Source organism: Streptomyces sp. NPDC091282, from assembly GCF_044757385.1.
In the GTDB taxonomy this organism is placed as follows: domain Bacteria; phylum Actinomycetota; class Actinomycetes; order Streptomycetales; family Streptomycetaceae; genus Streptomyces; species Streptomyces gramineus.
The window spans coordinates 607,403-833,268 of the sequence record NZ_JBIVUX010000002.1; the positions used below are offsets into that span (position 1 = coordinate 607,403).

199 protein-coding genes, 1 pseudogene and 1 riboswitch (2 of these 201 running past the window's edge) are annotated in these 225,866 nt (G+C 72.6%); of the genes and pseudogenes, 83 read left to right on the forward strand and 117 right to left on the reverse strand.

Annotated elements, in window-relative coordinates; all coding sequences use genetic code 11:
• Positions 1-180, forward strand: partial view of a YbfB/YjiJ family MFS transporter gene (locus ACIQOE_RS09850; protein ID WP_401410785.1) — the 3' portion only. The gene continues 1,047 nt to the left of window position 1, outside the view; 180 of the gene's 1,227 nt are visible here — the last part of the coding sequence; its start codon lies beyond the left edge, outside the window; it ends in the stop codon at positions 178-180.
• Here ACIQOE_RS09850 and ACIQOE_RS09855 read toward each other — a convergent pair.
• From ACIQOE_RS09855 to ACIQOE_RS09885, 7 genes are all read right to left on the reverse strand, one after another.
• Positions 177-785 carry a TetR/AcrR family transcriptional regulator gene (locus tag ACIQOE_RS09855; protein WP_401410787.1) on the reverse strand — a complete coding sequence of 203 codons (609 nt, stop codon included), beginning with the start codon at positions 783-785 and terminating at the stop codon, positions 177-179. The two genes, ACIQOE_RS09850 and ACIQOE_RS09855, sit on opposite strands and share 4 nt — an antisense overlap.
• A 57-nt stretch (positions 786-842) precedes the next feature.
• The gene (locus ACIQOE_RS09860; RefSeq protein WP_351314513.1) at positions 843-1,424 is read right to left on the reverse strand and encodes a GAF domain-containing protein; all 582 of its coding nucleotides are present in this window, start codon (positions 1,422-1,424) and stop codon (positions 843-845) included.
• A 57-nt stretch (positions 1,425-1,481) separates the two neighbouring features.
• Positions 1,482-2,081, reverse strand: a complete 600-nt coding sequence (locus tag ACIQOE_RS09865) for an ATP/GTP-binding protein (protein WP_351314516.1) — start codon at positions 2,079-2,081, stop codon at positions 1,482-1,484.
• Positions 2,059-2,430 carry a DUF742 domain-containing protein gene (locus ACIQOE_RS09870; protein WP_351314519.1) on the reverse strand — a complete coding sequence of 124 codons (372 nt, stop codon included), beginning with the start codon at positions 2,428-2,430 and terminating at the stop codon, positions 2,059-2,061. Before ACIQOE_RS09870 ends, ACIQOE_RS09865 begins: the two co-directional genes overlap by 23 nt.
• Before the next feature lie 2 nt (positions 2,431-2,432).
• The gene (locus tag ACIQOE_RS09875; protein WP_351935502.1) at positions 2,433-2,867 is read right to left on the reverse strand and encodes a roadblock/LC7 domain-containing protein; all 435 of its coding nucleotides are present in this window, start codon (positions 2,865-2,867) and stop codon (positions 2,433-2,435) included.
• A gap of 65 nt (positions 2,868-2,932) precedes the next feature.
• Positions 2,933-5,293 (reverse strand): ATP-binding protein, encoded by a 2,361-nt coding sequence (locus tag ACIQOE_RS09880; protein WP_401410790.1) that lies wholly within the window; start codon positions 5,291-5,293, stop codon positions 2,933-2,935.
• A 478-nt stretch (positions 5,294-5,771) separates the two neighbouring features.
• Positions 5,772-7,004: an MBL fold metallo-hydrolase gene (locus ACIQOE_RS09885; RefSeq protein WP_401410792.1), complete on the reverse strand. Its 1,233-nt coding sequence runs from the start codon at positions 7,002-7,004 to the stop codon at positions 5,772-5,774.
• 141 nt (positions 7,005-7,145) lie between these two features.
• On the opposite strand from ACIQOE_RS09885, the gene ACIQOE_RS09890 reads away from it, so the two are divergent.
• On the forward strand, positions 7,146-8,324 hold the full coding sequence (locus ACIQOE_RS09890) for a Glu/Leu/Phe/Val dehydrogenase dimerization domain-containing protein (protein ID WP_401410794.1): 1,179 nt from the start codon (positions 7,146-7,148) through the stop codon (positions 8,322-8,324).
• 187 nt (positions 8,325-8,511) lie between these two features.
• Here the strand turns inward: ACIQOE_RS09890 and ACIQOE_RS09895 are convergent, their stop codons facing one another.
• On the reverse strand, positions 8,512-9,114 hold the full coding sequence (locus tag ACIQOE_RS09895; protein WP_401410796.1) for a helix-turn-helix domain-containing protein: 603 nt from the start codon (positions 9,112-9,114) through the stop codon (positions 8,512-8,514).
• Between ACIQOE_RS09895 and ACIQOE_RS09900 the strand changes: the two genes are divergently transcribed.
• Complete coding sequence (locus tag ACIQOE_RS09900) at positions 9,113-9,664, forward strand: GNAT family N-acetyltransferase (protein ID WP_401410798.1); 552 nt, start codon at positions 9,113-9,115, stop codon at positions 9,662-9,664. The genes ACIQOE_RS09895 and ACIQOE_RS09900 overlap by 2 nt on opposite strands.
• A gap of 30 nt (positions 9,665-9,694) precedes the next feature.
• The gene (locus ACIQOE_RS09905; protein WP_401410800.1) at positions 9,695-10,276 is read left to right on the forward strand and encodes a TetR/AcrR family transcriptional regulator; all 582 of its coding nucleotides are present in this window, start codon (positions 9,695-9,697) and stop codon (positions 10,274-10,276) included.
• Positions 10,277-10,320: 44 nt separating this feature from the next.
• On the opposite strand, the gene ACIQOE_RS09910 is transcribed toward ACIQOE_RS09905, so the two are convergent.
• From ACIQOE_RS09910 to ACIQOE_RS09920, 3 genes are all read right to left on the reverse strand, one after another.
• Positions 10,321-11,106: an SGNH/GDSL hydrolase family protein gene (locus tag ACIQOE_RS09910; protein WP_401411561.1), complete on the reverse strand. Its 786-nt coding sequence runs from the start codon at positions 11,104-11,106 to the stop codon at positions 10,321-10,323.
• A 239-nt stretch (positions 11,107-11,345) separates the two neighbouring features.
• On the reverse strand, positions 11,346-12,275 hold the full coding sequence (locus ACIQOE_RS09915; RefSeq protein ID WP_401410803.1) for a peptidoglycan DD-metalloendopeptidase family protein: 930 nt from the start codon (positions 12,273-12,275) through the stop codon (positions 11,346-11,348).
• A 4-nt stretch (positions 12,276-12,279) separates the two neighbouring features.
• Positions 12,280-12,440: riboswitch (cyclic di-AMP (ydaO/yuaA leader) on the reverse strand.
• Positions 12,441-12,748: 308 nt separating this feature from the next.
• Positions 12,749-14,839, reverse strand: coding sequence for an alpha-galactosidase (locus ACIQOE_RS09920; protein ID WP_401411563.1), 2,091 nt, complete (start codon positions 14,837-14,839; stop codon positions 12,749-12,751).
• Positions 14,840-15,013: 174 nt separating this feature from the next.
• Here ACIQOE_RS09920 and ACIQOE_RS09925 point away from each other — a divergent pair, with 174 nt between their 5' ends.
• The gene (locus ACIQOE_RS09925) at positions 15,014-15,811 is read left to right on the forward strand and encodes a tyrosine-protein phosphatase (RefSeq protein WP_365557396.1); all 798 of its coding nucleotides are present in this window, start codon (positions 15,014-15,016) and stop codon (positions 15,809-15,811) included.
• 22 nt (positions 15,812-15,833) lie between these two features.
• Here the strand turns inward: ACIQOE_RS09925 and ACIQOE_RS09930 are convergent, their stop codons facing one another.
• The 20 genes from ACIQOE_RS09930 to ACIQOE_RS10025 form a co-directional block, all read right to left on the reverse strand.
• Complete coding sequence (locus ACIQOE_RS09930) at positions 15,834-15,956, reverse strand: DUF6126 family protein (RefSeq protein ID WP_123972047.1); 123 nt, start codon at positions 15,954-15,956, stop codon at positions 15,834-15,836.
• Entirely contained in the window at positions 15,953-16,576 is a 624-nt protein-coding gene (locus tag ACIQOE_RS09935) for an XRE family transcriptional regulator (RefSeq protein WP_351314549.1), read from the reverse strand. Before ACIQOE_RS09935 ends, ACIQOE_RS09930 begins: the two co-directional genes overlap by 4 nt.
• A 59-nt stretch (positions 16,577-16,635) precedes the next feature.
• On the reverse strand, positions 16,636-18,021 hold the full coding sequence (locus ACIQOE_RS09940; protein WP_365557399.1) for an aspartate aminotransferase family protein: 1,386 nt from the start codon (positions 18,019-18,021) through the stop codon (positions 16,636-16,638).
• Entirely contained in the window at positions 18,018-20,036 is a 2,019-nt protein-coding gene (gene dxs, locus ACIQOE_RS09945; protein WP_401410806.1) for a 1-deoxy-D-xylulose-5-phosphate synthase, read from the reverse strand. The genes ACIQOE_RS09940 and dxs overlap by 4 nt, the downstream gene beginning before the upstream one ends.
• Before the next feature lie 27 nt (positions 20,037-20,063).
• Positions 20,064-21,221, reverse strand: a complete 1,158-nt coding sequence (gene ispG / locus ACIQOE_RS09950) for a flavodoxin-dependent (E)-4-hydroxy-3-methylbut-2-enyl-diphosphate synthase (protein WP_365557405.1) — start codon at positions 21,219-21,221, stop codon at positions 20,064-20,066.
• A gap of 4 nt (positions 21,222-21,225) precedes the next feature.
• A complete protein-coding gene (gene hpnH, locus ACIQOE_RS09955) occupies positions 21,226-22,248 on the reverse strand; it encodes an adenosyl-hopene transferase HpnH (RefSeq protein ID WP_401410808.1) in 1,023 nt (340 codons plus the stop codon).
• Between the two features lie 5 nt (positions 22,249-22,253).
• Positions 22,254-22,895 (reverse strand): 1-hydroxy-2-methyl-2-butenyl 4-diphosphate reductase, encoded by a 642-nt coding sequence (locus ACIQOE_RS09960; protein WP_351935489.1) that lies wholly within the window; start codon positions 22,893-22,895, stop codon positions 22,254-22,256.
• Positions 22,896-24,887, reverse strand: a complete 1,992-nt coding sequence (shc, locus tag ACIQOE_RS09965; RefSeq protein WP_365557408.1) for a squalene--hopene cyclase — start codon at positions 24,885-24,887, stop codon at positions 22,896-22,898.
• A gap of 117 nt (positions 24,888-25,004) precedes the next feature.
• Positions 25,005-26,132 carry a polyprenyl synthetase family protein gene (locus ACIQOE_RS09970; protein ID WP_401410810.1) on the reverse strand — a complete coding sequence of 376 codons (1,128 nt, stop codon included), beginning with the start codon at positions 26,130-26,132 and terminating at the stop codon, positions 25,005-25,007.
• Entirely contained in the window at positions 26,132-27,553 is a 1,422-nt protein-coding gene (hpnE, locus tag ACIQOE_RS09975) for a hydroxysqualene dehydroxylase HpnE (protein WP_365557411.1), read from the reverse strand. The genes ACIQOE_RS09970 and hpnE overlap by 1 nt, the downstream gene beginning before the upstream one ends.
• Positions 27,550-27,690 (reverse strand): DUF6380 family protein, encoded by a 141-nt coding sequence (locus tag ACIQOE_RS09980; RefSeq protein WP_351314575.1) that lies wholly within the window; start codon positions 27,688-27,690, stop codon positions 27,550-27,552. Before ACIQOE_RS09980 ends, hpnE begins: the two co-directional genes overlap by 4 nt.
• Positions 27,690-28,643, reverse strand: coding sequence for a presqualene diphosphate synthase HpnD (gene hpnD / locus ACIQOE_RS09985; protein WP_351314578.1), 954 nt, complete (start codon positions 28,641-28,643; stop codon positions 27,690-27,692). The genes ACIQOE_RS09980 and hpnD overlap by 1 nt, the downstream gene beginning before the upstream one ends.
• Positions 28,640-29,542, reverse strand: a complete 903-nt coding sequence (gene hpnC, locus ACIQOE_RS09990; RefSeq protein ID WP_365568342.1) for a squalene synthase HpnC — start codon at positions 29,540-29,542, stop codon at positions 28,640-28,642. The genes hpnD and hpnC overlap by 4 nt, the downstream gene beginning before the upstream one ends.
• Positions 29,543-29,902: 360 nt before the next feature.
• On the reverse strand, positions 29,903-30,697 hold the full coding sequence (locus ACIQOE_RS09995; protein ID WP_362642818.1) for an ABC transporter ATP-binding protein: 795 nt from the start codon (positions 30,695-30,697) through the stop codon (positions 29,903-29,905).
• Complete coding sequence (locus tag ACIQOE_RS10000; protein WP_351314587.1) at positions 30,690-31,619, reverse strand: ABC transporter permease; 930 nt, start codon at positions 31,617-31,619, stop codon at positions 30,690-30,692. The genes ACIQOE_RS09995 and ACIQOE_RS10000 overlap by 8 nt, the downstream gene beginning before the upstream one ends.
• 149 nt (positions 31,620-31,768) lie before the next feature.
• A complete protein-coding gene (locus ACIQOE_RS10005; RefSeq protein WP_365557418.1) occupies positions 31,769-32,653 on the reverse strand; it encodes a glycosyltransferase in 885 nt (294 codons plus the stop codon).
• Positions 32,650-33,393, reverse strand: a complete 744-nt coding sequence (locus ACIQOE_RS10010; protein WP_351314593.1) for a CDP-alcohol phosphatidyltransferase family protein — start codon at positions 33,391-33,393, stop codon at positions 32,650-32,652. Before ACIQOE_RS10010 ends, ACIQOE_RS10005 begins: the two co-directional genes overlap by 4 nt.
• A 13-nt stretch (positions 33,394-33,406) precedes the next feature.
• A complete protein-coding gene (locus ACIQOE_RS10015; protein ID WP_351314596.1) occupies positions 33,407-34,468 on the reverse strand; it encodes an iron-containing alcohol dehydrogenase family protein in 1,062 nt (353 codons plus the stop codon).
• Positions 34,456-35,208: a phosphocholine cytidylyltransferase family protein gene (locus ACIQOE_RS10020; protein ID WP_351314599.1), complete on the reverse strand. Its 753-nt coding sequence runs from the start codon at positions 35,206-35,208 to the stop codon at positions 34,456-34,458. Before ACIQOE_RS10020 ends, ACIQOE_RS10015 begins: the two co-directional genes overlap by 13 nt.
• Positions 35,205-36,977, reverse strand: a complete 1,773-nt coding sequence (locus ACIQOE_RS10025) for a DUF5941 domain-containing protein (protein ID WP_365568346.1) — start codon at positions 36,975-36,977, stop codon at positions 35,205-35,207. The genes ACIQOE_RS10020 and ACIQOE_RS10025 overlap by 4 nt, the downstream gene beginning before the upstream one ends.
• 444 nt (positions 36,978-37,421) lie before the next feature.
• On the opposite strand from ACIQOE_RS10025, the gene ACIQOE_RS10030 reads away from it, so the two are divergent.
• Positions 37,422-38,363: a cation diffusion facilitator family transporter gene (locus tag ACIQOE_RS10030; protein WP_401410816.1), complete on the forward strand. Its 942-nt coding sequence runs from the start codon at positions 37,422-37,424 to the stop codon at positions 38,361-38,363.
• A 209-nt stretch (positions 38,364-38,572) separates the two neighbouring features.
• Complete coding sequence (idi, locus tag ACIQOE_RS10035; protein ID WP_351314608.1) at positions 38,573-39,166, forward strand: isopentenyl-diphosphate Delta-isomerase; 594 nt, start codon at positions 38,573-38,575, stop codon at positions 39,164-39,166.
• 6 nt (positions 39,167-39,172) lie between these two features.
• Here idi and ACIQOE_RS10040 read toward each other — a convergent pair whose 3' ends face one another.
• Positions 39,173-39,667, reverse strand: a complete 495-nt coding sequence (locus ACIQOE_RS10040) for an ATP-binding protein (RefSeq protein WP_351316015.1) — start codon at positions 39,665-39,667, stop codon at positions 39,173-39,175.
• Positions 39,668-39,918: 251 nt separating this feature from the next.
• On the opposite strand from ACIQOE_RS10040, the gene ACIQOE_RS10045 reads away from it, so the two are divergent.
• Positions 39,919-40,674 carry an enoyl-CoA hydratase/isomerase family protein gene (locus ACIQOE_RS10045; RefSeq protein ID WP_351314611.1) on the forward strand — a complete coding sequence of 252 codons (756 nt, stop codon included), beginning with the start codon at positions 39,919-39,921 and terminating at the stop codon, positions 40,672-40,674.
• Here the strand turns inward: ACIQOE_RS10045 and ACIQOE_RS10050 are convergent.
• Together ACIQOE_RS10050 and ACIQOE_RS10055 are read right to left on the reverse strand one after the other, a co-directional pair.
• Complete coding sequence (locus ACIQOE_RS10050) at positions 40,646-41,296, reverse strand: DJ-1/PfpI family protein (protein ID WP_351314614.1); 651 nt, start codon at positions 41,294-41,296, stop codon at positions 40,646-40,648. The two genes, ACIQOE_RS10045 and ACIQOE_RS10050, sit on opposite strands and share 29 nt — an antisense overlap.
• A gap of 7 nt (positions 41,297-41,303) precedes the next feature.
• Positions 41,304-42,305, reverse strand: a complete 1,002-nt coding sequence (locus ACIQOE_RS10055; protein WP_401410820.1) for a GlxA family transcriptional regulator — start codon at positions 42,303-42,305, stop codon at positions 41,304-41,306.
• Positions 42,306-42,443: 138 nt separating this feature from the next.
• Between ACIQOE_RS10055 and ACIQOE_RS10060 the strand changes: the two genes are divergently transcribed.
• Together ACIQOE_RS10060 and ACIQOE_RS10065 are read left to right on the forward strand one after the other, a co-directional pair.
• Positions 42,444-43,313, forward strand: coding sequence for an SCO6745 family protein (locus tag ACIQOE_RS10060; RefSeq protein WP_365557431.1), 870 nt, complete (start codon positions 42,444-42,446; stop codon positions 43,311-43,313).
• 122 nt (positions 43,314-43,435) lie between these two features.
• Positions 43,436-45,835, forward strand: a complete 2,400-nt coding sequence (locus ACIQOE_RS10065; protein ID WP_401410822.1) for a Tex family protein — start codon at positions 43,436-43,438, stop codon at positions 45,833-45,835.
• A gap of 130 nt (positions 45,836-45,965) precedes the next feature.
• Here ACIQOE_RS10065 and ACIQOE_RS10070 read toward each other — a convergent pair whose 3' ends face one another.
• Together ACIQOE_RS10070 and ACIQOE_RS10075 are read right to left on the reverse strand one after the other, a co-directional pair.
• Positions 45,966-47,606, reverse strand: coding sequence for an ABC-F family ATP-binding cassette domain-containing protein (locus ACIQOE_RS10070; protein ID WP_363017836.1), 1,641 nt, complete (start codon positions 47,604-47,606; stop codon positions 45,966-45,968).
• A 55-nt stretch (positions 47,607-47,661) separates the two neighbouring features.
• Positions 47,662-48,684 carry an oxidoreductase gene (locus ACIQOE_RS10075; RefSeq protein WP_401410824.1) on the reverse strand — a complete coding sequence of 341 codons (1,023 nt, stop codon included), beginning with the start codon at positions 48,682-48,684 and terminating at the stop codon, positions 47,662-47,664.
• Between the two features lie 65 nt (positions 48,685-48,749).
• On the opposite strand from ACIQOE_RS10075, the gene ACIQOE_RS10080 reads away from it, so the two are divergent.
• The gene (locus ACIQOE_RS10080; RefSeq protein ID WP_351314632.1) at positions 48,750-49,712 is read left to right on the forward strand and encodes an FAD-dependent oxidoreductase; all 963 of its coding nucleotides are present in this window, start codon (positions 48,750-48,752) and stop codon (positions 49,710-49,712) included.
• Between the two features lie 4 nt (positions 49,713-49,716).
• Here the strand turns inward: ACIQOE_RS10080 and ACIQOE_RS10085 are convergent, their stop codons facing one another.
• Entirely contained in the window at positions 49,717-51,672 is a 1,956-nt protein-coding gene (locus tag ACIQOE_RS10085; RefSeq protein WP_401410826.1) for a Xaa-Pro dipeptidyl-peptidase, read from the reverse strand.
• Between the two features lie 223 nt (positions 51,673-51,895).
• Between ACIQOE_RS10085 and ACIQOE_RS10090 the strand changes: the two genes are divergently transcribed.
• Positions 51,896-53,365, forward strand: coding sequence for a M1 family metallopeptidase (locus ACIQOE_RS10090; RefSeq protein ID WP_351314638.1), 1,470 nt, complete (start codon positions 51,896-51,898; stop codon positions 53,363-53,365).
• A gap of 99 nt (positions 53,366-53,464) precedes the next feature.
• Here the strand turns inward: ACIQOE_RS10090 and ACIQOE_RS10095 are convergent, their stop codons facing one another.
• A complete protein-coding gene (locus tag ACIQOE_RS10095) occupies positions 53,465-53,956 on the reverse strand; it encodes a macro domain-containing protein (RefSeq protein WP_351314641.1) in 492 nt (163 codons plus the stop codon).
• A 42-nt stretch (positions 53,957-53,998) separates the two neighbouring features.
• Positions 53,999-55,468 carry an amino acid permease gene (locus ACIQOE_RS10100; protein ID WP_401410829.1) on the reverse strand — a complete coding sequence of 490 codons (1,470 nt, stop codon included), beginning with the start codon at positions 55,466-55,468 and terminating at the stop codon, positions 53,999-54,001.
• A 264-nt stretch (positions 55,469-55,732) separates the two neighbouring features.
• On the opposite strand from ACIQOE_RS10100, the gene ACIQOE_RS10105 reads away from it, so the two are divergent.
• Positions 55,733-56,458: a MerR family transcriptional regulator gene (locus tag ACIQOE_RS10105; RefSeq protein WP_351316018.1), complete on the forward strand. Its 726-nt coding sequence runs from the start codon at positions 55,733-55,735 to the stop codon at positions 56,456-56,458.
• Positions 56,459-56,485: 27 nt separating this feature from the next.
• Here the strand turns inward: ACIQOE_RS10105 and ACIQOE_RS10110 are convergent, their stop codons facing one another.
• From ACIQOE_RS10110 to ACIQOE_RS10125, 4 genes are read right to left on the reverse strand one after another with little or no spacing between them, the layout of a single operon-like run.
• Entirely contained in the window at positions 56,486-58,681 is a 2,196-nt protein-coding gene (locus tag ACIQOE_RS10110; protein WP_401410831.1) for a 3-hydroxyacyl-CoA dehydrogenase NAD-binding domain-containing protein, read from the reverse strand.
• 40 nt (positions 58,682-58,721) lie between these two features.
• Entirely contained in the window at positions 58,722-59,936 is a 1,215-nt protein-coding gene (locus ACIQOE_RS10115; protein WP_401410833.1) for an acetyl-CoA C-acetyltransferase, read from the reverse strand.
• A gap of 37 nt (positions 59,937-59,973) precedes the next feature.
• The gene (locus tag ACIQOE_RS10120) at positions 59,974-60,987 is read right to left on the reverse strand and encodes an LLM class F420-dependent oxidoreductase (RefSeq protein ID WP_365557459.1); all 1,014 of its coding nucleotides are present in this window, start codon (positions 60,985-60,987) and stop codon (positions 59,974-59,976) included.
• Positions 60,987-62,135 (reverse strand): CaiB/BaiF CoA-transferase family protein, encoded by a 1,149-nt coding sequence (locus ACIQOE_RS10125; protein WP_362642840.1) that lies wholly within the window; start codon positions 62,133-62,135, stop codon positions 60,987-60,989. The genes ACIQOE_RS10120 and ACIQOE_RS10125 overlap by 1 nt, the downstream gene beginning before the upstream one ends.
• Before the next feature lie 178 nt (positions 62,136-62,313).
• Between ACIQOE_RS10125 and ACIQOE_RS10130 the strand changes: the two genes are divergently transcribed.
• Positions 62,314-63,492 (forward strand): saccharopine dehydrogenase family protein, encoded by a 1,179-nt coding sequence (locus ACIQOE_RS10130; protein WP_401410835.1) that lies wholly within the window; start codon positions 62,314-62,316, stop codon positions 63,490-63,492.
• Between the two features lie 93 nt (positions 63,493-63,585).
• Here the strand turns inward: ACIQOE_RS10130 and mmpA are convergent, their stop codons facing one another.
• From mmpA to ACIQOE_RS10150, 4 genes are all read right to left on the reverse strand, one after another.
• Positions 63,586-63,732 (reverse strand): morphogenic membrane protein MmpA, encoded by a 147-nt coding sequence (gene mmpA / locus ACIQOE_RS10135; RefSeq protein ID WP_401410837.1) that lies wholly within the window; start codon positions 63,730-63,732, stop codon positions 63,586-63,588.
• 75 nt (positions 63,733-63,807) lie between these two features.
• Positions 63,808-64,497 carry an endonuclease V gene (locus ACIQOE_RS10140; RefSeq protein WP_399013332.1) on the reverse strand — a complete coding sequence of 230 codons (690 nt, stop codon included), beginning with the start codon at positions 64,495-64,497 and terminating at the stop codon, positions 63,808-63,810.
• A 50-nt stretch (positions 64,498-64,547) separates the two neighbouring features.
• A complete protein-coding gene (locus tag ACIQOE_RS10145; RefSeq protein WP_351314669.1) occupies positions 64,548-64,880 on the reverse strand; it encodes a plasmid stabilization protein in 333 nt (110 codons plus the stop codon).
• 53 nt (positions 64,881-64,933) lie between these two features.
• Positions 64,934-66,037, reverse strand: coding sequence for a WD40/YVTN/BNR-like repeat-containing protein (locus ACIQOE_RS10150; protein ID WP_401410840.1), 1,104 nt, complete (start codon positions 66,035-66,037; stop codon positions 64,934-64,936).
• Between the two features lie 202 nt (positions 66,038-66,239).
• Between ACIQOE_RS10150 and ACIQOE_RS10155 the strand changes: the two genes are divergently transcribed.
• Complete coding sequence (locus ACIQOE_RS10155; protein WP_401410842.1) at positions 66,240-66,656, forward strand: SsgA family sporulation/cell division regulator; 417 nt, start codon at positions 66,240-66,242, stop codon at positions 66,654-66,656.
• 7 nt (positions 66,657-66,663) lie between these two features.
• Here the strand turns inward: ACIQOE_RS10155 and ACIQOE_RS10160 are convergent, their stop codons facing one another.
• On the reverse strand, positions 66,664-67,497 hold the full coding sequence (locus ACIQOE_RS10160) for an isocitrate lyase/phosphoenolpyruvate mutase family protein (protein ID WP_365568389.1): 834 nt from the start codon (positions 67,495-67,497) through the stop codon (positions 66,664-66,666).
• Positions 67,498-67,824: 327 nt separating this feature from the next.
• Between ACIQOE_RS10160 and ACIQOE_RS10165 the strand changes: the two genes are divergently transcribed.
• From ACIQOE_RS10165 to ACIQOE_RS10175, 3 genes are all read left to right on the forward strand, one after another.
• Positions 67,825-69,462, forward strand: coding sequence for an ABC-F family ATP-binding cassette domain-containing protein (locus ACIQOE_RS10165; protein ID WP_399013325.1), 1,638 nt, complete (start codon positions 67,825-67,827; stop codon positions 69,460-69,462).
• A 99-nt stretch (positions 69,463-69,561) separates the two neighbouring features.
• Positions 69,562-70,338, forward strand: a complete 777-nt coding sequence (ddaH, locus tag ACIQOE_RS10170) for a dimethylargininase (protein WP_351314683.1) — start codon at positions 69,562-69,564, stop codon at positions 70,336-70,338.
• Between the two features lie 228 nt (positions 70,339-70,566).
• Positions 70,567-71,541 carry an acyl-ACP desaturase gene (locus ACIQOE_RS10175; RefSeq protein WP_351314686.1) on the forward strand — a complete coding sequence of 325 codons (975 nt, stop codon included), beginning with the start codon at positions 70,567-70,569 and terminating at the stop codon, positions 71,539-71,541.
• 190 nt (positions 71,542-71,731) lie between these two features.
• On the opposite strand, the gene ACIQOE_RS10180 is transcribed toward ACIQOE_RS10175, so the two are convergent.
• A complete protein-coding gene (locus ACIQOE_RS10180) occupies positions 71,732-71,986 on the reverse strand; it encodes a WhiB family transcriptional regulator (RefSeq protein ID WP_351314689.1) in 255 nt (84 codons plus the stop codon).
• Positions 71,987-72,245: 259 nt separating this feature from the next.
• Here ACIQOE_RS10180 and ACIQOE_RS10185 point away from each other — a divergent pair, with 259 nt between their 5' ends.
• A complete protein-coding gene (locus ACIQOE_RS10185) occupies positions 72,246-73,034 on the forward strand; it encodes a VOC family protein (protein WP_401411565.1) in 789 nt (262 codons plus the stop codon).
• Between the two features lie 18 nt (positions 73,035-73,052).
• Here ACIQOE_RS10185 and ACIQOE_RS10190 read toward each other — a convergent pair whose 3' ends face one another.
• Together ACIQOE_RS10190 and ligD are read right to left on the reverse strand one after the other, a co-directional pair.
• Positions 73,053-74,090, reverse strand: coding sequence for a LacI family DNA-binding transcriptional regulator (locus ACIQOE_RS10190; RefSeq protein ID WP_351314692.1), 1,038 nt, complete (start codon positions 74,088-74,090; stop codon positions 73,053-73,055).
• 108 nt (positions 74,091-74,198) lie between these two features.
• Positions 74,199-75,218: a non-homologous end-joining DNA ligase gene (gene ligD, locus ACIQOE_RS10195; protein ID WP_351314695.1), complete on the reverse strand. Its 1,020-nt coding sequence runs from the start codon at positions 75,216-75,218 to the stop codon at positions 74,199-74,201.
• Positions 75,219-75,333: 115 nt separating this feature from the next.
• Between ligD and ACIQOE_RS10200 the strand changes: the two genes are divergently transcribed.
• Together ACIQOE_RS10200 and ACIQOE_RS10205 are read left to right on the forward strand one after the other, a co-directional pair.
• Positions 75,334-76,398: an ATP-dependent DNA ligase gene (locus ACIQOE_RS10200; protein ID WP_401410845.1), complete on the forward strand. Its 1,065-nt coding sequence runs from the start codon at positions 75,334-75,336 to the stop codon at positions 76,396-76,398.
• 179 nt (positions 76,399-76,577) lie between these two features.
• Positions 76,578-77,570, forward strand: coding sequence for a DUF3048 domain-containing protein (locus ACIQOE_RS10205; RefSeq protein WP_401410847.1), 993 nt, complete (start codon positions 76,578-76,580; stop codon positions 77,568-77,570).
• Here ACIQOE_RS10205 and ACIQOE_RS10210 read toward each other — a convergent pair.
• Positions 77,567-78,031 (reverse strand): MarR family winged helix-turn-helix transcriptional regulator, encoded by a 465-nt coding sequence (locus ACIQOE_RS10210; RefSeq protein WP_401410848.1) that lies wholly within the window; start codon positions 78,029-78,031, stop codon positions 77,567-77,569. The genes ACIQOE_RS10205 and ACIQOE_RS10210 overlap by 4 nt on opposite strands.
• 223 nt (positions 78,032-78,254) lie before the next feature.
• Between ACIQOE_RS10210 and pcaH the strand changes: the two genes are divergently transcribed.
• From pcaH to ACIQOE_RS10235, 5 genes are all read left to right on the forward strand, one after another.
• Positions 78,255-79,028: a protocatechuate 3,4-dioxygenase subunit beta gene (gene pcaH / locus ACIQOE_RS10215; protein WP_401410850.1), complete on the forward strand. Its 774-nt coding sequence runs from the start codon at positions 78,255-78,257 to the stop codon at positions 79,026-79,028.
• A 6-nt stretch (positions 79,029-79,034) separates the two neighbouring features.
• A complete protein-coding gene (gene pcaG / locus ACIQOE_RS10220) occupies positions 79,035-79,637 on the forward strand; it encodes a protocatechuate 3,4-dioxygenase subunit alpha (protein WP_401410852.1) in 603 nt (200 codons plus the stop codon).
• A 5-nt stretch (positions 79,638-79,642) separates the two neighbouring features.
• Positions 79,643-80,989: a 3-carboxy-cis,cis-muconate cycloisomerase gene (gene pcaB / locus ACIQOE_RS10225; RefSeq protein ID WP_401411567.1), complete on the forward strand. Its 1,347-nt coding sequence runs from the start codon at positions 79,643-79,645 to the stop codon at positions 80,987-80,989.
• Entirely contained in the window at positions 80,986-82,104 is a 1,119-nt protein-coding gene (pcaD, locus tag ACIQOE_RS10230; RefSeq protein WP_401410854.1) for a 3-oxoadipate enol-lactonase, read from the forward strand. The genes pcaB and pcaD overlap by 4 nt, the downstream gene beginning before the upstream one ends.
• A 64-nt stretch (positions 82,105-82,168) precedes the next feature.
• A complete protein-coding gene (locus ACIQOE_RS10235) occupies positions 82,169-82,960 on the forward strand; it encodes an SDR family NAD(P)-dependent oxidoreductase (protein WP_401410856.1) in 792 nt (263 codons plus the stop codon).
• A 43-nt stretch (positions 82,961-83,003) separates the two neighbouring features.
• Here the strand turns inward: ACIQOE_RS10235 and ACIQOE_RS10240 are convergent, their stop codons facing one another.
• The gene (locus ACIQOE_RS10240) at positions 83,004-85,685 is read right to left on the reverse strand and encodes an AAA family ATPase (protein ID WP_365557503.1); all 2,682 of its coding nucleotides are present in this window, start codon (positions 85,683-85,685) and stop codon (positions 83,004-83,006) included.
• A gap of 353 nt (positions 85,686-86,038) precedes the next feature.
• On the opposite strand from ACIQOE_RS10240, the gene ACIQOE_RS10245 reads away from it, so the two are divergent.
• From ACIQOE_RS10245 to ACIQOE_RS10255, 3 genes are all read left to right on the forward strand, one after another.
• Positions 86,039-86,272, forward strand: a complete 234-nt coding sequence (locus tag ACIQOE_RS10245; protein ID WP_351314722.1) for a hypothetical protein — start codon at positions 86,039-86,041, stop codon at positions 86,270-86,272.
• Positions 86,269-86,541 (forward strand): hypothetical protein, encoded by a 273-nt coding sequence (locus ACIQOE_RS10250; RefSeq protein WP_351314725.1) that lies wholly within the window; start codon positions 86,269-86,271, stop codon positions 86,539-86,541. Before ACIQOE_RS10245 ends, ACIQOE_RS10250 begins: the two co-directional genes overlap by 4 nt.
• Positions 86,542-86,675: 134 nt before the next feature.
• Positions 86,676-87,746 carry a DUF2510 domain-containing protein gene (locus tag ACIQOE_RS10255; RefSeq protein ID WP_401410860.1) on the forward strand — a complete coding sequence of 357 codons (1,071 nt, stop codon included), beginning with the start codon at positions 86,676-86,678 and terminating at the stop codon, positions 87,744-87,746.
• A 153-nt stretch (positions 87,747-87,899) separates the two neighbouring features.
• Here the strand turns inward: ACIQOE_RS10255 and ACIQOE_RS10260 are convergent, their stop codons facing one another.
• Positions 87,900-88,514: a TetR/AcrR family transcriptional regulator C-terminal ligand-binding domain-containing protein gene (locus tag ACIQOE_RS10260; protein WP_351314731.1), complete on the reverse strand. Its 615-nt coding sequence runs from the start codon at positions 88,512-88,514 to the stop codon at positions 87,900-87,902.
• Between the two features lie 230 nt (positions 88,515-88,744).
• Here ACIQOE_RS10260 and ACIQOE_RS10265 point away from each other — a divergent pair, with 230 nt between their 5' ends.
• Positions 88,745-89,575: a phosphatase PAP2 family protein gene (locus ACIQOE_RS10265; RefSeq protein ID WP_365557508.1), complete on the forward strand. Its 831-nt coding sequence runs from the start codon at positions 88,745-88,747 to the stop codon at positions 89,573-89,575.
• Positions 89,572-90,528, forward strand: a complete 957-nt coding sequence (locus ACIQOE_RS10270; RefSeq protein ID WP_351314737.1) for a hypothetical protein — start codon at positions 89,572-89,574, stop codon at positions 90,526-90,528. Before ACIQOE_RS10265 ends, ACIQOE_RS10270 begins: the two co-directional genes overlap by 4 nt.
• A 114-nt stretch (positions 90,529-90,642) precedes the next feature.
• Here the strand turns inward: ACIQOE_RS10270 and ACIQOE_RS10275 are convergent, their stop codons facing one another.
• The 4 genes from ACIQOE_RS10275 to ACIQOE_RS10290 form a co-directional block, all read right to left on the reverse strand.
• Positions 90,643-91,293: a phospholipid scramblase-related protein gene (locus ACIQOE_RS10275; RefSeq protein ID WP_362642948.1), complete on the reverse strand. Its 651-nt coding sequence runs from the start codon at positions 91,291-91,293 to the stop codon at positions 90,643-90,645.
• Between the two features lie 73 nt (positions 91,294-91,366).
• Complete coding sequence (locus ACIQOE_RS10280; protein WP_401410863.1) at positions 91,367-93,415, reverse strand: phosphocholine-specific phospholipase C; 2,049 nt, start codon at positions 93,413-93,415, stop codon at positions 91,367-91,369.
• Between the two features lie 211 nt (positions 93,416-93,626).
• Positions 93,627-94,085: a hypothetical protein gene (locus ACIQOE_RS10285; RefSeq protein ID WP_351314746.1), complete on the reverse strand. Its 459-nt coding sequence runs from the start codon at positions 94,083-94,085 to the stop codon at positions 93,627-93,629.
• A 150-nt stretch (positions 94,086-94,235) separates the two neighbouring features.
• Positions 94,236-95,171, reverse strand: coding sequence for a hypothetical protein (locus ACIQOE_RS10290; protein WP_401410865.1), 936 nt, complete (start codon positions 95,169-95,171; stop codon positions 94,236-94,238).
• A 397-nt stretch (positions 95,172-95,568) separates the two neighbouring features.
• On the opposite strand from ACIQOE_RS10290, the gene ACIQOE_RS10295 reads away from it, so the two are divergent.
• From ACIQOE_RS10295 to ACIQOE_RS10310, 4 genes are all read left to right on the forward strand, one after another.
• Positions 95,569-98,610: a BTAD domain-containing putative transcriptional regulator gene (locus ACIQOE_RS10295; RefSeq protein WP_365568422.1), complete on the forward strand. Its 3,042-nt coding sequence runs from the start codon at positions 95,569-95,571 to the stop codon at positions 98,608-98,610.
• Between the two features lie 140 nt (positions 98,611-98,750).
• Complete coding sequence (locus tag ACIQOE_RS10300; protein WP_362642888.1) at positions 98,751-99,416, forward strand: M15 family metallopeptidase; 666 nt, start codon at positions 98,751-98,753, stop codon at positions 99,414-99,416.
• 154 nt (positions 99,417-99,570) lie between these two features.
• Positions 99,571-100,053: an RNA polymerase sigma factor gene (locus tag ACIQOE_RS10305; protein WP_351314756.1), complete on the forward strand. Its 483-nt coding sequence runs from the start codon at positions 99,571-99,573 to the stop codon at positions 100,051-100,053.
• 98 nt (positions 100,054-100,151) lie between these two features.
• Positions 100,152-101,300 (forward strand): NlpC/P60 family protein, encoded by a 1,149-nt coding sequence (locus ACIQOE_RS10310; RefSeq protein ID WP_365557524.1) that lies wholly within the window; start codon positions 100,152-100,154, stop codon positions 101,298-101,300.
• A 54-nt stretch (positions 101,301-101,354) separates the two neighbouring features.
• Here the strand turns inward: ACIQOE_RS10310 and ACIQOE_RS10315 are convergent, their stop codons facing one another.
• Entirely contained in the window at positions 101,355-101,933 is a 579-nt protein-coding gene (locus ACIQOE_RS10315) for a PadR family transcriptional regulator (RefSeq protein ID WP_365557527.1), read from the reverse strand.
• A 54-nt stretch (positions 101,934-101,987) separates the two neighbouring features.
• Here ACIQOE_RS10315 and ACIQOE_RS10320 point away from each other — a divergent pair, with 54 nt between their 5' ends.
• Positions 101,988-102,383, forward strand: coding sequence for a nuclear transport factor 2 family protein (locus ACIQOE_RS10320; protein WP_365557529.1), 396 nt, complete (start codon positions 101,988-101,990; stop codon positions 102,381-102,383).
• Between the two features lie 37 nt (positions 102,384-102,420).
• Here the strand turns inward: ACIQOE_RS10320 and ACIQOE_RS10325 are convergent, their stop codons facing one another.
• The 11 genes from ACIQOE_RS10325 to ACIQOE_RS10375 form a co-directional block, all read right to left on the reverse strand.
• The gene (locus ACIQOE_RS10325; RefSeq protein ID WP_401410869.1) at positions 102,421-103,821 is read right to left on the reverse strand and encodes a DEAD/DEAH box helicase; all 1,401 of its coding nucleotides are present in this window, start codon (positions 103,819-103,821) and stop codon (positions 102,421-102,423) included.
• Between the two features lie 396 nt (positions 103,822-104,217).
• On the reverse strand, positions 104,218-106,362 hold the full coding sequence (locus ACIQOE_RS10330; RefSeq protein WP_401410871.1) for a discoidin domain-containing protein: 2,145 nt from the start codon (positions 106,360-106,362) through the stop codon (positions 104,218-104,220).
• Between the two features lie 92 nt (positions 106,363-106,454).
• A complete protein-coding gene (locus ACIQOE_RS10335; protein WP_351314773.1) occupies positions 106,455-108,062 on the reverse strand; it encodes an alpha-amylase family glycosyl hydrolase in 1,608 nt (535 codons plus the stop codon).
• A gap of 30 nt (positions 108,063-108,092) precedes the next feature.
• Complete coding sequence (locus ACIQOE_RS10340) at positions 108,093-108,974, reverse strand: carbohydrate ABC transporter permease (RefSeq protein WP_351314775.1); 882 nt, start codon at positions 108,972-108,974, stop codon at positions 108,093-108,095.
• Positions 108,971-109,927, reverse strand: a complete 957-nt coding sequence (locus ACIQOE_RS10345) for a sugar ABC transporter permease (protein WP_351314778.1) — start codon at positions 109,925-109,927, stop codon at positions 108,971-108,973. Before ACIQOE_RS10345 ends, ACIQOE_RS10340 begins: the two co-directional genes overlap by 4 nt.
• Before the next feature lie 5 nt (positions 109,928-109,932).
• The gene (locus ACIQOE_RS10350) at positions 109,933-111,285 is read right to left on the reverse strand and encodes an extracellular solute-binding protein (protein ID WP_351314781.1); all 1,353 of its coding nucleotides are present in this window, start codon (positions 111,283-111,285) and stop codon (positions 109,933-109,935) included.
• A gap of 151 nt (positions 111,286-111,436) precedes the next feature.
• On the reverse strand, positions 111,437-112,432 hold the full coding sequence (locus ACIQOE_RS10355) for a LacI family DNA-binding transcriptional regulator (protein WP_351314784.1): 996 nt from the start codon (positions 112,430-112,432) through the stop codon (positions 111,437-111,439).
• Positions 112,433-112,510: 78 nt separating this feature from the next.
• Positions 112,511-113,326, reverse strand: a complete 816-nt coding sequence (locus ACIQOE_RS10360) for an ABC transporter permease (RefSeq protein WP_401410875.1) — start codon at positions 113,324-113,326, stop codon at positions 112,511-112,513.
• Positions 113,327-113,337: 11 nt separating this feature from the next.
• Positions 113,338-114,201 (reverse strand): ABC transporter permease, encoded by an 864-nt coding sequence (locus tag ACIQOE_RS10365; protein ID WP_351314790.1) that lies wholly within the window; start codon positions 114,199-114,201, stop codon positions 113,338-113,340.
• Between the two features lie 3 nt (positions 114,202-114,204).
• Positions 114,205-115,395, reverse strand: a complete 1,191-nt coding sequence (locus ACIQOE_RS10370) for an ABC transporter substrate-binding protein (RefSeq protein WP_401410877.1) — start codon at positions 115,393-115,395, stop codon at positions 114,205-114,207.
• 68 nt (positions 115,396-115,463) lie between these two features.
• Entirely contained in the window at positions 115,464-116,495 is a 1,032-nt protein-coding gene (locus ACIQOE_RS10375; RefSeq protein ID WP_401410879.1) for an ABC transporter ATP-binding protein, read from the reverse strand.
• Positions 116,496-116,618: 123 nt separating this feature from the next.
• Here ACIQOE_RS10375 and ACIQOE_RS10380 point away from each other — a divergent pair, with 123 nt between their 5' ends.
• Together ACIQOE_RS10380 and ACIQOE_RS10385 are read left to right on the forward strand one after the other, a co-directional pair.
• Positions 116,619-117,359 carry a GntR family transcriptional regulator gene (locus ACIQOE_RS10380; protein ID WP_365557544.1) on the forward strand — a complete coding sequence of 247 codons (741 nt, stop codon included), beginning with the start codon at positions 116,619-116,621 and terminating at the stop codon, positions 117,357-117,359.
• Positions 117,360-117,397: 38 nt separating this feature from the next.
• Positions 117,398-118,177 (forward strand): cache domain-containing protein, encoded by a 780-nt coding sequence (locus tag ACIQOE_RS10385; RefSeq protein WP_401410882.1) that lies wholly within the window; start codon positions 117,398-117,400, stop codon positions 118,175-118,177.
• A gap of 105 nt (positions 118,178-118,282) precedes the next feature.
• On the opposite strand, the gene ACIQOE_RS10390 is transcribed toward ACIQOE_RS10385, so the two are convergent.
• Entirely contained in the window at positions 118,283-118,951 is a 669-nt protein-coding gene (locus ACIQOE_RS10390; protein WP_401410884.1) for a hypothetical protein, read from the reverse strand.
• 246 nt (positions 118,952-119,197) lie between these two features.
• On the opposite strand from ACIQOE_RS10390, the gene ACIQOE_RS10395 reads away from it, so the two are divergent.
• The 3 genes from ACIQOE_RS10395 (at position 119,198) to ACIQOE_RS10405 (ending at position 120,902) form a co-directional block, all read left to right on the forward strand.
• Positions 119,198-119,854, forward strand: coding sequence for a helix-turn-helix transcriptional regulator (locus tag ACIQOE_RS10395; protein ID WP_351314808.1), 657 nt, complete (start codon positions 119,198-119,200; stop codon positions 119,852-119,854).
• Between the two features lie 30 nt (positions 119,855-119,884).
• Positions 119,885-120,454 (forward strand): toxin-antitoxin system, toxin component, encoded by a 570-nt coding sequence (locus tag ACIQOE_RS10400; RefSeq protein ID WP_351314810.1) that lies wholly within the window; start codon positions 119,885-119,887, stop codon positions 120,452-120,454.
• Positions 120,455-120,671: 217 nt separating this feature from the next.
• On the forward strand, positions 120,672-120,902 hold the full coding sequence (locus tag ACIQOE_RS10405; RefSeq protein ID WP_351314813.1) for a hypothetical protein: 231 nt from the start codon (positions 120,672-120,674) through the stop codon (positions 120,900-120,902).
• Positions 120,903-120,926: 24 nt separating this feature from the next.
• On the opposite strand, the gene ACIQOE_RS10410 is transcribed toward ACIQOE_RS10405, so the two are convergent.
• A complete protein-coding gene (locus ACIQOE_RS10410) occupies positions 120,927-121,607 on the reverse strand; it encodes a 4'-phosphopantetheinyl transferase superfamily protein (RefSeq protein ID WP_362642909.1) in 681 nt (226 codons plus the stop codon).
• Positions 121,555-122,460 (reverse strand): metallophosphoesterase family protein, encoded by a 906-nt coding sequence (locus tag ACIQOE_RS10415; RefSeq protein WP_399013286.1) that lies wholly within the window; start codon positions 122,458-122,460, stop codon positions 121,555-121,557. Before ACIQOE_RS10415 ends, ACIQOE_RS10410 begins: the two co-directional genes overlap by 53 nt.
• 355 nt (positions 122,461-122,815) lie before the next feature.
• On the opposite strand from ACIQOE_RS10415, the gene ACIQOE_RS10420 reads away from it, so the two are divergent.
• Positions 122,816-123,937, forward strand: coding sequence for an ATP-grasp domain-containing protein (locus ACIQOE_RS10420; protein WP_401410887.1), 1,122 nt, complete (start codon positions 122,816-122,818; stop codon positions 123,935-123,937).
• Between the two features lie 151 nt (positions 123,938-124,088).
• On the forward strand, positions 124,089-125,771 hold the full coding sequence (locus tag ACIQOE_RS10425) for a carbohydrate binding domain-containing protein (RefSeq protein WP_363014319.1): 1,683 nt from the start codon (positions 124,089-124,091) through the stop codon (positions 125,769-125,771).
• Between the two features lie 31 nt (positions 125,772-125,802).
• Here the strand turns inward: ACIQOE_RS10425 and ACIQOE_RS10430 are convergent, their stop codons facing one another.
• From ACIQOE_RS10430 to ACIQOE_RS10450, 5 genes are all read right to left on the reverse strand, one after another.
• Positions 125,803-126,672: a sulfotransferase gene (locus ACIQOE_RS10430; RefSeq protein WP_362642913.1), complete on the reverse strand. Its 870-nt coding sequence runs from the start codon at positions 126,670-126,672 to the stop codon at positions 125,803-125,805.
• A 191-nt stretch (positions 126,673-126,863) separates the two neighbouring features.
• Positions 126,864-128,114 (reverse strand): alpha-L-fucosidase, encoded by a 1,251-nt coding sequence (locus ACIQOE_RS10435; RefSeq protein WP_365557562.1) that lies wholly within the window; start codon positions 128,112-128,114, stop codon positions 126,864-126,866.
• 4 nt (positions 128,115-128,118) lie between these two features.
• The gene (locus ACIQOE_RS10440; protein ID WP_401410890.1) at positions 128,119-131,163 is read right to left on the reverse strand and encodes an alpha-mannosidase; all 3,045 of its coding nucleotides are present in this window, start codon (positions 131,161-131,163) and stop codon (positions 128,119-128,121) included.
• A gap of 45 nt (positions 131,164-131,208) precedes the next feature.
• Complete coding sequence (locus ACIQOE_RS10445; RefSeq protein ID WP_362642917.1) at positions 131,209-132,549, reverse strand: 6-phospho-beta-glucosidase; 1,341 nt, start codon at positions 132,547-132,549, stop codon at positions 131,209-131,211.
• Positions 132,546-133,310 (reverse strand): DeoR/GlpR family DNA-binding transcription regulator, encoded by a 765-nt coding sequence (locus ACIQOE_RS10450; RefSeq protein WP_351314839.1) that lies wholly within the window; start codon positions 133,308-133,310, stop codon positions 132,546-132,548. The genes ACIQOE_RS10445 and ACIQOE_RS10450 overlap by 4 nt, the downstream gene beginning before the upstream one ends.
• Before the next feature lie 126 nt (positions 133,311-133,436).
• On the opposite strand from ACIQOE_RS10450, the gene ACIQOE_RS10455 reads away from it, so the two are divergent.
• The 7 genes from ACIQOE_RS10455 (at position 133,437) to ACIQOE_RS10485 (ending at position 144,003) form a co-directional block, all read left to right on the forward strand.
• Entirely contained in the window at positions 133,437-134,456 is a 1,020-nt protein-coding gene (locus tag ACIQOE_RS10455; protein WP_401410893.1) for a carbohydrate kinase family protein, read from the forward strand.
• A gap of 89 nt (positions 134,457-134,545) precedes the next feature.
• On the forward strand, positions 134,546-135,832 hold the full coding sequence (locus ACIQOE_RS10460; protein WP_401410895.1) for an ABC transporter substrate-binding protein: 1,287 nt from the start codon (positions 134,546-134,548) through the stop codon (positions 135,830-135,832).
• Entirely contained in the window at positions 135,832-136,788 is a 957-nt protein-coding gene (locus ACIQOE_RS10465) for a sugar ABC transporter permease (RefSeq protein WP_351314846.1), read from the forward strand. The genes ACIQOE_RS10460 and ACIQOE_RS10465 overlap by 1 nt, the downstream gene beginning before the upstream one ends.
• A 14-nt stretch (positions 136,789-136,802) precedes the next feature.
• Positions 136,803-137,663, forward strand: coding sequence for a carbohydrate ABC transporter permease (locus ACIQOE_RS10470; protein ID WP_362167576.1), 861 nt, complete (start codon positions 136,803-136,805; stop codon positions 137,661-137,663).
• On the forward strand, positions 137,660-140,584 hold the full coding sequence (locus ACIQOE_RS10475; protein WP_401410899.1) for a glycoside hydrolase family 2 TIM barrel-domain containing protein: 2,925 nt from the start codon (positions 137,660-137,662) through the stop codon (positions 140,582-140,584). Before ACIQOE_RS10470 ends, ACIQOE_RS10475 begins: the two co-directional genes overlap by 4 nt.
• Before the next feature lie 61 nt (positions 140,585-140,645).
• Complete coding sequence (locus ACIQOE_RS10480) at positions 140,646-142,313, forward strand: PHP domain-containing protein (protein ID WP_399013266.1); 1,668 nt, start codon at positions 140,646-140,648, stop codon at positions 142,311-142,313.
• A 349-nt stretch (positions 142,314-142,662) separates the two neighbouring features.
• Positions 142,663-144,003, forward strand: a complete 1,341-nt coding sequence (locus ACIQOE_RS10485) for a lanthionine synthetase LanC family protein (RefSeq protein ID WP_401410901.1) — start codon at positions 142,663-142,665, stop codon at positions 144,001-144,003.
• 124 nt (positions 144,004-144,127) lie between these two features.
• Here ACIQOE_RS10485 and ACIQOE_RS10490 read toward each other — a convergent pair whose 3' ends face one another.
• The 8 genes from ACIQOE_RS10490 to ACIQOE_RS10525 all read right to left on the reverse strand — a co-directional run bounded on the left by ACIQOE_RS10490 (position 144,128) and on the right by ACIQOE_RS10525 (position 150,369).
• On the reverse strand, positions 144,128-144,373 hold the full coding sequence (locus ACIQOE_RS10490; RefSeq protein WP_399013263.1) for a DUF6253 family protein: 246 nt from the start codon (positions 144,371-144,373) through the stop codon (positions 144,128-144,130).
• A complete protein-coding gene (locus ACIQOE_RS10495) occupies positions 144,370-145,191 on the reverse strand; it encodes a maleate cis-trans isomerase (protein WP_401410903.1) in 822 nt (273 codons plus the stop codon). The genes ACIQOE_RS10490 and ACIQOE_RS10495 overlap by 4 nt, the downstream gene beginning before the upstream one ends.
• Before the next feature lie 65 nt (positions 145,192-145,256).
• Positions 145,257-145,943: a transglutaminase family protein gene (locus ACIQOE_RS10500; RefSeq protein WP_401410906.1), complete on the reverse strand. Its 687-nt coding sequence runs from the start codon at positions 145,941-145,943 to the stop codon at positions 145,257-145,259.
• A 25-nt stretch (positions 145,944-145,968) separates the two neighbouring features.
• Positions 145,969-147,123, reverse strand: coding sequence for an acyl-CoA dehydrogenase family protein (locus tag ACIQOE_RS10505; RefSeq protein ID WP_365568467.1), 1,155 nt, complete (start codon positions 147,121-147,123; stop codon positions 145,969-145,971).
• 82 nt (positions 147,124-147,205) lie between these two features.
• Entirely contained in the window at positions 147,206-147,580 is a 375-nt protein-coding gene (locus ACIQOE_RS10510; protein ID WP_351314871.1) for an ectoine synthase, read from the reverse strand.
• Between the two features lie 89 nt (positions 147,581-147,669).
• A complete protein-coding gene (locus ACIQOE_RS10515) occupies positions 147,670-147,927 on the reverse strand; it encodes a phosphopantetheine-binding protein (RefSeq protein ID WP_351314874.1) in 258 nt (85 codons plus the stop codon).
• Positions 147,924-149,402, reverse strand: coding sequence for an AMP-binding protein (locus ACIQOE_RS10520; protein WP_401410909.1), 1,479 nt, complete (start codon positions 149,400-149,402; stop codon positions 147,924-147,926). The genes ACIQOE_RS10515 and ACIQOE_RS10520 overlap by 4 nt, the downstream gene beginning before the upstream one ends.
• A gap of 517 nt (positions 149,403-149,919) precedes the next feature.
• On the reverse strand, positions 149,920-150,369 hold the full coding sequence (locus ACIQOE_RS10525; RefSeq protein ID WP_351314880.1) for a MarR family transcriptional regulator: 450 nt from the start codon (positions 150,367-150,369) through the stop codon (positions 149,920-149,922).
• 228 nt (positions 150,370-150,597) lie between these two features.
• Between ACIQOE_RS10525 and ACIQOE_RS10530 the strand changes: the two genes are divergently transcribed.
• The 4 genes from ACIQOE_RS10530 to ACIQOE_RS10545 all read left to right on the forward strand — a co-directional run bounded on the left by ACIQOE_RS10530 (position 150,598) and on the right by ACIQOE_RS10545 (position 152,683).
• Positions 150,598-151,086 (forward strand): nucleoside deaminase, encoded by a 489-nt coding sequence (locus tag ACIQOE_RS10530; RefSeq protein WP_351314883.1) that lies wholly within the window; start codon positions 150,598-150,600, stop codon positions 151,084-151,086.
• Entirely contained in the window at positions 151,083-151,739 is a 657-nt protein-coding gene (locus ACIQOE_RS10535) for a DsbA family protein (protein WP_401410911.1), read from the forward strand. The genes ACIQOE_RS10530 and ACIQOE_RS10535 overlap by 4 nt, the downstream gene beginning before the upstream one ends.
• 157 nt (positions 151,740-151,896) lie before the next feature.
• Positions 151,897-152,217, forward strand: coding sequence for an SMR family transporter (locus ACIQOE_RS10540; protein WP_351314889.1), 321 nt, complete (start codon positions 151,897-151,899; stop codon positions 152,215-152,217).
• 46 nt (positions 152,218-152,263) lie between these two features.
• A complete protein-coding gene (locus ACIQOE_RS10545) occupies positions 152,264-152,683 on the forward strand; it encodes a multidrug efflux SMR transporter (RefSeq protein WP_351314892.1) in 420 nt (139 codons plus the stop codon).
• 69 nt (positions 152,684-152,752) lie between these two features.
• Here the strand turns inward: ACIQOE_RS10545 and ACIQOE_RS10550 are convergent, their stop codons facing one another.
• A complete protein-coding gene (locus ACIQOE_RS10550; RefSeq protein WP_401410914.1) occupies positions 152,753-155,419 on the reverse strand; it encodes an FAD/NAD(P)-binding protein in 2,667 nt (888 codons plus the stop codon).
• A 573-nt stretch (positions 155,420-155,992) separates the two neighbouring features.
• Here ACIQOE_RS10550 and ACIQOE_RS10555 point away from each other — a divergent pair.
• On the forward strand, positions 155,993-157,411 hold the full coding sequence (locus ACIQOE_RS10555) for a glycoside hydrolase family 16 protein (protein ID WP_365557606.1): 1,419 nt from the start codon (positions 155,993-155,995) through the stop codon (positions 157,409-157,411).
• A gap of 53 nt (positions 157,412-157,464) precedes the next feature.
• Here the strand turns inward: ACIQOE_RS10555 and ACIQOE_RS10560 are convergent, their stop codons facing one another.
• Entirely contained in the window at positions 157,465-158,361 is an 897-nt protein-coding gene (locus ACIQOE_RS10560; RefSeq protein ID WP_401410916.1) for a helix-turn-helix domain-containing protein, read from the reverse strand.
• Positions 158,362-158,506: 145 nt separating this feature from the next.
• On the opposite strand from ACIQOE_RS10560, the gene tkt reads away from it, so the two are divergent.
• The 7 genes from tkt to ACIQOE_RS10595 are packed head-to-tail and all read left to right on the forward strand — an operon-like array spanning position 158,507 to position 167,388.
• Positions 158,507-160,585: a transketolase gene (tkt, locus tag ACIQOE_RS10565; RefSeq protein WP_401410918.1), complete on the forward strand. Its 2,079-nt coding sequence runs from the start codon at positions 158,507-158,509 to the stop codon at positions 160,583-160,585.
• Positions 160,586-160,617: 32 nt separating this feature from the next.
• Complete coding sequence (gene tal / locus ACIQOE_RS10570; RefSeq protein ID WP_365568482.1) at positions 160,618-161,760, forward strand: transaldolase; 1,143 nt, start codon at positions 160,618-160,620, stop codon at positions 161,758-161,760.
• The gene (gene zwf / locus ACIQOE_RS10575; RefSeq protein ID WP_351314909.1) at positions 161,760-163,328 is read left to right on the forward strand and encodes a glucose-6-phosphate dehydrogenase; all 1,569 of its coding nucleotides are present in this window, start codon (positions 161,760-161,762) and stop codon (positions 163,326-163,328) included. The genes tal and zwf overlap by 1 nt, the downstream gene beginning before the upstream one ends.
• The gene (gene opcA / locus ACIQOE_RS10580) at positions 163,325-164,260 is read left to right on the forward strand and encodes a glucose-6-phosphate dehydrogenase assembly protein OpcA (protein ID WP_351314912.1); all 936 of its coding nucleotides are present in this window, start codon (positions 163,325-163,327) and stop codon (positions 164,258-164,260) included. The genes zwf and opcA overlap by 4 nt, the downstream gene beginning before the upstream one ends.
• Positions 164,253-165,893: a glucose-6-phosphate isomerase gene (pgi, locus tag ACIQOE_RS10585; protein WP_401410921.1), complete on the forward strand. Its 1,641-nt coding sequence runs from the start codon at positions 164,253-164,255 to the stop codon at positions 165,891-165,893. Before opcA ends, pgi begins: the two co-directional genes overlap by 8 nt.
• Positions 165,894-165,900: 7 nt before the next feature.
• Complete coding sequence (gene gnd / locus ACIQOE_RS10590; RefSeq protein ID WP_351314918.1) at positions 165,901-166,788, forward strand: phosphogluconate dehydrogenase (NAD(+)-dependent, decarboxylating); 888 nt, start codon at positions 165,901-165,903, stop codon at positions 166,786-166,788.
• Between the two features lie 6 nt (positions 166,789-166,794).
• Entirely contained in the window at positions 166,795-167,388 is a 594-nt protein-coding gene (locus ACIQOE_RS10595) for a histidine phosphatase family protein (protein ID WP_351314921.1), read from the forward strand.
• A gap of 70 nt (positions 167,389-167,458) precedes the next feature.
• On the opposite strand, the gene ACIQOE_RS10600 is transcribed toward ACIQOE_RS10595, so the two are convergent.
• Entirely contained in the window at positions 167,459-167,764 is a 306-nt protein-coding gene (locus ACIQOE_RS10600) for a hypothetical protein (RefSeq protein WP_351314924.1), read from the reverse strand.
• A 266-nt stretch (positions 167,765-168,030) separates the two neighbouring features.
• On the opposite strand from ACIQOE_RS10600, the gene ACIQOE_RS10605 reads away from it, so the two are divergent.
• Positions 168,031-169,035, forward strand: a complete 1,005-nt coding sequence (locus ACIQOE_RS10605; protein WP_401410924.1) for an acyl-CoA desaturase — start codon at positions 168,031-168,033, stop codon at positions 169,033-169,035.
• A 62-nt stretch (positions 169,036-169,097) separates the two neighbouring features.
• Here ACIQOE_RS10605 and ACIQOE_RS10610 read toward each other — a convergent pair whose 3' ends face one another.
• Genes ACIQOE_RS10610 through wecB form a run of 4 tightly spaced genes read right to left on the reverse strand, consistent with a single transcriptional unit; the run spans position 169,098 to position 174,841 of the window.
• A complete protein-coding gene (locus ACIQOE_RS10610; RefSeq protein WP_365557622.1) occupies positions 169,098-171,284 on the reverse strand; it encodes a glycosyltransferase family 1 protein in 2,187 nt (728 codons plus the stop codon).
• On the reverse strand, positions 171,281-173,089 hold the full coding sequence (locus ACIQOE_RS10615; protein WP_365557625.1) for a hypothetical protein: 1,809 nt from the start codon (positions 173,087-173,089) through the stop codon (positions 171,281-171,283). The genes ACIQOE_RS10610 and ACIQOE_RS10615 overlap by 4 nt, the downstream gene beginning before the upstream one ends.
• Complete coding sequence (locus ACIQOE_RS10620; RefSeq protein WP_365557628.1) at positions 173,089-173,760, reverse strand: methyltransferase domain-containing protein; 672 nt, start codon at positions 173,758-173,760, stop codon at positions 173,089-173,091. Before ACIQOE_RS10620 ends, ACIQOE_RS10615 begins: the two co-directional genes overlap by 1 nt.
• Positions 173,753-174,841: a non-hydrolyzing UDP-N-acetylglucosamine 2-epimerase gene (gene wecB / locus ACIQOE_RS10625; protein ID WP_351314936.1), complete on the reverse strand. Its 1,089-nt coding sequence runs from the start codon at positions 174,839-174,841 to the stop codon at positions 173,753-173,755. The genes ACIQOE_RS10620 and wecB overlap by 8 nt, the downstream gene beginning before the upstream one ends.
• 38 nt (positions 174,842-174,879) lie before the next feature.
• Here wecB and ACIQOE_RS10630 point away from each other — a divergent pair, with 38 nt between their 5' ends.
• The 3 genes from ACIQOE_RS10630 (at position 174,880) to ACIQOE_RS10640 (ending at position 179,056) form a co-directional block, all read left to right on the forward strand.
• A complete protein-coding gene (locus ACIQOE_RS10630) occupies positions 174,880-176,364 on the forward strand; it encodes a glycosyltransferase family 4 protein (protein WP_401410927.1) in 1,485 nt (494 codons plus the stop codon).
• 79 nt (positions 176,365-176,443) lie between these two features.
• The gene (locus tag ACIQOE_RS10635) at positions 176,444-177,766 is read left to right on the forward strand and encodes a nucleotide sugar dehydrogenase (protein ID WP_351314942.1); all 1,323 of its coding nucleotides are present in this window, start codon (positions 176,444-176,446) and stop codon (positions 177,764-177,766) included.
• A gap of 75 nt (positions 177,767-177,841) precedes the next feature.
• Complete coding sequence (locus ACIQOE_RS10640; RefSeq protein ID WP_401410929.1) at positions 177,842-179,056, forward strand: glycosyltransferase; 1,215 nt, start codon at positions 177,842-177,844, stop codon at positions 179,054-179,056.
• 48 nt (positions 179,057-179,104) lie between these two features.
• Here ACIQOE_RS10640 and ACIQOE_RS10645 read toward each other — a convergent pair whose 3' ends face one another.
• Positions 179,105-179,515, reverse strand: coding sequence for a VOC family protein (locus tag ACIQOE_RS10645; protein WP_351314948.1), 411 nt, complete (start codon positions 179,513-179,515; stop codon positions 179,105-179,107).
• 134 nt (positions 179,516-179,649) lie between these two features.
• Positions 179,650-180,075: a PPOX class F420-dependent oxidoreductase gene (locus ACIQOE_RS10650; protein ID WP_351314951.1), complete on the reverse strand. Its 426-nt coding sequence runs from the start codon at positions 180,073-180,075 to the stop codon at positions 179,650-179,652.
• A 303-nt stretch (positions 180,076-180,378) separates the two neighbouring features.
• On the opposite strand from ACIQOE_RS10650, the gene ACIQOE_RS10655 reads away from it, so the two are divergent.
• Positions 180,379-181,602 carry a serine hydrolase domain-containing protein gene (locus ACIQOE_RS10655; protein ID WP_362650363.1) on the forward strand — a complete coding sequence of 408 codons (1,224 nt, stop codon included), beginning with the start codon at positions 180,379-180,381 and terminating at the stop codon, positions 181,600-181,602.
• A gap of 7 nt (positions 181,603-181,609) precedes the next feature.
• On the opposite strand, the gene ACIQOE_RS10660 is transcribed toward ACIQOE_RS10655, so the two are convergent.
• A complete protein-coding gene (locus ACIQOE_RS10660) occupies positions 181,610-182,755 on the reverse strand; it encodes an NAD(P)/FAD-dependent oxidoreductase (RefSeq protein WP_401410932.1) in 1,146 nt (381 codons plus the stop codon).
• A gap of 54 nt (positions 182,756-182,809) precedes the next feature.
• Entirely contained in the window at positions 182,810-183,469 is a 660-nt protein-coding gene (gene ribA, locus ACIQOE_RS10665) for a GTP cyclohydrolase II (RefSeq protein ID WP_351314960.1), read from the reverse strand.
• A gap of 38 nt (positions 183,470-183,507) precedes the next feature.
• Between ribA and ACIQOE_RS10670 the strand changes: the two genes are divergently transcribed.
• A complete protein-coding gene (locus ACIQOE_RS10670) occupies positions 183,508-184,266 on the forward strand; it encodes a creatininase family protein (RefSeq protein WP_362167640.1) in 759 nt (252 codons plus the stop codon).
• A 98-nt stretch (positions 184,267-184,364) separates the two neighbouring features.
• Here ACIQOE_RS10670 and ACIQOE_RS10675 read toward each other — a convergent pair.
• From ACIQOE_RS10675 to ACIQOE_RS10695, 5 genes and pseudogenes are all read right to left on the reverse strand, one after another.
• A pseudogene (locus ACIQOE_RS10675) lies at positions 184,365-185,246 on the reverse strand (YbhN family protein); the annotation flags it as partial.
• Positions 185,246-186,283: a class I SAM-dependent methyltransferase gene (locus ACIQOE_RS10680; RefSeq protein WP_351314965.1), complete on the reverse strand. Its 1,038-nt coding sequence runs from the start codon at positions 186,281-186,283 to the stop codon at positions 185,246-185,248. The pseudogene ACIQOE_RS10675 and the gene ACIQOE_RS10680, both read right to left, overlap by 1 nt.
• Positions 186,280-187,491, reverse strand: a complete 1,212-nt coding sequence (locus ACIQOE_RS10685; protein ID WP_365576397.1) for a glycosyltransferase family 4 protein — start codon at positions 187,489-187,491, stop codon at positions 186,280-186,282. The genes ACIQOE_RS10680 and ACIQOE_RS10685 overlap by 4 nt, the downstream gene beginning before the upstream one ends.
• Positions 187,488-187,886, reverse strand: a complete 399-nt coding sequence (locus ACIQOE_RS10690; RefSeq protein WP_351314971.1) for a 6-carboxytetrahydropterin synthase — start codon at positions 187,884-187,886, stop codon at positions 187,488-187,490. The genes ACIQOE_RS10685 and ACIQOE_RS10690 overlap by 4 nt, the downstream gene beginning before the upstream one ends.
• A gap of 150 nt (positions 187,887-188,036) precedes the next feature.
• Positions 188,037-189,020 (reverse strand): dehydrogenase, encoded by a 984-nt coding sequence (locus ACIQOE_RS10695; RefSeq protein WP_365557652.1) that lies wholly within the window; start codon positions 189,018-189,020, stop codon positions 188,037-188,039.
• 122 nt (positions 189,021-189,142) lie between these two features.
• Here ACIQOE_RS10695 and ACIQOE_RS10700 point away from each other — a divergent pair, with 122 nt between their 5' ends.
• The gene (locus tag ACIQOE_RS10700; protein ID WP_365557654.1) at positions 189,143-190,015 is read left to right on the forward strand and encodes a CDP-alcohol phosphatidyltransferase family protein; all 873 of its coding nucleotides are present in this window, start codon (positions 189,143-189,145) and stop codon (positions 190,013-190,015) included.
• 82 nt (positions 190,016-190,097) lie between these two features.
• Here the strand turns inward: ACIQOE_RS10700 and ACIQOE_RS10705 are convergent, their stop codons facing one another.
• From ACIQOE_RS10705 to fusA, 8 genes are all read right to left on the reverse strand, one after another.
• Positions 190,098-190,811: a YcnI family protein gene (locus ACIQOE_RS10705; protein ID WP_401410936.1), complete on the reverse strand. Its 714-nt coding sequence runs from the start codon at positions 190,809-190,811 to the stop codon at positions 190,098-190,100.
• A gap of 61 nt (positions 190,812-190,872) precedes the next feature.
• Positions 190,873-191,547 (reverse strand): hypothetical protein, encoded by a 675-nt coding sequence (locus ACIQOE_RS10710; RefSeq protein ID WP_401410938.1) that lies wholly within the window; start codon positions 191,545-191,547, stop codon positions 190,873-190,875.
• A 76-nt stretch (positions 191,548-191,623) separates the two neighbouring features.
• A complete protein-coding gene (locus ACIQOE_RS10715) occupies positions 191,624-193,498 on the reverse strand; it encodes a discoidin domain-containing protein (protein WP_351314985.1) in 1,875 nt (624 codons plus the stop codon).
• 142 nt (positions 193,499-193,640) lie between these two features.
• Complete coding sequence (locus ACIQOE_RS10720; RefSeq protein ID WP_351314988.1) at positions 193,641-194,999, reverse strand: GH1 family beta-glucosidase; 1,359 nt, start codon at positions 194,997-194,999, stop codon at positions 193,641-193,643.
• Between the two features lie 37 nt (positions 195,000-195,036).
• Positions 195,037-195,897 (reverse strand): carbohydrate ABC transporter permease, encoded by an 861-nt coding sequence (locus ACIQOE_RS10725; protein WP_351314991.1) that lies wholly within the window; start codon positions 195,895-195,897, stop codon positions 195,037-195,039.
• Positions 195,890-196,882 carry a sugar ABC transporter permease gene (locus tag ACIQOE_RS10730; protein WP_351314994.1) on the reverse strand — a complete coding sequence of 331 codons (993 nt, stop codon included), beginning with the start codon at positions 196,880-196,882 and terminating at the stop codon, positions 195,890-195,892. The genes ACIQOE_RS10725 and ACIQOE_RS10730 overlap by 8 nt, the downstream gene beginning before the upstream one ends.
• A gap of 5 nt (positions 196,883-196,887) precedes the next feature.
• Positions 196,888-198,204, reverse strand: a complete 1,317-nt coding sequence (locus ACIQOE_RS10735) for a sugar ABC transporter substrate-binding protein (protein ID WP_351314997.1) — start codon at positions 198,202-198,204, stop codon at positions 196,888-196,890.
• Positions 198,205-198,799: 595 nt separating this feature from the next.
• Positions 198,800-200,857, reverse strand: coding sequence for an elongation factor G (fusA, locus tag ACIQOE_RS10740; RefSeq protein WP_365576407.1), 2,058 nt, complete (start codon positions 200,855-200,857; stop codon positions 198,800-198,802).
• A 980-nt stretch (positions 200,858-201,837) separates the two neighbouring features.
• Here fusA and ACIQOE_RS10745 point away from each other — a divergent pair.
• The 10 genes from ACIQOE_RS10745 (at position 201,838) to pssA (ending at position 215,403) form a co-directional block, all read left to right on the forward strand.
• Entirely contained in the window at positions 201,838-203,016 is a 1,179-nt protein-coding gene (locus tag ACIQOE_RS10745) for an MFS transporter (protein WP_365557668.1), read from the forward strand.
• A gap of 154 nt (positions 203,017-203,170) precedes the next feature.
• Entirely contained in the window at positions 203,171-205,120 is a 1,950-nt protein-coding gene (locus ACIQOE_RS10750) for a LamG-like jellyroll fold domain-containing protein (protein WP_362650330.1), read from the forward strand.
• Positions 205,121-205,305: 185 nt separating this feature from the next.
• Positions 205,306-207,015, forward strand: a complete 1,710-nt coding sequence (locus ACIQOE_RS10755) for a carbohydrate binding domain-containing protein (protein WP_401410943.1) — start codon at positions 205,306-205,308, stop codon at positions 207,013-207,015.
• A gap of 617 nt (positions 207,016-207,632) precedes the next feature.
• A complete protein-coding gene (gene ccrA / locus ACIQOE_RS10760; protein ID WP_351315250.1) occupies positions 207,633-208,976 on the forward strand; it encodes a crotonyl-CoA carboxylase/reductase in 1,344 nt (447 codons plus the stop codon).
• Between the two features lie 17 nt (positions 208,977-208,993).
• A complete protein-coding gene (locus ACIQOE_RS10765; protein WP_365557818.1) occupies positions 208,994-211,042 on the forward strand; it encodes a protein meaA in 2,049 nt (682 codons plus the stop codon).
• Positions 211,039-212,004: a CoA ester lyase gene (locus tag ACIQOE_RS10770; RefSeq protein WP_351315256.1), complete on the forward strand. Its 966-nt coding sequence runs from the start codon at positions 211,039-211,041 to the stop codon at positions 212,002-212,004. Before ACIQOE_RS10765 ends, ACIQOE_RS10770 begins: the two co-directional genes overlap by 4 nt.
• A 5-nt stretch (positions 212,005-212,009) precedes the next feature.
• The gene (locus ACIQOE_RS10775) at positions 212,010-212,522 is read left to right on the forward strand and encodes a MaoC family dehydratase (protein WP_351315258.1); all 513 of its coding nucleotides are present in this window, start codon (positions 212,010-212,012) and stop codon (positions 212,520-212,522) included.
• A 2-nt stretch (positions 212,523-212,524) separates the two neighbouring features.
• A complete protein-coding gene (locus tag ACIQOE_RS10780; RefSeq protein ID WP_351315261.1) occupies positions 212,525-213,730 on the forward strand; it encodes an acyl-CoA dehydrogenase family protein in 1,206 nt (401 codons plus the stop codon).
• 169 nt (positions 213,731-213,899) lie between these two features.
• Positions 213,900-214,556 carry a phosphatidylserine decarboxylase gene (locus ACIQOE_RS10785; RefSeq protein WP_351315264.1) on the forward strand — a complete coding sequence of 219 codons (657 nt, stop codon included), beginning with the start codon at positions 213,900-213,902 and terminating at the stop codon, positions 214,554-214,556.
• Positions 214,543-215,403, forward strand: coding sequence for a CDP-diacylglycerol--serine O-phosphatidyltransferase (gene pssA, locus ACIQOE_RS10790; protein ID WP_351939623.1), 861 nt, complete (start codon positions 214,543-214,545; stop codon positions 215,401-215,403). Before ACIQOE_RS10785 ends, pssA begins: the two co-directional genes overlap by 14 nt.
• 139 nt (positions 215,404-215,542) lie before the next feature.
• Here the strand turns inward: pssA and ACIQOE_RS10795 are convergent, their stop codons facing one another.
• On the reverse strand, positions 215,543-216,661 hold the full coding sequence (locus ACIQOE_RS10795; protein ID WP_401411570.1) for a glycerate kinase: 1,119 nt from the start codon (positions 216,659-216,661) through the stop codon (positions 215,543-215,545).
• A 159-nt stretch (positions 216,662-216,820) separates the two neighbouring features.
• On the opposite strand from ACIQOE_RS10795, the gene ACIQOE_RS10800 reads away from it, so the two are divergent.
• From ACIQOE_RS10800 to ACIQOE_RS10810, 3 genes are read left to right on the forward strand one after another with little or no spacing between them, the layout of a single operon-like run.
• Positions 216,821-217,924: an ADP-ribosylglycohydrolase family protein gene (locus ACIQOE_RS10800; RefSeq protein WP_401410947.1), complete on the forward strand. Its 1,104-nt coding sequence runs from the start codon at positions 216,821-216,823 to the stop codon at positions 217,922-217,924.
• Positions 217,921-218,415 (forward strand): NUDIX hydrolase, encoded by a 495-nt coding sequence (locus tag ACIQOE_RS10805; protein WP_365557829.1) that lies wholly within the window; start codon positions 217,921-217,923, stop codon positions 218,413-218,415. The genes ACIQOE_RS10800 and ACIQOE_RS10805 overlap by 4 nt, the downstream gene beginning before the upstream one ends.
• Positions 218,416-218,474: 59 nt before the next feature.
• Entirely contained in the window at positions 218,475-219,209 is a 735-nt protein-coding gene (locus ACIQOE_RS10810; RefSeq protein ID WP_351315276.1) for a Sir2 family NAD-dependent protein deacetylase, read from the forward strand.
• A 49-nt stretch (positions 219,210-219,258) separates the two neighbouring features.
• Here the strand turns inward: ACIQOE_RS10810 and ACIQOE_RS10815 are convergent, their stop codons facing one another.
• The 3 genes from ACIQOE_RS10815 to ACIQOE_RS10825 all read right to left on the reverse strand — a co-directional run bounded on the left by ACIQOE_RS10815 (position 219,259) and on the right by ACIQOE_RS10825 (position 222,214).
• Complete coding sequence (locus tag ACIQOE_RS10815) at positions 219,259-219,741, reverse strand: methylated-DNA--[protein]-cysteine S-methyltransferase (RefSeq protein WP_365557834.1); 483 nt, start codon at positions 219,739-219,741, stop codon at positions 219,259-219,261.
• Positions 219,742-219,751: 10 nt separating this feature from the next.
• Positions 219,752-221,236 (reverse strand): AlkA N-terminal domain-containing protein, encoded by a 1,485-nt coding sequence (locus ACIQOE_RS10820; protein WP_401410950.1) that lies wholly within the window; start codon positions 221,234-221,236, stop codon positions 219,752-219,754.
• Positions 221,237-221,317: 81 nt separating this feature from the next.
• A complete protein-coding gene (locus tag ACIQOE_RS10825; protein WP_365557837.1) occupies positions 221,318-222,214 on the reverse strand; it encodes an SDR family oxidoreductase in 897 nt (298 codons plus the stop codon).
• Positions 222,215-222,359: 145 nt separating this feature from the next.
• Between ACIQOE_RS10825 and ACIQOE_RS10830 the strand changes: the two genes are divergently transcribed.
• Entirely contained in the window at positions 222,360-223,286 is a 927-nt protein-coding gene (locus ACIQOE_RS10830; protein WP_401410952.1) for a LysR family transcriptional regulator, read from the forward strand.
• A gap of 41 nt (positions 223,287-223,327) precedes the next feature.
• On the opposite strand, the gene ACIQOE_RS10835 is transcribed toward ACIQOE_RS10830, so the two are convergent.
• From ACIQOE_RS10835 to ACIQOE_RS10845, 3 genes are all read right to left on the reverse strand, one after another.
• On the reverse strand, positions 223,328-223,837 hold the full coding sequence (locus ACIQOE_RS10835) for an O-acetyl-ADP-ribose deacetylase (protein WP_351315291.1): 510 nt from the start codon (positions 223,835-223,837) through the stop codon (positions 223,328-223,330).
• The gene (locus ACIQOE_RS10840; protein WP_401410954.1) at positions 223,834-225,243 is read right to left on the reverse strand and encodes a phytoene desaturase family protein; all 1,410 of its coding nucleotides are present in this window, start codon (positions 225,241-225,243) and stop codon (positions 223,834-223,836) included. Before ACIQOE_RS10840 ends, ACIQOE_RS10835 begins: the two co-directional genes overlap by 4 nt.
• Positions 225,244-225,329: 86 nt before the next feature.
• Positions 225,330-225,866: the 3' portion of an inositol monophosphatase family protein gene (locus ACIQOE_RS10845; RefSeq protein WP_351315298.1), read on the reverse strand. Its footprint extends 312 nt past the window's final position; the window shows 537 of its 849 coding nt (coding positions 313-849); the start codon falls outside the window, past its right edge; its stop codon occupies positions 225,330-225,332.

The window sequence follows — 225,866 nt, forward strand, 5'->3', positions numbered from 1 at the left end:
GGCTATCACCAGGCCCTGCTGCTGGCCGCCGCGGTGGTCGTCGCGGCGGCCGTGGCCGCGGCGGTGCTGCGGATCGGCTTCCCGCACCACCTGGATCCGGAGCACACGCAGCCGCCGCGACGGCCGCAGCCGGCCGGGGCCACGGGTCCTCGGGGCACCCGTGGCCAGGACGCCGCCTAGGCCAGGGTCGTCGCCGTCGCGCCGAGCAGTGCCCGGCAGTTCTGCCAGAGCGGGCCGAGTCGTCCGGTGTCGTTGTACAGCTTGGCGAACATCACCTGTCCCTCCAGCTGGGCCACCACCGCACGCGCCGCCTCCCGCGGGTCGGTGACGGCGGCCTCGCCGCGCTCCCGGGCCTCGGCGACGACGGACTCCACCATGCCGACCTGCGCGTCGAAGATCTCCTGGAGCCGCCCGCGGACCGCCTCGGTCTGGTTGCTGAGCTCCAGGGTGAGGTTCCCGAACAGGCAGCCCGACACCGTGCCGCAGCCCTCCTGGGCGGCGCGCTGACCGGCCTCCGTCTCCTCGAACAGCTGCCGCAGCCGCCCAAGCGGCTCCGCCTCGCCGGTCAGGACACGCGTCCACGCACGCTTCTGGGCCTCCCAGTGCTCGTCGACGACGGCGAGCGCGAGGGCCTCCTTGGACGCGAAGAAGTAGTAGAAGCTGCCCTTCGGCACCCCGGCCGCCGCACAGATCTCGGCCACTCCGAGCGCCGAGTAGCCGCGCTCCTCGATCAGCGAGCGGGCGGCGTCGAGGATCTTGCGCTTGGCCTCACTCGTCCGTCCCATACCACCAGCGTACGGAGGTACTAGACCGGTCGGCTAAGGTGCGGGCCGTTCCCGTGGTCACAGCAGCGGCAGCCCGTCCGCCTCGCGTCGCTCGATGCGGGCCACCAGCTCCGCCGCCGACGACTTGATGGTCTCCAGACCCGAGCGGCCCCAGGGCCGCGGCGCCACGTCGAGCACGCACACCGTGCCGAGCGCCGTCCCGGTGCTGTCGATGAGCGGGGCACCGAGGTAGGAACGGACGCCGAACTCGTCGACGACCGGGTTGCCCGCGAACCGCGGGTAGTCGCTGACGTCCTCCAGGACCAGCGCCTTGCGCCGGACCACCACATGGGGGCAGAACCCGTGGTCGCGGCCCAGTTCGCGGCCCAGCACCGGCGTCGTGCCGTCGGGCCTCACCACCGGCGGCGGCACGGCCGGCAGGTGCAGTCCCGCGAAGAACTGCCGGTTCTCGCCGACGAAGTTGACCATGGCGTACGGCGCCCCGGTGACCTCGGCGAGCCGGTCCGCGTAGGCGTCCAGGTCCGGGTCACGGCGGTCGCCGAGGCCCAGCTGGCCCAGGCGCCGGACGCGCACGGGCGCCTCCTTGTCCTCCGGCGTGAGCAGCAGCCGGCCGGCCGGGCGCGCGGGGTCGTACCTCATGGGCGGGCTCCGCCGCCGTGGACGTGGGTCATACAGGGGCTCCGAGGGGTGTGGGGTTCACATGTGGGCGCCGTGGCTCGGCGCGGAGACCGGGGCGTGGGCGATGAGATGGCGGACCAGGGTGAGCAGGGTCTGGACGCCCGAGCTGGAGATCCGGGCGTCGCAGCGCACGACCGGGACCTCGGGATCCAGGTCGATGGCGGCGCGCACCTCTTCGGGGTCGTAGCGGTAGGAGCCGTCGAACTCGTTGACGGCGACGATGAAGCCGAGGCCGCGTTCCTCGAAGAAGTCGACGGCCGCGAAGCAGTCCTCCAGGCGGCGGGTGTCGGCGAGGATGACCGCGCCGAGCGCGCCCGCGGACAGCTCGTCCCACATGAACCAGAACCGTTCCTGACCCGGCGTGCCGAACAGGTAGAGCACGTGTTCGGCGTCCAGGGTGATGCGGCCGAAGTCCATGGCCACGGTCGTCTCGACCTTGTTCTCGATGCCTTCGAGACTGTCGGTCGCGGCGCTCACCGTGGTGAGGAGTTCCTCCGTGGACAGCGGCGCGATCTCGCTGACCGCGCCCACGAAGGTGGTCTTGCCGGCCCCGAACCCACCGGCCACCAGGATCTTCAGCGCGGTGGGGAAGGGGTCACAGCTGTCGTCGTAGTCCATCGAGCACTGCCTCCAGAAGAGACCGGTCAGTGGGGTTGTGGTGGAAGGCGGGGGGCTTGGCGGTGAGCGCCCCGCAGTCGACGAGGTCGGAGAGCAGCACCTTGGTGACCACGGCGGGGAGCTTAAGGTGCGCGGCGATCTCGGCGACCGAGACGGGGGCGCGGCACAGGTCCAGGGCCTGTGCGTGCTCGGGGCCGAGGTAGCCGAGCGGGGTGGCTCCGGTGGCCATCACCTGCGACATCAGGTCGAAGGCGATGCTGGGCTCGGTGCGGCCGTTGCTGACCGTGAACGGGCGCACCAGGCGTCCGGCCGCGTCGTCCAGCCACGGCCCGTCGCCGGCTGCCGCCACCCTCAAGGCCTCATCGCCGTGGGTTCGACGGGATGCTGCCGGGGCGCGGTGACGAGGTAGGGGCGGACGCTCTTGACCAGCATCGCCATCTCGTAGCCGAGGACGGCGGCGTCGGCCTCGCGGCCGGCCAGCACGGCGAGGCAGGTGCCGGATCCGGCGGTGGTGACGAACAGCAGCGTCGAGTCGAGTTCCACGACGACCTGCCGGACGTCCCCGCCGTCGCCGAAGCGGACGCCCGCGCTGCGGCCGAGCGAGTACAGACCGGAGGCGAGCGCGGCCATGTGGTCGGCGCTGTCGGGGTCGAGACCGTGGACGGACTTCACCAGTCCGTCGCAGGACAGGAGCACCGCGCTGGTGGTGTGGGGTACGCGCTGGACGAGGCCGCTCATCAGCCAGTCGAGGTCGGATACCTGGGCGGTCGGCGCATCGCTCGCCATGGTGGATCGACTCCTTGGGGTACGAAGGTCTGAGGGAGCGGTGGGGGTCGTGGTGGGGGTGCTGGTCATCCGGCCGGTGCGCTCCCGTCGGGCCGGGCGTCCAGGTCGGAGGTGTGCAGCGGGCGCAGGATCGGGGCGTGCGCCGGGGCCGGGGACACGGCCGGAGGGTCGGCCGGGGCCGCTCCGTGCGCGGGACCGGTGTGTGCCGGGCCCGGCCGGACCGAGGCCAGGTGGCCCCGGGCCGAGTAACCGGACGCGGCGGCCTCCGTGTGCGGGACGTCGGTGTACGGGAGGTCCGTGTGCGGGAGGTCCGTGTGCGCGGCGCCCGTGTGCGAGAGGTCCATGTGCACGCCGTCCGCGTGGGTGGCGTGGGACGCGCTGCTCGCCACGTCCTCGGCGTGCGCACCGAATGCCGTGACGCCGGACACGGGGTCGAGACCCGTGCCGGGAACGCCCGTGCCGGGAACACCCCTGTCCGCGACGCCCGTGTCGGCGGCGCCCGTCGCGGTGACACCGTCGCCGGTCGCGCCCGTGCCGGGACCGCCCAGGCCGGGGACGCCCATGCCGTTCGGCCCGGTGGGGTGGGCCTCTCCGCGCGGTCCGTGCACGGGCCCCGCGGCGGCCGGCGGCTCCGGCTGGGCCGCCTCCAGGTGCTGCTGGGCCTCCGCTAGGCCGATGCCGCGCTGGAAGGCGGCCATCAGACCGGGGTCGTGGCCGACCGTCGCCTCGGTGTCCTGGCGGGGTGCCGGGCCGCCGCGGAGCTGGGGGACGATGTGCTCCTGGGCGCGGCGGCGCGGGAGTTGGGGCTTGCCCATCGTGCCGCGCACCGTTCCGACGCGCGGGACGGGCAGGGCACCGGCGTGCTCGGCGACCGCGGACCGGTCCTCGGGCCGGATGCCCGGCAGTGCCTCGGCGGGGTTGGACCGGGCCTGGCGGGTGCCGCGCACCGGCAGCGGCGCCGGGGCGCCCCCGGGCTGCGCGTGCCGGCGCCGCCCGCCGACGGCGGGTGCGGCCGGTCCCGGCTGCGGCGCGGGCCGGCGGTCCGAGGGCGGGCCGCCCGGTGCGGCCGCCGGGCGGCCACCGGGGCCGGTGGCCGCCGGGGCGGCCGGGCCCGTGCCCCCGTGCCCGGCGTCGGACGGCCCCGTGCCGCCGTCGGCTCCGGGCAGGGCGTCGACGGCTCCGGTGTCGCGTGGCTGCGGTACCGCTCCCGTGGCTCCCGGTGCCGTGCCCAGCAGGCTCTGCGGGACGACGAGGACGGCCTGGACACCGCCGTAGATGTTGCTCTGGAGCCGGACGTGGATGCCGTGGCGGCGGGCGAGCTGGGAGACCACGAAGAGGCCGATGCGGCCGTCGGCCAGCAGGCTGCCGACGTTGACCTGGTCGGGGTCGGCGAGCAGGGCGTTCATCGCGGACTGTTCGCCGACCGGCATGCCCAGGCCCCGGTCCTCGACCTCGACGGCGAGGCCGGAGGTGACGAGGTTGGCGCGGAGCAGCACCTGGGTGTGCGGGGCGGAGAACACCGTGGCGTTCTCGACGAGTTCGGCGAGCAGGTGGATCACGTCGGCGACGGCATGCCCGCGCAGTTCGCCGTCGATCGGCGGGACGAGTTTGACCCGGGAGTACTGCTCGACCTCGGCGATGGCGGAGCGCAGCACCTCGGTCATGGAGACGGGGTTGCTCCACTGCCGCCGGGACACGGCGCCGCCGAGCACGGCGAGGTTCTCGGCGTGCCGCCGGATGCGGGTGGCCAGATGGTCGACGTGGAAGAGGCCCTTGAGGAGGTCGGGGTCCTCGATCTCGTTCTCCAGCTCGTCGAGGATCGAGATCTCCCGGTGCACCAGGGACTGGAGCCGCCGGGCCAGGTTGACGAAGACCTCCAGTTTCTGTTCGCTGCCGGTCTGGCTGGAGAGCTGGGCCGCCTGCACGACGGCGGTGACGGCGCCGTCGTGCGCGCGGGACAGGTCGGCGGCGAGCAGTTCGAAGTCGTCGGCGTCCGCGGGCGGTCCGCCGCGCGTCCTGCGCGGGGCCGGGGTCTCACCGCGGCGCAGCGCCTCGACGAGGGCGAGCAGATCGGCCTCGCCGCGGGCGGTGCTGCGGCGCAGCGTCTCGACGCGGTCGCTGACCGAGCGGGCGGCGCGGCCCGCGGCCACGGCGGCGATCACGATGCCGGCGGCCGTCACCGAGACCGCTCCGGTCAGCACGGCCAGCAGGGTGAGGCTGGGCGGGGCCCCGGTGGAGCGCACGGTGAACAGGACGGCCGCACAGCCGCTGAGCGCCACCGCGACCGGCGGCAGCACGGCGAGGCGCATCAGCTGAGGCCGTATGCAGGTCTCGGGCAGCGCGGGAACGGGTCGGGCGACCGGACGTCCGTGCCGGCCGCCCTCACGGCGGTCGGCGCGGGCGGCCGGTGCGCGGAGGTGAGACATCTGCGTCCTCGTACTGGTCCGTCGGGCCTGGATCACTCGCGCAGGACACGCGAGCCGGGCATGCGCCATAGCGGTGCCGGCCGAGGGGACCGCAAAAGTATTCGGCCCCGCGTCGCCCGACGGACACTCACAGTAGTCGCCAACGCATCAGGTGCGGTGGGCAGTTGACAAAGTCCCCCGGCGACGGTCCCGCTCTGGTATGAGCCGTCGCACGAAGGACCGAAAAGGTTTCTCGAAACCTCACCCCTGAATGACCAACACCCGATCCGACCTGCTCAGAATCGGTCAGGTGCGGAGACCGCGGTACGGCGTGCCCACCCCGCCGCCTCTCCCCCGAGCCCGCGGCCCGCACCTCCCGGACGGGCCCGCCGGTATGGCCGGACGGCCCGCCACCGCCCCGCCGTCACCCCACCATCACCCCGCAGAACATCACCTACGGTGACCGCCTCCCGCGCGGTCACCGGCCCCGCCGACGGGCTCACTTCACGAGATCGTCCGCGTCCGGCGCCACCGCTTCGCCGGCCGCATCGTCGCCGGCCGCCGCGGAGTCCCGCTGCCCGGCCTCGCTCCGCGGCGGCACGGTGGTGCGCCAGGGCCGGGCGAGCGGCGCCGACACCTCACGCCACCACGGCTCCACGGGCACCGTGCCGGACGGTTCGAAGGGCTCGCCGGGCCGGGGCAGGGCCACCGCCTGCCCGGCGCCGTCGCCGGCGTCCTTGGTCCACTCCCCCGGTTCGGCCCAGGCGTGCGGGGCGAGGTTGAACGTGCCCCAGTGGATCGGCAGCAGCACGCCGTGCGGACCGCCGCCCTGGAGGTCGAGGTGGGCGCGCATGCCCTCCGCGGGCGTCATGTGTATGTCGGGCCAGAACTCGCTGTACGCGCCGATCTGGATCATCGTCACGTCGAAGGGCCCGTGGTCGGCGCCGATGTCCTTGAAACCGTCGAAGTAACCGGTGTCACCGCTGTGGTAGATCCGGTGCCGGTCGCCCGCGACGACCCAGGACGCCCACAGGGTGTGCTGGGTGTTGCGCAGCCCGCGGCCGCAGAAGTGACGGGCGGGGGTCGCCGTCAGGGTGAGGCCGCCGACCTCGGTCGCCTCGTGCCAGTCCAGCTCGCGCAGCCGGTCGGCCGGGACGCCCCAGTGTTCGAGGTGCGCACCGACCCCGAGCGGCACCGCGAAGAGGGTGTCCGTGCCGGCCAGCGCCTTGATCGTGGGCAGGTCGAGGTGGTCGTAGTGGTCGTGCGAGATCACCACGACGTCGACCGGGCCGAGCGCGGCCAGCGGCAGCGGCGCCGGGTGCAGCCGCTTGGGCCCGGCGAACGGGAACGGCGAGCAGCGCTCGCCCCACACGGGGTCGAAGAGGACGCGGTGCCCGTCGATCTCCGCGAGCACGCTGGAGTGCCCCATCCAGGTCACCCGCAGCCCGCTCGCGGCGGGCCTGGCCAGGTCGGCGAGAGTGGTGGCGTGCACCGGGACGGTGCCCCGGGGAGCGCGGCGGGCGCGCTGCTCCTTCTCGAAGTAGGTCTTGGCGAATTCGAGCATCGAGCCCGAGGGCCGGGTGCGCGCGGTACCGCCCGGGTTCTGGAAGACGCCGTCCTTGAAGTGCGGTGAGCCCTGGATGCGGGCCATGCGCTCACCACCGGGTTCCACGCCGAAGGCGGCGGGCCGCGGCACGCGGAGCCCGGGGCTCAGGGAACGCGGACGGGTCACGGTACCTCCAGTGGTGTGGCCGGGGTCCTCCATTATGGTCGGCGCCTCGGGTGGTCGGCGTTGACACCCTGCCACCCAGCTTCGGATACTGAACAACTGTTCAGTAACACCGTCTCCTTCGCGAACCTCCCGGGAGCCACTATGGCCGCTCCACTGATGTCTCTCGTCTGGACCGACCACGTCACCGGCCGGCAGGGCTTCCTGGTCGTCGACCGGCTGGTGCGGGGCGTGGCCAGCGGCGGCCTGCGGATGCGGCCGGGCTGCACCCTGGAGGAGGTCACCGGCCTGGCGCGCGGCATGACGATGAAGGAGGCCCTGCACTACGACCCCGCGGGCCGTTACGTCCCGCTGGGCGGCGCCAAGGGCGGCATCGACTGCGATCCGCAGGACCCCGGGGCGTACGCCCTGCTGGTCCGCTACCTGCGCGCCATGCGGCCGCACGTGGAGAACTTCTGGACCACCGGCGAGGACCTCGGCCTGACCCAGGACCTGGTGGACCGGGCGGCGGCCGAGGCGGGCCTGGTCTCCTCGATCCAGGCCGTGTATCCGCTGCTGGACGACGAGGCGGCGGCCCGGCGGCGGCTGGCGGACGCGTTCGCCATCGAGGTGGACGGGATCGGTCTGGACGAACTGGTCGGGGGCTGCGGGGTCGCCGAGTCGGCGCTGGCGGCCCTGGACCGGGCCGGGGTGCCGTACCCGGGGACGCGGGTCGCGGTGCAGGGGCTGGGCACGATGGGCGGGGCCACGGCGCGTTTCCTCTCGCGCGCGGGGCTGTCCGTGGTGGCCGTCGCGGACGTCAAGGGCACGATCGCGAACCCGTCGGGGCTGGACGTCGAGGCGCTGCTGCGCGCGCGGGACGCCTACGGCACCGTCGACCGTTCGGTGCTGCGGCCGGGCGATCTCGAACTGCCCGGTGACGCGTGGCTGTCCGCCGACGCGGAGGTGCTGGTGCCCGCGGCGGTGTCGTACGCCGTCGACACGGGCAACGAGCACCTGGTCACCGCCCGCTGGATCGTGGAGGCGGCCAACATGCCCGTCCTGCCGGAGGCGGAGGAGCGGCTCGCGGCGCGCGGGGTGACCGTGCTGCCGGACGTGGTGGTCAACTCGGGCACGAACGCGTGGTGGTGGTGGACCCTCTTCGGCGACATCGGCGCGGACGCGGACGCGGCGTTCGCGCACACCCGCCGCTCGATGCGGGCCCTGGTGGAGCTGATGCTGGACCGCGCGGAGTCCGACGGCACGACCCCGCGCGCCGCGGCCCACGCCCTGGTGGCCGACCGCCTGCCGGTGATCGCGCAGCGGTTCGGCTGGTACCGGTGAGCGGCCGCGGCTAGGGCGTGTTGCGAAAGTCCCGCCTGCCGCGCGACGCCATGCACGCACTCTCGCCGCACCGGGCGAAAGCCCGAGTACGCCCAGTACGAGGGCTTCCGCCCGGCACGCCGAGAGCACGCACCTGACGCCGCGCGGCCCGCCCTCCGGGCGAACGACGGGACTTTCGCAACACGCCCTAGGGCTGTGTGTCGCGGGTGAGGACGACGGCGTAGCGGCACTCCGTGTCGGTGGTGTTGGCGAAGACGCGTTCGGCGGGCGGTCCGAGTTCGACGGTGTCCCCGGCGCCGAGTTCATGGACCGTGTCGCCGTCGTGGAAGGTCAGCCGGCCGTCGAGGACCCAGACGAGCTGCCGTACGAAGGCGAAGGCGGCCGCCGGGTAGGGCACCCGGGCTCCGGCGGGCAGCCTGATCTCGGCGATCTCCGCGGGGAACCGCGGTCCGGTGATCTGGCGGCGCCGGTAGCCGGTGCCGGGGTCGCGCCACTCGGCCGCGTCGGTGCCGCGCCGCACCCCCGCGGTGCCGGGCTCGGTGTCCTGCGTGCCTTCGGCGAGGGCGAGCAGCGAGGCGACGCTCAGCTGGAACGCCGCGGACAGCTTGCCGAGGACGACGGCGGTGGGGCTGCTCTCGCCGCGTTCGACGCGGCTGATCATCGCCGGGGAGACGCCGGAGGCGTCCGCGAGCTGCGCCAGGGTCCAGCGGCGGCGTTCCCGCTCGGTGCGGACCCGGGCGGCGATCCGTGCCGCCAGGGAGTCCGCCGCTCGATCTACTATGTTGGACATGAATCCAATATACGAGAGAAGCGGGACGGTGACGGTCCGCCCGGCGCGGCCCGGTGACGCGGAGGCCGTGCGCGCGATCCGCAACGACGCGATCGAGCACTCGACGGCGCTGTGGACCTCGACCCCGCAGTCTCCCGCGGAGGCGACGGCCTGGCTGGCCGCGCATCTGGCGCGCGGCTCCGCGTTCGTGGCCGAAGCCGACGGCGAGGTGGCCGGATTCGCGGTGTACGGCCCGTGGCGCGAGCTGGACGGCTACCGTTTCACGGTGGAGGACTCGATCTACGTCCGTGCGGAGCGGCACGGGCTCGGCGTCGGCTCCGCGCTGCTGGCGGCCCTCGTCGCGGCGGCGCGCGAGGCCGGCCACCACGTCATGATCGCCGGCATCGAGGCGGAGAACACCGCGTCGGTCCGGCTGCACCGGCGGTTCGGCTTCGAGCACGCGGGGACGGTGCGGGAGGTGGGCGTCAAGTTCGGCCGGCGGCTGGATCTCACGCTCATGCGCCTGCCGCTGGACCGGGACGGCAACACGCCCGGGGGCAGGACCGATTAGGGTGACCGCGTGGCGAGAGTGCGGTTGAGCGTGGCCGAACGGCGTGAGGAACTGCTGCGTGCGGCCATCGAGCAGATCGAGGCGCGGGGTGTGGCGGCGGTACGGATCGCCGACGTCGCCTCGGCCCTCGGCGTGAGCAATGCGCTGGTGCTGTACCACTTCTCGACGAAGGAGAAACTGGTCGCCGCCGCCTTCGCCTATGCCGCCGAGGACGACCTGGCCCATCTGCGCAAGCTGCTGGGCCGCCGCACCTCAGCGTCGCGCCGGCTGCGGGCGGCGGTGCGCTGGTACGCGCCGACCGGGCAGGCCAAGGGCTGGCGGCTGTGGATCGAGGGCTGGGCGGTGGCGCTGCGCGAGCCCGCCCTGCGGGACGTGGCCAAGCAGCTGGACCAGCAGTGGAAGGCGGCCATCGCCGAGGTCGTCGCCGAGGGCGTGGCCGCCGGCGAGTTCCGGTGCCCCGACCCCGCGGCCGCGGCACTGCGGCTGACCGCCCTGCTCGACGGGCTCGCGGTGCAGCTCACCTCCTACCCGGGCGCCCTGTCGCGCGCGCGGGCGCAGGAGTGGGTCGACGAGGCGCTGGCGCGCGAGGTCGGGCTGGACCAGGACGGATGAGGGGCGGCCCGCGCGCGGGCCGCCCCTCATCCGCTTCCGTGACCTCAGGCCACGGAAGCGATCCGCATCCTGATGTCGTCCGGGGACAGCGCCCCCTTGGCGGTCACGTGGTCGCCCGAGGACTCGCCGCGCAGCCGCCGGCCGATCCACGGCACCAGGTACTCACGGGCCCAGTGCACGTCGTCGCGGCGGATCTCCAGGGTGCCGCGGGGCGGCAGCGGCGGCCACGGCTGGTCCGGGTCGGCCGGCACGTCGAGGCCGAGCACCTGGCCGGCCCGCAGCGCCACTCGCGTGTGCCCCTCGGGAGACAGGTGCAGCCGGTCGCCGTCCCAGGCCCGCCGGTCCTGCACGGTCTTCAGGGACCACAGGTCGAGCACCGGGCAGCCGTACCGGTCGGCGACGGCGCGGACATGGCCGTTGTAGGTGGCGATCTTGCCGCGCAGATGCTTGAGGACCGGCACCCCGCGGGTGTCGAAGCCGGTGGTCACCAGGACCGTCCCGACGGCCTCGGTGAGCCGGGCCACGGCCCGCTCGAACCGCTCGGCCACCTCGTCGGGGTCGGTGCCGGGGCGGATGATGTCGTTGCCGCCCGCGCTGAAGGAAACCAGGTCCGGGGCGAGTTCCACGGCCCTGGGCAACTGCTCCGCCACGATCTGGTCGAGCAGCCTCCCGCGCACCGCGAGGTTGGTGTAGTCGAAATCGCCCTCGGGCCGCCGGTCCGACAGCAGGACCGCGAACCGGTCCGCCCAGCCGACGAACGCCCCGTCGGGGCCGGGGTCGCCGACGCCTTCGGTGAAGCTGTCCCCCACCGCCACGTACGACCCGATCACTGATGCCTTGTCACTCTTCGAATCGTCTGCCACGTCGGGTCATGATTCACCTCGGACTGTGACCTACGCGACCGTAATAAAGGGTTGACGACCGGTGAGATAAGACACTTGTAAATAGTCGACCAAGCCAGGAATAAGCCTCTGAGCAGGGGCGTTGAAGCGTCGATCGCCCGAAGGCCGGACCCGGGGATCAGGGGTCCGGCCTTCGGAGTGCGTGGCGCCTCGCAGGTGTCGACGGGTCAGCCGACGGTGACGCCCTTCGAGCGGAGGTAGGCGACCGGGTCGAGGTCGGAACCGTAGTCGGGGGTGGTCCGGATCTCGAAGTGGAGGTGCGGGCCTGTGACGTTGCCGGTGGCGCCGGAGAGGCCTATCTGCTGACCCTCGGTCACGGTCTGGCCGACCGAGACGGAGAGCGCGGAGAGGTGGCCGTACTGCGCGTAGTGGCCGTCGGCGAGCCGGATGACGACCTGGTTGCCGTAGGCGCCGCCCCAGCCGGCCGTGACCACCGTGCCCTCGCCGACGGCCTTGACCGGGGTGCCGGTCGGGACGACGAAGTCGACCCCGGTGTGGTAGCCGCTGGACCACATGCTGCCGGCGACGTGGTAGCGGGTGCCGAGGGTGCCGCCGGTCACCGGGAGGGTGAAGCCGGAGACGGCCGTCGCGGAGTTGTCCGAGGAGGAGCCCGGGTCCGAGGACGGTGCGGCGGGGGTGTCGGACCGGGTGGGCGCCGGAGCGTCCGGCCGGGAGTCCCGGCTCGGGCGGTCGGGCGCGGCGTGGCGGCCGCCGAGCGTGAGTTCGAGACCGGGGTGGATCAGCGAGGGGTTGGCGCCGACCGCCTGCCGGTTGTCGGCGTAGAGCCGCTGCCAGCCGCCGGCCACGTCGTGCTCGTCGGCGATCTTCGCGAGGCAGTCGCCGGAGACCACGGTGTAGACGCGGTGCGTGGAATTCCCGGTGCCGGAATTCTGGGCGGCGGATTTCCGCGCGGCCGTCTTCGCGACGGTCGGAATCGACTGCGCGGCCTTTTCGGAAACGGTCTGCGTGGTGGCCGCGTGGGCGCCGGTGGCACCCATGAGCGGCAGGGCCAGCGCGGCGCCGCCGGTTCCGGCGACGGCCATCGAGCGCGTGAGGCGCGGGGACTTGGGACGGCGGTGCTTACCCTTCGCGGGCATGACGCATTCCTCTCCGGCGCCTGCGAGGTGAGCTGTCGGGTTCGGGCTGGAGCTGCCCGGCCACGCGGGAAGACGTGGCTACACCCCTAGCCGTCCCGGGAACCGGAACAGGCGGTCATACCTGGTGGGTCCCCCGCTCCTGCCGGGCACGGGTGAGTGTGTGTGGGGACTCCGGTCGGCGGCAGGATTCGGCGTTCCGTCCGGATGCGTGGTGAACGTAAGCGAGCAGGAGGGACGTGAACAAGAGCCCGGTTCCGTCCGTCCTGGTTTCACTTGATCCGTTATGGGAATTCCCGGTCACTCTCCGTGAATTCCCGGCTTTCGCGCACCCTCAATCCCCGGGAAAGCCACCGGAATTACGTGAGCATGACGCACGACGGACGGTCACGAATATGACGCTCCTCACGCACGTCCCGCCACGTCCGTCTATTCCATAACTAGTACGAACGAAGGCGCCACTTCGGACATAAGACTCAGATCCGGCGCAACCTGACAACCGTCGCATCCAGGTCGCCGCGCAGTTCCGTGCGCAACCCGTGGTGCAACAGCACGGCGCCGCGGAGTATTTCGCCCGTCTCCCGGTCCTCGTACGAGGCCGCCGGGTCGAGCCCCTGGAGCCGCAGGGCCGGCATCGGCTCGCCGTAGCTCTGGGCCTGGAGCCAGGCGAGCACCACGGTCTCGTCGCCCAGGGTGTACTGCACCGCGCTGAGCCCGCCGGCCGGCGGCCGCAGCCGGAACTGGTCGCCGCGCTGCACCAGGGGCCGGATGTCCTTGTAGAGCTCCACCCAGCGGGCGGCCTCCGCCAGCTCGTCCTCGGTCCACCGCGAGAGGTCGCCGCCGATGCCGAGGGCGCCCGCCATGGAGCTGACGAAGCGGAAGCGCAGGCTGCTGACCCGGCCGTTGAGCTGGTGGTTCGGGCTGTCGGTCACCCAGGCCGACATCACCCGGGCCGGATGGATCTGGCTGAAGCCGTGCTGGATGGCGAGCCGGTCCAGCGGGTCGGTGTTGTCGGAGGTCCACACCTCGTCGGTGCGGCTCATGATGCCGAGGTCGATCCGGCCGCCGCCGCCCGAGCAGGACTCGATGGCCACGTCCGGGTGGGCCGCCCGGATCCGGTCGATCAGGGCGTACAGCCCGCGGACGTGGTCGACCCACAGCCGCTGCGGGTACGGCTCGCCGGGCCAGCCCGCGTCCGTGAAGCAGCGGTTGAAGTCCCACTTCACGTAGTCGATCGGAGCGCTGGACAGCAGGGTGTCCAGCTGCTCCCACAGGTACTCCCGGACGTCCTCGCGGGCGAGGTTGAGGACGAGCTGATTGCGCAGTTCCGTGCGCCTGCGTCCCTGCTGGAACTGCACCCAGTCGGGGTGCGCGCGGTACAGGTCGCTGTCCGCGTTGACCATCTCGGGCTCGACCCAGATGCCGAACTGCATGCCGAGGGCGTGCACGTGGTCCGCGAGGGGCTTCAGGCCCTCGGGGAAGCGGTCCGGGTTGGGCGTCCAGTCACCGAGGCCCGCGCGGTCGCTGGTCCGGGCGCCGAACCAGCCGTCGTCGACCACGAACAGCTCGACGCCGATCGCGGCGGCCCGCCGGGCGAGGACGGCCTGCTGCTCCTCGGAGATGTCGAAGGTGGTGGCCTCCCAGGAGTTGAACAGCACCGGCCGGTCCCGCTCGGCGTCCGGGATGACGTACGCGCGCTGGTAGGCGTGCCAGGCACGGCTCGCGCCGCCGAAACCGCCCTCGCTCCACAGGCCCGCGAAGACCGGGCTGGTGTACGACTCGCCCTCGGCCAGCATGAGCAGGCCCGAGTCGTCGTAGCCGGCGCCGCCGGTGATCTGCACGCGCGCGTCGGGCAGTTGGGCGACGGCGATCCGCCAGGAGCCGGACCAGCCCAGCGCGCAGCCCCAGACCTCGCCGCGCTCCTCGGTGGCGTCGGTGTCGAGGGCGACCCAGGGCAGGTGCTGGTGGCCGGTGTGGCCGCGGCGGCTGCCGATCACCTTCTCGCCGTAGGTGAGCGGGGCGCGGGTGAGGCGGGACTCGGCGGCCCACCGGCCGTGCAGCTGGGACAGGCGCCAGCCCTCGCGGTCCGGGAGCGTCCAGGCGGCCGGGTCGGCCCGCAGCAGCTCCAGGGGCGCGTGAGCCCGGTTGTCGACGGTGACCCAGCGTTCGACGACGTCGCCGCGCATCCGGTAGTGCAGGGTGAGGAGGATCCCCGCGTCCTTGAACCGCAGCCGCAGTCCGTCACCGTCCGCGCCGGTGCCCTCGTCCGTCTCGTACGACTCGAAGGTCCACTCGGTGCCGCGGCGCTCCTCGGTGCGCACGGACAGCGCGGGGCGGACGAACCGCGGGCCGCCCTCGACGGGGTACTCCTCGCGGCCGTCCAGCGGGGACTCGAAGGGCCAGTAGCCGGGCAGCGCCCGGGTGCTGAGCTGCTCGGCGTCGGCGAGCCCGATCCTCGGGCCCCAGTGCAGGTGGAGCAGCTCGTCGTCCTCCGTGAGGTGCAGCGCGTAGCTGCTGCCCGGGCCCGACAGGAGCCAGGTACGACCGTTGTCCGCGATGTCCACCACGAGAAACCTCACACAGGTGCCAACAGATCCGCTCAAGCACCAACATCATCAAGGGCGCGGGGCCCCGGAGGCAACGGCTGTGGACAACTCATTGCCCGCGGAAACCGATGTCGTATGGTCGATCCAGTGCCCGTCGGCGAGCAGCGCCGACGGGACCGGCCGGGAGGAGCCCCCGTGACGCAGCAGGTCCCGTCGACCGAGCCCGAGCTGGCCGGGGTACGCAACTTCCGCGACGTGGGCGGCCTGCCGACCGTGGACGGGCGCCGGGTCCGGCACGGCGTGCTCTTCCGCAGCGGGCACCTGGCGCACGCGACGGAGCAGGACGCGCAGTTCCTGGCCTCCCTCGGCCTGCACACGATCTTCGACTTCCGCAACGCGGCCGACCAGAAGCTGGAGGGCCCGGACGTCGAGCTGCCCGGCGTCCGGAATCTGAACCTGCCGCTGACCGACCCGGCGCACGGCGCCGAGTTCTGGACGATGGTCCGCGAGGGCGACACCGAGCAGCTGCGCGGACTCCTCGGAGACGGCAAGGCCGCGCACCGGATGGTCACCTCGTACCGCACGATCGTCAGGGACCGCACCGAGGAGCACTCCCGCGTGCTGCACGACCTCGCCGAGGACAGCGTCCCGGCGCTGATGCACTGCGCGGCCGGCAAGGACCGGGCCGGCGTCTCGATAGCCGTGACCCTCCTCGCGCTCGGCGTGGAGCGGGACGCGATCCTCGCCGACTACCTGGAGTCCAACGCCAAGCACCGCCGCTACAAGGTGCGGCGCAGCGGCGGCGGGGACAGCGCCTACAGCCCCGAGGTGATGGAGCTGCTGAGCCCGCTCTTCGACGCCCGCGCGGAGTACCTGACGGCGGCCTTCGAGAGCATCGACGAGACGTGGGGCGACGTCGACACCTACCTGGAGCAGGGTCTCGAGCTCGCCCCGCCGACCCGCGAGCGGCTGCGCGCACGCCTCCTCGACTGAGGCCGGGCGGTCACCGGAGCGCTCAGCCCTTGCCGCCCACGGCGAACAGCAGGTAGAGGAAGGCGGCGAAGACGTGGCCGACGGCGATGTAGATGATGAGCCGGACCCACAGGGCCCGGGGGAACTTCTCCTCGATGTTGCTCACGGCAGCTCTCCGGTGATCGGCCCCAGGCACAGCGCGGCCAGGGGACTCTGCAGCAGGGTGTGGACGAACAGGAGCTCGACGCCGTCGTGGTCCTCGGCGGCGAGCCGGTGCGGGGTGAGCGAGTCGAAATGGGCGCTGTCCCCGGCGGCGAGGACATGGCTGGTGTCACCGAGGCGCAGCCGGAGCCGGCCGGTCAGGACGTACAGCCACTCCTCGCCGGGGTGCACCCGCACGATGTCGCCCTGGGAGCCGTAGGGCACCTTGACGCGCAGCGACTGCATGCCTCGGCCGGACGCCCCGGCCTGCCAGTACGTCCAGCCGCCGGCGCGGGTCGGTTCCATGTCGCCGGCGCGCACGATCGCGTCCCGGTCGGCGACGTTCTCTCCCAGCAGTTCCGAAACCGTCGTACCGTAGACACGAGCGAGTGCGAGCAGCATCGGCAGCGAGGGCTGGCGCTGCCCGGTCTCCAGCCGGGAGAGATGGGCGGCCGACAGTCCGGCGTCGCGAGCCGCGGCCTCCAGGGTGAGGCCGGCGCGGCGGCGCAGGGACCGCAGCTGCGGAGCGACGACGGGCAGGTCCTCGACCGGACCGCCCGCCCGCCCGTTCTCGGAGGCGTTCATGCCTCCATTCAGCCGCAGATTTGCCTGTGCGGCAATTTTCTTGCCTCAGAGACAAAAAGCTAGCGGTTGGCCACCGCCTGCTTGACGAGGGTCTTGCCGAAGTCCCACATCAGACCGCCGCCGCTGTGCGCGTCGTCCATGACGTCGGTGAAGGCGGCCACGAACCGGTCCGCGTCCGCCTCGTCGACGACGAGCGGCGGGATCAGCTTGATGACCTCCAGGTGGTCGCCGGAGACCTGGGTGAGGATGCGGTGGCGCTGCAGCAGCGGGACGACGACCATCTGCGCGAACAGGCCCTTGCGGGCGGCCTGGAGCATGGTCCAGCGGCTGCGGAGCTTCAGCGAGGTGGGCCTGCCGAACTCGATGCCGATCATCAGTCCCCGGCCGCGCACGTCGGCGAGCAGCTCGTAGGTGCCGATCAGGTCGGTGAGCCGGGACTTCAGCCGCTCCCCGACCGCCCGGGCGCCCGCGACGATCTGGTCGTTCTCCATGACCGAGAGGACGGCGAGACCCGCCGCCATCGCCTGGGCGTTGGCGCCGAAGCTCGCCGAGTGGACCAGCACCCGGTCCATGGACGAGTAGACCTTCTTGAAGATCCAGTCCTTGCCGAGCGTCGCACCGACGGGCACGTACCCGCCGGACAGGGCCTTCGCCACGCACACCAGGTCCGGCTCGACCCCGTCCTCGTGCTGGTAGGCGTAGAAGTCGCCGGTACGGCCGAGGCCGGTCTGCACCTCGTCGGCGATCAGCAGTGCCTTGTGTCTGTGCAGGAGTTCCTGGGCGCCGCGCAGGTAGCCGGGCGGTGCCTCGTGCACGCCCTTGCCCTGGATCGGCTCGACGATCAGAGCGGCGACGTCGCCCTTCTTCAGCTCGCGGGCCAGGGCGTCGAGATCGCCGAGGGGGACGGCCGTGTCGGGCAGCAGCGGGGCGAAGCCGTCCCGGAAGCCGTCCTCGCCGTTGACCGACAGCGAGCCGGTGGTCAGGCCGTGGAAGGCGTGGTCGCAGTAGAGGACGCGGGGCCTGCCGGTGGCGAAGCGGGCGAACTTCAGCGCGGTCTCGACCGCCTCGGTGCCGCTGTTGCCGAAGAACACCCGGTCCAGGTGCGGGCTGTGGGCGAGCAGCCGCTCGGCGAGCAGTCCCGGCAGCGGCTGGCAGTCGAAGCGGGTGAGGTCGGCCAATTGCGCGTCCAGGACGTCGTGCAGGGCCTTGCGGACGACGGGGTGGTGCCGGCCCAGGCCCATCACCCCGAACCCGGCGAGCATGTCCAGGTAGTCGTTGCCGTCCTCGTCCCAGAAGTGGGCGCCCTCGGCACGCTCGTAGACCTTGTCGAAGCCGATGGTGTGCAGCATGCGCGGCAGTTGGTGGTTGAGGTACTTGGCGTGCAGCTCGTACCGCTCACCGCCGCGCTCGGCCAGCAGTGCGCCGAGGTCGAACTCCGTGCTCATCGCTTCTCCTTGGCAGTGGCATCGGTGCCCCGAAGGGGCGCGGGGCCGCGTTCGATCCGCGGCCGCCGCGGCGCGGGCGCGACCAGCCCGGACGGACCCGGACCCGTCGAACGTTCCCCCGCGGCACCCTCGTGGGTGCCCTCGGGCCGCCGCCCCGCGAGGCTCGCTCCGACGCGCCCCGCGATCTCCACCGGCGTCAGCCCGATGTCGGCCAGCAGCTCTCCCCGCTTGGCGTGCGCGAGGAACTGCTCGGGGATCCCGAACCGCCGCACCGGTACGTCCACGTCGGCGTCGCCGAGCGCGAGCGCGACCGCCGAACCGACGCCGGCCGCACGGCTGTTGTCCTCGACGACGGCGACCAGCTCGTGCCGGGCCGCAAGCTCGGGCAGCGCGGGATCCACGGGCTTGACCCAGCGGGGGTCCACGACCGTGCAGCCGATGCCCCGGGCGGCCAGCAGTTCCGCGGCCTGGAGGCAGACCGGCGCCATCACGCCGACCGCGACCAGCAGCACCCGGGCGTCGGGGGCCCGGTGCAGCACGTCCAGGCCGCCGATGCGGTCGACCGCCGGGATGTCCGGGCCCACCGACTCCTTCGGGAAGCGCACGAGGGTGGGCGCGTCGTCCACGGCGACCGCCTCGCGCAGCTGGAGGCGCAGCTGCTCGGCGTCGCGCGGGGCGGCGATCCTGAGGCCCGGGACCACCTGGAGCACGGACATGTCCCACATGCCGTTGTGGGAGGCGCCGTCGACGCCCGTGACGCCCGCCCGGTCCAGGACGAAGGTGACCCCGCAGCGGTGCAGCGCCACGTCCATCAGCAACTGGTCGAAGGCGCGGTTCAGGAACGTGGCGTAGACGGCGACCACCGGGTGGAGGCCGCCGGTGGCGAGGCCGGCCGCCGAGACCGCCGCGTGCTGCTCGGCGATGCCGACGTCCCAGACCCGGCCGGGGAAGCGCGCGGCGAACGGGCCGAGGCCGACCGGGTGCAGCATGGCCGCGGTGATCGCCACGACGTCGTCGCGCTCCTCGCCGATCCGGACCATCTCGTCGCCGAACACCGAGGTCCAGGACGGACCGCCGGACGGCGCGAGCGGCTCGCAGGTGAGCGGGTCCATCACGCCGACGGTGTGGAAGTGGTCCTCCTCGTGGGCGAGGGCCGGCTCGTAGCCGCGGCCCTTCTCCGTGAGGCAGTGCACGAGCACCGGCCCGTGGAACCGTTTCGCCCGCCTGAGCGCGGACTCGACGGCTCTGATGTCGTGGCCGTCGATCGGGCCGACGTACTTGAGGCCCAGGTCCTCGAACATGCCCTGCGGGGCGAAGGCGTCCTTGAAGCCCTTCTTGGCGCCGTGCAGGGACTCGTAGAGGGTGCCGCCCACCAGCGGGGTGCGCAGGAGCACGTCCTTGCCCCAGGCCAGCGCCTTCTCGTAGCCGTCGGTGGTGCGCAGCGTGGCGAGGTGGTTGGCGAGCCCGCCGATGGTCGGGGCGTAGGACCGCTCGTTGTCGTTGACGACGATGATCAGCGGCCGGTCCTTGGCGGCCGCGATGTTGTTCAGCGCCTCCCACGCCATCCCGCCGGTCAGGGCGCCGTCGCCGATCACCGCGACGACATGGCCCTTCTCCCCCTGCACCTGGCGCGCCTTGGCCAGGCCGTCGGCCCAGCCGAGCGCCGTGGAGGCGTGGCTGTTCTCGATGACGTCGTGCTCGGACTCCTCACGGGACGGGTATCCGGACAGCCCGCCCTTGCCGCGCAGCTTGGAGAAGTCCTGGCGGCCCGTCAGCAGCTTGTGCACGTAGCTCTGGTGACCGGTGTCCCACAGGATGCGGTCCACCGGGGACTCGAAGACCCGGTGCAGTGCGACGGTCAGTTCCACGACTCCCAGGTTGGGGCCGAGGTGACCGCCGGTCCTGGCGACCGCGTGCACCAGGAACTCCCGTATTTCTTCGGACAGTTCGCGAAGTTCCGCCTCGGACAGCGCCTTCAGGTCGCGTGGTTGCCGGATGGTCTCCAGAATCGTCACGCTCGGCCCCCTCTCGGTCCGTGCTGTTCAGCTCACGGTGACGGCGGGCGTTCCGGACCCGGCGCCGTCCTGCTCCATCTGCTCTGCGATCTTCATCGCTTCCTCGATGAGGGTCTCCACGATCTTGGACTCGGGGACGGTCTTGATGACCTCGCCCTTGACGAAGATCTGGCCCTTGCCGTTGCCGGAGGCGACGCCGAGGTCGGCCTCGCGGGCCTCGCCCGGGCCGTTCACGACACAGCCCATGACGGCGACCCGCAGCGGGACCTCCATGCCCTCCAGACCGGCCGTGACCTCGTCGGCCAGCTTGTAGACGTCGACCTGGGCGCGCCCGCAGGACGGGCAGGAGACGATCTCCAGGCGCCGCTGCCGGAGGTTCAGGGACTCCAGGATCTGGATGCCGACCTTGACCTCCTCGGCGGGCGGCGCGGACAGCGACACCCGGATGGTGTCGCCGATGCCGCGGGAGAGCAGCGCGCCGAAGGCGACCGCCGACTTGACGGTGCCCTGAAAAGCGGGGCCCGCCTCGGTGACGCCGAGGTGCAGCGGGTAGTCGCACTGGGCGGCGAGCTGCCGGTACGCCTCGATCATCACGACCGGGTCGTTGTGCTTGACGGAGATCTTGATGTCCCGGAAGTCGTGCTCCTCGAAGAGGGACGCCTCCCACAGGGCGCTCTCCACGAGCGCCTCCGGGGTCGCCTTGCCGTACTTCTGGAGCAGCCGCCGGTCCAGCGAGCCCGCGTTGACCCCGATCCGGATCGGCGTGCCGTGGTCCTTCGCGGCCCGCGCGATCTCCTTGACCTGATCGTCGAACTGCTTGATGTTGCCCGGATTGACGCGGACGGCCGCGCAGCCGGCCTCGATGGCCGCGAACACGTACTTCGGCTGGAAGTGGATGTCCGCGATCACCGGGATCTGCGACTTGCGCGCGATGGTGGCGAGGGCGTCGGCGTCGTCCTGGGTGGGGCAGGCGACGCGGACGATCTGGCAGCCGGAGGCGGTCAGCTCGGCGATCTGCTGGAGGGTCGCGCCGATGTCCGACGTGCGGGTCGTGGTCATCGACTGCACGGACACCGGGGCGCCGCCGCCGACGGCCACCGGGCCGACGTCGATCCGGCGCGACACACGCCGCTCGGCGACCGGCCGGGCGGGGACCTCCGGGAGGCCGAGGGAGATGGCGGTCATGCGGTCACTCCCGGTTTCCGCTGACCGTCTCGCGCATGGCGCGCAGCGACTCCTTGAGGGACCCCATGGTGGCGAGGACGGCGGTCGGCTCGTAGCCGCAGTGCGCCATGCAGTTGGCGCAGCGCGGGTCCTTGCCGCGGCCGTACTTGTCCCAGTCGGTCTTCTCGATGAGTTCGCGGTACGTCGGCACGTACCCGTCGCTCATCAGGTAGCAGGGGCGCTGCCAGCCGAAGAGCGAGTAGTTCGGGATCGCCCAGGCCGTGCACGGGAAGTCGACCTTGCCCTCAAGGAAGTCCAGGAAGAGCGGGGAGTGGTTGAGCCGCCACTTGCGCCGGTTGCCGCCCGCGAAGGCCTTCTTGAACAGCTCGCGGGTCTGCGTCACGCCGAGGAAGTGCTCCTGGTCGGGAGCCTTCTCGTAGGCGTAGGCGGGCGAGATCATCATCTCGTCGACCTTGAGGTCGTCGTTGAGGAAGTTGAGCACCTCGATGATGGTCTGCGGGGTGTCGGTGTTGAAGAAGGTCGAGTTGGTGGTCACCCGGAAGCCGCGCCGCTTGGCCTCCTTTATGGCCGCCACCGCCTCGTCGAACACGCCCTCCTTCGCCACGGACTCGTCGTGCCGCTCCCGCAGCCCGTCGATGTGCACCGCGAAGGCGAAGTACGGGGAGGGCGTGAACTTGTCCATCTTCTTGCGCAGCAGCATGGCGTTGGTGCAGAGGAAGACGTACTTCTTCTTCGCCACCAACTGCCGGACGATCTCGTCGATCTGAGGGTGCATCAGGGGCTCGCCGCCCGCGATGGACACCATCGGCGCCCCGGACTCCAGCACCGCCCCGACGGCCTGGGCGACCGGCATGCGCTGCTTGAGCACGCCCGCCGGGTGCTGGATCTTGCCGCAGCCCTCGCACTTCAGGTTGCATGCGAAGAGGGGTTCCAGCTCCACGATGAGCGGGAACTTGTCCCGCTTGCGGAGCTTCTGTTCAGCCAAGTAAGTCGCGACCTTGATGGACTGGCGCAGCGGCATGGCCATCTGGCTCACCTCCGGGGGAGCAACAAAGAACGGTGCCATTCGAAAAAAGCGGGAAGAACGGATCGAAGAACGCGGAAAGCCGATATTCCACCGCGCACCGTGCCGATCCGGACGAGTTCATGTTCAGGAGCGTCCACGACCACCCTGACGGCCGCAACGGGGCGTTCGCCCGCGCGCACGGCGCTCAGGAGCGTGGCCGCCGATTCCATGTCGACCGCGATCGCGCCGGTCGCGAGCAGGTCGGACCGCTCGTTCCCGCGGACGACGTGGTCGGAGCCGGTGACCGGGCCGGTGTGGACGGTGCGGCCGGGCAGGGTCCGTACGAGTTCCTTCACGAGGAGTTCGGTGCCGACGCAGGGAACGCTGCCGCGCGGGTCCCGGGTCTCCTCGGCGACGACCAGGTCACCGGGGTGCATGCCGGGTGCGAGTCCCGCGCAGAAGCCGGTGGCCAGGACGGCGGCACCGGCGAGCGCGGGGTCGGTGAGGACCCGGGTGACGGACCGTTCCGCCGCCCTGGGGCCCATGCCGGTGCGCAGCACGGTGACCGGCCCGCCCGCACCGCCGCGTTCGCCGGCGCGCAGGGCCAGATGCTCGATGCCGAGCGCGCAGGCGATCAGCAGCGGAGCCGGAGCGGGCGTGGTGCTCATTCAGCTCCTCTCGGCCTCGGGCGTGGGCTCGCCGTGGACGTAACGGCCGAGCGCGGTGAGCGGGAAGACCTGCCGGTAGAGGTGGTAGTTGATGGAGAAGTCCCAGGGGAAGCCGGTGCCGGTGAAGTAGGGCTCGTCCCAGGAGCCGTCCTCGCGCTGGGTCTCGGCCAGCCACCGCACGCCCCGCTCGACGGCCTTGGCGTCCTTCTCACCGGCCGCGAGCAGCGCCATCAGCGCCCAGGCCGTCTGGGAGGGCGTGGAGGCGCCGCGCCCGCTCCATTCGCCGGCGTACTTGTAGGAGCGCAGGTCCTCGCCCCAGCCGCCGTCCTCGTTCTGGACCTGCTCCAGCCAGGTCACCGCGCGGCGGATCGCCGGGTGCGAGGCGGGCAGGCCGGCCGCGGTGAGCGCGGGCACCACGGAGCCGGTGCCGTAGACGTAGTTGACGCCCCAGCGCCCGAACCACGAGCCGTTCTGCTCCTGTTCGGCCAGCAGCCAGTCGATGCCGCGCCGGGTGCGCGGGTCGTGGGCCATCCCTTCGAAGGCGAGCATCTCCACGACGTGCGCGGTGACGTCGGCCGAGGGCGGGTCGATGACCTCGCCGAAGTCGCAGAACGGCAGCCGGTTCGGGAACGGGCTGGTGTTGTCGACGTCGAAGGCGCCCCACGCGCCGTTCTTGGACTGCATGCCGAGGTTCCAGCGCACCCCGCGCCCGATGGCCTTCTCCATCCGCTCCGGGTCGTGGTGCTTGACCCGGCGCAGTGCGAGGACGACCTCGGCGGTGTCGTCGATGTCGGGGTAGTTGTCGTTGTGGAACTCGAACGCCCAGCCGCCCGGCGGGAGATGAGGACGCTTCACGGCCCAGTCGCCGGGCCGCACGATCTGCTCGCCGAGCATCCAGTCGGCCGCCTTGACCAGTTGCGGGTGGTCGGCCGGCAGTCCGGCGTCGGCGAGGGCGATGGCGGCCAGGCAGGTGTCCCACACCGGGGACTGGCAGGCCTCGACCATCCGGGAGCCGTCCTCGCGCCACAGGGCGTAACGATCCAGCGACTCCAGGCCCGCGCGCATCACGGGGTGGTCGAGGTCGTAGCCGAGCAGGTGGAGGGCGATCACCGAGTACACGGCGGGCGGCTGGATGCCGCCCCAGGCGCCGTCGTTCTCCTGCCGCTCGACGATCCAGCGGCCGGCGGAGCGCAGCGCCGAGCCGCGCAGCCGGCGCAGGGCGACCTTGCGGTAGCCGCGGACAACCTTGTCGAGCCGCTGGAAGAGGCCTTCCCAGCTGACCGGGGAGGCCAGCGGGCGGGGCGGGTTGGGGTTCGCCGGGTCGGTGTGCAGCTCGTCCAGCGGGAAGGGTGCCGGGCGCACCGGGCGCTTGGCCGAGACGACGGTGAGCGGCACGATGGTCTGCCGGGCCCACTGGCCGAAGTTGTAGATGCTGAGCGGGAACCACCTGGGGAAGTACAGGAGTTCCGGCGGGAGTTCGGGCAGGTCCTCCCATTTCCACCAGCCGAACAGGGCCAGCCAGATCCGGGTGAAGACCCGGGCCGCGGCGATCCCGCCGCGCTCGCGGATCCAGGCCGACGCCCTCGCCATGTGGGGTGCGTCCGGGGCGTCCCCGGCCAGCCGCAGGGCCACGTACGCCTCGATGGTGGCGGAGAGTTCGCCGGGGCCGCCGTAGAAGGTCGCCCAGGTGCCGTCCTCGCGCTGCTCGCCGCGGATGAAGAGCGCGGCGGCCGTCGTCGTGGCCTCGTCGCGGATGCCGAGGAACTGACGGAGCAGCAGGTCCTCGGCGTCCATGGTGACGTTGGTCTCCAGGTCGCCTTTCCACCAGCCCTGCGCGTCCTGCCGGGCGAGCAGATGGTCGGTGGCGCGCCGCATGGCGCCTTCGGCGGCTTCCTTCACCCCGGTCGCCGCGGGGGTCGTGCGGTCCGTGCTGGCCGAGGCAGCGCGGGGCGGCACAGTGGCCCCGGTGCTTCCGTCGGTCGTCGCTGTCATGGCTTCCCCTTCGTGCAGTCGTGCGAAATCGTTCTGCTGTGGGTCCGCCGTCGGCCGGTGCTGCTTGCGCGCTCGCACCGGCCGGCGACTACGCGAGGGCTATTCGACCGATAGTGATCATCTCTTTCGTACGACGACGAAGTCGGCCAGCGCCGTGAACCGCGCCCGGACCGGGTCGGGCATGTCGACGGCGTGCAGGGCTTCGATGGCGATGGTGTGCTGGCGACGCGCTTCCTCGGCGGTCCACTCGCGGCCGCCGGCCTCCTCGATGAGGGCGGCGCGGGCGGCGAACTCCTCCTCGGAGAAGTTCTCGAAGTCGCTGCTCTTGGCGTCGGCGGCGAGGATCTCGCCGAGCCGCTCGGAGGCGTATCCGCCCGCGGCGAGCGCGGCGACGACCGGCAGGGACTTCTTGCGCTGGCGCAGGTCGCTCCAGGTCTGCTTGCCGGTGGACTCCGGGTCGCCCCAGATGCCGAGGAGGTCGTCGACGGCCTGGAAGGCCAGACCGAGGTGGTAGCCGTACTTCTCCAGGGTGTCGGCGGTGCGGTCGTCGGCGCCGCCGAGGACCGCGCCGATGGAGCTGGAGGCGGCGAGCAGCGCGCCGGTCTTGTTGCCTTCCATCTCCAGGCACTCCTCGACGCTGACCCGGTCGCGGTGCTCGTAGGAGATGTCCTGCGCCTGGCCGTCGATCAGCGCGCGGGTGGCGGTGGTGAGCCGGCGGGTGGCGCGGCCGGCCTCCACGGTGCCGAGTTCCAGCAGCACCTCGTTGGCGAGGGCGAACAGCGCGTCGCCGACCAGGATGGCCTGCGCGGGGCCGTGCACCTTCCAGACGGTGTCGCGGTGCCGGCGCTGCTCGTCGCCGTCCATCAGGTCGTCGTGCAGCAGCGAGAAGTTGTGGACGAGTTCGACGGCGACGGCGCCGGGGATGCCGACCTCGGGGCCGGCTCCGGTGACCTCGGCGGAGAGCACGGCGAGTGCGGGGCGCACGGCCTTGCCGCCGTCGCCGTCGGCGGGGTTGCCCTCGGCGTCGATCCAGCCGAAGTGGTAGGCGGCCACGGTGTCCATGGGGGGTGCCAGACGGTCCACGGCCGCCTTCAGTACCGGGGTGGCAAGGGTCCGGCCGCGCTCCAGGAGCGCGGTCACGTCCACCGCGTCGGCAGCCGTCTCGGCCGGGGGCACAGTGGGCACAGTTTCTCCTCTTGTTGCGGTACCGGGGGTGCGGGGGCCTGCCGCCTGCTGGTCGAGCATCACGCCGCCTCCTCGAACTCGAAGAGGTGGCGGGGGCGGGGCCGGCCCAGGGTGCGCAGTACGGCGTCGGCCGCGTTCACACCGCTGCGGACCGCACTCTCCATGGTCGCGGGCCACCCTGTGGCGGTCCACGCTCCGGCCAGGTAGAGGCCGGGTGCCTTGGTGCGGGTGCCGGGCCGCAGCCGCCCGACGCCGGGGGTGGGGGCGAAGGTCGCGGTGCGCTCCCGGGTCACGAAGAAGTCCTTCACGCCGGCGCCGCGCGCACCGGGCAACAGCCGTTCCAGTTCGGGCAGATAGCGCTCGCGCAGGACCGCCACGGGCGCGTCGATCTCGTCCTGGGCGGCGGACTGGGAGAGCGCGAGGTACTGGCCCTCGCCGAGTCCCGAGGCGTGGGTGCGGTCGAACACCCACTGGACGGGGCTGCCCAGGGCGGCGAAGAACGGCTTGGTGAGCACCGTGCGGTCGTAGACCACGTGGACGTTGAGGATCGGCGCGGTGCCGATCTCCAGCAGGTTCTCCGGCGCGTCCAGGGCGCCCTCGGGCAGCAGGTCGTACGCCTCGCGCTGGGCCACCGCGAGCACCACGGTGTCGGCGGTGTGCGTCTCGCCGGGAACCTGAACGCTCCACGTCCCGTTCTCGTTGTGGGAGACGGAGGTGACGCGTGTACGGACCTCGGTACGCACGCCCGCGGAGTCGAGCGCCTTGCGGGCCAGTTCGTCGTGCAGTTCGCCCAGCGGCACATGGGCCCAGCCGATGTCGGCCGCGCCCGGGTCGGACAGCAGACCGGTCTTGAACACCATCGCGGCGAGCGCCAGGGACGAGTCCTGGGCCACCGCGTTGAGGGTGGCGACCCCCACCAGGTCCCACAGTGCCTCGATGGCGCGCGCCGACTGGCCGTGAGCGGCCAGCCAGCCGCCGAAGTCCTGCGCGTCGAGCGCGGGGTCGCCGAGGTCCAGTGCTCGGAGGGCGAGGGCGGCTCTGCCCACTCTCGCGCGTTCGGCGAGCGAGAGATGCGGGTACGAGGCGAGGCTGCGTCCCAGATGCAGCGGTACCGGCAGCGGGTCCCGGCGGAGTCTGCCGAGCCGGCGCCCCTCGGGTTTCGCGAGGTCGAGGACGGGCACGTCGAGCCGGTCCTGCAGCGGTGCCAGCGCCGCGCCCTCGATGCGGTCCAGGAACCAGCGGTAGGCGGTGCAGCACCGCAGGTACACGTGCTGGCCGTTGTCGACGGTCAGGTCGCCGCGCCGGAAGGAGAAGGCGAGCCCGCCGAGGCGCGGCCTGCCTTCGAGCAGCGTCACCCGGATGCCGGCGTCGGCCAGTGCCAGCGCGGTCGTGACGCCGGCCAGGCCGCCGCCGATCACGACGGCGGTGCGCCCGGACGGGATGTCGTCGTGCGTCCGTTCGGATCGCGTGCCGTCGGTCATCGTGCAGCCTCCCCTGCCCGCCCGCCGTGCCGGTGGTACGGGGCAGGGCGGGCCGTCGCAGTCAGGGACGCCGCGCCGCACCGGAGGGTTGCCTGCCGTTTCTCCCCGGTGGCGTCGGCCGGGCCCACGGTGTCCATCAGGCGCGCCTCCTGACGGTTCTGCGGGCGGTGTGGCGCCGGGTGTCGAGTCCGGACAGGCCGCGCACGGCGACGTACGCCTTCTCGTGTCCTGGCAGCGAGACCCGGCCGCGCAGCACGGCCTCCGGCTCGCGCTCGATGCGGTCGAGCAGCCGCCGGTAGATGCCCGCCATGGCCGCGACACAGGCGCCGCTGCGCCGGTCGAGCATGGGCAGCAGCCGGTAGCCCTCGGCGAACAGGGCACGGGCGCGCCGCACTTCGAAGTGCACGAGACCCGCGAAGTCCGAGCCCTCGGGCGGGTTCGGTCCGTGGAACCCGGCCGCGCAGCCGAACTTGGCGAGGTCGTCGGCGGGCAGGTAGGTGCGCCCGTTCCCGGCGTCCTCGCGGATGTCCCGGAGGATGTTGGTGAGCTGGAGCGCGAGGCCGAGCGTGTCGGCATACTCCGGCGCGCGCTCGACACCGCGCGCCCCCGGTTCGGTGCCGAACACACCGAGCGAGAGCCGGCCGATCGCCCCGGCCACGCAGCGGCAGTAGACCTTGAGGTCGTCCCAGGTCTCGTAGGCCTCGCCGCGGACGTCCATCAGCACGCCGTCGATCAGCTCGTCCAGGCCGCCCAGCGGGATCGGGAAGACCTGGGCCGCGTGGGCGAGGGCGACCGCGACCGGGTCGGTGTCGTCCTCGTCGACCGCGCCGTCCTGGACCCGGGCGAGCAGCGCCCGGGTGTCCTCCAGGCGGGCCGCCTTCACATCGGCGGCGAGCACGCCGTCGCCGATGTCGTCGACGCGCCGGGAGAAGGCGTAGAGCGCCGACATGGCGCGCCGCTTGGGCGCGGGCAGCAGCCTGATGCCGTAGGCGAAGTTCCGTGCCTGCTGTCCGGTGACGGTCTCGCAGTAGCTGTAGGCGGCGAGTACCGGTGCGGACACAGGTGTGGGAGAGTCCACGGTCCGGATCACCCCTCTCCTCGCAGAGTCACGCCCACCTCACGCAGCAACCGGCCCTTGCCGGGCTTGGGCGGGCCGGGAAGTACGTCGTATTCGGCGGCGGCGATCGCCGCGATCGCCGCCCTTCCCCCCGCCACGAACCCCGCAAGCAGCAGCTTCAACCTGCCGTGGACGCTACCCACCAGGGGGGCGCCTTCATTCAGGAGATCGCGGGCGCGTTGCGCTTCGTATGCAACCAGTGCTCGCACCGATGCGCCCGTGATTTTCCCGGCGAGGTCCGCCTCCTGGACATGAAAGCGCTTCATGTCCGCGGCGGGCAGATAAATCCGGTCGCGGCCGAAGTCCTCGGCCACGTCCTGGAGGTGTTCGACGATCTGGAGTGCGGTACAGATCGAGTCCGAGAGGCGGATCCGCTCGGGGGTCGAGGTGCCGGTGACGTCGAGGACCAGACGGCCGACGGGGTTGGCCGACAGCTCGCAGTAGGCGAGCAGGTCGTCATAGGTCTCGTAACGCGTGACCAGCTGGTCCTGGCGGTTGGCGGCGATCAGCCCGAGGAAGGGCTCGGGGGTCATGCCGCGGCGGCGCACCGTGGGCTGCAGGCGGCGCAGCAGCGGGTGGCGCGGGGTGCCGTCGAAGACGCGGGCCAGGTCGGCCTCGAAGGCGTCGAGGAGCACCAGGCGGTCCTCGGCCTCGGCCGGGGAGACGCCGAGCAGCCGGGCGTCGGCGCCGCCGGGGGCCAGGTCGCCGTCGCCGATGTCGTCGACGAGGCGGGCGAAACCGTAGACCGCCGTCAGGTCGTCGCGCCAGGCCCTCGGCAGGAAGAACGGCGCCACCGGGAAGTTCTCGTCCGCGGCCTTGTCCAGAGTGCCCCGCTCGGCCTCTCCGGTGCGCGCCGGGGTGGCCGCCGTCACCGTTCGCTGCCCGCGGCCGGGACGGCGTGGCCTGCGTTGAGCTGGGGAGTTTCCGTAGCCATTGCCGTCACATCTCCCGTTCTACACTGCCGACCCAATACACACTATTTCGGACACGCCGCCCAGCAATCCACGGGGCGGCCCGGCCGAGGGTGTCGCGCATTATCGCCCCACTTGCCGCTTTCCGGGACCGGTACAGCTTACGTTGTACAACGCATCGAGGTTCGTCGGGGTGTCCCGCAGATCACAACAACACACCGATTGCCTTCAAGATTCCTTGGGCGAGCCGGAGTTGACGTTTCCTTTGCAGACGCCGGGCCCCGCCGGAGAGGTTCCGACGGGGCCCGGGGAGCCGCTGGGCTACTTGCCCGTGAACTTCTCGTACTCCTTGAGCACCTCTTCGGTGGGCCCGTCCATGCGCAGCTCACCGCGCTCCAGCCACAGGACCCGGTCACAGGTGTCCCGGATCGACTTGTTGTTGTGGCTGACCAGGAACACCGTGCCCGCGTGCCGCCGCAGTTCCCGGATCCGCTCCTCGGAGCGCTTGCGGAAGGCGGCGTCACCGGTGGCCAGCGCCTCGTCGATCATGAGGACGTCGTGGTCCTTGGCGGCGGCGATGGAGAAGCGCAGCCGGGCCGCCATGCCGGAGGAGTAGGTCCGCATCGGCAGGGTGATGAAGTCGCCCTTGTCGTTGATGCCGGAGAAGTCGACGATCTCCTGGTACCGGGCCCTGATGTCCTCACGGGACATGCCCATGGCGAGACCGCCGAGGATGACGTTCCGCTCGCCGGTGAGGTCGTTCATCAGGGCCGCGTTGACGCCGAGCAGCGAGGGCTGGCCGTTGGTGTAGACCCGGCCCTTCTCGGCGGGCAGCAGACCGGCGATGGCCCGCAGCAGGGTGGACTTGCCGGAGCCGTTGGAGCCGATCAGGCCGATCGCCTCGCCCCGGTAGGCGACGAAGGAGACGCCGCGCACCGCGTGCACCTTGCGGACGCCGCGCTCCTCGCCGCGCTTGATGATCCGGCTGAGGGCGGCCGTCGCGCTGCCCTTGCCGGACTTGGCGCCGTTGACGCGGTAGACGATGTGCACGTCCTCCGCGATGACGGTGGGGATCCGCGCCCCGTCGTTGCGCTCCGTGTCGTTCAGCTCAGCCACGGCCGTACCGCTCCTCCGCCTTCCAGAAGTACACGAACCCGCCGGCGAAGACGACCAGGGCCCAGGCCAGGGCCACGGCCCAGACGTGCGGCGGGAGGTTCTCGGAGCCGTAGCCGTCGATGAGCGCGAAGCGCATCAGGTCCATGAAGACGGCCGCGGGGTTCACCTGGAGGAGCAGGCGCGCCCACTCCGGCCGGTGCTCCATCATCTTGCTGATGGAGAACATGACACCGGACATGTACATCCAGGTGCGCAGCACGAACGGCATCAGCTGGGCCAGGTCGGGCGTCTTGGCGCCCAGCCGGGCCACGATCATCGCCAGACCGGTGTTGAACAGGAACAGCAGCACCAGGGTCGGCAGGACCAGCAGCCAGGACAGGCCCGGCGTGGTGCCGAAGCCGATCACCACGGCGATCATGACGATCATCGAGAACAGCAGCTGCTGGAGCTGCTGGAGCGCGAAGGAGACCGGCAGGGCCGCGCGCGGGAAGTGCAGCGCGCGCACCAGGCCGAGGTTGCCGGAGATCGCGCGCACGCCCGTCATGATCGAGCTCTGCGTGAACGTGAAGGTGAAGACGCCGGTGACCAGGAACGGGATGTAGATGTCCTGGGACATGCCCCGGCTGGCGTGCAGGATGACGCCGAAGATGAAGTAGTACACGGCCGCGTTCAGCAGCGGTGTGGCCACCTGCCAGAGCTGGCCCAGCTTGGCCTGGCTGTACTGGGCGGTGAGCTTCGCCTGCGAGAAGGCGAGGACGAAGTGCCGGCGTCCCCAGAGCTGGCGTACGTACCCGACGAGCGAGGGACGTGCGCCGCTCACCGTGAGCCCGTGCTTGGCGGCCAGCTGCGCCGCCGTGAGGCCCTCGTCTGGCGACGGCACCGCGCTCACCGCGATTCCGACGTCGTGCGTTGTCTCACTCAAGGGTCGAGCCTTCGTCCTCGGATTCGTCTTACGTGCGTCTTACGAAATTGTGCTACCGGAGGTGACACGTATCCGCCATGGGACACGTTCCCGGCGCCGTCCGCGCGCCGGGACATCCCGGGAAACGCGGACGCGCACCTTCGAGCTTCTCAGATCACCGGAGGCCGGCCCAGTCGCGTGAGCTTCCACACGGTGCGCCACCGCATGGGCCGGCGGGGGCCGCACGGGGTGGTCCAGCCCTCCCGGAAGCCGGCGAACCAGGCGTGCAGGGCCGGGCGCGAGGGGCGCCGGACCAGGGTCAGCAGCATCCACACCCCGAGGTAGACCGGGACCAGGGGCGCGGGCAGGTTGCGGCGCGCCAGCCACACCCGGTTGCGGGCGACCATCCGGTGGTACACCGCGTGCCGGGAGGGCGCCGTGGTGGGGTGGTTGAGGACCATGTCGGAGCGGTAGTCGATCATCCAGCCGGCGTCCAGGGCGCGCCAGGCCAGGTCGGTCTCCTCATGGGCGTAGAAGAACTCGTCCGGCAGGCCGCCGACCTCGGCGAGGACCTGGGTGCGGACGGCGTTGGCACCGCCGAGGAAGGTGGTGACCCGGGAGGAGCGCATCGGGTCGGCGGCCCGGAGCCTGGGCACGTGCCGGCGCTGGGTCTGCCCGGTCTCCGGGTCGGCGATGCGGAAGCTGATGATGCCGAGCCGCTGGTCGTCCGCGAAGGCCCGCCGGCACAGCTCGGCGGTGTCGTGCTCGGCGAGCAGGCCGTCGTCGTCGAGGAAGAGCAGTATGTCGACGTCCCGGCCGCTGGGGCCGAAAGCCTCTATGCCGACGTTGCGGCCGCCGGGGATCCCGAGGTTCTCGGGCAGTTCCAGGGTGCGGACGCCGGCCGGGACCTCCGGGACCGGTGAGCCGTTGCCGACGACGACCACCTCGACCCGCTCGCCCTCCTGCTTGGCGACGGAGTCGAGGAGGGCACGCAGCTCGTCGGGGCGGTTGCCCATGGTGATGACGACCGCGCCGACCTTCAGCCCGGCGCTCACCGCAGCCTGCTCGACGCCAGCACGGAGACCAGGTGCAGCAGGGTCTGGAGCAGCGCGATGCCGGCCAGCACGGCGGTGCCGAGCCGGGTGAAGAAGAGGTCGCCGCGGACGTGGTCGACGATCGCGAGGAGCAGGATCAGCAGCGAGGCCTCGATGCCGAGGATGAGCCGGTGGAACCGGAGCAGGGCGGCGGCCCGGCGGGCCAGGGCCATGCCGGAGGAGCGCATCTCGGCGGCGGCCTCCTTGACCACCGGGAGACCGGCCTGGTGCCGGGCCACGCCGACCAGGTCGGTCTCGGCCTTGATCAGGATGGCGCCGAGCGCGGCCAGGGTGCCGAGGAAGGCCCACAGCCAGTCGATCCGGCCGGTGCCGAACAGGTCGGCGGCGCGCAGCCCGAGGCCGACGAGCACCGCCGCGTCGGTGAGGTAGGCGCCCACCCGGTCGAGGTAGACGCCGCCCAGCGAGTACTGCTGCTTCCAGCGCGCGACCTCGCCGTCGACGCAGTCCAGCAGCAGGTACATCTGGACGCAGACGACGCCGAGCACGGCGCCCGTGATCCCCGGCACCAGCAGGGCCGGGGCCGCGAGCACGCCGAAGAGGGTCATCAGGTACGTGAGCTGGTTGGGTGTGACCCTGGTGTTCACCAGGTAGCGGTCCACCCGCAGGGACACCTCACGCATGTAGAGGCGTCCCATCCAGTGCTCACCGCTGCGCCGGTCCTTGACCCCAGCGGGGTGCACGACCGGACGGAGTTCAGCTACCGATGGCCTTGACATAGTCGACGTAGAAGTCCTTGATCTGGTGGGTCTTGAGGTCGAGGTGTTCGAGGATGGTGTAGCGGCCGGGACGGGTCTCCGGGGCGAACTCGACGACCCGGATGAACTCGTCCACGGTGAAGCCGATCTCCTCCGGCAGCACCGGCAGTCCGTGCCGGCGCAGCACATCGGCCATGAACGCGGACTCCTCGTGGGCTCCGCGCAGGTACATCGCGAAGGCCGCGCCGAGTCCGCACTGCTCGCCATGGCTGGCGGCACGCCTCGGGAACAGCAGGTCGAAGGCGTGGTTGATCTCGTGACAGGCGCCGGAGGACGGGCGGGAGTCGCCCGACACCGACATGGCGATACCGCTGAGCACCAGCGCCTCGGCGAGCACCTGGAGGAATTCGTTCTCCCCGATGCCGCCGGGATGGCGCAGCACCGCCTCGCCGGCCTGCCGGGCCATGGCGGCCGCCAGACCGTCGATCTTCTCGCCGGTGACGCGGTGGGACAGCTCCCAGTCCGCGATCGCCGAGATGTTGGAGACGGCGTCCCCGATGCCCGAGCGCACGAAGCGTGCCGGGGCCTCCCGGATGACGTCGAGGTCGATGACGACCGCGATCGGGTTCGGCACGCCGTAGGAGCCGCGGCCCGCGTCGTTGTCGAGGGTGGCGACGGGCGAGCACAGGCCGTCGTGCGCGAGGTTCGTCGGCACGGCGACCAGCGGCAGGCCCACGCGCGCGGCGGCGAACTTGGCGCAGTCGATGATCTTGCCGCCGCCGAGACCGACGACGGCGTCGTAGCGGCCGGCCTTGATCTCGCCGGCCAGCCGGATCGCGTCGTCCAGGGTGCCGCCGCCGACCTCGTACCAAGTGGCGCCGGGCAGGCTCGGCGAGACGCGCTCGCGCAGCCTGCTGCCGGAGCCGCCGCTGACGGCGACGGCGAGGCGGCCGGAGTGCGAGATGCGCTCGTCGGCGAGCACACCCGCGAGGTCGTCGAGGGCACCCGGGCGGATGTCGACGACGACCGGTGAGGGGATCAGCCTGGTCAGTACCGGCACGCGATCTCCCGTCCCCTGGCGAGGTCGTCGTGGTTGTCGATCTCGACCCACGGGACGTCGCCGATGGGGGCCACGTCGATGCGGAAGCCGCGGTGGACCAGTTCCTGGTAGCCGTGCTCGTAGAACTGCTGCGGGTCGCTCTCCCAGACCGTCTTCAGCGCGTCGGCGAGTTCGGGGGCCGCGTCGCCCTCGATCAGGGTGACGCCGATGTACTCGCCGGTGGCCTCGGCCGGGTCCATCAGCTTGGTGATCTTCGTCATGCCCTTGGCGGGGTCGACGACGACCTTCATCTCCTCGTCGGCGAGGTCCTTGACCGTGTCCAGGGCCAGGATGATCCTCTTGCCGTCGCCGCGGGCGGCGAGCAGCGTCTTCTCGACGGAGACCGGGTGCACGGTGTCGCCGTTGGCGAGGATCACGCCGTCCTTGAGGGCGTCACGTCCGCACCACAGGGAGTAGGCGTTGTTCCACTCCTCGGCCTTGTCGTTGTCGATGAGGGTGAGCGTGAGGCCGTACTTCGCCTCCAGGGCCGCCTTGCGCTCGTACACGGCCTCCTTGCGGTAGCCGACGATGATCGCGACCTCGGTCAGGCCGATCTCGGCGAAGTTGCCGAGGGTCAGGTCGAGCACCGTGATCGAGTCCTCTATCCCGGCGGGCCCCACCGGCACCAGCGCCTTGGGCAGGCTGTCGGTGTAGGGGCGCAGACGCCGTCCGGCGCCGGCCGCCAGCACGAGGCCGATCATGCGGGTTCTCCTTCATCGTGTACGGCGGGCGCCCCTGCGGACGCCCAGAAGCGGATGCTCTCGACGAGCACCAGCCCGGCCACGACCACGGCCAGGACCGTGAGCGCAACCTCGAACTGCTGTGCGGTGAGCGCCGCGGCCACCACGGTGACCAGCAGCGTTCGCCCTTCCTGCCCCCCGACGGCACGGACCAGCCAGGCCGGAGGTGCCCCGGCGTCACCGCGGATGCGGTACACCGTGTCGTAGTGATGGTAGGCGACGGCGGCCACCAGGCCGAAAGCCGCGGGAAGGGTTCCGTTCACCCCGGATTTGCTTGCGAGGACGAGGACGGTGCCGTACTCGGCGGCCCGGAACAGCGGCGGGACCAGCCAGTCGAGGGCGCCCTTGAGCGGGCGGGCGAGGGCCTGGCCGGAGGCCAGCGCGTACACGGCGGCGCCGGCGACCGGCGCCCAGGTGACGCCGGAGAAGAGGGAGACGGTGAGAACCGCCACTCCGGCGAGCGCCACCAGGAGCGGGAGGCCGAACGGGGCGGGCAGCGCGCGGGAGACGAATCCGGCGAGCGGGCCGTTGTCGGCGAGGTCGGCCAGCGCCCGGGCGGCCCGGTCGGTGCGCCTGGCCTTGCGGGTCAGCGAACGCAGCACCCGCCCGGCCGTGGTGTAGGCCGCGGCGAGGGCGCAGCCCACGAGCAGCACGCAGAAGGTGATCCGCGGGGTCGTCACCGCGGTCAGGACGGCTATGAGAGCCCATCGTTCGCCGATGGGCAGGACTATCATCCGGCGCACCCAGACCGTCCAGCCCACGCTGTCGAGCTTGTCGGAGAGGGCCGCGGTGGGGCTGGTGTTGGCGGTGGCGTCGTGGTTGGCCTCGTTGAACGAGAAGTCGACCACGTGCCGGCAGGTCTGCAGGATCATCGCGCCCAGCGCGAGGGCCCATACGTCGTCGTGGCCGCCGCCCCGGGCCGCGCCGAGGGCGAGGCCGGCGTAGTAGGCGTACTCCTTGGCCCGGTCGAAGGTGGCGTCGAGCCACGCGCCGAGGGTGGAGTACTGCAGGGAGTAGCGGGCCAGCTGGCCGTCGGTGCAGTCCAGGACGAAGGACGCGATCAGCAGCACGCCGGCCGCGACGAACCCGGCGCGGGTGCCGGTGGCCGCGCAGCCCGCCGCGATCAGGGCGGTGAGCAGCGATGCGGTGGTGACCTGGTTGGGGGTCAGTCCGCGCCGGGCGCACCAGCGGGCGATGTACCGGGAGTACGGGCTGATGAAGAAGGTGGTGAAGAAGCCGTCCCGGGACTTCACCGCCGACTTCAGGCGTACGGCCTCGTCGTCCACGGCGGCGACGGCCTGGCGTGCCTCGTTGCGGGACTGCGGGTCGGTGGGGACGGCGGCGACCAGGCTGCCCAGCTCGGGGCGGTGCACGTCGGCGTCCAGGGCGGTGACCAGGCCGTCGACGGCGAGGTCGGTGTCGCCGCCGGCCGCGGCCTGCCGGGCCAGCGCCGAGGTCAGCGCCTGGCGGCCGGCCGGCTGGGCGGTGACGGCGCCGGGTATCGCGGCGAGCGGGAAGCGCGGGTCGGTGAGGCCGAGCCGCAGGGCGTGCGGGTGGCCGACGAAGCGGGCGTCGACGACGGCGACCCGCCGGTCGGCGGGCACCGCCGCGAGAAGGGCCTGGGTGTCGGCGCTGTCCGCGGCCGTGGACACCTCGAAGCCGAGTGCCCGCAGATCGCTCTCCAACGACGATCCGGGGACCGGCTGGCCGGTGACGATGGCGGTCGGCAACCGAACTCACTCCCTGGGTGCGGCGCGGGGCGCCGGTTCTACTGCGTGGTGGGGCGCGGTGTGCCTGGTGGCCCCCGGGCGGCATTCGGCAGAGGTTAGCGGATGGTGAGGACTGCTTGTTCACCGGCCGTTCACGGCCCGGACGACCCGCTCTGCCCCGGCCTTTGCCGAGATCATCATCGGCGATCCGGGCCCCGGCCCACAAACCGCGCTCGCGGAACGGACATCAAGGACACATCACAGACATGGAGCACCACGGCACGGGCCGGCGTCAACCGGCCGCTCCGGGCCCCGCCGCCGCACCGAAGGACACCCGGCACCGCCCTGACCTGGCGTTCGTTTCCGCAGGTCAGGGCACATGACAACGGTGTTCACCGTCGCGTTGCCGGATACCCCCCACCCGTAGTTCACTGTGCTTCCGGACGGAACGGAGAGGCGTATCTCATGGGGGCAGGGCACGACCACGGCCGCACGCACGGCCACGCGCCGCCCGTCGGCACGGCCGCGGCCGCCTACCGCGGGCGGCTGCGGGTGGCGCTGGCCCTCACCCTCGGGGTGATGGTGGTGGAGATCGCCGGCGGTCTGCTGGCGGACTCGCTCGCGCTGGTCGCGGACGCGGCCCACATGGCGACCGACGCGCTGGGCCTCGGCATGGCGCTGCTGGCGATCCACTTCGCGAACCGCCCGGCGAGCACCCACCGCACCTTCGGGTTCGCCCGCGCGGAGATCCTGGCCGCCCTCGCCAACTGCCTGCTGCTGCTCGGCGTCGGCGGCTACGTGCTGTACGAGGCGGTCCAGCGGTTCCTGACGCCCGCGGACACCGAGGCCGACGCCATGATCGTGTTCGGTCTGATCGGCCTGGCCGCCAATATGATCTCGCTCACCCTCCTGATGCGCGGCCGGCGGGAGAGCCTGAACGTGCGCGGCGCCTTCCTGGAGGTGGCGGCCGACGCGCTGGGGTCGCTGGCGGTGCTGGTCTCGGCCGCGGTGATCCTGGCCACCGGCTGGCAGGCTGCCGACCCGGTCGCCTCCCTCGTCATCGGCCTGATGATCGTGCCGCGGACGGTGAAGCTGCTGCGCGAGACCCTGGACGTCCTGCTGGAGGCGGCGCCCAAAGGCGTCGACATGGCGCGGGTGCGGACGCACATCCTCGCGCTGGACGGCGTGCGGGACGTCCACGACCTGCACGCCTGGACGATCACTTCGGGGATGCCGGTGCTGTCGGCGCACGTGGTGGTCCGCCCGGACGTGCTGGACGCCCTCGGCCACGAGAAGACGCTGCACGAGCTGCAGGGCTGTCTCGGCCGTCACTTCGACGTGGAGCACTGCACCTTCCAGCTGGAGCCGGACGGACACGCGGAGCACGAGGCGCGGCTCTGCCGCTGACGGGGCCTCGGCCGGCCCGGGACGCCGGGGCGCGCCGGGGCCGGCTCCCCCGGCGTCCTGGTGTTCGACACCCCCGCGCGGTTCCCTTTCGCACCCGTAGGGCACGATCAACTACCGGGTCCCTCTTCCGGCGTGCCCGTGCCGGGAAGTGCCGGGAGTGTCGGATTCGTACGGCAGACTTGGTGCGAGGACCGAGGCGAAGGATGGGTATGCCGATCACACCTGCCACCGCGACGCACAGCACGTCGGAGGGCACAACGGACGCGATCTTGCTCGAACTCGTCGACGAGAAGGGTGTGACCATCGGGACCGCGGAGAAGCTGGCCGCGCATCAGCCACCCGGACAGCTGCACCGGGCCTTCTCCGTCTTCCTCTTCGACGAACAGGGCAGACTCCTGCTCCAGCAGCGGGCGCTGGCCAAGTACCACTCCCCCGGCGTGTGGTCCAACACCTGCTGCGGCCACCCCTACCCCGGCGAGGCCCCCTTCGCGGCCGCGGCCCGCCGCACCTTCGAGGAGCTGGGGGTCTCCCCCTCGCTGCTCGGCGAGGCGGGCACGGTCCGCTACAACCACCCGGACCCGGCGTCCGGGCTGGTCGAGCAGGAGTACAACCACCTGTTCGTCGGCATGGTGCAGGCGGCGCTCGCGCCGGACCCGGAGGAGGTCGGGGAGACCGCCTTCGTGACGGCCGCCGAACTCGCCGAGCGGCACGCCCGGGACCCCTTCTCGGCGTGGTTCATGACCGTGCTGGACGCGGCCCGCCCGGCGATCAGGGAACTGACGGGCCCGTCCGCGGGCTGGTGAGCTGCCTCACGGCAGCGTCGCGGGTTTGAGCGGCAGGGCGGCCCAGATCACCTTGCCGCCGCTCGCCGTGTGCTCCACGTCCACGACCCCGCCCGCCTCCCTGGCCACCTCCCGCACCAGCAGCAGCCCCCGGCCGCCGGTCTGGCCGTGGTCGGCCTCCAGCGCGGTCGGGCGGTAGGGGTGGTTGTCCTCCACCGACACCCGCACCCACTCGGCGCCGACGGCGACCTCGACGGCGAGCACCGGCGACAGCAGCGCCGCGTGCTTGACCGCGTTGGTGACCAGCTCGGAGACGATCAGCAACAGTCCGTACACCAGGTCCTCCGAGACCGGGACGCCCTGACGCTGGAGCAGGTCCCGTACGGCGCGCCGCGCCTGCGGGACCGACGCGTCCACGGCGGCGGCGGTGAACCGCCAGACTCCTTCGTACGGCAGCGGTTCCGGCGCCGGAGGGCCGCCTCCCTCTGGACGCGGGTCGTGCCCACGCCCGTGGTTCTCCATGGTCCGGTCGCCACCCTCGCGCTCGATTGTCACCACACGACGAGTGTTGGCAACGACCCCCTCCGCCCCGGATGACTGAACACAAGTCAGCAACTATCGAACGGTTCTGACCGTCGGCGCATGACAAGGTCGGTTGAGCGACCGCTCCTGTTCCAGAAATGCCGACTTCATGCACTATTACGGTTGTACTGCAACACCCGGGGCGGGGCCGCCCCGCTCCCCGGCGGCGTCACGCCGATACCATCCCGGCCATGGAGCCCCACCTCTCCCACCAGGTCACCGGCGCCGTGGCCACGGTGGTCATCCACAACGCCGCCAAGCGCAACGCGATGACCGCGGCCATGTGGCGAGCCCTGCCGCCCCTCCTGGACGAGCTGTCGGGCGACCCGGACGTCCGGGTCCTCGTGCTGACCGGCGAGGGCGCGACCTTCTGCGCCGGCGCCGACATCTCCAGCCTCCGGGGCTCCCCCGCCGAGGCGCAGTCCCTCGCGGTCGCCGCCGAGGAGGCGCTCGCCGCGTTCCCCAAACCGACCCTCGCCGCGGTCCGCGGCCACTGCGTCGGCGGCGGCTCGCAGCTCGCCGCCGCCTGCGACCTGCGGTTCGCCGAGGAGGGCGCGCTCTTCGGCGTGACGCCCGCCCGGCTCGGGATCGTCTACCCGGCCTCCTCCACCCGCCGTCTGGTCTCCCTGGTCGGACCCGCCGCCACCAAGTACCTGCTGTACTCCGGCGAACTGATCGGCACCGAGCGGGCGCTGCGCACCGGCCTGGTCGACGAGGTGCTGCCCGAGGGCGGACTGGCGGGACGGGTCGAGGAGTTCACGCGGATCCTGACCGCGCGCTCCCAGCTGACGCAGGCGGCCGCGAAGGAGTTCGCCGACGGGCGCACCGACCGCGACGACCACTGGACCGCGCAGGCACGCGGCAGCGGCGACGCCGCCGAGGGCGTCGCCGCGTTCCTGGAGCGCCGCCGGCCCGGCTTCAGCTGGGCTGTTCCCGGCCGAGGATGAACCGGCTCCGGGACCGCAGCAGTTCGACGGCCTCGGCGGGCGCGCGGTCCGGGGAGCCCGCGTCGTAGGGCGGCTCCGGGTCGTACTCGATGCCGAGCTGGACGGACTGGGCGACGGCGTCCCCGGCGATCCGGCCGAGCAGGGCGAGCCCCATGTCGATGCCGGCGGAGACACCGGCGGCGGTGACGTACTTGCCGTCGGTCACGACCCGTTCGCCCGTCGGTTCGGCGCCGTACCTGCGCAGCTCGTCCAGGGCCAGCCAGTGCGAGGTGGCGCGGCGGCCGTCCAGCAGCCCGGCGGCGGCGAGCAGCAGGGAGCCGGTGCACACGGACGTGGTCCAGGTGCTGGCGGCGTCGGCGGCGCGGATCCAGTCCAGGAGCGCGCGGTTCGCCATCTGCGGGGTCTGGCCGGGGCCGCCGGGCACGACCAACACGTCGGGGCGGGGCACCTCGGCGAGGGTCTTCTCGGCGACCAGGGCGAGGTTCCCGCTGTCGGTGCGGACCGGGCCTGCCTGCTCGGCGACGAAGACGACCTCGGCGTCCGGGAGCCGGCCCAGGGTCTCGTAGGGGCCCACGGCGTCGAGGGCGGTGAAGCGGTCGAAGAGGACGATCGCGAGCTGCATGGCTCTCCTAACGGGGTCGGCCGGCCGGTGCGGGAGTGAACCTGCGCCGGTATTCGGCGGGAGTGGTGCCGAGGGCTTTGAGGAAGGCCCGGCGCATCGCCTCGGGGGTGCCGTAGCCGCTGGCGCGGGAGACCTCCTCGACGCCGTCGCCGGTGTCCTCCAGGAGGCGGCGGGCGTGCTCCAGCCGGACCCGGTCGACGTAGCGGCCGGGTGTGGTGCCGGTCTCGGCCTGGAAGGCGCGGGCGAAGTGGCGGGGCGAGAGCGCGGCACGGGCGGCCAGCGCCTCGACGCTCAGGTCGTCGTCCGGGTGCTCGGTGATCCTCCCCCACTGCCTGAAGAGCGTGGGAGGTGCCCCCAGCTGGACCTCCCGGAGCGGTTCGCGGCGGGCGGTCTGGGCGGCGAGCTGGACGCTGAACTGGGCCTGGTTGCCGGGCCTGCGCAGGAACACCACCAGGTGCCGGGCGACGACGAGCGCCACGTCCCGGCCCAGGTCCTCCTCGACGAGGGCGAGCGCCAGGTCGATGCCGGAGGTCACGCCGGCCGAGGTGGCGACCCTGCCGTCCCTGACGTAGATCGGGTCGGGGTCGACGTCGACGGCCGGGTGGTCGCGGGCCAGCCGGTCGCAGTAGGCCCAGTGGGTGGTGGCCCGGTGGCCGTCCAGCAGTCCCGCCGCGGCGAGCAGGATGGCGCCGGTGCACACCGAGACGAGCCGTTCGGTGCACGGCCCGTGCACGCGCAGCCAGTCGACCAGCGCCGGGTCGGGGCGCCGGGTGCCCTGTCCGCCGGGCACCAGGAGCGTGTGGGCCGCGGGTGCCGCGGCCAGCGCCGAGTCCGGTACGACGGTCAGCCCGCTGGAGGTGCGCACGGGCGCGCCGTCCAGCGAGGCGGTCCGGATCCGGTAGCTGCCCGGCGTCCGGACCTCAGCGCCCGTGAAGACCTCCACGGGGCCGGTGACGTCGAGACTCTGGACGCCGTCGAAGAGGACGACGAGAACGGTTCGCTGCGCCATGGAACCGATTGTTCGCCGCGCGTGCGATGGCCGCAATGACGGGTTCCCCACCTTTCCTGCCATCTCGCGGTGAAGACCGCGAGGTCGGGACGCGCACGGCACTGGAGTCCGTACCGACCAGTCGGTAACGTGCTCGCCATGACCACTGCCGTCCTGGAGCCGCGCGCCGGCCGCCGCTGCCACACCCTGCTCAACTCCCTGCACGCGACCCACTTCTTCAGCCCCGAGCTGGCCGAGGAACTGGCGGCGCTCGGCGTGACCCATCCGCGGGCCGTCAACTTCGCGGTGCGCGCCGCCGCGCTGGGGCCGGTCGGACCGGGCACGGTGACGGCCACGTTCTACAACTACAAGTACGAACTGGTGGCCCGGCACGTCCCCGCCGTCTGGCGGACCGCCTCGCCCGCCGACGTCCTCGCCGCACGCGCGCGTGCCGTCGACGCCTCGATGCGGCGGCTGCTCGGCGCCGACGCGGTGGCCTCGGCGGAGATGGCCGAGGCCGCGGTGCTCGCACTGCGCGCCACCGAGGCGTGCTCCCGCTCCGGCCGCCCGCTCTACGCCGCGCACGCGGATCTGCCGGTGCCCGAGGAGCCGCACCTCGCCTACTGGCACGCGGCCACCCTGCTGCGCGAGCACCGCGGCGACGGGCACCTCGCGACGCTGATCGCGGCCGGCCTGGACGGCCTGGAGGCCGTGGTGACCCACACCGCGACCGGCAAGGGCATGACCCCGAAGTGGGTGCTCGCCACGCGCGGCTGGAACCGCGAGGACTGGGACGCGGCGGTGCTGCGGCTGCGCGGACGCGGGCTGCTCGACGAGACGGGCGAACTGACCGCGGCGGGAACGGAGCTGCGGACGGAGATCGAGGCGGAGACGGACCGGCTGGACCGGGCGCCCTACGCACACCTGGGGCCCGCGGGAGTGGCCCGACTGACCGAACTGGCCAGGGAGTTCGCGGCGGCGGCTCTCGCCGCGGGCGCCTTTCCGGCGGATCTGGTCGGCAAGGGGTGAAAACGGCCGGCTGAGCGTCCCCGCGGCGACTTCGTGTCGCGGAACGGCGCCCTGGGGCCCGGTTGTCGGTGTCACCTGCCACAATTGCCGCGCAACCTCAGTGGAGAAGGCGGTACGGGATCGTGACGACACCCGGGTCCCTGGTTCCAGGGTCCATCGAAGGCAGGATCGCCGAGGAGCTCGGCGTACGGGAGCGGCAGGTCAAGGCTGCCGTGGAGCTGCTCGACGGCGGTTCGACGGTGCCCTTCATCGCCCGCTACCGCAAGGAAGCGACCGAGATGCTCGACGACGCGCAGCTGCGCACGCTCGAGGAGCGGCTGCGCTACCTGCGGGAGCTGGAGGACCGCCGGGCGGCGATCCTGGAGTCGGTGCGCGAGCAGGGCAAGCTCACCGAGGAGCTGGAGGCGCAGATCCGCGGCGCCGAGACAAAGGCGCGGCTGGAGGACATCTACCTGCCGTACAAGCCGAAGCGGCGCACCAAGGCGCAGATCGCGCGGGAGGCCGGCCTGGAGCCGCTGGCCGAGGGGCTGCTCGGCGACCCGACGGTGGAACCGCAGGCCGCGGCCGCCGCGTTCGTGGACGCCGGCAAGGGCGTCGCCGATCCGCAGGCGGCCCTGGACGGCGCCCGCGCCATCCTCACCGAGCGGTTCTCCGAGGACGCCGACCTGATCGGCGAACTGCGCGAACGCATGTGGGTGCGCGGCCGGCTGGCCGCGAAGGTCCGGGACGGCAAGGAGGAGGCGGGCGCCAAGTTCGCCGACTACTTCGACTTCGCCGAGCCGTTCACCGCGCTGCCCTCGCACCGCGTCCTTGCGATGCTGCGCGGCGAGAAGGAGGAGGTCCTCGACCTCGTCCTGGAGCCGGAGGAGGCGACCGAGGGCCCGTCGTCGTACGAGGGCATCGTCGCCCACCGGTTCGGGATCGCCGACCGGGGCCGGGCGGGCGACAAGTGGCTGACGGACACGGTCCGCTGGGCCTGGCGCACCCGCCTGCTGGTCCACCTCGGCATCGACCTGCGGCTGCGGCTGCGCACGGCCGCCGAGGACGAGGCGGTCGACGTCTTCGCGGCCAACCTGCGCGACCTGCTGCTCGCCGCACCGGCCGGCACCCGCGCCACGCTGGGCCTGGACCCCGGTTTCCGTACCGGCGTGAAGGTCGCCGTCGTCGACGCCACCGGCAAGGTCGTCGCCACCGACGTCATCTACCCGCACGTCCCGGCCAACAAGTGGGACGAGGCGCTGGCCAAGCTGGCCCGGCTCGCCACCGAGCACGCGGTCGAACTGGTCGCGATCGGCAACGGCACGGCGTCCCGCGAGACCGACAAGCTCGCCGGTGACCTCATCACCAGGCACCCGGAGCTGAAGCTCACCAAGGTGATGGTGTCGGAGGCGGGCGCGTCCGTGTACTCGGCCTCCGCGTTCGCCTCCCAGGAGCTGCCGGACATGGACGTGTCGCTGCGCGGCGCCGTCTCCATCGCCCGCCGCCTCCAGGACCCGCTCGCCGAACTGGTGAAGATCGACCCGAAGTCCATCGGTGTCGGCCAGTACCAGCACGACCTGTCCGAGGTGAAGCTGTCGCGTTCGCTGGACGCGGTGGTCGAGGACTGCGTGAACGGCGTGGGCGTGGACGTGAACACCGCGTCGGCGCCGCTCCTGTCCCGGGTCTCCGGCATCACCTCGGGTCTCGCCGAGAACATCGTGGCCCACCGCGACACCAACGGCCCGTTCACCTCCCGGGGCCAGCTGAAGAACGTGGCGCGGCTCGGCCCGAAGGCGTACGAGCAGTGCGCCGGCTTCCTGCGCATCCGCGGCGGCGACGACCCGCTGGACGCGTCGAGCGTCCACCCCGAGGCGTACCCCGTGGTGCGGCGCATGGTGAAGGCCTCCCACCAGGAGGTGGCGGCGCTCATCGGCAACACGGGGGTGCTGCGCTCGCTGAAGCCGGGCGACTTCGTGGACGAGAAGTTCGGTCTGCCGACCGTCGGCGACATCCTCAGGGAGCTGGAGAAGCCGGGCCGTGACCCGCGTCCGGCCTTCAAGACGGCCACCTTCAAGGAGGGCGTCGAGAAGATCTCCGACCTGTCCTCCGGCATGATCCTGGAGGGGGTCGTCACGAACGTGGCGGCGTTCGGCGCGTTCATCGACGTCGGCGTCCACCAGGACGGCCTGGCCCACGTCTCCGCGCTGTCGAAGACGTTCGTCAAGGACCCGCGGGACGTGGTGAAGCCCGGCGACATCGTCAAGGTGAAGGTCCTCGAGATCGACGTCCCGCGCAAGCGGATCTCGCTGACGCTGCGGCTGGACGACGAGGCCGCGCCGCAGGGCGGCGGCCGGCCGGGCGAAGGCGGCGAGCGGCGCCAGCGCGGCGGGCGTCCGCCGCAGCAGCGCCAGCAGGGCGGCGGACGCGGCGGCCAGGGCCAGAGCGGCGGCGGGCGCCAGGCCCCGCCGCCCGCCAACAGCGCGATGGCCGACGCCCTGCGCCGGGCCGGGCTGCTGGACGGCGGGAAGAAGGGCAAGCGCTGACCGTGCCCTCCGGGGCGGGCGCGGCCGAGCCGTAGCCGTCGCGTGCCGGGAACGCGTCCTGCGTTCCCGGCACGCGCACGGGGGTGGACGCGACCCGCGTCGCCGCCCTTCGGGCCGGGCCGTGTCCGGCCTAGCGCTCCGTGACCTTGCCGCCGGCGACCTCCAGGCGGCGGGTCACGTGTACCGCGTCGAGCATGCGGCGGTCGTGCGTGACCAGGAGGAGGGTGCCCTTGTAGGAGTCGAGGGCGGACTCCAGCTGTTCGATGGCGGGCAGGTCGAGGTGGTTCGTCGGCTCGTCCAGGACGAGCAGGTTGACGCCCCGGCCCTGGAGCAGCGCGAGCGCGGCGCGGGTCCGTTCCCCGGGCGACAGGGTGGCCGCGGAGCGCAGGACGTGGTCCTGCTTGAGACCGAACTTGGCCAGCAGGGTGCGCACTTCGGCCGGTTCGGTGTCCGGGACGGCCGCGCAGAAGGCGTCCAGCAGGGACTCGGTGCCGTGGAAGAGCTTGCGGGCCTGGTCCACCTCGCCGACCACGACCCCGGAGCCGAGCGCCGCGTGCCCCGCGTCCAGCTCCACCCGGCCCAGCAGGGCGGCGAGCAGGGTCGACTTGCCGGCGCCGTTCGCACCGGTCACGGCGACCCGGTCGGCCCAGTCGATCTGCAGGGTCACCGGTCCGAAGGCGAAGTCGCCGCGGCGCAGTTCGGCGTCGCGCAGGGTGGCCACCACCGCACCGGATCGCGGCGCCGCCGCGATCTCCATACGCAGCTCCCACTCCTTGCGCGGCTCCTCGACCACGTCCAGGCGTTCGATCATGCGCTGGGTCTGGCGGGCCTTGGCGGCCTGCTTCTCGCTCGCCTCGCTGCGGAACTTGCGGCCGATCTTGTCGTTGTCGTTGCCCGCCTTGCGCCGGGCGTTCTTGACGCCCTTGTCCATCCAGGAGCGCTGAGTCTGCGCGCGGTCCTGGAGGGCGGCCCGCTTGTCGGCGTACTCCTCGTAGTCCTCGCGGGCGTGCCGCCGGGCCGTGTCGCGTTCCTCCAGGTAGGCGTCGTAGCCGCCGCCGTAGAGGTTGATCTGTCCCTGGGCGAGGTCGAGTTCGAGGACCTTGGTGACGGTGCGGGTGAGGAACTCGCGGTCGTGGCTGACGACGACCGTGCCGGCGCGCAGGCCGGTCACGAAGCGTTCGAGCCGTTCCAGGCCGTCCAGGTCGAGGTCGTTGGTGGGCTCGTCCAGGAGGAAGACGTCGTAGCGGGACAGGAGCAGGGAGGCCAGGCCCGCGCGGGCGGCCTGGCCGCCGGAGAGGGAGGTCATCGGCTGGTCGAGGTCGACGGCCAGGCCGAGGGAGTCGGCGACCTCCTCGGCGCGCTCCTCCAGGTCGGCGCCGCCGAGGCCGAGCCAGCGTTCCAGGGCGGTGGCGTAGGCGTCGTCGGCGCCCGGCGCGCCGTCGACCAGGGCCTGGGTCGCCTCGTCCATCACGCGCTGGGCCTCGGCGACCCCGGTGCGGCGGGCCAGGAAGGCGCGTACCGTCTCGTCCGGCCGGCGCTCCGGCTCCTGGGGCAGGTGGCCGACGGCCGCCGACGGCGGGGAGAGCCGCAGCTCGCCCTGTTCCGGTGCGACGAGTCCGGCGAGCAGTCGGAGCAGGGTGGACTTGCCCGCGCCGTTGGCACCGACCAGCCCGATCACGTCGCCGGGCGCGACGACGAGGTCGAGCCCGGAGAAGAGGGAGCGGTCGCCGTGCCCGGCGGCGAGGTTCTTGGCGACGAGGGTGGCAGTCATCAGGAGGCCGATCCTAATGCGCCGCGGGCGTGCCCCGAGCCCGGTTTCCCGCCGGTCAGCGCGTCACGGCCGCCACCAGGACGCTCCCGGCCGCGCGTGCCACCAGATAGGTCCCGTCCCTGGCCGCCTTCCCGTCGAGCGGGATGCGGTGGCCGCCCTGTTCCAGCACGCCGTCGAAGAGGTCCTGGGTGCGCGGGCGGGACAGCCGGTCCAGGCGGTGGGCGGTGAGCGTGACCCGGCAGGACGCGGCGACCTCGACCACGGCCGTGCCGTCGGCGGCGGTCAGGCGGGTCAGCCGGCGCGCCGGGAGCGGGCTGCGGTCCAGGGCGTGTTCGACCCGCGCGACGAGGACCGGGACGATCGGGGGCGCCGCGTCGACGAAGGGAGCCGCCACCGCGGCGCGCTCGAACGCCCGGCGCACGGCGGCCCGCTCGGCCTGCCCGGCCGCGGGACCGAGGACCACGGCGGCGTAGCCGCGGAGTTCCTCGGCCGGGACGCCCTCGGTGTCGCCGGTGATGTCGGCGCCGATGCCGTGGGCGCGCAGGGCCGCCGCCAGCTTGGCGAGGAGGGCGACGCGGGCGCCGATCAGCAGGACCCGGCGGCCCGGCGGCGGGACGGGGCCGTCGAGGAGGGCGCCGAGGGCCTGCCGGTAGGCGGGGCCGGGGAACCGGAACGGGCCGATGCCGTGGTAGCCGTTGCGTTCCAGGTCGGCGATCTCCCCGGTCTGCCAGGCGAAGTCCCGCCAGACGTAGTCGTCGCCGTCCCGCTCGATGACCGCGGTGACCGCGCCGCAGGCCAGGTCCTCGCACTCGGGGCAGCCGTAGAGGATGTGCCGGCCGCCGGGCAGCGGCGCCCCGGACTCCAGGAGGAGGCCGCGGACCTGGGCGGTGAAGATCGCGGGCGGGACGTCGGAGGCGAGCGGCGAGACGGCGTCCGGGCCGTAGAGCTGGAAGAGCAGCGGGGACCCGTCGACGACGAAGTCCACGAAGTCCCGGTGGACGTCGTGGCCACCGTCGGTACGCGGGCCGCCGGCGCGCGTCGCCGGAGCCAGCCCGAAGGTCGCGTATGCGGCAGACATGCTGTGAGTATCCCCGCGGCAGACCGGGCCGGTCGCAGCATGACAGGTTCCGCTAGCGTCCCGGCATGGACCGTGAAGTGAGTGGTGACGTGATCGTGGTCGGCGCTGGGGTCGTCGGGCTGACCACGGCGGTGGTGCTGGCCGAGAGCGGGCGGCGGGTGCGGGTCTGGGCCCGGGAGAGCGGCGGGCGTACGACCTCGGCGGTCGCCGGCGGCCTGTGGTGGCCGTACCGCATCGAGCCGGAGCGGCTGGTCGGCGAGTGGGCGCTCACCTCGCTCGCGGTGTACACGGAGTTGGCCGAGCGGTCCGCGCGGACGGGCGTACGCCTGGTCGAGGGTGTACACGACGGCCTGCGGCTGGACGGGCTGGGGTCCTGGGCGGCGCGGGTGCCGGGCCTGGCCGACACCGCCGAAGGGCTCTCGGCACGGCTGCCGTTGATCGACATGGCGGTCCATCTCGCCTGGCTGCGCGAGCGGCTGGCGCAGGCGGGCGGCACGGTCGAGGAACGGGAGGTGCGCGCGCTGGGCGAGGTGCCGGCCGCGGTGGTGGTCAACTGCACCGGTCTCGGCGCCCGTTCGCTGGTTCCCGATCCGTCCGTGCGTCCGGTGCGCGGGCAGCTGGTCGTGGTGGAGAACCCGGGGATCGGCACCTGGTACACGTCGGTCGACGCGCCCGCGGACGGGCCGGGGCAGGCCGGCAAGGGCGTCTCCGCCTACTTCTTCCCGCAGCCCGGCGGGCTGCTGCTCGGCGGCACGGCGCACGAGGACGCCTGGTCCCTGGAGCCGGATCCGGCCGTCGCCGCCGGGATCGTGGCGCGGTGCGCGGCGGTCCGGCCGGAGATCGCCGGGGCCCGCGTGCTGGAGCACCGGGTGGGGCTGCGGCCGTACCGGGACGCGGTCCGGCTGGAGCGTGAACTCCTGCCGGACGGGCGGGTGCTGGTGCACAACTACGGGCACGGCGGGGCCGGGGTCACGGTGGCCTGGGGCTGTGCCCGCCAGGCGGCCGGGCTGGTGGGCCCGGCCGCCTGAGCGGTCAGCTCGCGGGGACCCGGCGCACGGAGTGCGGGACGCGCACTCCGGTCAGCCTGCCGGTGCCGGGAGCGGTCCAGCGGGCGGAGGTCGCGCGGGTGAACGCGGCGGCTCCGCCGACGAGCGGGACCTCGGCCGCGGTGCGCGACAGGTCCAGGGTGAGCGTCGGTGTCGTGGACGGCGGATCGATGAGGTCCTTGTCCGTGCCCGCGACGATCAGCGCCAGGCGGTGCCCCTTGGGCACGACGTGGTCGGTGGCCGCCAGGTCGAGGGTGATCGTGTACTTCCGGCCCGGGGTGAGCGGGACGCCGTGGCCGGGGTCGGCGTAGGTGCCGAGGTCGGCCCAGCCGCGGCTGAAGACGGTGTAGTCCACGGCCTTGGTCTTCGCCGCGGTCTTCAGGAAGCAGGCGCTGTCACCGGCCGTGCTCTCGCCCCAGCAGGTGCGGTCGGTGAGCGTGGTGATGCCCTCGCCGCCGTCGGCGTAGTCCCGGACGGTGTCGGGGCCGACGTCGACCAGGACGGCGCTCAGGTGGGCCGTCGAGGTGGTCGGGGTGGCGGTGACCGTGACCTCGGAGGAGCCGGACAGCCGCAGGTCGCGGGTGAGCGGCGCGGTGAGGAATCCGGCCTTGTCGGCGGTCGGGGTGGCGAGCTGTGCCGCCCAGTCGGTCTCGCTGCGGGCCGGGTCGTCGGTGAACGTCTCGGTGCCGGAGCCCCGCTTCACCCCGAGGGTGCCGACGCCCGCCCGGGTGCCGGCTGCGGGGCGCAGGGTGGTGGCCGTGGTGCCGTGCGGCGGCCAGACGGCGGAGGTCACCCACTGGTCGGGGTGGCGTTCGACGTCGGCCATCGGCTCGCGGTCGATGCCGTTGTCGTAGCCGAGGAGTTCGTGGTCGAACCAGCGGTGCAGGGTGTCGACCCAGGCGCCGCGCCGGTAGTCGAAGGGGTCGACGTGCCCGGTCTGGGAGAGCCAGATCTTGCGCTCGACGCCGTTCTTGGCGAGGGCGTCCCACCACTGGCCGAAGTTCTTGGTGCGCACGTTGAGGTCCTGCATGCCGTGCACGAGGAAGACGCTGGCCTTCACCTTGGACGCGTCCTTGACGTAGTCGCGTTCGGTCCACAGGCCGGTCCAGTCGCCGGTGCGCGGGGCGCCGTCGACCAGTTTCTGCTGGACGGCGCCGCACTTGGCGTAGGCGTCGTCGCTCTCCACCGCGCCGGCCAGCCAGTCGGGCCCGGAGTCGTACAGCGGGGCGCCCTGGGCGAAGTAGTAGTCGTACCAGGAGGAGATGGAGCTGATCGGGACGATCGTCCTCAGGCCCTTGACGCCGGTCGCGGCGACGCCGTTGGCGATGGTGCCGTCCCAGCTCTTGCCGATCATGCCGGTTCTGCCGTTGGTCCAGGTCGCCTTGACCGCCGTGCCGCCGGTGCGGCTGCTGTAGGCCTTGGCGCGGCCGTTCAGCCAGTCGACGACGGCCTTCGCGGACTGGATGTCCGAGCGGCCGCCGACGTCGACGCAGCCGTCGGAGCGGTTGGTGCCGGCCAGGTCGACGCCGACGACGGCGTAGCCGCGGGGCACGAAGTAGTTGTCGTAGAACAGCGGCATCCGGACGACGTTCCCGGCCGCGTCGTAGGTCTTGAGCTGGCTCTCGTTGCCGCGTCCGCAGCAGGAGTAGTAGGGGCTGGCGTCCATGATGACCGGCACCTTGCGGCCCTGTGCGGCCGGTTCGGCGGGCCGGACGATGTCGGCGGCCACCCGGTCGGTCCTGCCGTCGCCGTCGGAGTCGAGGCCGGTGTCCACCCAGACGGCCTCGCGGATGGCGCCGGCGTAGGAGTAGACGGGCCGGCTCTCGCGCGGGCCCCGGCCGGCCGCCTGGGCCGCGACGGGGCTGAGGAAGGCGGCCGCCAGGGCCGCGACGACCGCGATGACGAACGGTCTCCAGGTCGTGAAGCGCGTACGTTTCGGCATGCGGCGGACGCTACCCCGGTCAACTCCCGCGCAAAAGACGGCACCTGAGTGACCGGCGGAACTGATTGCGGCCGAATGGCGATCGTGTGACAGCGGGGGCCGTGGACAGGCGAGGGGTCACAGGGACTCAATAGGCTCCGAACAGTTTCCGTGCTCCGTCGACCTGGCGTTCCGCCCGCGCGTGGCGGGACGCCTCGGCCCCCCCTACCGATCTGGAGTTCTCGTGCACCGCAGAATCCTCGCGCCCGGCGCACTGGCGGCGGCCTCCCTCCTGCTGGCGGTCCCGGCGTCGGCCGCGGGCCACAGCCCCGGCGCGCCGGGCATCGGCGACCCCTACTACCCGTACTACGGCAACGGCGGATACGACGTCTCGCACTACGACCTGCGCCTGCAGTACCAGCCGGCCACCGACGAGCTGTCCGGCACCGCGACGATACTGGCGCGCACCACGCAGGACCTGTCCAGCTTCGACCTGGACTTCCTGCTGGACGTGAGCGAGGTGCGGGTCAACGGCGCGAAGGCCGCCTTCACCACCTCCGGGCAGCACGAACTGGTCGTCACCCCGGCGTCGCCGCTGGACAAGGGCACGCAGGTCACGGTCGTGGTGCGCTACAGCGGGGTGCCGTCCACCAAGAGCGCGTACGGCTTCAGCACCTGGCACCGCACGCCCGACGGGGCGGTGGCGGCGGACGAGCCCGAGTCCGCCTGGTGGTGGTACCCGAGCAACGACCACCCGCTGGACAAGGCGACCTACGACGTCTCGGTCGCCGTCCCGGACGGCACCCAGGTCATCTCCAACGGGCTGCTCCAGTCGAGCAGTTCGCAGCGCGGCTGGACCCGGTACAACTGGCGGCAGAACAAGCCGCAGGCGACCTACCTGACCACCCTGGCCGTGGGGAGGTTCGACATCACGACGAGCACCTCCGAGGGCGGGGTGCCGGTCGTCAACGCCTACAGCAAGGACCTCGGCGACAACGACGGGGCGGCCCGGGCGAGCGTGGAGCGCACCGGGGAACTCGTGGACTGGCTCTCCGGCTACTTCGGGCCGTACCCGTTCAGCTCGGCCGGCGGGTACGTGCCGAACACGACGACGGGGTACGCGCTGGAGACGCAGAGCCGCGTGTACTACAGCCCCAAGCAGTTCGCGAACGGCTCCAACACCTCCGTGGTGGTGCACGAGCTGGCGCACCAGTGGTACGGCGACGACGTCTCCCTCAAGGGCTGGAAGGACATCTGGCTCAACGAGGGCTTCGCCCGGTACGCGCAGTGGCTGTGGTCCGAGCACGAGGGCGAGGGCACGACGCAGGAGCTGGCCGACTACGTGTACGCGTCGCATCCGGCCGACGACGCGTTCTGGACGGTCAAGCCCGGGGATCCGGGCCCGGACGACCAGTTCGACATCGCCGTGTACGACCGCGGGGCGCTGGCGGTGCAGGCGCTGCGGAACGCGGTCGGTGACGACGCGTTCTTCACGATCCTGAAGGGGTGGCCGAGGGAGCACGCGTACGGGAACGCGTCGGTGGCCGACTTCGAGGGGTACGCCGAGAAGGTGTCCGGGAAGTCGCTGTCGGGGCTGTTCGACGCGTGGCTGTTCGAGCCGACGAAGCCGGCGGTGCCTGCGCTCAGGGCCGCGGGGGTGCCCGCCCAGCCACGGTCCTGGAAGAAGATCGAGGCCACGAACGACGTGCACTAGCCGGTCACCGGGTGCGCTACGCGGGGGAACTGCCGGCCGGTCGTGGCCGGTCGCGCAGTTCCTCCGCCGGCCTTCGGCCGGGGGTGCCCCCAGCGTCCCTCACAGGGCGTGTTCCTGGCCGTGGTCGTAGACGGTGACCGGGATTCCCCGTCCGGCCAGACGCTCCTGCACCAGTGGCTCGACGCGGGACCACTTGCCGCCCGCCAGGCCGCAGCCTATGCGGGGCATGTGGACGGACGCGCCGAGTCCGGTCGCCCGCTCCGCGAGGGCGGCCAGGGCCGTGTCGATCGCCTCGTAGCGGACCGGGACGCCCTTGCTGCCGGTTCTGGTGCCGTGCTGGCCGATCATGTTGGCCACCCACAGGTGGCGGCCGACCTGGACCAGCTGGACGGCGCCGAGGGCGAAGTCGTTGTCCGCCCGGTCGCGGTGCCAGGCCCGGTAGGCCTTCTCGGGCTCCGGCCAGCGGCGCGAGAGCGCCAGGACGAAGCCCTTTCCCCAGCCTCCCCTGTTGTTGCAGACATGGGCGATCACCTTGACGCCCTTGCCCGACGGAGCGGTGGCGTCACCCCGGATGTACGTGATCTCCGACATGACGCCACCCTAGGCGATGCCACTGACAAGGGCGTCGGCCCGCTACTTCGTGAGCCGGGACGGCTCCTTGCCGGCGGTCTGGGAGACCCGGCGGCGGACTCCGAACCAGCCCGCCACCAGCAGGACGCCGATGACCGGGATCAGCAGGAGGGTCTTGCGGCCGACCTCCGCGTCGTTCCACATCATGCCGAGGCAGACCATCAGGAAGACGATCGTGGCGATCTCGGTGACCGGGCTGAAGCGGAGGCGGAAGGACGGCCGGTCGACCAGTCCCTCCTTGGCCCGGCGGACGAAGATCAGGTGGCAGAGCATGATGATCACCCAGGTGCTGATGATGCCGAGGGAGGCGACGTTCAGCACGATCTCGAAGGCCTGGCTGGGCACCAGGTAGTTCAGGACGACACCGAGCACGCAGACCGCGCAGGTCAGCAGGATGCCGCCGTAGGGGACCTGGCTGCGGTTCATGCGGGAGGTGAACTTCGGCGCCGAACCGGCCACCGCCATGGAGCGCAGGATGCGGCCGGTGGAGTAGAGGCCGGAGTTGAGGGAGGACATCGCGGCGGTCAGGACCACCAGGTTCATGACGTCACCGGCCCCCGAGATCCCGATCTTGGAGAGCACGGTCACGAAGGGGCTCTGGTCGGCGGAGTACACCGAGCCGGGCAGGAGCAGCGCCAGCAGGACGACCGAACCGACGTAGAAGATGCCGACCCGCCACATGATCGAGTTCACCGCGCGCGGGACGACCTTCTCCGGCTCGGCGGTCTCGCCGGCCGCGACGCCGACCAGTTCCAGGGCCGCGTACGCGAAGATCACGCCCTGCATGACCAGGACGACCGGCATCAGGCCGTGCGGCAGGACGCCGCCGTGGTCGCCGATGACGCTCAGGCCCGGGGTCCTGCCGTCCACCTTGTGCTGGGTTGCGAGCAGGAAGATGCCGATCAGCATGAAGCCGACCAGGGTGGCGACCTTGATGATTGCGAACCAGAACTCCATCTCGCCGAAGATCTTCACCGAGATGAGGTTCACCGCGAGCACCACGGCCAGCGCGATCAGCGCGAGCGTCCACTGCGGGATGCTCGTGAACATGCTCCAGTAGTGCGTGTAGAGCGCGATCGCGGTGATGTCCGCGATGCCGGTCGTCGACCAGTTGAGGAAGTACATCCAGCCGGCGACGTAGGCGCCCTTCTCACCCAGGAACTCGCGCGCGTACGACACGAAGGATCCGGACGACGGGCGGTACAGGACCAGCTCGCCGAGGGCGCGGACGACGAAGAACGCGAAGATTCCGCAGACCAGGTAGGCCAGTGCGAGCGCCGGGCCGGCGTTGTGGAGGCGTCCTCCGGCGCCGAGGAAGAGGCCCGTGCCGATCGCGCCGCCGATCGCGATCATGTTGACGTGGCGGGGCTTGAGGTCCTTGCTGTAGCCGGCGTCGCCCGCGTCCGCGGGCGTCTGTGCCGCGTCGGTCCGGGTGGTGACGGCCTGTGCCGTGTCCACGGCGTTCTTGCTCACAGGTGGTTTCCACTCTCTGGTGCGCCCGAGCGGGTCACGCTCGGGTGTCCGGACGTTCTCGGTCGGCGCGCTCGACAGGTGGCACGGACCAAGGTGCCACCTTCCCCCGGTCTCCTTCGCGTATGCGATGGCACAGGTCACACAGCGGCACTTCTCACAAGATGGTGATCATGTCACGTCGGTGAACAAGTGAAGAACAAACGATCATCGTAGGCCTGGCGGAGCCGGTGTCACAGTGCCGCTGTGACAGCGATACTGCTGCGCATGACCACCGACACCGACAGCGCGTCCGGGGAGCCGGCGCTCACGATCGACGAACTGGCCGCCCGGGCCGGCACCACCGTGCGCACGGTCCGGTTCTACGGCACCAAGGGCCTGCTCCCGCCGCCCGTGATCGGTGCCCGCCGGGTGGGCCACTACGGGCCCGGACACCTGGCCCGGCTCGCGCTCATCGAGGAGCTTCAGCTCCAGGGCATGACCCTGGCGGCGATCGAACGCTATCTGCACCGGCTGCCGCCCGGACTCAGCGACCACGACCTGGCCATCCACCGGGCGGTCGTCGCCTCCTGGGCCCCGGACACCGAGGAGCGGGTCGGCGCGGCCGAGCTACGCCGCCGGGCCGGACGGCCGCTGGACGACGGGGACGTCGAGCGGCTCGTCGCGATGGACGCCGTACGGCCGGACGGCGACGCCTACCGCGTCGACCCGGCGCTGTTCCGGCTCGCGGTCCAGCTCCTGGACCTGCCGCTGTCCGAGGAGGCGATCCTGGCCGCGCGCACGGTGCTGATCGAGCACTCGCGCGCGGCCGCCCACGCGCTGTCGCAGCTGTTCCGGGCGGAGGTGGCGGAGCGGACCGAGCAGGACGTGAAGTCCCTGTCCGCCGATGTGCAGCCGCTGGTGGTGCAGGCGCTGCTGACCACGTTCCAGCGGTCGCTCCGGCACGAGGTGCACCAGTGGCTCGCCGGACAGGAGGAGTCCCGGCCCTCCTGAGGTGAGGGCCGGGACGGGAGAAACCGGTCAGCGGGCGTCCGTGAAGGTCTCCCCCCGGTCCGCCTTCTCCACCAGCAGGGCGGGCGGGGTGAAGCGGTCGCCGTAGGTCTCGGCCAGCTCGCGCGCGCGGGCCACGAAACCGGGCAGGCCGGCATCCGCCCCGCCGTAGGCGCCGTAGCCGTTGACGTACTGGAGGACGCCGCCGGTCCAGCCGGGGAAGCCGATGCCGAACAGCGATCCGATGTTGGCGTCGGCGACCGAGGTCAGGACGCCCTCCTCCAGGAGGCGCACGGTGTCCAGCGCCTCGGCGAAGAGCATCCGCTCCTGCATGTCCCGGAACGGGATCTCGTGGCCGGGCTTCGTGAAGTGCTCGCGCAGGCCCGGCCAGAGCCCGGCGCGCTTGCCGTCCTCGGCGTAGTCGTAGAACCCGGCGCCGCCGCTGCGGCCGGGCCGGCCGAACTCGTCGACCATGCGGTCCACGACCGCCTCGGCCGGGTGCGCGGCCCAGGTGCCGCCGGCCTCCTCGACGGCCAGCTTCGACTCGCGGCGGATCTTCTGCGGCAGGGTCAGGGTCAGCTCGTCCATCAGGGAGAGCACCTTGGCCGGGTAGCCGGCCTGGGCGGCCGCCTGCTCGACGGAGGCGGGCTCGATGCCCTCGCCGACCATGGCGACGCCCTCGTTGATGAAGTGGCCGATCACGCGGGAGGTGAAGAAGCCGCGCGAGTCGTTGACGACGATCGGCGTCTTGTTGATCTGCCGGACCAGGTCGAAGGCGCGCGCCAGGGCCTCGTCACCGGTGCGCTCGCCCTTGATGATCTCCACGAGCGGCATCTTGTCGACGGGCGAGAAGAAGTGCAGGCCGATGAAGTCCTCCTGGCGCTCGACCCCCTCGGCGAGTGCGGTGATGGGGAGCGTGGAGGTGTTGGAGCACAGCAGCGCGTCGGGCGCGACGACCGCCTCGATCTCCTGGAAGACCTTGTGCTTGAGCGCGGTGTCCTCGAAGACGGCCTCGATGACCGCGTCGCAGCCGGCCAGGTCCTGCGGGTCGGCGGTGGGCGTGATCCGGGCGAGCAGCGCGTCGGCCTTCTCCTGGCTGGTGCGGCCCTTGGCCACGGCCTTGGCGCACAGCTTCTCGGAGTAGGCCTTGCCCTTGCCCGCGGCCTCGGCGGAGACGTCCTTGAGGACGACGTCGATGCCCGCGCGGGCGCACGAGTAGGCGATGCCGGCGCCCATCATGCCCGCGCCGAGGACGGCGACCTTGGTGACCTTGCGGGGCTCGACGCCCTGCGGCCGGTTGGCGCCGGAGTTGACGGCCTGGAGGTCGAAGAAGAACGCCTGGATCATGTTCTTCGAGGTCTGCCCCGCGGCCAGCTCCACGAAGTAGCGGGCCTCGATGACCTGGGCGGTCTCGAAGTCGACCTGGCTGCCCTCGACGGCGGCGGCCAGGATGCGGCGCGGCGCCGGGTAGGGGGCGTTGTTGGTCTGCTTGCGCAGCGACGCCGGGAAGGCGGGCAGGTTGGCGGCGAACTTGGGGTGGGACGGGGTGCCGCCGGGGATCCGGTAGCCCGGCCTGTCCCAGGGCTGCTGGGACTCGGGGTGGGCGTCGATGAAGGCGCGGGCCTTGGCGAGGAGGTCCTCGGGGCTGTCGGCGACCTCGTGGACCAGGCCGTTCTCCTGGGCCCTGCGGGCGTTGTACTGGGTGCCCTGGAGGAGGACCTTGAGCAGCGCGTCGGCGATGCCGAGCAGGCGGACGGTGCGGACGACTCCGCCGCCGCCCGGGAGCAGGCCGAGGGTGACCTCGGGGCAGCCGATCTTGGTGCCGGGCGTGTCGAGGGCGACGCGGTGGTGGCAGGCGAGGGCGAGTTCGAAGCCGCCGCCGAGGGCCGCGCCGTTGATGGCGGCGACGACGGGCTTGCCGAGGGTCTCGATGCGGCGCAGGTTGCGCTTGATGGCGAGGCCGCCGTCGAAGAGGTCCTGGGCGGTCTCGGGGGTGACCCGGATGAGGTCGCGCAGGTCGCCGCCGGCGAAGAAGGTCTTCTTGGCGGAGGTGAGGACGACGCCGCGGATCGAGTCCTGCTCCGCCTCCAGGCGGTCGGCGACCGCGGCGAGGGACTCGACGAAGGCCGCGTTCATGGTGTTGGCGGACTGGTTGGGGTCGTCCAGGACCAGGGTGACGACGCCGGTGTCGTCCTTCTCCCAGCGGATGGTGGTGCTCTCGGTCATGTGAGGGTCTCCGTGAGGTCTCTTGGTTCCGCCGGGGTGGTCAGACGCGCTCGACGATCGTGGCGATGCCCATGCCGCCGCCCACGCACAGGGTGGCCAGCCCGTAGCGCTTGTCCTGGCGCTCCAGCTCGTCCACGAGGGAGCCGAGGATCATCGCGCCGGTGGCGCCGAGCGGGTGGCCGAGCGCGATGGCGCCGCCGTTGACGTTGACCTTGTCCAGGGACAGGCCCATGTCCTTGACGAAGCGCAGCACGACCGCCGCGAACGCCTCGTTGATCTCGACCAGGTCGATGTCGTCGATGGTGAGGCCGGCCTTGGAGAGGGCCTTGCGGGTGGCCGGGGCGGGGCCGGTGAGCATGATGGTCGGCTCGGAGCCGGAGACGGCGGCCGCGATGATCCGGGCGCGCGGGGTCAGGCCGTAGCGCTCGCCGGTCTCCTTCGAGCCGATGGCGACCAGGGAGGCGCCGTCGACGATGCCGGAGGAGTTGCCCGCGTGGTGGACGTGGTCGATCTTCTCCACCCAGTGGTACTTCTGCAGCGCGACCGCGTCGAAGCCGCCGAGTTCGCCGATGTCGGCGAAGGAGGGCTTGAGCTTGGCGAGGGAGTCGGCGGTGGTGCCGGGGCGCAGGTGCTCGTCGTGGTCGAGGACGACGAGGCCCGCGCGGTCCTTGACGGGGACCACGGAGCGCTCGAATCGGCCCTCCTTCACGGCCGTCGCCGCGCGCTCCTGGGAGAGCGCCGCGTACTCGTCGACGTCGCGCCGGGAGAAGCCCTCGATGGTGGCGATCAGGTCGGCGCCGATGCCCTGCGGCACGAAGTTGGTGGCCAGGTTGGTCATCGGGTCGTTGAACCAGGCGCCGCCGTCGGAGGCCATCGGCACCCGGGACATCGACTCGACGCCGCCCGCCAGGACGAGGTCCTCGAAGCCCGAGCGGACCTTGGCGGCGGCCATGTTCACGGCTTCGAGGCCCGAAGCGCAGAACCGGTTCTCCTGTACGCCGGCGACGGTGTCGGGCAGGCCGGCGGCGATCGCGGCGATCCGCGCGATGTCGGAGCCCTGGTCGCCGACCGGGCCGACGACACCGAGCACGATGTCGTCGATCGCGGCCGGGTCGAGGCCAGGGAAGCGGTCCTGGATCTCGTGGATGAGGCCGACGACCAGGTCGATGGGCTTCGTGCCGTGCAGGGCGCCGTTCGCCTTGCCGCGGCCGCGCGGGGTGCGGATCGCGTCGTACACGTACGCTTCGGTGCTCACTGACAAGCCTTTCAACGGGGGTTCGGGGCGGTGGGGGTCAGAGCCAGTTCTTGACGGTCTCGACCAGACGGGCCGGGTCCGGGCCGACGGGGATCACGTCCAGGGTGGTCACGCCCGCTTCCCGGAAGGCGGCGATGCGCTCGCGGACGTAGCCCTCGGGGCCGCACAGGGATATGAGTTCGCAGAACTCCTCCGGTACGGCGGCCGCCGCGTCGCGGTGCCGGCCGGCGAGGTAGAGCTCCTGGATGAGCCGGGCCTCCTTCTCGTAGCCGTAGGCGACGGCAAGGTCGTTGTAGAAGTTCTTGCCCGGTGCGCCCATGCCGCCGACGTACAGGGCGATCCTGGGGCGGGCCAGGTCGCGGGCGGCGGCCGCGTCCTCGCCGATGGCGAGCAGGCCGCCGGCGACCACCCGCAGCGGTCCGAGCGCCGGGTCGCGGCGGGCGGCGCCCTCGGCGAGCGGGGTGCCCCAGACGTCCTTCGCCTTCTCGGGGACGAACAGGGTGGGCAGCCAGCCGTCGGCGATCTCGGCGGTCATCCGGACGTTGGCGGGGCCGAGCGAGGCGACGTAGAGCGGGACCGCGGGGCGGACGGGCCTGGTGAGGATCTTGAGCGGCTTGCCGAGGCCGCCGGGGCGGGGCATGTCGGTGATGCCGTGGTGGTCGATGGTCTCGCGGCGCAGGATCCGCCGGGTCAGCTCGATCGTCTCGCGGGTCCGGCCGAGCGGCCTGTCGTACTCCTTGCCGTGCCAGCCCTCGACCACCTGCGGGCCGGAGGCGCCGAGCCCGATGATCGCCCGCCCGCCGGAGACCGCGTCGAGGCCCGCGGCCGTCTGGGCGATGAGGGCCGGGGTGCGGGAGTAGACGTTGAGGATCGCGGAGCCGATCTTCATGCGCTCGGTGCGGGCGGCCAGATATCCCATGACGGTGGGCGAGTCGAAGCCGTAGGCCTCCGCGACCCAGACCGTGTCGAGGCCCGCCGACTCCAGTGCGGCCGCCCGGTCCGCCGCGGCGCGCGGGTCGCCCGCGTAGTCGAGGAAGGTCGAGAGCTCCATCAGGTGCGGTCCTTGTCGTCGTCGAGCAGGGCGGGTACGGCCCAGTCGCGGGCCACCTCGGTGGTGTCCGCGCCCGGCGTCGCGGGGGCGGTGCGCACGGTGGTCGGGGTGGCGGAGAAGCGCGGGGCGGGGGCGGGCTGGGTGATGCCGCCGTGGTCGGTGAAGGTGCCGCGGGCGGCCAGATGGGGGTGGTGCGGGGCCTCGGCGAGGGTGAGCACGGGGGCCACGCAGGCGTCGGAGCCGTCGAAGACGGCCGTCCACTCCTCGCGGGTGCGCGCCTTGAAGCGGGCGGCGACCCGCTCGCGCAGCTCGCCCCAGCGGGTCCAGTCCTTGCGGGCGTCGGCGAGGTCGTCCACGCCGCCCAGCAGCCGCAGGAACTCGGCGTAGAACTGGGGCTCCAGGGCGCCGACCGCCATGTGGCCGCCGTCGGCGGTCTCGTAGGTGCCGTAGTACGGGCAGCCGCCGTCCAGCAGGTTGGCGGCGCGCCGGTCCTGCCAGCCGCCGGCGGCCACCATGCCGTGGATCATCGCGGCGAGGTGCGCGGTGCCGTCCACGATGGCGGCGTCCACCACCTGGCCGGTGCCGCCCGCGCGCGCGTGGTGCAGCGCGGCCAGGACGCCGACGACGAGGTAGAGGGCGCCGCCCGCGTAGTCGCCGAGCAGGTTCGCGGGGACCGCCGGGGGCTCGTCGGGGCGGCCGATCATGCCGAGGGTGCCGGTGAGGGCGATGTAGGCGATGTCGTGGCCCGCGCGCCGGGCCAGCGGTCCCTGCTGGCCCCAGCCGGTCATCCGGCCGTAGACCAGGGCGGGGTTGCGGGCGTGGCAGTCCTCGGGGCCGACGCCGAGGCGCTCGGCGACGCCGGGGCGGTAGCCCTCGATCAGGATGTCGGCGCGTGCGGCCAGGTCGAGGACGCGGCCGGGGCCGTCCGGGGCCTTCAGGTCCACGAGGACCGAGCGCTTGTTGCGGTTGGTGACGTCGTACGCCGGGTCGATCGCGAGGCCCTGCCCGCCGGGCCGGTCGACGCGGACCACGTCGGCGCCGAGATCCGCCAGGAGCATGGCGGCGAACGGGCCCGGTCCGATGCCTGCCAGCTCCAGCACGCGCACGCCGGAGAGCGGGCCGTGTCCTGGCGTCCCTGCCGCGGTCATGCCGCCCCCAGTCATTGACACAACTGATGTAACACCGACGATGCTAGGAACACGTTCCACCGGAGACAAGGGTGAACGAGCAAGCGCTTAGTCAAGATACCCGGTGGGGGTGCGTCCGCACTCCTCACGCTAGCCTCAGCCACCGACAACGGCACGGGTTGCACCACCGAGAGGTGTCATGAGCAGGCTGAAGATGACGGACCGTCCCTACGACATCGTGCTCTTCGGGGCCACCGGCTTCGTCGGCGAACTCACCGCCGGCTACCTCGCCGCCCACGCGCCCCAGGGGCTGCGCTGGGCGATCGCGGCCCGGGACGAACGCAGGCTGGAGGCCCTGCGCGAGCGGCTGCCGGCCGGCACCGACGTCGGCCTGCAGCGCGCCGACGTCGCCGAGCCCGCCACGGTCCGCGCCCTCGCCGAGCAGGCGCGCGTGGTGGCCACGACGGTCGGCCCGTACGGCCGTTACGGCGAGGACCTGGTCGCGGCCTGCGCGGACACCGGCGCCGACTACCTGGACCTGTGCGGGGAGCCCGAGTTCGTCGACCTGACGTACGTGCGGCACGACGCACGCGCGCGGGAGACCGGTTCGCGGCTGGTGCACGCGTGCGGCTTCGACTCGGTCCCGCACGACCTGGGCGCCTACTTCACGGTCCGTGAGCTGCCCGAGGGCGTGCCGCTGACCGTGGACGGCTTCGTGACCGCCGACGCGACCTTCTCCGGCGGCACCTTCGCCTCCGTCCTCGACCAGTTCGCCCGCCCCCGGCAGATGATCGCCGCGGCCCGGGACCGCGCCCGGCACGAACCCCGGCTGATGCACCGCCGGGCCTCCGCGCCCGCGGGAGCGCCGCGCTTCGACGGCGAGATCGGCGCCTGGGCGCTGCCGCTGCCCACCATCGACGCCCAGATCGTGCGCCGTTCCGCCAAGGCCCTGGAGCGCTACGGCCCGGACTTCCGCTACCGGCACTACGCGGCCGTCAGGCGCCTCCCGATGGCGCTCGGCGGGATCACCGCGGTGGGCGCGGTGGCCGCGGCGGCCCAGCTGCCGCCCGCCCGGCGCTGGCTCTCGGACCGGCTCAGGCCCGGGGAGGGGCCGAGCGAGGAGAAGCGGGCCCGCAGCTGGTTCCGGGTGCGGTTCGTCGGCGAGGGCGGCGGACGGCGGGTCTACACGGAGGTCTCGGGCGGCGACCCCGGCTACGGCGAGACGGCGAAGATGTTCGCCGAGGCCGCGCTGTCCCTCGCCTTCGACGACCTGCCGGCGACGGCGGGCCAGGTGACGACCGCGCAGGCGATGGGCGACGCGCTGATCGAGCGCCTGCGCGGCGCCGGGATCGGCTTCCGGGTGGCCGCTACCCGCTAGACCCCGGCGCAACCGGCCCAGCGCGTCCCGCCTGCCACGATGGCACGCGGGTCCGACCCGTCACCGTGGCGGGTGGGGCGGATCTGCCGTGGGTCAGGACTGCCAGGTCAGGAGTGTGCAGAGCATGCCGGCGATCCAGGCGAGGCCGGCCAGGGCGGCGAAGACGAGTGCCGCGCCGACGGCGGGTTCGACGGGCGGGGCGGTGTCGGCCGGGACCTCGGATGCGCGATGTGTCGTCATGCGGGCCAGCCTGCCGCCGGGCCCCGGACGGCCGCATCCGTCCCCGTACTCAGTACGCCTGCTGAGTACGGGTGCTCAGGCCCGGGCCTCGCGCAGCGCCGCGCGGCACAGCGCGTCCGCGCGGCGGGTGGTCTCCGGCAGCCGGTAGCGCGGGGTGAGCGCCAGCGTGTGCGCGCACGCGTTGTCCAGGCTCACCCGGTGGCCGACGGAGACGAAGACCGGCTTGACGCCGTCCCGGGTGCGCAGCGCGCGGCCGACTTCCTCGGCACCGGCGAGGAGCGGCGCGTGGCTGCCGCGCGGGACGTCCGGTTCGTCGTGGACGAAGGTGAACGGGTTCTTGGCGACGCCGACGGTGGGCAGGCCGGTGAGGACGCCGAGATGGCTGGCGAGGCCGAAACGGCGCGGATGGGCCAGCCCGTAGCCGTCGCAGACGACCAGGCCCGGCGGGCACGGCAGGGCCTCCAGGGCGGCCCGTACGGTGGGGATCTCGCGGAAGGCGAGCAGGCCCGGCACGTACGGGAAGGAGACGTGCCCGACGGCGGTCGCCTCGGCCACGGGCTCCAGGGTCGCCGCGTCCAGCACGACGGCGGCCGCCGCGACCAGGTCCCGTTCGTCGTCGTAGGCGACGTCGACACCGGTGACATGCCCGGTGCCGGGCAGCGGTCCCGGCTCGTCGAGGACCACCCGCCCCCGCAGTGCGTCCTGCACGGCCAGCGCCGCTTCCTCGGTCGCGGGCCAGCCCGCGGGTACGCGTACGGTCGTCATGGTGACCATGAGCGTACGGCGCGGCACGCGCGCGTGCGGTGCCGGGGCGGTCAGCCCTTCCTGTCGTCCAGGGCGCGTTGCAGCTGCGCCTTGTTCATGTCGGAGCGGCCCCCGATGCCGCGCCGCCTGGCCTCCTCGTAGAGCTGGTCGTAGGTCGGGCCCGCCGCACCGCTGTGCGACCGCTTGCCGCCGCGCCGGCCCGAGGACATGTCCTCGAGGGACGTGCGGCTCGCCGTCGCCGACTCGCCGGCGCGGGCGCGTTCCTTGTTGACGGTCCGCGCGGCGATCTCCTCGGCGCGCTCCTCGTTCTCGCCCCGGTCGAGCGCGCTCTCCTTGATGTGCTCGTACTGGCGTTCCCGCTTGGGGCTGGATCCGCGTGGCATGGCCGCTCCTCTCCGTGTCCCCGCGTGGGTGGCCGCCACCGGGTACCCGCCCGTCACCGCTCCAGACGTGCCGCCCGCCCCTGCTCGCCCGCGGCCCAGCAGCTCAGGTCGGGGGTGCAGTCGACGGTGTCGTACGACCCGGTGTCGACGGTCCGCCAGGTGCTGCCGCCGTCGGTGGTCAGGTCGGTGCCGGTGGGGCCGACGGCGAGGGCGGCGGTGCGGCTGTGCGGCAGCCAGGCGACGCCGGAGCGGTAGGCGGGCGGCGGGGTCGGCGCGGACCGCCAGGTGCGGCCGCCGTCCCGGGTGACCGCACCGGCCCGCGGGGAGGTCTGGTCGGGGCGGTAGTCGCCGCCGACCGCGAGGCCGTGGGCGCGGTCGCGGAAGGCGAGGGCGAACACGCCCTTGGCCGGGTCGCCGGCCGGGACGGGCGTGTCGGCGGCGGTCCAGGTCAGACCGCGGTCGGCGGTGTGCAGCACGCGCGCGTGCGCGCCGCCGCCGGTGGCGAGCCAGGCGTCCTTGGGCCCCGAGGCGACCAGGCACTGACCACTGGCCGCGAACCCCGCCTCGCCGTCCAGGGCGGCCGGCATGCCCGTGTCGGGCAGCACCCGCCAGGAGCGGCCGCCGTCGCCGGTGGACAGGATCCGGAACCTCCCGTCCACCGGGTCGCTCATGGCCAGGCCGTGCCGGCGGTCGAAGAAGGTCATGCAGTCGTAGAACGCGGCCGGGTCGGTGTTGCGGAACGACTCGGTCCAGCTCGCCCCGCCGTCGTCCGTGCGGTAGACACGGGACGCCTCGCCCTCGCCGATCGCCAGCACCACCGCGCTGCGCGCGTCGAACGCCTCGACGTCCCGGAACTGCAGGTCGCCCGCGCCCGGCGGCGAGACGTTGTGCCAGGTGGTGCCGCCGTCGCCGGTGCGCAGCACCGTGCCGGCGGTTCCGGCCAGCCACGCGGTGTGCCGGTCGACGGCGGCCAGACCGCGGAACCGCACGTCCGGCGTGCCGGTGTTCTTGAGCGCCCAGTGCGGTGCCGGTGCGGCCGCGTGCGCGGAACCCGCGGTCAGCGCGGCCAGCGCCGCCGCGCACGCCACTCCCGCCGTCACCGTCCGGCTCGTCCGTCCCGTCCGCCCTGACCGTCGCGTGCTCCCCAAGCGCCTCATGGCGCGGGAAGTTAGCCCACCGGCCCGGTGCCGTCCAGAGGGCCCGGCCGTCGCCGCCCGGGTAAGTCCCGGGTGTGAATGCGCCCGGTGACCGAGGTCACTCGCCTCCCGCGTGCACGGATCGGGCGCTTCCGTCGTCTCTCCCAGTGCCAGGTCTCACACGCCCGGGAAATTCGTCCAGCCGTCGCTAGGGAGCAAGGCCTTGTCCACTGTCATCGAGCAGCCCGTAGAGGCCCGTCTGGTCGCCGCTTCGCCGCGGATGCCGAGCATCCCCGCCAGCCTGTGCTACGACAGCGAGGACCCCTTCGCCGTCCGGATGACCTTCCCCGCCCCGGCCACCCTGGAGGGCGTCGACGTCTGCTGGACGTTCTCCCGCGAGCTGCTCACCGCCGGCCTCGACGCCCCGGAGGGCAAGGGCGACGTGCGGGTCCGCCCGTACGGCTACGACCGGACCGTGCTGGAGTTCCACGCCCCCGAGGGCACCGCCGTCATCCATGTGCGCACGGGCGAGATCCGGCGGTTCCTGGAGGCGACCGGCGACCTGGTCCCCGCCGACCTCGAACATCTCCGGCTGGACCTCGACCAGGACCTGGCCGAACTGATGCGGGACGCCTGCTGACCCTGCCCTACCTGCCCAGCAGCGCGTTGAGTTCGCCGTAGCCGAGCCCCTCCGCGAGCCCTCCGTAGGTCCCCGCCTCCAGCAGCTCCCGCGCGGCGCGGCGGACCGTCGCGTGCGCGGCCTCGGCCAGGGCCGAACCGGCGCTCACCCGGGCCACGCCGAGGGCGGCCAGCTCGGCGACGGGCGGCGCGCCGGGGCCGACCAGCACGTTGAGCGGCCCGTCGACGCCCGCGACGAGCGCGGCGACCGTCTCCGGGTCGGTGACGCCGGGGACGAAGATCCCGTCGGCGCCCGCGCCGCGGTAGGCGGCGGCCCGTTCCAGGGTGTCGGCCACTCCCCCGGCGGCGCGCAGGAAGGTGTCGATCCGGGCGTTGACGAAGAGCGGCACGCCCGCCTCGTCGGCGGCCGCACGGGCGGCCGCGATCCTCCCGGCCTGCTCGGCGACCGGCCGCAGCGACCCGTTGCCCGCGCCGTCGTAGCGCGCGTCCTCGATGTTGACGCCGACGGCGCCCGCCGAGAGCACCGCGCGGACGGTGTCGGCGACGCCGTCCGGATCCTCGGCGAACCCGCTCTCGACGTCGGCGCTCACCGGCACCCGCACCGCGGCGGCGATCCGCGCGACCGCCTCCACCGCGCGGTCCCTGTCCAGCCGGTCGCCGTCGGGCGCGCCGAGGGCCCAGGCGAGCCCGGCGCTGGTGGTCGCCACCGCGGCCGCGCCCGCGTCCTCGGCGAGCCGGGCGCTCATCGCGTCCCAGGCGTTCGGCAGCACGAGCGGACGCCCCGGTACGTGCAGGGCGTGGAAGGCGAGGGCGGGTTCCCGGAGGGTGCTCAGGTTCGTCATGCGGACGACTCAACCATCCCCGGCGGCACCGGGGCTGGCAGGAATCCGACACGCAGGTGGAGCGGGGGCGCCGCCCTTAATTGCGTTGACACCCCGTCGGCGGCCTCCTAGCTTGGTCGACGGTTCTGTTGCCGTCGATAGGAGAAGGACGTTGCTCGTCTGAGGGATTCGAGACACCGCGTCACACCCGTGAGGTGTGTCCGTGGCGTTCGACCTCGGCGTGCGAGCCGTCCTCCGGCACAGGCATCTCCCCTCTGCCCCGGCTGCTGTCCCGCGGTGTCTCGGCACACGTCTGTCCCCGACACCGCAAGCAACCGCGAGGCGCCCATGTCTGCATCCGTCACCTGTACGTCCCTCTCCTTCTCCTGGCCCGACGGCACGGCCGTCCTCGACGGCCTGGACCTCGCCGTGGGTCCCGGCCGGACCGGTCTCGTCGGCGTCAACGGATCGGGCAAGTCCACCCTGCTCAAGCTCGTCGCCGGTGAGCTCACCCCGTCCGGCGGCACCGTGAAGGTGGCCGGCGAGGTCGGCTACCTCCCGCAGAACGTCACCCTCGACACCGCGCTGCGGGTCGAGGAGGCGCTCGGCATCGCCGCCCGCCGGGCCGCGCTGCACGCCATCGAGGCCGGCGACGCCTCCGAGGCGCACTTCGAGACGCTCGGCGACGACTGGGACGTCGAGGAGCGTGCCCAGGTCACCCTCGGCGAGCTGGGGCTCGGGCACATCGGGCTCGACCGGACCGTCGGCGAGGTCTCCGGCGGCGAGTCGGTGCTGCTGCGGCTGGCCGCGCTGCTCCTCGACCGGCCCGACGTCCTGCTCCTCGACGAGCCCACCAACAACCTCGACCTGTACGCCCGCAAGCGCCTGTACGCGGCCGTCGCGTCCTGGCCGGGTCTGCTGGTCGTGGTCAGCCACGACCGTGAACTCCTCGACCTGGTCGACCAGATCGCCGACCTGCGGGCCGGGGAGATCACCTGGTACGGCGGCAACTTCTCGGCGTACGAGGAGGCGCTCGCCGTCGAACAGGAGGCGGCCGAACGGATGGTGCGGGTCGCGGAGGCCGACGTCCGCAAGCAGAAACGCGAACTGTCCGACGCCCAGGTGAAACTGGCCCGCCGCAAGCGGTACGGGCAGAAGATGTACGAGCAGAAACGCGAGCCGAAGATCGTCATGGGGGCGCGCAGGCGGGCGGCGCAGGAGTCCGCGGGCAAGCACCGCATCATGCACGAGGAGCGGCTCAGCGAGGCCAGGGAACGGCTCGACGAGGCGGTGGAGGCGGTACGGGACGACGACGAGATCCGCGTCGACCTGCCGCACACGGCCGTACCGCCGGGCCGCGGCGTGCTGACGCTGGAGAACCTGGAACTCGCGCACGGCTCACGGGTGCGGGGGATCCTCGATCTGCGCGGGCCGGAGCGGATCGCGCTGGTCGGGCGCAACGGCGCGGGCAAGACGACGCTCCTGCGCACGATCGCGGGCGAGCTGGAGCCGGTCGCGGGCGAGGCGCACGCGCACGTGCCGCTGCGCTTCCTGCCGCAGCGGCTGGACGTGCTCGACGGCGAGCTGACCGTGGCGGAGAACGTGGCCGCGTTCGCGCCGGGCGCCACCAACAACCGGGTCCGGGCCCGGCTGGCCCGCTTCCTGTTCCGGGGCGCCCGCGCCGACCAGCGGGCGGCCACGCTCTCCGGCGGCGAACGCTTCCGTGCGGCGCTCGCCGCGCTGCTGCTGGCCGAACCGGCCCCGCAGCTGCTGATGCTCGACGAGCCGACGAACAACCTGGACATGGCGAGCGTGCGGCAGCTCACCTCGGCCCTGGAGTCCTACCAGGGCGCGCTGATCGTGGCCAGTCACGATCTTCCGTTCCTGGAGTCGGCGGGGATCACCCGCTGGCTGCTGATGGCGGACGGGGAGCTGACGGACACCACACCGGAGGAGGTGGCGAGTCTCAGGAGGGGCACAGCCTGACAACGAGGGTTTTGTCCGCACGGAACCGCGCTGCATGATGGCCGTCCGGTGTCGCCGAATCGGGGCGCCGGACCACGCCGCCGACCCCGGAGACCCGTCGTGCCCAGCAAGAAGGCCCTCATCCGTCGTCCCAGCCCGCGCCTCGCCGAAGGTCTGGTGACGCACATCGAGCGGGAGAAGGTCGACGTCGAGCTCGCCCTGGACCAGTGGGAGGCGTACGCGGAGGCGTTGCGCGAGCACGGCTGGGAGACCATCGAGGTCGAACCGGAGGACGACTGCCCGGACTCGGTCTTCGTCGAGGACACGGTCGTCATGTACCGGAACGTGGCGCTGATCACCCGGCCCGGCGCCGAGTCCCGGCGTGCGGAGACCGCCGGGGTCGAGGAGGCGGTGGCCCGGCTCGGCTGCTCGGTCAACTGGATCTGGGAACCGGGCACGTTGGAGGGCGGCGACGTCCTCAAGGCCGGTGACACGCTCTACGTCGGCCGGGGCGGCAGGACCAACGCGGCCGGGGTGCAGCAGCTGCGGGCGGTGTTCGAGCCGCTGGGCGCCCGGGTCGTCGCGGTGCCGGTGAGCAAGGTGCTGCACCTGAAGTCGGCGGTGACCGCGCTTCCCGACGGCACGGTCCTCGGGCACATCCCGCACGTGGACCGGCCCTCGCTGTTCCCGGGTTTCCTCGCGGTGCCCGAGGAGGCCGGCGCGCACGTGGTGCTGCTGGGCAGCGGCACGTTGCTGATGTCGGCGAGCGCGCCGAAGACGGCGGACCTGCTGACCGACCTCGGCCACGAGGTGGTGACGGTGGACATCTCGGAGTTCGAGAAGCTAGAGGGCTGTGTGACGTGCCTCTCGGTGCGGTTGCGGGAGTTGTACGTCTGACGGGGTGGTCGTCTCACTCCCCCGGCCCTGGGACCTGCGGGTCCCGGGGCTGCTTGGCATGTCCCGATTCGCCCTCGGCACAGCACCTGATCAGCACTCCTTACAGCGCACTTAACCTACGGCTTCGTAACCTACGGATTCGTAGCCTACGATCACGTAGGTTTCCGGCACCGCTCGCCGGTTCACTCCCGTTCATCCGCTCTTGTTCGGCGTCCCCCTGGAGTTCTCGTGACGATCACTTCTCCCCCTCTCGGCAGCTCGTCCGCCTGGACCGACGCGCGGCTGCTGTACGCCCTGGAGGAAGTGGTCGAGAAGGAGCTGAACCGCCACCTGAAGGTCGCCAAGGACTGGATGCCGCACGAGTACGTGCCGTGGTCCGACGCCCGTAACTTCCCCGGCCTCTTCGAGGACGGCGAGGCGTGGGGCAAGGAGCAGTCCAAGGTCACCGAGATCGGCCGGATCGCCCTGGTGGTGAACCTGCTCACCGAGGACAACCTGCCCAGCTACCACCACGAGATCGCCTCGCTGTTCGGCCGGGACGGCGCCTGGGGCACCTGGGTGCACCGCTGGACCGCGGAGGAGGGCCGGCACGGCATCGTGATGCGGGACTACCTGCTCGCCTCCCGCGCGGTGGACCCGGACAAACTGGAGCAGTTCAGGATGTCCCACATGAGCGAGGGCTTCGAGTCCGACAACGCGCACTCGATGCTGCACTCGGTCGCCTACGTCGCCTTCCAGGAACTGGCGACCCGCATCTCGCACCGCAACACCGGCCACCAGTCCGGCGACCCGGTCTGCGACCGCATGCTGGCCCGGATCGCGACCGACGAGAACCTGCACATGGTCTTCTACCGCAACCTGCTCAAGGCTGCCTTCGAGATCGCCCCGGACCTGACCATGCAGGCGGTGCGGGACGTCGTGGTGAACTTCCGGATGCCGGGACACGGCATCCCCGGTTTCGAGCGGGCCGCCGCGCAGATGGCCATCGGTGAGGTCTACAACCTGCGCATCCACCACGACGACGTGATCCAGCCGGTGCTGCGCCACCTGAGGGTCCTGCAGATCGACGGCCTCGGCCCGGACGGCCTGCGGGCGCAGGAGGAACTCGGCCTGTTCATGGGCGGCCTGGACGCGGAGGCCCTGAAGTTCGACGAGAAGCTGGCCGCCCGCAAGGCGCGCATGGCGGCCCGCGCCGGCGCCTGACCCCGCGCGGACGGGCCTGCCTCGCGGCGGGGCCCGTCCACCGGGAAGGGGGCGGGGCGGCCGGATCCGAACCGGCGTGCCCGCCTTGGCAGGGCGGTGCGCCTGTCTCTGCGCCACGTCCGGTCGCGTGCCCGGAGCCTAGCCCGGTGCGGTGGCAGGATCCCACCGGGTTTTCGCCGCCGGCCGCGGATCAGCGGGCGGCGCGCCGCAGTTCGAGCCGTTCCTTCTCGGACAGGCCGCCCCAGACGCCGAACCGTTCGTCGTTGTCGAGCGCGTACTCCAGGCAGGCCGAACGCATCTCGCACATACCGCAGATGCGCTTCGCCTCGCGTACCGAGCTGCCGGGCTCGGGGAAGAAGAAGTCCGCTCCGGTCTGCGCGCACAGCGCCTGCGCGTGCCAGACCGGGACGGGCGTGCGGGACGGGATCGTGGTGTCGAAGTGCATGGCCAGGATCGTGCCGTGCGGCGAAAAACGTTCGATCAACGCCCGCTCAACGGGCCCGCGACGGACCTCGGCGGCATCGATCATGCGCGACGGCACCACGCCCGCGCACGGCGGCGCGCGGAACGGAACGAAAACTCGGCGCGGACGTCCAGTGACCCACGGTAAGGGAGATCCGGTGGGCGTGCTCGGGCAGCGATTGTCAGTGGGCGGTGGAAGACTCGGCTCTGCAACGCACGGACCCCTTCCGAGGAGGGCGATGATGCTCACCACCCGTTTCGTCGACGGCGCTCCCAACTGGATCGACCTCGGCACCCCCGAGATCGACGGCGCCGTCTCCTTCTACAACGGCCTCTTCGGCTGGCAGTTCCAGTCCGCGGGACCGGACGCCGGCGGTTACGGCTTCTTCCGGCTGGACGGCCGGACCGTCGCCGGCGGCATGCAGACCACTCCCGAACAGGGCCCGCCGAGCTGGAACGTGTACTTCAAGAGCGAGGACGCGCAGGCCACCGCGAAGGCAGCCGAGCAGGCGCACGGCAGCGTCCTGGCCCAGCCGATGGACGTGATGGACCGGGGCCGGCTGGCGGTCCTCTCCGACCAGGCGGGCGTGACCTTCGGCATCTGGCAGCCCGGAGCGACCAAGGGCGTGGAGGCGGCGAGCGATCCGGGTGCGCTGTGCTGGGTCGAGCTGTACACCCCGGACATCGCGGCGGCGGCCGCTTTCTACCACAAGGTGCTGGGCCTGGAGACCTCCGGAGTGCCGTTCCCCGGGGGCACCTACACCTGTGTCAACCCGGCCGACGGTGACGACGACTCGGTGTTCGGCGGCATGGTCCCGCTCGCCGAGGACCCGGCCGAGGCGCAGACCGGCGCCTACTGGCTGCCGTACTTCGAGGTCGAGGACCCGGACGCGGTGGTGGAGAAGGCGCAGCAGACCGGCGGCAGGGTGCGGATGCCGGCGACCACGCTGGAGGGTGTGGGCTGGATGGCGAAGCTGGCCGACCCGTACGGCGCCCGGTTCGCGGTGATCAGGAGCGAGCCGCGCGGCTGAGGCCGGGGCCGACGCGCCCTAGGCGGTGGCGCGCCGTACCAGTGTCGTGGGCAGGACGACGCTGGACGGCGGGTCCGTCCCGGGAGCGGTGCGGTTCAGCGAGGCCAGCAGCAGGCGGGCCATCAAGCGTCCCATCTCCTCTATGTCCTGACGGACCGTCGTCAGCGCAGGCTCGCTGCGCTCGGTGACGGGCAGTACGTCGTCGAAGCCGATCACGGCCACGTCCTCGGGCACCCGGCGGCCGCGTTCGCGCAGCACACGCAGGACCCCGAGCGCGGTGAGGTCGTTGGCCGCGAACACGGCGTCGACGTCGGGGCGGCGGTCGAGGAGTTCGCCCATGGCGTGCTCGCCGCCGGCCGGGGTGAAGTCGCTCGCCACGACCAGCTGCGGATCCGACTCGCCCAGCGCGTCCATGACGTCCCGGTAGCCCTGCAGGCGGTCGGCGGCCGACGTCTGGTCCAGGGGCCCGGTGATGTGCGCGATCCGGGTCCGGCCGAGGCCTGCGAGATGGCGTACGGCGTCCCGGGCACCGCCCCGGTTGTCGCAGTCGACGTACACGGCGCTGTCGCCGCCGTCGCTCCAGCCGGGCCGGCCGCCGAACACGACGGGGACTCCGGAGCCGTCGATCAGGCCGGGCAGCGGGTCGTCGAGGTGCAGCGAGAAGACGAGCGCGCCGTCGACGTGCCCGCCGGTGAGGTAGCGGGCCACGCGCGCGTGGTCGTCCCGGCCCTCGGTGAGCAGCAGCACGAGCTGGTTGTCGTGGGCGGTCAGTTCCTTGCTGATGCCGCGCAGTTGGAGGGCGAAGAACGGGTCGGTGAAGATCCGGGTCTCGGGCTCGGCGATGACCACGGCGATCGCGTCGTGCCGCCGGGTGACCAGGCTGCGGGCCGCCTGGTTGGGGACGTAGCCGAGTTCCTCGACCGCCCTGCGGACCCGCTCGACGAGGGGTTCGCGCACCCCGTCCCCGCCGTTGACCACCCGTGACGCGGTGGCCCGGGAAACCCCGGCCCGTGCGGCCACGGCCTCCAGGGTGGGGCGCGACACTGCCTCGGACACCTCGGCCCTCCTCGTCGGCGGCTGACGATCAGCATAGCCCCGGACGGGCGGCGCCGCCGGGGCCGGGCGGACCGCGGCAGGACCCGCGGGATGCGCCGACTCCCCTCGTCAGGAGGGCTGTTCGGGCCGGGCGCGGCTCGGCTGGACGCGCTTGGGCTCGCCCGGCATCTTCGGATACTCCGGCGGGTAGGGCAGGTCGCCGAGGCCGTGGTCGTGCTCGTCGCGGCGGGCGAGTTCGAGCAGCGCGTCGAGGGAGTAGGCGTGGTCGTCCATGTCGGCGTGCACGTCGCCGACTTCGGCGAAGCGGGCCGGCATGGTGACGAGGTCGAAGTCGTCCGGCTGCACGTCGTCCACCTCCACCCAGCGCAGCGGCGCGGAGACCGGGGCGTCGGGGCGGGGCCGCAGGGAGTAGGCGGAGGCGATGGTGCGGTCGCGGGCGGTCTGGTTGTAGTCGACGAAGATGCGGGCGCCGCGCTCCTCCTTCCACCACTTGATCGTCACCCGGTCCGGCATCCGGCGTTCCAGCTCGCGGCCCAGGGCGATCGCCGCGCGCCGTACCTGGGTGAAGGTCCAGCGCGGTTCGATGGGCACGAACACGTGCAGTCCCCGGCCGCCGGAGGTCTTGGGCCAGCCCCGCAGCCCGCCGAACTCGTCCAGGACGGACCGCAGTTCGTGGGCGGCTCGGACGGCGTCGGCGAAGTCGGTGCCGGGCTGCGGGTCGAGGTCGATGCGCAGTTCGTCGGGGCTGTCGACGTCGGTGCGGCGCACCGGCCAGGGGTGGAAGGTGAGGGTGCCGTACTGGGCGGCCCACACCACGGCGGCCTCCTCGGTGGGGCACATCTCGTCGGCGCTGCGGCCGCTGGGGAAGGTGATGTGGGCGGTGGGGATCCAGTCGGGCATGCCCTTGGGCGCGCGCTTCTGGTAGAACCACTCGCCCTCGACACCGTCCGGGTAGCGCTGCAGGGTGGTGGGGCGGTCGCGCAGGGCGCGCAGGATGCCGGGGGCGACGGCCGCATAGTAGCGGGCGACGTCCAGCTTGGTGAAACCGCGCTCGGGGAAGAACACCTTGTCCGGGCTGGACAGCCGTACGGTCCGGCCGGCCACCTCCAGTTCCACCGCTTCGCCCATGCCGCCACGGTAGGCCGACCGCCCGCCCCGCGCACATCGGTTGCGCCCGGCCGGCGGGGACCTGGGCCGGGGAATCCGCCGCGCGCGGCAGGGGGTCCGCTCGTAGAGTCGTGGCATGGATCTGCCGGTGATGCCACCCGTCAAGCCGATGCTCGCCAAGTCGGTGGCGGCGATCCCGCCGGACATGCAGTACGAGGCGAAGTGGGACGGCTTCCGCGCGATCGTGTTCCGGGACGGCGCCGAGGTGGAGCTGGGCAGCCGCACCGGCAAGCCGCTGACCAGGTACTTTCCCGAGCTGGTCGCGGCGCTGGCGGAGCGGGTGCCGGACCGGTGCGTGCTGGACGGGGAGATCGTGATCGCGCGGGAGGGCAGGCTGGACTTCGACGCGCTGACCGAGCGGATCCATCCGGCGGACTCCCGGGTGCGGACCCTCGCGGAGCGGACGCCCGCCTCGTTCGTCGCCTTCGACCTGCTGGCGCTGGCCGACGAGTCCCTGCTGGACGCTCCGCTGACCGACCGCCGCGCGCTGCTGACCACGGCGCTGGCCGACGTCACCCCGCCGGTCCACCTGGCGCCCGCGACGACGGACGTGGAGGTGGCCCGGCGGTGGTTCGAGCAGTACGAGGGGGCCGGGCTCGACGGGGTGATCGCCAAGCCGCTCACCCTGCGGTACCGCCAGGACGAGCGCGCCATGTTCAAGATCAAGCACGAGCGGACCGCCGACGTCGTGGTGGCGGGCTACCGCCTGCACAAGAGCGGCCCGGTGGTCGGCTCGCTGCTGCTCGGCCTGTACGACGACCGGGGCGCCCTCCAGCACGTGGGCGTCTCGGCCGCGTTCCCGATGAAGCGGCGGGCCGAGCTGATCGAGGAGCTGGAGCCGCTGCGTCTGGACGACGTCTCCGCGCATCCGTGGGCGGCCTGGGCCGAGGAGGCCGCCCACGAGTCGGCGCGGCTGCCGGGCGCGCCGAGCCGCTGGTCGGGCAAGAAGGACCTGTCCTGGGTGCCGCTGCGGCCCGAGCGGGTCGCGGAGGTGGCGTACGACCACATGGAGAACGGCGCCCGCTTCCGCCACACGGCTCGCTTCCGCCGCTGGCGTCCTGACCGCACCCCGGACAGCTGCACCTACGCCCAGCTGGAGGAACCGGTGCGGTACGACCTCGCGGAGATCCTCGGCTCCTAGGCCGTGTCCGCGAGGTGCCGTCCGGCCGTTCCCGTCCGCCTCGCGGCTCCGGGGCCCTTCGCCGCCGTGCCGGCCCCGGCGGGCCGTGCGGCGGTGCGTGATCGGTTTCGACCGGGTATGGCCACCGGTGAACCGATCAGCACACAATCAAGGGGACGAACGGGGTGGCAACGGTGGGCATGCGAGACACGGCGCCGACGCGCCGGAGCGTGCTGAGAGGCGCACTGGCCGCGGCCGTGCTGACGGCCTCTCTCACGGCGGGCTGCACCCGGCACGGCGGCCCGGACGACGGACGCGCGCCGGACGGCAGCCCTGCGCCGGACGGCAGCGCGAGGCCGGACGGCCGGCACTCCGCCGGCACCGGGTCCGTCCTGGCCGTGAAGATCGACAACGCGGCCGCGGCCCGCCCGCAGACCGGGCTGGACGCGGCCGACGTGGTGTACGCGGAGCAGGTGGAGGGCGGGCTCAGCCGCCTGATGGCGGTGTACGCGACCAGGCTGCCCGAGGTCGTCGGCCCGGTGCGCAGCGCCCGCGAGTCCGATCTGGAGCTGCTGCGCCAGTTCGACGGCCCGACGCTCGCCTTCTCCGGGGCCCAGCACAAGCTCCTGCCGCTGATCGACCGGGCACCGCTGCGGCCGAAGACCCCCGACACGGCGTCCGCCGCCTTCTACCGGGGCGGCGACAGGGCGGCCCCGCACAACCTGTATCTGCGCCCCGCCCGCCTGATGTCCGGCCCGCCCGGCGAGGCGGCGCTCACCACGGGCTTCCGCCATGGCCCGGCCCCGGCCGGCGGCACGGTCACCGCCGCCCGCACCGTGCGGTACCCGGCGGCACGCTTCACGTTCACCTGGTCCGCGGACCGTAAGCGCTGGCTGGTGTCGATGGACGGCGCTCCCACCCCGACAGCGGCCGGCCGGCGGCTGGAGCCCGCGACGGTCGTGGTGCAGCACGTGCGGGTCCGCACCTCGGCGTACCACGACGTGCTCGGCAACTACACGCCGTACACCGAGACGGTGGGCACCGGGAAGGCCGAAGTGCTGCGGGACGGACGGTCGTTCGAGGCCACCTGGACCCGGCGCACGGCCGCCGACGGCACGACGTTCACCGGCGCGGACGGCGCTCCGGTGGACTTCGCCACGGGCCAGGTGTGGGTGGTGTTCGCGGCGCGTTAGGACTGCGGGACGAGCGGCTGCCCGGGGTCGCGCAGTTCCTCCGCCGCGTCCGAGACCCGGCGGATCAGCTCGAAGAACCGGGCCTGCTCCTCGGCCGAGAGCGGGGCCAGGAAGACCTGGTTCATGCGGGCGGTGCGCAGGGCGAGCCTGCCGTGGGTGCGCAGGCCGTCGCCGGTGAGGCGCAGCAGGAAGCGGCGGCCGTCCTGCGGGTCGCGGACCTTGTCGAGCAGCCCGCGCCGGCCGAGCCTGGCGACGACCTCGGCGATGGTCGACCGGTCCAGCCCCACCCGCTCCCCCACCGTGCGCTGGTCGAGTCCCGGCTCGGCGACGAGGGCGTTCAGGACGGCGAACTGCGGTGAGGTGATCTCCTCCGAGACCATCGTGTTCCACAGCAGGTAGTGGGCCTGCTGGAGCCGCCGGGCCAGGTGCCCGGGGTGGGTGGTGAGGTCCACGGCGGCCATGCGCGCCCCCAAGGTCGGGATCGGATGATGCTGACAAATCGGTTGGTGCACTGAACGATACGCGCCTGCGCCGCGCTCTGTCCGTCGATCCGTCTCCTGTCGTCCCAGCTCTTGACGTGTTTAGGCGCCAGTGGCAGCGTGAGGGCGTCTCGCCGAAATAGTCAGTGCGCTGATTAATCTGTCCGATCGCCCCGCCGTCACGGCGCGCCACCGAGGACCCTCCATGACACTCACCCAGGACGACATCGACCAGGAGATCGCGGCGGCGCGCGCCGCCTACGCCGAGCGCGTGGCCGGCGGCGCCCCGATCGAGCACCATCCCCGCCGCAACTACGCCCCCTACCGGTCCTCCGTCCTGCGCCATCCCCGGCAGCCGCCGGTCGCCGTCGACACCGGCGAGGACCCCGAGCTGGTGGAGCTCCACTCCCCCGCCTTCGGGGAACGGGACATCACCGGCACCGACAACGACCTGACCCGGCAGCACAGCGGTGAGCCCATCGGCGAGCGCATCACCGTCTCCGGGCGGCTGCTCGACCGGGACGGCCGGCCGGTCCGGGGCCAGCTGATCGAGATCTGGCAGGCCAACGCGGCGGGCCGCTACGCCCACCGGCGCGAGCAGCACGACGCCCCGCTGGACCCGAACTTCACCGGCGCCGGCCGCACGCTCACGGACGCCGACGGCGGATACCGCTTCACCACCGTCCAGCCGGGCCCCTACCCCTGGCGCAACCACCTCAACGCCTGGCGTCCGGCGCACATCCACTTCTCGATGTTCGGCACGGCCTTCACCCAGCGGCTCGTGACCCAGATGTACTTCCCGGCCGACCCGCTGTTCCCGTACGACCCGATCATCCAGTCGGTGACGGACGACGCGGCCCGGCAGCGCCTGGTCGCCGCCTACGACCACAGCCTGTCGGTGCCGGAGTTCTCGATGGGCTACCACTGGGACATCGTGCTGGACGGCCCGCACGCCACCTGGCTCGAAGAAGGGCGCTGACCTGCCATGACGAAGACCGACCCGAGCAGCCCCGGGACCGTGCGGCCCACTCCGTCGCACACCGTCGGCCCGTTCTACGGCTACGCGCTGCCCTTCCTCGGCGGCGAGGACATCGCGCCCCTCGGGCACCCCGACACGATCACGGTCCACGGCTACGTCCTGGACGGCGCGGGCGCCCCGCTGCCCGACGCGCTCGTGGAGCTGTGGGGCGCCGATCCTGACGGGAACATGTCCACCACCGACGGATCGATCCGCCGCGACCCGGCGACCGGTGACCCGCTCGGCCGCAACGGCGTGGAGTTCACCGGCTGGGGCCGGATCCAGACGGACGCCGACGGGCACTGGTACGCGCGGACGCTGCGGCCCGGCGCCCGCGGCGGCAGCGCGCCGTACCTCAGCGTCTGCCTGTTCGCGCGCGGCCTGCTGGTGCACCTGTTCACCCGCGTCTACCTGCCGGGCGACGAGGCGGCGCTGGCCGCCGACCCGCTGCTGGCCCGGGTCGGCGCGCGGCGCGACACGCTGGTCGCCGCCGACGAGGGCCGCGGGACCTACCGTTTCGACATCCGCCTTCAGGGCGAGGGCGAGACGGTCTTCCTGGAGTTCCAGTGACAACAGTGGGGTACGGCGGCGGTGACGCCGGGCTGCTCGGACCCGGGTGGGCCGGGTCGGCCGCCGCGTCGGCGACCGGAGACGACGCCTGGCTGCGGGCCCTGCTGGACGCGGAGGCGGCCCTCACCCGCGCCCAGGCGGCGCTGGGGCTGGCCCCGGCCGGGGCCGCGGCGGCGGTGACCGGGGCGGCCGATCCGGACCGCTTCGACGTCACCGCCCTCGCGGAGCGCGCCCGGGCCGGCGGCAACCCGGTCATCCCCCTGGTCGCCGCCCTGACGGCGGCGGCGGGAGCGGAGTACGGCCCCTTCGTGCACCGCGGCGCCACCAGCCAGGACATCATGGACACGGCGGCGATGCTGGTCGCCGCCCGCACCCTGGACCTGATCCTCACCGACCTCGGGCGCATCGGGCAGGCGCTGGCCCGGACGGCCGCCGAGCACCGCGACACGCCGATGCCGGGCCGTACGCTCACCCAGCACGCCGTGCCGACCACCTTCGGGCTGAAGGCGGCGGGCTGGCGTTCCCTGGTCCTCGACGCCCGCGACCGCATGTCCGGGGTCCGGGCCGCGCTGCCCGCGCAACTCGGCGGCGCCGCGGGCACCTTGGCGGCCTTCGGCGCCTACGGCGCGGACCGGCCCGAACAGCTGCCCGCCGCCTACGCGCGCGAACTCGGCCTCGCCGAGCCCCTGTTGCCCTGGCACACCCTGCGGACGCCGGTCGCCGACCTGGCCGGGTGCCTCGCCTTCGCGGCCGGAGCGCTGGGCAAGGTCGCCGTCGACGTGCTGACGCTGTCCCGCACCGAGACCGGCGAGCTGTCCGAGGGCGGCACAGGCGGCTCGTCGGCGATGCCGCACAAGGCGAACCCGGTGCGGGCCACGCTGGTGGCGGCCGCCGCCCGGCGGGCCCCGCAGCTGGCCGCCGTCCTGTACGGCTCGGTGGTCGCGGAGGACGAACGGCCGGCCGGTGCCTGGCACGCCGAGTGGGAGCCGCTGCGGGACCTGCTGCGTACCGTCGGGGGCGCGGCGCGGGACACGGCGGAGCTGACGGAGGGGCTGCGCGTGCACCCGGACGCGATGCGCCGGAACCTGGACCTCACCCGCGGGCTCGTCGTCTCCGAGCGGCTGGCCGCCGAACTGGCCGCCCTGCTCGGCCGGGACCGGGCCCGGGAACTGCTCACCGAACTGGCCCGCCGCGCCCACGCCGAGCGGCGCCCGCTGCGCGACCTGCTCGCCGAGGAGGCCTCGGCGCGGGACTCGGCACTCAAAGACGTCGACCTCGACGACCTGACCGACCCGGCCCGCTACACCGGCTCCGCCGGCGTCCTCACCGACCGTGCCCTGGAGCGACGTTGACCGAGAACCTGCTCGACCACCGGGCCGAGGGCCCCTCTTCCGCTCCCCCGCTGCTGCTCGGGCCCTCGCTCGGCACCTCGTACGCGCTGTGGGACACCGTGGCGCCCGAACTGTCCGCCCGCCACCGGGTGGTGCGCTGGAACCTGCCGGGACACGGCGGTGCCGCGCCCGGCCTGGTCAGGGCCGGAGCGACCGTCGGCGACCTGGCCGGGCTGGTGCTGGCGCTCGCCGACTCGCTCGGCATCGAGCGGTTCGGCTACGCCGGGGTGTCGCTGGGCGGCGCGGTCGGCCTGCACCTGGCCGTCCACCACCCGGACCGGCTGGAGAGCCTGGCCGTGATCTGCTCCTCCGCCCACTTCGGCGGGTCCAGGCCCTGGCAGGAGCGGGCCGCGCGGGTGCGCCGGGAGGGCGTGGCATGGCTCGCCGGGACCGCGGACGCCCGCTGGTTCACGCCCGGCTTCAGCGTGCCGCGCCTGGTCGAGGACCAGCGGACGGCGGATCCGGAGGCGTACGCCGCCTGCTGCGACGCGCTGGCCGCCTTCGACCTGCGCGACCGGCTCGGCGAGATCGCCGTGCGGACCCTGCTGATCGCGGGCCGGCGGGACCCGGCGACCCCGCCGCCGCACCTGCGGGAGATCGCGGACGCGGTACCGGCGGCCACGCTGGTCGAGCTGCCCGGCGCCGCCCACCTGGCACCCGCGCAGTGCCCCGACGGCGTCCTCGCCGCGCTCCGCCCGCACCTGGACGGCCCCGCGGGCCGGGGCACGGCGGTGCGCCGGGAGGTGCTGGGCGACGCGCACGTGGACCGCGCGCAGGCCCGCCAGACGCCGTTCACGGCCCGCTTCCAGGACTTCATCGCGCGCTACGCCTGGGGCGAGATCTGGACCGACCCGACCCTCACCCGCCGCGAGCGCAGCATGATCACCCTCACCGCGCTGGTCGCGCACGGCCACCACGACGAGCTGGCCCTGCACGTGAAGGCCGCCCGGCGCAACGGGCTCACGCCGGAGGAGATCGGCGCGGTCCTGTTGCAGACGGCCGTGTACTGCGGGGTCCCGGCGGCCAACGCGGCGTTCGCCACGACCCAGCGGGCGCTGGCGGAGGAGGCAGGGTGATCCTGGCGGTCGTAGTCCCGGCAGGGTGCGGCATCCGGCGGGCGGCCGTGCCTACGCTGGCGTCATGTCGACTGTTCTGATCACCGGTGCCACCTCGGGTCTCGGCCGGTACGTCGCCTTCGAGCTGGTGCGCGCCGGGCACACGGTCCTCGCGCACGGCCGGGATCCGGGCCGTACCGCGGCGCTGGCCGAGGAGTTGCGCGCCGAGGGCGACGCGGCGGGCTTCGTCGCGGACCTGGCCTCGCTGGCGCAGGTCCGCGAGCTGGCGGCGCGGGTCGCCGAGGCGCGTCCCGACCTGGACGTGCTGATCAACAACGCGGGTGTCGGCGCCGGTGCGCCCGGCACCGGGCGGGAGCTGAGCGCGGACGGCCACGAGCTGCGGCTGGCCGTGAACTTCCTGGCCCCGGTCGTCCTCACCCGCGCCCTGCTGCCGGTGCTGCGCGCGAACACGCCCGCCAGGATCGTGAACGTCGGCTCGGCGGGCCAGGAACCGCTGGACTTCGACGATCCCGAGTTCACCCGCGGCTACCAGGGCTTCGCGGCCTACTGCCGGGCGAAGTTCGCGCTGGCCGCCCACACCTTCGCCCTGGCCGACGAGCTGGCGGGCACCGGTGTGGCCGTCAACGTGCTGCACCCGGCGACCTTCATGGACACCGCGATGGTGCGCGAGGGCGGGGTGGCGCCCTGGAACACGGTGGCGGACGGCGCACCGGGCGTCGTCGCGCTGGCGACGCGGGACCTGGGGACGGGCGGCTACTTCGACGGCACCGAACCGGCGCGGGCGCACGCGGCGACGTACGACAAGGACGTCCGAAGACGTCTGACGACGGTGACCGGTCAGCTCCTGGCCCTGTAGCACTCCGGCAGGCGCGCGGGCCGGCAGGCGTCCCCGGTGTCCGTCAGCGCAGTCCCCGGCCCGTGTCCAGCACCTCGCGCGCCTGGGCGGCCAGCCCGTCCGCGCCGCACGAACGGGCCAGCGCCAGGCCCCGGTTCAGCTCCACCACCGACCGGGCGGCGATCCCGTACTCCACGCGCGCGGCCGCGTGCTCGTACTGGCACGGCGAGGCCTCCAGGTAGGCCACCGCCTGCGAGGCGAGCCGGACCTGCCGCTGCCCGGTCTCCAGGGCGGCGGCGCACCGCAGCGCCTCGCCGATGGCGGTGTCCGTGCCGAACCGCTCGGCCTGCCGGCGGGCGTCCGCGGACAGCTGTGCGGCCCGCGTCGGGTCCTCCACCGCGAGGGCCCGCGCGAGGTCGAGCGCCCACGGCACCACCACCGGGTTGAAGTGGCCGCGCGCGGAGGCCGCCTTCTCCGCCGCCTCCAGTTCGTTGACGGCCTCCTTCGTGCGGCCGACGGCGAGCAGCAGCCGGCCGCGCACGGACCGCGGGTCCGGCATCACGATCGTGGAGGGGTACGGCGGCGCGAAGCCGTACTGCTCGGCCGTCTCCCAGGCCCGCTCGACGTGGCCGCGGGCCAGCAGGGTGTCGACGAGGTTGCAGGTGGCGGTCCAGTACAGGGGCAGTCCGCGGCCGACCCGTTCGGCGATCCGCAGGGACTCGCGCAGGGACGTCTCCGCGTCCCGCAGCCGGCCGCGCCTGCGGTGTCCGAGGCCGACGTAGGCATGGGCGAGGGCGAGGTGGCCGCCGCTCCAGCCGGAGGACTCGTAGGCGCGCAGGGCCTCGTTGTAGAGGCTCTCGGCGCGGTCGAGGCGGTCGGTGTAGACGTAGGCGTTGGCGAGCATCAGGAGCAGTTCGATGCCCCACTCGGTGTCGGTCCAGCCGAGTCCGGGCGCGAGCCGGCCGTTGACCAGCGCGCGGTCGCACAGTTCGACGACCTCTTCGGCGTTCTCCCCCTGTATGAGCAGGTCGAAGCCGCGCAGCATCAGCAGGGCGCGCTCGGAGTTGTCGCGTCCCGTGCAGGTGTCGGCGAGGGCACCGAGGCGTTCGGAGCGGTGCGGTGAGACCGCCTCGCCCGCGATGCCCTCCCACATGAACTGGACGGCCTGGAGCCGGAGTTTCGCGGGCCCCTCCTCGTGCCGGGCGGCCTCCGCCTCCACGGTGCGGACGGCCTCCTCCAGCTGGTCGTTGTGGAGGAGGGCCTGGGACAGTCGGAAGACCGCGTCGACGCGTTCGGCGCCGCCGAGGCCGGGCATGCCGAGCGCGCTGCGCAGGTGGCCGATGGTGACGGCGGGCTTGGTGAGCAGGGTGGCGCAGCCCAGTTCGTAGAGCACGCGCGCGTGCACCTCGGGCAGCGGCGGTTCCAGCAGGGCGCGTTCCAGGCAGCGGCGGGCCGCGTCCGGGGCGCCGACGGCGAGGTGCTCCTTGGCCGCGTCCCGCAGCTGCTGGACGAGTTCCTCGTCGTCGTCCGGGTGCACCTTCAGCAGATGCCGGGAGGCCTCGGCGATGCCCCGGCCGTCGTCGATGACGATCTGGGCGGCGATGCCGTGCATGGCGGTGCACATCGCCGGCGGGATGGAGTTGTAGACGGCGCTGGCGATCAGCGGGTGGACGAACTCCAGGTCGCCGACGTGCGAGCGGGAGCCGGCCGGGTCGGGCACGGTGAGGATACGGGCGGTGCGCAGCAGTTCGGCGCAGCGCTCGGCGTCCTCCATGGTCATGGTGGCGAGCTGGGCCACCAGGTCCACGGAGATGCCGGTGCCGAGGATGGCGGCGGCCCAGGCGAACCGGGTGGCGTCGATGCCGAGGCCTTCGAGGCGGGTGACGAGTCCGCCGCCGCGGGCCGACCGGTTCAGGGCGCGCAGTTCGCCGGCCCGGGCCTCCACCGGCTCGACCTCGCTGTCCTGGACCTTGGCGAGGAGTTCGACGGTCTCGTAGGGGTTGCCGCCGGTGACGGCCCAGACCTCGCGGCAGAACGGGGCGTCGGCGTGCGCGCCGAGGGTGGCGAGGGTGAGTCCGGCGGTGGCGTCCGGGGTGAGGGCGCTGAGGTTGCGCACGGGGTTGGCGGCCGCGGCGGCCACGGTGTCGAGGTAGCGGGCGCTGTCACCGCCGACCTCGCCGGGACGGCGGGCGACCAGGACGAGCACGGACAGGTCGTCGAGGCGTTCCACGAAGGCGGCGAGCCAGGCCAGGGTCTCCTGATCGGCCCAGTGCGCGTCGTCGATCAGCAGCACCAGCGGCCAGTCGCGTCTGGCCAGCCGGCGCACCGCGTGGACCAGGCCGTCGCAGACGCCCTGCGGGTCGGCCTGGCGTTCGCCGGGGTCGGTGATGCCGAGGGCGGGTCCGGCGATGTCGTACCAGTCGCCCAGGTACTCACGGGCCTCGTCGGGGTGCAGGGAGACCAGGGCCGGCTGGAGCAGCTGACGTACGACGTTGAAGGGGACGCTGCGCAGGGTCTCGCCGCCGCGGGCGGACCACACGGTGCAGCGGCGGCGTTCGGCGATGCGGCGGGTCTCGGCCAGCAGCGCGGTCTTGCCGAGTCCGGCCTCGCCGCGCAGCACCAGCAGGTTTCCCGGGGTGGACCGGTCGGCGCACAGGAGGTCGAGCGCGTCGGTGATGGCGGTGATCTCCGCGTCGCGCTCCCACAGGGGAGCAGAGGAGCCCTCCGGGGGTAGGTCCTCCGTCATCCCGCTGCCTCCCCAAGTCGCCCGAACGACGTACGGGACACGAGCCTAGCCGTCCTTCCGGCCGTCCGGTGGCGGACCGGGGCAGCTGTTGCCACGACGGGTGAAGCCGGGGGCTGCGGAACGACGCGTGACGGCCCCGACCTGCGGCTGTCGAGCCGACGGACCGTCAACAGACGTGGAAATGCAGCCGACTTCCGGGTGCCGGGCGGCATCGGACCGGAACCGCGCCCTCCGCACGCCGGCCGGATGGAGCGGACGGCGGCCCGCCGGGGCGACCCGGGACCCGGCGCCGGTCCCGGGTCGCGCGTCGCCGCCGATGGCGCCAGAAATCGAACACGTGATTGAATTCGGTCATGCGATCGTTCCCCGACGACCTCGCCCAGGCGCAGCTGGAGTGGAGTGCCACCTACCGGCAGCTCGCCGCGCGGCCCGGCCGTACCGAGCTGCGCCGACGCCTGTACCGGCTGTCGACCCGGCTGTACTTCCACCCCTACTGGCAGCAGCGACGCCCGCACCCCGCGGCCTGGCGGGACCTGCGCGACCACGGACGGCCCGAGGGGCCCGCGAGCGAGAGGAGCCGCTCATGACGCCGTGCGGCGCCGAGGACCACGCCTGTGACGGCCCCCGCTGCGGGTGCGCCCCGGTCCGCGTGACCGTCCATCCGCCGTCCCCGGCGGGCGGCAGACGGGTGCACGCGGACGGCGAGCCCCTAGGGCTGGCCCACGGCGTGGGCGACGTGGCGGAGTTCCTGCGCCGGGCCGGGCTGGAGATCGACCCGGCGGAGGTGGCGGAGTCCTCGTGGATCGACTGGCGCGGAGTGGGACCCGAGCACTGGCGGCCGGACGCGACCGGCTGAGCGCCCCGCGGGCCGCGCCGGCACCGGGCTCCCGGCCCTCGGGACGGCACGGCGGGAGGTGCAGCCGGGCGACTCATCCGAAAGTCGCCGGATCCTCTCATCCGACTTTCACCGATGCCTCCTACGGTGGGGGCATGACGCAGGTGACTCCTCCCGGGTGGTATCCCGACCCCGGACAGACAGACGACGCTCCGCCCAGCGAGCGCTGGTGGGACGGCAAGGCGTGGACGGGGCAGACCCGCCCCGCCGGGTCGGGTGCCGACTGGGGTCCCCCGGCGCACCCTCCGGCCGGTCCGGCCGACGCCGGCACGGCCCAGCAGCCGTATCCGGCCCATCCCGGGTATCCCGGTTATCCGGCGCCGCCCGCCACCGCGAAGCGCGGGCTGCGGACCGGCGTGGCCGTCGGTGTCGCCGTGGCGGTCCTGGCCGCCATCGGCGTGGGCGCGTGGGCGCTCACGCACGACGGCGGCGGGAACGGCGGCGGCCAGGCCTCGCAGCAGGGTCCCGGCGGTCCGGGCGGCGGTTTCGGCCAGGGCGGATCCGAGGGCCAGAACGGCGGGCAGGGCTTCCCGTTCGGCGGTTCGGGCGGCTCGGGCTCCGGCGGCGGCTCCGGGTCCGGCGGCTCGGGCGACGGCGCCTCGCCGCCGCCGGGCCAGTCCGAGGCACCCAAGGTGCCGGGCGGCGGAACGGTGTCCGACGCCGTCAACGCCATCGCCATGCCGGTGCCGAAGGGCTGGACCGGGCAGGCGATCAACGTCGGTGCCCAGATCACCTCCGACGACTCCTACAAGTGCCCCGGCGACACCTCCCAGTCCTGCACCGCGGGCGGCGCCTACTCGGCGCCCGCGCTGGCGCTGGGCACCAAGGGCGACACCGCCGAGGAGGTCGCCAAGGCGGACATCTCGGCCAACGCGGCGGAGTCGTACGGCGGCAAGACCTACGGCTCGATCACCTCGCACCAGGTGCTGGCCTCCAAGGCCGTCACCGTGGCCGGGCAGAAGGGCTACCTGGTCCGCTGGAAGGCGGTGACCAGCAAGGGCGCCGACGGGTACGTCGAGTCGCTGGCCTTCCCCTCGCCCTCGGACGGCCGGCAGATGGTGGTGGTCCGGTTCGGTGTGGACGTCGGCCAGGACCAGTCGGTCATCGACGACATCACCAAGGGGATCAAGGTGTCCTCCGGCGGCGGCGACGGCCAGACCGTCTGATCCGCCACCGGGCCGGAACGCCGGTCGGCCGGGTGGGGCGCCCCTCCGCTCAAAGGGGAACCCCACCCGGCCGGGGGGTGCGCGCCGCCCCCGTCCCCACGGTGCGGCGCGAGCAGGTCACCGTCCAGTCATCCCGTGGACGGCGGCCTGGGTCTAGGTCAGTCCGAGCGCGGGCAGCACCACGGCCTCCACGAAGCGGACGAGATAGCCCGCGTCGGCGTACTCGCCGGTGAGCACCGGCCGGACCCGGAGCACGCCGAACATCATGGCGGGCACGTAGTCCAGCGCGGGATGCCCCGCGGCCACCTCGCCGCGCGCGACACCGCGGTCCAGGATCTCCTGGAGCGCGGCGATCTCCGGTTCGATCAGCGCCTCGCGCAGCGCCTGCGCCAGCTCCACGTCCGAGTGGAGCGCGTGGCCGAGCGCCGAGAGCAGCCTGGTGTCCTTCGCCGACCAGTCCCCCGCGGCCCGCGCCACCTCGCGCAGGTCCCCGGCGAGGGAGCCGGTGTCGACGCCGCCGAAGCGCACCTCGCGGCTGGCGCGCAGCGCGGCCGCGACGAACTGCGGCTTGGTCTTCCACTGCCGGTAGAGCGTGGACTTGCTGCACCGGGTGCTGCTGGCGACGCCTTCCATGGTCACGGAGTCGTAGCCGCACTCGCGGATCTGTTCCAGCACGGCGTCGAAGAACTCCCGCTCACGCTCCGGCGTGATCTTGGAGCGGCGCGAGGCGGCAACCGTCTCCGGTTCGTCCGCGGCCTGCGACGTCATGTGCCCTGCTCCTCACTCGCTCATCACGTACGGAACATCTGCCGCCCACCCGCCGTTCGGGCCGGGCGGAAACCTACAACCAGTGTGGCCTACGTCTATCGATACGCCACTGTACCGGTACTCGGCCGTATCGGTACAGTGGCGTATCGGTACGCATTCGTATCGATGAGCATGTGGGGGTCCGGGCCACCGTCCGGACGCCAGCACCACCGTCAGTGAGGGGGCCTGGGATGAGTTCCCAGTCCGAGCCGGCAGCAGCGGAGTCCGGGGCGATAGCCCGGCCACCGCTGGTCCGTGAGTTCCTGCTCGTCGCAGGGCTCTTCCTCGTCTACAAGTTCGGGCGCCGCCTGGCCATCGGCCACACCGCCGAGGCCCTGCACAACGCCCACCGGATCTGGGACCTGGAACGGACGCTGCACCTGCCCTCGGAGGTCGACGTGCAGTCCGCGCTGCTGCACGGCGACACCCTCGTCCACCTGGCCAACACCTACTACGCCACGGTTCATTTCCCGGCGACGGTGGCCTTCCTGGTCTGGCTCTACCTGAAGCGGCCCGCGCACTACGTGTGGGCCCGCCGGGTGCTGGCCGTGGTCACCGCCGCCGCCCTCGTGCTCCCCTTCACCTTCCCGCTGGCCCCGCCGCGGATGCTGGCCGCGAGCGGTCTCGTCGACACGGGCCGGGTGTACGGCCCCTCCGTCTACGGCCCGCCCGCCCGCGACCACCTCTCCAACCAGTTCGCGGCGATGCCCTCGCTGCACTTCGGCTGGGCCCTGATGGTGGCGATCGGCCTGATCGTGGCGACCCGCTCCCGGTGGCGCTGGCTGTGGCTGCTGCATCCGGCGGTCACGCTGCTGGTGATCGTGGGCACCGCGAACCACTACTGGCTGGACGCGATCGTCGCCACCGTGATGCTGACCGCCGCCCTCGCCCTCATCCACCCCCAGGCCTCGTCCGGGGGGACGTCCACCTCGCTCCGCCCGCCCCACCGCACGGCCGTCACGGCCGGACGCCGCCGGGGATTCACCGTGGAAGAGCCCGCACTGGCAGGAGCGGGCCGATGAGCACCGCGGCCCTGCTCGCCGTCCTGCTGTCCCTGGTCTCGGCCGTCGCCTACGCGGCCGCCGCGGTCGCCCAGGAGCGGCTCGCGTCGAAGTCCTCCGGAGCGGGTCTGCTGCGGCTGCTCGGCTCCGGCGCCTGGTGGGCGGCGGTCGGCCTCAACGCGGGCGCCGCGCTCCTGCACGTCGTGGCCCTCAAGTACGGCCCGCTCACCCTCGTCCAGCCGCTGGGCGCGCTCACCCTGGTGGCGGCCGTGCCGATGGGCGCGCGGGTGGCCGGGCGGCGGGTCAGCGCGACCGAGTGGCGGGGCACGGCCCTGACCCTGCTCGGTCTCGGCGCCCTGCTGGTCACGGCCTCCGGTCCCGCGCCGCACCGGGTGCTGAGCCTCACCGAGGCCCTCGCGGTGGCCGGTACGACCGCCGTGCTGATCGGCGCGCTGTCCCGCCCCGGCGCCCGGCCGGGCCTGCGGCACGCGACCGCGTCCGGCTTCGCCTCGGGCGTCGCCTCCGCCCTGACCCAGACGGTGACGGTGGCGGCGACGGACCGCTCAGGCCCGGTGCTGAGCGTCGAGGTCGTCGTCGTGACGCTCCTGGTGGCCGCGTTCGCGGTGGGCGGCCTGCTGCTCTCCCAGACGGCCTACCGGGGCGGCCTCGGCGCACCGCTCGCGGTGGTCACCCTGGCCAACCCGGTGGCGGCGGCCGCGATCGGCCTGGCCCTGCTGGGGCAGGGCCTGCACGGCGGCGCGACCGGGATCCTGCTCGCCCTGGCGGGCGCCGCCCTCGCCTCCTGGGGCGTGGTCCTGCTGACCCGGGTGACCCCGGCGGCCCGGATCGTGGCACCGGACGACGGCGAGCACCCGGTGGCCGCCGTGCTGGCCCTGGAGTCGGCACGGGTCGCGGCGGAGCAGGCGCTGCTCCCGCCGCGGAAGGAGGAACCCGGGCAGCTCACTGCCCTCTGAACGCCCGAGGGGGCGTGGGGCCCGTGTCTCCGGGCCCCGCGCCCCCTCGGCCGCGCGCGGGACGAGCGTGCTCCCGCGCGGTGCGCGGGCTCTCGCCCCGTCGCGGACGGATCCTCAGCCCAGTCCCCGGGAGTCCTGCTTCAGCGCGGTGTCCACGGTCAGCGCCGTCGCGATCACCAGGCTCCGCAGCGGCTCGGGCAGCTGGTGGTGGATCTGCAGCACGTAGTTGTCCGCGGTGGTGAACATCGTCTTGGCGAGTCCCTCCCACGTCTTCGTGATCCGGGCCACCTCCTGCTCGGCGTGGTCGACGATCGCGAAGTTCCAGGCGCGCCAGTTCTCCGCCTTGATCGCGCCGACCTTCTGGCCGCCCGCCGTCATCGCGAAGTTGATCTTGCCGATCATGTTCTGCTGGACGATCTCGCCGACCTCCGAGCCGTCCGGCCGGGTCACGATCACGCGGGACTTGAAGATCTTCGCGGGCCGGGTCAGCAGCAGCTGCGGCTGCCCCTGGGCGTCACGGATCTCCAGCCGGTGGGTCATGTACTGGTCGAGGCTGGAGACGAAGCGCAGGATCTTCTTCAGCGCGCTCTGTCCGACCTCGACCACCGAGCCTATCTGCCGGCCGTGCTGGTCCATGACCTTGTACTCGTTGGTCAGCTCGATCAGCTTGGCCTTCTGGTTCACCACCAGCACCGGCTCGGAGAAAAGCGTCTGGGGCGCACCGTGCGGATCGGAGTGCCGGTCTGCAGGTGTGTTCGATTGCATGGTCACCGGGGCACAGTACCCCGAGGTGACCGGTACCTGACCGGTTCCGCACGATGCGCCCCTGGGCGCCCCGTCAGTCGGTGCGGATCGCCGGGTCGCTGACCCCGGGCCGCCCGTTCTCCACGTGCCCCGCGAACCGCCGCACGAAGGCCGCGTCGCCCTCGGCGGTGACCGTCAGGTCGTACCACTGATGACTGTGGTTCAGGTGGGCGACGTGCCGGACGGCGGCCCCCGGGCGGACCGTGAACGTGCGGGTCCGGCCGCCGTACCCGTCCGCCACCCGCAGCTTCACCGTGCCGTCGCCCCGGTTGGTGAGGGTCAGCTCGATGTCGTCGCCGTGCGGCCGGGCGGTGACCTCGGGTCCCGCCGCCCTGCCGCGGCCGCCGAAGGTGCGCAGGAAGCCGTTCGGGCCGTGCACGGTCAGGTCGTACGAGCCGCCCGGGTACACGGAGTTCCAGGTGTCCGAGACGGACGCGCCGGCCTCGGTGGTGTAGCTCCAGGGGCCGTCGGTACGGCTGTCGGAGGTGACCAGGAAGGCGGCTCCGGCCCGCGGGCCCGACGCGAAGGTCAGCGTGAGCCGGCCGGCCGCCGCGTCCAGCGAACCGTCCACCACCGGGGCGTACTTGAGCGGCCTGGTGGGCCGCGCGCCGCGCTCCTGCCGGGGCAGCGCCGGGTGGGCGGGCGGGGTCGGCACGTAGTCGGGGTGGCGGTCGCCGTCCGGCGGCCGGTAGCCGGCCGTGGACGGCAGCGCGACCGGCTTGGTGTCCCTGCGGGAGAAGTCGAAGGCGGCGGTCAGGTCGCCGGTGACGGTGCGCCGCCACGGCGAGATGTTCGGCTCGTGGACGCCGAAGCGCCGCTCCATGAACCGGATGACCGAGGTGTGGTCGAGCGTCTCGGAGCAGACGAAACCGCCCTTGCTCCACGGGGAGACGACGATCATCGGCACCCGCTGGCCGAGGCCGTAGGCGCCGGCCGCGTGGCCCGCGTCACCCTTGAAGAGGTCCAGGGACGGGTCGACGGTGGACCTGCCCTGCGCGGCGGAGGCCGGCGGGAACGGCGGGACCACGTGGTCGAAGAAGCCGTCGTTCTCGTCGTAGGTGATGAACAGGGCGGTCCTCGCCCACACCGCGGGGTCGGCGGTGAGCGCGTCGAGAACCTGGGAGATGTACCAGGCGCCGTAGTTCGCGGGCCAGTTGGGGTGCTCGGTGAAGGCCTCGGGGGCGACCACCCAGGAGATCCGCGGCAGCTTCCCGGACGTGACGTCGGCCTTCAGCCGGTCGAAGAAGCCCTCGCCCTTGCGGGCGTCGGTGCCGGTGCGGGCCTTGTCGTACAGCGGGTCGCCGGGCCGGGCGTTCTGGTACTGCGTGAAGTAGAGCAGCGAGTTGTCGCCGTAGTTGCCCCGGTAGGCGTCCTGGATCCAGCCCCAGCCGCCGGCCGCGTCCAGGCCGTCGCCGACGTCCTGGTAGATCTTCCAGGAGACGCCGGCCTTCTCCAGTCGCTCGGGATAGGTCGTCCAGGAGTAGCCGGCCTCGTCGTTGCCGAGGACCGGGCCGCCGCCCCGGCCGTCGTTGCCCGTGTATCCCGTCCACAGGTAGTAGCGGTTGGGGTCGGTGGAGCCCATGAACGAGCAGTGGTAGGCGTCGCAGACGGTGAAGGCGTCGGCGAGGGCGTAGTGGAACGGGATGTCGTGCCGGTTCAGGTACGCCATGGTCGTGGAGCCCTTGGCGGGCACCCACGTGTCGTACTTGCCGCCGTTGACGGCGGTGTGCGTGTCGCTCCAGCCGTGCGGGAGGTCCTGGAGGAAGGCGAGGCCCAGGTCGTCGGCGTCCGGGTGGAACGGCAGGACGTCCTTGGTGCCGTCCGACTGGCGCCACACCGACCTGCCGTCCTGGGTGACCGGACGCGGGTCGCCGAAGCCGCGGACGCCTGCGAGGGTGCCGAAGTAGTGGTCGAACGAACGGTTCTCCTGCATCAGGACGACGATGTGCTCGACATCCTCGATCGACCCGGTGCGGTGGTTCGCGGGCAGCGCGGCGGCGCGCTGGAGGCTGCCGGACAGCGCGGTGAACGCCGTGGTGGCGCCTGCGAGTTGGAGGAATCGGCGCCGGTTTGCTTCGGGCATGGGAGTGCGACCTCTCATCCTGCCGTGCGGGATGGCCGGAACACGCGGACTGCGCGCGGGTGCGAGTGTTCCAAGGGCATCGAACGTCAGGGAAGGGTCCGGTGGCGCGGATGTGAAACTCGGCGGTACGCGAGGTGGGCAGCGGGTGAGGCGGCGGGGCCGGCCACGGCCCGGGGCGGGCGTGGCCGGCAGACGTGGCCGTCGGGCCGCCTCAGCTGATGAAGGAGCCCGGCGCGCAGGCGCCGGCCGTCACCCACTGGTGGGACAGGATGTTGTCGTTCATGTTGTTGCCGTCGGTGAAGTGGTCGCGGGTGAGGTTGTCCACGTACAGCTCGCCCGGCTTGAGGCAGCCGTAGCCGCCGCCGTAGTTGGACAGGTAGTAGAAGGCCACGACGTCCTTGCCGCCGACGAAGCCGCTGTTCATCACCGAGGAGGCGGCGTTGCCGTCGCTGCCCTGGAAGGGACCGGCGGTGTCGCCCCAGGCGGAGTCGTTGCCCGGGGTGACGCCCAGCAGTTCGCCCTGGCAGTCCCAGTCCTTCCAGGCCCGCACGTTGCCGTCCCGGCCCGGCCACTGCGCGTTGCAGCCGGAGACGGCGTGGGCGTTGGCCGGCACGGCGAGGCCGAGGGCGGCGAGGCCCAGGGTGGCGAGGACGATGGTCATCTTGCGCATGACGGATTCCGATCTGCCTCGTCGGAGGCGATGGGTGTGGGTGGGAGCCGCGGCGGGGTGCCGCAGCCGTGAGGCCGCGGCGGGTGCCGCGGAGTGCGGTGGGCGAAAGCCGCGGTCGGTGCCGCGGGGTCCGTGGTGCGGGCGCCCGGGTCAGGTGCGGGCGGGCACGATCCGCTCGGCGCGTGCCAGCGCCTGCTGCCGCAGCCGCCGGTAGGCGTCCAGCCGGCTGCCGTACCGCGCGTCCAGCAGGGCCAGGTAGTGGGCCTCCCGGTTCTGGCCCACGGACCTGAGGGAGACCGCGCGGGCGCAGGTCGCGTCGGCGACGGCGATCCGGACCTCGGCGGCAAAGCCGCGGGCCTCCGCGGCCCGGCCCTGCACGGCGGGGTGGTCCCGGGCGGCCCGCCGGGCCGCGTCGGGGTCCGGGTAGGGATGCCCGGCCCGCTTCATGCAGTCCGCCCAGGCGTGCACGGCGGCGGTGAACCGCCGGTCGCGCAGCAGCCTGCCGACGTACAGCGGGCGCAGGTTGCTCGCTGCGCTGTCGAGCCGGAACCAGGTGGCCGGGTCGCCGTACAGCGCGCGCTCGGCCGCCGCGTCGCAGCCGCCGGACCGCTTGCTCACCGCCCCGCCGCCGGGCACCCGCGTACGCAGCAGTTCCGTCGCCCGGCCGCCGTCCAGCGCGGTGTCGTAGGCGGCCCTGCGATCGGCCGGAAGCGCCGTGCGGTAGGCGATGTTGGGGTTGCGCAGCCGGGCGCGGTCCTCCTTGGCGGCGATCCGGCTGCCGTAGCCGTAGGTCCGCGCCCAGCCGACGTCGTCCTGGACGTAGCCGAGCGGCCTGCTCTCCGCCAGGGACAGCGCGCTGTCGGACCAGTAGCGGAAGCCCTGGCGGGCCATGCACCGGGCGATCAGGCGCTGTTCGGCGTCGGAGACCCGGAGGTCCTCCGCGTAGGTCAGCTCGCGCGCCGTGCCGGCGGCGGCCGGCGCGGGGCCGCCGCCGGACCCCGGGGAGCAGCCGGTGACGGCGAGCGCGGCCACGGCGGCGACGGCACCCAGGCACGCGGTCGTGCGGCGAAGGACGGGGCGCTTCATCGGACAACTCCCTGGGCTGCGGTGGACAACGGTTCGGCGTTCTCGTGCGGTGGACTGCGGCGGCGGGCCGTTCGTATGACAGGCGGTCGCACGGAACGTCCGGCGCGACGGATTTCGTGGCGGATCCGGGGCACGGTCATACGGGAGGCGCCCGTCACCCGTCTGACGCACGGGGACCGCTGGGGCCACCCACGGAAACCGGCCAACTGCGCCGCCCGGGAGAGCACGCACGGCGACCCCGGCGGCCCCGCCCCCGTTCGGCCTACCGGCCGTCGCGCACGGGCACCCGTCCCGGACCGGGCAGCACGGATCCGGTCACCACGCCCCGGTCCCCGCCCTGCTCGGACGGCGCCCGCCGATATCGTTGTCGGCATCCGCCAGGAGCGATCGGGGACCGATGTTCGAAGTACGTCTGCTCGGCCCGGTGGAGGTATGGGAAGGGGGCCGGCGGGCCCCGCTCGGCGGTTCCCGGCCCCTGGCCGTTCTCGCCGCGCTCGTCGTGCACCTGGGCGAGGTGCTCTCCACCGAGCGTCTGGTGGACCTGGTCTGGGACGAGGAGGCCCCGGCCACGGCGGGCGCTCTGGTGGCCACCCATGTCTCGGCCGTACGGCGGGCGTTGTCCAGGATCGGCAGCGCCGACGTGATCCGCACCCGGCCGCCGGGCTACGTCGCCGGCCTCGCACCGGACCGGGTCGACGCCCGCCGGTTCGAGGAACTCCTCGCGCGGGGGCGCTCGGCCGGGAGTCCGCAGGAGGCCGCCGAGGCACTGGCCGAAGCGCTGGGCCTGTGGCGGGGCCGGGAGGCGCTGGAAGGGCTCGGCCAGTCGTTCGCCCGGATCGAGGCGGCCCGGCTCGGGGAGCTGCGGCTCGTCGCGCAGGAGGAGTCCTTCGCCCTGGCGCTGGAACTGGGCCGCGCGGACGGCACGATCGCGCCGCTGCTCGCGCACGTGGCCGCGCACCCGCTGCGGGAACGGCCACGCGGCCAGCTGATGACCGCCCTGTTCCGCACCGGCCGGGTCCCCGACGCGCTGCGCGTCTTCCAGGAGGGCCGCCGGGCCCTGCGCGACGAACTGGGCATCGACCCGGGCCCCGAGCTGCGCGCCGTCCACCAGGCCGTGCTGAGCGGCGACACCGGGGTGCTGGGGACCGGGCAGCAGTCCCGCACGGTGCCCGCCCGGCGTGCCGCGCACCCCGCGCCCTCCCATCTCCCGCCCGACATCGCCGACTTCGTCGGGCGCGGCGAACAGGTCGCGTGGGCCACCGAGTTGCTGCGGAGCGTCGGCGACACCGGCCGGACCGCGCCTCCGATCGGGGTCATCTCAGGGCGCTCCGGCATGGGCAAGACCGCGCTGGCCGTGCACGTCGGCCACCGCACCGCCGAACTCTTCCCCGACGGCCGCCTGTTCGTGGACCTGAGGGCCGCCGACACGACTCCGCTGGAACCCGCCGACGCGCTCGCCCGGCTGCTGCGCGCGATGGGCGTCGACCCGGACACGGTGTCCTCCGGCGTCGAGGAGCTGACCGGCCTGTACCGCACCCACGTCGGGCACCGGCGGGTCCTGATCGTCCTCGACAACGCGGCCGGCGAGGCGGACGTGCGCCCGCTGCTGCCGCCCGGACCCGGCTCCGCGGTGCTGATCACCAGCCGCCGCCGGCTGGTGGCCCTGGAGGGCGCCGCCCATCTGGACCTCGCGGCACCGGACGAGGCCGAGGCGCTCGACCTGTTCCGCCGGGTGGCCGGCGAGGGCCGGACCGGGGCGGACCCGGAGCGGGCCGCGGAGATCGTCGCCCTGTGCGGGCGGCTGCCGCTCGCCGTGCGCATCGCGGGCGCCCGGCTGGCCGCCCGCCCGCACTGGGCGCCCGCCAGACTCGCCGGCCGGCTGCGCGACGGACGGCGCAGGCTGAACGAACTCAGCGCCGGGGACCTGGAGTTGCGCACCAGTCTGGAGCTCGGTTACGCCGACCTCGCGCCGCAGGAGCGCCGCGCCCTGCGCCGTCTCGCCCTGCTGGACCTGCCCGACTTCGCGGCCTGGATCGCCGCGCCGCTGCTCGGCATAGGGACCGAGGAGGCCGAGGAGGCCGTCGAGCGGCTGGTGGACTGCCACTTCATCGACGTGATCGGCATGGACGGCACCGGCCTCGCCCGCTACCGCATCCACGACCTGGCCCGCGAACACGCCCGCGAGCGCTGCCTCTCCGAGGAGAGCGCCGAGGAGCGCGCCGCCGCGGTCCTGCGCCTCGTCGGCTGCTGGCTCGACCTGGCCCACAAGGCGGCCGTCCGCGGCCCCGGCGGTGCGGTGCGGCACTTCCCTGAACCGGCCGCGGTGCGCCCGCTCGACCCGGAGACCGAGGAGGCGCTGCTGGCCCGGCCCGCGGCCTGGTTCACCGCCGAGCAGGCCGGGCTGCTGGCCACCGTGACGCACTGCGCCGACCACGGCATGGCACGCGCCGCCCGGGACCTCGCCGGGGCGCTGATAGCGAGTTCGGCCGCCCTGTACAACCAGTTCGACGCCTGGTCCCGCTCGCACCTCGCGGCCATGGCGGCGGTGCGCCGCAGCGGGGACGTCGAGGGCGAGGCCTGGCTGCTCGCCGGGCTCGGCCAGCTCCGCTACGAGCAGGACAGGTTCGAGGAGTCCTACGCCTACTTCGCCGACGCGCTCGCGCTGTTCGAGGACCGCTCGGCCGAGGGCGCGGCGGTGGCGCTGGCCGGGATGGGCACCGTACGGCGTGAACAGGCCCGCTACGCCGAGGCGTCGGAGCTGCTGGAGCGGGCGCTGGAGCGGTACGGCGACGACGGTGACGTGGGGCCACGGGCCCGGGTGCTGTACGGCATCGGGTACGTGCACCGCGAGCTGGGGCGCGGCGGCGCCGCCCGGGACGCGCTGTCCCGTGCCCTTGACCTCTACCGGGCCGCCGCCGACCTGCACGGCGAGGGCCTGACCCTGCGCTCGCTGGCCCTGTGCGACCGGGCCGAGTCCCGCTATCCCGAGGCGGAACGGCTGCTGCGGGACGCGCTGCGGGTCTTCACCGGCCTGCACGACGTCTTCGGCGTGATGTACACCGAACAGGCCCTGGCCAAGGTCGAGTTGCGTACCGGGCGGGCCCCGGAGGCGGAGCAGCGGCTGATCCGGTGCCTGGCCGTGGCCCGGGAGCGGCAGGACCGGTTCGGCGAGGCGCTGGTGCTGCGCACGCTCGGCGAGGCGCGGCTGGCGGCAGGTGACACCGACGGCGCCCGGGAGCCGCTGGAGCACGCGACGGCCCTCTGGGCGGAGCTGGGGCTGCCGCTGTGGCGGGCGCGGACGGTCTGGGACCTGGCCGAGGTGTGGGCGGCGGACGGCGATCCGGAGGGCGCGCGGGCGGCCCGGGCGCAGGCGCTGGAGGTGTTCCGGTCGGTGGGCGGACGGGAGGCCGCGGAGCGGCGGGACGACGGGCCGGTGTGACCGGGGAACGGCGGGACGGCGAACCCGTGTGACCGGGGAGCGGCGGATCGTGTGACCGGGGAGCCGCTGCAGGAGCCCTGGTGCGGGGCTTGCAGGGAACCTGCAGGGCAATTGCAGGGGCACCGGGCACCGTTGTCTGCGTGACGGACATCATCACCCTCTCCGACGCCCGGGTCGCGGCGGTCACCGAGCGGGAGTGCGGCGAACCGCTGGTCGATCTGCGGGGCACTCCCGGCGTGTTCCTCGACGCCCGCCAGGCGGACCCGGACGGCAGCTGGGCGCGGCTGCGCTCCGGGGCGCTGGACCGGCTCCTCCAGGCGCAGTCGCTGCTGCCCGCCGGGATCCGGTTCCTCGTGGTGGAGGGGTACCGGCCGCCCGCACTGCAGCGCCGCTACTTCGACCAGTACGCGGCGACGCTGCGCGCGGCCCACCCCGACGCCCCGCCGGACCGGATCCGGGAGCTGGCCAGCGCCTACATCTCCCCGCCGGAGGTGGCCCCGCACGTGAGCGGCGGGGCGGTGGACCTGACCCTGTGCACCGCCGACGGCACCGAACTGCCGCTCGGCACGGAGGTCAACGCCACCCCGGAGGAGAGCGCGGGCGCCTGCCGCACCGGGGCGGCGAACATCGGCGCACAGGCGCGTACCCACCGGGAGCTGATGGCGCTGGCCCTGACCACGGCCGGCTTCGTCAACTACCCCACGGAGTGGTGGCACTGGTCCTACGGCGACCGGTACTGGGCGCTGCTCAGCGGCGCCCCGGCCGCCCGCTACGGACCTGTCCCGGACCGTCACCGGACCGCCTGACCAGCGGCCCGCAGCTCTCTCCTGTCCGCGACGACGCCACGCCACGCACACCACGAACGAGCACGGGGGACCAACCATGGACATCCACGGGGGTACCTGTACGCAGGACCCGCGCGACACCGTACCGGGACCGGACGGGGTGGGTCAGGCACCCATGAGTCCGGGCGACTTCGACGCCTCCTTCACCGCCGACATGCCCCGGCTGCGCAGGCGGCTGCTGGCCCTGACCGGCAACCCGCACGACGCCGACGACCTGCTGCAGGAGACCTACCTGCGGCTCTCCCGGCGGGCCCGCGCCCGCAGTCTCACCCAGCAGACCCATCCGTACGCCTACACCTGCACGGTCGCGCTGAACCTGCTGCGCGACTCCTGGCTGCATCCCTCCCGCCGTGAACGCACCACCGACCGGCTGCCCGAGGCCGGCTGGGACGGCGGGCTCGGCTCCTACGAGGCCTCGGCCACCGCCCTCGCGCTGCTGAGCGTGCTCTCGCCGAAGGAGGCGGCCGCGGTGATCCTCGTCGACCTGGAGGGCCTCACCCACGACACGGCCGGCGAACGGCTCGGCGCGCACCGCGGCACCGTCCAGCGCAACCGGATGCGGGCGCTGGCCAAGATGCGCGCGGCGCTGGCCGGCTGAGCACCGGACGCCGCGTCCCCACGGGGGTGGGACGCGGCGTCCGGGCAGGGCACCGGACCCCCGGTACACGGCTCCACGTCGACTTGAGGATGTGCATCGTGCGACTCTTCGAACTCACCACGCCGGGCCGGGCGTCCGCCGCCGCGGCGGCGATCGCGCTCATCGCTTTCCTTCCCGCCACCGCGCACGCGGCGGCTCCGCGTACCGCCCAGGACACGGCCTGCGGCGTGCTGGCCCCGGGCGCCTCGGCCACCGCGGAGGCCGCCGTCGCCGCGGCCTGCTCGCAGATCGGCGTCTGGTACAGCTGGGGCGGCGGCCACGGCGCCACTCCCGGCGCCACCTACGGCTACTACGACGGCTCCGACCCCGACAGCCTGCACGACAACGAGCGCAAGGGCTTCGACTGTTCGGGCCTGATGCGGTACGCGTACTACCGGGCGACCGGCCGTGACCTGCTCAACGGAACGGCCGACGACCAGTACCACAGCCCGCAGGCCGCGGCCCGCTTCTCGGCCTCCCAGGGCACCGCCCCGCTGGTCCCCGGTGACCTGATGTTCTGGGGCAGCGGGCACGTCCACCATGTCGCCATGTACCTGGGCGCCGGGCAGATGGTCGAGGCCTACGAGTCGGGCACCCACATCCGGGTCGCCCCGGTGCGCACCGGCGGCGACTACGCGGGCGCGATCCGCGTCAACCCGTCGGGCACGCCGGTGCCGCCGCCGGCCGACGGCGGTTCGACGTTCGAGACCTGGGGCACCGGGGTGCGCACCCACGCGACGCCGAGCGTGCGCTCCGCCGTCGTGGACACCTTCGCCGGGCCGTCCCAGGTCTCGGTCCAGTGCCAGGAGCACGCGGAGACGGTGACCGCCGAGGGCTACACCAACGACATCTGGTCCCGGCTGGCCGACGGCTCCTGGCTGACCAACATCTACATCAAGGGCCCGGCCGAGCTGCCCGGCATCCCCGACTGCGGCGGCGACACCCCGGCGCCGCCCGGCGGGGGCAGCACGGCGTTCCGGACCTGGGGCACGGGCGTGCGCACGCACAGCGAGCCCAACGTCAACGCCGGCGTCGTCGACTACTTCCCGCAGCCCACGACGGTCAACGTGGTCTGCCAGGCGCACGCCCAGACCGTCACGGCCGAGGGCTACACCAACGACGCCTGGTCCAAGCTGACCAACGGCGCGTGGATGACGAACATCTACATCCAGGGGCCGGCGTGGCTGCCGGGGGTCGCCACCTGCTGATCCTGGCCCGGCCACGGGGGGCGTCCGCACACCGGGCGTCCCCCTTCGCCCCCACTACTCACCTTGTTGAGTACGCGCATGCACTCGTTCGTCGAGTCGTCGCAGCGCCAGCTCGCCCCAGCGCAGGTTCTCCCGCTCGAAGGACATCCCGCGCAGCAGGGTGAGGTACGGGCCGATGCGCTCCGCCTCCGCGAAGTACGCCTCCTCCGACCGCCCGGCCAGCAGGCGCCGCCGGATCCGTTCGTAACGGGCCAGCTTGGCGGTGGCCAGCTCCATCCGCCCGGCGACGGCGGCGCGGACCGCCGCCATGTCACCGGCGTCCGCGCACTGCACCTTGACCAGCAGTTCGTCCCGGACCGCCGCGGGCCGGGCCGGGGGTTCGGCGGTGAAGGCGCGCACCTCGCGGCGGCCCGCATCGGTCAGCGAGAACAGCCGCTTGGTGGGCCGGCGCTCCTGCTCCACGACCCGCGCGGTGACCAGTCCCTCGGCCTCCATACGGTCCAGTTCGCGGTAGAGCTGCTGGGGCGTGGCCGACCAGAAGTTGGCGACCGTGGCGTCGAACCCCTTCGCGAGGTCGTACCCGGAGGCCTCGCCCTCCAGGAGGGCCGCCATCAACGCGTTCCGCAGAGCCATGGGTGGACGCTAGCATGCACCTACTCAATTTTTTGACTAGGTGAGGTGGGACCCATGCATCCGTTCCGCAAGGCCGTCGAGAGCGACGACATGGACGCCGCGACCGCACTGCTGGCCGACGACGTCGTCTTCACCAGCCCGGTCGCCTTCAAGCCGTACCCGGGCAAGGCGATCACCGCGGCGATCCTGCGCGCGGTCTCCCAGGTCTTCGAGGACTTCACCTACGTACGGGAGATAGCCAACCCCGACGGCCGGGACATCGCCCTGGTCTTCACGGCGACGGTGTCCGGCCGCAAGCTCCAGGGCTGCGACTTCCTGCACCTCGACGAGAACGGGAAGATCGACGACTTCACCGTGATGGTCCGCCCGCTCTCCGCCGCCCAGGCCCTGGGCGAGGCCATGAACGCCCGCTTCGACGACATCGCGCGGGAGGCGGCGGCGGGGCAGTGACCCCGGCGCGCCCGCCCGGCCGTCGCCTTCGCCGGCCTCAGCCGCCCCGGCGGATCCGGGCCGCCTCGCGGGCCTCGGCGAGTCTGCGGGCCTCGCCGCCCCTGCGGGACGGCTTTCCTCCCGTGCCGCCGCGGGGGTCCTTGGTGGTGCCGAGGCCGCGGAACGGGGCGTTGTGGTTCTTGGGGCGCGGGGCGGCGGGGGCGCCGTCGAGAGGCTTTCCGGAGGGGGTCCTGGCGCCGGTGATCCGGCTCAGCTCCGCCTCGCCCGACCGCACCTTGCTGACCTTGGCGGTGACGCCGGCGTCGGCCATGACCTGGCTCGTCTCGCGGCGCTGTCCCGACAGGACGAGGGTCACGACGGTGCCGGAGCGGCCGGCACGCGCGGTGCGGCCCGCGCGGTGCAGGTAGTCCTTCGGGTCGGTGGCCGGGTCGGCGTTGACCACGAGGTCGAGGTCGTCGACGTGCAGGCCGCGGGCGGCGACGTTCGTGGCGACCAGCGCGGTGATCTGCCCGTTCCTGAACTGGGCCAGCGTCCTGGTGCGCTGCGGCTGGGGCTTCGCGCTGTGCAGGGCGGCGGCGGCCACGCCGCTGGACCGCAGGTGCCGGGTGAGCAGGTCCACGCCGTGCCGGGTGTCGGCGAACAGCAGGACGCGTCCGTCGCGGGCGGCGATCTCCGTGATCACGGCGTACCGGTCGGGGCCGTGCACGACGAAGACGTGGTGGTCGACGGCGGTGACCGCCGCGGCGGCGGGGTCCACGGAGTGGACGGCGGGGTCGCGCAGGTAGTCCCGGACCAGCTGGTCGACGTCCCGGTCGAGGGTGGCGGAGAACAGCATGCGCTGCCCGTCGGGTCGCACCTGGTCGAGGAGTTCGGTGACCTGCGGCAGGAACCCCAGGTCACACATCTGGTCGGCCTCGTCGACGACGGTGATGCGCACCCGTCCCAGGCGGCAGTCCTTGCGGGCGACGAGGTCGTGCAGCCGGCCGGGGGTGGCGACGACGATCTCGGCGCCGTCCCGCAGCGCGGCGGCCTGCCGTCCGGCGGAGACGCCGCCCACCACGGTCGCCAGCCGCAGCCGCAGCGCCTCGGCGTAGGGGGTGAGCGCCTCACCGACCTGCTGCGCCAGTTCCCTGGTGGGCACCAGGACCAGTGCCAGCGGCTCCTTGGGCTGCGCCCGCCGTCCGGCGGTCCGGGCGAGCATCCCGAGGCCGAAGGCGAGCGTCTTGCCGGATCCCGTGCGGCCGCGGCCCAGGACGTCCCGTCCGGCGAGCGCGTCCGGCAGCGCCGCCGCCTGGATGGGGAAGGGCACGGTCACACCGTGTCCGTCGAGCGCCCGCAGGATCTCGGGCGGCAGCCCCAGCCCGGCGAAGGACGCCGCCGGGGGTGCGGCCGACGGCTCGTCCTGCCACTGGGCTCCGGCACGTGTCGATTCGCTCACAGAAAGCCTTCCTCCGAAGGGACCGTACCGAGGAAGGCGCGGCGGGAACGGGGCCACCGGCCAGGACCGCGAACGGGCCACCGGCACGGCAACGCTGCAAACGGGACACAGTAGCACGGAGCGCGCCGCACGGGCCGGGGACCGTCGTCGCGTCCGGCCTTCCGCCGGGCGGAAGTCGCGTCGCCGCGCGGCGCCGGTCCTCCGGACGATGCTCGCCGACCGGTGCGTGCACCGGCGGTATCCGCTGTCGGCGGCCGCTGCGGCAGAAGGGACTGTCGCGTCGGCGGCGCGGCGGGCTGGTGCGCACCCGGGTCGGCCCGCGCTTCGCCGGCCTGCGCACCCATGTGTACGAGCAGATCCAGGCGGCGAGACGCGGGACTCCCCCGGCGGTCCGGGTCACGACGTCAGATACGCCTCCACCTCGCTGAACTGCGCGGCCGGCCAGCCGCTGTTGGCGGTGACGGCCAGCCGCAGGTAGCGCAGGCTGGTTCCGGAGGGCAGGGCGACGGTGACCGCGTTGCCGGTGGCCGGGTCGAACCGGTAGCCGGTGGAGCCCACGACGGTCGAGTAGGACGAACCGTCGGTGCTGCCCTGCACGGTGACGGTCTGGGTGCGCGCGCTCCATGCCGAGGACGGCGGCAGCTTCAGCACCACCCGGCGGGCCGCGTAGGCGGAGCCGAGGTCGACGGTCACCGACTGCGGGAAGGCGTTGTTGGCCGACTCCCAGTAGCTGTTGGCGTCCCCGTCGACCGCCTTGCCGGGCGTGTAGACGTCCTGCGAGCCGGTGGCGGTCGCCGGGCGGCCCTTGGCGAGGTTGCGGCCCGGGTCGGGATCGGGGTTGCCGCTGCCGGGCTGCGGCCAGCTGGAGCAGTTCGACCAGGTGCTCGACCAGCCGGAGTTGCCGCCGCCGTCGGTGAGCGCGAAGGACCCGGAGTTCGACGGGTAGGGGCAGTTGTAGACGCCGGCCGCGCCGACGCCGGAGGCGGTGACGTTGCGGAAGGTGGCCGCGCCCTGCGCCTCGGCCTGTACGACGACCGTCCCGGTGTTGCGCACGGTCGCGCCGGTCACGTTGACGTTGCGTACCGGGTACCCCTGTCCGCCGCCGGAGACGAACTCGAAGGCGCTGTAGGGGCTGTCGGTGATCGTGGTGTTGGTGATGTTGACCGTGGCGTTGATGGCGCTGTCGTAGGAGTCGACGCGCAGCGCGCCCATCGGGTGGTTCCAGTTGGGGTTGACGGCGCCGGTGCGGACCAGGGTGTTGCCGTCCACGGTGATCGTCCCGGACAGCGGCGAGAACGGGTCGGCGAACTTCTGGTTGGAGATGGCGATGCCGCTGCCCAGCGCGTTGGTGTCGGAGATCAGGTTGTTCTTCACGGAGATGTCGGTCCCGCCGTAGACGGCGATGCCGTTGGCCAGGTTCGGCTGGGAGATGGTGTTGGAGGTGAAGCTGGAGTTGGTGTCGGGCGAGTACAGCGACCACATGGCGAGCGAGTCGTCGCCCTGGTTGCGCAGGAAGTTGTTGCGGACCTGGACGCCGTGGGCGGTGCCGTTGAGGTTGAGGCCGTCGGCGGTGGTGTCGAGGATGCGGTTGTTCTCGACCACCAGGTTGTCGTTGTTGCCGGTCAGCCAGAACCCGCACTTGAGGTGCTGGATCCACATCCCGGAGACCGAACTGTTCGGCCCGAGCGATCCGTTGACGAAGTTGTCCGGGCTGGAGTCGACGCGCTCGGTGACCTCGCCGATGACCGCGAAGTTGTTGATGTGGACGTTCCCGGAGGAGCTGGACTGGTCGATGAACCGCGAGGTGTGCACGACCGAGTACCAGCTGCCGGCGCCCAGCAGGGTGACGTTCTGCACGCCGCTGAGGGAGGACGTCAGCCGGTAGTCGCCCGGCGGGATCCACACGGTCCCGCCCTGGGCGGCGGCGATGGCGTCCCGGAAGGCCTGCGTGGAGTCGCCGCTGCCGCTGGGGTCGGCGCCCTTGGAGGTGACCGAGACGGATCCGGCGGGCTGCGTGGCGGCCGAGGCCGCCTGCTCGAAGTCGGCGACGTCGACGGTGACCTGGGTGCCCGTGGACTCGAAGGCGACCTTGTCACCGGCCTGGACGTTCTGGCCCAGCAGCAGGCGCGCGTTGTCGAAGAAGTGGTGCTGCTTGGCGCCGGCGATCCAGCCGGTGTCGACGTAGGAGTACTTGGAGGTGACGGCCAGGGTCCTGGCCAGCTTGACCCCGTTGACGTACACGTTCAGCGTGCCGGTCTGGCCGTCGGGGACGCTGTAGGAGACGTTCACGGCGTTGGCCGCCCGCGGTGCGGTGAATTCGACCCGCTGCCCGGAGGTCAGGCGTACGGCCTGGCGGCCGGAGGCCTCGGAGGCGAGGGTGCCCTGGGTGTAGTCCGGGCCGATCCTGGTGCCGGTGGTGGTGGCCGTCTCCGCCTCGACCGAGGTGAAGGGCAGGCTCGCGCCCGCCGCCGCGTGGGCGGCGGGCGCGACGGCGACGAGCATGCCGGCGGCGAGCGCCACCACGGCCGCCACCGCTGGCATGCTCCTGACAGTACGGGCAGGGGTGCTGGGCATGTGCTGGTCCCTTCGGTGTGGGGGGAGGGAGCGGGGACAGCGCGGGCGGCGCCGGCGGGTCAGACCGTCAGCCAGGCCGCCGTGTCCCGGGGCAGACGGCCCTCGTCGTCCAGCGGGCCGCTGGTGAGCAGGAGCCGGGTGTGGGCGGGGAGTTCGGCGGGCTCGGGCGCGAGGTTGACCACACAGACCGTTCCCTGGTCGCGGCTGAAGGCGAGGACGCCCTCGGGGGCGGGCAGCCAGGTCAGCGGGCCCGCGCCGAAGAGCGGGCGGGCGGCGATGGCGCGACGGTAGAGGCTGAGCATCGAGTCGGCGTCGTCCCGCTGGCGGTCGGCCGCGTACGCGGCCCAGCCGGCCGGCTGCGGCAGCCACGGCTCCTCGCGCGACCCGAATCCCGCGTACGGCAGGTCGGCGGCCCAGGGCATCGGCACCCGGCAGCCGTCCCGGCCGGGATCGGTGCCGCCCGAGCGGGAGTACATCGGGTCCTGGATGCGGTCCGCCGGGATCTCGGCCTCGGGCAGCCCCAGTTCCTCGCCCTGGTACACGTAGACCGCGCCGGGCAGCGCCAGGGAGAGCAGTGCGGCGGCGCGGGCCCTGCGGGTGCCCAGCTCCAGGTCGGTCGGGGTGCCGAAGGCCTTGGTCGCGAAGTCGAAGGCGGTGTCCTCACGGCCGTAGCGGGTGACCGTGCGGGTCACGTCGTGGTTGCACAGCACCCAGGTGGCGGGCGCGCCGACCGGGGCGTGCTCGGCGAGGGTGGTGTCGATCGACGTCCGCAGCCGGCCGGCGTCCCAGGGGCAGGACAGGAAGGAGAAGTTGAAGGCGGTGTGCAGTTCGTCGGGGCGCAGGTAGCGGGCGAAGCGCTCGGCGTCGGGGAGCCAGACCTCGCCGACGAAGACGCCGCCGTAGGCGTCGGCGACCGCGCGCCAGGCGCGGTAGACATCGTGCAGGTCGTCACGGTCGACGAAGGGGTGCGGCCGCGGATCGGTGGCGAGGTCCGGCAGGTCCGGGTCCTTGGCGAGCAGGGCGGCGGAGTCGATGCGGACGCCGGCGACACCGCGCTCGAACCAGAACCGCAGGATGTCCTCGTGCTCCTGGCGGACGGCCGGGTGAGCCCAGTTGAGGTCGGGCTGCTCGGGGGTGAACAGGTGCAGGTACCACTCGCCGTCGGGCAGCCGGGTCCACACCGGCTCGGTGGAGCCGAGGAACTGCGACGGCCAGTCGTTGGGCGGGAGTTCGCCGTTCTCACCGCGCCCCGGGCGGAAGTGGAAGAGTTCGCGTTCGGGGCTGCCGGGCCCCGCGGCCAGCGCGGCCTGGAACCACGGGTGCTGGTCGGAGACGTGGTTGGGGACGATGTCCACGATCGTCCGGATGCCCAGCGCCTCCGCTTCCGCGATCAGCTTCTCGGCCTCGGCCAGGGTGCCGAACGCCGGGTCGATGGTCCGGTAGTCGGCGACGTCGTAGCCGCCGTCCTTGAGCGGCGACAGGTACCAGGGGTTGAACCAGAGCGCGTTGACGCCCAGTTCGGCGAGGTACGGCAGCTTGGCGCGGACGCCCGCGAGGTCGCCGGTGCCGTCGCCGTCGCCGTCCGCGAAACTGCGGACGTACACCTGGTAGATGACGGCCGAGCGCCACCAGTCGAGGTCCTTCTGGGCATGGCTGGGCTGTCCCACTGTGCGTGCCTTTCTGTCGGAGGAAGGGCGTCAGCCCTTGGTGCTGCCCGCGCTGATCCCGGCGATGATGTGCCGCTGGAAGACGAGGAACAGCGCGACCATCGGAATGCTGGCGATCACCATGGCGGCGATGAGCACGGTGAGCTGGATGTTCTGCGACAGCTGGACCAGGGCGACGCTGATGGGCTGCTTGTCGGTGTCGGAGAAGACCATCAGCGGCCACAGGAAGTCCTGCCACACCGCGACCAGGGCGAAGATCGACACCACCCCGAGCACCGGGCGGGACATGGGCAGCACCACCGACCACAGGATGCGCAGCTTCCCGGCGCCGTCGATCTCGGCGGCCTCCAGCACGTCACGCGGCAGCTGGTCGAAGAACCGTTTGAGGAGGTAGAGGTTGAAGGCGTTGGCGACGGCCGGCAGCCAGATGCCGAGCGGGTCGTTGAGCAGGCTGGTGTGCAGGAACGGCAGGTCGGCGACGGTCAGGTACTTCGGTACGACCAGTGCCTGGGCCGGGACCATCAGGGTGGCCAGGATCCCGCCGAGGATCACGTTGCCGAAGGCGGGCTTCAGCTTCGACAGGGCGTAGGCCGCGGCCGTGCAGAACACCAGCTGGAAGGCCCACGCACCGGCCGCCTGCACGACTGTGTTCCACAGGTGCTCGGGCAGCTGCATCAGGTCCCAGGCGTCGGTGTACCCGGACAGGTGCAGGTGTTTCGGGATCAGGGTGGGCGGGGTCTGGGCGACCTCGTCCGGGGACTTCATCGCGCCGGTGACCATCCAGTACACGGGGAACAGGAAGGCGATCGCGAAGAGGAGGACGACACCGGTGAAGACGGTCCAGTAGATCGCCTTCCCGCGCGGGCGGGCCAGGGTCGCCGGTGAGATCAGGGTCCGGGTGGCGCTGCTCATCCGTCCTCCCCGGAGCGGGTCAGCCGCAGGTAGCCGGCGGAGAAGACACCGAGCAGCACCAGGAGCATGACGCTGAGGGCGCAGGCGCCGCCGAAGTCGTTGTAGAGGAAGGCGTACTTATAGATGAGGTAGAGCACGGTGACCGTGGCGCTCTCCGGGCCGCCGCCGGTGATGACGAACGGTTCGGTGAACACCTGCATGGTCGCGATGATCTGAAGGAGCATCAGCATCAGGATGACGAACCGGGTCTGCGGGATCGTCACGTGCCGGACGCGTTGCAGCAGGCTCGCGCCGTCCAGTTCGGCGGCCTCGTAGAGCTCGCCGGGGATGGACTGCAGGGCGGCCAGGTAGATCAGGACGGTGCCTCCCATGTTGGCCCAGGTGGCCACGATGACCAGGGAGACGAGCGCGGTGTCGGCGCCGTTGGACCAGTTCGAGGTGGGCAGGTGCAGGGCGCGCAGCGTCTCGTTGGCGAGGCCGGCGCCCGGGTCGTAGAACCACTTCCACAGCAGGGCGCTGACCACCGGCGGGATCATCACCGGCAGGTAGACCACGACCCGGAAGAACGCCTTGGCGTGCCGCAGTTCGTTCAGGACCAGGGCGAGCACGAAGGGCACGGCGAAGCCGATGAGCAGCGCCAGCACCGTGAAGGTGAGGGTGTTGCGCCAGGCCGCCGAGAACTCCGGGTCGTGCAGGACCCGGGTGAAGTTGGCGGTGCCGACCCACTCCGGGGACGAGCCGGGCGTGTACTTCTGGAAGGCGATCACGACCGCGCGGATCGCCGGGTACCAGGAGAACAGGGCGAAGCAGATCAGTCCGCCGAGCAGGAATCCGTAGGCACGGGCCTGGTCGAGGAGCCGCCGCCGCCCCCGGTCCCCTGCCGGGGGCGGCGCCGGGGCCCGACGGGCGCCGGCCGCCACGGGGGCGGGCCGGCGCTCGGCCGTCTTGGTCATCGCGGTCAGCCCCGGGCCAGGATGCCGGCGATCTTCTCGTTGGCGTCCTTGAGGAGCTGGTCGATGTCGGCGTCCTTCTTGGTGAGGACGGCGGAGACCGTGCCGTCGAGGACGGAGTAGATCTGCTGGGCGTTGGGCGGCTCGATCTTCATCTGGAGGGACTGGTTGCCGTCCAGGAAGGCCTGGTAGTTCTCCACCGGGACGTTCGCGTTGGCCTTCTTGACCTCCTGGTCCTTGGCGTCGGCGGCGCCGGTGAACAGGCGCGGCTCGGGCAGGCCGACGGGCGCGTTGTTCTTCTTGGCGCGGGCGTAGTCGCCGAGGAAACCGTCACCGGGGGTGAGGAACATGGAGTCGAGCCACTTGAGGCCGGCCTTGATCTGGGCCGGGGTGTCCTTCTTGTTGAACATGTAGCCGTCGCCGCCGATGAGCGTGCCCTGGCCGCCGGGCATCGGGGCGAGGGCGAGGTCCTTGTAGTTGCCGCCCTTCTCCTTGACCAGGATCGGGATGTTGTCCGGGGCGGAGAGGTACATGCCGAGCTTGCCGGAACCCATCATCTGCTGGACGTCGTTGATGATGAGGAGCTGCTTGCTGCCCATCGAGTTGTCGGTCCACCGCATGTCGTGCAGGTTCTGCAGGACGGCGTGGCCCTGCGGGGTGTCGACGGTCGCCGTCTTGCCGTCGGCGGAGACGACGTCGCCGCCCTGGGAGTACAGCTCGGCGGTGAAGTGCCAGCCGCCCTGGTTCTGCGCGCTGTAGTCGGCGTAGCCGACGGTGCCGTTGCCGAGGGCGGCGATCTTCTTGGCGTCGGCGCGGACCTCCTCCCAGGTCGTCGGCGGCTTGTCGGGGTCGAGGCCGGCCTTCTGGAAGAGCGCGCGGTTGTAGATCAGGCCCATGCTGTAGCCGGTGCGCGGGATGCCGTAGACCTTGCCGTCCACGGTGTAGATGTCCCGCAGCTGCTTCTGGATGGTGTCGTAGCTCTTGAGGTCCTTGAGGTACGGCGTGAGGTCGGCGGCCTGGTTGATGTCCACGACGTGCTTGGCGTCGGTGAAGTACGTGTAGAACACGTCCTCCATCTGGCCGCCGGCGAGCTTGGCGTCGAAGGTCTTCGGGTCCTGGCACGGGAAGGCGTCGTGCATGACGACGTCGATGTCCGGGTTCTTCTTCTCGAAGTCGGCCGTGTCCTGATCGAAGAACGAACGGTCGACCTTGGCGCTCTTCGGCGGCTCGCAGTTGACGGTGATGCGCGTCTTGCCGCTTCCCGCGTCGTCGTCACCCGACCCGCAGGCCGAGGCCGAGAGTGCGAGGGACGAGCAGACGGCTGTCGCGACGAGAGCACGGCGGAACCCGGTGCTGGACATCGGTGGACCCCCCAGAACAGGAGCAGTGGGCGCCGCACCGGGACCGGTGGGCGCCGCACACTCAAGCACCGGCGCCAGCCGTGCGCAAGATGTCGCGCAGAATCTGTAATTATTCGACAGAGGATTGGCAGCGGCTTGGATCTGTTGTGCATCAGACCTTGGGCGCTTGCGCTGTCGAACCGCGGACCACCAGTTCCGGCTCGAACAGCAGCTCCTCCGGCGGTACGGCGGTGCCGCCGATCTGCACGTTCAGCAGTTCGACGGCCGCGCGGCCCATGGCCTCGATGGGCTGGCGGACGGTGGTGAGCGGAGGTTCGGTGCAGTTCATGAAGGCCGAGTCGTCGTACCCGACGACGGAGATGCGGGAGGGCACCTCGTACCCCTTGCGGCGAGCGGCCCGGATCGCCCCGAGCGCGAGCGGGTCGCTGGCGCAGATGATGCCGGTGACACCCCGGTCGATCAGCCGGGACGCGGCCGCGTGACCGCCCTCGATGGAGAAGATCGCGCGGGCCACGTTCTCCTCGGGGACCTCGGCGATGGCCCGCGCGGCGGCGAGCTTGCGGGCGGAGGGCACGTGGTCGCCGGGGCCGAGGACCAGGCCGATGCGCTCGTGGCCGAGGGAGGCGAGGTGCCGCCAGGCCTGCTCCACGGCCACCGCGTCGTCGCAGGACACGGCCGGGAAACCGAGGTGCTCGATGGCCGCGTTGACCAGCACCACCGGGATGTTGCGGTCGGCGAGCAGCCGGTAGTGGTCGTGGGGCGCGTCGGCCTGGGCGTACAGTCCGCCGGCGAACACCACGCCGGAGACCTGCTGCTGGAGCAGCAGCTCCACGTAGTCCGCCTCGGAGACCCCGCCCTTGGTCTGGGTGCACAGCACCGGGGTCAGCCCGAGCTGCGCGAGCGCGCCGCCGATGACCTCGGCGAAGGCCGGGAAGATCGGGTTCTGCAGCTCGGGCAGGACCAGACCGACGAGCCGGGCACGCTCGCCGCGCAACTGGGTGGGGCGCTCGTAGCCGAGGACGTCCAGGGCCGAGAGCACCGCCTGCCGGGTGGCCTCGGAGACCCCGGGCTTGCCGTTGAGCACCCGGCTGACCGTGGCCTCGCTGACCCCGACCTTCTTGGCTACTTCCGCAAGTCGTCGTGTCATGAGCGCAAGGGTAGCGCAATTTACGCAAGCAGTTTGCGTAAGCTGGTGGAGGCCGGATCGACGGCGGGTGGAGCGGGGTCAGACGCGGCTGCCGGTCGCCGTGTCGGCCGACAGCCGCTGCGCGAGGTAGATCGGGATCACCGACAGCAGCACGAGCACGGCGGCCACCACGTTCACCACCGGCGCCTGCTGGGGCCGGGTCATGTTGTCGTAGATCCACAGCGGCAGGGTCCGGACGCCCGGCCCCGCGGTGAAGGTGGTGACCACGATCTCGTCGAAGGAGAGCGCGAAGGCGAGCAGCCCGCCCGCGAGCAGCGCGGAGCGCACCAGCGGGAAGGTGACGTCCGCGAAGGCGCGGAAGGTGTCGGCGCCGAGGTCGGCCGCCGCCTCCTCGTAGCTGCCCGAGGTGCGGCGCAGCCGGGCGGCGACGTTGTTGAAGACGATCACCACGCAGAAGGTGGCGTGTCCGACGACCACGGTGAACAGGCCGAGTCCGACGCCGAGCGGCGCGAGGACGGTGCTGAAGGCCGAGTTGAGGGCGATACCGGTGACGATGCCGGGCAGCGCGATCGGCAGGACGACCACGAAGGAGAGGGCGTCCCGGCCGAAGAAGCGGTACCGGGCGACCGCGAAGGCGATCAGGGTGCCGAGGACCAGCGCGATCGCGGTGGCGCCGAGTCCGGCCCGCACCGAGGTCCACAGGGCCTCGCGGGCGCCGGAGCTGTGCCGGGCGGCCGTCCACCAGCGGGTGGTCAGGCCGGGCGGCGGCCAGCTCGCGGACCGGTCCGGGTTCAGGGAGTTGACCAGGACCAGCAGCAGCGGCACGTAGATCACCGCGAAGCCGAGACCGGCGGCGGCGCGCACCGCGATCCGCGCGGAACGGGAGAGTTGCACGTCGGGCTCCTCTACAGGCTGCTCAGCGCGCCCGTGCGGCGCATCGCGAACAGGTACAGCACGATGACGACGACCGGGACGGTGGCGAGGGCGGCGGCCATGGGCAGGTTGAGTTCGATGTTGGCGTAGACGAGGTTGCCGATGAGCTGGGTCTTGCCGCCGACGATCTGCACGGTGATGTAGTCGCCGAGGCTGAGCGAGAACGTGAACACCGACCCGGCGGCGACCGACGGCAGCACCATCGGCAGCACCACGGACCGGAAGGTGCGGCCGGCGCGGGCGCCGAGGTCCGCGGACGCGTCGAGCAGGTTGTCGGGCAGCTGTTCCAGCGCGGTGTGGATCGGCAGGATCATGTACGGCAGCCACAGATAGGTCAGGGCGAGCACGGTGGCGGGCAGTCCGAAACCGGGCCCGCTCAGCCCGAAGGGTTTCAGCAGCCAGTCGGCGAGCCCGCCCTCGGACAGGATCAGCCGCCAGGCGTACACCTTGACCAGGTAACTCGCCCACAGCGGAGTGAGGATGGCGACCACCAGGAGCGGGCGCAGGCGCGGGCTCGCCACCCGGGCGGTGTAGAAGGCGACCGGGAAGGCGATCACGGCGCACAGGGCGGTCACCGCGAGGGCGACGCCGACGCTGCGCAGGACCACCTGCCGGTACACCGGCGTGGTGAACAGCTCGTGGAAGTTGTCGGCCGACCAGACCTTCACCACCTCGGAGGTGAAGGAGTCCGTCGTCCAGAACGCGGAGACGAACAGCACGGCCAGCGAGCCCAGGTAGAGGACCGCGAGCCACAGCAGCGGGGCGGTCAGCAGCAGGGCGAGGCGGAGCCGGGGGCGCCGGTGCAGCGCCCCCGCGGTGCGGGTGAGCACGGTCATCGCTCAGCCCTTGATCTCGGTCCAGGCCTGCACCCACTTCGCGTACGGCACGCACTTCACGTCGGTACGGCCGTCCAGGCACTGCTCGATGGGCGTGTTCCAGAAGGCGATGTTCTTCCAGTAGCTCTCGTCGGCCGCGTGGTAGGTCGCACAGAAGTTCTTGTCGCTGGTCAGGTCGCAGGCCTTGGCGTTGGCCGGGGCCTCGCCGAAGTACTCGGCGACCTCGGCGTTGACCTTCGGCGAGACGATCCAGTTCAGCCACCGGTAGGCGCAGTTGGGGTGCTTGGCCTCGGCGGAGACCATCCAGGTGTCGGACCAGCCGGTGGATCCCTCCTCGGGCACGAAGGCCTTGACCTTCGCGCCTTCACCTGCGGTGAGGTTGGCGATCACCTGCCAGCTGGTGCCGATCACGGAGTCGCCGCTCTTGAAGGCGGAGATCTCCTTCAGGTAGTCGCTCCAGTACTCGCCGATGTCCGCGTTCTGCTTCTTGAGCAGGGCGACGGCCGCGTCGAACTGCTTCTGGTCCAGCGCGTAGGGGTCCTTGATCTTCAACTCCGGCTTGGTGGCCTTCAGATACAGGGCCGCGTCGGCGATGTAGATCGGCGAGTCGTAGGCGGTGACATGCCCCTGGTACTTCGCCGCGTCGTCGAAGACCGCGGACCAGGAGGTGGGCGCGGGGCTGACCTTCTGGGTGTTGTACATCAGCAGGTTGGCGCCGCGGCCGTGCGGGATGCCGTACATCTGGCCCTTGACGGAGTTCCAGGCGCCGTTCTTCAGGCCGCTGAAGATGTCCTTGTAGTTCGGTACGAGCTTGGTGTCGACCGGGGCCGCGTCGCCGGAGGCGATCAGGCGCAGCGAGGCGTCGCCGGACGCGGAGACGGCGTCGTACTCGCCGGTCTTCATCAGTTTGACCATCTCGTCGGAGCTGGCGGCGACCTTGGAGCGGACCTGGCATCCGGTCTGCTTCTCGAAGTCGCTGACCCAGTCGATCTTGGGGTCGTCGGAGCCGTCCTCGACGTAGCCGGCCCAGGCGATCAGGTTCACCGCGCCCTCGCTCTTCCCGAGCTTGGCGAGGGGCTTGAGGTCGGGCGGGTTGAGTCCGGACGAGGAGCCGGAGCCGGAGGAGCCGCAGGCGGTGGCGGCCAGCAGCAGCGCGGCGACGGCGGCCGCGGCGCGGGAAGTGATGAGGCGCACGACGTACTCCAGGGATGCCAGAGGTGCCAGGGGGAAGGACGGCGGATCCGGTGGTGCGGGACGGCGGGTCAGCCGGGGACGTGGACGGTGTGCCGGCGCTGCCAGCGCAGCCGGACGCGGGTGCCGCGGTAGGCGGCGACGTCCTCGGCGGAGGTGTCGAGGTTCTGCTGGAGCGCGGTGAGCCGGCCGCCGCCGTCCAGGTCGACCAGGAAGCGGGTGGCGTCACCGAGGTAGACCACCTCGGCGACGGTGCCGACGGCGTCGGCGTGGTCGGGTCCGCCCGGCTCCGCGCTCTCCTTCAGGACCCGGATCTTCTCGGGCCGGACGCTGTGGGTGCCGCTCTCGCCGAGCACGCGCAGGGCGGTCTCGCCGGTGAGCAGGTTGGAGGTGCCGACGAAGGAGGCGACGAAGGCGGTGGCGGGGCGTTCGTAGATCTCGGCCGGGGTGCCGACCTGTTCGATGCGGCCCTGGTGGAAGACGGCGACGCGGTCGCTCATCGTCAGGGCCTCCTCCTGGTCGTGGGTGACGAACACGAAGGTGATGCCCACCTCCCGTTGCAGGGACTTGAGTTCGAGCTGCATCTGCTCGCGCAGCTTGAGGTCGAGGGCGCCGAGGGGTTCGTCGAGCAGCAGGACGCGGGGGCGTCCGACGAGGGCGCGGGCGAGGGCGACGCGCTGGCGCTGGCCGCCGGAGAGCTGGGCGGGGCGGCGGGTGCCGAAGCCGTCGAGGCGGACCTCGGCGAGCGCCTTGCGGGCGCGGACCAGGCGTTCGGCCTTGGCGACCTTGCGGACCCTGAGGGAGTAGGCGACGTTCTGCTCGACGTTCATGTGCGGGAACAGCGCGTAGTCCTGGAAGACCGTGTGCACGTCCCGTTCGAAGGGGGCGCGGCGGGTGACGTCCTGTCCGGCGAGTTCGACCGTGCCCGAGGTGGGGGTCTCGAATCCGGCGATCAGGCGCAGGACGGTGGTCTTGCCGGAGCCGGAGGGGCCGAGCATCGAGAAGAACTCGCCGTCGCGTATCTCCAGGTCGACCCCTGCCACGGCGCTGGTGTCACCGAACGACTTCCGCAGATCCCGCAACCGGATCGCGCTGGACTCCATGGGCGGGAACCTCTCTGGCGCTCTCTTGCGTTGGACGTGATGACCGGAAAGATATGAAGTCATAGTTCAAAGCTCAAGACCCTTCTGAGGTAAAGCTTGGGTCAACGCATAGGGTGGTGGGCCGTGGAACAGCAGCAGACGGACGGCGGCGCCCGCAGGGCCGTCTTCGCCCCGGTGGACGGCGGGGCCCGGGTGGACGCCGTGGTACGCCGGATCGGCGACGCCATCGAACTCGGCCTGCTCGCCGACGGGGAGCAACTGCCCGGCGAGACGGAACTGGCCGGACAGCTCGGGGTGTCGACGGTGACCCTGCGGGAGGCGCTGATGGCGCTGCGCCAGCAGGGCCTGGTCGTCACCCGGCGGGGCCGCGGCGGCGGCAGCTTCGTCTCCCTGCCGGACACCCCCGGCCGGGAACGGCTCCTTGAGCGGCTGCGCGGCTGGAGCCCCGAGGAACTGCGCGACCTCGGCGACCACTGGGCGGCCCTGTCCGGCACCGCCGCGCACCTCGCCGCGCGGCGCACCGAGGACCACGACCTGGACCAGCTCCGCCGGACCACCGCGGAGCTGCGCGGGGCCCGGGACACCTCGGCGCGCTGCCGGCTGTACGGCCGTTTCCAGGTGGAACTGGCCGCCGCCGCCCAGTCGGCCCGGCTCACCCGCGAACAGGTCGCGCTCCAGACGGAGATGGGGGCGCTGCTGTGCCTTGTGCTCGGCGACGACGAATATCGTGAAGAGGTGGCGGACCGTCACCGGTCCGTAATCTCGGCCGTGCAGGATGGGGCGGACGCATCGGCCAGGGAGCTGGCCGAGCGGTGCGTGCGGGACTCGACGGCGCGGCTCATCGCCCTGCGGCTGGCCCTGTAGCCGCGCCGCGCCCGCTCCCCCGTCCGCCGGAGGGCAGCATGAGCCGCGGCACCGTCCCCTTCACCTCCGTGGCCACGACAGCGGACACCGCCGAGGAGTACGTGGCCGAACGGGTCGGCCACGCCCTGGAGGCGGTCTTCGACGCCGTCGCGCAGACCCGCGCCGACACCGCCGCGCTGCTGGCCCGGGTCGCGGACCGGGGCCGCCGGCCGGTGACCGCGGATCTCGCGGCCCTGCGCCCCGGGCTCCATCTGCGCCTGACCCGGCAGGAGCTGGTCTCCGGCGTCGGTTTCGTGGCGGCACCGGGCCTGCTGGCCGACGTGCCCGCCTGGCTGGAGTGGTGGCAGAGCGACGCCGCCGGGGACGTACGGCCGCTGCTGCTCGACCTCGACCCGCGCACCTCGGCCTACTCCGACTACACGCACTGGGACTGGTTCACGCTGCCCCGGGACACCGGGCGGCGGGCGGTGGCCGGGCCGTACGTCGACTACCTCTGCTCGGACGAGTACAGCCTGACCCTGTCGGCCCCGGTGGAACGGGCGGGCCGCTTCGTGGGCGTGGCCGCCGCCGACGTGTACCTGCGGCACTTCGAGGCGGCCGCGCTGCCGCTGCTGCGGACGCTGCCCGGCCCCGCCCGGCTGGTCAACGCGCGCGGCCGGGTGGCGGCGTCCGCGGATCCGGCGCAGCTGGCCGGTTCGCTGACCCGGGGCCCGGACTTCGCCGCCGTGCTGGAGAGCGGGCGGCCGGGCCTTTTCGGGGCGCTGCGGCTGGTGCCCTGCCGGGGCGTGCCGCTCGTCCTGGCGGTGGCCGCGGAGTGAGGCGGCGGCCGCCAGGCGGATGACGGTGGGGTGAGGGTGCGGGCCGGAGCCGGAGGGGGCGTCCGGCCCGGCGCCGTCGGCGACCTGAACGCCGACGGTGCCGGGTCAGGCGTCGGGGGTGGGCACGACGGTCAGATGGGCGCCGAGGCCGCCGGGCCGGCGGGAGCGGCGCGGGGCGGCGGGCCGGGGCGCGGAGCGCAGCACCAGGGTGTAACGCGCGTAGCCCATGTCCTCGAGGGTTCTCGGGGTCTCGCCGACCACCCGGCACTCGGTGGCGCCGAGCAGCGGGTCCGGGTGCAGCACCGGCCGGACGGCGCCGTCGAGCCGGGCACCCTCCTCGCCGACCGCGCGCAGCCAGTGCGGCAGGCCGTGCCGGTAGGCCGCCTCCATGATCGGGTCCTGGGCGATCTCCCGGCGGACCGACTGGAGTTCGTGGTCGTGGCCGTACCGCTCCAGCGTGGTCTTGAACTGGGCCAGCATCGGCAGGCACCAGCCCGACTCGTGCTCGCCGAGGACCGTACCGGCGTCCGGATGGAACAGGACGAACCGGAGGAAGTTGTCCCCGGGCATGGCGGTGGGATGCGGGGCGACCGCCCGGAAAAGTGTCTCGAACGCGTCGTTGGCCAGCACCACGTCCCAGCGGTGGTCGACCACCAGGGACGGGAAGGGAAGCGCGTCCAGCAGCAACGCGTAGTCCTGCAGGTACGCCTGGGCCTCAAGACTTTCGGGGACGGGTCGCGGCGCCGGCCGCCGCCCACCTGCCTGATATGCCATCGGGAGGTCACCCCTCTTGCCTATGCGGCCTTCTCGCGGCGATGTGATCCTGCTGCCCCACCCAGAGGCATGTCAACTATCGTGGCATTTCATGCCTGTTGACGGCCGAAATTGGCCACAGTTGTGGCGACACCTGGATGTGAGTTCGAACGACCCGGTAACCTCCGGGAGGTTCACGCCGTGCGGTCCCCGGCGACCGCACGAGCGAGGCCTCTGATTCCTCTGAGAGACGTAGGAGTTCTGTCGGTGACGGATGGCTACGAGGATCCGGGCGCCACGGCGACCGCCCAGCTGCCGGCCGTCGTCTCCCGCGTCACCGCGCTCGCCGACCGGCTCGGTGTGGCGTACGCCGAGGTCTTCGACGTCGGACGGCTCTCCTACGCGTGCGGGGTTCCCGAGCCCGTGGTCAAGGCCCTGCTCGGCGGCCGTCCGGCGGGCGAACCCGACGTCCAGGAACGCTTCCTGCAACGCCTCGACCTGCTGCGCCGCACCCGCCTCAAGCCCAACGGCCGCAAGCACACGCAGCAGGAGATCGCCGACGGCGCGGGCATGTCCCGGCAGCAGGCCGGTGCGCTGCTCAACGGCGACCGGCGGCCGACCATGGAGCACTGCGACGCCCTCCAGCGGTTCTTCCGGGTGCACGCCGGGTTCCTCACCGCCGCGGACCCGGAGGCGCTGGCCGGTGCCCTGCAGCGCGTCGAGCAGGAACTGCTGCAGAAGCTGGCCGACCGGGAGCGGGCGGCCGCCGAGGCCGCGGCGGACCCGCTGGAGCGGCTGCTGCAGGACCACGGGGTGCGCGGGATCGCCTGGCGGGCCGCCCAGCTCCCCACCGACCAGCACCGCGACAAGGTCGCGGAGTGGCTGGACATGCTCCTGGAGAGCGTCAAGCGGCCCGAGTCGTGAGCTGAGAGGGAACAGGAGAACCACGAAGACATGGCCATCGGCAGGGACATGCGCCGGCTGAGCGGCGAGCTGGTCGGGGAGCTGACCCTGCCCTCGCCCAGCGCGCCGCAGGAGCTGTACGGGGCGCTGTGCGGCGCGATGAGCCGCCGCCGCGGCCGCCCGGTCCTCTTCCGCACGGCCGTCTTCCCGCCCGGCACGGCCAGCGGCCTGTGGCTCGACCTGACCGACCGGGACCTGGTGGTGGTCGAGGAACGCACCGCGCCCGACCACCAGTTGGTGATCCTCGGCCACGAGCTGTGGCACATGCACGCCGACCACCACGGCCACGACGTCGACGGGATCGCGGTGGCGGCACGGCTCGTGGACGAGGGCACCGGCGGCGGTGCGGGCAGCGACCGGGACGCGGTCCAGGCCGCCGTCCGGCGGATGGCCGCCCGCACCCGCTTCGACCGGGCCGAGGAGCAGGACGCGGAGACCTTCGGGCTGCTGCTGGCCAGCAAGTGCCGGACCTGGCTCGTGGGTTCGGCCCTGCGCCCTCCGGTGCGGCGGCACGACGTGGCGGGGCGCATCGAGGCCTCGTTGGGCTATCCGGGCAAGTGAGCCCGGCATGGCCGGATTCCGTTGCCGCACGGGCGAAGAGACGTTCCCTCAGCACGCCGTCCTGAGGCGGTCCGGGGTCGGCTGAGCGGGCGAACCGAGGCGGAGCGGGCAGGCGTTGTCAGTGGCGGACGGCAAGCTGGTGGGTGCGCACCGCACCCGCGGTGCGGCCGCGCCGTCCGGGCGCGGGACCGTGACGACCGACGGGGAGAGCCGAGCCATGCCCACCGCCGTACTGACCGACCGTGAGCGCACCGCCGTCCAGGCCTACCTGCGACTGCTGCACACCGTCCGCGCCGCCTTCGACGGCCCGCCGGAGACCGCCCCGCGCCCCTTCGTGGTCCCGCCCGCCGTCATGGCCGAGGCGGAGCAGGCCCTGGACCGGGCCGGGCTCGCCGGCAACGAGGAGGCGTTCTTCCGTCTCCTGCACGACTGGTGCCCGCCCACCTGAGCCGGCCCGGCACGCCCGGGGCCGTCAGGGGTGCGGCACGACCACGGCCGAGGCCACCAGGGAGTGCGCCACGCTCCAGCGGCCCTCGAAGACCTGCAGCCGCTGCCCGCCGACCTCGGGGCCGGGGACCAGCAGGCGGGCGCGCAGCGTGCCGTGCCGCCGCCCGCCGGGCTGTGCCGCCAGCTCGATGTCGGCCTCCATGAAGTCCAGCCACATCCCGGTGAGGGGGAACCACGCCTTGTAGACGGACTCCTTGGCGCTGAACAGCAGCCGGTCCCAGTGCACGTCGGGCCGCTCGGCCGCGAGCCGGCCGAGCCGCTGCTGCTCCGAGGGCAGCAGGACGGCCTCCGCGACGCCCTCGGGCAGCGGGGCGTGCGGTTCGGCGTCGATGCCGAGGGAGGCCAGATCGGCGGCGCGGACCAGGGCGGCGGCGCAGTAGCCCTCGCAGTGGGTCATGCTGCCGGCCAGGCCGTCCGGCCAGCGCGGTGCGCCGCGCTCGCCGGTCAGGACGGGCTGCGGCGGGACCCCGAGCTTCTCCATGGCGCGCCGGGCGCAGGCGCGCACGGCGGAGAACTCCCGGCGGCGCTTGGGCACGGCACGGGCGACGAGCGCCGCCTCCTCGGGGTAGAGGGGGGCTTCGCGGACCGCCTCGTCACCGAGCATCTCCACGGCCACCACCGACTCCGGGAGCAGCTCCTCGATCACCGGTTCCGACCTCCATCGGCAGAATGCGGCGCAGCGTGCCCGGGGGCTGGGAGCGCTTGCGCCACTCGCGGGGGTATCCCACGGAGACCTCTTCGAAGCGGACGCCGTCGTGCCAGGTGGTCCGGGGGATGTGCAGATGACCGTAGACCATGGTGCCGACGCGGAACCGGCGGTGCCAGTCGGCGGTGCGGGTGGTGCCGCACCACATGGCGAACTCGGGGTACCACAGGACGTCCATGGGGTGCCGGTCCAGCGGGTAGTGGGCCGCCAGCACGGTCGGCAGGTCCTCGGGCAGCTCGGCGAGCCGGCGCTCGGTGGCCTCGACGCGGGCCCGGCACCAGTCCTCGCGGGTCGGGTAGGGGTCGGGGTGCAGCAGGTACTCGTCGTTGCAGACGATGCCGGTGCCGTGCGCGTAGGCGAGGCCCTCCTCCTTGGTCGTGCAGCCGGCCGGCAGGAAGGAGTAGTCGTACAGGAGGAAGAGCGGGGCGACCACGGCCGGTCCGCCCTGGCCCTCCCAGACGGGATAGGGGTCCTCGGGGCTGACCACGCCGAGTTCCCGGCAGAGGGCGACGAGGTGGTCGTAGCGGGCGACACCGCGCAGGGTGACCGGGTCCTTGGGGTGGGTCCACAGGTCGTGGTTGCCGGGGGCCCACAGCACCTTGGCGAAGCGGCCGGCGAAGGTCTCCAGCACCCAGCGGATGTCGGCGACGGTCTCCGCGACGTCACCGGCCACGATGAGCCAGTCGTCGTCCGTCCCGGGGCGCATCTTCTCGACGAGCTCGCGGTTCTCCGGGTACGAGATGTGCAGGTCGCTGATGGCCAGCAACTGTCCGGCACCGGCCGTGGACTCCACCCCGTACCCCTTCCGATCATGTCGTCGCCACCCACCTCAGCACATGACGGGGCGGCGGAACAAGGGCACCTGTCGGCCTGTCGGCGGTCTTTCGGGGGCCGGTCCGCGAAGGACCGCCGGTCGCCGGCCGTCCGTCAAGGAAACCGCCGTGGACGGCGCAGGAAAACGCGCGTGGACACTCCCGGGGAATCCGTAACACGGGCGTTGCACGCGGGGCCCCTTGAAAGCCGTATGATCCCTCCAACACCACCGCCACGAACTTCCCTTCGTCCAGGGCGGTTTGGTGACCCTCCAAGCACCCTGCCCGGGCACGGGCCACTGAGTCCTGCCCGAAAATGCCCGAAAGGCGGCCTGCATGCTCTCTCGCGTACGCGTCTGGCTCAACCGCACGTACGCGGAGAACGTGTTCTTCATGGATCAGCTGCGGAGAAATCCCAGCGACCGGGCGGTCGAGATCCATGCGACGCACGGTGACCCCGACTCCCCCGTGCTGGCCGCCGCCGACACCGCCGACCTGGAGCCGGAGTGCCTGTCCCCGGCCGGGTACGTCGAGTACGCGCTCGACCAGTGCCGGCGTCGTGGCATCGATGTCTTCGTGCCCCGGCTGCACCAGTCGGCGATCGTCGCGCACCGCGCCGACTTCGAGGCGGCGGGTACGGCCCTGCTGGCGCCGACGCGGGAGGCGACCGCCGTCTTCGAGGACAAGGCGACGGCCTACGAGGCGGTCGGCGCGGTCGGGGTCCCGGTGCCGCCGTGGTGGCGGGTCCGCACCGCGGACGAACTGGTCCTCGCGGTCGAGGCGCTGGAGGCGGACGGTCACAAGGCCTGCTTCAAGCCGGCCGCGGGTGCGGGCGGCGTCGGATTCCGGGTGATCACGCGCACGCCCTTCTCGCTCGTCCACCTCAACGGGTTCCCCGGACCCTACGTCCAGCTCGACCTGGTGCTCGACGCGCTGCGCCGGGCCGACCAGCCGGTGGACTGGCTGGTGATGCCGCGGCTTGAGGAGCCGGAGGTGTCGGTGGACTGCCTCACCGGTCCCGACAACCGGGTCCGGCTGGCGGTGGGCCGCACGAAGCAGGGCCGCCGCCGCGGTTTCACCCTGGACGACCGCTGGCTGAAGCCGGCCCGGCTGATCGCCGAGGGCTTCGGACTGCACTACCTCTCCAACATCCAGTTCCGGATGTACGGCGACGAGCCGGTACTGCTCGACGTCAACACCCGGCCCGCCGGCGGCCTGCACCAGCTCTCCCTCTGCGGCGTCAACGCCCCATGGGCGGCGGTGCAGTTGGCCCTGGGCGAGGACCCCGGGGTGATCGAGCCGCCGTTCCTCGGACAGGACTACGCGGTGGTGTCGGGGCCGCGTCCGGTCCTGCCGTCCGTGCCGGCCCCGCGGGAGGAGACCGACGTGGTGCTGGCGCCGCCGGTGCCCGTCGAGGTGGAGCCGGTCGAGGCCGCGGCCGCGGTGCTGCCGCTCTAGTCCTCGTACCTCGTCCCATCGGTACGGACCAATCGGCGCCCGCATCCTTGACAGCTCGATTGGTCCATACCATTTTTGTTGCGCACCCTCTTCGCACCTTCCCCGCACCTCCGTGCAACTCCCGAACACCCCATTCCCGCAGGGAGATCGCGTGCGCAACTCATTCGGACGTTCCAGACGTCGGCTGCTCGCACTGCTCGGCTCCGGCGCCCTCGCGCTCGCCGGGGCCATCGCGCTTCCCGGTACCGCGCAGGCGGCCAACGTCCTCACCAACCCCGGCTTCGAGTCGGGGAGCCTGTCGCCCTGGTCCTGCACCGGGAACCTGGGCTCCGTCGTGTCCTCGCCGGTGCACGGCGGGTCCAAGGCCCTCGCGGGGGCCGTGAGTTCCAGTGACACCGCCCAGTGCGCCCAGACCGTCGCCGTGCAGCCCAACACCACGTACTCGCTCAGCGGCTGGGTGCGCGGCTCCTACGTCTACCTCGGGGTCACCGGCGGTGCCTCCACGTGGACCAGCTCGCCGTCCCAGTACAGCCAGTTGAGCGTCTCCTTCACCACCGGGGCCTCGCAGACCAGCGCCCAGATCTACGTGCACGGCTGGTACGCGCAGGGCACCTACTACGCCGACGACATCAGCCTCGACGGGCCCGGCGGCGGTGGCTCCGACACCCAGGCGCCGACCGCGCCCACGAACCTCGCCTCCACCGGGAAGACCTCGTCGAGCGTGTCCCTGTCGTGGTCGGCCGCGACGGACAACGTCGGGGTGACGGCCTACGACGTCTACCGCGGGTCGACCCTGGCGACGAGCGTCTCCGGCACGTCCGCGACGGTCGGCGGACTGTCCGCGAGCACTGCGTACACGTTCACCGTGAAGGCCCGCGACGCGGCGGGCAACGTCTCGGCCGCCTCCAACGCGGTGAGCGTCACCACGGACGCGGGCACCGGCGGCGGCACCGGGTTCAAGCAGGCGGCGCCCTACCTGTACGAGGGCTGGGGCGACCCGCCGAGCCCGGCGACGGTGATGAGCGCGACCGGCATCAAGAACTTCACCATGGCCTTCGTGCTGGACTCCGGCGGCTGCACCCCGGCCTGGGACGGCAGCCGGCCGCTGACCGGCGGCGCCGACCAGACCGCGATCAACCAGATCAAGGCGGCCGGCGGTGACATCACCCCGTCGTTCGGCGGCTGGCAGGGCAGCAAGCTCGGCGCCAACTGCTCCTCGGCGAGCGCGCTGGCCGGAGCCATCCAGAAGGTGATCGACGCGTACGGGCTCAAGACCGTCGACATGGACGTCGAGAACACGGACGAGTTCGAGAACGAGGCCGTGCAGGCGAAGATCCTGACCGCCCTGAAGACGGTCAAGGCCAACAACCCCGGCCTGCGGACGATCGTCACCTTCGGTACGTCCACCACCGGGCCGACGTACTACGGCAACCGGCTCATCGAGCAGGCCCAGTCGCTCGGCGCGAACATCGACGTCTTCACCATCATGCCGTTCGACTTCGGCGGCGGCGCCGACATGTACGGCAACACCGTGGCGGCGGCCGAGGGGCTGAAGACCAAGCTGAAGTCCACCTTCGGGTGGGACGACGCGACGGCCTACGCGCACATCGGGATCTCCGGCATGAACGGCCTGTCGGACCAGCAGGAGACCACGACCCCGGCGATCTGGACGCAGATCCGCGACTGGGGCAACACGCACCACATCGCCCGGCTCGCGTTCTGGGCCGTCAACCGCGACCGCGGCTGCGCGGGCGGCGGCGTGGTGAGCAACTGCTCCGGGATCAGCCAGAACACCTGGCAGTTCACCTCGATCACGGCCGGCTTCACCGGCTGAGCGGCGACGCCGGAGGAGGCGTGGGGGTGCCCTAGACCGGGTACCCCCACGCCTTCGCTATCCCGGCCAGCCGAGGCGGGAGCGCGGCCGCCGGGTCGGCCTGGCGCGCGGCCTGGATCCGGCCGGACCTGATCTCCTTGCTCCAGTCGCCGAGCTTCGGCCTGAACGTGCCGTGGTCCTGCTTGCCGTAGTCGAGCATGCCGCTCTCCCACGGGACGCCGAGGTACGCGCAGAGCTCGCGGGTGATCCGCTCCGGTTCGGCGGTGAGGTCCTCGTAGGTGATCACGTGGGCGCCGGGCAGCTTCAGGCGCGCCTCTTCGAGCTTCTCGGCGTAGTCCAGCACCTCGGCCCGGATCGCCTCGTGGTCGGGGTCGGCGCGGCGGCTGGTCAGGGACTGGATGACGGCGCCGGGGTGGCGCAGCAGCAGGACGAACCGGGCCTCGGGCCAACATCGCTGAAGCCGGGGCCAGATGAGGGTGTTCGGCGGGGTCTTGTCGACGATGAGGTCCTTGCCGCTGCGGCTGAGTTCCAGGTGCAGCACCCGGTCCCACAGGACGTGCTCCAGCTCCTCGCGGTCGAGGGCCAGTTCCTTCATGGCGTCCGCGGTGAACTCCCGGGACATCCGGACGTGGACCGTGCGCAGGTGCATCTCGTGCGGGGCCCGGATGCGGCTGTGGCTGTTGAGCAGGACGCGCAGCAGCGTGGAGCCGGAGCGGACCGAGGAGAGGACGAAGACCGGTGACTCCACCAGGCGCGGGGCGCGCGGGGCCACGTAGGCGTCGGCGGGCTCGGGCCGTGCCGGGCGCTGGGTCGGGATCGCGTCCAGCGTCCTGCGCGGGGGGCTCACCGCCTGCGCCATGAGCCGTCCGCGGCGCTTGAGCCCCCTGGCGATCGCTGACATGCGCGGGTCTCGCACGGTGATGCCTTTCTGTCGTCCCTGCCGTTCCGCATCCCAGGGGTGGAAGGCGAACCCCAGATGTCCGGGAGGCGAACCAAAGGGGTCACGGCGGCCCGAAAAGCCGCCGTGACCTGCTGACTTACCGTTCTCTTAATTCTTCATATGAGATTTCGCGACGTACCTCGCCTGTCCCGTCAGGACCGGCCCGATCCCCGGTACAGCGCCAGTTCCCCGTCCAGCTCGACGGCGAGGACCGTGGCGTACGGATCGAGGTCGGCCGCCGGCGGCGGATCGATCCACAGCACCCCGACCGCCTCGTGCAGCCCGCCGACCACCCGGTGGCCGAGTTCGGTCCCGGTGCCGAGCACGGTGACCCCGCGGACGGCCGTCGCCAGGCCCCGGACGCCGATCTCGGCGCGCGGGGCGTCGAACAGGGTGAGGTAGAGGGTGCGCCGGTCGGCCGAGAGGGTGCTGGGCCCGTAGTGGTGCCCGGCCGGCAGCCCGCGCCCGGTGCCGTACACCGCCTCGGCGTGCCGCCGGATCCACTCCCCCAGTCCCTCCAGCCGCTCCGCCTGCGGTGGCGGGACGGTGCCGTCCTCCATCGGCCCGACGTCGAGCAGCAGGTTTCCGCCGCCGCCGATGGTCTCGGTGAAGTACCGGATCAGCTGGGCCAGGGACTTGTGGTTGTGATCATGGTGCTGGTACCCCCAGGAGTCGTTGATCGTCAGGCACAGCTCCCACGGGCCGTCGGGCGGCACGACCGGGGCGCCCTGCTCGGGGGTGGCGTAGTCGCCTTCGTCGAGCATCCGCGCGTTGAAGACGACATCGGGGACGTACGACCTGATCAGCGCGGCCAGGCCGGGGATCCGCCACTGCTCCCCGCTGCGCTCCCACTCCCCGTCGAACCACATCAGGTCCGGCCGGATCCGCGAGGCCAGCTCCGTTATCTGGCCGTCGCGGTAGGCGAGGAAGCGTTCCCAGGCGGCCGGGTCCTCGTGCCCGGCGGCCACCTCCGAGTAGCGGTTGTCCTCCTGCTCCGGCGGGCGGCCCGGCTTGCGCGTGGAGGCGTAGTCGGGGTGGTTCCAGTCGGAGTGCGAGTAGTAGAGGCCGACCTTCAGGTCCTTCTCCCGCAGGGCCTCGGCGTAGGGCCCGAGGTAGTCCCTGCCGAGGTTCAGGGAGCCGTACGCGGTGTCCCACAGGGCGACCCCGTCGTGATGGCGGCTGGTCAGCACGGCGTACCGGGCGCCGGCGCGGGCGAACAGGTCCGCCCACGCCCTCGGGTCGTAGCGGGCGCCGGTGAACCGTTCCAGCTGGGACATGTACCGCTCGTGCGGCACGACGCCGTCGTAGAAGGACCAGGACTCCTGGACCCCGTCGACGGCGTAGATGCCCCAGTGCACGAAGATCCCCAGCTTGGCGTCGGTGAACCAGGGTTGCACGGCCATCCGGTCAGCCCCTCCGCAGCCGCAGGGTGAGGATCTGGAAGGGGCGCAGTTCCACCGCGACGGTGTCGCCGTCGGCGGCCGCGTCCTGCAGGGGGCGCTCCAGCAGGTCGGTGACCTGGGCGCCGGCGAGCGGGAAGCCGGTGCGCAGCACGCCCCGGGCGCGGCCGCCGCCGGACTCGTAGAGCCGGACCACGACGTCGCCGGAGGCGTCGTCGGCGAGCTTGACCGCCTCGACGGTCACGCCCGCGCCGTCCACCGAGACCACCGGCTGCGGCTCACCGGCCGAATCGGCCACCCGCAGCGGGAGGTTGAGGGCGTAGCCCGCGGCGACCGCGTCCGGGACGCTCGCGCCGGGCAGCAGGGAGTAGGTGATGCGGTGCCGGCCCTGGTCGGCGCCCGGGTCCGGGACGCGCGGGGCGCGGACCAGGGAGAGGCGGACCGTGGTGGTCGTCCCTCCGTCCTCGCGGACCGTGCGGGAGACGTCGTGGCCGTAGGTCGAGTCGTTGACGACGGCGACGCCGTAGCCGGGCTCGGCGAGGTGCACCCAGCGGTGGCCGGAGACCTCGAACCGGGCCGCCTCCCAGCTGGTGTTGGTGTGCGTGGGCCGCTGCACGTGGCCGAACTGGATCTCCGCGGAGGAGTGCGCGGCGCGGATGTCCACCGGGAACCCGGCCTTGAGGAACTTCTCCGCCTCGTGCCAGTCGATGTCCGTCTCGAAGTCGATCCGCGGGCTGCCGGCCCGGACCGTGATCGTCTGGACGATCGTCGAGCCGTTGCCGAAGGGGCGGGTGACGCGGATCGAGCCGGTCAGCGGGTCGGCCTCGCAGACCGTGATCTCGGAGGGTTCCAGCAGGTCCGTGTAGCGGTTCCTGTAGTGCTTGTCGACGTCCCAGGCGTCCCAGTAGTTCGGGAGGTCGGTGTGCAGGCGCAGCAGGTTGCCCTGGCCGGCGAGGACCTCGCGGCCGGCCCGGTGGTCGTACACCGACGACAGGGTGCCGTCCTCGGCGACCTCGACCCGGACGAGTCCGTTGTCGAGGACCCGGCCCTCGGCCGTCACCGGCCGCGGGGCCTCGGCGGCGGCGGTCAGCGGGGCGCTGCCGTTCGCCGGGACCTCGACGTACACCGGCGTGCCCGCCGCGTCCCTGACGACCTCGGCGCGGTCGTAGGGGCTGGTGTTGAAGACCCGGGCCGGGCCGCCGCCGAGCGCCGCGAGCGCCTCGGCGGTCAGCGTGTCCAGTTCCGCGGCGACCCGGGCGTACTCGGCCTCCGCCTCGCGGTGCACCCAGGCGATCGAGGAGCCCGGCAGGATGTCGTGGAACTGGTGGAGCAGGACCGTCTTCCAGAGCCGGTCGAGCCGTTCGTGCGGGTAGCGGTAGCCGGGCGCGTGCAGGGCCGCGGTGGTCGCCCACAGCTCGGCCTCGCGCAGCCCGTGCTCGCTGCGCCGGTTGCCCTGCTTGGTGCGGGCCTGCGAGGTGTAGGTGGCGCGGTGCAGCTCCAGGTACAGCTCGCCGACCCAGACCGGCGCGTCCTCGTACTCGGCGCGGGCCTTGGCGAAGAAGGCGTCCGGGTGCTCGACCTCGACGCGCGGGGAGCCCTCCAGGTCCTTCAGCCGGCGGGCCCGCTCCATGATCTCGCGGGTCGGGCCGCCGCCGCCGTCGCCCCAGCCGAACGGGGCCAGCGAGCGGGTGGCGCCGCCCTTCTCGGCGTAGTTGCGGACCGCGCGGGACATCTCCTCGCCGCTGAAGCGGGCGTTGTAGGTGTCGACGGGCGGGAAGTGCGTGAAGATGCGGGTGCCGTCGATGCCCTCCCACCAGAAGGTGTGGTGCGGGAACTTGTTGGTCTGGTTCCAGGAGATCTTCTGGGTGAGGAACCACTCGTTGCCGGCGAGCTTGGCGATCTGCGGGTAGGCCGCGTTGTAGCCGAAGGAGTCCGGCAGCCACACGCCCTTGGTCTCGATGCCGAAGTGCTCCATGAAGAACCGCTTGCCGTGGACGAACTGGCGGGCGACCGCCTCGCCGCCGGGCAGGTTGCCGTCGGACTCCACCCACATGCCGCCGACCGGCGCCCACTGGCCCTTCTTGACGGACTCCTGGATCCGGGCCCAGACCTTCGGGTGGTTGTCGCGCACCCACTCGTACTGCTGGGCCTGCGAGCAGGCGAAGACGAACTCCTCGTACTCCTCGGCCAGCGAGGTGACGTTGGAGAAGGTGCGGGCGGTCTTGCGCTTGGTCTCGCGGATCGGCCAGAGCCAGGCCGAGTCGATGTGGGCGTGGCCGACGCCGGAGACGCGGTGCGCGCTGGCGTGCGCGGGCTTGGCCAGCGCGGGCCTCAGGGCCTCGCGCACGGCGGCGGCCGAGCCGGCGACGTCGTCCAGGTCGAGCAGGTCCATGGCGTGGTCGAGGGCGTGCGCGATCTCGTGCCGGCGCGGGTCGTGCTCGCCCAGCTCCAGCATCAGCTCGCGCAGCACCTGGAGGTCGAGGTCGAGGTGGAAGACCTCCTCGTCCAGGACGGCGATGTCGGCGCGCCGGAAGGTGTAGAGCGGCTGGTCGCCGGCGGTCAGCACGTCGCCGAGCGGGGTCGGCGCGGCGAAGTCGCCTGCCAGGATGTCGGGGTTGGAGGCGGCCTCGACCAGGTAGTCGATCACCTCGCCGCCGGTCGCCGGGTTCGCGATCCGCACGTACTGGTTGAGCGGGTTCACCGCCTTCAGCGGGGTCCCGTCGGCGAGGTGGACCAGGGCCTCGGCCTGGTTGCCGGGCCAGTCGCCGACGAAGCCGAGGTCGATGACCGCCTCGACCCGGCGGCCCGCGAACTCGGCGGGCACCTGCCCGCGCATCCGGAACCAGGTGGTGCCCCACGGCGGGCCCCACGGGGTGTCCATGGCGAACGGCTCGTACGGGGCGGCCGCGGCCTCCTCGAAGGGCACCGGCTCACCGGGCGCCTGCCAGGCGGACACCTCGAAGGGAACGGCGGCCGCGTGGACCGCGGGCTTGATGCGCTGGTCGTGGAGGCGCGCCACGCGCTCCTCGATCCGGCGGCGTTCGTCGTGCATGGAAGTCTCCAGGAGAGGTGTGGAAAGCGCTTTCCGTGCGGCTGGTCACCCAAGATACGCGAGGCCCGGGTGGACCTCGGTGTACCCCTCCACCAGCCGGCGGGCGACGTTCACCGAGTCGACCAGCGGGTGCAGCGCGAAGGCCTTCACGGCCGTCGCGCGGGAGCCGGACTCCGCGGCGGCCAGCACCTCGCGCTCGACCGCCTTGACCGCGCAGACGAGACCGGTCGCGTGACCGGGCAGCGGATCGACGGCGACCGGGTGGGCGCCGTTGGCGTCGACCAGGCAGGGCACCTCGATGACGGCCTCGCCGTCGAGTGCGGACAGCGTGCCGCGGTTGCGGACGTTGAGGATCAGGGTGGTGCGTTCGTCGCGGGCGATGGCCCGCATGAGGGCCAGGGCCACCTTCTCGTAGCCGCCGGACAGGTCGTCGGCGTCCCGCTCGCCGGCGCCCGCGGTCTCCCGGTTCTCGGCCATGTAGGTGGCCTCGCGCTCGGCGCGGGTGCGGTCCCAGACGTCGAGGGCCTTCGCGCCGGGCTCGGCGACCGCCTCGTAGAAGTGCGCCTGCTGGTCGCGCAGGAAGGCGCCGCGGGTCTTCTCGGCCTGCTGGTAGGCGCGGACGGCCTCGCGGTTGAAGTAGTAGTAGTGCAGGTACTCGTTGGGGACGGCGCCGAGGGACCGCAGCCAGTCGGCGCCGAAGAGCCTGCCCTCCTCGAAGGAGCCGAGCAGGGCCGGGTCGGCCAGCAGGCGCGGGAGTTCGTCGCGGCCCGCGATGCGCAGGCCGCGGACCCAGCCGAGGTGGTTGAGGCCGACGTAGTCGATCCAGGCCTCGCCCGGGTCCTTCGCGCCGAGCACCCGGGCGATGCGGCGGCCGAGGCCCACCGGCGAGTCGCAGATGCCGATGACCCGGTCGCCGAGGTGGCGGGACATGGCCTCGGTGACCAGTCCCGCGGGGTTGGTGAAGTTGATGACCCAGGCGTCGGGGGCCAGGCGCGCCACCCGGCGGGCGATGTCGACGGCGACGGGGACGGTCCGCAGTCCGTAGGCGATCCCGCCCGCGCCGACCGTCTCCTGCCCGAGGACGCCTTCGGCGAGGGCCACCCGCTCGTCCTCGGCCCGGCCCGCGAGGCCGCCGACGCGGATCGCGGAGAAGACGAAGCGGGCCCCGCGCAGGGCCTCGTCGAGGTCGGTCGTGGCGGTCACCGCGGGGGCGCCCGGGACGCCTGCCGCCTGTTCGGCCAGGACCCGGGCGACCGCGGACAGCCGGCCGGCGTCGAGGTCGTGCAGCACGACCTCGGTGACCCGGCCCTCGCCGCGGTCCGTCAGCAGCGCGCCGTACACGAGCGGCACCCGGAATCCGCCGCCGCCGAGAATCGTCAGTTTCACGCTTGAGCCTTTCCTGCCAGGACCACGTCGACACCGGCCTCCTCCAGGGCGGACCGGGTCGCCGGGTCGACCGGCGCGTCGGTCACCACCATGTCCAGGTCCTCGGGACCGCAGACCTTCGCCATGCCCGTACCCGGGAACTTGGCGGCGTCCGCGAGCAGGACGGCCTTGTCGCTCGCCTTGATCATCGCCCGTTTGACCGGCACCTCCACCACCGTCGTGTCCATCACCTGGCCGCCGGGCCGCACTCCGCTGGTGCCGAGGAAGAGCCAGTCGGCGTGCAGCTGGCGCAGGTTGTCCTCGGTGAGGAAGCCGACCAGGGAGCGGTACTCGCGGCGCACCACGCCGCCGAGCAGCACCAGTTCGATGCCCTCGTCGTCGGCCAGCTCCTCGTAGACCACCAGGTTGCTGGTGATCACGGTGAGGCGCCGGCCGTGCAGCTGGCGGGCCAGCCGGTAGGCGGTGGTGCCGATGTCCAGGAGGACCGACTGGCCGTCCGCGACCAGGGCGGCGGCGCGGGCCGCTATGGCGTCCTTCTGCGTGACCCGCACCTCGGCGACCTCGGCGAAGGGCTGGTCGCCCTCGTCGGCGACGGCGCCGCCGTGCACCCGCGTGAGGAGCCCTTCCTCCTCCAGTCTCAGCAGGTCGCGCCGGACGGTCGCGGGGCTCACGCCCAGTTGCTCGGAGAGGTCGGTCACGGCCGCGGGACCACCCGAACGCAGGGCCCGCAGGATGAGTTGATGTCGTCGTTCTGCCAGCACGCGAGGAACAGTACTCGTCATCTTCAATCATTTCTATGCTCAGTTCTGCTCATGTATTGACCAATCTCGCGTGGCAGCGCACGATTCCGTCATCGAAATTGACGAGTTTTGACGAGAGGGTGGCGTGTGGACGACGACATACCCGACGTGCTGCTGACCGGTCTCCTCTTCTACGACCTCGTCCTGACCGGACTCGGGAAGCCGCCGGCACCGGGCGAGGAGGTCTGGACGGCCGGCATGGGCTGCGGCCCCGGCGGCATCGCGAACCTCGCGGTGGCGGCCTCCCGTTTCGGTCTGCGCACCGAACTGGCCACGGTCTTCGGCGACGACTTCTACGGCCTCCACTGCCGGGAGGTACTGGCCCGTCAGGAAGGCGTCGGCCTCGCCCTCTCCCGGACCGCGGAGAACTGGCCCACGCCGGTCACCGTCGCCCTCGCCCACGGACAGGACCGGGCCCTGGTCACCCACGGCTGCGAACCGCCGTACTCGCAGGACGTGCTGATGGGCGATCCGCCCGCGGCCCGCACGGCGCTCGTCCACCTGGAGGCCGAACCCCGCGCGTGGATCGCCAAGGCCGCCGCGGACGGCACCCGGATCTACGCCGACGTCGGCTGGGACCCCACCCAGCGGTGGTCCCGCGACCTCCTCGACCAGCTCGCCCTGTGCCACGCCTTCCTCCCCAACGAGACCGAGGCGATGGCCTACACCCGCACCGACAGCGCGGTCGCGGCCCTCGGCACGCTCGCCGAACTGGTCCCGGTGGCCGTGGTGACCCGCGGCGGCGACGGCGCGGTGGCCGTCGACCAGACCACCGGCGAGTTCGCGGAGGTCCCGGCCCTGGCCGTGGACGTCCTGGACGCGACGGGCGCCGGGGACGTCTTCGGGGCGAGCTTCGTGACCGCCTCGCTCGCCGGCTGGCCGCTGGCCGAACGGCTGCGGTTCGCCGTCCTGGCCGCCGGCCTCTCGGTCGGCCACCACGGCGGGGCGCTCGCGGCCCCCGGCTGGTACGGCGTCGACCGCTGGTGGCGGTCGGTCACCGACCCCGGACTGCGGCGCGCCTACGGCTTCCTCGCCGGCCGGCTGCCGGCCGACCCCGGCCCGCCCGTGCGCCACGCACCCGTCACACCCCCCGCACCGCGGCCCTGACACCCCACGGCGGCCCCCACGCCCCGCTCCCCCACGCTGCACGCGAAAGTCCCGAACAGATCCGAAAGACCCGAAAGGCGGTGGGAGCTGTGCGGCTCTCACGTAGAGGCCTGCTGCGCGCGGGCCTGGCCGGTTCGGCCGCCACGGCGCTCGGCGGCCTGGCATCCGGCTGTGCCGTTCCGACCGGTTCCACCGGCCGGAACATGGTCCTGTGGTACTGGGACGGCGGCCTCGGCGACACGGTCGTCAAAAAGGCCACGGCCCGCTACGGCGCCGACGTCGACCTGCGGGCCGTCAAGATCGGCGGCTACTACCGGTCCAAGCTGCTCACCACCATGACCGGCCGCGCCCACGTCCCGGACATCGCGGGCCTCAAGGGCGAGGACATGGCGTCCTACCTGCCGAACGCGAACCAGTTCGTGGACCTGCGCACGCTGGGCGCGGACACGTACAAGAACCGGTACCTCTCCTGGAAGTGGGACCAGGGCATCGCCGACGACGGCACCATGGTCGGCTTCCCGATCGACTGCGGCCCGGTCGCGCACTTCTACCAGTACGAGGTCTTCCGGAAGGCCGGACTGCCCTACGAACCCGACGACGTCTCCGCGGGACTGGACACCTGGGAGAAGTTCTTCGCCGCCGGCGAGCAGCTCAAGAAGCGCATCCCGGGGACCTGCCTGCTCTCCGACGTCAACGCGGTCTTCGAGAACGTGGTGACGCAGGGCGGCGCGCGGTACGTCGACAAGGACCGGCACTTCATCGGCGACCAGGACCACGTCCGCCGGGCCTGGGCACTGGCCGTCGAGGCGAAGCGGCGGGGGATCGTCTCGGACCTGGTCAGCGGCACGCCCGACCAGCTCTCCGCGCTCCAGGACGGCAAGCTGCCCAGCCAGCTCAACGCCTCCTGGGCCACCAACGACATCAAGACCGGCGTCCCGAGGACCGAGGGCCGGTGGCGGGTGGCCCAGATGCCGGTACGGCCCTCCAACATCGGCGGGTCCTTCCTGTCGATCACCAAGGAGTGCCGGGAGCCCGAGCAGGCGTTCCGGATCATCACCTGGATGCTCGACGCGGACAACCAGGCCCAGGGGTTCGCGGACGCGGGCCTCTTCCCCTCGACCCCGGCGTCGTACGGCCTGAAGACCCTGCGCGAGCCCGACCCGTTCTTCGGCGGCCAGGTCACGATGGACGTCTTCGGGCCCGCCGCGCAGCGGATCGCCGTCGCCTACAACAGCCCGTTCGACGTGGCACTCGGGCAGCCCCTGAAGGACGAGATCAAGAACGTCGGCGTCCTCGGCAAGAACCCCGAGCAGGCCTGGAAGGACGCCATGAGCAAGTGCCGGCGCATCGCCCAGCACCTGGGGGTGGGTCTGTGATGGCCACCGCCCTGGAGAAGCCCCCGACGACCACGGAACGGCCCGCGGCGGCCGGCCCCCGCACCGGAATCCGCAGGTACTGGCACCTGTACGCCGCCATCTCCCCCTTCTACCTCCTCTTCCTCTGCTTCGGCCTGATCCCGGTCGGCTTCTCGCTCTACGTCTCCCTGCACCGCTGGGACGGCCTCGGCCCGATGGAGTGGGCCGGTCTGTCGCAGTACCGGTACCTGCTCGGCGACACCGACTTCTGGACCGCGGTCGGGAACACGATCGTCATCTGGGCGCTCGCCACCTTCCCCATGATCTTCCTGGCGATGGTGACGGCCGTGATGCTCAACTCGGCGGTCCGCTTCAAGAACGTCTACCGCTTCGCCTACTTCCTGCCGAACGTGACGTCCGTGGTCGCCGTCGCGATCATCTTCGGGTCGGTGTTCTCCACCAACTTCGGCCTGGTGAACGCCTTTCTGCGAGCCGCGGGGATCGACCAGATCGCCTGGCTGAACACCCCGTGGGGCATCAAGGTGGCCATCGCCACGCTGATGACCTGGCAGTGGACCGGCTACAACGCGATCATCTTCCTCGCCGGGCTCCAGACCATCCCCGGCGAACTGTACGAGGCCGCCCGGATGGACGGCGCCGGGCCGGTGCAGACCTTCTTCCGGATCACGCTGCCGATGATGCGGCCGGTGCTGCTGTTCGTGCTCGTCGTGTCGACCGTCACCGGACTGCAGAGCTTCTCCGAACCGCAGGTCCTGCTGCAGACCACCTCCAACGACTCCACGTTCGCGGGCGGTCCGGGCCACGCCGGGCAGACCATGGTCCTCTACTTCTTCCAGCAGACCTTCGACAACAACGACTTCGGGTACGGCGCCGCCGTGGCCTGGGGCGTCTTCCTCGTCGTCATCATCTTCTCGATCGTCAACTGGCGCCTGGTGCAGCGCCGGGGCGAAGACTAGGGAGGCCGCACACCATGGCATCCATCCGCACGACGCGCCCCCGGGCCGTCAAGGGCACCCGCGGCCGCGGACTCGCCCTGCACGCCGCCCTGGTCGCCGGTCTGCTGCTCTCGGCCTTCCCGTTCTACTGGGCCGTGATCATGTCGACGCACACCACGTCGGAGATCTTCTCCTACCCGCCGAAGCTGCTGCCGGGACCGCACTTCCTGGAGAACGCCCGCAGCCTCTTCGACAACATCGACTTCTTCGGGTCGATGGCGAACTCGCTGCTGGTCGCGGGCTCGGTGACCTTCCTGGTCCTGTTCTTCGACTCGCTGGCCGCCTTCGTCTTCGCCAAGTTCGCCTTCCCCGGCAAGAACCTGCTGTTCGCCCTGCTGATGGTCATCTTCATGGTGCCCGCCCAGCTGGCCGCCATCCCGCAGTTCGTGATCATGGCGAAGCTGGGCTGGATCGGCTCGATGACCTCGCTGGTCGTGCCGGCGGCGGCCAACGCGTTCGGGATCTTCTGGATGCGCCAGTACATGAAGGGCGCCATCCCCGACGAACTCCTCGACGCCTCCCGCATCGACGGCGCGCACTTCCTCCGCCAGTACTGGCACGTGGCCCTCCCGGTGGTCCGGCCGGGCCTCGCCTTCCTCGGCATCTTCACCTTCATGGGCCAGTGGAACGACTACGCCTGGCCGCTGATCGCCCTCACCAACCCGGACAACGTCACCCTCCAGGTCGCGCTGTCCCAGCTCAACGGCACCCACGGCACCACCGACTACGGAATGGTCATGACCGGCGCGCTCCTCGCCCTCGTCCCCCTGCTGATCGTGTTCGCGGTCGGTGCCCGCCAGATCATCGGCGACCTGGCCAAGGGAGCCGTCAAGTGACCGACCCGCTGACCGCGCTCCGCCCCTGGGAGGCACCCGAGGTGACCTCCTGGGGGCGGCTGCCCATGAACGCCGTCGACCGGCGTCCGGGCGCCCTGTCCCTGGACGGCGAGTGGCGCTTTTGGCTGCTCCCGGCTCCGCAGGCGGCGGCGGACGGCGTCCCGTGGTCGGCGCTGCACGTCCCCGGCGCGTGGACGATGCAGGACACGGACGACCGTCCGCAGTACACCAACGTGACCATGCCGTTCGGCGCGTTCCCGCCGCACGCCCCCGCCGCCGACCCCACCGGCGTCCACGAGCGCGACCTGGACGTGCCCGCCGAGTGGGCGGGGCGCCGGATCGTCCTGCAGGTCGGCGCCGCCGAGAGCGTCCTGCTGGTGCACGTGGACGGGCGGCCGGTGGGCCTCTCCAAGGACTCCCATCTGGCGGCCGAGTTCGACCTCACCGAGGTGGTGCGCCCCGGCGAGCGGTCCGTGCTCCGCCTGACCGTCGTCAAGTGGTCGGACGCCTCGCACATCGAGGACCAGGACCACTGGTGGCACGGCGGGATCACCCGCTCCGTGCTGCTGTACGCGACCGACCCGCTGCACCTCGCCGACGTGACCGTGCGGGCCCGGCGGAGCGGCGAGCTGCGGGTGGACTGCGCGGTGCGCGACCGTGGCGGTGCGCTGCCGGACGGCTGGTACGTCAGCGCCGACCTGGACGGCGAACTCCTCGCGCAGGACGCCGGGTTCGACCGGGCCAACGCCGAGGACGACCGGGTCTCCGACTTCCTGGGCGAGGCCCGTGTCCGCACCGTCGTGCCCGGGGTGCGCACCTGGAACGCGGAGCAGCCCGAGCTGTACGGGCTGACGGTGCGGCTGCACCGCGCGGACGGCACGGTCGCCGACACGTCGTACCACCGCGTCGGGTTCCGGGACGTCGAGATCGCCGGCCGTGACCTGCTGGTCAACGGCGAGCGGGTGTTCGTCCGCGGCATCAACCGGCACGACTTCCACCCGCTCACCGGGCGGACCGTGTCGTACGCCGACATGCGCGCGGACCTGGTGCTGCTGAAGCGGTTCGGGTTCAACGCGGTCCGCACGGCGCACTATCCGAACGACCCCGCGTTCTACGACCTCGCCGACGAACTGGGCCTCTACGTGGTCGACGAGGCCGACATCGAGTCCCACGACCACGCGCACGAGATCGCCGACGATCCGCGCTACCTGAACGCCTTCGTGGACCGGGTCTCGCGGATGGTGCTGCGGGACAAGAACCACCCGTCGGTCATCATCTGGTCGCTGGGCAACGAGTCCGACTACGGCGCCAACCACGACGCGGCGGCGGGCTGGGTGCGGCGGCACGACCCGACCCGGCCGCTCCAGTACGAAGGGGCGGCGAAACGGGGCTGGGCGGACCCGGACGTGGCTTCCGACATCGCCTGCCCGATGTACGCGCCGCTCGCGGAGTGCGTGGCGCACGCGCTCTCCGGCGAGCAGACGAAGCCGCTGATCCAGTGCGAGTACTCGCACGCCATGGGCAACAGCAACGGCACGCTGGCCGACCACTGGGCCGCCATCGAGTCCACTCCGGGGCTTCAGGGCGGGTTCATCTGGGAGTTCTGGGACCACGGAATTCTCCAGCGGGTGAGCGACGGTAGACCGGTCGGGCGCGCGGGCGCCGGACTGTACGACAACGGTGTCGCCGCGCCCGGTCACCGCTGGGCGTACGGCGGCGACTTCGGCGAGGCCACGCACGACGGGGCGTTCGTCGCGGACGGCATGGTCTTCCCCGACCGGACCCCCAAGCCCGCCCTGTACGAGCACCGGGAACTCGCGGCACCGGTCCGCATCCGGTGCTTCAGGCACGAGGGCATCGTGCTCGCCAACCACCAGCACTTCCGGGGCTTCGACTGGCTGGCCGCGACCTGGGAGCTGGCCCTGGCCGACGGCCGCACCCTGACCGGTCCGGCCGAGCTGCCCGAGCTGTGCCCCGGCGAGAGCGCGGCGGTGCCGCTGCCCTTCGAGGTCCCGGCGGACGGCGGCGAGGCCTGGCTGACGCTGCGCGTGACCACCGCCGGCGACCAGGCGTGGGCGCCGGCCGGTACGGAGGTGTGCGCGCCGCAGATCCGGCTGCGGGCCCCCGGCCCCGCCCCGGCGGCCGTGCCGGGCGGACCCGGTGTCGAGGTGGACGGCGAGGGGCTGCTGCTGCACCCGCTGCTGGCCGCCGCGCCGACGCTGTCGCTGTGGCGGGCCCCCACCGACAACGACGAACTCGGCGGGATCGCACCGCGCTGGCGGGCCTTGGGCCTGGACAGCCTGGTGCGCAAGGTGGTCTCGGTACGGCGGGCGCACGACCGTGTGACGGTGCTCGCCGAGTACGCGGGGACGACGGGAGTCGTCCGGCACCGGCAGGAGTTCACCGCGGTCGAGGGCGGCATCCGGGTCGAGGAGTCGGCCGAGCTGCCCGACGGGTTCGACGACGTGGCCCGGGTCGGCTCGGTCTTCGAGACGGTGGCCGGGCCGGCGCTGCTGGAGTGGTTCGGTCAGGGTCCCTGGGAGTCGTACCCCGACCGTGCCGCCGGTGCCCCGGTCGGCCACCACTCGCTGCCGGTGGACGAGCTGTTCACCCCGTACCTGCGGCCCCAGGAGAGCGGCGGACGCCACGGTGTACGGCGGTTCACGCTGTCGGCGCCGGACGCCACCGGACTCGCGGTCGAGCTGGACGAGCCCCGCCAGGTCTCCGTCAGCCGCTACCGCGCCGAGGACCTCACCGCCGCCGCCCACCACGACGAACTCGTGCCCCGGGCCGGCTGCGTGGTCCACATCGACGCCGCGCACCGGGGCCTGGGCACGGCCTCCTGCGGCCCCGACACCTTCCCCTCCTACCTCGTCGCACCGGGCGTCCACCGCTGGAGCTGGACCCTGCGCACCCTGTGACACCCCGCCCCGGAGATCCGGCACGTCACCCTCCCCTGCCCCCGTCACGAGGATCGTCATCATGACCGAGCAGCAGTTGCCCGCCTGGGCCGATCCCGCCGTCCCCGCCGCCGGACTGGACGCACAGGGCGTGTCCCGGCGCGGGCTCCTGCGCCGGGCCGGCCTGTTCGGCGCCGCGTTCGCCCTCGGATCGGCGGCCACGCCCGCGCGGGCCTCCTCCGGACACGGTCCCGGCGGCGACGACCCCCGCCTCGCCTACCTGGTCGGCGACCACCACGTGCACTCGGTGTACAGCCACGACGCGAAGTACACGTTCTCCCAGCAGGCGCAGGCAGCCGCCCGGTTCGGCCTGGACTGGATGGTGTTCAACGAGCACTCCAACTTCGGGCACGCCCACTACGGCGCGAAGTCGGAGCACGCCGAGATCCTCAGGGCCCGTCGGGACAACCCGCGCCAGCTGATCTTCCAGGGCCTGGAGTGGTACATCCCGGCCGCCGAGCACGCCACCGTGTTCGCCGCGCCGGGCCGCCACGAGACCGACCTGCTCACGCGGTTCGAGCTGGCCTTCGACGGCAAGCTGCTCGGCTACGACAAGGGCGGCGAGGCCGACGCGGACACCGCCCGCAACCAGGCGCACGCCGTCAAGGCCATCAAGTGGCTGGCCGAGCAGCGCCGTTCGGGCTACGTCGACGACGTCCTGGTGCTGGCGAACCATCCGCTGCGGCTCGGGATCGACTCGCCGTACGAGATCCGCGACTGGCGGGACGCGGCGGCCGAGATCATGATCGGCATGGAGGGCGCGCCGGGCGCCCAGGGTGCCGCGATCCCCGGCCTGCGCGGTGCCTCCTCGATCCGCGGCGAGTACGAGAACAAGCCGTCCGCGCAGTCCTGGGCGGGATATCCGGCGGACGCCTACCTGACGTACGGCGGGTTCGACTGGGCCACGGCGACGGTGGGCGGGCTGTGGGACGCGATGCTGTCGGAGGGCCGTCCGTTCACCGTCACCACCAACTCCGACAACCACCGCACGGTCTTCGACACCTGGAGGAACGGCGACTGGCCGCCTGGGCAGGACTTCGACAACACCGGCAGGCTGCCGGACCCGGTGGACACCGGCACCCCGCAGCCCGGCAGCGACTTCTGGCCGGGCGAGTTCAGCCGCACCCACGTCGGCGTGACCCGCTACGGCTACCGGGCGGTGATGGCGGGCCTGCGGGCGGGCCGGGTCTGGCTGGACCACGGGCACCTGCTGGACGGTCTGGACGTCCGTCTGAAGCGGGACCGCGACCACGGCGAGGGCGTCACCCTCGGCGGCCGGCTGCGGGTCCGCCGCGGCGAGCGGATCACCCTGAACGTGACGGTGACGACCGCGTCCCGGGTCAACTCCCACGGTATTCTGCCGCAGTTGGCGCACGTCGACGTGATCCGCGGCGCGGTGCGCGGTCCGGTCGCCGACCGGGACACCTGGCGGGCGCCGGACACCAGGGTGGTCAGGACCGAGGACGTCTCGGGCCGCAAGGGCACCTACAGGCTGCGCATCCCGCTGACCGCGGGCGACGAGTCGTTCTACGTCCGGCTGCGGGGCAGCGACGGCAACCGTCACGGGGCCGGCTACCTGGGCGCGTCGGTCGACCCGCACGGCCCGGTCACCCACGCGCCGGGCGACGGCGACCCGTGGGCGGACACGTGGTTCTACTCGAACGCGGTCTTCGTGGACGTGGTGGCATAAGCCGCCGGGCCGGGCTGCCGTACCTGGAGGACCTGTACGAGGCTGCCCACGAGAACGTGCGGCCGGCGGTGCGGGACGGCGCCGAGGTCGTCTCCATCGAGTGGCTGTCGGGGCGTTCCGCGGTGGGCGTGCACATAGGGGTGGGCGCCCGCCGGCCGCCTTCACGCCATACACGATCACCGATCCGGTGCGGCGGGCAGGTGGTCGCGGCCGTCTCGGTGGTGGTGCCCGAGGCGGACGCCCGGGTGCCGGCCCTGGTCCCGGCGGTGCGGCCGGCGGCCCGCGGGATCTACCGGCGCTGGACCGGCGGCCGGACGGGGCAGCGGGGCGGCCCCTGTAGCGTGTCCCGGTGACGACGAGCGAGGTGTACCGGGAGCTGGGCGAGGCCGCCTGGACGTGGGTGCTGGGGCAGGTCCGGGAGGACGCGGGCCCCTGGCTTCCGGAGACGGTGCCGGAGGAGGACCCCGGGGAGCAGGCGCCCGGTGAGGACCGGGACTCGCTGTACGCGGGGATCGCCGGGCTCGCCCCGGTGCTGGCGGAGATCGCGCGCCACCGGCCGCCGGACGCGCGGGAACAGGCGCTGGCCGCCGGGATCGTGGACCGTCTGTCGGCGCGGGCACCCGTCGAGACCGAGCCGTCGCTCTACCTCGGCCTGGCGGGCCACGCCACGGCGCTGCGGCTGCTCGCGCCGGGCAGCGAGGCGACCGCGCTGCGGCGGCTGGCCGAGCTCGCGGCCCCGGAGGGCTGGCGGACCACGACCGCGTTCGTCCCGGACTCCGACGCGCCCCTGACCGACATCGTCATGGGCGTCGCGGGCGTGGTCATGACGGCGGTCTGGGCGGGCGGCCCGTACGCGGAAGAGCTGGCGACGACCGGCGGCGAGGCCCTGCTGCGGATGGCGGACCGCACCGGGGCGGGCCTGGACTGGGGCATCTCGCCGGGCAGCGAGTCGCGGTGTCCGAACTACTCGCACGGCGCGGCCGGGGTGGGCGCGGCGCTGGCGGTGGCGGGCGCGGCCCTGCGCCGCGAGGACTTCGTCGCGGCCGCCGTGGACGCGGCCCGCCACGTCCTGTCCGTCGGGTCGCTCGCGGACGGCGGTTTCGTCGTCCCGCACACGATCCCGCCGTCGAAGCGGGAGGTGGAACCGGTGACGTACACCTGGTGCCACGGTCCCGCGGGCACCTCGCACCTGTTCACGGCGCTCGCCCACGCGGGCGTCCCCGAGGTGGCGGGGCACGCCGTCGGCGAGCTGCGGCGGCGCTGCCTGGCCTCGACGCTCGCCTCGGGGATCCCGGAGCGGCTGCGCCCGGGGTTCTGGGACAACGACGGCCGCTGCTGCGGGACGGCCGGCGTCGGGGACGTCCTCCTGGACGCCGCTCAGGACCTCGCGGGCACTCCGGAGGCGGAGCCGCTGGTGCGCGCCGCGGTACGGATGGGCGACGCGCTCGTGGAGCGGGCGGTCAGGGACGCGGCGGGCGCCCGCTGGCGCTTCGTGGAGTACCGCGCCGAGGACCCGCTGCTGCCGCCGGGCACGTCGTGGATGCAGGGCGCGGCCGGTGTCGCGGCCTACCTGCTGCGCCTGGCCCGCTACCTCGACACCGGTCCGGACGCCCCGGTCGTGTCCCGCCCCGACCAGTGGTGGGCGGTACCCGCGCGGCTGCGCCGCGAGGGGCCGGCCCTGGTCGGCTGACCGCCGCCGTGGCCGTGTGAGGACACGGCGGCGGCCGGCCCGGAAGGCCCCCGGTGCGGCGGCGGCACGTGGTCCCGGACGGACGGTGACCGGGGCCGTCCGTCCAGGCCGCGCACGGGGCGGGTCACATGGGCGCCGGTTGGGGGGCGGCGGGCGTGTCCCTGCGGGGCACGGGCGTGTCCTCCTCCAGGGGGTGCGCGTAGCGGCGGAAGCCGGGTACGTGTTCGGCCCGGCGCAGCGCGCCCCGGTAGAGGACCATGCCGTGGACGGAGGTGCCGTCGTCGCGCCAGCAGACGAGGGGGACCCGGCGGGCGTCGCCTTCGTCGGTGACGAACAGGGCCACGTGCCCGTCGGCCGCCAGCAGGCTCATCCGGTGCCGCCCTGCGGGTCGGCGGCGAACAGCCGGCCGTACCCGGTGATCCCGCGGGCCGCCGTGCCCGCACCGGCCAGGTGCAGGGCGTGCCAGAACAGGACCTGGTTGGCGGTCAGGACCGCGAAGTCCAGTTCCCGCTCCAGGGCGTCGATGACGCCGACCGCCCGGATGCCGTTGCCGGCCACGAGGACGGCGTCGGGCCGGTACCCGCCGACCGTGCTGCGGATCCAGTCGGACAGCGCTTCCGGAGTGATCAGTTTCTGGTTGCTGGGCAGCCCGCACGGGGCGTGGTGGACGACGTCGAAGCCCTGTTCGCCGAAGTAGCCGGCGCCGAGCCCGGACAGCCGGTCGTCGAACCACGGCGGGTTGACCAGGGCGATCCGGCGGACGCCGAGCGCGGTGAAGCCGGCCACGGCCGCCGTGGTGGTGCCGGTGAGCGGCAGGCCGCGGGTGACCCGGGCGAGCCGGGCGAACAGGTCCTTCTCGCCGGCCGCGCCGAGGACGTAGGCGGAGCTGGTGAAGCCGAGGGCGATCGCGTCGAGCGGGGCGGCGGCCAGCAGTTCCACGGCGTCGTCGATGTGCGGCGGCTCCACGAAGGCCCGCACCGGGTCGTGCGGGATCTTCGGGTCCATCTCGCCGCCGGCCCGCATGGCGCCGAAGTGGACGCGCGATCCGTGCACGAACACGTCCTCGGGGGCGATCGCCTGGAGCTCGGACTCCGGGCCGACGTCGGCGTGCGGTACGACCACACCGATGCGCGCCCGCGCCTGCCAGCCGTCCTGCCGTGCTCGGGAGGTGCCCGTCCCGTCTCGCATCCCGTCCCTCCTCTGGGTGTCTTCTCCCGGCGTCCGGCCGCCGTCCGTGCCGTCGGCGGGCCGCATCAGGCGGACGCCTCGGCGGACAGCGAGCCGCCGCGGACGGTGCCGGTGCCGGTGCCGTCCAGGAAGCCGGGGTGCTTGCGGCGCATGTTCGCCATCACGAACCCGTAGGGGACGTCGTCGAAGGCGCCGTGGTCGGCCAGGAACTCCATGCTCCGGCGGCCCTGGTCGTCGAAGGGGTGGTGCAGGCTGTCGGCGGTGCCGTCGAACTCCAGCGGCCGCATCCCGTACAGCCGGCACAGGATCTTGTTGAAGACCGGGGTGGCCTTGAGCCACCTGCCGTCCAGGTGGACGGAGTTGAGGCCGTGGAAGAAGACGTCGCCGCCGATGTGGGCGCGCAGCCGGTCGGAGGCGAGGTGGTTGCGCACGTCGCCGTAGTGGACGCGGGCGGGAATGCCCACGGCCCGGCAGGCCGCCGCGTACAGCGCCGACTTGTGCAGGCAGAAGCCCTTGCGGGTGGCGGCGGTGCGGCTGGCCCGCAGGCCCTGCTCGGACAGGTCGGCGCCGTACACCTCGTAGAAGACGTCGTCGCGGACGGCGTAGTACAGCTCGACGGCCAGCCGGCGCGGGTCCGCGCCGCGGTCGGTGACCGCCTCGTCGACGAAGGACTGGACCGGCTCGCTCTCGTAGTCCAGGAACTCGGTGGGGGCGGTGAGCCGTCGCAGGTCGTCCGGGGTGAGTGCGTTCATGGTGACCCTTTCGTCAGGTCCCGGCTCACAGGCCCAGGAGGGAGGCGATGCGGTTGCGCTGGATCTCGCTGGTGCCGGAGTAGATGGTGCCGGCCACCGCGTTGCGGACGTCCCGTTCGACACCGGTGGCGGTGAGGTACCCCTGGCCGCCGAAGATCTGCACGGCGTCGAGCGCGGTGCGCTTGTTGGCCTCGCTGACCACGGTCTTGGTGGCGGCGACGTCGATGGCCGCGTCCTGGCCGGACGCCACCTTGGCGCCGGTGTCGGTGAGCCACTTGCGGGCGGTCTCCACGGCGATCTTCATGTCGGCGATCTTGTGCGAGACGCCCTGGAAGCCGCCGATCGGTCCGCCGAACTGACGGCGGGACCTGGCGTAGCCGAGCACGCGCTCCAGACGGTGCTCCATCTCGCCGAGCGTGAGGGAGAAGGAGAACAGGATCTCCCGCTTCATCACGTGGTCGAGGACCAGGAAGCCGGCGCCCTCCTGGCCGATGCGCCGGGCGGCGGGCACCCGCAGCCCGTCCAGGACGACCTCGCTCAGCGGGGAGGTGCGCAGCCCCATCTTGCCGAGCGGTTCGCCGACCCGCAGACCGGGGGTGTCGCGCTCGACCAGGAAGACGCTCAGGCCGAACGGGCCGGGTTTCCCGGTGCGCACGTAGAGCAGGAAGAGGTCGGCGATCGGGGCGTTGGTGATGAACATCTTGCCGCCGTCGATGACGTAGTCGTCGCCGTCCGGGCGTGCGGTGGCGGAGATGTTCAGGGCGTCGGAGCCGCTGCCCGGCTCGGTGATGGCGTGCGCGGTGATGAGGTCGCCCGTCACGATCCGGGGCAGGAAGCGGGACTTGAGCTCCTCGGAGCCGAACGCCTGGAGCGGGACGCCGACGCTGACGATCTGGGTGGAGGCGGAGAAGCCGAGGCCGGCGTCACGGCAGGTGCGTCCGAGCCCCTCCAGGGCGCGCATGGTGTCGACGAGGCTGCCGCCCCGGCCGCCGTACCGGGTCTCGAACGGTACGGCGAGGAGTCCGGAGCGCCGGATCGTCCGCCACTTGTCCCAGGGGAACTCCGCCCGGGCGTCCCATTCCTCGATGTCGTGGTTGAGTTCGTCCGCCCAGGGGGCGGCCAGGGTGTACGGGTCCGGTTCGGTGCCGGTGGTCCGCGATGCGGACGGTGCGGGTGTCATACGGGTGCTGCCTTCCGGTACGTCGCTGGTCGGGGCCGGGGCCCGCGCCGCCACCGGCTGGTCGGGCCCCGGATCGCGGAACTCAGTACTGGGAGAAGCCGTCGGGAGACAGGGTGTGCGCCTCGTCGCCGCGCAGGGCCGGACTGAACACGGAGACGAGTCTGAGGTCTTCGTATTCGGAGGCTATGAGGTAGTGCGCGTCGTTCTCGTCAAGGGCGTAGATGGTGCCCTCTGTGATCTTGTAGCGCTCACCGGACGCGGCGACGACCTCGCCGGAGCCGCCCGTGCAGTAGCAGGCCTCCAGATGCCGACGGTACTGCAGGGCGCTCGTGGTCCCCTTGCGGACCAGGGTCTCGCACACAGTGAAGCCCATGCCGTCGGCCTCGGTGAGCAGGCGGTGGCTGGTGCCGTTGCCCCACTCGATGGCGACGAGCTCGCTGGTGCTGCGGACGATCATTGCTGTCTCCTTGGGTGTGAGGGGTTCTTCCGGAGGATCTTGTGGAAGCGCTCCGGTCGGTGCTCCGGTCCTTCTTCCGGCGCGCCGGCTCAGGCGGCGGTCTTCGTCGCGGTCTCGACGAACGCCGCCATGGCGCCGATGCTGCGGAAGTTGTCCGGGGTCAGGGGGATGTCGTCGACCGGGATGGCGTAGGTCCGGGAGAGGTACGAGACGATCCGGACCACGCCGAGGCTGTCGACCACGCCGCTGTCGATGAGGTCGAAGTCGGCGGTCAGGTCGGCCGTGTCCTCGCCGTCGAGGAACTCGCCGACCACGTAGCCGCGTATGTCGTCCGCCAGGGAGGTCATGCGGGATTTCCCTTCTCTCGTGCCGCTTTGATGAGGTTGCGGTCGGGTTTTCCGGTGGACGTGCGCGGCAGCGGGGCGTCGCCGACGTGCACGGAGGACGGGATGGCGTGGCGGGGCAGGCGCGCGGCGCTGTGCGAGCGCAGCCGCAGCGAGGTGAGCGCGGTGCCGGGCCGCCGGGTCACCTGGGCGTGCAGCCGGTAGCCGGCCTCCGGGTCGGGGATGGCCACGACGGCGGCCTCGGCGACGTCCGGGTGGGCCGCGAGGACGTTCTCGACCTCCTGCACGTTGGTCCGCACCCCGCGGACCTTGACCTGGAAGTCGGTGCGTCCGCGCAGCCGGTACAGGCCGTCGGCGTCCCGGGTGACGAGGTCGCCGGTGCGGTAGAAGACCTCGTCGCCGCCGTCGGGCGCGGCCACGAACACCCCCTCGTTGCGGCTGCGTTGCAGGTAGCCGGAGGTCTGGAAGGGCGTGCTCACGAGGAGTTCGCCGGTGCCAGGACCGTCGAGGGTGCGTCCGTCGCCGTCCACGAGCAGGGCGCGTACGCCGGGCAGCGGCCTGCCGACGGGGATCTCGTCACCGGTGTGCCGGGGGTCGGCGTCGTACAGGAAGCTGTCGTTGGTCTCGGTGCAGCCGAAGACGTTGTGGAGGCCGGCGCCGGGGAAGGTCGTGCCCAACTGCCGCAGCAGCGTGGTGGGGAGCGCGTCCCCGGTGAAGACGGCCGTGCGGACCGTCGGGTGCACGGCGCCGTCCTGGGCGAGGAGCCGGTGGAGCATCGGCACGCCCTGGACGAAGGTGACCTCGTGCCGGGTGATCAGGTCCTGGAGGTGACGGGCGTCCGCGCTTGACTCCTGCTCGACGAGAACGGCCCGGGCGCCGACCCGCAGCGCCGTCCACACGTCGAGCAGGGAGAGGTCGAAGTTCAGGGGCGCGTAGCTGAGCAGGGTGTCGTGCGCGGTGAGGCGGAACCGGCCGGCCGCCCAGTCGGCGAACCGCTCGAAGCCGTCGCCCGGGATGGGCACGATCTTCGGCGTGCCGGTGGAGCCGGAGGTGGTGAGCAGCAGGGGCGCCGCCGCGGGGTCCGCGGTGTCGAAGTCCCGGGCGGCCGGCTCGTCGGGGACTACGGGTGCGGTGTCGAGGACGCCCTGGCCGTCGACGGTCAGCGTCCGGGAGCACCGGGCCTGCGCGGCGAGCGTCGCACGGGCCGTGAGGCCCAGCTCGGGCGAGGGCGCCAGGACCGCGTATCCGGCCCGGAAGGCCGCGATGAACAGGGCGATCGCCTCGGGCGTCTTGTGCGCGGGCACACATAACGGCTGTCGCCTGTCGAGCCCGAGACCGTCCAGGACGCCGGCCAGTTCCTCGGCGAGGCCGACCAGTCGGCGGTACGTCACCTGCCGCTCGCCCCGGATCAGGGCGACCTGGTCGGGCCGGCGCCGGGCGTGCGCGGCGAGCGCGTCGAAGAGGCGTGGTGAAGGCACAGTCTTCCCCCATTCGTGCATCCGTCCATGCGAGAGCGACATGCTGAAGGGGGTGACGGCGCTCGAATCGCGCCAAGAACCCGCGGAGCCCGACGGCCGTCGGCCGGCCCCGCATCACTCCCCCGTGATCGATCCGCGACTAACCGTACATGCGATGCATGCAGAGTCAAGCATGTACATGAGCCTGAAATCAGTGACGCACATCACCGGATCGCGGCGCCTGCCGAGGGGTCGAATTTGCTTGATGAACTATGTGTTTCGGGCCGCTGAAACGCGTCCCGCCGAGGTGTCGCTGCGGTTAAGGAAGCGCGGGCCGCGCGCACCGGGCGTTCATCCGGGGACGGGGACGGGGACGGGCTCCGGAGAGCGGGCGAGGGCGAGGGCGAGGGCGAGGGCGAGGGCGAGGGCGAGGGCGAGGGCGAGGGCGAGGGGGAAACGCCGAAAGCCGTCCCTGGGGACGGCTTTCGGCAGACGGTCCGCACCGGGCGGAGCCGGACGGGCCCGGACGGGGTGCCGGTCAGAGGGCGCTGCGCAGCGCCTGGACCGTGCCGGCCAGTTCGGGAACGGCACCCGCGGTGTTCAGGGCCGCACTGAGGACCTCGGAGTAGGTGCCGCGCGCGTCGGTGTAGCGCTGCCTGCCCTCGTCGGTGATGACGGCGTAGACACCGCGCTTGTCGTCGGGACACAGGTCCCGGAAGGCGAAGCCGGCCGCGAAGAGCCGGGCCACCAGACGCGTCACCGAACTCTGCCCCAGCCCCACCTTGTCGGCGAGTTCCTGCATGCGCAGCTCTCCGTCCTTGGCCTGCACGAGACACTCCAGGGCGCGGAATTCGGAGAGGCCTATGCCGTGCCGGCGCTGGAGCGCCTGGGTGAGCTGACGCTCCACGTGCGCGTGCAGGGCCAGGACCCTCCCCCACATGGCCTGGTCGGACGAGGCGGCCGACGGGTAGGAGATCGTGGTCGTCATGGGCAGCTCCCTCTCGGCGGCGCGTTTGACAACAAGATACATGTTCATGCAAGCTTTAGGCCTCCACTCGAATTTTCTCTCAGATCATGCGCACTCCAATAACATGCACGTACAAACAACTATCGAGGCTCTCATGGCCAGCACCAACCCCTCCCGGGGCTTAGCCCGCCCGCAGTCCTCCGCGCGGTGTCTGCCGCGCGTGACCACGGCCTGAGCCGAGGAGCGACGATGTCCCCTTCCGAGATCCCTGAGAGCCGGCTGACCGAGTACGCCCGTGAGGCGGTACGGCTCAGCCGCGAACATGTCGCCGAGGGCGGCATCCCGTTCTCCGGTGTGGTGGTCGACGACGGCAGGATCCTCGGCACCGGTTTCAACCGGGTCCGCGAGGACGACGACCCCACCGCGCACGCCGAGGTGGTCGCGCTGCGCGCGGCCGCCGCGAAACACGGCGCGTACGCCGTCGCCGGGGCCACACTGATCGCCTCCGGTGAACCCTGCGCCCTGTGCTACCTGGCGTCGCTGTACTTCAGGGTCGGCCACATCGTCCACGTGGCCGACCGCACCACCGCCGCACGGTACGGCTTCGACTACTCGGGCTCCTACGCGGTCTTCGCCGAGGACCCGGCGAACTGGCCGGTCAAGGTCACCTCGCTGCCGGTCCCCGAAGGAACGCTGCCCTTCGAGGAGTTCCTGGCGCTGAACCGGAGGCTGACGTGAACGGCACGGACACCGGCACGGTCACCGTCAAGGTCTGGTCGGACTACGTCTGTCCGTTCTGCATGCTCGCCGAGGTCCCGCTGCACGAGGCCACCCGCGACCTCGACGTCGAGATCGAGTGGATGCCCTTCGAACTGCGGCCCCACCCGGCCCCCACGCTGCGCCCCGAGGACGAGTACCTGCCGTCGGTCTGGGCGCGCTCGGTCTATCCGATGGCCCGCCGGATGAACGTGGACATCACCCTGCCCACCGTCTCACCGCAGCCTTACACCCGGCTGGCGTTCGAGGGCTACCAGTACGCGGCCGAGCACGGCGTCGGCGCCGCGTACACCCCGCGCGTGCTGCGCGCCTTCTTCCAGGAGGACCGGGACATCGGCCGGCCCGACGTCCTGACCGCCATCGCCTCCCAACTGGGGCTGGACGAGGCCGATTTCAGCGCGGCCCTGCGGGACGGCACCTACACCGGGGCACACCAAAAGGCGCTGCGGACCGCCGCCGCGTACCGGGTCTCCGTCGTCCCCACGCTCGTCGTCGGCGACCGCCACCGCATCGAGGGCGTTCCCGCCGCGGCCCAGATCCGCAAGGCCGTGCTCGACACGCAGGCCGAACAGGCCGTCGCCCGCGGTGCCGCCTGCGGCACCGACGGCTGCTGACCCGGCAACGCACGGGCCGCTCGCCCGGCCGTCCCGCCTCCCGGCCGGCCGCCGCCCTGACGCCGCCCCGCCGTACCCGTCACCCCGCGCGGCCGCGGCGGACCCCGAAGCAGGCCGGCTCCGCGCCGCCGGCCGCCGTCGAACGAAAGGACATCCCATGCAGTGGCTCTACCTCGCCATCGCGGACATCTTCGAGATCACCGTGGCCATCGCCGCCGGCAAGGCCGAGGGCTTCAAGAACCGCCGGTGGACGATCGTCACCCTGGTCAGCGGGGCGATCGGCACCTACTTCCTGAGCAAGGCCCTGCTGACCTTCAACGTCGGCGTGGGCTACGCGATCTGGACGTCCGTCGCGGGCGTCGGCATCACGCTGCTCGGAGCGGCGGTCTTCGGCCAGCGCCTGGACTGGCGCAAGGCGCTCGGCATCCTCGTCATCATCGCCGGAGTCGTCGGCCTGCAGCTCAGCGGTGCCGCCTGAGGTTTCCCGGCGTCACCAGCCCTCCTGTCACGAAAGGACTCCTCCCATGTCCGACACCCAGCACTCCTCGGCCAACTCCTGGCTCATGCTGCTCCTCGCCGGTGCGTTCGAGGTCGGCTACGCGCTCTCCGTCGGCGGCAGCCACGGCTTCACCCGCCTCACGTGGTCGCTGGTCGCCGTCGTCTTCTTCCTGCTGACGCTCTGGGCGCTGAGCGTCGCGCTGCGCACCATCGACGTCGGGATCGGCTACGCCGTGTGGGCCGGCATCGGGTCGGCCGGTGCGGCGCTGCTGAGTCCGGTCTTCTTCGACGAGGCGCTCACCGCGGTCCAGGCGCTGTGGCTGGGCGTCATCATCGTCGGAGTGGTCTGGCTCAAGCTCGCCGACCGGCCGCGCAGCGCCCCGAAGCCGGTGGCCGCCCCGGCGGTCGGCACCAGGCTGCAGGAGACCCAGGGCGCCGAACGCTGATTGCGCGGGAGGAGCCCCGTACCGGGCCGGACGGAAGCGGCGCCACCGCTTTTGTCCGGCCCGGTCCGTTCAGGAGGGCAGCCCGGCACGCAGCCGGCGGTCGCGCGGGGCGTGGGTGCGGTCGAGGCGGGCGTCCAGCAGGCGCCGGGCCGCGTCGCAGCGGCCGGCCGCGACCAGGGCGTACAGCAGCGTCTCCTCCACGACCTCCCGTTGGGCCGCGCTGCCGCCGACCCTGCGCAGCACCGGCAGCAGGGCGTCGAGGCCACGGGCCGCCTCCCGGAAGCGTTCCTCGACGAGGTCGGCGAAGGCCTCGCAGAGCGGCGCGATCACCTCCCGCTGCACCGGGTCGGCGGCGGCCGCGTGGTCGCGCAGTCTGCGCAGCGCGGGCAGGTCGCCGGCGGCGGTGAGGGCGACGGCCGCGTGCAGCGCGGTGAACGCGGTCGCGGGCCGTTCCAGCACGTCCCGGGCGACCGAGTCCAGGACGTCCGCGGCCGGCAGGTCGCCGTCCCAGCTGTCGCTGAGCCGGGCCCGCCACAGCAGCGACCCGGAGTCCACCAGCGCCCGCACCCCGCGCACCCGGCCCGGCGCGAGCTGCGCGAACCAGCGGCGGCGGACCGCGGCCGGGTCGTCGAGGGCGAGTTCGTGCAGGGCGATGTGCCAGGAGAAGTGGGCCCGGTGCACCGCGCCCCGCCCGCGTCCGGCCACCCAGTTCTCCAGCCAGTCCCGGCCTGCCTCGTGCGCCCCGGACTCGTAGTGGACGTGGGCCAGCGCGTGCACCGCGTGCCCGGAGGCGGGTTCCACGGCCAGCGCGCGGTGGGCCAGTTCGCCCGCCTCGTGCAGCCGGCCCTGCTCCTGGCGCAGGAAGGCCAGCAGCGAGGTGTGGAACCAGTGCCCGTCGTAGGCGGGCGAGGTCAGGTCCAGCAGCCGCAGGGCGTCGTCGTCCTGGAGGTCGCTCACTCCGGAGAACGCGATGGTGGGCACGGCCGCCGCGAGCGCCAGCGCGTCCCCCGGGTGCTCCCGCAGATGCCCGACGAGCGCCGTGTCCCCGTCGTCGCCGGTCACCCGGCGGGTGACCACGTCCACGAAGGACCGCTCGCGGTCGTCGGCCCGCTCGCGTGCCGAGCGCTGGGCGTCGGCCAGGGCGCGGGGCACGTCGACGGCGGCCGCGCACTCGTGGCCGAGCAGCGCGAGGGCGGCGTGGCCGAGGGCGAAGCCGGGGTCGAGGGCGACCGCGCGGGCGAGGGCGTCCTCGGCGCCCGAGCGCACCTTGAGGACGCGGTCGAGACCGGCCCGGTAGGCGGCGGCCGCCTCGGCGTGCGTGGAGAGCGGCAGCCCGTGGCCGTCGAGGGGCCGCCGCAGGACGCGCCTGGTGCGGGGCGGCGGCAGCAGCCGCTGGGCCAGTTCGGCGGCCTGGACGCGGATCTCGGGGATCGCCGTGGTCTCCCACAGTTCGCCGCGGCGCGGGGCGCCGAGCGTGAACAGCGGTCGCGCCGCGTGTCCCGCGGCGTCCACGAGCCGCCCGTCCCGGGTGGCCGCGCCCATGCCCAGGGGGCCGGGGACGGCGAGTCCGGCGGCGAACAGGGCCTGCCACAGGGGCGTGTCCAGGCGGCGGCCGGGGCCGGTGCAGTCCACCACCCAGCCGGCCTCCACCACCTGGCCGTTGGACAACTCGACGGTGAGACGGCCGGATTCGCCGGCGCTGACACCGGCGACGGTGCCGGTGTGGACGTGCAGCCGGCGTGCGGTGCGGGCGCGGGAGACGTGTTCGGCGGTGGCGGGGGCCATCCGGTGGCGGTGGGTGTTCCACAGCGCGCCCTCACGGGCCAGGAACTCCTCGCGCTCCTCGGGGGTGAGGCTGCGCCACAGCCGTGCGGTGTGCGGGCGGAGGCTGTCCAGACCGGGACGCCAGTCGCCGTGGGTGCGCACCGAGCGGCTCAGCTGCCGGTAGACCGCGCGGCGCAGCCGGCCGAGCGAGGTGTCGTCGAGGTCCTCCGGGGCCTGCATGGCACCGGCCGGGCCGAGGGCGTGCGGCTGGGGCAGCAGCCCGCTGCGGGACAGGGCGTGCACGGCACGTCCGGGACGGTCCAGGGTGAGGGCGAGGTCGACGGCGGTCAGACCGGTGCCGACCAGCAGGACGTCCTCGGGGCTGTCCCGTACGGGGTCCAGGGCGCCCGGCGCCCACGGGCTGCCGACGAACCGGTCGCAGGCGCGCAGGGCGGCCGGGGCCCAGCCGCCGGTGGCCCCGGCGGGGCCGGTGGCCAGGACCGCGCCGTCGGCCACCAGGGACTCCCCGCCGGCGAGGTGGAGTTCCACCCGGCCGTCGGGGGTGCCGGTACAGGACTCGGCGCGGGTGCGCAGTCTTCGGACGGCGACCGTGCCGTGGGCGCGGACCAGGGCCTGGCCGAGGGTGTCGGCGAGATAGGCGCCGAAGCGGTAGCGGGTGGCGAAGTCGGCCCCGGTGACGGTGGGTTCACCGTGCCGGCACAGCCAGCGCAGGAAGTGCCCGGGGTCGTCCGGGTAGGCGCTCATGTTGCCGGCGGGCACGTTCAGGCGGTGCCGTGGGTCACGGGTGGCGTAGGCGGTGCCCCGGCCCGCCTCCGGGGCCGGGTCGATCAGGACGAGGTCGAGCGGGGTCCGGCGGCGGTGCGCCGTCTCGCAGAGCTGGACGGCGGTGAGGGTGCCCGCCGCTCCGGCTCCTACGATGGCCACGCTCTGCCGCTTGCGGACGTCGGTCACGGAATACCTCCGGCGGGGATCGGCGTACTGCTTCTTCACTCTTCCGATCGGGCAGGTGGGGAGGCCACTCCGGGAGGGGGATCTCACCGGAAACTCAGGCCGCCGGTCGGGCGTTCATACTCTGTTCACGAACGGCGGCGCGGACAACCGGGGTTCCGGTCGACTCGCCCGGCCGTTCCGGGCCGGCCCCCTCGCTCCTCCCGGAATCTCGTGGACCGCCCCCGGGATTCACATCTCGTGCACGGCGACTCCTCGGCGTCCGGCCTCGTGTCCGCCGACCGGAACGCCGGTCTCGGCTGTGTCGGCCGCATGACGTCACGGGCGCCGGCAGCGTCCGACGGGCGCAACGGCCGAACCCGTCCCGGCCGCGCCGGAAGGCCGGCCGTGCCGTGTGACCCGCGGGCCTCTTCACTGCCTGAACTCCCGTGGCGGGCAGGGAGATTCTTTGCTTTGACTCTTGACGGCCGCAGACGCGGAGAGCACATTGGGCGCGCCGTGAGAGCGCTCTCAAGCGTGGCTCGGAAGCGTTCTCGAAGGCACCCGCACCCCCACTCCGTATCCGAGAGGCACCCCATGAGTGAAACCTCCGGTATCTCCCCCGCGGACCACGGACGGCGGCGGCGTCCCCTCACCCGCGCCCTTGTCGCCGTGCTCGCCACGATCGGTCTGGCGGCCGCGGCCGCCACGACCGCCACCCTGCCCGCCAGCGCGTCCGCGCCGGGCACGCCGTCCGGCTGGAGCCAGGTCTTCCTCGACGACTTCAACGGCGCCGCGGGCACCGGCGTCAACACCTCCAACTGGCAGTACGACACCGGGACCTCGTATCCCGGCGGCGCAGGCAACTGGGGCACCGGCGAGGTCGAGACGATGACCTCGTCGACCAACAACGTCGCGCTCGACGGCAACGGCAACCTGCTGATCACCCCGCGCCGCGACGCGTCGGGCAACTGGACGTCGGGCCGCATCGAGACCACCCGCACCGACTTCCAGCCGCCGGCCGGCGGAAAGCTGCGCGTCGAGGCGCGGTTGCAGATGCCCAATGTCACCGGGACGGCGGCGCAGGGGTACTGGCCCGCGTTCTGGATGCTCGGGGCGCCGTTCCGCGGCAACTACCAGAACTGGCCGTCCGTCGGCGAGCTGGACATCATGGAGAACGTGCAGGGCCTGAACACCACGTGGGCCACCATGCACTGCGGTTCGAGCCCCGGCGGCCCCTGCAACGAGACCACCGGCCTCGGCAACTCCACCTCCTGCCCCGGCAGCACCTGCCAGTCCGGCTTCCACACCTACACGATGGAGTGGGACCGCTCGGTGAGCCCCGAGGCGATCCGCTTCTCCGTCGACGGCGTCACCTACCAGACGGTGACGGCGAATCAGGTCGACGCGACCACCTGGTCCAACGCCACCAACCACGGTTTCTTCGTCATCCTGAACGTGGCGATGGGCGGCGGCTTCCCGGGCGCGTTCGGCGGCGGCCCCTACAGCACCACCGAGCCGGGCCACCCGATGACCGTCGACTACGTGCAGGTGCTCCAGACCACCGGCGGCGGCGGTGGCACCACGCCGCCGCCGTCCGGCAACCGTGACGCCTACAGCGCCATCCAGGCGGAGTCCTACGACAGCCAGTCCGGCGTCACGACGGAGGCGACGACCGACACCGGCGGCGGCCAGGACATCGGTTACGTCACGGGCGGCGACTGGGCGCTGTACAAGGGGGTCGACTTCGGCTCGTCGGCGGCCACCCAGTTCAACGCGCGGGTGGCGAGCGGCGCCGCGAGCGGGGTCAGCGGGCTCGTGGAGGTCCGCCTGGACAGCCGGAGCAACGCGCCCGTCGGCAGTTTCGCGGTGGGCAACACCGGCGGCTGGCAGACCTGGAGAACGGTCCCGGCCAACATCAGCGCGGTGACGGGCACCCACGACGTCTACCTGACCTTCAGCAGCGGCCAGTCGGCGGACTTCGTGAACGTGAACTGGTTCGACTTCGGCCACTGACGGCGGGAGGCGGGACACGCGGCGCCGGGGTCCGCCCCGGCGCCGTCGCCGTGTCAGCGCAGTTCCGCCCGGAACGCCACCGGGCTCTGGCCCGTGTGCAGATGGAAGAACTTGGAGAAGTTCGCCGCGTCCGGGAAGCCGACGGCCACGCCCACCCGGCCGATCGGCACGTCGGTGTGGGCCAGCAGGCGCTTGGCCTCCAGGACGACCCGCTTGTCGATGAAGCCCTTCGGCGTCTCGCCGGTCGCGGCGCGCACCGCGCGCACCAGGGTGCGGCGGGAGTATCCGAGGGCGTCGGCGTAGGCGCTGACGCTGTGGTTGCCGGCGAAGTCCTTCTCCACCGCGTCCCGGAACAGGGTGAAGGTGGTGTCGGCCTGGCGGCGGGCCGCCTCCGCCGAACTGGCCGCCAGGTGCGCGAGCCGCAGCAGGACCGCCGTGAGCGAGTGCCGCAGGACCGAGGTGTGCAGGCTCAGGGGCAGGGTCCGGTCGTCCTCGTACTCGCGCTGGAGGTTGGCCAGCGAGGCGCGGACCGCGTCGAGTTGCGGCGCGTCGGGACGGAGCAGGGGCGGCAGGTCGTAGCGGTAGAGGCCGGTCGCCTCGACGATGGCCCGCGGCAGGAAGCCGGGCTGCATGGTCAGGACGGTTCCGCGGTACTCGCAGGTCCGCGAGAAGCGGTGGACCTGTCCGGGGCGGATCCAGAGCAGGTCGCCGGCGTGCGCCTCGTACTCCGCGAAGTCGATCATGTGGCGGACCGGGCCCGAGGCGAAGAGCATGACCACGTGGAAGTCGATGCGGTGAACGCGCTCCAGGGGGGCATCCGCGTGCCATACGCGTCCGGTCCCCATCGGGCCGACCTGTATGCCGACGCCGCCGACGCTCAGATCCACCGGGAAGGGGAAGGTCCTGATTCCGTCACCGTCGCCCGTCCCTTCGGGCGTTCTGTCCGCCATGTCCTTCTCGTGCCGTCCCTGTCGAAGATCCGTGTCCCACTTTCACCACAGGCTGACACACTCCGACCTTCCTTCCAAAAAGTCAGACTTTTACTTTTGAACGCGTCAGGCCAGCCAGAACGCTTCGAACGAGGACTTCTTGAAGATGAGCACGCAGACAGCAGACGGCTTCGAGTGGACCGACCTGGACCGGCGTGCCGTGGACACCGCGCGCCTGCTCGCGGCGGACGCCGTGCAGCAGGTCGGCAACGGGCATCCCGGCACCGCCATGAGCCTGGCCCCGGCCGCGTACACGATCTTTCAGAAGGTGATGCGCCACGACCCCGCCGATCCGGAGTGGACCGGCCGGGACCGTTTCGTCCTCTCCCCCGGACACACCTCGCTCACCCTCTACACCCAGCTGTTCCTCGCCGGGTACGAGCTGGAGCTGGACGACCTCAAGGCCTTCCGCACGCACGGCTCCAAGACGCCCGGCCACCCCGAGTACGGCCACACGGCCGGCGTGGAGACCACCACCGGGCCGCTCGGCCAGGGCGTCGCCAACGCGGTCGGCATGGCGATGGCCGCCCGCTACGAGCGCGGCCTGTTCGACCCGGAGGCCCCCGAAGGCACCTCCCCCTTCGACCACACGATCTGGGCCATCGTCTCCGACGGCGACCTGGAGGAGGGCGTCTCCGCCGAGGCCTCCTCGATGGCCGGCCACCAGAAGCTCGGCAACCTGGTCTTCCTCTACGACGACAACCACATCTCCATCGAGGGCGACACCGCGACCGCGTTCTCCGAGGACGTCCTCGGCCGGTACGCGGCCTACGGCTGGCACACGCAGCGCATCGAGCCCACCGCCGAGGGCGACGTCGACGTGCACGCCCTGCACGCGGCCCTGAAGGCGGCGCAGGCCGAGACCGAGCGCCCCTCCATCATCGCCATGCGGACGATCATCGCCTGGCCCGCCCCGAACGCGCGGAACACCGAGGCCTCCCACGGCTCCGCCCTCGGCCCGGACGAGATCGCCGCCACCAAGCGCCTGCTCGGCTTCGACCCGGAGCGGACCTTCGAGGTCGCCGAGGAGGTGCTGGCCCACACCCGCCGGGCCCTGGACCGGGGCGCCGAGGCGCACGCCGCCTGGGACAAGGCCGTCGCCGAGTGGCGCACCGGGAACGAGGAGCACGCGCGGCTCTTCGACCGGGTCGTGGCCGGCCAGCTCCCCGAGGGCTGGGAGGCCGAGGTCCCGGTCTTCGAGGAGGGCAAGGCCGTCGCCACCCGGGCCGCCTCCGGCAAGGTCCTCCAGGCGCTCGGGCAGGTGCTGCCCGAGCTGTGGGGCGGTTCCGCGGACCTCGCGGGCTCGAACAACACCACCATCGACAAGACGTCCTCCTTCCTGCCGAAGGGCAACCCGCTGCCCGAGGCCGACCCGTACGGCCGTACCGTCCACTTCGGGATCCGCGAGTTCTCGATGGCCGCCGAGATGAACGGCATCGCGCTGCACGGCAACACCCGGATCTACGGCGGCACCTTCCTGGTGTTCTCCGACTACATGCGCAACGCCGTCCGGATGGCCGCGCTCATGCAGCTCCCGGTGACCTACGTCTGGACCCACGACTCCGTCGGTCTGGGCGAGGACGGCCCCACCCACCAGCCGGTCGAGCACCTCGCCTCGCTGCGCGCGATTCCCGGCCTGAACGTCGTCCGCCCGGCCGACGCCAACGAGACCGCGGCGGCCTGGGCCGAGATCCTGAAGAGGCACGCCACGCGTCCCGCCCCGCACGGGCTCGCACTGACCCGCCAGGGCGTGCCGACGTACGCGCCGAACCCCGACGCGGCCAAGGGCGGCTACGTACTGCGCGAGTCGTCGACCGAGACCCCGGAGGTGATCGTCGTCGCCACCGGTTCCGAGGTGCACCTCGCTGTCGAGGCGCGGGACCTCCTGGAGGCCGAGGGGATCGGCACCCGGGTGGTGTCGATGCCGTCCGTGGAGTGGTTCGAGGAGCAGCCGCGCGAGTACCGCGAGAGCGTCCTGCCGCCGTCCGTGAAGGCGCGGGTCGCCGTGGAGGCCGGGATCGGCCTGACCTGGTACCGCTACGTCGGCGACGCCGGCCGGATCGTCTCCCTGGAGCACTTCGGCGCCTCCGCCGACGCCAAGACCCTGTTCGCCGAGTTCGGCTTCACCGCCGAGCACGTGGCCGCGGCGGCCCGCGAGTCCCGCACGGCCGCCCGTACCGCCTGATCCACCAGCCAGAAACAGTTCAGTAGAGGAAGATGATCACTGTGACCGAAGCAACCGCCACCGCGGGAGCACTGAAGCGCCTGTCCGACGAGGGCGTCTCGATCTGGCTGGACGACCTGTCGCGCAAGCGGATCAGCACCGGCAACCTCGCCGCGCTCGTCGCCGGCCGGGGCGTGGTGGGCGTGACCACGAACCCGTCGATCTTCCAGGCCGCCATCGGCTCCGGCGAGGGGTACGAGGAGCAGCTCACCGACCTGGCCGTGCGCGGCGTCACGGTCGAGGAGGCCGTGCGCATGATGACGACGCAGGACGTGCGGGCCGCCGCCGACGTGCTGCGCCCGGTGTACGACGCCACCGACGGCAGGGACGGCCGGGTCTCCATCGAGGTCGACCCGCGGCTCGCCCACGACACGGTGGCCACCGTCGCCGAGGCCCGCCAGCTGGCCTGGCTGGTCGACCGCCCGAACGTGATGATCAAGATCCCCGCGACCGAGGCCGGTCTGCCCGCGATCACCGCGGTCATCGCCCAGGGCATCAGCGTCAACGTCACGCTGATCTTCTCCCTGGAGCGCTACCGCGAGGTCATGGCGGCCTACCTGGCCGGTCTGGAGCAGGCCGCCGCCAAGGGCCTGGACGTGTCCGCGATCCACTCGGTGGCCTCGTTCTTCGTCTCCCGCGTCGACGCCGAGATCGACAAGCGGCTGACCGTCCTCGGCACCGACGAGGCGCTCGCCCTGCGGGGCCGGGCCGCGCTGGCCAACGCCCGCCTGGCCTACGAGGCCTACGAGCAGGTCTTCGGCGGCGACCGCTGGAGCGCCCTGGAGTCGTCGGGCGCGAACCGGCAGCGCCCGCTGTGGGCCTCCACCGGCGTGAAGGACCCGTCGTACAAGGACACCCTCTACGTCGACGAACTGGTCGCGCCCGGCACGGTCAACACCATGCCGGAGGCCACGCTGAACGCCACCGCCGACCACGGCGACGTCCGCGGCGACACGGTGACCGGCGGCTACGAGCAGGCCCGCGCCGACCTGGCGGCCGTCGAGCGGCTCGGTATCTCCTACGACGAGGTCGTGGGCAAGCTGGAGGACGAGGGCGTCGCCAAGTTCGAGGCGGCCTGGCAGGAGCTGCTGGACGCCGTCACGAAGTCCTTGAACAGCAAGGGAGTTGACGCGTAATGAGCGAGAAGGACAAGGAGGTGCGGGTGCCGGTGGTGCCCGCGGCCGACTGGGACAACCCGTTGCGGGACGCCCGCGACCGGCGGCTGCCGATGGTCGCCGGGCCGTCCGGCCTGGTCATCTTCGGTGTGACCGGTGACCTGTCCCGCAAGAAGCTGATGCCGGCCGTCTACGACCTGGCCAACCGCGGTCTGCTGCCGCCGGGCTTCTCGCTCGTGGGCTTCGCCCGCCGGGACTGGGAGGACCAGGACTTCGCGCAGGTCGTCCACGACGCGGTGCGCGAGCATGCCCGGACCCCGTTCCGCGAGGAGGTCTGGCAGCAGCTCGCCGAGGGCATGCGGTTCATCCCCGGCGACTTCGACGACGACACCGCGTTCAAGCAGCTCAAGGACGCCGTCGACGAGCTGGACGGCTCGCGGGGCACCGGCGGCAACTTCGCCTTCTACCTCTCCGTGCCGCCGAAGTTCTTCCCGAAGGTCGTGCAGCAGCTGAAGAAGGTGGGCCTGGCCACCCCGCCGCCCGGCGCCTGGCGGCGGGCGGTCATCGAGAAGCCGTTCGGCCACGACCTGGCCTCCGCGCAGGACCTCAACCGGGTCGTGCACGACGTGTTCGACCCGGACCAGGTGTTCCGGATCGACCACTACCTGGGCAAGGAGACCGTCCAGAACATCCTGGCGCTGCGCTTCGCCAACCAGATGTACGAGCCGATCTGGAACCGCAGTTACGTCGACCACGTGCAGATCACGATGGCCGAGGACATCGGCATCGGCGGCCGTGCGGGGTACTACGACGGCATCGGGTCCGCCCGTGACGTCATCCAGAACCACCTGCTCCAGCTGATGGCGCTGACCGCGATGGAGGAGCCGATCGCGTTCGACGCGGACGCGCTGCTCACCGAGAAGCTGAAGGTCCTCAAGTCGGTGCGGCTGCCGGAGGACCTGGGCGAGCACACCGTGCGCGGCCAGTACGCCGAGGGCTGGCAGGGCGGCGAGAAGGTGATCGGGTACCTCCAGGAGGACGGCATCGACCCCACGTCGAAGACCGACACCTTCGCCGCGGTCAAGGTCGAGATCGACAACCGCCGCTGGGCGGGCGTCCCCTTCTACCTGCGCACCGGCAAGCGGCTGGGCCGCCGGGTCACCGAGATCGCGGTGGTCTTCCAGCGGGCCCCGCACTCCCCCTTCGACTCGACGGCCACCGAGGAACTGGGCGAGAACGCGATCGTCATCCGCGTCCAGCCGGACGAGGGCATGACGGTCCGGTTCGGCTCCAAGGTGCCGGGCACGTCCATGGAGATCCGGGACGTGTCGATGGACTTCGCGTACGGCGAGTCGTTCACGGAGTCCAGCCCCGAGGCCTACGAGCGGCTCATCCTGGATGTGCTCCTCGGTGACGCCAACCTGTTCCCCCGTCACCAGGAAGTGGAAGAGTCCTGGAAGATCCTCGACCCGATCGAGACGTACTGGGCCGAGCACGGCAGGCCCGCGCAGTACGAGTCGGGCAGCTGGGGACCCGAGGAAGCCGACGAGATGCTCGCACGAGACGGACGGAGCTGGCGCAGGCCATGAAGATCGACCTGACCGACACCACGGCAAGCAAGATCAACAAGGCGCTGGTGCAGGGCCGCCGCGCCATCGGAACCCCCGCGGTGGGCATGGTCCTGACGATGGTGATCGTCACGGACGAGGAGAACGCCTACGACTCGATCAAGGCCGCCGAGGAGGCCTCGCACGAGCACCCCTCGCGGACCCTGGTCGTCATCAAGCGGCACGCGCGCACCCTGCGCGACCGCACCGCCTCCCGCCTGGACGCGGAGGTCCGGGTCGGCTCCGAGGCCGGCACCGGCGAGACGGTCGTGCTGCGGACCTACGGCGACGTCTCCGACCACGCCGACTCGGTCGTCCTGCCGCTGCTGCTGCCGGACGCCCCGGTCGTCGTCTGGTGGCCGGTGGAGGCACCCGACAACCCGTCCAAGGACCCGCTCGGCGCCCTCGCCCAGCGCCGGATCACCGACCTGTACGCCGTCGAGCGGCCGATGGAGGTCCTCGACGCGCGCGGCCGCAACTACGCGCCCGGCGACACCGACCTGGCCTGGACCCGGCTCACGCTGTGGCGGTCCATGCTGGCCGCCGCCCTCGACCAGGCCAGGTCCGACGTGATCTCGGCCGCCGTCGAGGCCGAGGCGGACAACCCCAGCGCCGAACTCCTGGCCCGCTGGCTGGAGGCCCGCCTGGGCGTCAAGGTGGACCGCGTGGTCTCCCCCGGCCCGGTCGTCACGGCCGTCCGGCTCGGCACCGCGGGCGGCGACATCGTCATCGACCGCCCCGAGGGCCCGCTGGCCACCCTGACCCTGCCGGGCCAGCCGCCGCGCACCCTCGCGCTGAAGGTCCGCGCCACCTCCGAACTGATCGCCGAGGAGCTGCGCCGCCTCGACGCCGACGAGATGTACGCCATCGCCCTGCGCGGCGAGGGCACCAAGGAGACGTCTTCCGATGCCTGACACCCCCCGGCTCAACGAGCGGCCCGAATGGACCGCGCTGGAGGACCACCGTGCCGAGGGCCGGCCGGCCCTGCGCGAGCTGTTCGCGACGGACCCGGACCGCGCCGAGCGGTACGTGGTGCGGGTCGGCGACCTGTACATCGACTACAGCAAGCACCTGGTCACCGACGAGACCCTCGCCCTGCTCCGGGAACTGGCCGCCGCGACCGACGTGTTCGGGCTGCGGGACGCGATGTTCCGCGGCGAGAGGATCAACGTCACCGAGCGGCGGGCGGTCCTGCACACGGCGCTGCGCGCGCCGCGGGACGCGGTCGTCGAGGTCGACGGCGAGAACGTCGTCCCGCAGGTGCACGCGGTCCTGGACAAGATGAGCGGCTTCGCCGACCGCGTCCGCTCGGGCGAGTGGACCGGTCACACCGGCAAGCGCATCAGGAACGTCGTCAACATCGGCATCGGCGGCTCCGACCTCGGTCCCGCCATGGCCTACGAGGCCCTGCGCAGCTTCACCGACCGCGACCTCACCGTCCGTTTCGTCTCCAACGTGGACGGCGCCGACCTGCACGAGGCGACCCGCGGCCTGGACCCGGCCGAGACGCTCTTCATCGTCGCCTCGAAGACCTTCACCACCATCGAGACGATCACCAACGCGACCTCGGCGCGCACGTGGCTGCTGGACGGCCTCGGCGGCGACGACAAGGCGGTGGCCAAGCACTTCGTGGCCCTGTCCACGAACGCCGAGAAGGTCACGGACTTCGGTATCGACCCGGACAACATGTTCGAGTTCTGGGACTGGGTCGGCGGCCGCTACTCCTACGACTCGGCGATCGGCCTCTCGCTGATGATCGCGATCGGCCCGGACCGCTTCCGGGAGATGCTCGACGGCTTCCACCTGATGGACGAGCACTTCCGCACCGCGCCGGCCGAGGCCAACGCACCGCTGCTGCTGGGCCTGCTGGGCATCTGGTACGGCAACTTCCACGACGCCCAGTCGCACGCGGTGCTGCCCTACTCGCACTACCTCTCCAAGTTCACGGCCTACCTCCAGCAGCTGGACATGGAGTCCAACGGCAAGTCGGTGGACCGCGAGGGCGAGCCGGTGGACTGGCAGACGGGTCCGGTGGTGTGGGGCACGCCCGGCACCAACGGGCAGCACGCGTACTACCAGTTGATCCACCAGGGCACGAAGCTGATCCCGGCGGACTTCATCGGCTTCGCCGAGCCGGTCGCCGAGCTGAGCGGTGAACTCAAGGCCCAGCACGACCTGCTGATGGCCAACTTCTTCGCCCAGACGCAGGCGCTGGCCTTCGGCAAGACGCCGGAGGAGGTCCGCGCGGAGGGCGTCGCGCAGGAGCAGGTGGCGCACCGCACCTTCCAGGGCAACCACCCGACCACGACGATCCTGGCCCGTGAGCTGACCCCGTCGGTGCTCGGCCAGCTCATCGCGCTGTACGAGCACAAGGTGTTCGTCCAGGGCGCCGTCTGGAACATCGACTCCTTCGACCAGTGGGGCGTGGAACTCGGCAAGGTGCTCGCCAAGCGCATCGAGCCCGCACTCACCGAGGGCGCGGACGTCCCCGGCCTCGACCCGTCCACCACCGCCCTCGTCTCCGCGTACCGCACGCTTAGGAAGTGAATCTGACATGTCAGCCATGCAGTTGGGCCTCATCGGTCTCGGCAAGATGGGCGGCAACATGCGCGAGCGGATCCGCCGCGCGGGCCACACCGTCATCGGCTACGACCGCAACCCGGACGTCTCCGACGTCAAGTCCCTGGAAGAGCTGGTCGAGAAGCTCGACGCGCCCCGCACGATCTGGGTGATGGTCCCGGCCGGCACCGCCACCCAGTCCGTCATGGACGAGCTCAAGGACCTGCTGTCCGAGGGCGACACGGTGGTCGACGGCGGCAACTCCCGCTGGACCGACGACGAGAAGCACGCCGCCGAACTCGGCATCAAGGGCATCGGCTTCGTCGACGCCGGTGTCTCCGGTGGCGTGTGGGGCCTGCAGAACGGCTACGCCCTGATGGTCGGCGGCACCAAGGAGCACGTGGAGCGGCTCCAGCCGATCTTCGACGCGCTCAAGCCCGAGGGCCCCTACGGCTACGTGCACGCCGGCAAGGTCGGCGCCGGGCACTTCTCCAAGATGGTCCACAACGGCATCGAGTACGCCATGATGCAGGCGTACGCCGAGGGCTGGGAGCTGCTGGAGAAGGTCAAGTCGGTGGACAACGTCCGCGAGGTCTTCCGCTCCTGGCAGGACGGCACCGTCATCCGCTCCTGGCTGCTCGACCTCGCGGTCAACGCCCTGGACGACGACGAGCACCTGGACAAGCTGAAGGGCTTCGCGCAGGACTCCGGCGAGGGCCGGTGGACCGTCGAGGCGGCCATCGACAACGCGGTGCCGCTGCCGGCGATCACCGCCTCCCTCTTCGCGCGGTTCGCGTCCCGCCAGGACGACTCCCCGCAGATGAAGATGATCGCGGCGCTGCGCAACCAGTTCGGCGGCCACGCGGTCGAGTCGAAGGAGTAGGGCGACGTGGGGGACCTTCTTCTGGTCCGCCACGGTGAGACGGAGTGGAGCGTGTCGGGACAGCACACCAGCTGGACCGACCTGCCCCTGACCGGACACGGCGAGGAACAGGCCAAGTCCCTCGCCCCGCTGCTCACCGGCCGGACCTACGCACTGGTGCTGTCCAGCCCGCTGGACCGCGCGATACGCACGGCCGAGCTGGCCGGCCTGAGCGGGGTCGTTCCCGACCCCGACCTGCACGAATGGGACTACGGCGGCTACGAGGGCATCACCACGGCGGAGATCCACCGCTCCCGCCCCGACTGGTACCTGTGGACCGACGGCGTGCCCGCGGGTCCCGCCGGGCATCCCGGCGAGTCGCCGGAGCAGATCGGAGCCCGCGCGGACCGGGTGCTCGCCACGGTGGAGCGGGCGCTCGCCGACGGCGGCGGCGACGTGGTCCTGGTGGCCCACGCGCACTTCCTGCGCGTGCTGACGGCCCGCCGCCTGGGGCTGCCGCCGGCCGAGGGCCGGCTGTTCCAGCTGGCGACCGGAACGGTCAGCAGGCTGTCCACGGAACACGGGTGGCCCGTGATCGCCGAGTGGAACAAACAGCCGTAGCCACCTGAAGACGGCCCGCCGGTGACCACCGGCGGGCCGTTTCGGCGTGCTCCGGCGCGAGCGCCGGCCGTCAGTCCGCGGCGGCCTCGCGGATCAGCGGCTCGAACTCCCGTCGCACGTAGACGTCGAACGGCTCCGACAGCGCGCCGTCGATCACCCGCCGCACCCGGTGCCCGGCCGCGAACTCCTTGATCTCGGCGCGGGACCGGGGTCCCACACCGCCGCCGATGATCAGCACCCCGAACTCCCCGGTGCCCAGCAGTCTCCTGGCCTCGTCGTCGGTGCTCACCCCCTCCGCGTCGAATCCGTCGGCACGCAGCGTGGCCAGCACGGCCGTCACCCTGGCGGGCGTCCTTCCGAGCACCAGTGTCCTCATGGCCGTCCCCTCCCGTACTCCGTCATCGGCACGATCGACTCTAGAACCTCAAGCCGCCTTGAGATCAAGTGTTTCCCCCGCGACACCGCGACGGCGATTTGGTCCCGCGCCGTTCACACCCTGGACATGAGCGACGGCCTGCGGGGATGCCGTCCGGTGCGAGGCTGGGACGGCGGCCGCCGCGCACGCTGTGCAGCGCACGCGCGCGCCGTCTCCCGGTCGGTCCGGCACCGTGTCCGACACCTTTGAGCAACGGCGGCAAAGAGATGAACCCGAGCACAGCTGACCGTCCCGAACAGACCGTCACCGAGGGCGGCGTCGAGACCCCGGCGGGCGCCAGGCCGCTGCTCGACGCCCCGCAGAACGCCGCGGCCGGTGTCGCGATGTGGATCTTCGTCGTCGGCCCGCTGCTGTGCCTGGTCGTCGCGGTGCCGCTGCTGTGGGGGCGGGGCCTGTCGGCTCTGGACGTCGGCATGGCCGTGGTCGCCTACCTGGTGTCCGGCTTCGGCCTCACCGTCGGCTACCACCGCCTCTTCACGCACCGCTCGTTCAAGGCGAAGCGGGGCCTGCGCATCGCCCTGGCCGTCGCGGGCTCGCTCGGCGTGGAGGGCTCCCCGGTGCAGTGGGTGGCCAACCACCGCCGCCACCACGCCTTCGCCGACCGCGAGGGCGACCCGCACTCGCCCTGGCGGTTCGGCACCGACACACGTGCGCTGCTCAAGGGGCTGCTGCACGCGCACGTCGGATGGATGCTCAAGCGCGAGCTGAGCAACCGGGCCAGGTTCGCGCCCGACATCGCCGCGGACCGCGATCTGCGGATCGTGGGACGGCTGTTCGGGCCGCTGACCGCCGTCTCGCTGCTGGCCCCGGCGCTGGTCGGCGGGCTCGTCACCGGCACCTGGACCGGCGCGCTGACCGGGTTCTTCTGGGCCGGCGTGATGCGGATGGCGCTGCTGCACCACGTCACCTGGTCGGTGAACTCGGTCTGCCACGTGGCGGGCAGGCGGCCCTTCGCCAGCCGGGACAAGGCCACCAACTTCTGGCCGCTCGCGCTGCTGTCCTTCGGCGAGAGCTGGCACAACTCGCACCACGCCGATCCCACCGGCGCCCGCCACGGTGTGCTGCCGGGCCAGATCGACCCGTCGGCCCGCCTGATCCGGATCTTCGAGCAGCTGGGCTGGGCGCACGACGTCCGCTGGCCGAGCGCGGACCGTCTCGGCGCCCGTCTGCTGCCCGAACCGGCCGCCGCCCAGCAGGAGTCCGCGGCCTGACCGCGGCCGGGCGGGTCCCGGCGGCGGGACCCGCCCGGCCGGAAGCAGCGGGCTCCGGAGTCTCAGCCGGAGACCAGCAGGTCCGTCCACTCCTTCGCCACCCGTTCCAGCGAGAACCCTTCCCGTACCTGGCCGCGGGCGGCTTCGCCGGCCGCCCGCCAGTCGTCCTGCTCGCCCAGCGCGGCGATCGACTCGGCCATCGCCTGCGGGGTGGCGTGGATCCAGCGCCGGTCGTAGATCTCGTCCGAGCCCGGCCAGGGCAGCAGCGCGGGTACCGCGCCGGAGGCCATGCCCTCGGCCGGGGCGAGGTGGAAGCTCTCGTCGTCGCTGGTGGACAGGACATGGCCGATCCGGCGCAGCCAGTTCGGCACGTCCGGGCCGAACTGGTCGAAGACGACGGCCCCTTCGAGCAGCGGCGAGGTCTGCATGCGGTGCAGGACCTCCTCGTAGTGGGCGCGCTCCTCGGGCTTGTTCCAGATCCACCAGTACTCCCACGGCGGCTTGGACTTGACCGAGAGGTGCCAGCGCCGGTCGTGGGCGCGCAGCGCCTCCAGGACGTCGAGACCGAGGTCGAGGCGCTTGCGGCTGGGCGCGATGCCGATCATGCCGAGGCGGTGCCGGGCGCCGGGCGCCTTGGGCCGGTCCAGCTGGTGGACGTCGACCCAGTTGCCGATGGTGGTGATCTTGGAGGCGGGCCAGCCGGTGCGCTCGCGGGTGCTGCGGGCGTAGTAGGGGCTGACGCAGACCACTTGGTCGACGGCGTCGATGTCGACCTGCTGCGGGTAGCCTGCGTCGAGTTCGAAGCGGTGCAGGCGGACGATCAGTCTGCTGCCGCGCCGCTTGTGGCGGCTGTACCAGACGGCTGCCGGGCCGCACCACTCGACGACCACCACGTCGGCCCAGTCGGCGAGTTCACGGCTCGCGGCCGGGTCGTGCCGGGCGAGCGCGGGCCAGGCGTCGACGCGTACCTCGATGCCGGGCAGGGCGCGGAAGTGGTCGAGCAGCCGGGTGAGGAACTTCAGGTCGTGGCCGGCGACCGCGAGCCGCAGCGGCCGTCCGCGGCCGGCCACGGCGGCGGGTGCGGCGGGGAAGGCGCCGTCGAGGTGGGCGCGCCAGCGGTCCGCCGCGGCCTCCATGGTGTACTGCCGGGCCGCGGCCGTGCACCGGTCGGCCGCCAGCCGGCGGGCCCCGGTGTCGCGGACGGCGACGGCGACCGCGTCCACCGCGTCCGCCAGGGCGGCGTCGCCGGGCACGAACAGCGGGTAGTCGGTGCCGAGCAGCGCCTCGTGCGCGGGCGTGCGGTTGAGCACGACGGGCAGGCCGAGGGAGCCGAACTCCAGCACCTTGGTGGAGAGTTCGAGGCTGGCGTCGAGGGAGGGGTCGCGCCAGCCGAGGCCGAGGTCGCAGCCGGCGGCGATCCGCATGGCCTCCTCGCGGGGCACACCGCCGTGGTGGACGACCTCGGGGGTGGTGCGCAGCGCCTCGGCCATGGCGGTGTCGAAGCCGGGATGGGCGGCATCCTTGTGGATCTTGTCGCCGACGGCGTGGAGTTCGGCCCGGATGCCGCGCTCGGCGAGCCGTGCGGGCAGCAGGGTCATCGGCAGGGTGTTCCAGCGGGGCGCGAACTTGCCGGTGTAGACGAGCCGTACGGGATCGTGCGGCCCGTCGTGCTCCGGGAGCGGGAAGCCGGGTTCGGGCACCGCGGGCGGGCAGAGCACCGCCCGGCCGCAGGCCTCCGGTACCCAGGACTCCAGGAAGCAGCGCAACTCCTCGGTCTGGCACAGCAGCCGGCACGACGCCTCGGCGATGCGGGTCAGGTCGGCGCGGTCCTGTTCGGTCATCTGGGCCGGGGACTGGGGGATGTCGGTGAGGTAGGCCCAGACGCGTCCGTCGAAGCGGCGGTCGCCGACGATCTGCTTCACCAGCCTGCGGCCGCGCAGCACCAGCAGGTCGCAGGGTTCCTCCGCGTCCAGGCGGGCGAGCAGCTGCGAGGCCTGGTGCGGGGACAGGGGGTGGGCGCCCTGGCCGGGGACGAGCTGCTCCTCGTAGGGGCGGACCACGGTCACCCCGGGCAGTCCGGCCAGCGGGTCGGTGAGCCGGCCGGTCTCCACCGGGGCCTTGAGGACGAGCCGGGTACGGCAGCCCGCGCGGGACAGCGCCTGCACCGTCGACTGGGCCCAGACGGCGGAGCCGTCGATGAGGTTGAGGTCCACGTCGCCGTAGACGAGCGCCCGGAGGGTGCGGGTCATGACGGTTCCTTTCCACGCACGGCGAACAGGCGGTGCCCGGCCCGCGACCAGGCGTCCGGCGGGGTGCCGGTGCCGAGCAGCGAACGGCGCACGAGCAGCGGTCTCAGCTCCGGCACGAAGACGTAGTCGTCGGCGGCTGGGGTGTGGCCCACCGCGTCGGCGCCGGAGAACTCCTGGGCGCAGAGCAGGTCGAGCAGCAGGGTGTCGGGCCGGTCCTCGGTGAGGTCCGTCCAGTCGGCGACCCAGGGCGCGGTCGGCGGTCCGCGGTGCACGGTGACCGAGGCGGCGGTGAGTTCGCCGAGGTCCAGGCCCCGCTGGTCGGCGACGACCACCTCGGCGGGCCGGTGCAGCTGGCAGAGGGTCTGGGCGACCAGCCGGGCGACGTCGGTGGCGTCCTTCGGGGCGGCCAGCACGGCGACCCGGCGCTCGGCGGTCGGGTCGGGCGCGCCGGTCAGCGCGGCGAGGCGGGCCAGCCGTACCCGGGTGCTGTCCAGCTGGAAGACGTCGCGGAGCCGGTCGCGGCCGTCGGTGACCGGGTCCAGGCGGGCCAGGGCCGTCCCGGTGTCGCCGTCGATCACGGCGTCCCAGGGCAGTGCGGACAGTCCGGGTGCAAAGGACGCCGGGCCGTCCCGCCACAGCACCGCCGCCCGGCCCTGCCCTCTCGCCTGGGCGATCAGTTCGGCGAGGCGGCGGTCCAGGTCCGGGGCGTGGCCGGTGCCGGTGAGCGTCCAGGGGCCGCTCTCGCCCGTGCAGGCGCCGAGCTGGACGAGGAAGACGTCCGGGTCGGTGCGCTCGATCAGCAGCCGGCCGTCGTGCGGCAGCACCCGGCTGACCACGGCGTCGGCCGCGAAGTCGGCGGCGGTCCGGTCGGTCAGCACGCCGGTGATCACCAGCCGGTCGCGGGGTGCCACGGACAGGGCGCGGTGGGAGAGGTGGAAGCGGTCGTCGGCCGCGGCCTCCGGCGGCGGGGCGGCGGTCACGGCCCGTACCGGCCGGCCCATGGCCTTGCGCTGCCGCCACAGCCCGTACAGCTCGCCGGGCAGCCGGGCCGCGCGGCGCCCGGGCGACCGGGCCGCCGACACCAGCGCCTTGCCGACCCGCAGGGAGGTGGACCCCTCCAGCATGGCGACCCGGGCCTCCAGGACGCCGGTCCTGGCCCGGGCCCCGCGCAGCGCGGAGGCCAGCTGGTCCTTGTCCCGCAGGGCGGCGGCCAGCCGTTCGGCGAGGCCGTCCTCGCGGGCGGACTCCAGGGCGCGGGCGGTCTCCTCGGCGGCCCGTTCCAGGTCGAGCAGGCGGGCCCGCTGGGAGCGGGAGACGAAGTCGGCGAGCACGTACTCGTCGGCGATCCTGAGGGCCGTGGCGAAGCCGTCGGCCGGCAGCGGGCGGCCGAACCAGTCGTGCGGCGGCAGGAGTTCGTCGGTGCAGGCGAACACCGCGCCGGCGTGCAGGTGGGTGTAGCCGAGCGCGGCGGCGTGCAGCACCTGGCAGCGGCGGGCCACCAGGGCGTCCAGGAGCCGGTGGTAGGGCAGGTCGGTCCCCGGGTGGCCGAAGACGATCAGACCGCGGCCGCCCGGCCGCATCCGTGCCAGCGCGGCGAGACAGTCCGCCTCGTCGCCGTGCAGGACCGGGTCGGGGCCGTAGCCGAGGAGCATCAGCTCGCCCTCGCCGACCGGCCGTTCCTGGCGGGTCAGGCCGACGCCCGGCGGAAGGTGCAGGTAGGGGTCCAGACGCAGGCCGCCGCTCGTGGCGTCCACGACCGAGGTCACGTCGTCCAGGTGCGGGTGGAGCAGATCGGTCAGGCGCATCAGCTGGTCCTCGTGAAGACGTGGAAGCCGACCCGGTTCTCGCGGAAGCCGTACGGCCGGAAGAGGGAGTGGCTCAGGCCCAGGGGTTCGAGTTCCCTGCGGTAGGCGGCGAGCGGCCGGTGCAGGATGTAGTCGCCGCGCGGCACCGGCTCGTCGGTGTTCTCGTCGGTGACGATCAGCCGGCCGGTGATCCGCACCAGCGAGGCGAGGTTGCGCAGTCCCGCCGCCCACTCCGCGTCGTCCAGGACGTGGAAGAGGACGTCCACGCTCAGCACCACGTCGTAGAGCCAGGGGCTGCGCCACTCGTCGAGGGCGGCGAAGGCGTAGCGGGGGCCGCCGCCCTCGGCGCGGGCCCGGCCGATGGCCTCCTCGCTGGTGTCGAAGGCGTCCACGTGGTGGCCGCAGCGGGCCAGTGCGCGGGCGAAGTGCCCTTTGCCGCAGCCTGCGTCGAGCACGAACAGCGGGGCCGCCGGGCTGGAGACGTCGCCGATCAGGGTGAGGAGCTGGCCGAGCCGTACCGCGTAGAAGATCTCGTTGCCCGGCCGGTCCAGGCCGATGTGGCCGCCGGAGGCGAGGTCGTCGCGTTCGCGGTGCCGGGTGTCCCAGTAGGTGCGGACGGTGTGGCCGGGCGTGCCGGGGCCGTCCGGGCGGGTGCGGGTGGCGTCAGTCATGGCGCTCCAGCCACTCGGTGAGCACGCGGGCGATGCGGGGTCCGGCCTTGCCGTCCCACAGCGGCGGTCCCTCGGGGCCGCCGGCCGGCTGTCCGTCCAGGATCTTGCGCAGGGCTGGCACCAGTTCGCCGTGGCTCACCAGGCGGTTGGTGCCGTGGGTGACGGTGACCGGGCGTTCGGTGGTGGTGCGCAGCGTCAGGCAGGGGACGCCCAGCACGGTGGTCTCCTCCTGGACGCCGCCGGAGTCGGTGATGACGGCGGCCGCGCCCCGGACCAGGCCCATGAACTCGACGTAGCCGAGCGGTTCGAGCAGATGGATGCCGGGCGCGTCGGCGAGGCCCGCGGCGCGCAGCGCCTCCCGGCCGCGCGGGTGCAGGGGCACGGCGAGGTCGAGGTGGCCGGCGGCCTCGGTCAGGGCGCGGGCGGCGGCCGCCGCCGCGTCGGGGTCGTCGACGTTGGCCGGGCGGTGCAGGGTGACCACGCCGTAGCGTTCGGGCAGCGCGTGGGCGGTGCGGGCGGCGGCGGGGTCGAAATGGTCCAGATGGGTGAGCAGGGTGTCGATCATCGGGTTGCCGACGAGGTGCACGCGGGCCGGGTCGGCGCCCTCGCGGGCGAGGTGGCCGACGGCCTCCGGGCTGGTCGCGAAGAGCAGCTCGGCGAGCTGGTCGACCAGGCGCCGGTTGACCTCCTCCGGCATCGCCATGTCGAAGCTGCGCAGGCCCGCCTCGACGTGGGCGACCGGGATGCCCAGCTTGGCGGCGGCCAGGGCCGCGGCGAGGGTGGAGTTCACGTCCCCGTAGACGACGACCAGCGCCGGGGCGCGGGCCAGCAGCTCGCCCTCCAGGGCCACCAGCAGGTCGGCGGTCTGCCGGGCCTGGCTGCCGGAGCCCACGCCCAGATCGGTGTCCGGGGCGGGCAGGCCCAGCTCCCGGAAGAAGATGTGCGACATCCGTTCGTCGTAGTGCTGACCCGTGTGCACCAGGACCTGGTCGTGCCCGGCCGCGCGCAGGGCGGCGACGACGGGCGCGGCCTTCACGAAGTTCGGCCTGGTCCCTACGACGTGGAGTACGCGGCCGTTCATGTCGTACGTTCTCCGCTCTGTCGGCCTACCGTGACGACATGGCCCGACTTCAGATCCGTCCCGTGCCGCGCCGTGTCGTCTGGATCCCCCGTGCACTCAGCTTGGCCGCATCCGTCGCATGGGGCGAGTTGCGGCACGATCCGGCGCGGGCGGCGCTGCTCGGCGTACGGCTGCTGCCGGGGCCGGTGCGGCGCGGGCTGCGGGCGGCCGAGCGGCGGCTCGCCGCGCGGGCCCGGACCGCCGGTCCCGCCGCGGTGCCGTCGGCGGCCCGGGTGCGGGCGCCCGCCGGGCGTGCGGTGCGGCCGGAGCCGGGCCGGGTGCTCCATCTGGTGACCAACGGGCTGCCGTTCAAGCACGCGGGCTACACCGTGCGCACCCAGGCCCTCGCCGAGGCGCAGCGGGCCGCCGGTCTCGATCCGCACGTGGTGACCCGCGTCGGCTTCCCGGTGGCGCAGGGCGTGCTGGACGCCCGGCCGCTGCAGATCGTGAACGGGGTGCCGCAGCACCGGCTGCTGCCGCTGAACCTGCCGTACGGGCAGGGCCCGGTGCTGGCCCGCAACGCCGAGCTGGCCGGGCGGCTGGTGGAGCGGCTGCGGCCCGCGGTCCTGCACGCGGCGACCGACCACGGCAACGGGCGGGTGGCGCTGGCCCTGCGGGAGACCTACGGGCTGCCGGTGGTGTACGAGGTACGCGGGTTCCTGGAGGAGACCTGGCTGACCCAGGCGGCGGGCCGCACGCCGGATGACCCGACCTACCGGGCGCGCCGGGCGCTGGAGACGTACTGCATGCGCCGGGCCGACCTGGTGCTGACGCTGGGGACGGCGATGAAGGCCGAGATCGTGTCCCGCGGGGTGCCCGCGGAGCGCGTCCTGACCGTGCCCAACGCGGTGGACGACGCCTTCCTCGCGCCCCCGCCGGACGGGGCCGAACTGCGCGCCCGGCTCGGCATCGCCGCGGACGAGTACGTGGTCGGCACCGTGAGCACCCTTACTCCACACGAGGGAATCGGCACATTGCTCCATGCGGGTGCCGAGCTGCGCCGCCGGGGGGTTCCGCTGCGGCTGCTGATCGTCGGTGACGGACCCGAGCGCGGGGCGCTTCAGGCGCTGGCCGGACGGCTGGGTCTCGGCGCCGGCGTGGCGCTGTTCACGGGGCGGGTGCCGCACCGCCAAGTGCGCTCCTACCACGCCGTTCTGGACGTGTTCGCGGTGCCGCGCACCGACGAACGGGTGTGCCGTCTGGTCACTCCGCTCAAGCCGGTCGAGGCGATGGCGAGCGGACTTCCGGTGGCGGCCAGCGATCTCCCGGCCCTGCGCGAGGTGGTCGAACACGAGGTCAGCGGACAGCTGATCGAGCCCGGATCTCCACATGCTTGGGCAGAAGCTCTCGAAGTATTGCTTTACAGTCGAAAACGGCGGCATGAATGGGGAGCATCCGCCCGCGCTCTGGTAGCGCGTGATCGCACCTGGAAGAGGGTCGCTGCCACGACCCGAGAGGCGTATCGCGCTCTTGGATGTGTCTGAGGCCCGCCGCCGCCCGGATTCCCATCGTCCGGGCCCTTCGGATCCACACGGCGTCTGCCGTTGAGGGCGGAGTATCCCTATGCAGGTCGAAAAGGCCGTACCGCTCGGGGAATTGGGCGAATCGCTCGGGGACGAAGAACGGACCGACGGCTTCGAACTGGCCGTCATCGGGCTCGGCTACGTCGGACTTCCGCTCGCGCGGGAGGCGTCGCTGGTCGGGCTGAGAGTGGCGGGGCTCGACCTCGACCCACGGATCGTGGAGGGCCTCAACGCCGGACACTCCCATGTCGACGACGTCTCCGACGACGACGTCGCCCGCATGCGGCAGGCCGGCTTCACCGCGTACACGGACGACGCCTGCCTGGCCCGTGCGCAGACGATCGTGATCTGTGTGCCGACCCCGCTCAGCGAGGACGGCGGCCCCGATCTCGGCGCGGTGATCTCCGCCGCGCGGGCGGTGGCGCGCGGACTGCGCCGCGGACGGCTGGTGGTCCTCGAATCGACGACCTATCCGGGCACCACCGAAGAGGTGGTCAAGCCGATCCTGGAGGAGTCGGGGCTGCGGGCCGGCGACGACTTCGCGCTGGCGTTCTCACCGGAGCGCATCGACCCCGGCAACACCACCCACGGGCTGCGCGAGACCCCGAAGGTGGTGGGCGGCTGCACCCCGGCCTGCTCGGCCCGCGCGGCCGCCTTCTACGGCAAGGTCGTCGACACCGTCGTGCAGGCCAAGGGCACCCGCGAGGCCGAGATGGCCAAGCTGCTGGAGAACACCTACCGGCACGTCAACATCGCGCTGGTCAACGAACTGGCGATCCTGTGCCAGGAGTTGCGCGTCGACGTGTGGGACGCGATCCGCTGCGCCGGCACCAAGCCGTTCGGCTTCCAGGCCTTCAGGCCGAGCGCCGGGGTGGGCGGACACTGCATCCCGATCGACCCCAACTACCTCTCCTACAAGGTGCGTTCGATCGGCTACGAGTTCCGGTTCGTGGAACTCGCCCGGGAGATCAACGCGCACATGCCGGAGTACGTCGTACGGCGTGCGCAGGACCTGCTCAACCACGAGGGCCGCGCCCTGCACGGCTCCCGGGTGCTGCTGCTCGGCGTCACCTACAAGCCGGACGTCGCCGACCGGCGCGAGGCTCCGGCGGTGCCGGTGGCCCGGCTGCTGCGGGCCCGGGAGGCCGACATCGCCTTCCACGACCCGTTCGTGCCCGCCTGGTTCGTGGACGGGCAGGCGGTGCCGCGCGTCACCGACGTCATGGCCGCCGTGCGCTCCCACGACCTGACGATCCTGCTCCAGGACCACTCCGCCTACGACCTGCCGGCCATCGGTGACGAGGCCCGGCTGCTCTTCGACACCCGCGGGCGGATCTTCCGGCCCGGCGTCGAGGTGCTGTAGGCCGCCTCCGCGGCAACTCCCCTTCCGCCGCCCCGAGTCCACGGGCTCCGGGCGGCGGGATCGAAAGGCGCTCAGATGCGGATACTCGTCGTCACCGTCGTCCACCATCCCGAGGACGCACGCATACTGCACCGGCAGATCACCGCGCTGCGGGACCGTGGGCACCACGTCGTGTACGCGGCGCCGTTCTCCGCCCGCGAGGTGCGGCCGCGCGCGGACCTCGAAGGCATCGACCTGCCCAGGGCCGCGGGCCGCAGCCGCCGGACCGCGGTCGCCGCGGCACGCGCCCTGCTCGCCCGGCGCGGCCACGAGGCCGACGTGATCCTCCTGCACGACCCGGAACTGCTGCTCGCGCTGCCCGGCACGCTGCGCCGCTGGCGGCGGTCCGGGGCTTCACCCGTGGTCGTGTGGGACGTCCACGAGGACACCGCCGCCGCGCTCGCCATGAAGCGCTGGGTGCCCCGGGCGCTGAGGTCGCCGCTGCGGCTCGCCGTCCGCGCCGCCGAGCGGCTGGCGGAACGCCATCTGCGGCTGCTGCTCGCCGAGGACTCCTACCAGGAGCGGTTCCGCCACACCCACCCGGTCGTGCCCAACTTCACGACGGCGCCGCTCCGGGCGCCCGAACCGCCGGGCAGCGAACGCGTCGTCTACGTCGGCCACCTGTCACGGGCGCGCGGCGCGCTGGACCTGATCGAGACGGCCCGGCAGCTGGGGCCGGGGCTGCGCGTGGAGGTGGCCGGCGCGGCCGACCCGGACGTCCGCGACGCGCTCGCGGCGGCCGACCGGGACGGCGTGCTGCGCTGGCACGGCTTCCTGCCCAACGACCGCGCCCTCGCCCTGCTCACGGGCGCGCTGGCCGGCCTGTCCCTCCTGCACGACCAGCCCAACTACCGGCATTCGCGGCCCACCAAGGTCGTCGAGTACATGGCCCACGGCGTTCCCGTCGTCACCACGCCGACCCCGCTGGCGGCGGACATGGTGGAACGGCACGGCTGCGGTCTCGTCGTCCCCTACGAGGACCCGCGCGCCGCGGCGGCGGCGATACGGCGGCTGAGCACCGACGCGATCCTGCGTCACACCGCGGCCCAGCGCGGCCGGGAGGCAGCCGTGACGCACTTCAACTGGCCCGACAGGGCCGCCGAGTTCACGTACACGCTGGAGGCCTGGGTGCGGGAGGGATCCGGCGTCGGGCGCACGGGCGGCGCGGCGCGGACGCGCCGGCCCCGGCTCCGCCCGGCGACCAAAAGCCCCTCCCCCCGTCCCAGGCCGCGTCCCGGACGGGTCGGCTGAACTCCGCTTCCTGCGCTCACGCGCCGCGCCGGTGGCGGCGGGCGTCCGCTACGCGTTGGACCAGCCGCGCTCGCAGAGCACGAGCCGGTAGCCGTCCGGGTCCTCCACCGTGACGCCCCACCGGTTCCAGTACGGGTTCGGTGCCACCACCCGCCTGCCGCCGTGCTCCTCCAGCCGGGCGACCAGGTCGTCCGGCACCGGTCCGTCGACGTAGACCACCAGCAGGTCCTCCTCGGTGGGCCGGGGCTCGACGGGCCGGGCCGGCTCGTGCACCAGCTCCAGGTGCCAGCCGGCGTCCGGCCAGCCCAGCATCAGCAGGTCGTGCTCGCCGGGCTCCGGTCCGCCCTCGGCCCGCCAGACCACACCGAGACCGAGGCCGCCCACCCAGAACCGCTCGGCCGCGGCCAGGTCCCGGGAAGGCCGGGCGACGCGGACGTGACTGCGACCGTTGACGGGCATGGTGACCTCTTCCTGAGCTGCCGTTCCCTGCTCCGGAAGCCTAGGCACCCGCCTCGCCCGCGGCCATCGGCCGATCGCCCTGGATCACTGGTCCTAGGCCGGGTCGGAAACGGGAGCGTCGGGCGCGGCCGGCGTCAGGCGCGCGGGATGCCGTACGCCCGGTCCACGCGCAGCCGCAGCACCAGCCGGCGGTCGCGGACCATCGCGGCGCGGTAGTCGTCCCAGTCCGGATGCTCGCCCTGGATGTCGCGGTAGAGGCGGACGAGTTCCTCGACCGTCTCGTCGTGCGGGTCACGGGCGACCGGCGAGAGGTCCGCGGTGCCCTCGGCGACCGTGTAGGCCCAGCGGTCGGGGCTGGTGACGTGGTAGGAGGCACGCGGGTCGCGGCGCAGGTTGCGGGTCTTGGCCCGGTCGTCCGTGATCGACACCCGGACCGTGCGCTCCTCGGGGTAGTAGGCGTGGTTGACGTTGGACAGCTGGGGACGGCCGTCGCTCTTGAGCGTGACCAGTACTCCGTGGTGGTCCTCGCCGAGCAGCTTCAGAAGTGCGTCCTGGGTCATGACGGGGAAACCCCGGCCGGCCCGTTCCGCATTCCCGCCAGGGCGGGTGTACCCGGAGTGGACACGGGAAGACGGGGGCATGTACACGGAGGCGGCCCGTCGGAGTCGGGGACCGTGAAGCCGCTGCTCGTACGGGCGTTCCCGGCCGCGCCCGGCGTGGCGGTCGCCCGTCCCCCACCCGGTGCCCCTTCTATAGCGTCCGTCACACCGCACGCGGATGAGCGGGTCCGTGCCCCGCTTCCTGCGCGACGATGAGGCCCGAGGTCGTACCGCGACGCGGGACGACACGACCGGAGGAGAGCGATGGCACAGCTGCGACAGGAAGTCGACCCCAGTGAGGTCGGGCTGGACGTGAAGGCGCTGGACCGCCTCGACCAGCACTTCGCCCACTACGTCGACGAGGGGCGCCTGCCCGGCTACCTGGTGTCCGTGGCGCGCGGCGGCCGGATCGCCCACCTCACCACGCAGGGCCACCGTGACGTCGCGGCCGGGCTGCCGGTCGAGCCGGACACCATCTGGCGGATGTACTCGATGACCAAGCCGGTCACCGCGGTGGCGATCCTGCTGCTGGTGGAGGACGGCGTGCTGTCGCTGGACGACCCGGTCGGCCGCCTGCTGCCGGAGTTCGCCGAACCCCGGGTGTACGTGAGCGGTTCGGGCGCGGACATGGTGACCCGGCCGGCCGACGGGCCGATCCTGATCCGGCACCTGCTCAGCCACACCGCCGGGCTGACCTTCGCCTTTTACCACGCGCACCCGGTGGACGCGCGGTACCGCGAGGCCGGTCTGGAGTTCTCGGTGCCGGCGGGCGCGGACCTCGCCGAGACGATGGCGGTGTACGCCCGCATGCCCCTCCAGTTCGAGCCGGGCACGCAGTGGAACTACTCGGTCGGCTTCAACGTGCTCAGCCGCGTCATCGAGGTGGTCTCCGGGCAGCGGCTCGACGAGTTCTTCGCGGACCGGATCTTCCGGCCGCTCGGCATGCCGGACGCCGGTCTGCACATCGTGCCCGAACAGGCCGACCGCCTCTCGGAGTTGTACGGCGAGACGGAGGACGGCGGCATCGAGGCGATCCCCGGGCTGCCGTTGCGGGGCCGGCCCCGGCTGCTGTCCGGCAGCGGCGGTCTCGCGGCGACGGCGTACGACTACCACCGGTTCGCGGAGATGCTGCGCCGCGGCGGCGAACTGGACGGCGTCCGGCTGCTGTCGGCCGCCTCGGTGGACCTGCTGTCCGCCAACCACTTGCCCGGCGGCGCCGATCTGCGGACCTTCGGCGCACCGCCCCACCAGGAGCCCGGCAACGACGGCCTCGGCTTCGGCCTGGGCGTCTCGGTGGTGATCGACCCATCCCGCACCCTCGCGCCGAGCGGTCTCGGCACCTACGGCTGGACGGGTGCGGCCACCACCGCGTTCTGGGTGGATCCCGCCCACGATCTGACCGTGCAGTTCCACACCCAGGTGCGTCCCAAGACCCTGAAGATCTTCCCGGAGCTGCGCCGGCTGGTGCACGAGTCGATCCTCGACTGAGCGCCGTTCAGACGAGGTTGGTCTCCGGGCGGGCCGCGTCGGCGGCGAACCGGCCGGCGTCGAGCGGGCGGACGTCAAGGAACGGGGCGCGGCCCAGGTAGAGGTCGCGGACCACCTCGCCGACGGCCGGGCCCTGCAGGAAGCCGTGGCCGGAGAACCCGGTGGCGTACAGGAACCTGGAGACCGAAGCGGCCTCGCCGATCAGGGCGTTGTGGTCCGGGGTGTTCTCGTACAGCCCGGCCCAGCCGCCGGTGCGGGGCAGGTCCAGCAGGGCGGGCGCGCGCCGCTCCATCGCGGCGCACAGCCGCGGGATCCAGCGGTCGTGCGGGTCGGTGGCGAAGCCGGGCCGCTCGTCCAGGTCGGCGATGCCGAGCAGCAGTCCGGGGCCCTCGGCGTGGAAGTACAGGCCGGTGGCGAAGTCGATGGTCATGGGCAGGGCCGGGGGCAGTCCGGGGACCGGTCCGGTGACGGCGATCTGGCGGCGCAGCGGCTGCACCGGCAGGTCCACGCCTGCCATCGCGCCGACCGCTCCCGACCAGGCTCCGGCCGCGCAGATCACCGTGCCGGTGGCGATCCGGCCGAGGGTGGTGTGCACGGCGGTGATGCGGGCGCCGTCCCGTTCGATGCCGGTGGCCTCGGTGCGGCGCAGGATCCGGGCGCCGCGGGCACGGGCCGCGGCCGCGTAGCCGTGCACGACGGACTCGGGGGTGCAGTGGCCGTCGTCCGGGGAGTAGGCGGCGGCCAGCAGTCCGTCGGTGGCGATCAGCGGGGAGAGCCGGGCCGCCTCTTTCGGGGTGAGCATCCGGCTGGGCACGCCGAGCTGGTTCTGGAGCCGGACGCCCGCCTCGAAGGAGGCGACCTCCCCGGGCGTGGACAGCAGGAAGAGGTAGCCGACGCGGCGCAGCCCGATGTCGTACCCGATCTCCTCGCCGAAGCGGGCGAAGGCCTCCAGACTGCGCGCTCCCAGCTGGATGTTGAGCTCGTCGGAGAACTGGGCGCGCACTCCCCCGGCGGCCTTCGAGGTGGAGCCGGCGGCGAGTTCGTCGCGTTCGACGAGGACGACGTCGCGGACGCCCGCGCTCGTCAGGTGGTGGGCGATGCTGGTGCCCATCACCCCGCCGCCGATGATCACCGCCTCGGCCCGGAGATCCACGTGCGTGCCTCCCGTCGGTCTCCCCGGTCCTTCCCCCTCGGGCCGCCCGGTATCTCAGGACCAGTGCGCGACCGCGTCCAGGTGCGGCAGGACGTGGTCGAGGCGCTCCCGCTTGGTCCGCAGATAGGTGATGTTGTTCTCGCAGGGCTCGATGAGCAGCGGAACCGTCTCGGCGACCTCGATGCCGTGCCGTACCAGCGACTCGCGCTTGCGCGGGTTGTTGGACATCAGGCGCACCGAGCCCACTCCGAGGTCGCGCAGGATGCCGGCGGCGACACCGTAGTCGCGGGCGTCGACGGGCAGGCCGAGCGCGAGGTTGGCCTCGACCGTGTCCAGGCCCTCCGCCTGGAGCGCCATCGCCCGCAGTTTGCCGAGCAGTCCGATGCCGCGGCCCTCGTGGCCGCGCAGGTAGACGACGATGCCGCTGCCCTCGGCGACGACCGCGCGCAGGGCGGCGGCCAGCTGGTCGCCGCACTCGCAGTGCTGGGAGCCGAACGCGTCACCGGTGAGGCACTCCGAGTGCAGCCGGGTCAGCACCCGGTCGCCGGCTATGTCCCCGTAGACCAGGGCGACCTGCTCGTCGCCGCGGTCGTGGTCCAGATAGCCGACGGCCTGGAACTTGCCGTAGACGGTGGGCAGCGGTGCATTGACGACGCGTTCCACGCCCGTACGCCGTGGGGACTTCTTGCCGAGGACGCCGATGTTCTCTGTCATGATCTGATTCCTAAGAGGAGACGAAAGGCCGTGAGACGATGAATGGTTCGGGCGCGCGTACGGCGGCATACGGCTTGTTGCCGACGGACACCACGGAAGAGGTACGGACCAGGGGGGCGGGCGTTTCAACACAGGTCGCCGTCCTTCCCGTGGGCAGCTACGAACAGCACGGCCCCTTCCTTCCGCTGGCGACGGACACGCTCGTCGCCTGTGCCGTGGCCCGGGAGATCGCCGACGCGTTCCCGGTGCACCTCCTTCCGCCGGTGACGGTGTCCTGCTCGCACGAGCACGCGGCCTGGCCGGGAACCGTCAGCATCTCCTCGGTGACCCTGCACGCGGTGGTCCGGGACATCGCAGAATCGTTGCGCCGCTCGGGCGTCGACGCGCTGGTCGTGGTCAACGGGCACGGCGGCAACTACGTGCTGGGCAACGTCGTCCAGGAGGCGTCGGCACGGGGCGAGCGGACGGCCCTCTACCCGGCCGCGGAGGACTGGGAGACGGCGCTGTCCCGGGCCGGGGTCGAGACCTCGGCGCTCACCGACATGCACGCGGGAGAAATCGAGACCTCGATTCTGCTGCACGCTCATCCCGAATTGGTCCGCCCTGGTCACGAGTCCGCCGATTTCACCGCTGACGACCGTCGTCATCTCCTCACCCTGGGAATGTCCGCCTATACCGAGTCGGGTGTCATCGGCCGTCCCTCCCTCGGGTCCGCGGAAAAGGGGAAGGAACTCCTCGCGAGCCTCGCCGATTCCTTCGGCGCGGTTTTCGAACTGCTCACCTCGGCACGGGAGTAGCGCAGCGCGGCGATCCAGCGGACGACCAGGACCACCAGGCCCGGCAGGGCCGCCACGAAGCTGAGGACGCCGTAGACGACGGCGGTGGCGAGCCCGCGGTCCGCACCGAGGCCGGCCGCGGCGAACGCCCAGGCGGTGACGCCCTCCCGGGGTCCCCAGCCGCCGACGTTCAGCGGCAGGCCCATGGCGACCAGGGCGAGTACCGCGATCGGCGTCAGCGCGGCCACGGAGGCGGCCGAGCCGGCGACCCGCGCGGCCACCACGAACATCACGACGTGCCCGGCGAGGATCGCCGCCGAGGACAGCGCGACACCCGGCCCGTTCCGCCGTGACAGCAGGGCCCGGCGGGCCTCGGCGAGGGTCGCGCGCAGGGCGCCGGCCCGCCTGCCCGGGGCCCGGTTCATCCGCACGGCGGCCACCACCGCGCAGGCGCCGACCAGTCCGGCCGCCGCCAACGGGGCGAAGTCGCGCGCCTGGTCGCGGACCGGCGAGGGCAGGACGAGCAGCGCGGCCGCGCCGAACACCGTCAACGCGATCTGTCCCGCGGCCCGTTCCAGCACGACCGCGCGCACCCCGCGCCCGATGTCGCCCTCGCTCTGCCCGTGCCGCACCGCCCGGTGCACGTCGCCGAGGACTCCGCCGGGCAGCGCCGCGTTGAGGAACAGCGCGCGGTAGTAGTCGCCGACGGCGGGTCCGAGCGGCAGCCGCAGGCCGAGGCTGCGGGCCACCGACTGCCAGCGCCAGGCGCTCAGCACGGTCGTCACCGCACCGATCGCCAGGCCGATGACCAGCGTCGGGGTGTCGATGCGGCGCAGTCCGTCGAGGAAGACGCCGGTGCCGAGCCGCCACAGCAGCACGGCGATGATGGCGACGCCGGCGGCGGTGCCCAGGTGCGGGCGGACCGCGCGGAAGGTGAGGCGCCGGGCCGCGCCCACCGGGGCGAGCGGAGCGGGCTCGCCGACCAGGGCGGGGGTGGTCATCAGCGGCCTCCGGTCGGCCGGGCGAGCGCCAGCAGGTCGCTGTGGTGCAGGACCACCCGCAGGTCACCGGCCGCGCAGGCGGCCAGCCGGTCGGCCAGGTAGGTCTCGGCGGGCCCGGCCAGCGCGGGGCGCTCCTCGACGGCCGCGCCGACCCAGCCGCGCAGCCACTGCTCGGTGAGCGCCCTCTCGTCGGGGCCGAGCCGCCAGGGGCTGGGGTTCACCTTCACGGTCGCGCCGCGGTCGGAGAAGGCCTCGCAGGCGGCGTTGACCGCGTCCGGGCCGAGCATCCCGCCGCGCCGCTGATGGGCGTTGAAGGCCTCCGTCAGCTCCGCGTCCAGCGGGTGCGGGGTGCCGAACTCGACACGTCCGGCGACCGACAGGGTGAGCAGGGCGGGGCAGCCGGCCCCGGTGCAGGCCTCCGCGAGGGTGTCGACCTCCTCCCGGGTGAGCACGTCCAGGAGCGCGGAGGCGGTGACCAGCGAGGCGCCGGTCAGCGCGTCGGGGGTGAGCCGGGCGACGTCGCCGCGGCGGGTCTCCACCGTCACCCGGCTGCCGTCCGCGGCCACCCGCGGCGAGGCGACCGCGGCGAAGTGCAGCAGGTAGGGGTCGCGGTCGTGCAGGACCCAGTGCTGGGCGCCGTCCAGGCGCGGCGCCAGCCAGCGGCCCATGGAGCCGGTGCCGCAGCCCAGGTCGTGCACGACCAGGCCGCCCGGCCTGCCGGGCAGGTTGGCCAGCCGGATCCGCAGCGGGTCCAGCAGGTCGTGGGAGCGGGCGGCCGCGTCCGCGCTCTCGCGCAGCTCCAGCCACTCGGGGGCGTACCGGGCGGGTTCCTCGGGTGCGCCCTCGCGCAGCCGCAGGGTGGCCCGCTCGCCCAGCCGGACGACCGGACCGGCCCCGGCTATCGCCTCGAACCGCCCCGGTTCTCCGGACGTTGCGGCATCCATGTGCTCTCCTCCCGGGGCTGCGTCGGTGACCTCCGCGGGCCCCGGCTGCGCGGGGACCGCGCCGGCCGGGGCGGTGGCCGTCGTCTCGCTCATGCCGCCCTCCGAGGTTCGTCGGGGAGCCTCAGCAGGACTCCGGCCAGGCTGCGGGCGGTGGTCGCCCAGCCGTCGAGCGCCGCCCGCCGGCCGCGCGCGGCGGATTTCAGGCGCCGTCGTACGTCCGCCTCGCCGAACCAGCCGCGCAGTTCGGCGGCGAGCGCGGCGGGGTCCTCCGGCGGCACCAGGATGCCGGGTACCCCGCCGTCGGGCGCCCTCCCGACCGCTTCCGGCAGGCCGCCGACGTCGGTGGCGAGCACCGGGATGCCCCGGGCGAGGGCCTCGGTGACCGCCATGCCGTAGGTCTCGGCGTAGGAGGTGAGGACCATCAGGTCGGCGGCGGCGTAACTGGCGTCGAGGTCGGCGCCGGAGCGCGGTCCCGCCAGGTGCAGGCGGTCCGTCAGTCCGTACCGGGCGATCAGCGCGCGCAGGTGGGCGACGTACTCGGGATCCTGGGCGAGGCCGCCCACGCAGGTGCAGGTCCACGGCAGGTCCCGGACCGCGGCGAGTGCCTCGATCAGGCGGTGCTGGCCCTTGCGCGGGGTGACGGCCGCGACGCACAGCAGGTGCGAGACGCCGTCGGTGCCGCCGGCCAGCGGGGCGATGTCGGCACCCGGAGCGGCGACGTGCACCCGTTCGGGTGCCAGGCCGTGGTGCGAGACCAGCCGTCGGACCGCCCAGTCGCTGGTCGCGACCACGGCCGGGACGGCGCGCAGCACCGCGCGTTCGCGGGCGTCCAGGTCGGCGGCGACGGCGGGGTCGAGTCCGGTCTCGTCGCCGAGCGGCAGGTGCACCAGGACGGCGAGCCGCAGCCGTTCGGCCTCCGGTACGACGATCTCGGGCACCCCGCACGCCACCAGGCCGTCGAGCAGCACGACCGTGCCGTCGGGCAGTTCGCGCAGGGTGCGGGCGAGGGCGTCGCGGGCCGCGGTGCCAGGAAGCGGCCAGGAGCCGGGCACCGCGTGCCGGGCGACCTGCCAGCCGAAGCCGGGCAGGTCCAGGCAGACCCGCCGGTCGTAGGCGTTGCCGCCGCTCGGGGTGGCCAGGTCGTCGACACCGCCGGGCATGACGAAGTGCACGATGCGCAGGGACATGGGCAGGATCCCGAGGTTCGCGGGGGCGTTCTCGCCGGCCGGGTCGGTGGTCGCCGCGCGCTGCGCGGGCACGTAGGTGAGCGCCGGCGGCCGGCCGAGGGTCACGTCGGTCACAGGGCACGCTCGTAACTCGCCCAGGCGACGTGCGACTCGTGCAGGGTGACGGTCAGTCCGGCGAGGCCTCGCGCGCCCTCGCCGAGGGCACCCTTGTGGATCCGCTCGGCCAGCCGGTCGGCGACGACCTTGGCCAGGAACTCCGTGGAGGTGTTGATCCCGGCGAAGTCCGGCTCGTTGTCGAGGTTTCGGTAGTTCAGCTCGCTGACCACGGCGCCGAGTTCCTGGGTGGCGAGGCCGATGTCGACGACGATGTTGTCGTCGTCCAGCTGTTCGCGCCGGAAGGTGGCGTCCACCAGGAACGTGGCGCCGTGCAGGCGCTGCGCGGGGCCGAACACTTCGCCGTGGAAGCTGTGGGCGATCATGATGTGATCGCGGACGGTGATGCTGAACAACGGACGACCCTCCAGGTGCGGCGCGTCTGGTCCCCCGGCGGATCCCTGCCGGGGGATGCCCTTAGTACGGCTCTCGGCTTCCCCGTGTTCAGTCCACTCTGACTCTTTTCTCAGGTCAGGACCTCTTGGCGGGGTGTCCGGGACGCCGGATCAGCCGGTGTCGCCGTAGCGGACCCGGTGGCAGAGCGCCGGAATCTCCCCGGAGGCGAGCCTCGGGAGCACCTGCGGCAGCTCCTCGAACGCGCTTTCTCCGGTGATGAGGGCGTCCAGCGCCGGGTCGGCGAGCAGGTCGAGGGCGAGCGTCAGCCGTTCGGCGTAACCGCGGCCTGGGCGGGCGGCCGGGGAGACGGTGCCGACCTGGGTGCTGCGCACGGTCAGGCGGCGGGAGTGGAAGGCCTCGCCGAGCGGGAGGGAGATCCGCCGGTCGCCGTACCAGCTGAGTTCCACGACCGTGCCCTCGGGCGCGAGGAGTTCCAGGGCGCGGGTGAGGCCCTGCTCCGTGGCGCTGGCGTGGACGACCAGGTCGCAGCCGCCGAGGGCGTCCTCGGGCGCCGCGAAGTCCACGCCCAGCGCCTCGGCGGTCCTGGCCCTGGCCGGGTCGGCGTCGACGAGTTGGAGCCGTACGCCGGGGAAGCGGGCGAGCAGGGCGGCGACCGAGCAGCCGACCATGCCGCCGCCGATCACCGCGATCCGGTCGCCGATCAGCGGGGTGGCGTCCCACAGCGCGTTCACGGCGGTCTCCACGGTGCCCGCGAGGACCGCGCGCGCCGGTGGGACCCGCTCCGGTACGACCGTCACCGCGCTCGCCGGAACGACGTAGCGCGTCTGGTGCGGATACAGGCAGAACACCGTCCGTCCGGTCAGTTCGGCGGGGCCCGCCTCCACGACGCCGACGCTCAGGTACCCGTACTTCACCGGCCCGGGGAAGTCGCCCTCCTGGAACGGCGCCCGCATCACCGCGTGCTGGCTCTCCGGCACCCCGCCGCGGAACACCAGCGTCTCGGTGCCGCGGCTGACCCCGGAGTACAGCGCGCGCACCAGCACCTCGCCGTCGCCGGGCTCCGCGAGGGCGACCTCGCGGAGCTCTCCGTGGCCCGGGGACCGGAGCCAGAACGCACGGGCCGAACGGTTCATCGGCGTCCTCCTGAACGATCGGGAAGTTGTTCACGTACCGAGGTGTGCACAGCGATGAAGTGCACAGGCCGCGCACAGTACGCGGCGTTGATCGACTCTGTCACTCGGCCGGAGGACGTGCGGTGGCCCTGAACAACACTTACGAAGCCAGGCTGGTCCAGCAGGAGACCGCTGTGGGAGCGGGCGTGCAGATCCTGTTGCTGGCCCTGCTCGGGTCGGCGATCGGCATGGGGCCGGCCGGATGGCTGACGGGACTCGTCTTCGCGACGGCCACCTGGGCGGTGCTCTCCCGGGCCCTGCACCGCGCCCGCCCGCGCTCCTTCGGGCCCGCCAACCGCGTGACCCTGGGCCGCGCGATCCTGGTCGGCGGTGTGACGGCGCTGGTCGCCGACTCCTTCGAGAGTTCGCCGCCGGTCTCGCTGCTGGTCGGACTGACCGCGGTGGCCCTGATCCTGGACGGTGTGGACGGCAAGGTGGCACGCCGTACGGGCACGTCCACCGCGCTGGGCGCGCGTTTCGACATGGAGGTCGACGCGTTCCTGATCCTCGTGCTGAGTGTGTACGTCGCCATGCAGTTGGGCCCGTGGGTGCTGCTGATCGGCGCGATGCGCTACGCGTTCGTCGCGGCCGCGAAGGCGGCGCCCTGGCTGAACGCGCCGCTGCCGCCGTCGATGGCCCGCAAGACGGTCGCCGCGATGCAGGGCATCTGCCTGCTCCTCGCGGGCGCCGACCTGCTGCCGTACCTGGCCAACCTGGCCGTGGTCCTGCTGGCGCTCGGCTCCCTGCTGTGGTCCTTCGGCCGGGACGTGGTGTGGCTGTGGCGCACCTCGCGGCGGACGGAGGCGCAGCGGGCCGGGGCGGAGGCGGACGTGACGGAGACGGCGCAGGAGCGGGGGGCGGCGCGACCGGCCGAGGTGCGGCTGACCGTGCGTGCCGAGGCGCGGATCGAGGCGCGTGCGCGGGAGTCGGAGATGCTGGAGCTCGCGGTCCGGTGAACCGGCCGGGGAGCTGACCGAGCACGACGAGGGCCCGGACCGGGGGATGGTCCGGGCCCTGCCGTATGCCCTGGGCGGGGTCCTACGAGCGTGCTCCGCGCGTGCGGAGGAAGGCGAACGTGGCCGCGGCCAGGCCCAGTACGCCGACGATCAGGCCCGCGATGCCGAGGCCCCGCGCGGTGGAGTCGTCGGCGGACGCGGTCGCCGTCGCCTTGGCGCCGCTCCCGGCCGGCGCGGTCGAGGCGGTGTCGGCGCCGGCCGCCGTCAGCTTGAGCGTGGGCGCCGGGTTCTCGGACTCGTCGGCGCCGTCCGCGGGCTCCTCGATCCAGCGGACGACCTTGCCGTCGGAGTACGTCTGCAGGGTCTTGAAGGTCAGCCGGCCGGTGTCCTCGGGAAGCTGGCCGAACGCCACGTCGAAGTCCTCGAACTGCCCGGCGCCGATCTTCCCGCCGGTCCAGGTGATCTCGGAGGCGGCCTCGGTGATGGTGCCGTCGTCGGTCTTGACGGGCGTCTTGAGCTTGGTGGTGGTCACCTTGGCGGTCCAGCCGTCCCGCGGGGAGACGAGGACGCCGAGGACCGGGTGGTCGGTGGGCAGGAAGACCTGCACCCGGGTGGTGGAGGCGGTGTCCTCCTCGTTGGGCACGCGGAAGGTCAGGACGCCGTCGGTGGCGCCCTTGGCGTAGCTCTCGGGGTGGACGGTGACGTGCGCGGAGGCGACGCCGGCGGCGACGAGGACCGACGCGGCGGTGAGCGCGGTGACGGTGGCGGCGCGGCGCAGGGCGGAAGTGGCAGACATGGGTGAGTGATCTCCGTACGGGTGATGTCCGGGGGATGCCCGGGGGATGGTCGTGCGGGTGTCAGACCGGGTACGGGATCGCGACGGGCGGGCCCCGCCGGCTGACCGCGTGCCGCAGGGCGAGCAGTCGGCGGGGGCGTATCGGGCCGGCCGGGGCCAGGCGGCGGCCGGGGACCGGACGGGACAGCGGGGCGTCACGCCACCAGGCCGCCAGACCGGGTACGAGGGCGGCCGCGCGGCGCAGCAGCGACCACAGCGCCGCCTCGCCGCACCGCAGCCACCAGGAGGCGACCAGGGCGGCGAGGACGTGCGCGAGGGTGGCGTGCGCGGTCAGGGCGTGCGGGTGGTGCGCCAAGCCCGCCATGACCTGCCCGTGCGGGCGCAGGGCGGTCATGGGCATGTGGCCCATGGGCATGTGGGCCATGGGCATGCGGGCCATGGGCATGCGGGCCATGGACGTGGTGCCGCGCGCCGCGGGTGCGTCCGTGCGGGCCGCGGCGAAGCCGACGTGCAGTCCGGCCTGGGTGGCCAGCATGCCGGCGCCGATCGCCGGGAGACCGCGCTCCCGTCCCGCCAGCGCGCGGCCCAGGCCGAACACGACGGCGAACCCGGCCGCGTCGGCCCACGGCGGCGGCATGTCGCCCATGGCGAGGCCGTGACCGGCGGCGGCCAGGAGCACGCACACCGCGGCGAACACCGCGGCACGCAGGCTCCGCACCGCCGGTGACGCACTCATGGTGAGTGATCCTCCCACGCTGGGGAGATACGCACGGCGTGGACGGCCGGTTCAGTGCCGGAGCGGACGGGTCCTCCTACTTCTTCTGCTCCACCCGCACCCAGTCCACCTCCGCCTGCACTCCCCCGGCCGCGATCTTGTCCACGCTGGACTGCGGCAGACCCCAGTAGGGGCTGGTGACCTGGTTCCAGCCGGCCGGGTAGGCACCGCCGAGGGCGAGGTTGAGGATGACGTACTGGTTGTGGTCGTAGACCCACTGGCCGCGCGTGGACTCCACCTTGTTGCGGGTGGTCTCCTGGACCAGCGTGTCGTCCACGTAGAAGCGCATCGCCGTGGGCGTCCACTCCACCGCGTAGGTGTGCCACTGGTCGGCGGTGCCGCCGTTCGGGTAGGTCTGGCGGGCGCCGATGTTGCCGTCGGCCGAGTAGCCGGGGCCGTGCAGGGCGGTGCTGGTCCAGGTCGGGTAGCCGATGTTCTCCATGATGTCGGTCTCGCCGGAGGCCGGCCAGGAGACCGACGGGTTGTCGACGTTGCTGCCGAGCAGCCAGAAGGCGGGCCAGAAGCCGTCGCCGACGGGAAGCTTCATGCGGGCGCTGACCTTGCCGTAGGTGAAGTCGAAGTGGGTGTTGGTGTCGATGCGGCCGGAGGTGAAGTCGTAGGTGCCGCCGCCCGCCTGGGTGCAGCCCTTGCAGTACTTCGCCTTGAGGAGCAGCTCGCCGTTCTGCGTGACGATGTTGTTCGGCGAGTCGACGTACGCCTGGGACTCGCCGTTGACCGAGCCCATCTCGGTGCCGGTGCGCACCACCCGCCACTTGGAGCGGTCCAGGGAGCTGCCGGTGAAGTCGTCGAAGAACGTGGTCTGGTAGGTGCCCGACTGGTCGGCCGGGAGGGCGGGGTAGGCCGCCGCCGCGCTGCCGCCGGTGCCCCAGACCTGGAACTCGTAGAGGGAGTAGCCGAACTGCGCGGTGTAGGGCGCCGGGTTGTAGAAGCTGCGGCGTTCCTTTCCGAGCATCCGGACGTAGCGGCCGGTGGCCGGGGAGGGCAGGGTGACGGTGTCGTGCAGGCCGGCCGCGTCCCCGGGAGCGGCGACGTTCGCGCGGCGGGAGGCGATGGCGGCGGCCGACGGCTCGTACACCGTGCGCCAGTTGGTGTTGTCGTCGGAGACCTGGAGGAGGTAGTCGACGGCGTACGCCGACTCCCAGTAGAGGTCCACGGAGGAGATCGTGGAGCGGGCGCCCAGGTCGACGGAGATCCAGCGGTCGGCGTTCCAGTCGCTCGACCAGCGGGTCGAGTCGCCCTTGAGGTCGGCGGGCCAGCCGCCGTCGGTGGCGAAGGCCGGCGAGTTGCCCGCGTGCTGGTAGTAGTTGGAGAACGCCGGGTGGTTGAGGGCGAGGTTGGTGACGGCCGAGGAGGCGGGGGCGGGTTCGCCGCCGTAGACCTTGAAGTTCCACAGGGAGTAGCCGTAGGGGGTGGCGCGCTCGACGCCGCGCATCCGGACGTAGCGGCCGGTGACCTCCTGCGGGTAGGTGCTCGCGGTGACCGAGCCGCCGGTGCCCGCCGTCTCGGTGTAGAACGGCGTCCAGTCCGTGCCGTTCTTCGAGGCCTCCAGGACGTACCTCTTGCCGTAGGCGGCCTCCCAGTCGAGGACCACCCGGTCGATGCGGATCGTGGTGCCGAGGTCGATCCGGATCCAGGCGTCGTCCGCGAAGTTGCTGGACCAGCGGGTGGAGCCGTTGCCGTCGAACGCCAGGCCGGGGGCGGTGCCGCCGTTCTCGCTGCCGGAGGCGGTGACGGCGTTCGGGTTCGCCGTGAAGGCGGTGTTCGCGCGGTCGGTGTCCCAGCTCACGGCGGCAGCGGCGGCGGACGCCGGTGCGGCCAGGACCGGGCCCGAGGTCAGCAGGGCCGCCGTCGCGAGGGCGGCCAGGAGGGTACGGGGGATGCGGGTTGGCATGCGGGTCTCCTGAGTGTCGATGGTGCACATGTTGTGTTCATGACAGATCAGAGGGTGGTGCTCGCGGCCCGTCGTGCATGCGCGTGGAGATGCCGTGCGGTGGACGCGGAACTCCCCTGGACCGCGTCCACCGCCGTTCCGGTCAGGCCGCCTTGCGGACCTGTCCCCGGTGGTCGCGGATGATGTCCGCGTACCGGTGACCGCTGCCCTTGATGGTGCGGACCTGGGTCTTGTAGTCGACGTGGACCAGGCCGAACCGCTTGTCGTAGCCGTAGGCCCACTCGAAGTTGTCCAGCAGCGACCAGGCGAAGTACCCGGCCAGCGGAGCGCCCTTGCGGGCCGCCGAGGCACAGGCCGCGAGGTGGCCGACCAGGTACTCCTGGCGCTCCGGGTCGTCGATCGTGCCGTCGGGGCGGATCACGTCCGGGTAGGCCGAGCCGTTCTCGGTGACGTACAGCTTGCGGGCGCCGTACTCGTTCGTGAGGCGCAGCAGCAGCGTCTCGATGCCGCTCGCGTCGATCTCCCAGTCCATGCCGGTGCGCGGGACGTCCGGGCGGCGCACGGAACGGGCGTACGGGGCCGGGCCGTCCGGGTCGTTCTCGATGTAGGCCGGGAAGTAGTAGTTCAGGCCCAGCCAGTCCAGCGGAGTGGCGATGGTCTCCAGGTCGCCGGCGCGCTCGGGGAGTTCGACGCCGTACGTCTCGACCATGTCGGCGGGGAAGCCGCGGCCGTGCACCGGGTCGAGCCACCAGCGGTTGACGTGCCCGTCGTGGCGGCGGACGGCGGCCTGGTCCTCGGGGCGGTCCGAGGCGGCGAACACCGTGGAGAGGTTGTTCACGATGCCGACCTCGGCGCCGGGCGCGGCGGCGCGGATCGCCTGCGCGGCCAGACCGTGACCGAGGAGCAGGTGGTAGGAGGCGCGGACGGCGGCCGTCAGGTCGGTCAGACCCGGCGCCATCGTGCCTTCCAGGTGGCCGATCCAGGCCGAGCAGGACGGCTCGTTGAGCGTGGTCCAGTGCTTGACCCGGTCACCGAGGCGTTCGGCGACCACGGAGGCGTAGGCGGCGAAGTGCTCGGCGGTCTCCCGCTCCGGCCAGCCGCCCCGGTCCTGCAGGGCCTGCGGCAGGTCCCAGTGGTACAGCGTGACCGACGGGGTGATGCCGGCCGCCAGCAGGGCGTCGATCAACCCGTCGTAGAAGTCGAGGCCCTTGGCGTTGACCGGGCCGTCGCCGCCGGGCCGCACCCGCGGCCAGGCGACCGAGAGCCGGTAGGCGTTGGTGCCGAGCCGGCCCATCAGGGCGATGTCCTCGCGCCAGCGGTGGTAGTGGTCGCAGGCGACGTCGCCGTTGTCGTCGCCCGCGATCTTCCCCGGGGTGTGCGAGAAGGTGTCCCAGATGGAGGGCGCGCGACCGTCCTCGGCGACGGCCCCCTCGATCTGGTACGCCGCTGTTGCCGTACCCCACAGGAAGTCGTGGGAGAGGGCGGCTAGGTCGATGGTCACGAAATTCCCTTCGAACAGGCTTCGTTACGAGACGGGTTCACTTGACGGCGCCGGCGGTCAGCCCGGCGACGAGATAGCGCTGGAGCAGCAGGAAGCCGGCCACGACGGGCACGCTCACCACGAGCGACGCGGCCATGATCTGGTTCCAGTACACGTCGTTGAGCGTGGAGTAGCCCTGCAGGCCGACGGCCAGGGTGCGGGTGGCGTCGTTGGTCATCACCGACGCGAAGAGCACCTCGCCCCAGGCGGTCATGAAGGCGTACACGGCGACCGCGACGATGCCGGGGATCGCGGCGGGCACCACGATCCGCAGCAGAGCGCCGAGCGGACCGCAGCCGTCCACCAGCGCCGCCTCGTCCAGGTCCCTGGGCACCGAGTCGAAGTACCCGATCAGCATCCAGATCGAGAACGGCAGCGAGAACGTCAGGTAGGTGAGGATCAGGCCGCCGCGGGAGCCGAACAGGGCGATGCCGGTGGCGTTGCCGATGTTGACGTACAGCAGGAACAGCGGCAGCAGGAAGAGGATGCCCGGGAACATCTGCGTGGACAGCACGGTGACCGTGAAGACCCGCTTGCCACGGAACTCGTAGCGGCTCACCGCGTAGGCGGCGAACACCGCGACCACGACCGAGCAGACCGTCGCCGCCACCGACACGATCAGCGAGTTCACGAAGTACTTGGCGAGCGGGACCGTCGACCAGATGTCGATGTACGGGCGGATGGTCAGCCCGCTGGGCAGCCAGCGGAACTTGCCGGTGACGTCCGCGAGCGGCTTCAGCGAACTGGAGATCATCACGTACACCGGGATCAGCACGAACCCGGTCAGCAGCGTGAGGAAGATTCCCCGGGCCCAGAGGAAGGAGCGCGGCGGGGCCATCGGCGAGCTGGGGCTAGACATCGGCGGTCCTCCGCCCGCGTGAGGTGAGCACGAGATAGACGCCGGTCACGACCAGCAGGAACAGCAGCAGGAGCACGGACATCGCCGAGCCGGTGCCGAAGTTCCAGGTGACGAAGGAGGCCTGGTAGATGTGGACCGAGATGAGGTCGGCGGCCTCGGGCGCGGACTTGCCGAACAGCACGTAGGGCGTGTTGAAGTCGTTGAACGTCCACAGGAACAGGACCAGGACGAGCACCTGGTTGACCGGGCGCAGCGACGGCATGGTGATGCGGCGGATCTGCTGCCACATGCCGGCGCCGTCCAGCGCGGCCGCCTCGTACAGCTCGCGCGGGATGTTCTGGAGTCCGGCCATCACGATCAGGAAGGCGAACGGCCAGCCCTTCCACACCGACACGATGAGCAGGGCGTAGAAGCTGTTGTCGCCGATCAGCCAGAAGGACGGCTTGTCGGTGAGGTGCAGCTGGTCGTGCAGGACGTGGTTCACCAGTCCGTTGTCGTGCTGGAACATGAACACCCAGGTGATCACGGCCGCGTAGACCGGCAGCGCGTACGGCACCAGGAACAGGGCCCGCAGCAGGCCCCGGCCCTTGAAGGTGTCCTGCATGAACACCGCGGCCGCGGTGCCGATCAGCCAGCACAGGCCGACCGACAGCAGGGTGAAGGCGACGGTGACGAAGAAGGAGTGCAGCAGGGCCTTGCCGACCGGGGCGTCGAAGTCGACCGACATCTTGTAGTTGTCGAACGCGGCCCACGGGGCGGTGGTCCAGTCGCGGATGTAGAACTGGGTGAGCTCCTTGAAGCTCATCACGACGCCGATGACCATCGGCACGAGATGGACGAGCAGTTCGAGCAGCAGGGCGGGCAGGAGCAGCAGGTAGGGCAGTCCGATCCGGCGGATCCGCCCGGGACGGCGGCCCGAGCCGCCCGCCGTCCCGGGGGAGTTCGCACGCACCGGCTCGGTTACGGCGGTGGTGGTGGTCGTCATCGCGTTCAGGCCGCCGGCATCTGCTGCTGGGCCTTCTCCAGCTCGGCCTTCACGGAGTCGGTGGTGACCGCGTGACCGGCGGCCACGGAGGCGAACAGGTTCTTGACGGCGGTACCGACGGTCGTCTCGAACTGCGACTCGGAGGCCACCTGGGGCAGGGCCGCGGCGCTGGTGGCGAGGGTGTTCTTCAGGACGGCGTTGGCCGGGGTGTTGAAGGCCGCGTCCTCCTGGGCGGTCTTGACCGGCGGGATGGAGCTGTAGGCCGTGTTGAGGATCTTCTGCTCCTCGTCACTGGTCATGAACTTCACGAACTTCGTGGCGCCGTCGAGGTTCTTGCTGTTCTTGAAGACGGCCATGTTGATGCCGGCGACCATCGAGTTGGTCTGGGCGCCGGTGCCGGGGGTGCCGGACTGCACGGGCACCGGGGCGATGCCGTAGTCGCTCTCGCTCATGCCCTGCGACTTGAGGTTGGCGGCCGCCGACTGCCACAGCAGCATCGCCTGCTTGCCCTTGGCGAAGTCGCTGACCGACTGGTTCTGCGCGTACTCGGCGTCGCCGGTCGGGATGACCTTGTCCTTGGCCATCAGGTCGACGTACTGCTTGACCGCGTCGACGACCTTCGGGTCGGTGAAGTTGGGCTTGCCGTCGGCGGTGAAGAAGTCGCCGCCGTGCTGCTTGGCGAAGACGAAGACGTGGTGGATGTTCTCCGAGACGTTGCCGCCCTCGGCGCCGAGGACCGACTTGCCCTTCGCCTGGATCTTCTTGCCGTCCGCGATCAACTCGTCCCAGGTGACCGGGGGCTTGGCGATGCCGGCGTCGGCGAAGATCTTCTTGTTGTAGTAGAGGGCGTAGGCCATCGAGTACAGCGGGACGGCCGCCGGGTCCTTGCCCTCGGCACCCGTGGAGCCGAGCGCCGAGTCGACGAAGCGGTCCTTGCCGCCGATCTTGTCGAAGTTCTTGGCGTCCCAGGGCAGCAGCGCGCCGGTCGCCTGCAGCGAGGCGCTCCAGGTGTTGCCGATGTTGAGCACGTCGGGGCCCTGGCCGGAGGTGGTCGCGGTCAGGATGCGGTTGAGGAGGTCCGACCAGGGCACGACCTCCAGCTTGACCTTGATGCCGGTCTGCTTCTGGAACTTGTCGAGCTCCGGCTGGAGCGTCTTCTTGTCGATCTCGATGCTGGCACCCTGGTTGGAGGCCCAGTAGGTGAGCGTCTTCGGGGAGTCGTTGGACCCGCCGCCGGTGGACGAACCGCCACCGCAGGCCGTGGCCGCGAGGGCGAGAGACATGGTGACGGCGCCTACGGCCGCGGCTCGGATGCTGCGCATGGCTCCAGCTGTGCCTTTCCGGGAGACGAGAACCCCGAGAGGGCTTCGCGGCGGCCGGTGTCCGCACGTGCGGACACCGAGTCGGCCGTTCGGCTTCCGAAGCCCCCTCATGGCTTAATTTAGGACGTGAGTTAATCCCCCGAACAGTGACTCGTCAAGGGATCCGGCACGGGTATCCGCGCAGGCGGGACGGGGAACAGGCGGTTCCGCCCCGGTCCCGCGCGCACACCAAGCGGCGTGACCTGCACCGAAGCGGGGCGACCTGGACGAAGAGCGCTCACGGGGCGTTCCACAACGGTTGTGTTTCGACGGGGGTTTTGCGTACGACGGGGCGGGACGCGCCCGCCTCACCGGTCCCGCCGAGTCCGGCGATCCGGGCCCCGGAGACACACCCCGCCAGGGCACTCCCCCGGCGCGGACGGACCCGGAAGCCGCGCCCCGGGAGTGGGGAAGCCGGAAGCGGGGCCCTGGAGCGGTGTGCCCCCGGCGGTGTTCCCGAGGCCGGGCCCCGGGGCGGGGCACCCGGAAGTCGGGCCCCGGGGCGACGGGCCCGGAAGCGGGGCCCCGGGGTGGGGGTTCCGGGGCCCCTTTCCCTTCAGCGGGTGGTCGGGGACGGGGCGTAGCCCGTCGGGCGGGTGGTGAAGGTGCCCCGGCCGCGGGTGCGGCCGCGCAGCCGGGTCGCGTAGCCGAAGAGTTCGGCCAGCGGCACGGTGGCCGTCAGCACCGCGGACCCGCCCCGGGCCGCGGAACCCGTGACCCGGCCGCGCCGGGCGGCCAGGTCGCCCAGCACCCCGCCCACCGCGTCCTCGGGCACGGTGACCGTGACCTCGGCGACCGGCTCCAGCAGGACCGTCCCGCAGTCGCGCAGAGCCTCCCGGAGACCTAGCCTGCCCGCCGTACGGAACGCCGTGTCGGAGGAGTCCTTCACGTGCGTGGACCCGTCGGCGAGCGTGACCCGCAGGCCGGTGACCGGATGCCCGCCGAGCGGCCCCTCGGTGAGCGCGTCCCGGCAGCCGGCCTCGACCGCGCGGACGTACTCCTGGGGCACCCGGCCGCCGACGACCGCCGACCGGAACTCGAAGCCCGCCTCGTGCGCCAGCGGTTCGACGTCCAGGACGACGTGCGCGAACTGCCCTGCGCCACCGGTCTGGTGGACGTGCCGGTAGCCGAAGCCGGTCACCCCGCGTGCCACCGCCTCCCGCAGGGCCACCCGCGGCCGGCCCACCGCGACCTCGGGACCGCCGTCGGCCAGGACCTTCGCCACGGCGACCTCCAGGTGCAGTTCACCCATCCCGGACAGCACGGTCTGCCCCGTCTCGGGGTCGGCGCGCACCACCAGCGAGGGATCCTCCTCGGTCAGCCGGGCCAGCGCCTCGGCCAGCCGCCCGGTGTCGGTCCGGCGCCGGGCCTCGACGGCGACGGACACCACGGGCTCCGGGGCGACGGGCGGTTCCAGCAGCAGCGGGGCGTCCGGCGTGCACAGCGTGGAGCCGGGACGGGCCGACTTCGGTCCGACGACGGCGACGATGTCACCGGCCACCGCGCGGTCGACGGGCTCGTGCCGCCCGGCCATGACGCGGAGGATGCGGGCGACGCGTTCGGTGCGGCCGGTCGCCGGGTCCCGCACGGTGTCTCCTTTCTCGATCGTGCCGGAGTAGACGCGGACGTGGGTGAGGCGTCCGGTGGCCGTCGCGGTCACCTTGAACGCGAGCGCGGCGAACGGGCCTTCGGGGTCGGCGGCCCGCCGCAGCTCGGCGCCCTGATGGGTGCCGCGCACGGCGGGCACGTCCAGTGGTGAGGGCAGATAGGCCACGACCGCGTCCAGCAGCGGTTCGACGCCCCGGTTGCGGTAGGCGGAGCCGCACAGGACGACGACGCCCTCACCGCTCAGGGTGAGTTCCCGCAGGACGGTGCGGAGCGTGCCGTCCGACACCCGGCCCGCCGGCGCGCAGAACTCCTCCAGGGCGGCCGGGTGCAGGGCGGCGACCGCCTCCTCCAGCGCGCGCCGCCTGCGCTCCGCCTCCGCGCGCAGCCCCTCGGGGACCGGCCCCGTCACCGCCGTACCGCCACCGTCCGGCCACACCAGCGCCCGCATGCGCACGAGGTCGACGACGCCGGTGAAGCCGTCCTCCGCGCCGATGGGCAACTGCACGACGAGCGGGGCCGGGTGCAGCCGGGCGCGGATCGACTCGACGGCGCTGTCAAGGTCGGCGCCGGCCCGGTCCAGCTTGTTGACGAAGGCGATCCTCGGCACGCCGTGCCGGTCGGCCCGCCGCCACACCGACTCGCTCTGCGGCTCGACGCCGGCCACCGCGTCGAACACGGCGATCGCGCCGTCGAGGACGCGCAGGGAGCGCTCGACCTCGTCGGTGAAGTCGACATGGCCGGGGGTGTCGATGAGGTTGACGCGGTGGCCGTCCCAGGCGCAGCTGACGGCCGCGGCGAAGATGGTGATGCCGCGGTCGCGCTCCTGGGGGTCGAAATCGGTGACGGTGGTGCCGTCGTGCACTTCGCCGCGTTTGTGGATGGTGCCGGTGGTGAAGAGGATGCGTTCGGTGACGGTGGTCTTTCCGGCGTCGACGTGGGCGAGGATGCCCAGGTTGCGAACGGCGGCGAGGGAGTTGACGGAGTTCGGGTGGAGTTCGGCGCGCATGGCCCGGTGCCTTTCGAATGCGGGTCCTGGAATGGGCGGCGCAATTTCCGTGCGGCGAGGTTCACCCGGCCATGGCTGACGGCATGTCAATGTCAGCGCACGGGAGAAGAGTTGTGGGGCCGGGTCGGCGTCACGGAGTCCGGTACCGGCCGCGCAGCGGGTACCGGGGGGACGGGGACACGAGGATCACGTCGTAGCGGGAACGGGAGGAGCCGGCGGTCGCGCGGTCGCGCATGACTCTCTCCTCCCCCTCGTCCGAACACGTCACGGAAAAGCGCCGGGACCGCCTTTCGCGGCTACGGTGCGTGATACCGAGCGAGTGTAGGCTGCGGGCCCGGGAGACGGCACGCACTTTTCCGACCAGGGGACTTGCGCCTCCGGGCGATTCCGGTTCGTTCCCTTTCGCCGCTCTTCGGGGAATGGGACGTCCCGTTGCCCCGACATTTTCCGGACATTCATCAGGCGGGCATCGATAACTCCGCCGCCACGGTAGGCGCTTTCCGATTCGGCGGACGGCACGGACCGCGTTCACCGGAAGAGACCGGCGCAACTCCAGCGATTGGCCGAAAAGTACGCTTTCCCGTCCCCAGCGGGACATCGGGACCCCCCTGCGGGGCACCGGTCCCGCCGACTCGGGAAAGGTCGCCCAAAACGCCCCGGATGCACGTCGTCGCGGGTGGCGCGGGGAACGCGCCGGCCAATCCGGGCCGGCCCGGAGTTGATGTGGAACATGTGTGGACATTCGGTGAAGCAGCGTTCCTGGCTGAGAAATTAGGACCGGTCGCCGGCTTCGGGAGGGGCACCCAAAGGCCGGAAAGCAGTCCTTGCCGGTGGCCGGTGGACGCTCCATCGCCCGGCTCGCAGGCCTAATCTGATCGGCGAGCGGACAGCATGAGCACGGCAAGTGGACGGATTGGACTGGATTGGATACGCAAAAGACGCGGAGAACACCGTTCGCCGCGCTGCGCCGGACCACCACGATGCCGGTCGCCGCACAGGTCCTCATCGCGGGAACACTCTTCTCCAGGGTGGGCGACACCCTCGCCTCGCTGGGACTGGTGCTGAACGCGGCCGACCGGGACCTCCGCTTCGGCGTGACCGAGGTGATGCTCGCCGAACTCGTCCCGACGGTGCTCGCGGCACCGCTGATCGGCTCCGTGGTCGACCGGTTCAGCGCGCGCACGGTCTGCCTGTGGGCACTGCTGACCCAGTCGCTGTTCCTCGGCGCGGCCACCGTCGCCGGCGGTTTCCACGTCAAGGTCGCGCTGATCGCCCTGTCCTCCCTGGCCGGAGTGGCGTCCGTGGCCGCCGGGTTCAAGATGCTGCCCGCCGTCGCGGGCGACCGGCACACCGGCCGGGCCAACAGCCTGCTGATGGCCGGCATGTCCGTGGCGGGCCTGGTGGGGCCCGCGCTGGCCGGATTCCTCAACTCCCAGTGGGGCACCGGAATGCTCCTCGGAGTGGACGCCGCGTCCTTCCTGGTGCTCGCGGGGTGCACCCTGTGGGCGGTGCCGAGCAGCGTGGACGTGGTGATCGGCCGCCGTCCCGCGACGAAGCTCGGGGACGGCTTCCGGGCGCTGCGCGACGCGCCGGTGGTGGGCACGCTGATGCCCGCGCTGGCGGCGGCCATGCTGGCCACCAGCATCGAGAACGTCGCGGGCGTCTTCTACCTGCGCGACATCGTCAACGGCAACGACACCGTCTTCGGCCTGATGCTGGCGACCTGGGCCCTGGGGTCCGTGCCCGGCGCCCTGCTCGCGGGCCGCGCACGCTGGTCGGAACGGCACGCCCTGCTGATCGTCGGCGGTGTCTCGGGCATCGGCCTGGGCCTCCTCCTCACCGGCCTGATCCCGGTCGCCGCGGTGATCTTCCCGCTGTTCCTCGTCGCGGGCTTCGGCAACGGCGCGTGCAACGTCGGCCTGCGCAACGCGGTGCACTCGCGGGTCCCCGCCGAGGTGCACGGCAGCGCCTGGGCCTGCTTCCAGGCGCTGTCCCGCAGCTGCATCGGCCTCGGCTACCTCCTGGGCACTCCGAACAGCCTGGTCTCCAGCCAGGGCCAGGTGATCGTCTCGGGTGTCATCCCGCTGGCGGCGATGGCGTGGGCGGGGCTGACCTTCGTCCGGCGCGGCGAGCACACGGTGACGGAGCCCTCGGCCTGACCGTCCGAACGGACGGTACGCGGCGCTTGCCCGGTACGCGAGTCTTTCGAAACCGGACAGCCGCCCGGCTTTTGCCCGTCATCTCGTGTCCGCCCGCCCCACGGGCCTTCTGGGTAGCGTCGACGCCGTTCGGACCGACGACCCGGGAAGGCCCATGTCCATGCAGGATGACACTCCGTCACAGGACACAGCAGGACACAGCAGGCGCGGATTCCTCCGCAACGCGGCGCTCGCCGGCGCGGGCGCGGCGACCGTGGGCACGGCCGCGCTCGGCGCCACGCCGGCGTTCGCCGACTCCGCCGCCCAGAGCCGCGGGACCGGCACCTGGAGACCGGACACGACCGCTCTCCGGTTCACCCTCGCGGTGATGCCGGACACCCAGTTCCTCTACTGGGGCAGCCAGGACAGCGTGGACCGGACGCCGCAGGAGGAGTCGTTCCGCTACGTCATCGGCAACAGCGGCCACGCCTCAGCCGACAACATCGTGTTCCTGGCGCACCTCGGCGACCTGACCCAGGACGCCGACCCGTCCTCGTTCCAGCAGGTCGACAAGGCCTTCGGCCTGCTGGACGCGCACGGCGCCGCCTACAGCGTGCTGGCCGGCAACCACGACGTGAGCGGCGACGACAGCCGCGGCGACACGGCGTACCTGCGGACCATGGGCCCGCAGCGCTTCAAGCGCGCCAGGACGTTCGCCGGGGCGGACGCGACCGGTTACAACACCGCGCACGTCTTCGAGGCCGCCGGCCGCTCCTGGCTGCTGCTGGCCCTGGACTGGCGGACCAGCGAGCAGGGTTTCGCCTGGGCCGACGGCGTCATCAAGGCCCACCCGAAGCTTCCGGTGATCCTGACGACGCACGACCTCGTCTACTCGGACTACGATGACAACGTTTTCCCGTACGAGTCCGGTGACCCCGAGGACAACGCCGTCCTGTCGGACTACGGCCGCACGGTCTGGGACCGGCTGATCAACGACAACGACCAGATCTTCCTGACCCTCAACGGCCACTACTGGCCGCCCGCGCGGACGACCGCGAAGAACGCCGCGGGCAACGAGGTGCACCTGCACATCACCAACTACCAGAACCGCTACTTCGGCGGCGGCGGCATGATCCGGCTGTACCACTTCGACCTGGCCCGGAACACGATCGACGTCGAGACGGTCAACCCCTGGATCCTGGCCCAGAAGCCCGAGTCCCGCAGCCTGCTGGCGGCCCAGCACGCCCGTATCACCGGCCCGGTCGACAACTTCTCGGTGCCGATCGACTTCGCCGAGCGGTTCGCCGGGTTCGCCCCGGTGCCGGTCCGCCCCGCCCGCCCGGCCGCCCGCGAACTGGTGAAGGGCACGCTGGCGTACTGGCGTTTCGACGGGCAGGGCAAGCCCGGTACCGCGCTCGCCGCGGGCCAGAGCGTGCCCGACCTGTCCGGCAAGGGCAACGACCTGACGGTGGTGACCCTGCCGGGCACCGCCGCGGACGCGCTGACCTGGTCCGACGACCACCACCCCGACCAGCCCGCGCACGCCAGCCTCACGTTCACGGGCGGCCGGAACCCGCTGCACGGCTCGTACCTGACCACCGGGGCCAAGGCGCCGCTGAACGCCGAGACGTTCAGGTCCGGGTACACCATCGAGACGTTCGTGCGGATGCCGCTGGACTGGGACGCCGGCCGCAACGGCTGGGCGTCGATACTCAGCCGCCGGGGCTCGGCCTCGGACGCCGGCAAGCACGGCAAGAACACCGACCCCGGCGAGCCCGTGCTCCAGCTCGCCATCTCCAACAACGGCCGCGAGCCGCAGTTCAACCACTACCCGCTCAACGACACCTATCCGACCACCAACTGGGGCCACGGCCTGGTGGAACTCGCCTGGTGGCACCTGGCGGTGGTCAACGACGGCCGGCGCACGCGGCTGTACGTCGAGGGCGCGCCGGTCGCCGACAACCCGAACCGGCTCTCGGTCGGCCTCACGTCGCTCGGACTGCCCTGGCTGCTGGGCGGCCACGAGTACGCGGGCGCCGTCGACATCGTCTTCCACGGCGGCATCGGCGACACCCGGATCGTGAACCGCCCGCTGGCCGCGGACGAGTTCCTGACCGCGAAGTAGCCCGGTGCGCCCCGTCCGCGGCCCGGCGTCCGGCCGGCCGCAGACGGGGCGCGCGACTTGACGGAGCCTTTGGTCTAGTCCTCTTGACGGCGGAGACCACGGGGAGTTTGGTATGTACCAATACCCCTCCAGGCTCACCCCCCCACCTCTCCGTCCTCCTTGGGCATCCCGAAAGGGCCACTGTCATGCACCTGGCAAGACTCGCGGCTTCCGCGTGCGCCCTGGCACTCACGGTCACCGGCGCCGCCGTCGCCCTCGCCCCCGCCGGCACCGCCGCGGCGGGCAGCGTCTACTCCGTGGCTCCCTACGTCGACATGTCGAACGGTCAGGAAGGCCTGCTCGACACCGCCGTCACCGGCCATCACCTCAAGGCCTACACGGCGGCCTTCGTCCTCGGCGTCGGCTGCAACCAGATCTGGGGCGACACCCTCCCGATCGGCAACGACTCCTTCACCGACCCGGAGATCGCCCGGGCCAAGGCCGAGGGCGCGTCGGTGATCATCTCCTCCGGCGGGGCGAGCGGCGAGCCGCTCGCGTGGACGTGCTCGAACCAGAGCAGCATCGACGCCGGGTACCAGGCGATCATCAACGACTACGGCGTCACCCAGCTCGACTTCGACGTCGAGGGCGCCGCCGTCGCCGACACCGCGGCCGTGGCCCGCCAGATGCAGGCGATGAAGGACCTCAAGGCCGCCAACCCCGGACTCCAGTTCTCCATGACGCTGCCGGTGCTGACCAGCGGGCTGACCGGCGACGGCGTCAACATCCTCAAGGCCGCCAAGAGCGCCGGCGTCAAGATCGACGTCGTCAACGTCATGACCATGGACTACTACGCCGGTACCGGCACCGAGATGGGCCAGGCCGCCCTCTCCGCGGCCCGGGCCACGCTGGCGCAGATGCAGTCCGTCGACTCCGGCTACGGCTACGGCAACCTCGGCATCACCCCGATGATCGGCAAGAACGACGACGGGTCCACCTTCACCCTGGCCGACGCCCAGACCGTGGAGAGCTTCGCCGCGCAGAACGGTGTCGGACGCCTCGCGTTCTGGTCGGCCAACCGGGACCAGCCCTGCAGCGGAAGCGCCAACTCCCTTTCCACGTGTAGTCAGATCAGCCAGAGCCCGCTCGCCTTCACCGACGCGTTCGTGCCCTACGAGGGAAGTTCGGGCGGCGGAGGCGGCGGCACCACCACCGACTTCTCCCTCTCCCTGTCTCCGGTTTCCGCCTCCGTCGCCCAGGGCGGTTCGGCGACCGCGACCGTCGGCACGGCCGTCACCTCGGGCGGCGCCGAGTCCGTCGGTCTCTCAGCCTCCGGCGCGCCCTCCGGCGTCGGCATCTCCTTCAGCCCGAACTCCGTCACTTCCGGCGGCAGTTCGACGCTGACGGCGACGGTCGGCTCGTCGGTCGCGGCGGGCAGCTATCCGATCACGGTCAAGGGCAGCGCGGCGAGCGGCAGCCACAGCGCCACCTACACGCTCACCGTCACCTCCTCGGGAGGCGGCGGCGGTGGCGGCGGCTCGCTGGTCAACGCGGGCTTCGAGAGCGGCGGTACGAGTCCGTGGACCTGCGCGGCCGGCGGCTCGGTGGTCTCCACCCCGGTCCACGGCGGCTCCCACAGCCTCCAGGTGACGCCGAGTTCCAGCGGCACCGGCGAGTGCGACCAGGCCGTCACCCTCGCGCCGAACAAGACGTACACGCTCTCCGCCTGGGTGCAGGGCCCGTACGCCTACGTCGGCGTCAGCGGCGGCGCCACCGCGAGCACCTGGTCCGACGGGACCGCCTGGAACCAGCTGAAGGTCACCTTCACCACCGGCTCCAGCGGCGCGGTCACCGTCTACGTCCACGGCTGGTACGGCCAGGGCGCCGTGTACGCGGACGACTTCAGCCTCGCCTGAGGCCTCGCCCTGAACGCGGAGCACGAGGGCCGCGGGGGGGGGGGGGCCGGGGGGCGGGCCCCCCCCCCCCCCCCCCCCCCCCCCCCCCGCCGCGGGGGCCGCCTCCCCCCCCCCCGCGCCCGACGGGGGCGGGCCCCCGCCCCCGCCGGCGGCCCCCGCGGGGCCCCCCCCCCCGGCCCCCCCCCCGCCCGCCCCCCCCCCCCCGCGGGGGGGCCCCGCGGCGGCTTTTTTCGGCCCCGAATGGCACTGCGTGCCGAGTTGTGGGCGGAGCACCGGAAAGACCTCCGCAATTCGGCACACCTTGGCCTACCCGCCAGTAGCTTTGATCGATCATCGCTCATTTGTTACGTAAAGATTTCATCTGAGAGCAAGTTCTGGCACTCAGTGCCTTGCCACCTGACACGCGGTGTCATACGTTGTTGATGTCCGGCCTGTCCCGGCGAGCCCACCCGCCCGCCCCGCCGGACGCCTGCGTCACAGGCAACCTCCCGCGCCACAAAGCGCTGCCGAAGCACCGCCCCCGCCGAACCGACGGCACCCCTCGAAAACCCTCAGCAGCACCGACGCAACCCTCAGCGCCCCTTCCCTCAAGGGCGCAGACCGCCGGAGGCAACACCGTGACCACTCAGGCCATTCTCGACGCGATCCAGTCGCCGGACTCGACGCCGGCCGACTTCGCCGCCCTGCCCCTCCCGGAGTCGTACCGCGCGATCACCGTGCACAAGGACGAGACGGAGATGTTCGCGGGCCTGGAGACCCGTGACAAGGACCCGCGCAAGTCCACCCACCTCGACGAGGTGGCCCTGCCCGAGCTGGGCCCCGGCGAGGCGCTGGTGGCCGTCATGGCGTCGAGCGTCAACTACAACTCGGTCTGGACCTCGATCTTCGAGCCGATGTCGACCTTCGGGTTCCTGGAGCGCTACGGCCGCCTCAGCGAGCTGACCAAGCGGCACGACCTGCCGTACCACATCATCGGCTCCGACCTCGCGGGCGTCGTCCTGCGCACCGGCCCCGGCGTCAACGCCTGGAAGCCCGGCGACGAGGTCGTCGCGCACTGCCTGTCCGTCGAGATGGAGTCCTCGGACGGGCACAACGACACGATGCTCGACCCCGAGCAGCGCATCTGGGGCTTCGAGACCAACTTCGGCGGCCTCGCGGAGATCGCACTGGTCAAGTCCAACCAGCTGATGCCGAAGCCCGGCCACCTCAGCTGGGAGGAGGCCGCCGCCCCGGGCCTGGTCAACTCCACCGCCTACCGCCAGCTGGTCTCCCGCAACGGCGCCGGCATGAAGCAGGGCGACAACGTGCTGATCTGGGGCGCCAGCGGCGGACTCGGCTCCTACGCCACCCAGTTCGCGCTGGCCGGCGGCGCCAACCCGATCTGCGTCGTCTCCAGCGACCAGAAGGCGGACATCTGCCGGTCGATGGGCGCCGACGCGATCATCGACCGCAACGCCGAGGGCTACCGCTTCTGGAAGGACGAGCGGACCCAGGACCCCAAGGAGTGGAAGCGCTTCGGCAAGCGCATCCGCGAACTCACCGGCGGCGAGGACATCGACATCGTCTTCGAGCACCCCGGACGCGAGACCTTCGGCGCGAGCGTCTACGTCACCCGCAAGGGCGGCACCATCACCACCTGCGCCTCGACCTCGGGCTACATGCACGAGTACGACAACCGCTACCTGTGGATGTCCCTGAAGCGGATCATCGGCTCGCACTTCGCCAACTACCGCGAGGCCTGGGAGGCCAACCGGCTGATCGCGAAGGGCAAGATCCACCCGACCCTGTCGAAGGTCTACTCCCTGGAGGAGACCGGCCAGGCCGCCTACGACGTGCACCGCAACCTCCACCAGGGCAAGGTCGGCGTCCTGTGCCTGTCCCCCGAGGAGGGCCTGGGCGTGCGCGACGAGGAGATGCGCGCCAAGCACCTCGACGCCATCAACCGCTTCCGCAACATCTGAGACACCCGAGGTCATAGATGACTGAGCGTCAGATCGCCGACGGGGCGCGTGCGAAGGACCGGCCGTGGCTCATGCGCACGTACGCCGGGCACTCCACCGCCGAGGCGTCCAACGAGCTGTACCGGCGCAACCTCGACAAGGGCCAGACCGGCCTGTCGGTCGCGTTCGACCTGCCGACGCAGACCGGCTACGACCCCGACCACATCCTCGCCCGCGGCGAGGTCGGCCGGGTGGGCGTGCCCGTCTCGCACCTCGGTGACATGCGCCGGCTGTTCCAGGACATCCCCCTGGAGCAGATGAACACCTCGATGACGATCAACGCCACCGCCATGTGGCTGCTGGCGCTCTACCAGGTCGTCGCCGAGGAGCAGGGCGCCGACATCACCCGGCTCCAGGGCACGACCCAGAACGACATCGTCAAGGAGTACCTGTCCCGGGGGACGCACGTCTTCCCGCCGGGGCCGAGCCTCCGGCTGACGACGGACATGATCGCGTACACGGTCTCCCACATCCCGAAGTGGAACCCGATCAACATCTGCAGCTACCACCTGCAGGAGGCGGGCGCCACGCCGGTCCAGGAGATCGCGTACGCGATGTCCACCGCGATCGCCGTGCTCGACGCCGTCCGCGACTCCGGCCAGGTGCCGCAGGAGCGGATGGGCGACGTGGTCGCGCGGATCTCGTTCTTCGTGAACGCGGGCGTCCGCTTCGTCGAGGAGATGTGCAAGATGCGGGCGTTCGGCCGCATCTGGGACCGGGTCACCCGCGAGCGCTACGGCATCGAGAACCCCAAGCAGCGGCGGTTCCGCTACGGCGTCCAGGTGAACTCGCTCGGCCTGACCGAGGCGCAGCCGGAGAACAACGTCCAGCGGATCGTCCTGGAGATGCTGGCCGTGACGCTCTCCAAGGACGCCCGCGCACGTGCCGTCCAGCTGCCCGCCTGGAACGAGGCCCTCGGCCTGCCCAGGCCCTGGGACCAGCAGTGGTCGCTGCGGATCCAGCAGGTGCTCGCCCACGAGAGCGACCTGCTGGAGTACGAGGACATCTTCGAGGGCTCGCACGTCGTCGAGGCGAAGGTCGCGCAGCTGGTCGAGGACTCCCTCGCCGAGATCGACCGGATCCAGGAGATGGGCGGCGCGATGGCGGCCGTGGAGTCCGGCTACCTCAAGTCGCAGCTGGTCGCCTCGCACGCGGAGCGCCGGGGCCGGATCGAGTCCGGTCAGGAGAAGATCGTCGGCGTCAACATCTTCGAGACGACCGAGCCCAACCCGCTCACCGCCGACCTGGACACCGCGATCCAGACGGTCGACCCGGCGGTCGAGGCCCGGGTGGTGGAGGCGATCGGCCGCTGGCGCGACACGCGCTACCAGCCGCCGTTCAACCACCCGCGCCCCTGCAAGGCGCTGGAGCGGCTGAAGGAGGCCGCCAAGGGCACCGACAACCTCATGGAGGCCACCCTGGAGTGCGCCCGTGCCGGTGTCACGACCGGCGAGTGGGCGGGCGCGCTGCGCGAGGTGTTCGGCGAGTTCCGGGCACCCACCGGCGTCTCCTCGGCTCCGGTGGCGGTGCCCGCCGAGGCCGGCTCGGCGATGGCCGAGGTGCGGGCGCGGGTGGACGCCACCGCCCGCGACCTGGGCACCGGCAAGCTCCGCTTCCTGGTGGGCAAGCCCGGCCTCGACGGACACTCCAACGGCGCCGAGCAGATCGCCGTGCGGGCCAGGGACGCCGGCTTCGAAGTGGTCTACCAGGGCATCCGGCTGACACCCGAGCAGATCGTGGACGCCGCGCTCGCCGAGGACGTGCACGCGGTGGGATTGTCGATCCTGTCCGGATCGCACGCCCAGCTGGTCCCCGACGTCCTGGAACGCCTCCGTGTGGCCGGTGCCACAGATATACCGGTGATCGCCGGTGGCATCATCCCGAACGGTGATGCCGAGCAGCTCAGGGAAGCCGGAGTGGCCGCGGTCTTCACCCCGAAGGACTTCGACATCACCGGAATCATCGGCCGCATCGTCGACGAGATCCGCAAAGCGAACAAGCTCGACCCCCTGGAGGTCCCCGCATGACGACGCCCGTCAACCGTCTGCGCCCGCGGCGCTCGTGCCTCGCGGTGCCCGGCTCGAACCCCCGCTTCCTGGAAAAGGCGCAGGGGCTCCCGGCGGACCAGGTCTTCCTGGACCTGGAGGACGCGTGCGCCCCGCTCGCCAAGCCCGAGGCGCGGCACACCATCGTGAAGTTCCTCAACGAGGGCGACTGGACCGGCAAGACGCGGGTGGTGCGCGTCAACGACTGGACCACCGAGTGGACGTACCGTGACGTCGTGACCGTGGTCGAGGGCGCCGGCCCGAACCTCGACTGCATCATGCTGCCGAAGGTGCAGACGGCCCAGCAGGTCGTCGCCCTGGACCTGCTGCTCACCCAGATCGAGAAGACGATGGGCTTCGAGGTCGGCAGGATCGGCATCGAGGCGCAGATCGAGAACGCGCAGGGCCTCAACAACGTCAACGAGATCGCGCAGGCCTCCCCGCGGGTGGAGACCATCATCTTCGGCCCGGCCGACTTCATGGCGTCCATCAACATGAAGTCGCTGGTCGTGGGCGAGCAGCCGCCCGGCTACCCGGCGGACGCCTACCACTACATCCTGATGAAGATCCTTATGGCGGCCCGCGCCAACGACCTCCAGGCGATCGACGGCCCCTACCTCCAGATCCGCAACGTGGAGGGCTACCGCGAGGTCGCGCAGCGCGCCGCCGCGCTCGGCTTCGACGGCAAGTGGGTGCTGCACCCGGGCCAGGTCGAGGCGTCCAACGAGATCTTCTCGCCGTCGCAGGAGGACTACGACCACGCCGAGCTGATCCTGGACGCGTACGACTACTACACGTCCGAGGCGGGCGGCAGGAAGGGCTCGGCGATGCTCGGCGACGAGATGATCGACGAGGCCAGCCGCAAGATGGCCCTGGTCATCTCCGGCAAGGGCCGGGCCGCCGGCATGACGCGTACGTCGAAGTTCGAGATCCCGGAGGCCTGAGGGCGATGCAGTTCGGACGCACGTACGAGGAGTTCGAGGTCGGGGCGACGTACAAGCACTGGCCCGGAAAGACGGTCACGGAGTACGACGACCACCTGTTCTGTCTCCTCACGATGAACCACCACCCGCTCCACATGGACACCAACTACGCCGAGAAGACGACGGACTTCGGCAAGAACGTGGTGGTCGGGAACTACATCTACTCGCTGCTGCTCGGCATGAGCGTGCCGGACATCTCGGGCAAGGCGATCGCCAACCTGGAGATCGAGTCGCTGAAGCACGTGGCGCCGACCTTCCACGGCGACACGCTCTACGGGCAGACCACCGTGCTCGACAAGTGGCCCTCCAAGTCGAAGAACGACCGCGGGATCGTCCACGTCGAGACCAAGGGCTACAAGCAGGACGGCACCCTGGTGTGCGTCTTCCGCCGCAAGGTGATGGTGCCGACCGAGACGTACATCAAGGAGCGCGGCGGCGAACAGCCGGGCCGCCCGGAGCTGAAGGAGCAGGAGAAGTAGCCATGGCCCGTCTCGCCCAGACCGCCGGTCTGACCGACGTCCAGCAGGAGATCCTCTCCACCGTCCGCGACTTCGTGGACAAGGAGATCATCCCGGTCGCCACCGAGCTGGAGCACCGCGACGAGTACCCGCAGGACATCGTCGACGGCCTGAAGGAACTCGGCCTCTTCGGCCTGATGATCCCCGAGGAGTACGGCGGCCTGGGCGAGTCGCTCCTGACGTACGCGCTGTGCGTCGAGGAGATCGCCCGCGGCTGGATGTCCGTCTCCGGCATCATCAACACGCACTTCATCGTGGCGTACATGCTCAAGCAGCACGGCACGCAGGAGCAGAAGGACCACTTCCTGCCGCGGATGGCGGCCGGTGACATCCGGGGCGCGTTCTCGATGTCGGAGCCGGCCCTCGGCTCGGACGTCTCCGCGATCACCTCGAAGGCGGTGAAGGACGGTGAGGAGTACGTCCTGAACGGCCAGAAGATGTGGCTGACGAACGGCGGTACGTCCTCCCTCGTGGCCGTGCTCGTGCGGAGTGACGAAGGCCACCCCGAGGGCACCGCCCCCCACAAGTCGATGACGACCTTCCTGGTGGAGAAGGAGCCCGGCTTCGGCGAGGTCCGCCCCGGCCTCACCATCCCGGGCAAGATCGACAAGATGGGCTACAAGGGGGTCGACACCACCGAGCTGATCATGGACGGGCTGCGGATTCCGGCCGATCGGGTGCTCGGCGGGGTCACCGGCCGAGGTTTTTACCAAATGATGGACGGAGTGGAGGTCGGCCGCGTCAACGTGGCGGCGCGTGGCTGCGGCGTCGCGCAGCGTGCGTTCGAACTCGGTGTCCGGTACGCCCAGCAGCGTCACACTTTCGGCAAGGCGATCGCCCAGCACCAGGCCATCCAGTTCAAGCTCGCGGAGATGGCCACCAAGGTCGAGGCCGCGCACGCCATGATGGTGAACGCCGCACGTAAAAAGGACTCCGGGGAGCGAAACGACCTGGAGGCCGGGATGGCGAAGTACCTCGCGTCCGAGTACTGCAAGGAGGTCGTCGAGGACGCCTTCCGCATCCACGGCGGCTACGGATTCTCCAAGGAGTACGAGATCGAGCGCCTCTACCGCGAGGCCCCGATGCTGCTGATCGGCGAGGGCACCGCCGAGATCCAGAAAATGATCATCGGCCGGAGGCTGCTCGAAGAGTATCGGTTCCAGGGCTGATTGTCCCGGTGCGGGGTGTTTTCTTCGAGAAGAAGATCACACCCCGTCAACGGTCTTCGGCCGCCGACTCGGTATCCTGGCTTGCCCAGTTGTGGCCCACGACCGGTACGATCCGGTAAAGCCGCCGTCCCCAATTCCCGCGCGGCATCATCCGCTACGAAGGTCATCCATGCCCCACAGCCAAACCTCTGCACATCGAGACAGCCTGGCCGGCGTACGCCTCGCGCGCGGAGCATCGCCGTGGCTTCTCCCGACCGTCGCCACCGCAGCCGTCAGCCTCCTGCGTGCCCGTCGCTCCGGCGCCGCGAAGGCCGTCGCCGTGCCCGCCACCGCGCTCGCGGCGGGCATGCTGTGGTTCTTCCGCGACCCCGAGCGTGAGATCGCCCAGGGCCGCGTCATCTCTCCCGCCGACGGTGTGGTGCAGAGCATCATGCCGTGGAAGGACGGCCGGACCCGCGTCGCCATCTTCATGAGCCCGCTCAACGTCCACGTGAACCGGGCGCCGCTGTCCGGCACCGTGACGTCGGTGGAGCACATCCCCGGTGGCTTCGTTCCCGCCTTCAACAAGGAGAGCGAGAACAACGAGCGCGTAGTCTGGCATTTCGACACCGAACTCGGCGACATCGAGATGATCCAGATCGCCGGCGCGGTGGCCCGTCGCATCGTGCCCTACCTCCCGCAGGGCACGAAGGTCGAGCAGGGCGACCGCATCGGCCTGATCCGCTTCGGCTCGCGCGTCGACATCTACCTGCCCGAGGGCGTGGAGGTCGCGGTCGAGGTCGGTCAGAAGACGGTGGCTGGGGTGACTCGCATTGACCGTGATTGATCCGGAGACCCAGGCGGGCTGGGTGCCCGAGGCCGACGAGATCGGCGAGGACGAGGAGGAGATGCCCCTCTCTCTGCGCCTCTCGATAGCGGACACCCTCACGCTGGGCAACGCCACGTGCGGCTTCATGGCGGTGTACTTCACCACCACGGGCATCCTGATCCCGCACCTCACCGGGGACGACCAGTCGGCGGGCATGGCGCGGCACAGCGCCGCCACCGCGGTCATCCTCATGCTCTGCGCGGCGGTCTTCGACCTGTTCGACGGGCTCGTGGCGCGCAAGCTGCGCTCCTCGCCCATGGGCGCCGAGCTGGACAACCTCTCGGACCTCGTCAGCTTCGGCCTGGCCCCCGCGTACTTCGTGCTCGTCTACGGCATGGTGGCCGACGACGCCTACCAGAAGGTGGCCGCGGTCGGAGCCGTGGTCGTCCTGCTGGCGGTGGTGCTGCGGCTGGCCCGCTTCAGCTGCGTGACCCCGCCGAACGGCATGTTCCAGGGCATGCCCTCGCCGTTCGGCGCGCTCACGGTGGTCTCGATCGTGCTGCTGGAGCTGCCGTTCGTCGCGACCCTGCTGGCGATCATCGGCACGGCCTGGCTGATGGTGAGCCGGGTCGAGTACCCGAAGCCGCGCGGGCGCCTCGCCGGGGCGATGCTGTCCTGGATCGTGCTCTCGATGGGCCTCCTGGCGGCCTGGGCGTTCGACGCGCCCGGCGGCCAGCTGCTGCTCCAGACCGGCTGCGCGCTGCAGCTGGTGATGGGCGCGGTGATCCCGCTGTTCGCCACGGCGCGCCGGGTGAACAACATCCGCGACAACCGCCGCGAGGCGAGGACGGCGCAGCTGCCGTAACCACGAGGCGAGAGGGCCCGGACCGCGAGCGGTCCGGGCCCTCCGTCTTTCCGGGTCGTTCCTCGGGCTCCCCGCGGCTCCCCCGGGGCCCCTGACGGAGCCCCCCGGTTCACCGCCGACCGCGCCGGCTCCCCGTGGATCAGGTCAGGAAGTCCGTGGCGATCGCTTCCGCGACCCGCTCCAGGATCGGGCCCGCCTCCGCGATGCACTTCGCGACGTCCGGTTCCACGGACGTCAGCGGGTAGGCCCGCCGGATCCCCGCCCGCCCGAGGTCGGCGGGTGCCAGTGCCAGGCGCCCGCACACCGCCACGACCTCCTTGCCGGCGGCCCGCGCGGCCGCGGCCACTCCCGCGGGCGCCTTGCCGTGCAGCGTCTGCCCGTCCAGCGAACCCTCGCCGGTGACGACCAGCGAGGCCCGCTCCAGGGCGGGCGCGAAGCCGAGGACGTCGAGCATGACCTCGATGCCGGGCCGGAAGCGGGCGCCGAGCAGCAGCGCGCCGTAGCCGATGCCGCCGGCGGCCCCGGCGCCCGGCGCCACCGCGTACTCCGCGGCGCGCGGGCCGGCCTCGGCCTCCAGGACCTTCGCGAAGTGCGCGAGCGCCGCGTCCAGGACCGCCACGTCGTCCGGCGAGGCGCCCTTCTGCGGGCCGTACACGGCCGGAGCGCCCTTGGGGCCGGTCAGCGGGTTGTCGACGTCGCTGGCGAGGACCAGGTCGACGGCGGAGAGCCGCGGGTCCAGGCCCGACAGGTCCGCGCGGGCCACGCCGGCCAGGCCGCCGCCGCCCGGCGCCACCGGCTCGCCGTCCGCGTCGAGGAACCGCGCGCCGAGCGCCGACAGCATGCCGGCGCCGCCGTCGGTGGTGGCGCTGCCTCCGACGCCGAACACGATCGTGCGGGCGCCCGCGTCCAGCGCGGCCCGCAGCAGCTCGCCGGAGCCGTACGTGGAGGCCGTCAGGGGCGCGAAGACACCGGCGGGCAGCCGTTGCAGTCCGCTCGCCTCGGCCATCTCCACCACCGCGGTGTCACCGCGCAGCGCGAACGCTGCGGTGACCTCCTGTCCCAGCGGCCCGGCGACCGCCCGTTCGTGGCGTTCGAAGCCCGCGGCGACCGCCGCGGCCACGGTGCCGTCCCCGCCGTCCGCGACGGGCAGCGCCTCGAGCTCCAGGCCGGGCACGACCCGCCGGAGCCCCGCAGTGACCCGCTCGGCGACCTCCACGGCCGTCAGCGAGCCCTTGAACTTGTCCGCGGCGATGAGCACGCGCTGTGTCACCTGTATCCCCTTGCTCTCCGGGCCTCGCGCACGTCAAGGCCAGTCGCGCCGCTGCGACCTTAACCGGAGGACACCCTCGCCGTCATGCCCCGCCCGAAGCCTGGGAAAGGCCTGGGAGCCGCCTGGGAAATCGGGTACACCACAGCCATGGGCAACGACGGCACCCCCGGTCCGGACCTGGACGACCGCGTGCTCGGCGGCTGGCTCGGCCGGATCGCGGGCAACATGCTCGGCAAGCCCGTCGAGCAGGGCGAGGTGTGGACCAGGGACCGCATCGACGGCTACCTGCGGCGGGCCGCCGCCCTGCCGCTCACCGACTACCTGCCCGAGCCCGCCGACGAGCGCGACGCCCTCGCGCTGCGCCCCGAGTGGGACCGGTGCGTACGCGGCCGGATCCACGGCAGCTGCCGTGACGACGACGTCGACTACGCGATCCTCGGCCTGGACCTCCTGGAGACCCACGGTTTCGGCTTCAGCACCGAGCAGGTCGGCGAGCTGTGGCTGCTCCGGCTGCCGTACCTCCAGACGTTCACGGCGGAACGGGCCGCCTACCGCAATCTCGCGGACGGTCTCAAGCCGCCCCTGACCGCCACCTACGACAACCCGTACCAGGAGTGGATCGGCGCCCTGATCCGCGCCGACATCTTCGGCTGGACCTGCCCGGACGCCCCGCGCCGGGCCGCCTCGCTGGCCCGCAGGGACGCCGTGCTCTCCCACGCGGGCAACGGGGTCTACGGCGCGATGTGGGCCGCCGCGCTGATCTCGGCGGCGTTCACCGCGCCGACCGTGCGGCAGGCGATCGACAGCGCGCTGACCGTCGTACCGGCGAGCTGCCGTCTCGCACGGACCGTGCGGCGGGTCGTCTCCCTGCACGAGACCCGGCTGAGCTGGGAGGACACCCTGAGCACCCTGTCCGAGGAGACCGCGGGCCTCGGCTGGATCCACACCGTCCCGAACGTGGCCGTGCTCACCGCGGGACTGCTGTACGGCGACGGCGACTTCACCCGGACCCTCGCGCTCACCGTCCGCGGCGGCCTGGACACCGACTCCAACGGGGCGACGGCGGGCTCGGTGGCCGGTGTGCTGACCGGCGCGGCCGACATCCCGGGCCGGTGGAAGGACCCGCTGCGGGACACGGTCCGCAGCGCCGTCTTCGGCTTCGACGGGGCCCGCATCAGCGACCTCGCCGAGCGCACCGTGCGACTCGCCCGGACGAGCGCCGGCCCCGCCCTCGATACCCTTCCCGGGTGACCACGACTGACGCCTACGCCGCCTACATCGCGGGCCTCCCCCGGATCCTCGCCGGGGCGGCCGCGCTCTTCCGGGACGCCGAGGGACGGGTGCTGCTCGTCGAGCCCAACTACCGCGAGGGCTGGGCCCTGCCGGGCGGGACCGTCGAGTCCGACGACGGGGAGACCCCGCGCCAGGGCGCCCGGCGGGAGACCCTGGAGGAGATCGGCCTGGACCGCGAGATGGGCCGGCTGCTCGCGGTGGACTGGGTCCACGGCACCGCCCGCCCGCCGATCGTCGCCTACCTCTACGACGGCGGTGTCGTCACCGAGGCCGACCTCGCGGCGATCCGGCTCCAGGAGGAGGAACTGCTGTCCTGGCGGCTGGTCGCGCGCCCCGACCTGACCACCTACCTGCCCGGCTCCCTCGGCCACCGGGTGCTGGCGGCCCTGGACGTACTGACCGAGGGCACGGGCACCGCGGAACTGGAGAACGGCAGGCGCGCGGGCTGACGCGGGCCGCCCCGATAACCGTTCGCCGCCCGCACCGGCCCCGCCCTACCCTCGAACACATGGCCAAGCCCCTCGTCGCCGTCCTCAGCGGCGCCGGCATCTCGACCGATTCCGGGATCCCCGACTACCGCGGTCCCGCCGGGCTGTGGCGCCGCGATCCCGAGGCCGAGAAGCTCGTGACGTACGAGTACTACATGGGCGACCCCGACATCCGGCGGCGGTCCTGGCGGATGCGGCGCGAGAGCGGCGCGCTCGGGGCCGAGCCGAACGGGGCGCACCGCGCCGTCGCCGAGCTGGAGCGGGCGGGGACACCGGTGCGGGTGATCACGCAGAACGTGGACGGGCTGCACCAGCTCGCCGGGATGCCCGCCCGCAAGGTGCTCGAACTGCACGGCTCGGCCCGCAGCGTGGTGTGCACCAAGTGCCGTGCCCGCGGGCCGATGGCGGACGCGCTCGCCCGCGTCGAGGCCGGCGAGGACGACCCGCCGTGCCTGGAGTGCGGAGGCGTCCTCAAATCGGCGACGGTGATGTTCGGCGAGCGGCTCGACCCGGTCGTCCTCGGCCAGGCCCTCGCCATCAGCAAGGCCTGCACCGTGTTCGTCGCCGTCGGCAGCAGCCTCCAGGTCCAGCCCGCCGCCGGTCTCGTCGGCGTCGCCGCCGACCACGGCGCCCGCCTCGTCATCGTCAACGCCGAACCGACCCCCTACGACGACCGCGCCGACGAGGTCGTCCGCGAACCGATCGGCACCGCGCTGCCCCGGCTGCTGCGCGGCCTGGCGGACGACGGCGCCTGAGCGGCGCGCGGGGTGCCCGCCGCCCGCGCGCCCGAGGTCCCCGCGCCGGTCAGAAGAGGCCGGCGCCCCGCTCGAAGTCCAGCAGGCGCCGCTTGCGGGGCAGGCCGCCGCCGTAGCCGGTGAGGCCGCCGTTGGCGCCGATGACCCGGTGGCAGGGGACGATGATGCTGATCGGGTTCCTGCCGTTGGCCAGGCCCACCGCCCGGGAGGCCTGCGGGCTGCCGAGGGCGTCGGCGAGTTCGCCGTAGGACCGGGTCTGCCCGTAGGGGATCAGGCAGAGCTGCTCCCAGACACTGCGCTGGAACGGGGTTCCGTCCAGGCGCAGTTCGAGGGTGAACTCGGTCAGCTCGCCCGCGAAGTACGCGTCGAGCTGTTCCCCGGCCTCGGCGAAGAGGTCGTCGTCACGGGCACCGAAGTTCTCCTCGGGCGGGCGGTGGCGCTGGTCCTGCATGTAGAGGCCGCAGAGGACGCCGTCCTCGGCGACCAGGGTGAGGGGGCCGTAGGGGCTGTCGGTGACGGTGTGGTTCTTCACGGAGAAGTCCTTATACGGGCAGGAAGTTGATCGGGTGGGAGTCGGTAGCCCACAGGTACTGGACCGCGTAGGCCCGCCAGGGGCGCCAGGCGGCCGCACGCGCGGTGAGGGCGGCCGGGGTGCCGGGCAGGCCCAGTTCCAGGGCCGTGCGGCGGATGCCGAGGTCGGTGGGGAGGAAGGCGTCGGGGTCGCCGAGAGCGCGCATGGCGATGACGTCGACGGTCCAGGGGCCGAAGCCGGGGAGTTCGAGGAGTCCGGCGCGGGCCTCGGCCCAGTCGCTCTCCACTCCCAGGTGGAGGGTCCCGTCGGCGAGGCGGCCGACCAGGGTGGTGAAGGTGGTGCGCCGGCTGCGGGGCATCGCCAGGGTCTCGGGGTCGAGACCGGCCAGCTCCGCGGGGGCCGGGAAGAGATGGGTGAGGCCGCCCTCGGGGTCCTCCACCGGGGTGCCGTGCGCGGTGACCAGGCGGGCCGCGTGGGTGCGGGCGGCGGTCGTGGAGACCTGCTGGCCGAGCACGGCGCGCACCGCGAACTCCGCCTCGTCGACCGTGCGGGGCACCCGGCGGCCGGGCGCCTTGTCCACCAGCGGAGCCAGCACGGGGTCGGTGCGCAGCTGGTCGTCGACCGCGACCGGGTCGGCGTCCAGGTCGAGCAGCCTGCGGCAGCGGGCGATGGCGACGGGCAGGTCCCGCAGGTCGCTGAGGGCGAGCCGGCAGGCGATGTGGTCGGGCTTCGGGGTGAGGGCCGCGATGCCGTGGCCGTACGGCAGCCGCAGGGTCCGCCGGTAGGCGCCGTCCCGCCACTCCTCGACGCCGGGTACGGCGGTGGCCGCGAGGTGGCCGAAGAGGTTGTCGGGGTTCAGGGGCGCGCGGAAGGGCAGCCGCAGCGACAGCGCTCCGGGGGCGGGGGCGGCCGGCGCGCTCTTCGGGGCTCGCGCGCGCAGCTCGCTCGGGGACAGCGCGAAGACCTCGCGGACGGTGTCGTTGAAAGTGCGGATCGAGGAGAACCCGGCCGCGAAGGCGATCTCCGCCATCGGCAGGCCGGTGGTCTCGACGAGCAGCCGGGCGGTCTGGGCGCGCTGGGCGCGGGCCAGGGCCAGCGGGCCGGCGCCGAGTTCGGCGAGGAGCTGGCGTTCGACCTGGCGGGGGCTGTAGCCGAGGCGGCCGGCCAGGCCGGGTACGCCCTCGCGGTCCACCACCCCGTCGGCGATCAGCCGCATGGCGCGGGCGACCAGGTCGGCGCGCTGGTTCCACTCCGGTGAGCCGGGGCTGGTGTCGGGGCGGCAGCGCTTGCAGGCCCGGAACCCGGCCTGCTGGCAGGCGGCCGCGCTCGGGTAGAACGTCATGTTCTCGGGCTTGGGCGGCACCACCGGGCAGCTGGGCCGGCAGTAGATGCGGGTGGTCAGGACGGCCGTGAAGAACCAGCCGTCGAACCGTGCGTCCTTGGACTGCACGGCCCGTACACAGTGCTCCCGGTCGAGGTTCGTCCCTTTCTGCATGGGTCCAGCATCGGCCACCGAGTGCGGCCGGTGCTGGCGGAAATCCGACACGTAGGTGCGCTGACCTGACGGCCGCCGCGGCTACCCGCGGAAGTAGTGGTCCTGGTCGAGGTCGGCAGGCAGTCCCGGCCGCTCGGGCCGCCAGTCGTAGCGCTCGCGGGTCGCGGTGCTCGACGTGGGGTTGTCGCTGACGGCGAAGCGGCTCATCCAGCCGAAGTGGCCGGCCGCGTCCTCCGGCGCGAGCGACACCACCGGCAGGCCCAGGCGGCGGCCGATGACCGTGGTGATGTCGCGCAGCGGTACGCCCTCCTCGGCCACCGCGTGCAGCACGGCGCCGGCCGGGGCGTCCTCCAGGGCCTTGCGGAACAGGACGGCCGCGTCCAGGCGGTGCACGGCCGGCCAGCGGTTGCTGCCGTCGCCCGGGTGCGCGGCGACGCCCTTCTCACGGGCGAGGGCGATCAGGAGCGGGACGAAGGCGTGGTCGCCCGCGCCGTGCACGGAGGCCGGGAGCCGGATCGCGCTGACCCGCACCCCGCGGCCGGCCAGGGCGAGGGCGGCCCGCTCGGACTCGCCGCGGTGCGCGCCGGGAGCCGCGGGGTCGGGTCCGTCCGTCTCGACGCCGAGGCGGCCCGGGGTGAGCAGGCCCGTCACGGAGCTGACGACCAGCGGGCGGCCGGAGCCGGCGAGGGCGTCGCCGAAGGCGGCCAGGGCCGCGAGTTCGGTGCGCAGGGCTCCGGGCATGTCGGAGAAGTCGTGGTTGAAGCCCGTGTGGATCACCCCGTCCGCCGCGGCGGCCGCGGCCCGCAGGCCGTCGGTGTCGTTCAGGTCGCCGCGGTGCGCCTGGGCTCCCGCCTCCTTCAGTGCCGCCTCGGCCGCGTCCGAGCGGGCCAGGCCGAGCACCTGGTGGCCGGCGCCGAGCAGGTCGCGGACGACGGCGCTGCCGATGAACCCGGTGGCGCCGGTGACGAACACACGCATGACGAAATCACCTCACGGAGAGTGGATGCCTGGGACGGCTCCAGCCTGCGTCCGGTCCGGGGCCGGGGTCCAAGACCCGTTCCGCACCCGGTGATGACCGTACGGTCATGACCGCAGCCCACGGCGGCGGGAGTAGAGTCGACGGGTGCCCGAATCCCTCGTACCGCCGGTGGACCTGGAGCTGCGCCTGGTGCGCTACTTCACCGTGGTCGCCGACGAGCTGCACTTCGGGCGGGCCGCCGACGCGCTGCGTCTGGCGCAGCCGTCGCTGAGCCGGCAGATCCGGCGGCTGGAGCGGGAGCTGGGCGTCCCGCTGCTGGACCGCGGTCCTCGCGGCACCCGGCTCACCCGGGCGGGCGAGACCTTTCTGCCGCAGGCCAGGGAGTTGCTGCGCAGTGCCGCCCGGGCCGCCGCGAGCGCCCGTTCGGCCGCGGGCCACGGCCCGTTCACGGTCGGATACACCACGCACCAGATCGTCACCCCGGCCGTCCGTGAGGTCCGGCGCCGCCACCCGGACGCCGACGTGCGCACCCTGCACGTGGACTGGAGCGAGCCGCGCGACGCCCTGCTCGACCACCGGGTCGACGTGCTGGTCACGCGGTTCCTGTTCAGCGCGGACGGCCTGGACGTGACGGTGCTGTACGACGAGCCGCGGGTGCTGCTGGTGCCGCTCGGCCACCGGCTGGCGGGCCGGGCGTCGGTCACGCTCGCCGACTTCGCCGACGAGCCGCTGCCCCGCTTCACCGGCGCGGACCGGGCCGGTGCGAATCCGCCGGGCCACACCACCCTGGGCGCCCTGGTGGACACGCTGGAGGACAAGCTGGAGCTGGTGGCGAGCGGCGAGGTGGTGTCGCTGGCACCGGCCGGGTTCCGGGGCAGCCTGCGCGCGGACATCGTCGCCGTACCGGTCGTGGACGCGGTCCCGGTGCAGGTCGTCCTGGCCGCACGCGCCGACGATCCCCATCCCCTGCTGCCCGCTTTCCGCCGGGCGGCCAAGGCCTGCCTCCTCCCGCCCGGCACCGGCCGGACGGGAGAGCCGCAGGGGCGGGGAACGAGGGCCGAGTCCATGTGACGGCCGGTCGCCAGGGCCGCGACGGGAATCCTGGTCCGTGCTCAGGGCAGCTGGGCGGCGAATGCCTCGTAGGCACGGTCGTCGAAGAGTACGAAGCGGACCTCCTCGACGGCCGTGTCCGTCTCGCGGACGGTCGCCACGGCGATCCGGGCGCCGTCGTCCAGCGGCCAGCCGTAGATCCCGGTGGAGACCGCGGGGAAGGCGACCGTGCGGGCGCCGAGTTCGTCGGCGCGCCGGAGGGACTCGCGGTAGCAGGAGGCCAGTTGCCCGGAGCGGTCCTCGCTGCGGGAGTGGACGGGACCGACGGTGTGGATGACCCACCGGGCGTCGAGATCGCCCGCGGTGGTGGCGACGGCCTGGCCGGTGGGCAGGCCCTTGCCGTAGTGCCCGGCGCGGAGCTTGCGGCAGTCCTCCAGGATCGCGGGACCGCCGCGCCGGTGGATGGCGCCGTCGACGCCTCCGCCGCCGAGCAGCGAGGAATTGGCCGCGTTGACGATCGCGTCGGCGGTCTGCCGGGTGATGTCGCCCTGGACGAGCGTGATGCGGGTCATGTCTGTCTCAGCCTTCTCCAGACGGCCTTGGCCGCGTTGTGCCCGGACATTCCGTGCACCCCGGGGCCGGGCGGGGTCGCGGACGAGCAGATGAAGACCGCCGGGTGCGGGGTGCCGTAGGGGAACAGGGAGAGTTTGGGGCGCAGCAGGATCTGCAGGCCGGAGACCGCGCCGGTGCCGATGTCACCGCCGACGTAGTTGGCGTTGCGGGCGGCGAGTTCGGCCGGTCCCGCGGTGGCCCGGGCCAGCACCAGGTCGCGGAACCCCGGTGCGAAGCGCTCCAGTTGACGCTCCATCACGTCGGTGAGGTCGCCGCTCCAGCCGCTCGGCACATGGGCGTAGGCCCAGAAGACCTGCTTGCCCTCGGGTGCGCGGGAGGGGTCCACGACACCGGGCTGCACGGTGATCATGAACGGCCGGTCCGGAGCGCGGCCCTGGCGGGAGGCGGCCCGCAGCGCCGTGCCGATCTCCGCGCTGTCCGCGCCGATCTGCACGGTCCCGGCACGGCGGGCCTCGGGGGCCGTCCAGGGGACCGGGCCGTCCAGCGCGTAGTCGATCTTGAAGACGCCCGGGCCGTACCGGTAGTCCTGGTAGTAGTTGCCGAGGCCCGCGATACGGGCGAGGGCGGTCGGCGAGGTGTCGAAGACGTACGACCGTGCGGGCGGCAGGTCGTCCAGGCGCTTGACCTCGTAGTCGGTGTGGATCGCGCCGCCGAGGTCCCTGAGGTACGCGGCGAGGGCGTCGGAGATGGCCTGCGAACCGCCCCGGGCCACCGGCCAGCCGCGGGCGTGCGCGGCGAGCGCGAAGACCAGGCCGACGGCACCGGTCGCGAAGCCGCTGAGCGGGGCCATGACGTGCGCGACGAGCCCGGCGAAGAGGGTCCTGGCCCGCTCCTCCCGGAAGCGGCGCAGCAGCAGGGCGGCGGGCGGCAGCCCGGCCAGGCCGAAGCGCGCGAGGGTGACCGGGTCGCGGGGCAGCGCGGTCAGCGGGAGGGACATGAAGTCCCGGGCCAGGGTGTCCCACTTGGGCAGGAAGGGCTCGACCAGCCTGCGGTAGGTGCCCGCGTCACGGGGCCCGAAGGAGGCCGCCGTCTCGGCGACCGAACGGGCCAGGACGGCGGCCCGGCCGTCGGGGAAGGGATGGGCCATCGGCAGCTCCGGGTGGAGCCACTGAAGGCCGTAGCGGTCCAGGGGCAGGGCGCGGAACGCCGGCGAGTTGACGCCGAGCGGGTGCGCCGCGGAGCACGGGTCGTGACGGAAGCCCGGCAGCGTCAGCTCCTCGGTGCGGGCGCCGCCGCCCACCGTGCCGCGGGCCTCGAAGACCGCGACGGAGAAACCGCGCCGGGCCAGCTCCACGGCGGCCGTCAGGCCGTTCGGTCCCGCCCCCACCACGACCGCATCGAGCATCGACGGCACCTTCGCACCCCTTCGTCAGCCGATTGGCCACTCGGGTTCAGGATATGCCGCGGGACTGACACCGCCCTCGTCCGGGGCTACCAGTGCGGGTTCCGCAGCAGGTCCAGCACGCGCCGCGCGGTGGCCGCGTCGCGGGCCGCGGTGAACGGCAGGACGTTGTCGCCGGTGATCCGGAAGGGCTCGCCTGCGAGCGTGAGGTGGGCGCCGCCCGCCTCCTCGACGAGGAGCAGCCCGGCCGCGTGGTCCCAGGCGGCCTCCCAGGAGAACGCCGTCGCGTCCAACTCGCCGCGGGCGACGGCGAGGTACTCAAGGCCCGCGGAGCCGCAGGCGCGCGGGGCGACGCCGTCGACCCACAGGGCGGACAGGGCGCGCTTCTGCGCGTCCGTCGTGTAGTCCGGGTGGGAGGTGGCGATCCGCAGGTCCCGGTCCGCGGCGGGCGGCCCGGCGTGCAGCCGTACGCCGTCCAGGAAGGCGCCCTTGCCCCGTACGGCCGTGGCGAGTTGCTCGCGGACGGGCGCGTAGGTCCAGGAGGCGAGCAGGACGCCGCGGTGGGCGAGCGCGACCAGGGTGCAGAAGCCGTCCTCACCGCGCACGAACTGGCGGGTGCCGTCGAC

What these genes read in the sequence shown, in the direction of transcription:
- ACIQOE_RS10400 (WP_351314810.1), top strand. Translation starts at nt 119,885, where the DNA reads ATGGCCATCGGCAGGGACATGCGCCGGCTGAGCGGCGAGCTGGTCGGG.
- ACIQOE_RS10710 (WP_401410938.1), bottom strand. Translation starts at nt 191,547, where the DNA reads ATGAGTGCGTCACCGGCGGTGCGGAGCCTGCGTGCCGCGGTGTTCGCC.
- ACIQOE_RS10060 (WP_365557431.1), top strand. Translation starts at nt 42,444, where the DNA reads ATGACCACTGCCGTCCTGGAGCCGCGCGCCGGCCGCCGCTGCCACACC.
- ACIQOE_RS10800 (WP_401410947.1), top strand. Translation starts at nt 216,821, where the DNA reads ATGGGCAACGACGGCACCCCCGGTCCGGACCTGGACGACCGCGTGCTC.
- ACIQOE_RS10715 (WP_351314985.1), bottom strand. Translation starts at nt 193,498, where the DNA reads ATGCCAACCCGCATCCCCCGTACCCTCCTGGCCGCCCTCGCGACGGCG.
- ACIQOE_RS10265 (WP_365557508.1), top strand. Translation starts at nt 88,745, where the DNA reads ATGAGTTCCCAGTCCGAGCCGGCAGCAGCGGAGTCCGGGGCGATAGCC.
- ACIQOE_RS10095 (WP_351314641.1), bottom strand. Translation starts at nt 53,956, where the DNA reads ATGTCGGAGATCACGTACATCCGGGGTGACGCCACCGCTCCGTCGGGC.
- ACIQOE_RS10655 (WP_362650363.1), top strand. Translation starts at nt 180,379, where the DNA reads ATGGCACAGCTGCGACAGGAAGTCGACCCCAGTGAGGTCGGGCTGGAC.
- opcA (WP_351314912.1), top strand. Translation starts at nt 163,325, where the DNA reads ATGAAGATCGACCTGACCGACACCACGGCAAGCAAGATCAACAAGGCG.
- ACIQOE_RS10470 (WP_362167576.1), top strand. Translation starts at nt 136,803, where the DNA reads ATGGCATCCATCCGCACGACGCGCCCCCGGGCCGTCAAGGGCACCCGC.
- tal (WP_365568482.1), top strand. Translation starts at nt 160,618, where the DNA reads ATGATCACTGTGACCGAAGCAACCGCCACCGCGGGAGCACTGAAGCGC.
- ACIQOE_RS10345 (WP_351314778.1), bottom strand. Translation starts at nt 109,927, where the DNA reads ATGACCAAGACGGCCGAGCGCCGGCCCGCCCCCGTGGCGGCCGGCGCC.
- ACIQOE_RS10145 (WP_351314669.1), bottom strand. Translation starts at nt 64,880, where the DNA reads ATGCCACGCGGATCCAGCCCCAAGCGGGAACGCCAGTACGAGCACATC.
- ACIQOE_RS09970 (WP_401410810.1), bottom strand. Translation starts at nt 26,132, where the DNA reads ATGCTCGACCAGCAGGCGGCAGGCCCCCGCACCCCCGGTACCGCAACA.
- ACIQOE_RS10020 (WP_351314599.1), bottom strand. Translation starts at nt 35,208, where the DNA reads ATGATCGGCCTCGTGCTGGCGGCCGGCGCCGGACGGCGTCTGCGCCCC.
- mmpA (WP_401410837.1), bottom strand. Translation starts at nt 63,732, where the DNA reads ATGACGACACATCGCGCATCCGAGGTCCCGGCCGACACCGCCCCGCCC.
- pcaH (WP_401410850.1), top strand. Translation starts at nt 78,255, where the DNA reads ATGACACTCACCCAGGACGACATCGACCAGGAGATCGCGGCGGCGCGC.
- ACIQOE_RS10250 (WP_351314725.1), top strand. Translation starts at nt 86,269, where the DNA reads ATGACGCCGTGCGGCGCCGAGGACCACGCCTGTGACGGCCCCCGCTGC.
- ACIQOE_RS10750 (WP_362650330.1), top strand. Translation starts at nt 203,171, where the DNA reads ATGTCCATGCAGGATGACACTCCGTCACAGGACACAGCAGGACACAGC.
- zwf (WP_351314909.1), top strand. Translation starts at nt 161,760, where the DNA reads ATGAGCGAGAAGGACAAGGAGGTGCGGGTGCCGGTGGTGCCCGCGGCC.
- ACIQOE_RS10635 (WP_351314942.1), top strand. Translation starts at nt 176,444, where the DNA reads ATGCAGGTCGAAAAGGCCGTACCGCTCGGGGAATTGGGCGAATCGCTC.
- ACIQOE_RS10680 (WP_351314965.1), bottom strand. Translation starts at nt 186,283, where the DNA reads ATGAGCGAGACGACGGCCACCGCCCCGGCCGGCGCGGTCCCCGCGCAG.
- ACIQOE_RS10305 (WP_351314756.1), top strand. Translation starts at nt 99,571, where the DNA reads ATGAGTCCGGGCGACTTCGACGCCTCCTTCACCGCCGACATGCCCCGG.
- ACIQOE_RS10500 (WP_401410906.1), bottom strand. Translation starts at nt 145,943, where the DNA reads ATGAACGCACTCACCCCGGACGACCTGCGACGGCTCACCGCCCCCACC.
- ACIQOE_RS10240 (WP_365557503.1), bottom strand. Translation starts at nt 85,685, where the DNA reads ATGACGGAGGACCTACCCCCGGAGGGCTCCTCTGCTCCCCTGTGGGAG.
- ACIQOE_RS10160 (WP_365568389.1), bottom strand. Translation starts at nt 67,497, where the DNA reads ATGACGAACCTGAGCACCCTCCGGGAACCCGCCCTCGCCTTCCACGCC.
- ACIQOE_RS10525 (WP_351314880.1), bottom strand. Translation starts at nt 150,369, where the DNA reads ATGACGACCACGATCTCCTACCCGTCGGCCGCCTCGTCCGACCAGGCC.
- ACIQOE_RS10755 (WP_401410943.1), top strand. Translation starts at nt 205,306, where the DNA reads ATGCACCTGGCAAGACTCGCGGCTTCCGCGTGCGCCCTGGCACTCACG.
- fusA (WP_365576407.1), bottom strand. Translation starts at nt 200,857, where the DNA reads ATGCGCGCCGAACTCCACCCGAACTCCGTCAACTCCCTCGCCGCCGTT.
- ACIQOE_RS10055 (WP_401410820.1), bottom strand. Translation starts at nt 42,305, where the DNA reads ATGGCGCAGCGAACCGTTCTCGTCGTCCTCTTCGACGGCGTCCAGAGT.
- ACIQOE_RS09860 (WP_351314513.1), bottom strand. Translation starts at nt 1,424, where the DNA reads ATGAGGTACGACCCCGCGCGCCCGGCCGGCCGGCTGCTGCTCACGCCG.
- ACIQOE_RS10105 (WP_351316018.1), top strand. Translation starts at nt 55,733, where the DNA reads ATGACCACCGACACCGACAGCGCGTCCGGGGAGCCGGCGCTCACGATC.
- gnd (WP_351314918.1), top strand. Translation starts at nt 165,901, where the DNA reads ATGTCAGCCATGCAGTTGGGCCTCATCGGTCTCGGCAAGATGGGCGGC.
- ACIQOE_RS10420 (WP_401410887.1), top strand. Translation starts at nt 122,816, where the DNA reads ATGCTCTCTCGCGTACGCGTCTGGCTCAACCGCACGTACGCGGAGAAC.
- ACIQOE_RS10040 (WP_351316015.1), bottom strand. Translation starts at nt 39,667, where the DNA reads ATGGAGAACCACGGGCGTGGGCACGACCCGCGTCCAGAGGGAGGCGGC.
- ACIQOE_RS10820 (WP_401410950.1), bottom strand. Translation starts at nt 221,236, where the DNA reads ATGCAGAAAGGGACGAACCTCGACCGGGAGCACTGTGTACGGGCCGTG.
- ACIQOE_RS10785 (WP_351315264.1), top strand. Translation starts at nt 213,900, where the DNA reads ATGCCCCACAGCCAAACCTCTGCACATCGAGACAGCCTGGCCGGCGTA.
- ACIQOE_RS10780 (WP_351315261.1), top strand. Translation starts at nt 212,525, where the DNA reads ATGGCCCGTCTCGCCCAGACCGCCGGTCTGACCGACGTCCAGCAGGAG.
- idi (WP_351314608.1), top strand. Translation starts at nt 38,573, where the DNA reads ATGCCGATCACACCTGCCACCGCGACGCACAGCACGTCGGAGGGCACA.
- ACIQOE_RS10235 (WP_401410856.1), top strand. Translation starts at nt 82,169, where the DNA reads ATGTCGACTGTTCTGATCACCGGTGCCACCTCGGGTCTCGGCCGGTAC.
- ACIQOE_RS10285 (WP_351314746.1), bottom strand. Translation starts at nt 94,085, where the DNA reads ATGCGCAAGATGACCATCGTCCTCGCCACCCTGGGCCTCGCCGCCCTC.
- ACIQOE_RS10245 (WP_351314722.1), top strand. Translation starts at nt 86,039, where the DNA reads ATGCGATCGTTCCCCGACGACCTCGCCCAGGCGCAGCTGGAGTGGAGT.
- ACIQOE_RS10465 (WP_351314846.1), top strand. Translation starts at nt 135,832, where the DNA reads ATGGCCACCGCCCTGGAGAAGCCCCCGACGACCACGGAACGGCCCGCG.
- ACIQOE_RS10610 (WP_365557622.1), bottom strand. Translation starts at nt 171,284, where the DNA reads ATGACCCGCACCCTCCGGGCGCTCGTCTACGGCGACGTGGACCTCAAC.
- ACIQOE_RS10670 (WP_362167640.1), top strand. Translation starts at nt 183,508, where the DNA reads ATGAATGGTTCGGGCGCGCGTACGGCGGCATACGGCTTGTTGCCGACG.
- ACIQOE_RS10605 (WP_401410924.1), top strand. Translation starts at nt 168,031, where the DNA reads ATGAACCCGAGCACAGCTGACCGTCCCGAACAGACCGTCACCGAGGGC.
- ACIQOE_RS10645 (WP_351314948.1), bottom strand. Translation starts at nt 179,515, where the DNA reads ATGCCCGTCAACGGTCGCAGTCACGTCCGCGTCGCCCGGCCTTCCCGG.
- ACIQOE_RS10510 (WP_351314871.1), bottom strand. Translation starts at nt 147,580, where the DNA reads ATGATCGTCCGCAGCACCAGCGAGCTCGTCGCCATCGAGTGGGGCAAC.
- ACIQOE_RS10430 (WP_362642913.1), bottom strand. Translation starts at nt 126,672, where the DNA reads ATGTCAGCGATCGCCAGGGGGCTCAAGCGCCGCGGACGGCTCATGGCG.
- wecB (WP_351314936.1), bottom strand. Translation starts at nt 174,841, where the DNA reads ATGAACGGCCGCGTACTCCACGTCGTAGGGACCAGGCCGAACTTCGTG.
- ACIQOE_RS10290 (WP_401410865.1), bottom strand. Translation starts at nt 95,171, where the DNA reads ATGAAGCGCCCCGTCCTTCGCCGCACGACCGCGTGCCTGGGTGCCGTC.
- shc (WP_365557408.1), bottom strand. Translation starts at nt 24,887, where the DNA reads ATGACAGCGACGACCGACGGAAGCACCGGGGCCACTGTGCCGCCCCGC.
- ACIQOE_RS10620 (WP_365557628.1), bottom strand. Translation starts at nt 173,760, where the DNA reads ATGACTGACGCCACCCGCACCCGCCCGGACGGCCCCGGCACGCCCGGC.
- ACIQOE_RS10355 (WP_351314784.1), bottom strand. Translation starts at nt 112,432, where the DNA reads ATGACACGACGACTTGCGGAAGTAGCCAAGAAGGTCGGGGTCAGCGAG.
- ACIQOE_RS10810 (WP_351315276.1), top strand. Translation starts at nt 218,475, where the DNA reads ATGGCCAAGCCCCTCGTCGCCGTCCTCAGCGGCGCCGGCATCTCGACC.
- ACIQOE_RS10185 (WP_401411565.1), top strand. Translation starts at nt 72,246, where the DNA reads ATGCTCACCACCCGTTTCGTCGACGGCGCTCCCAACTGGATCGACCTC.
- ACIQOE_RS10150 (WP_401410840.1), bottom strand. Translation starts at nt 66,037, where the DNA reads ATGAGGCGCTTGGGGAGCACGCGACGGTCAGGGCGGACGGGACGGACG.
- ACIQOE_RS10080 (WP_351314632.1), top strand. Translation starts at nt 48,750, where the DNA reads ATGGACCGTGAAGTGAGTGGTGACGTGATCGTGGTCGGCGCTGGGGTC.
- ACIQOE_RS10320 (WP_365557529.1), top strand. Translation starts at nt 101,988, where the DNA reads ATGCATCCGTTCCGCAAGGCCGTCGAGAGCGACGACATGGACGCCGCG.
- ACIQOE_RS10505 (WP_365568467.1), bottom strand. Translation starts at nt 147,123, where the DNA reads ATGACACCCGCACCGTCCGCATCGCGGACCACCGGCACCGAACCGGAC.
- ACIQOE_RS10555 (WP_365557606.1), top strand. Translation starts at nt 155,993, where the DNA reads ATGAGTGAAACCTCCGGTATCTCCCCCGCGGACCACGGACGGCGGCGG.
- ACIQOE_RS10270 (WP_351314737.1), top strand. Translation starts at nt 89,572, where the DNA reads ATGAGCACCGCGGCCCTGCTCGCCGTCCTGCTGTCCCTGGTCTCGGCC.
- ACIQOE_RS09980 (WP_351314575.1), bottom strand. Translation starts at nt 27,690, where the DNA reads ATGGACACCGTGGGCCCGGCCGACGCCACCGGGGAGAAACGGCAGGCA.
- ACIQOE_RS10405 (WP_351314813.1), top strand. Translation starts at nt 120,672, where the DNA reads ATGCCCACCGCCGTACTGACCGACCGTGAGCGCACCGCCGTCCAGGCC.
- ACIQOE_RS10545 (WP_351314892.1), top strand. Translation starts at nt 152,264, where the DNA reads ATGTCCGACACCCAGCACTCCTCGGCCAACTCCTGGCTCATGCTGCTC.
- ACIQOE_RS10735 (WP_351314997.1), bottom strand. Translation starts at nt 198,204, where the DNA reads ATGCGCAGCATCCGAGCCGCGGCCGTAGGCGCCGTCACCATGTCTCTC.
- ACIQOE_RS10340 (WP_351314775.1), bottom strand. Translation starts at nt 108,974, where the DNA reads ATGAGCAGCGCCACCCGGACCCTGATCTCACCGGCGACCCTGGCCCGC.
- ACIQOE_RS10745 (WP_365557668.1), top strand. Translation starts at nt 201,838, where the DNA reads ATGCCGGTCGCCGCACAGGTCCTCATCGCGGGAACACTCTTCTCCAGG.
- pcaG (WP_401410852.1), top strand. Translation starts at nt 79,035, where the DNA reads ATGACGAAGACCGACCCGAGCAGCCCCGGGACCGTGCGGCCCACTCCG.
- ACIQOE_RS10840 (WP_401410954.1), bottom strand. Translation starts at nt 225,243, where the DNA reads ATGCTCGATGCGGTCGTGGTGGGGGCGGGACCGAACGGCCTGACGGCC.
- ACIQOE_RS10390 (WP_401410884.1), bottom strand. Translation starts at nt 118,951, where the DNA reads ATGGCATATCAGGCAGGTGGGCGGCGGCCGGCGCCGCGACCCGTCCCC.
- hpnE (WP_365557411.1), bottom strand. Translation starts at nt 27,553, where the DNA reads ATGACCGACGGCACGCGATCCGAACGGACGCACGACGACATCCCGTCC.
- ACIQOE_RS10210 (WP_401410848.1), bottom strand. Translation starts at nt 78,031, where the DNA reads ATGGCCGCCGTGGACCTCACCACCCACCCCGGGCACCTGGCCCGGCGG.
- tkt (WP_401410918.1), top strand. Translation starts at nt 158,507, where the DNA reads ATGAGCACGCAGACAGCAGACGGCTTCGAGTGGACCGACCTGGACCGG.
- ACIQOE_RS10695 (WP_365557652.1), bottom strand. Translation starts at nt 189,020, where the DNA reads ATGAACCGTTCGGCCCGTGCGTTCTGGCTCCGGTCCCCGGGCCACGGA.
- ispG (WP_365557405.1), bottom strand. Translation starts at nt 21,221, where the DNA reads ATGACCGCCATCTCCCTCGGCCTCCCGGAGGTCCCCGCCCGGCCGGTC.
- ACIQOE_RS10330 (WP_401410871.1), bottom strand. Translation starts at nt 106,362, where the DNA reads ATGCCAGCGGTGGCGGCCGTGGTGGCGCTCGCCGCCGGCATGCTCGTC.
- ACIQOE_RS10730 (WP_351314994.1), bottom strand. Translation starts at nt 196,882, where the DNA reads ATGACGACCACCACCACCGCCGTAACCGAGCCGGTGCGTGCGAACTCC.
- ACIQOE_RS10705 (WP_401410936.1), bottom strand. Translation starts at nt 190,811, where the DNA reads ATGTCTGCCACTTCCGCCCTGCGCCGCGCCGCCACCGTCACCGCGCTC.
- ACIQOE_RS10835 (WP_351315291.1), bottom strand. Translation starts at nt 223,837, where the DNA reads ATGACCCGCATCACGCTCGTCCAGGGCGACATCACCCGGCAGACCGCC.
- ACIQOE_RS09855 (WP_401410787.1), bottom strand. Translation starts at nt 785, where the DNA reads ATGGGACGGACGAGTGAGGCCAAGCGCAAGATCCTCGACGCCGCCCGC.
- ACIQOE_RS10045 (WP_351314611.1), top strand. Translation starts at nt 39,919, where the DNA reads ATGGAGCCCCACCTCTCCCACCAGGTCACCGGCGCCGTGGCCACGGTG.
- ACIQOE_RS10075 (WP_401410824.1), bottom strand. Translation starts at nt 48,684, where the DNA reads ATGTCTGCCGCATACGCGACCTTCGGGCTGGCTCCGGCGACGCGCGCC.
- ACIQOE_RS10495 (WP_401410903.1), bottom strand. Translation starts at nt 145,191, where the DNA reads ATGCGAGACGGGACGGGCACCTCCCGAGCACGGCAGGACGGCTGGCAG.
- ACIQOE_RS10280 (WP_401410863.1), bottom strand. Translation starts at nt 93,415, where the DNA reads ATGCCCGAAGCAAACCGGCGCCGATTCCTCCAACTCGCAGGCGCCACC.
- ACIQOE_RS09900 (WP_401410798.1), top strand. Translation starts at nt 9,113, where the DNA reads ATGAATCCAATATACGAGAGAAGCGGGACGGTGACGGTCCGCCCGGCG.
- ACIQOE_RS10120 (WP_365557459.1), bottom strand. Translation starts at nt 60,987, where the DNA reads ATGGAGCTCTCGACCTTCCTCGACTACGCGGGCGACCCGCGCGCCGCG.
- ACIQOE_RS10560 (WP_401410916.1), bottom strand. Translation starts at nt 158,361, where the DNA reads ATGGCGGACAGAACGCCCGAAGGGACGGGCGACGGTGACGGAATCAGG.
- ligD (WP_351314695.1), bottom strand. Translation starts at nt 75,218, where the DNA reads ATGGGCGAAGCGGTGGAACTGGAGGTGGCCGGCCGGACCGTACGGCTG.
- ACIQOE_RS10350 (WP_351314781.1), bottom strand. Translation starts at nt 111,285, where the DNA reads ATGTCCAGCACCGGGTTCCGCCGTGCTCTCGTCGCGACAGCCGTCTGC.
- ACIQOE_RS10070 (WP_363017836.1), bottom strand. Translation starts at nt 47,606, where the DNA reads ATGACTGCCACCCTCGTCGCCAAGAACCTCGCCGCCGGGCACGGCGAC.
- ACIQOE_RS10275 (WP_362642948.1), bottom strand. Translation starts at nt 91,293, where the DNA reads ATGCAATCGAACACACCTGCAGACCGGCACTCCGATCCGCACGGTGCG.
- ACIQOE_RS10825 (WP_365557837.1), bottom strand. Translation starts at nt 222,214, where the DNA reads ATGCGTGTGTTCGTCACCGGCGCCACCGGGTTCATCGGCAGCGCCGTC.
- ACIQOE_RS10480 (WP_399013266.1), top strand. Translation starts at nt 140,646, where the DNA reads ATGACCGAGCAGCAGTTGCCCGCCTGGGCCGATCCCGCCGTCCCCGCC.
- hpnH (WP_401410808.1), bottom strand. Translation starts at nt 22,248, where the DNA reads ATGGCCATGCCGCTGCGCCAGTCCATCAAGGTCGCGACTTACTTGGCT.
- ACIQOE_RS10385 (WP_401410882.1), top strand. Translation starts at nt 117,398, where the DNA reads ATGAGCCGCGGCACCGTCCCCTTCACCTCCGTGGCCACGACAGCGGAC.
- ACIQOE_RS10125 (WP_362642840.1), bottom strand. Translation starts at nt 62,135, where the DNA reads ATGACCGCGGCAGGGACGCCAGGACACGGCCCGCTCTCCGGCGTGCGC.
- ACIQOE_RS10110 (WP_401410831.1), bottom strand. Translation starts at nt 58,681, where the DNA reads ATGACCGAGAGCACCACCATCCGCTGGGAGAAGGACGACACCGGCGTC.
- ACIQOE_RS09960 (WP_351935489.1), bottom strand. Translation starts at nt 22,895, where the DNA reads ATGAGCACCACGCCCGCTCCGGCTCCGCTGCTGATCGCCTGCGCGCTC.
- ACIQOE_RS10640 (WP_401410929.1), top strand. Translation starts at nt 177,842, where the DNA reads ATGCGGATACTCGTCGTCACCGTCGTCCACCATCCCGAGGACGCACGC.
- ACIQOE_RS10775 (WP_351315258.1), top strand. Translation starts at nt 212,010, where the DNA reads ATGCAGTTCGGACGCACGTACGAGGAGTTCGAGGTCGGGGCGACGTAC.
- ACIQOE_RS10130 (WP_401410835.1), top strand. Translation starts at nt 62,314, where the DNA reads ATGAGCAGGCTGAAGATGACGGACCGTCCCTACGACATCGTGCTCTTC.
- ACIQOE_RS10165 (WP_399013325.1), top strand. Translation starts at nt 67,825, where the DNA reads ATGTCTGCATCCGTCACCTGTACGTCCCTCTCCTTCTCCTGGCCCGAC.
- ACIQOE_RS09915 (WP_401410803.1), bottom strand. Translation starts at nt 12,275, where the DNA reads ATGCCCGCGAAGGGTAAGCACCGCCGTCCCAAGTCCCCGCGCCTCACG.
- ACIQOE_RS10725 (WP_351314991.1), bottom strand. Translation starts at nt 195,897, where the DNA reads ATGTCTAGCCCCAGCTCGCCGATGGCCCCGCCGCGCTCCTTCCTCTGG.
- ACIQOE_RS09875 (WP_351935502.1), bottom strand. Translation starts at nt 2,867, where the DNA reads ATGGCGAGCGATGCGCCGACCGCCCAGGTATCCGACCTCGACTGGCTG.
- ACIQOE_RS10630 (WP_401410927.1), top strand. Translation starts at nt 174,880, where the DNA reads ATGGCCCGACTTCAGATCCGTCCCGTGCCGCGCCGTGTCGTCTGGATC.
- ACIQOE_RS10205 (WP_401410847.1), top strand. Translation starts at nt 76,578, where the DNA reads ATGCGAGACACGGCGCCGACGCGCCGGAGCGTGCTGAGAGGCGCACTG.
- ACIQOE_RS10030 (WP_401410816.1), top strand. Translation starts at nt 37,422, where the DNA reads ATGGGGGCAGGGCACGACCACGGCCGCACGCACGGCCACGCGCCGCCC.
- ACIQOE_RS10180 (WP_351314689.1), bottom strand. Translation starts at nt 71,986, where the DNA reads ATGCACTTCGACACCACGATCCCGTCCCGCACGCCCGTCCCGGTCTGG.
- ACIQOE_RS09890 (WP_401410794.1), top strand. Translation starts at nt 7,146, where the DNA reads ATGGCCGCTCCACTGATGTCTCTCGTCTGGACCGACCACGTCACCGGC.
- ACIQOE_RS10255 (WP_401410860.1), top strand. Translation starts at nt 86,676, where the DNA reads ATGACGCAGGTGACTCCTCCCGGGTGGTATCCCGACCCCGGACAGACA.
- ACIQOE_RS10050 (WP_351314614.1), bottom strand. Translation starts at nt 41,296, where the DNA reads ATGCAGCTCGCGATCGTCCTCTTCGACCGCTTCACCGCCCTCGACGCC.
- ACIQOE_RS10615 (WP_365557625.1), bottom strand. Translation starts at nt 173,089, where the DNA reads ATGCGCCTGACCGATCTGCTCCACCCGCACCTGGACGACGTGACCTCG.
- ACIQOE_RS09880 (WP_401410790.1), bottom strand. Translation starts at nt 5,293, where the DNA reads ATGTCTCACCTCCGCGCACCGGCCGCCCGCGCCGACCGCCGTGAGGGC.
- ACIQOE_RS10530 (WP_351314883.1), top strand. Translation starts at nt 150,598, where the DNA reads ATGTCCCCTTCCGAGATCCCTGAGAGCCGGCTGACCGAGTACGCCCGT.
- ACIQOE_RS10515 (WP_351314874.1), bottom strand. Translation starts at nt 147,927, where the DNA reads ATGACCTCCCTGGCGGACGACATACGCGGCTACGTGGTCGGCGAGTTC.
- ACIQOE_RS10540 (WP_351314889.1), top strand. Translation starts at nt 151,897, where the DNA reads ATGCAGTGGCTCTACCTCGCCATCGCGGACATCTTCGAGATCACCGTG.
- ACIQOE_RS10140 (WP_399013332.1), bottom strand. Translation starts at nt 64,497, where the DNA reads ATGACGACCGTACGCGTACCCGCGGGCTGGCCCGCGACCGAGGAAGCG.
- ACIQOE_RS09895 (WP_401410796.1), bottom strand. Translation starts at nt 9,114, where the DNA reads ATGTCCAACATAGTAGATCGAGCGGCGGACTCCCTGGCGGCACGGATC.
- ACIQOE_RS09935 (WP_351314549.1), bottom strand. Translation starts at nt 16,576, where the DNA reads ATGAACGCCTCCGAGAACGGGCGGGCGGGCGGTCCGGTCGAGGACCTG.
- ACIQOE_RS10440 (WP_401410890.1), bottom strand. Translation starts at nt 131,163, where the DNA reads ATGCACGACGAACGCCGCCGGATCGAGGAGCGCGTGGCGCGCCTCCAC.
- ribA (WP_351314960.1), bottom strand. Translation starts at nt 183,469, where the DNA reads ATGACAGAGAACATCGGCGTCCTCGGCAAGAAGTCCCCACGGCGTACG.
- ACIQOE_RS10770 (WP_351315256.1), top strand. Translation starts at nt 211,039, where the DNA reads ATGACGACGCCCGTCAACCGTCTGCGCCCGCGGCGCTCGTGCCTCGCG.
- ACIQOE_RS10650 (WP_351314951.1), bottom strand. Translation starts at nt 180,075, where the DNA reads ATGACCCAGGACGCACTTCTGAAGCTGCTCGGCGAGGACCACCACGGA.
- ACIQOE_RS10295 (WP_365568422.1), top strand. Translation starts at nt 95,569, where the DNA reads ATGTTCGAAGTACGTCTGCTCGGCCCGGTGGAGGTATGGGAAGGGGGC.
- ACIQOE_RS09865 (WP_351314516.1), bottom strand. Translation starts at nt 2,081, where the DNA reads ATGGACTACGACGACAGCTGTGACCCCTTCCCCACCGCGCTGAAGATC.
- ACIQOE_RS10435 (WP_365557562.1), bottom strand. Translation starts at nt 128,114, where the DNA reads ATGGCCGTGCAACCCTGGTTCACCGACGCCAAGCTGGGGATCTTCGTG.
- ACIQOE_RS10490 (WP_399013263.1), bottom strand. Translation starts at nt 144,373, where the DNA reads ATGAGCCTGCTGGCGGCCGACGGGCACGTGGCCCTGTTCGTCACCGAC.
- pgi (WP_401410921.1), top strand. Translation starts at nt 164,253, where the DNA reads ATGCCTGACACCCCCCGGCTCAACGAGCGGCCCGAATGGACCGCGCTG.
- ACIQOE_RS10365 (WP_351314790.1), bottom strand. Translation starts at nt 114,201, where the DNA reads ATGACCGTGCTCACCCGCACCGCGGGGGCGCTGCACCGGCGCCCCCGG.
- ACIQOE_RS09940 (WP_365557399.1), bottom strand. Translation starts at nt 18,021, where the DNA reads ATGAGCACGGAGTTCGACCTCGGCGCACTGCTGGCCGAGCGCGGCGGT.
- ACIQOE_RS10765 (WP_365557818.1), top strand. Translation starts at nt 208,994, where the DNA reads ATGACTGAGCGTCAGATCGCCGACGGGGCGCGTGCGAAGGACCGGCCG.
- ACIQOE_RS10375 (WP_401410879.1), bottom strand. Translation starts at nt 116,495, where the DNA reads ATGGAGTCCAGCGCGATCCGGTTGCGGGATCTGCGGAAGTCGTTCGGT.
- ACIQOE_RS10085 (WP_401410826.1), bottom strand. Translation starts at nt 51,672, where the DNA reads ATGCCGAAACGTACGCGCTTCACGACCTGGAGACCGTTCGTCATCGCG.
- ACIQOE_RS10600 (WP_351314924.1), bottom strand. Translation starts at nt 167,764, where the DNA reads ATGAGGACACTGGTGCTCGGAAGGACGCCCGCCAGGGTGACGGCCGTG.
- ACIQOE_RS10260 (WP_351314731.1), bottom strand. Translation starts at nt 88,514, where the DNA reads ATGACGTCGCAGGCCGCGGACGAACCGGAGACGGTTGCCGCCTCGCGC.
- ACIQOE_RS10200 (WP_401410845.1), top strand. Translation starts at nt 75,334, where the DNA reads ATGGATCTGCCGGTGATGCCACCCGTCAAGCCGATGCTCGCCAAGTCG.
- ACIQOE_RS10315 (WP_365557527.1), bottom strand. Translation starts at nt 101,933, where the DNA reads ATGGCTCTGCGGAACGCGTTGATGGCGGCCCTCCTGGAGGGCGAGGCC.